The 230,686-nt window shown below is 43.9% G+C and carries 204 protein-coding genes, 1 pseudogene and 3 riboswitches (2 of these 208 only partly in view); of the genes and pseudogenes, 64 read left to right on the forward strand and 141 right to left on the reverse strand.

The window, feature by feature from the left end; translation table 11 throughout:
- The 6 genes from MHH50_RS29475 to MHH50_RS29500 form a co-directional block, all read right to left on the reverse strand.
- Nucleotides 1–1,209, reverse strand: the 5' portion of a protein-coding gene (locus tag MHH50_RS29475) for a HAMP domain-containing sensor histidine kinase (protein ID WP_076278281.1). It extends 159 nt beyond the left edge of the window; the window shows 1,209 of its 1,368 coding nt (coding positions 1–1,209); it begins with the start codon at nt 1,207–1,209; its stop codon lies off the left edge, out of view.
- The gene (locus MHH50_RS29480) at nt 1,206–1,880 is read right to left on the reverse strand and encodes a response regulator transcription factor (RefSeq protein WP_076191697.1); all 675 of its coding nucleotides are present in this window, start codon (nt 1,878–1,880) and stop codon (nt 1,206–1,208) included. Before MHH50_RS29480 ends, MHH50_RS29475 begins: the two co-directional genes overlap by 4 nt.
- A gap of 167 nt (nt 1,881–2,047) precedes the next feature.
- Nucleotides 2,048–3,121 (reverse strand): ABC transporter substrate-binding protein, encoded by a 1,074-nt coding sequence (locus tag MHH50_RS29485; RefSeq protein WP_038573734.1) that lies wholly within the window; start codon nt 3,119–3,121, stop codon nt 2,048–2,050.
- Nucleotides 3,118–3,951, reverse strand: a complete 834-nt coding sequence (locus MHH50_RS29490) for an ABC transporter permease (protein ID WP_076099717.1) — start codon at nt 3,949–3,951, stop codon at nt 3,118–3,120. The genes MHH50_RS29485 and MHH50_RS29490 overlap by 4 nt, the downstream gene beginning before the upstream one ends.
- Complete coding sequence (locus MHH50_RS29495) at nt 3,941–4,753, reverse strand: ABC transporter permease (protein ID WP_036682096.1); 813 nt, start codon at nt 4,751–4,753, stop codon at nt 3,941–3,943. Before MHH50_RS29495 ends, MHH50_RS29490 begins: the two co-directional genes overlap by 11 nt.
- Complete coding sequence (locus MHH50_RS29500; RefSeq protein WP_036682445.1) at nt 4,743–5,852, reverse strand: ABC transporter ATP-binding protein; 1,110 nt, start codon at nt 5,850–5,852, stop codon at nt 4,743–4,745. The genes MHH50_RS29495 and MHH50_RS29500 overlap by 11 nt, the downstream gene beginning before the upstream one ends.
- Before the next feature lie 309 nt (nt 5,853–6,161).
- Here MHH50_RS29500 and MHH50_RS29505 point away from each other — a divergent pair, with 309 nt between their 5' ends.
- Nucleotides 6,162–7,262 carry an FUSC family protein gene (locus MHH50_RS29505; RefSeq protein WP_076305814.1) on the forward strand — a complete coding sequence of 367 codons (1,101 nt, stop codon included), beginning with the start codon at nt 6,162–6,164 and terminating at the stop codon, nt 7,260–7,262.
- Between the two features lie 86 nt (nt 7,263–7,348).
- On the opposite strand, the gene MHH50_RS29510 is transcribed toward MHH50_RS29505, so the two are convergent.
- A complete protein-coding gene (locus tag MHH50_RS29510; RefSeq protein WP_076305815.1) occupies nt 7,349–8,239 on the reverse strand; it encodes a DMT family transporter in 891 nt (296 codons plus the stop codon).
- A gap of 97 nt (nt 8,240–8,336) precedes the next feature.
- Between MHH50_RS29510 and MHH50_RS29515 the strand changes: the two genes are divergently transcribed.
- The 3 genes from MHH50_RS29515 to MHH50_RS29525 are packed head-to-tail and all read left to right on the forward strand — an operon-like array spanning nt 8,337 to nt 11,654.
- Nucleotides 8,337–9,209, forward strand: a complete 873-nt coding sequence (locus MHH50_RS29515; RefSeq protein WP_340033786.1) for a LysR family transcriptional regulator — start codon at nt 8,337–8,339, stop codon at nt 9,207–9,209.
- 36 nt (nt 9,210–9,245) lie between these two features.
- On the forward strand, nt 9,246–10,220 hold the full coding sequence (locus tag MHH50_RS29520) for an aldo/keto reductase (protein WP_340033787.1): 975 nt from the start codon (nt 9,246–9,248) through the stop codon (nt 10,218–10,220).
- A gap of 42 nt (nt 10,221–10,262) precedes the next feature.
- On the forward strand, nt 10,263–11,654 hold the full coding sequence (locus MHH50_RS29525) for an aldehyde dehydrogenase (RefSeq protein WP_339170390.1): 1,392 nt from the start codon (nt 10,263–10,265) through the stop codon (nt 11,652–11,654).
- A gap of 51 nt (nt 11,655–11,705) precedes the next feature.
- Here the strand turns inward: MHH50_RS29525 and pgmB are convergent, their stop codons facing one another.
- The 5 genes from pgmB to MHH50_RS29550 form a co-directional block, all read right to left on the reverse strand.
- Nucleotides 11,706–14,711 carry a beta-phosphoglucomutase gene (gene pgmB / locus MHH50_RS29530; RefSeq protein WP_340033788.1) on the reverse strand — a complete coding sequence of 1,002 codons (3,006 nt, stop codon included), beginning with the start codon at nt 14,709–14,711 and terminating at the stop codon, nt 11,706–11,708.
- Between the two features lie 46 nt (nt 14,712–14,757).
- Nucleotides 14,758–15,849: a carbohydrate ABC transporter permease gene (locus tag MHH50_RS29535; protein ID WP_076124061.1), complete on the reverse strand. Its 1,092-nt coding sequence runs from the start codon at nt 15,847–15,849 to the stop codon at nt 14,758–14,760.
- A complete protein-coding gene (locus MHH50_RS29540) occupies nt 15,849–16,937 on the reverse strand; it encodes a sugar ABC transporter permease (protein ID WP_340034653.1) in 1,089 nt (362 codons plus the stop codon). Before MHH50_RS29540 ends, MHH50_RS29535 begins: the two co-directional genes overlap by 1 nt.
- Before the next feature lie 173 nt (nt 16,938–17,110).
- On the reverse strand, nt 17,111–18,532 hold the full coding sequence (locus MHH50_RS29545; protein ID WP_038574978.1) for an ABC transporter substrate-binding protein: 1,422 nt from the start codon (nt 18,530–18,532) through the stop codon (nt 17,111–17,113).
- 335 nt (nt 18,533–18,867) lie between these two features.
- Nucleotides 18,868–19,872: a LacI family DNA-binding transcriptional regulator gene (locus tag MHH50_RS29550; protein WP_036682112.1), complete on the reverse strand. Its 1,005-nt coding sequence runs from the start codon at nt 19,870–19,872 to the stop codon at nt 18,868–18,870.
- 258 nt (nt 19,873–20,130) lie between these two features.
- Between MHH50_RS29550 and MHH50_RS29555 the strand changes: the two genes are divergently transcribed.
- From MHH50_RS29555 to pepT, 4 genes are all read left to right on the forward strand, one after another.
- The gene (locus tag MHH50_RS29555) at nt 20,131–21,144 is read left to right on the forward strand and encodes an LLM class flavin-dependent oxidoreductase (RefSeq protein ID WP_081383185.1); all 1,014 of its coding nucleotides are present in this window, start codon (nt 20,131–20,133) and stop codon (nt 21,142–21,144) included.
- Nucleotides 21,145–21,621: 477 nt separating this feature from the next.
- The gene (locus MHH50_RS29560; RefSeq protein ID WP_340033789.1) at nt 21,622–22,692 is read left to right on the forward strand and encodes a hypothetical protein; all 1,071 of its coding nucleotides are present in this window, start codon (nt 21,622–21,624) and stop codon (nt 22,690–22,692) included.
- Between the two features lie 36 nt (nt 22,693–22,728).
- Entirely contained in the window at nt 22,729–23,382 is a 654-nt protein-coding gene (locus MHH50_RS29565) for a sortase (protein WP_076278274.1), read from the forward strand.
- Between the two features lie 95 nt (nt 23,383–23,477).
- The gene (gene pepT, locus MHH50_RS29570) at nt 23,478–24,710 is read left to right on the forward strand and encodes a peptidase T (RefSeq protein ID WP_076220750.1); all 1,233 of its coding nucleotides are present in this window, start codon (nt 23,478–23,480) and stop codon (nt 24,708–24,710) included.
- Between the two features lie 95 nt (nt 24,711–24,805).
- Here pepT and MHH50_RS29575 read toward each other — a convergent pair whose 3' ends face one another.
- The 3 genes from MHH50_RS29575 to hxlA all read right to left on the reverse strand — a co-directional run bounded on the left by MHH50_RS29575 (nt 24,806) and on the right by hxlA (nt 26,456).
- Complete coding sequence (locus MHH50_RS29575) at nt 24,806–25,183, reverse strand: helix-turn-helix domain-containing protein (RefSeq protein ID WP_036682121.1); 378 nt, start codon at nt 25,181–25,183, stop codon at nt 24,806–24,808.
- 84 nt (nt 25,184–25,267) lie between these two features.
- Entirely contained in the window at nt 25,268–25,816 is a 549-nt protein-coding gene (gene hxlB, locus MHH50_RS29580) for a 6-phospho-3-hexuloisomerase (protein ID WP_076191679.1), read from the reverse strand.
- A gap of 7 nt (nt 25,817–25,823) precedes the next feature.
- Complete coding sequence (gene hxlA, locus MHH50_RS29585; protein WP_036682127.1) at nt 25,824–26,456, reverse strand: 3-hexulose-6-phosphate synthase; 633 nt, start codon at nt 26,454–26,456, stop codon at nt 25,824–25,826.
- Nucleotides 26,457–26,719: 263 nt separating this feature from the next.
- Between hxlA and MHH50_RS29590 the strand changes: the two genes are divergently transcribed.
- The 5 genes from MHH50_RS29590 (at nt 26,720) to MHH50_RS29610 (ending at nt 31,821) form a co-directional block, all read left to right on the forward strand.
- Nucleotides 26,720–28,111: an MATE family efflux transporter gene (locus MHH50_RS29590; protein ID WP_076124068.1), complete on the forward strand. Its 1,392-nt coding sequence runs from the start codon at nt 26,720–26,722 to the stop codon at nt 28,109–28,111.
- A 152-nt stretch (nt 28,112–28,263) separates the two neighbouring features.
- Complete coding sequence (locus MHH50_RS29595) at nt 28,264–29,937, forward strand: GAF domain-containing sensor histidine kinase (protein WP_340033790.1); 1,674 nt, start codon at nt 28,264–28,266, stop codon at nt 29,935–29,937.
- Nucleotides 29,938–29,953: 16 nt separating this feature from the next.
- Nucleotides 29,954–30,646, forward strand: coding sequence for a response regulator transcription factor (locus tag MHH50_RS29600; protein ID WP_340033791.1), 693 nt, complete (start codon nt 29,954–29,956; stop codon nt 30,644–30,646).
- Between the two features lie 153 nt (nt 30,647–30,799).
- The gene (locus MHH50_RS29605) at nt 30,800–31,363 is read left to right on the forward strand and encodes an NADPH-dependent FMN reductase (RefSeq protein WP_076278270.1); all 564 of its coding nucleotides are present in this window, start codon (nt 30,800–30,802) and stop codon (nt 31,361–31,363) included.
- A complete protein-coding gene (locus tag MHH50_RS29610) occupies nt 31,360–31,821 on the forward strand; it encodes a VOC family protein (RefSeq protein WP_076278269.1) in 462 nt (153 codons plus the stop codon). Before MHH50_RS29605 ends, MHH50_RS29610 begins: the two co-directional genes overlap by 4 nt.
- 69 nt (nt 31,822–31,890) lie before the next feature.
- Here MHH50_RS29610 and MHH50_RS29615 read toward each other — a convergent pair whose 3' ends face one another.
- The 3 genes from MHH50_RS29615 to MHH50_RS29625 all read right to left on the reverse strand — a co-directional run bounded on the left by MHH50_RS29615 (nt 31,891) and on the right by MHH50_RS29625 (nt 32,978).
- Nucleotides 31,891–32,121, reverse strand: coding sequence for a cold-shock protein (locus MHH50_RS29615; protein WP_036682139.1), 231 nt, complete (start codon nt 32,119–32,121; stop codon nt 31,891–31,893).
- Nucleotides 32,122–32,239: 118 nt separating this feature from the next.
- Nucleotides 32,240–32,440, reverse strand: coding sequence for a cold-shock protein (locus MHH50_RS29620; protein WP_019914790.1), 201 nt, complete (start codon nt 32,438–32,440; stop codon nt 32,240–32,242).
- A gap of 259 nt (nt 32,441–32,699) precedes the next feature.
- Entirely contained in the window at nt 32,700–32,978 is a 279-nt protein-coding gene (locus MHH50_RS29625) for a hypothetical protein (protein WP_038573758.1), read from the reverse strand.
- A 238-nt stretch (nt 32,979–33,216) separates the two neighbouring features.
- Between MHH50_RS29625 and gdhA the strand changes: the two genes are divergently transcribed.
- Complete coding sequence (gene gdhA / locus MHH50_RS29630) at nt 33,217–34,602, forward strand: NADP-specific glutamate dehydrogenase (protein WP_036682144.1); 1,386 nt, start codon at nt 33,217–33,219, stop codon at nt 34,600–34,602.
- A gap of 93 nt (nt 34,603–34,695) precedes the next feature.
- Here the strand turns inward: gdhA and MHH50_RS29635 are convergent, their stop codons facing one another.
- Nucleotides 34,696–35,409: an HAD family hydrolase gene (locus MHH50_RS29635; protein ID WP_340033792.1), complete on the reverse strand. Its 714-nt coding sequence runs from the start codon at nt 35,407–35,409 to the stop codon at nt 34,696–34,698.
- Between the two features lie 34 nt (nt 35,410–35,443).
- Entirely contained in the window at nt 35,444–38,017 is a 2,574-nt protein-coding gene (locus tag MHH50_RS29640) for a DUF2339 domain-containing protein (RefSeq protein WP_076282162.1), read from the reverse strand.
- A 191-nt stretch (nt 38,018–38,208) separates the two neighbouring features.
- Between MHH50_RS29640 and MHH50_RS29645 the strand changes: the two genes are divergently transcribed.
- Nucleotides 38,209–39,249 carry a stalk domain-containing protein gene (locus tag MHH50_RS29645; RefSeq protein WP_340033793.1) on the forward strand — a complete coding sequence of 347 codons (1,041 nt, stop codon included), beginning with the start codon at nt 38,209–38,211 and terminating at the stop codon, nt 39,247–39,249.
- Nucleotides 39,250–39,708: 459 nt separating this feature from the next.
- On the opposite strand, the gene MHH50_RS29650 is transcribed toward MHH50_RS29645, so the two are convergent.
- From MHH50_RS29650 to MHH50_RS29685, 8 genes are all read right to left on the reverse strand, one after another.
- Nucleotides 39,709–42,426 (reverse strand): CHASE3 domain-containing protein, encoded by a 2,718-nt coding sequence (locus tag MHH50_RS29650; protein WP_340033795.1) that lies wholly within the window; start codon nt 42,424–42,426, stop codon nt 39,709–39,711.
- 214 nt (nt 42,427–42,640) lie between these two features.
- Nucleotides 42,641–43,348, reverse strand: a complete 708-nt coding sequence (locus tag MHH50_RS29655) for a DNA alkylation repair protein (protein WP_076218263.1) — start codon at nt 43,346–43,348, stop codon at nt 42,641–42,643.
- 33 nt (nt 43,349–43,381) lie between these two features.
- Complete coding sequence (locus MHH50_RS29660; protein ID WP_076282163.1) at nt 43,382–44,956, reverse strand: diguanylate cyclase; 1,575 nt, start codon at nt 44,954–44,956, stop codon at nt 43,382–43,384.
- An 83-nt stretch (nt 44,957–45,039) separates the two neighbouring features.
- On the reverse strand, nt 45,040–45,561 hold the full coding sequence (locus MHH50_RS29665) for a YcxB family protein (protein WP_076124082.1): 522 nt from the start codon (nt 45,559–45,561) through the stop codon (nt 45,040–45,042).
- A gap of 131 nt (nt 45,562–45,692) precedes the next feature.
- The gene (locus tag MHH50_RS29670; protein WP_036682161.1) at nt 45,693–45,941 is read right to left on the reverse strand and encodes a type B 50S ribosomal protein L31; all 249 of its coding nucleotides are present in this window, start codon (nt 45,939–45,941) and stop codon (nt 45,693–45,695) included.
- 223 nt (nt 45,942–46,164) lie between these two features.
- Nucleotides 46,165–46,953 (reverse strand): SDR family oxidoreductase, encoded by a 789-nt coding sequence (locus MHH50_RS29675; RefSeq protein WP_076278266.1) that lies wholly within the window; start codon nt 46,951–46,953, stop codon nt 46,165–46,167.
- Nucleotides 46,954–46,969: 16 nt separating this feature from the next.
- Nucleotides 46,970–47,740, reverse strand: coding sequence for a class III extradiol ring-cleavage dioxygenase (locus MHH50_RS29680; protein WP_076309975.1), 771 nt, complete (start codon nt 47,738–47,740; stop codon nt 46,970–46,972).
- Nucleotides 47,737–48,390: an alpha/beta hydrolase-fold protein gene (locus MHH50_RS29685; protein ID WP_076191656.1), complete on the reverse strand. Its 654-nt coding sequence runs from the start codon at nt 48,388–48,390 to the stop codon at nt 47,737–47,739. Before MHH50_RS29685 ends, MHH50_RS29680 begins: the two co-directional genes overlap by 4 nt.
- Before the next feature lie 144 nt (nt 48,391–48,534).
- Between MHH50_RS29685 and MHH50_RS29690 the strand changes: the two genes are divergently transcribed.
- Nucleotides 48,535–49,086 carry a helix-turn-helix transcriptional regulator gene (locus MHH50_RS29690; RefSeq protein ID WP_076191653.1) on the forward strand — a complete coding sequence of 184 codons (552 nt, stop codon included), beginning with the start codon at nt 48,535–48,537 and terminating at the stop codon, nt 49,084–49,086.
- A gap of 6 nt (nt 49,087–49,092) precedes the next feature.
- Here the strand turns inward: MHH50_RS29690 and MHH50_RS29695 are convergent, their stop codons facing one another.
- From MHH50_RS29695 to MHH50_RS29790, 20 genes are all read right to left on the reverse strand, one after another.
- On the reverse strand, nt 49,093–49,944 hold the full coding sequence (locus tag MHH50_RS29695) for a diguanylate cyclase (RefSeq protein ID WP_036682174.1): 852 nt from the start codon (nt 49,942–49,944) through the stop codon (nt 49,093–49,095).
- Nucleotides 49,934–52,030, reverse strand: coding sequence for a cellulose biosynthesis cyclic di-GMP-binding regulatory protein BcsB (locus MHH50_RS29700; RefSeq protein ID WP_081390530.1), 2,097 nt, complete (start codon nt 52,028–52,030; stop codon nt 49,934–49,936). The genes MHH50_RS29695 and MHH50_RS29700 overlap by 11 nt, the downstream gene beginning before the upstream one ends.
- Before the next feature lie 52 nt (nt 52,031–52,082).
- Nucleotides 52,083–53,333 (reverse strand): glycosyltransferase family 2 protein, encoded by a 1,251-nt coding sequence (locus tag MHH50_RS29705; protein WP_036682179.1) that lies wholly within the window; start codon nt 53,331–53,333, stop codon nt 52,083–52,085.
- A gap of 28 nt (nt 53,334–53,361) precedes the next feature.
- The gene (locus tag MHH50_RS29710; RefSeq protein ID WP_340033797.1) at nt 53,362–54,915 is read right to left on the reverse strand and encodes a hypothetical protein; all 1,554 of its coding nucleotides are present in this window, start codon (nt 54,913–54,915) and stop codon (nt 53,362–53,364) included.
- Nucleotides 54,912–56,465, reverse strand: coding sequence for a hypothetical protein (locus MHH50_RS29715; protein ID WP_076124090.1), 1,554 nt, complete (start codon nt 56,463–56,465; stop codon nt 54,912–54,914). The genes MHH50_RS29710 and MHH50_RS29715 overlap by 4 nt, the downstream gene beginning before the upstream one ends.
- 31 nt (nt 56,466–56,496) lie before the next feature.
- Complete coding sequence (locus MHH50_RS29720; protein WP_340033798.1) at nt 56,497–57,651, reverse strand: glycosyl hydrolase family 8; 1,155 nt, start codon at nt 57,649–57,651, stop codon at nt 56,497–56,499.
- 169 nt (nt 57,652–57,820) lie between these two features.
- Nucleotides 57,821–59,866, reverse strand: coding sequence for a catalase (locus tag MHH50_RS29725; protein WP_076278262.1), 2,046 nt, complete (start codon nt 59,864–59,866; stop codon nt 57,821–57,823).
- 137 nt (nt 59,867–60,003) lie between these two features.
- The gene (locus tag MHH50_RS29730; protein WP_339281506.1) at nt 60,004–60,987 is read right to left on the reverse strand and encodes an ion channel; all 984 of its coding nucleotides are present in this window, start codon (nt 60,985–60,987) and stop codon (nt 60,004–60,006) included.
- A gap of 117 nt (nt 60,988–61,104) precedes the next feature.
- Nucleotides 61,105–61,497 carry a DUF350 domain-containing protein gene (locus tag MHH50_RS29735; protein ID WP_038573772.1) on the reverse strand — a complete coding sequence of 131 codons (393 nt, stop codon included), beginning with the start codon at nt 61,495–61,497 and terminating at the stop codon, nt 61,105–61,107.
- Nucleotides 61,494–62,087, reverse strand: coding sequence for a hypothetical protein (locus MHH50_RS29740; protein ID WP_232061559.1), 594 nt, complete (start codon nt 62,085–62,087; stop codon nt 61,494–61,496). Before MHH50_RS29740 ends, MHH50_RS29735 begins: the two co-directional genes overlap by 4 nt.
- A gap of 69 nt (nt 62,088–62,156) precedes the next feature.
- Nucleotides 62,157–63,359, reverse strand: a complete 1,203-nt coding sequence (locus MHH50_RS29745) for a glutathionylspermidine synthase family protein (RefSeq protein ID WP_076278261.1) — start codon at nt 63,357–63,359, stop codon at nt 62,157–62,159.
- A complete protein-coding gene (locus MHH50_RS29750) occupies nt 63,356–64,045 on the reverse strand; it encodes a hypothetical protein (protein ID WP_076124098.1) in 690 nt (229 codons plus the stop codon). Before MHH50_RS29750 ends, MHH50_RS29745 begins: the two co-directional genes overlap by 4 nt.
- Nucleotides 64,046–64,073: 28 nt before the next feature.
- The gene (locus MHH50_RS29755) at nt 64,074–64,280 is read right to left on the reverse strand and encodes a hypothetical protein (protein ID WP_232061479.1); all 207 of its coding nucleotides are present in this window, start codon (nt 64,278–64,280) and stop codon (nt 64,074–64,076) included.
- A 79-nt stretch (nt 64,281–64,359) separates the two neighbouring features.
- Nucleotides 64,360–65,715, reverse strand: a complete 1,356-nt coding sequence (locus tag MHH50_RS29760; RefSeq protein WP_254848694.1) for an MFS transporter — start codon at nt 65,713–65,715, stop codon at nt 64,360–64,362.
- 92 nt (nt 65,716–65,807) lie between these two features.
- Complete coding sequence (locus MHH50_RS29765) at nt 65,808–66,842, reverse strand: sugar diacid recognition domain-containing protein (protein WP_076181893.1); 1,035 nt, start codon at nt 66,840–66,842, stop codon at nt 65,808–65,810.
- 109 nt (nt 66,843–66,951) lie between these two features.
- Complete coding sequence (locus MHH50_RS29770; RefSeq protein ID WP_076132736.1) at nt 66,952–68,103, reverse strand: glycerate kinase; 1,152 nt, start codon at nt 68,101–68,103, stop codon at nt 66,952–66,954.
- A 33-nt stretch (nt 68,104–68,136) separates the two neighbouring features.
- Nucleotides 68,137–69,435, reverse strand: a complete 1,299-nt coding sequence (locus MHH50_RS29775) for an SLC13 family permease (RefSeq protein ID WP_076124103.1) — start codon at nt 69,433–69,435, stop codon at nt 68,137–68,139.
- A gap of 211 nt (nt 69,436–69,646) precedes the next feature.
- Nucleotides 69,647–70,966, reverse strand: a complete 1,320-nt coding sequence (locus MHH50_RS29780) for a nucleobase:cation symporter-2 family protein (RefSeq protein WP_036682206.1) — start codon at nt 70,964–70,966, stop codon at nt 69,647–69,649.
- A complete protein-coding gene (locus MHH50_RS29785; protein ID WP_036682464.1) occupies nt 70,960–71,574 on the reverse strand; it encodes a xanthine phosphoribosyltransferase in 615 nt (204 codons plus the stop codon). The genes MHH50_RS29780 and MHH50_RS29785 overlap by 7 nt, the downstream gene beginning before the upstream one ends.
- A 168-nt stretch (nt 71,575–71,742) precedes the next feature.
- Nucleotides 71,743–71,846: riboswitch (purine riboswitch) on the reverse strand.
- A gap of 160 nt (nt 71,847–72,006) precedes the next feature.
- The gene (locus MHH50_RS29790) at nt 72,007–72,954 is read right to left on the reverse strand and encodes a sugar-binding transcriptional regulator (RefSeq protein ID WP_076278260.1); all 948 of its coding nucleotides are present in this window, start codon (nt 72,952–72,954) and stop codon (nt 72,007–72,009) included.
- Nucleotides 72,955–73,151: 197 nt separating this feature from the next.
- Between MHH50_RS29790 and MHH50_RS29795 the strand changes: the two genes are divergently transcribed.
- From MHH50_RS29795 to MHH50_RS29810, 4 genes are all read left to right on the forward strand, one after another.
- Nucleotides 73,152–74,120 carry a Gfo/Idh/MocA family oxidoreductase gene (locus MHH50_RS29795; protein WP_076278259.1) on the forward strand — a complete coding sequence of 323 codons (969 nt, stop codon included), beginning with the start codon at nt 73,152–73,154 and terminating at the stop codon, nt 74,118–74,120.
- A 159-nt stretch (nt 74,121–74,279) separates the two neighbouring features.
- Nucleotides 74,280–74,792: a hypothetical protein gene (locus MHH50_RS29800; protein ID WP_254848697.1), complete on the forward strand. Its 513-nt coding sequence runs from the start codon at nt 74,280–74,282 to the stop codon at nt 74,790–74,792.
- 210 nt (nt 74,793–75,002) lie between these two features.
- Nucleotides 75,003–76,211 carry an MFS transporter gene (locus MHH50_RS29805; protein WP_076124110.1) on the forward strand — a complete coding sequence of 403 codons (1,209 nt, stop codon included), beginning with the start codon at nt 75,003–75,005 and terminating at the stop codon, nt 76,209–76,211.
- A gap of 58 nt (nt 76,212–76,269) precedes the next feature.
- On the forward strand, nt 76,270–77,112 hold the full coding sequence (locus MHH50_RS29810) for an aldo/keto reductase (RefSeq protein WP_076278257.1): 843 nt from the start codon (nt 76,270–76,272) through the stop codon (nt 77,110–77,112).
- A 4-nt stretch (nt 77,113–77,116) separates the two neighbouring features.
- Here the strand turns inward: MHH50_RS29810 and MHH50_RS29815 are convergent, their stop codons facing one another.
- The 4 genes from MHH50_RS29815 to rlmN form a co-directional block, all read right to left on the reverse strand.
- Nucleotides 77,117–78,046: an AEC family transporter gene (locus MHH50_RS29815; RefSeq protein ID WP_076181882.1), complete on the reverse strand. Its 930-nt coding sequence runs from the start codon at nt 78,044–78,046 to the stop codon at nt 77,117–77,119.
- Nucleotides 78,047–78,202: 156 nt separating this feature from the next.
- Nucleotides 78,203–78,682, reverse strand: a complete 480-nt coding sequence (gene greA / locus MHH50_RS29820) for a transcription elongation factor GreA (protein WP_036682220.1) — start codon at nt 78,680–78,682, stop codon at nt 78,203–78,205.
- Between the two features lie 222 nt (nt 78,683–78,904).
- A complete protein-coding gene (locus MHH50_RS29825; RefSeq protein WP_036682221.1) occupies nt 78,905–79,192 on the reverse strand; it encodes a DUF6509 family protein in 288 nt (95 codons plus the stop codon).
- Between the two features lie 79 nt (nt 79,193–79,271).
- The gene (gene rlmN, locus MHH50_RS29830; RefSeq protein WP_036682223.1) at nt 79,272–80,342 is read right to left on the reverse strand and encodes a 23S rRNA (adenine(2503)-C(2))-methyltransferase RlmN; all 1,071 of its coding nucleotides are present in this window, start codon (nt 80,340–80,342) and stop codon (nt 79,272–79,274) included.
- Between the two features lie 155 nt (nt 80,343–80,497).
- On the opposite strand from rlmN, the gene MHH50_RS29835 reads away from it, so the two are divergent.
- Nucleotides 80,498–81,556 (forward strand): endonuclease/exonuclease/phosphatase family protein, encoded by a 1,059-nt coding sequence (locus MHH50_RS29835; protein ID WP_076191625.1) that lies wholly within the window; start codon nt 80,498–80,500, stop codon nt 81,554–81,556.
- Nucleotides 81,557–81,572: 16 nt separating this feature from the next.
- On the opposite strand, the gene MHH50_RS29840 is transcribed toward MHH50_RS29835, so the two are convergent.
- The 4 genes from MHH50_RS29840 to MHH50_RS29855 form a co-directional block, all read right to left on the reverse strand.
- Nucleotides 81,573–82,826: a polysaccharide deacetylase family protein gene (locus MHH50_RS29840; protein WP_076124117.1), complete on the reverse strand. Its 1,254-nt coding sequence runs from the start codon at nt 82,824–82,826 to the stop codon at nt 81,573–81,575.
- A gap of 5 nt (nt 82,827–82,831) precedes the next feature.
- A complete protein-coding gene (locus MHH50_RS29845) occupies nt 82,832–83,521 on the reverse strand; it encodes a hypothetical protein (RefSeq protein WP_239498760.1) in 690 nt (229 codons plus the stop codon).
- Nucleotides 83,522–83,729: 208 nt separating this feature from the next.
- Nucleotides 83,730–84,395, reverse strand: coding sequence for a glycosyltransferase (locus MHH50_RS29850; RefSeq protein WP_175617270.1), 666 nt, complete (start codon nt 84,393–84,395; stop codon nt 83,730–83,732).
- Between the two features lie 134 nt (nt 84,396–84,529).
- Nucleotides 84,530–84,886 (reverse strand): nucleotide excision repair endonuclease, encoded by a 357-nt coding sequence (locus MHH50_RS29855; RefSeq protein ID WP_036682230.1) that lies wholly within the window; start codon nt 84,884–84,886, stop codon nt 84,530–84,532.
- Nucleotides 84,887–85,141: 255 nt separating this feature from the next.
- Here MHH50_RS29855 and MHH50_RS29860 point away from each other — a divergent pair, with 255 nt between their 5' ends.
- Nucleotides 85,142–86,632 carry a peptide MFS transporter gene (locus MHH50_RS29860; protein ID WP_340033800.1) on the forward strand — a complete coding sequence of 497 codons (1,491 nt, stop codon included), beginning with the start codon at nt 85,142–85,144 and terminating at the stop codon, nt 86,630–86,632.
- Between the two features lie 67 nt (nt 86,633–86,699).
- On the opposite strand, the gene MHH50_RS29865 is transcribed toward MHH50_RS29860, so the two are convergent.
- Together MHH50_RS29865 and MHH50_RS29870 are read right to left on the reverse strand one after the other, a co-directional pair.
- Nucleotides 86,700–88,115, reverse strand: coding sequence for a hypothetical protein (locus tag MHH50_RS29865; protein ID WP_076278256.1), 1,416 nt, complete (start codon nt 88,113–88,115; stop codon nt 86,700–86,702).
- Nucleotides 88,116–88,278: 163 nt separating this feature from the next.
- Nucleotides 88,279–89,031, reverse strand: a complete 753-nt coding sequence (locus MHH50_RS29870) for an SDR family NAD(P)-dependent oxidoreductase (RefSeq protein WP_038573803.1) — start codon at nt 89,029–89,031, stop codon at nt 88,279–88,281.
- Between the two features lie 187 nt (nt 89,032–89,218).
- On the opposite strand from MHH50_RS29870, the gene MHH50_RS29875 reads away from it, so the two are divergent.
- The gene (locus MHH50_RS29875; protein ID WP_076105092.1) at nt 89,219–89,860 is read left to right on the forward strand and encodes a helix-turn-helix domain-containing protein; all 642 of its coding nucleotides are present in this window, start codon (nt 89,219–89,221) and stop codon (nt 89,858–89,860) included.
- A 124-nt stretch (nt 89,861–89,984) separates the two neighbouring features.
- Here the strand turns inward: MHH50_RS29875 and MHH50_RS29880 are convergent, their stop codons facing one another.
- From MHH50_RS29880 to MHH50_RS29890, 3 genes are all read right to left on the reverse strand, one after another.
- Nucleotides 89,985–91,106: a nitric oxide synthase oxygenase gene (locus MHH50_RS29880; protein ID WP_340033802.1), complete on the reverse strand. Its 1,122-nt coding sequence runs from the start codon at nt 91,104–91,106 to the stop codon at nt 89,985–89,987.
- A gap of 139 nt (nt 91,107–91,245) precedes the next feature.
- Nucleotides 91,246–91,524, reverse strand: a complete 279-nt coding sequence (locus tag MHH50_RS29885) for a hypothetical protein (protein WP_038573810.1) — start codon at nt 91,522–91,524, stop codon at nt 91,246–91,248.
- An 82-nt stretch (nt 91,525–91,606) separates the two neighbouring features.
- Nucleotides 91,607–92,428 carry a methyl-accepting chemotaxis protein gene (locus MHH50_RS29890; protein WP_036682244.1) on the reverse strand — a complete coding sequence of 274 codons (822 nt, stop codon included), beginning with the start codon at nt 92,426–92,428 and terminating at the stop codon, nt 91,607–91,609.
- Nucleotides 92,429–92,536: 108 nt separating this feature from the next.
- Here MHH50_RS29890 and MHH50_RS29895 point away from each other — a divergent pair, with 108 nt between their 5' ends.
- Together MHH50_RS29895 and MHH50_RS29900 are read left to right on the forward strand one after the other, a co-directional pair.
- Nucleotides 92,537–93,385, forward strand: a complete 849-nt coding sequence (locus MHH50_RS29895) for a metallophosphoesterase (RefSeq protein ID WP_340033803.1) — start codon at nt 92,537–92,539, stop codon at nt 93,383–93,385.
- 185 nt (nt 93,386–93,570) lie between these two features.
- The gene (locus MHH50_RS29900) at nt 93,571–94,677 is read left to right on the forward strand and encodes a DUF4163 domain-containing protein (protein ID WP_076278254.1); all 1,107 of its coding nucleotides are present in this window, start codon (nt 93,571–93,573) and stop codon (nt 94,675–94,677) included.
- A 63-nt stretch (nt 94,678–94,740) separates the two neighbouring features.
- Here MHH50_RS29900 and hmpA read toward each other — a convergent pair whose 3' ends face one another.
- The 9 genes from hmpA to MHH50_RS29945 form a co-directional block, all read right to left on the reverse strand.
- Complete coding sequence (gene hmpA, locus MHH50_RS29905; RefSeq protein WP_076181862.1) at nt 94,741–95,946, reverse strand: NO-inducible flavohemoprotein; 1,206 nt, start codon at nt 95,944–95,946, stop codon at nt 94,741–94,743.
- Between the two features lie 209 nt (nt 95,947–96,155).
- The gene (locus tag MHH50_RS29910) at nt 96,156–96,992 is read right to left on the reverse strand and encodes a YitT family protein (RefSeq protein ID WP_036682251.1); all 837 of its coding nucleotides are present in this window, start codon (nt 96,990–96,992) and stop codon (nt 96,156–96,158) included.
- Nucleotides 96,993–97,030: 38 nt separating this feature from the next.
- Nucleotides 97,031–97,552, reverse strand: a complete 522-nt coding sequence (locus tag MHH50_RS29915; RefSeq protein ID WP_076124132.1) for a VanZ family protein — start codon at nt 97,550–97,552, stop codon at nt 97,031–97,033.
- The gene (locus MHH50_RS29920; protein WP_076124134.1) at nt 97,552–98,403 is read right to left on the reverse strand and encodes a M15 family metallopeptidase; all 852 of its coding nucleotides are present in this window, start codon (nt 98,401–98,403) and stop codon (nt 97,552–97,554) included. The genes MHH50_RS29915 and MHH50_RS29920 overlap by 1 nt, the downstream gene beginning before the upstream one ends.
- Nucleotides 98,404–98,511: 108 nt before the next feature.
- Complete coding sequence (locus tag MHH50_RS29925) at nt 98,512–99,207, reverse strand: response regulator transcription factor (protein ID WP_076124136.1); 696 nt, start codon at nt 99,205–99,207, stop codon at nt 98,512–98,514.
- 112 nt (nt 99,208–99,319) lie between these two features.
- Nucleotides 99,320–100,327, reverse strand: a complete 1,008-nt coding sequence (locus MHH50_RS29930) for a sigma-70 family RNA polymerase sigma factor (protein ID WP_076307566.1) — start codon at nt 100,325–100,327, stop codon at nt 99,320–99,322.
- Nucleotides 100,328–100,468: 141 nt separating this feature from the next.
- A complete protein-coding gene (locus MHH50_RS29935) occupies nt 100,469–101,503 on the reverse strand; it encodes a stalk domain-containing protein (RefSeq protein WP_340033804.1) in 1,035 nt (344 codons plus the stop codon).
- Nucleotides 101,504–101,679: 176 nt separating this feature from the next.
- Complete coding sequence (locus MHH50_RS29940) at nt 101,680–102,144, reverse strand: RidA family protein (RefSeq protein WP_076132951.1); 465 nt, start codon at nt 102,142–102,144, stop codon at nt 101,680–101,682.
- A gap of 55 nt (nt 102,145–102,199) precedes the next feature.
- Complete coding sequence (locus tag MHH50_RS29945; protein WP_076124143.1) at nt 102,200–103,258, reverse strand: LLM class flavin-dependent oxidoreductase; 1,059 nt, start codon at nt 103,256–103,258, stop codon at nt 102,200–102,202.
- Nucleotides 103,259–103,542: 284 nt separating this feature from the next.
- Between MHH50_RS29945 and MHH50_RS29950 the strand changes: the two genes are divergently transcribed.
- Nucleotides 103,543–105,207 carry a diguanylate cyclase gene (locus tag MHH50_RS29950; RefSeq protein ID WP_076124145.1) on the forward strand — a complete coding sequence of 555 codons (1,665 nt, stop codon included), beginning with the start codon at nt 103,543–103,545 and terminating at the stop codon, nt 105,205–105,207.
- Nucleotides 105,208–105,262: 55 nt separating this feature from the next.
- On the opposite strand, the gene MHH50_RS29955 is transcribed toward MHH50_RS29950, so the two are convergent.
- The gene (locus tag MHH50_RS29955) at nt 105,263–105,604 is read right to left on the reverse strand and encodes a zinc ribbon domain-containing protein YjdM (RefSeq protein ID WP_036682263.1); all 342 of its coding nucleotides are present in this window, start codon (nt 105,602–105,604) and stop codon (nt 105,263–105,265) included.
- Nucleotides 105,605–105,825: 221 nt separating this feature from the next.
- On the opposite strand from MHH50_RS29955, the gene MHH50_RS29960 reads away from it, so the two are divergent.
- Nucleotides 105,826–106,164 (forward strand): DUF4234 domain-containing protein, encoded by a 339-nt coding sequence (locus MHH50_RS29960; protein ID WP_051491231.1) that lies wholly within the window; start codon nt 105,826–105,828, stop codon nt 106,162–106,164.
- On the forward strand, nt 106,145–106,555 hold the full coding sequence (locus MHH50_RS29965; RefSeq protein ID WP_076124149.1) for a DUF2752 domain-containing protein: 411 nt from the start codon (nt 106,145–106,147) through the stop codon (nt 106,553–106,555). The genes MHH50_RS29960 and MHH50_RS29965 overlap by 20 nt, the downstream gene beginning before the upstream one ends.
- Before the next feature lie 12 nt (nt 106,556–106,567).
- Here MHH50_RS29965 and MHH50_RS29970 read toward each other — a convergent pair whose 3' ends face one another.
- The 10 genes from MHH50_RS29970 to MHH50_RS30015 all read right to left on the reverse strand — a co-directional run bounded on the left by MHH50_RS29970 (nt 106,568) and on the right by MHH50_RS30015 (nt 124,914).
- Complete coding sequence (locus MHH50_RS29970) at nt 106,568–107,221, reverse strand: response regulator transcription factor (protein WP_036682266.1); 654 nt, start codon at nt 107,219–107,221, stop codon at nt 106,568–106,570.
- On the reverse strand, nt 107,218–112,299 hold the full coding sequence (locus MHH50_RS29975; RefSeq protein WP_340033805.1) for an AAA family ATPase: 5,082 nt from the start codon (nt 112,297–112,299) through the stop codon (nt 107,218–107,220). Before MHH50_RS29975 ends, MHH50_RS29970 begins: the two co-directional genes overlap by 4 nt.
- An 84-nt stretch (nt 112,300–112,383) precedes the next feature.
- A complete protein-coding gene (locus tag MHH50_RS29980; RefSeq protein ID WP_076124152.1) occupies nt 112,384–113,019 on the reverse strand; it encodes a response regulator transcription factor in 636 nt (211 codons plus the stop codon).
- A 244-nt stretch (nt 113,020–113,263) separates the two neighbouring features.
- A complete protein-coding gene (locus MHH50_RS29985; RefSeq protein WP_340033806.1) occupies nt 113,264–119,077 on the reverse strand; it encodes an NPCBM/NEW2 domain-containing protein in 5,814 nt (1,937 codons plus the stop codon).
- A gap of 258 nt (nt 119,078–119,335) precedes the next feature.
- Nucleotides 119,336–119,422, reverse strand: a riboswitch (cyclic di-GMP riboswitch).
- Nucleotides 119,423–119,579: 157 nt separating this feature from the next.
- A complete protein-coding gene (locus MHH50_RS29990) occupies nt 119,580–120,146 on the reverse strand; it encodes a hypothetical protein (protein WP_076276340.1) in 567 nt (188 codons plus the stop codon).
- Between the two features lie 116 nt (nt 120,147–120,262).
- Nucleotides 120,263–121,300, reverse strand: coding sequence for an EAL domain-containing protein (locus MHH50_RS29995; protein ID WP_339245463.1), 1,038 nt, complete (start codon nt 121,298–121,300; stop codon nt 120,263–120,265).
- Nucleotides 121,297–121,692: a helix-turn-helix domain-containing protein gene (locus MHH50_RS30000; protein WP_312147483.1), complete on the reverse strand. Its 396-nt coding sequence runs from the start codon at nt 121,690–121,692 to the stop codon at nt 121,297–121,299. The genes MHH50_RS29995 and MHH50_RS30000 overlap by 4 nt, the downstream gene beginning before the upstream one ends.
- 210 nt (nt 121,693–121,902) lie before the next feature.
- Nucleotides 121,903–122,892, reverse strand: coding sequence for a sensor domain-containing diguanylate cyclase (locus MHH50_RS30005; protein ID WP_340033807.1), 990 nt, complete (start codon nt 122,890–122,892; stop codon nt 121,903–121,905).
- Nucleotides 122,893–122,930: 38 nt separating this feature from the next.
- Complete coding sequence (locus MHH50_RS30010; protein ID WP_076220289.1) at nt 122,931–123,725, reverse strand: alpha/beta hydrolase; 795 nt, start codon at nt 123,723–123,725, stop codon at nt 122,931–122,933.
- A 427-nt stretch (nt 123,726–124,152) separates the two neighbouring features.
- Nucleotides 124,153–124,914, reverse strand: a complete 762-nt coding sequence (locus MHH50_RS30015) for an SDR family oxidoreductase (RefSeq protein WP_076124164.1) — start codon at nt 124,912–124,914, stop codon at nt 124,153–124,155.
- Between the two features lie 269 nt (nt 124,915–125,183).
- On the opposite strand from MHH50_RS30015, the gene MHH50_RS30020 reads away from it, so the two are divergent.
- Nucleotides 125,184–125,750, forward strand: a complete 567-nt coding sequence (locus tag MHH50_RS30020) for a TetR/AcrR family transcriptional regulator (protein WP_063829811.1) — start codon at nt 125,184–125,186, stop codon at nt 125,748–125,750.
- A 64-nt stretch (nt 125,751–125,814) separates the two neighbouring features.
- On the opposite strand, the gene MHH50_RS30025 is transcribed toward MHH50_RS30020, so the two are convergent.
- The 4 genes from MHH50_RS30025 to MHH50_RS30040 form a co-directional block, all read right to left on the reverse strand.
- Entirely contained in the window at nt 125,815–127,908 is a 2,094-nt protein-coding gene (locus MHH50_RS30025; RefSeq protein WP_340033808.1) for a carbohydrate-binding domain-containing protein, read from the reverse strand.
- Nucleotides 127,909–127,931: 23 nt separating this feature from the next.
- Nucleotides 127,932–128,612, reverse strand: a complete 681-nt coding sequence (locus MHH50_RS30030) for a DUF4956 domain-containing protein (RefSeq protein ID WP_076124168.1) — start codon at nt 128,610–128,612, stop codon at nt 127,932–127,934.
- Nucleotides 128,605–129,348, reverse strand: coding sequence for a polyphosphate polymerase domain-containing protein (locus MHH50_RS30035; protein ID WP_076105108.1), 744 nt, complete (start codon nt 129,346–129,348; stop codon nt 128,605–128,607). Before MHH50_RS30035 ends, MHH50_RS30030 begins: the two co-directional genes overlap by 8 nt.
- 108 nt (nt 129,349–129,456) lie before the next feature.
- Nucleotides 129,457–129,579 (reverse strand): hypothetical protein, encoded by a 123-nt coding sequence (locus MHH50_RS30040; RefSeq protein ID WP_256716004.1) that lies wholly within the window; start codon nt 129,577–129,579, stop codon nt 129,457–129,459.
- A 76-nt stretch (nt 129,580–129,655) separates the two neighbouring features.
- Between MHH50_RS30040 and MHH50_RS30045 the strand changes: the two genes are divergently transcribed.
- Together MHH50_RS30045 and MHH50_RS30050 are read left to right on the forward strand one after the other, a co-directional pair.
- Nucleotides 129,656–130,333 carry a response regulator transcription factor gene (locus tag MHH50_RS30045; protein ID WP_076099753.1) on the forward strand — a complete coding sequence of 226 codons (678 nt, stop codon included), beginning with the start codon at nt 129,656–129,658 and terminating at the stop codon, nt 130,331–130,333.
- A complete protein-coding gene (locus MHH50_RS30050; protein WP_340033809.1) occupies nt 130,333–131,607 on the forward strand; it encodes a HAMP domain-containing sensor histidine kinase in 1,275 nt (424 codons plus the stop codon). Before MHH50_RS30045 ends, MHH50_RS30050 begins: the two co-directional genes overlap by 1 nt.
- Nucleotides 131,608–131,666: 59 nt before the next feature.
- On the opposite strand, the gene MHH50_RS30055 is transcribed toward MHH50_RS30050, so the two are convergent.
- Both MHH50_RS30055 and MHH50_RS30060 read right to left on the reverse strand, forming a co-directional pair.
- Nucleotides 131,667–132,422 (reverse strand): class I SAM-dependent methyltransferase, encoded by a 756-nt coding sequence (locus tag MHH50_RS30055; protein WP_076305838.1) that lies wholly within the window; start codon nt 132,420–132,422, stop codon nt 131,667–131,669.
- On the reverse strand, nt 132,419–132,979 hold the full coding sequence (locus MHH50_RS30060; RefSeq protein ID WP_076124175.1) for a hypothetical protein: 561 nt from the start codon (nt 132,977–132,979) through the stop codon (nt 132,419–132,421). The genes MHH50_RS30055 and MHH50_RS30060 overlap by 4 nt, the downstream gene beginning before the upstream one ends.
- A gap of 95 nt (nt 132,980–133,074) precedes the next feature.
- On the opposite strand from MHH50_RS30060, the gene MHH50_RS30065 reads away from it, so the two are divergent.
- Complete coding sequence (locus MHH50_RS30065) at nt 133,075–133,989, forward strand: phosphatidate cytidylyltransferase (protein ID WP_076132799.1); 915 nt, start codon at nt 133,075–133,077, stop codon at nt 133,987–133,989.
- A gap of 22 nt (nt 133,990–134,011) precedes the next feature.
- On the opposite strand, the gene MHH50_RS30070 is transcribed toward MHH50_RS30065, so the two are convergent.
- From MHH50_RS30070 to MHH50_RS30095, 6 genes are all read right to left on the reverse strand, one after another.
- The gene (locus MHH50_RS30070; RefSeq protein ID WP_254848902.1) at nt 134,012–134,671 is read right to left on the reverse strand and encodes a uracil-DNA glycosylase family protein; all 660 of its coding nucleotides are present in this window, start codon (nt 134,669–134,671) and stop codon (nt 134,012–134,014) included.
- Nucleotides 134,672–134,768: 97 nt separating this feature from the next.
- Nucleotides 134,769–136,007: an amidohydrolase gene (locus MHH50_RS30075; RefSeq protein ID WP_076191571.1), complete on the reverse strand. Its 1,239-nt coding sequence runs from the start codon at nt 136,005–136,007 to the stop codon at nt 134,769–134,771.
- A 104-nt stretch (nt 136,008–136,111) separates the two neighbouring features.
- The gene (locus MHH50_RS30080; protein WP_076179242.1) at nt 136,112–136,876 is read right to left on the reverse strand and encodes a polysaccharide deacetylase family protein; all 765 of its coding nucleotides are present in this window, start codon (nt 136,874–136,876) and stop codon (nt 136,112–136,114) included.
- Nucleotides 136,876–137,481, reverse strand: coding sequence for a polysaccharide deacetylase (locus tag MHH50_RS30085; protein ID WP_254847726.1), 606 nt, complete (start codon nt 137,479–137,481; stop codon nt 136,876–136,878). The genes MHH50_RS30080 and MHH50_RS30085 overlap by 1 nt, the downstream gene beginning before the upstream one ends.
- Nucleotides 137,482–137,503: 22 nt before the next feature.
- On the reverse strand, nt 137,504–138,100 hold the full coding sequence (locus tag MHH50_RS30090; RefSeq protein WP_076124185.1) for a sensor domain-containing protein: 597 nt from the start codon (nt 138,098–138,100) through the stop codon (nt 137,504–137,506).
- A gap of 183 nt (nt 138,101–138,283) precedes the next feature.
- Nucleotides 138,284–140,074 (reverse strand): hybrid sensor histidine kinase/response regulator transcription factor, encoded by a 1,791-nt coding sequence (locus MHH50_RS30095; protein WP_340033810.1) that lies wholly within the window; start codon nt 140,072–140,074, stop codon nt 138,284–138,286.
- 282 nt (nt 140,075–140,356) lie between these two features.
- Here MHH50_RS30095 and MHH50_RS30100 point away from each other — a divergent pair, with 282 nt between their 5' ends.
- The 3 genes from MHH50_RS30100 to MHH50_RS30110 all read left to right on the forward strand — a co-directional run bounded on the left by MHH50_RS30100 (nt 140,357) and on the right by MHH50_RS30110 (nt 143,141).
- Entirely contained in the window at nt 140,357–140,965 is a 609-nt protein-coding gene (locus MHH50_RS30100) for a LysE/ArgO family amino acid transporter (RefSeq protein WP_076124191.1), read from the forward strand.
- A gap of 166 nt (nt 140,966–141,131) precedes the next feature.
- Nucleotides 141,132–142,115: a GMP reductase gene (gene guaC / locus MHH50_RS30105; protein WP_036682307.1), complete on the forward strand. Its 984-nt coding sequence runs from the start codon at nt 141,132–141,134 to the stop codon at nt 142,113–142,115.
- 135 nt (nt 142,116–142,250) lie between these two features.
- Nucleotides 142,251–143,141 carry a diacylglycerol kinase family protein gene (locus tag MHH50_RS30110; protein ID WP_340033811.1) on the forward strand — a complete coding sequence of 297 codons (891 nt, stop codon included), beginning with the start codon at nt 142,251–142,253 and terminating at the stop codon, nt 143,139–143,141.
- 103 nt (nt 143,142–143,244) lie between these two features.
- Here MHH50_RS30110 and MHH50_RS30115 read toward each other — a convergent pair whose 3' ends face one another.
- The 3 genes from MHH50_RS30115 to MHH50_RS30125 all read right to left on the reverse strand — a co-directional run bounded on the left by MHH50_RS30115 (nt 143,245) and on the right by MHH50_RS30125 (nt 145,798).
- Complete coding sequence (locus MHH50_RS30115; protein ID WP_076124195.1) at nt 143,245–144,426, reverse strand: multidrug effflux MFS transporter; 1,182 nt, start codon at nt 144,424–144,426, stop codon at nt 143,245–143,247.
- Between the two features lie 272 nt (nt 144,427–144,698).
- On the reverse strand, nt 144,699–145,235 hold the full coding sequence (locus MHH50_RS30120) for a DUF2798 domain-containing protein (RefSeq protein ID WP_076124197.1): 537 nt from the start codon (nt 145,233–145,235) through the stop codon (nt 144,699–144,701).
- Nucleotides 145,232–145,798 carry a TetR/AcrR family transcriptional regulator gene (locus tag MHH50_RS30125; RefSeq protein ID WP_340033812.1) on the reverse strand — a complete coding sequence of 189 codons (567 nt, stop codon included), beginning with the start codon at nt 145,796–145,798 and terminating at the stop codon, nt 145,232–145,234. The genes MHH50_RS30120 and MHH50_RS30125 overlap by 4 nt, the downstream gene beginning before the upstream one ends.
- A gap of 211 nt (nt 145,799–146,009) precedes the next feature.
- Here MHH50_RS30125 and MHH50_RS30130 point away from each other — a divergent pair, with 211 nt between their 5' ends.
- Nucleotides 146,010–146,408: a hypothetical protein gene (locus tag MHH50_RS30130; protein ID WP_340033813.1), complete on the forward strand. Its 399-nt coding sequence runs from the start codon at nt 146,010–146,012 to the stop codon at nt 146,406–146,408.
- Between the two features lie 67 nt (nt 146,409–146,475).
- On the opposite strand, the gene MHH50_RS30135 is transcribed toward MHH50_RS30130, so the two are convergent.
- Nucleotides 146,476–147,888 (reverse strand): alanine/glycine:cation symporter family protein, encoded by a 1,413-nt coding sequence (locus MHH50_RS30135; RefSeq protein ID WP_340033814.1) that lies wholly within the window; start codon nt 147,886–147,888, stop codon nt 146,476–146,478.
- A 230-nt stretch (nt 147,889–148,118) separates the two neighbouring features.
- On the opposite strand from MHH50_RS30135, the gene MHH50_RS30140 reads away from it, so the two are divergent.
- Nucleotides 148,119–148,460: a hypothetical protein gene (locus MHH50_RS30140; protein WP_076307576.1), complete on the forward strand. Its 342-nt coding sequence runs from the start codon at nt 148,119–148,121 to the stop codon at nt 148,458–148,460.
- On the opposite strand, the gene MHH50_RS30145 is transcribed toward MHH50_RS30140, so the two are convergent.
- Complete coding sequence (locus MHH50_RS30145; RefSeq protein WP_036682318.1) at nt 148,419–149,006, reverse strand: NAD(P)H-dependent oxidoreductase; 588 nt, start codon at nt 149,004–149,006, stop codon at nt 148,419–148,421. The genes MHH50_RS30140 and MHH50_RS30145 overlap by 42 nt on opposite strands.
- A gap of 121 nt (nt 149,007–149,127) precedes the next feature.
- Here MHH50_RS30145 and MHH50_RS30150 point away from each other — a divergent pair, with 121 nt between their 5' ends.
- On the forward strand, nt 149,128–149,565 hold the full coding sequence (locus MHH50_RS30150; RefSeq protein WP_076220469.1) for a MarR family transcriptional regulator: 438 nt from the start codon (nt 149,128–149,130) through the stop codon (nt 149,563–149,565).
- A 451-nt stretch (nt 149,566–150,016) separates the two neighbouring features.
- Here MHH50_RS30150 and MHH50_RS30155 read toward each other — a convergent pair whose 3' ends face one another.
- The 7 genes and pseudogenes from MHH50_RS30155 to MHH50_RS30185 form a co-directional block, all read right to left on the reverse strand.
- On the reverse strand, nt 150,017–150,898 hold the full coding sequence (locus tag MHH50_RS30155) for an SMI1/KNR4 family protein (RefSeq protein WP_076124209.1): 882 nt from the start codon (nt 150,896–150,898) through the stop codon (nt 150,017–150,019).
- A gap of 222 nt (nt 150,899–151,120) precedes the next feature.
- Entirely contained in the window at nt 151,121–152,038 is a 918-nt protein-coding gene (hprK, locus tag MHH50_RS30160) for an HPr(Ser) kinase/phosphatase (protein ID WP_076124211.1), read from the reverse strand.
- 118 nt (nt 152,039–152,156) lie between these two features.
- Nucleotides 152,157–153,233 carry an ankyrin repeat domain-containing protein gene (locus tag MHH50_RS30165; protein WP_076307577.1) on the reverse strand — a complete coding sequence of 359 codons (1,077 nt, stop codon included), beginning with the start codon at nt 153,231–153,233 and terminating at the stop codon, nt 152,157–152,159.
- 248 nt (nt 153,234–153,481) lie between these two features.
- Nucleotides 153,482–153,718 (reverse strand): YiaA/YiaB family inner membrane protein, encoded by a 237-nt coding sequence (locus tag MHH50_RS30170; protein WP_305953524.1) that lies wholly within the window; start codon nt 153,716–153,718, stop codon nt 153,482–153,484.
- Nucleotides 153,719–153,745: 27 nt separating this feature from the next.
- Nucleotides 153,746–153,958 (reverse strand): annotated as a pseudogene (locus MHH50_RS30175) (YiaA/YiaB family inner membrane protein); the annotation flags it as partial.
- A 229-nt stretch (nt 153,959–154,187) separates the two neighbouring features.
- Complete coding sequence (locus tag MHH50_RS30180) at nt 154,188–154,472, reverse strand: alpha/beta-type small acid-soluble spore protein (RefSeq protein ID WP_076179251.1); 285 nt, start codon at nt 154,470–154,472, stop codon at nt 154,188–154,190.
- A gap of 75 nt (nt 154,473–154,547) precedes the next feature.
- Nucleotides 154,548–155,735 carry an MFS transporter gene (locus MHH50_RS30185; RefSeq protein ID WP_076307620.1) on the reverse strand — a complete coding sequence of 396 codons (1,188 nt, stop codon included), beginning with the start codon at nt 155,733–155,735 and terminating at the stop codon, nt 154,548–154,550.
- 294 nt (nt 155,736–156,029) lie between these two features.
- On the opposite strand from MHH50_RS30185, the gene MHH50_RS30190 reads away from it, so the two are divergent.
- Nucleotides 156,030–156,611, forward strand: coding sequence for a TetR/AcrR family transcriptional regulator (locus tag MHH50_RS30190; protein WP_076307578.1), 582 nt, complete (start codon nt 156,030–156,032; stop codon nt 156,609–156,611).
- Nucleotides 156,612–156,691: 80 nt separating this feature from the next.
- Nucleotides 156,692–157,411, forward strand: coding sequence for a DUF4386 domain-containing protein (locus tag MHH50_RS30195; RefSeq protein ID WP_076179253.1), 720 nt, complete (start codon nt 156,692–156,694; stop codon nt 157,409–157,411).
- 8 nt (nt 157,412–157,419) lie between these two features.
- On the opposite strand, the gene MHH50_RS30200 is transcribed toward MHH50_RS30195, so the two are convergent.
- The 8 genes from MHH50_RS30200 to MHH50_RS30235 all read right to left on the reverse strand — a co-directional run bounded on the left by MHH50_RS30200 (nt 157,420) and on the right by MHH50_RS30235 (nt 168,554).
- On the reverse strand, nt 157,420–158,004 hold the full coding sequence (locus tag MHH50_RS30200) for a Crp/Fnr family transcriptional regulator (RefSeq protein WP_076179254.1): 585 nt from the start codon (nt 158,002–158,004) through the stop codon (nt 157,420–157,422).
- Between the two features lie 14 nt (nt 158,005–158,018).
- Nucleotides 158,019–160,445 carry an RNA polymerase recycling motor HelD gene (helD, locus tag MHH50_RS30205; RefSeq protein ID WP_076307579.1) on the reverse strand — a complete coding sequence of 809 codons (2,427 nt, stop codon included), beginning with the start codon at nt 160,443–160,445 and terminating at the stop codon, nt 158,019–158,021.
- 571 nt (nt 160,446–161,016) lie between these two features.
- Nucleotides 161,017–162,603: an ABC transporter substrate-binding protein gene (locus MHH50_RS30210; protein WP_076132834.1), complete on the reverse strand. Its 1,587-nt coding sequence runs from the start codon at nt 162,601–162,603 to the stop codon at nt 161,017–161,019.
- A 54-nt stretch (nt 162,604–162,657) separates the two neighbouring features.
- Nucleotides 162,658–163,539: a carbohydrate ABC transporter permease gene (locus MHH50_RS30215; protein ID WP_076124225.1), complete on the reverse strand. Its 882-nt coding sequence runs from the start codon at nt 163,537–163,539 to the stop codon at nt 162,658–162,660.
- Nucleotides 163,540–163,579: 40 nt separating this feature from the next.
- The gene (locus tag MHH50_RS30220) at nt 163,580–164,500 is read right to left on the reverse strand and encodes an ABC transporter permease subunit (RefSeq protein ID WP_036682339.1); all 921 of its coding nucleotides are present in this window, start codon (nt 164,498–164,500) and stop codon (nt 163,580–163,582) included.
- Nucleotides 164,501–164,696: 196 nt separating this feature from the next.
- Complete coding sequence (locus MHH50_RS30225) at nt 164,697–166,277, reverse strand: response regulator (RefSeq protein WP_305953987.1); 1,581 nt, start codon at nt 166,275–166,277, stop codon at nt 164,697–164,699.
- 5 nt (nt 166,278–166,282) lie between these two features.
- Nucleotides 166,283–168,019 (reverse strand): histidine kinase, encoded by a 1,737-nt coding sequence (locus MHH50_RS30230; RefSeq protein WP_076191558.1) that lies wholly within the window; start codon nt 168,017–168,019, stop codon nt 166,283–166,285.
- 100 nt (nt 168,020–168,119) lie between these two features.
- The gene (locus MHH50_RS30235) at nt 168,120–168,554 is read right to left on the reverse strand and encodes an Lrp/AsnC family transcriptional regulator (protein WP_076191556.1); all 435 of its coding nucleotides are present in this window, start codon (nt 168,552–168,554) and stop codon (nt 168,120–168,122) included.
- 158 nt (nt 168,555–168,712) lie between these two features.
- On the opposite strand from MHH50_RS30235, the gene MHH50_RS30240 reads away from it, so the two are divergent.
- The 6 genes from MHH50_RS30240 to MHH50_RS30265 all read left to right on the forward strand — a co-directional run bounded on the left by MHH50_RS30240 (nt 168,713) and on the right by MHH50_RS30265 (nt 173,017).
- Nucleotides 168,713–169,177, forward strand: coding sequence for a VOC family protein (locus tag MHH50_RS30240; protein ID WP_076282200.1), 465 nt, complete (start codon nt 168,713–168,715; stop codon nt 169,175–169,177).
- Nucleotides 169,178–169,247: 70 nt separating this feature from the next.
- On the forward strand, nt 169,248–169,526 hold the full coding sequence (locus MHH50_RS30245; RefSeq protein ID WP_076191551.1) for a hypothetical protein: 279 nt from the start codon (nt 169,248–169,250) through the stop codon (nt 169,524–169,526).
- A 36-nt stretch (nt 169,527–169,562) separates the two neighbouring features.
- A complete protein-coding gene (locus MHH50_RS30250) occupies nt 169,563–170,150 on the forward strand; it encodes a class I SAM-dependent methyltransferase (RefSeq protein WP_076191549.1) in 588 nt (195 codons plus the stop codon).
- Between the two features lie 248 nt (nt 170,151–170,398).
- On the forward strand, nt 170,399–170,941 hold the full coding sequence (locus MHH50_RS30255) for a sigma-70 family RNA polymerase sigma factor (protein WP_232061486.1): 543 nt from the start codon (nt 170,399–170,401) through the stop codon (nt 170,939–170,941).
- On the forward strand, nt 170,934–172,088 hold the full coding sequence (locus tag MHH50_RS30260) for a DUF4179 domain-containing protein (protein ID WP_076191547.1): 1,155 nt from the start codon (nt 170,934–170,936) through the stop codon (nt 172,086–172,088). The genes MHH50_RS30255 and MHH50_RS30260 overlap by 8 nt, the downstream gene beginning before the upstream one ends.
- Nucleotides 172,089–172,111: 23 nt before the next feature.
- Nucleotides 172,112–173,017 carry a DUF5643 domain-containing protein gene (locus tag MHH50_RS30265; protein ID WP_076124237.1) on the forward strand — a complete coding sequence of 302 codons (906 nt, stop codon included), beginning with the start codon at nt 172,112–172,114 and terminating at the stop codon, nt 173,015–173,017.
- Between the two features lie 106 nt (nt 173,018–173,123).
- Here the strand turns inward: MHH50_RS30265 and MHH50_RS30270 are convergent, their stop codons facing one another.
- Complete coding sequence (locus MHH50_RS30270) at nt 173,124–174,287, reverse strand: HAMP domain-containing sensor histidine kinase (RefSeq protein ID WP_248548897.1); 1,164 nt, start codon at nt 174,285–174,287, stop codon at nt 173,124–173,126.
- A gap of 236 nt (nt 174,288–174,523) precedes the next feature.
- On the opposite strand from MHH50_RS30270, the gene MHH50_RS30275 reads away from it, so the two are divergent.
- Nucleotides 174,524–175,675, forward strand: coding sequence for a metallophosphoesterase (locus tag MHH50_RS30275; protein WP_076191544.1), 1,152 nt, complete (start codon nt 174,524–174,526; stop codon nt 175,673–175,675).
- Between the two features lie 165 nt (nt 175,676–175,840).
- On the opposite strand, the gene MHH50_RS30280 is transcribed toward MHH50_RS30275, so the two are convergent.
- Nucleotides 175,841–177,253, reverse strand: coding sequence for an amino acid permease (locus MHH50_RS30280; protein ID WP_340033815.1), 1,413 nt, complete (start codon nt 177,251–177,253; stop codon nt 175,841–175,843).
- A 147-nt stretch (nt 177,254–177,400) separates the two neighbouring features.
- Nucleotides 177,401–177,483, reverse strand: a riboswitch (glycine riboswitch).
- A 378-nt stretch (nt 177,484–177,861) separates the two neighbouring features.
- Between MHH50_RS30280 and MHH50_RS30285 the strand changes: the two genes are divergently transcribed.
- From MHH50_RS30285 to MHH50_RS30300, 4 genes are all read left to right on the forward strand, one after another.
- Nucleotides 177,862–178,773 carry an ABC transporter permease subunit gene (locus tag MHH50_RS30285; RefSeq protein ID WP_076218854.1) on the forward strand — a complete coding sequence of 304 codons (912 nt, stop codon included), beginning with the start codon at nt 177,862–177,864 and terminating at the stop codon, nt 178,771–178,773.
- A 12-nt stretch (nt 178,774–178,785) separates the two neighbouring features.
- Nucleotides 178,786–179,670 carry a carbohydrate ABC transporter permease gene (locus tag MHH50_RS30290; RefSeq protein ID WP_076278228.1) on the forward strand — a complete coding sequence of 295 codons (885 nt, stop codon included), beginning with the start codon at nt 178,786–178,788 and terminating at the stop codon, nt 179,668–179,670.
- A 72-nt stretch (nt 179,671–179,742) separates the two neighbouring features.
- Nucleotides 179,743–181,278 carry a DUF3502 domain-containing protein gene (locus MHH50_RS30295; protein ID WP_076282202.1) on the forward strand — a complete coding sequence of 512 codons (1,536 nt, stop codon included), beginning with the start codon at nt 179,743–179,745 and terminating at the stop codon, nt 181,276–181,278.
- 78 nt (nt 181,279–181,356) lie between these two features.
- Entirely contained in the window at nt 181,357–183,708 is a 2,352-nt protein-coding gene (locus MHH50_RS30300; protein ID WP_076309952.1) for an AraC family transcriptional regulator, read from the forward strand.
- Between the two features lie 86 nt (nt 183,709–183,794).
- Here the strand turns inward: MHH50_RS30300 and MHH50_RS30305 are convergent, their stop codons facing one another.
- From MHH50_RS30305 to MHH50_RS30315, 3 genes are all read right to left on the reverse strand, one after another.
- The gene (locus MHH50_RS30305; RefSeq protein WP_076282204.1) at nt 183,795–185,693 is read right to left on the reverse strand and encodes an ABC transporter substrate-binding protein; all 1,899 of its coding nucleotides are present in this window, start codon (nt 185,691–185,693) and stop codon (nt 183,795–183,797) included.
- Nucleotides 185,694–185,699: 6 nt separating this feature from the next.
- Nucleotides 185,700–186,407, reverse strand: a complete 708-nt coding sequence (locus tag MHH50_RS30310) for a DNA alkylation repair protein (RefSeq protein WP_076282205.1) — start codon at nt 186,405–186,407, stop codon at nt 185,700–185,702.
- 68 nt (nt 186,408–186,475) lie between these two features.
- A complete protein-coding gene (locus tag MHH50_RS30315; RefSeq protein WP_076124245.1) occupies nt 186,476–187,030 on the reverse strand; it encodes a TetR-like C-terminal domain-containing protein in 555 nt (184 codons plus the stop codon).
- A 166-nt stretch (nt 187,031–187,196) separates the two neighbouring features.
- On the opposite strand from MHH50_RS30315, the gene MHH50_RS30320 reads away from it, so the two are divergent.
- The 3 genes from MHH50_RS30320 (at nt 187,197) to MHH50_RS30330 (ending at nt 190,310) form a co-directional block, all read left to right on the forward strand.
- The gene (locus MHH50_RS30320) at nt 187,197–188,672 is read left to right on the forward strand and encodes a DHA2 family efflux MFS transporter permease subunit (protein ID WP_076124247.1); all 1,476 of its coding nucleotides are present in this window, start codon (nt 187,197–187,199) and stop codon (nt 188,670–188,672) included.
- Between the two features lie 267 nt (nt 188,673–188,939).
- Nucleotides 188,940–189,515 carry a C39 family peptidase gene (locus MHH50_RS30325; protein WP_076124249.1) on the forward strand — a complete coding sequence of 192 codons (576 nt, stop codon included), beginning with the start codon at nt 188,940–188,942 and terminating at the stop codon, nt 189,513–189,515.
- A gap of 135 nt (nt 189,516–189,650) precedes the next feature.
- Nucleotides 189,651–190,310, forward strand: a complete 660-nt coding sequence (locus MHH50_RS30330; protein ID WP_340033816.1) for a hypothetical protein — start codon at nt 189,651–189,653, stop codon at nt 190,308–190,310.
- A gap of 153 nt (nt 190,311–190,463) precedes the next feature.
- Here the strand turns inward: MHH50_RS30330 and MHH50_RS30335 are convergent, their stop codons facing one another.
- On the reverse strand, nt 190,464–191,012 hold the full coding sequence (locus tag MHH50_RS30335) for a pyridoxamine 5'-phosphate oxidase family protein (RefSeq protein WP_036682364.1): 549 nt from the start codon (nt 191,010–191,012) through the stop codon (nt 190,464–190,466).
- A 153-nt stretch (nt 191,013–191,165) separates the two neighbouring features.
- Here MHH50_RS30335 and MHH50_RS30340 point away from each other — a divergent pair, with 153 nt between their 5' ends.
- The gene (locus tag MHH50_RS30340; RefSeq protein WP_340033817.1) at nt 191,166–192,596 is read left to right on the forward strand and encodes a PLP-dependent aminotransferase family protein; all 1,431 of its coding nucleotides are present in this window, start codon (nt 191,166–191,168) and stop codon (nt 192,594–192,596) included.
- A 459-nt stretch (nt 192,597–193,055) separates the two neighbouring features.
- Complete coding sequence (locus tag MHH50_RS30345) at nt 193,056–193,628, forward strand: DUF4352 domain-containing protein (protein ID WP_052097390.1); 573 nt, start codon at nt 193,056–193,058, stop codon at nt 193,626–193,628.
- A gap of 266 nt (nt 193,629–193,894) precedes the next feature.
- Here MHH50_RS30345 and MHH50_RS30350 read toward each other — a convergent pair whose 3' ends face one another.
- From MHH50_RS30350 to MHH50_RS30380, 7 genes are all read right to left on the reverse strand, one after another.
- Entirely contained in the window at nt 193,895–195,259 is a 1,365-nt protein-coding gene (locus MHH50_RS30350) for an MATE family efflux transporter (protein ID WP_076124257.1), read from the reverse strand.
- Nucleotides 195,260–195,334: 75 nt separating this feature from the next.
- A complete protein-coding gene (locus tag MHH50_RS30355; protein WP_076191531.1) occupies nt 195,335–195,994 on the reverse strand; it encodes a dihydrofolate reductase family protein in 660 nt (219 codons plus the stop codon).
- A 20-nt stretch (nt 195,995–196,014) separates the two neighbouring features.
- Nucleotides 196,015–197,151 (reverse strand): extracellular solute-binding protein, encoded by a 1,137-nt coding sequence (locus tag MHH50_RS30360; RefSeq protein WP_340033818.1) that lies wholly within the window; start codon nt 197,149–197,151, stop codon nt 196,015–196,017.
- Between the two features lie 15 nt (nt 197,152–197,166).
- Nucleotides 197,167–199,107 carry an alpha-amylase gene (locus MHH50_RS30365; RefSeq protein WP_340033819.1) on the reverse strand — a complete coding sequence of 647 codons (1,941 nt, stop codon included), beginning with the start codon at nt 199,105–199,107 and terminating at the stop codon, nt 197,167–197,169.
- Between the two features lie 36 nt (nt 199,108–199,143).
- Complete coding sequence (locus MHH50_RS30370) at nt 199,144–200,184, reverse strand: alcohol dehydrogenase catalytic domain-containing protein (RefSeq protein WP_076124261.1); 1,041 nt, start codon at nt 200,182–200,184, stop codon at nt 199,144–199,146.
- 271 nt (nt 200,185–200,455) lie between these two features.
- Nucleotides 200,456–201,838, reverse strand: a complete 1,383-nt coding sequence (locus tag MHH50_RS30375) for an SMI1/KNR4 family protein (RefSeq protein WP_076278218.1) — start codon at nt 201,836–201,838, stop codon at nt 200,456–200,458.
- Between the two features lie 120 nt (nt 201,839–201,958).
- Nucleotides 201,959–202,702, reverse strand: a complete 744-nt coding sequence (locus MHH50_RS30380) for a glycoside hydrolase family 16 protein (protein ID WP_340033820.1) — start codon at nt 202,700–202,702, stop codon at nt 201,959–201,961.
- Between the two features lie 148 nt (nt 202,703–202,850).
- On the opposite strand from MHH50_RS30380, the gene MHH50_RS30385 reads away from it, so the two are divergent.
- The 6 genes from MHH50_RS30385 to MHH50_RS30410 all read left to right on the forward strand — a co-directional run bounded on the left by MHH50_RS30385 (nt 202,851) and on the right by MHH50_RS30410 (nt 212,723).
- Nucleotides 202,851–203,771, forward strand: coding sequence for an ABC transporter permease subunit (locus MHH50_RS30385; protein WP_076124267.1), 921 nt, complete (start codon nt 202,851–202,853; stop codon nt 203,769–203,771).
- An 18-nt stretch (nt 203,772–203,789) separates the two neighbouring features.
- Nucleotides 203,790–204,674, forward strand: coding sequence for a carbohydrate ABC transporter permease (locus MHH50_RS30390; RefSeq protein ID WP_038573901.1), 885 nt, complete (start codon nt 203,790–203,792; stop codon nt 204,672–204,674).
- A 64-nt stretch (nt 204,675–204,738) separates the two neighbouring features.
- Nucleotides 204,739–206,403 carry an extracellular solute-binding protein gene (locus tag MHH50_RS30395; RefSeq protein WP_340033821.1) on the forward strand — a complete coding sequence of 555 codons (1,665 nt, stop codon included), beginning with the start codon at nt 204,739–204,741 and terminating at the stop codon, nt 206,401–206,403.
- Nucleotides 206,404–206,551: 148 nt separating this feature from the next.
- Nucleotides 206,552–208,390 carry a histidine kinase gene (locus MHH50_RS30400; protein WP_076124271.1) on the forward strand — a complete coding sequence of 613 codons (1,839 nt, stop codon included), beginning with the start codon at nt 206,552–206,554 and terminating at the stop codon, nt 208,388–208,390.
- Between the two features lie 3 nt (nt 208,391–208,393).
- Complete coding sequence (locus MHH50_RS30405; protein ID WP_076181764.1) at nt 208,394–209,965, forward strand: response regulator; 1,572 nt, start codon at nt 208,394–208,396, stop codon at nt 209,963–209,965.
- 136 nt (nt 209,966–210,101) lie between these two features.
- A complete protein-coding gene (locus MHH50_RS30410) occupies nt 210,102–212,723 on the forward strand; it encodes a family 16 glycosylhydrolase (RefSeq protein ID WP_340033822.1) in 2,622 nt (873 codons plus the stop codon).
- A gap of 183 nt (nt 212,724–212,906) precedes the next feature.
- On the opposite strand, the gene MHH50_RS30415 is transcribed toward MHH50_RS30410, so the two are convergent.
- The 8 genes from MHH50_RS30415 to MHH50_RS30450 form a co-directional block, all read right to left on the reverse strand.
- Entirely contained in the window at nt 212,907–213,287 is a 381-nt protein-coding gene (locus tag MHH50_RS30415) for a FlxA-like family protein (RefSeq protein ID WP_076124277.1), read from the reverse strand.
- Nucleotides 213,288–213,490: 203 nt separating this feature from the next.
- The gene (locus tag MHH50_RS30420) at nt 213,491–214,201 is read right to left on the reverse strand and encodes an ABC transporter permease (RefSeq protein WP_076278214.1); all 711 of its coding nucleotides are present in this window, start codon (nt 214,199–214,201) and stop codon (nt 213,491–213,493) included.
- Complete coding sequence (locus MHH50_RS30425) at nt 214,198–215,043, reverse strand: ABC transporter ATP-binding protein (RefSeq protein WP_076274868.1); 846 nt, start codon at nt 215,041–215,043, stop codon at nt 214,198–214,200. Before MHH50_RS30425 ends, MHH50_RS30420 begins: the two co-directional genes overlap by 4 nt.
- Before the next feature lie 104 nt (nt 215,044–215,147).
- Nucleotides 215,148–216,083, reverse strand: a complete 936-nt coding sequence (locus tag MHH50_RS30430) for a LytTR family transcriptional regulator DNA-binding domain-containing protein (protein WP_076181756.1) — start codon at nt 216,081–216,083, stop codon at nt 215,148–215,150.
- A gap of 265 nt (nt 216,084–216,348) precedes the next feature.
- Nucleotides 216,349–216,882: a YceI family protein gene (locus MHH50_RS30435; RefSeq protein ID WP_076278212.1), complete on the reverse strand. Its 534-nt coding sequence runs from the start codon at nt 216,880–216,882 to the stop codon at nt 216,349–216,351.
- A 250-nt stretch (nt 216,883–217,132) separates the two neighbouring features.
- Nucleotides 217,133–217,567, reverse strand: a complete 435-nt coding sequence (locus tag MHH50_RS30440) for a MarR family winged helix-turn-helix transcriptional regulator (protein WP_076124286.1) — start codon at nt 217,565–217,567, stop codon at nt 217,133–217,135.
- A 1-nt stretch (nt 217,568) separates the two neighbouring features.
- A complete protein-coding gene (locus tag MHH50_RS30445; protein ID WP_076181750.1) occupies nt 217,569–218,525 on the reverse strand; it encodes a zinc-binding alcohol dehydrogenase family protein in 957 nt (318 codons plus the stop codon).
- Nucleotides 218,526–218,697: 172 nt separating this feature from the next.
- Nucleotides 218,698–221,598, reverse strand: a complete 2,901-nt coding sequence (locus tag MHH50_RS30450; protein WP_340033823.1) for an S-layer homology domain-containing protein — start codon at nt 221,596–221,598, stop codon at nt 218,698–218,700.
- A 316-nt stretch (nt 221,599–221,914) separates the two neighbouring features.
- Here MHH50_RS30450 and MHH50_RS30455 point away from each other — a divergent pair, with 316 nt between their 5' ends.
- Nucleotides 221,915–222,385, forward strand: a complete 471-nt coding sequence (locus MHH50_RS30455) for a pyridoxamine 5'-phosphate oxidase family protein (RefSeq protein ID WP_076191502.1) — start codon at nt 221,915–221,917, stop codon at nt 222,383–222,385.
- Nucleotides 222,386–222,858: 473 nt separating this feature from the next.
- Here MHH50_RS30455 and MHH50_RS30460 read toward each other — a convergent pair whose 3' ends face one another.
- The 5 genes from MHH50_RS30460 to MHH50_RS30480 all read right to left on the reverse strand — a co-directional run bounded on the left by MHH50_RS30460 (nt 222,859) and on the right by MHH50_RS30480 (nt 227,180).
- Nucleotides 222,859–223,035: a hypothetical protein gene (locus tag MHH50_RS30460; protein ID WP_175618905.1), complete on the reverse strand. Its 177-nt coding sequence runs from the start codon at nt 223,033–223,035 to the stop codon at nt 222,859–222,861.
- A gap of 12 nt (nt 223,036–223,047) precedes the next feature.
- Complete coding sequence (locus tag MHH50_RS30465) at nt 223,048–225,291, reverse strand: DUF3656 domain-containing protein (protein ID WP_340033824.1); 2,244 nt, start codon at nt 225,289–225,291, stop codon at nt 223,048–223,050.
- Nucleotides 225,292–225,401: 110 nt separating this feature from the next.
- Nucleotides 225,402–225,542 (reverse strand): hypothetical protein, encoded by a 141-nt coding sequence (locus tag MHH50_RS30470; protein WP_340033825.1) that lies wholly within the window; start codon nt 225,540–225,542, stop codon nt 225,402–225,404.
- 550 nt (nt 225,543–226,092) lie between these two features.
- A complete protein-coding gene (gene rlmH, locus MHH50_RS30475; RefSeq protein WP_036677839.1) occupies nt 226,093–226,572 on the reverse strand; it encodes a 23S rRNA (pseudouridine(1915)-N(3))-methyltransferase RlmH in 480 nt (159 codons plus the stop codon).
- 257 nt (nt 226,573–226,829) lie between these two features.
- Entirely contained in the window at nt 226,830–227,180 is a 351-nt protein-coding gene (locus MHH50_RS30480; RefSeq protein ID WP_076124295.1) for a helix-turn-helix transcriptional regulator, read from the reverse strand.
- 142 nt (nt 227,181–227,322) lie between these two features.
- Between MHH50_RS30480 and MHH50_RS30485 the strand changes: the two genes are divergently transcribed.
- On the forward strand, nt 227,323–228,735 hold the full coding sequence (locus tag MHH50_RS30485) for an MFS transporter (protein WP_340033826.1): 1,413 nt from the start codon (nt 227,323–227,325) through the stop codon (nt 228,733–228,735).
- A 98-nt stretch (nt 228,736–228,833) separates the two neighbouring features.
- Here the strand turns inward: MHH50_RS30485 and MHH50_RS30490 are convergent, their stop codons facing one another.
- The gene (locus MHH50_RS30490) at nt 228,834–229,001 is read right to left on the reverse strand and encodes a CxxH/CxxC protein (protein WP_063829780.1); all 168 of its coding nucleotides are present in this window, start codon (nt 228,999–229,001) and stop codon (nt 228,834–228,836) included.
- 231 nt (nt 229,002–229,232) lie between these two features.
- Nucleotides 229,233–230,686, reverse strand: the 3' portion of a protein-coding gene (gene cydC / locus MHH50_RS30495) for a thiol reductant ABC exporter subunit CydC (protein ID WP_076305870.1). It continues 298 nt past the right edge of the window; only the last 1,454 of its 1,752 coding nucleotides appear in the window; its start codon lies beyond the right edge, outside the window — the gene reads right to left on this strand; its stop codon occupies nt 229,233–229,235.

Genomic DNA, 230,686 nt, shown 5'->3' on the forward strand with positions numbered 1-230,686 from the left:
AGCCTTAAAGAACCGTTCAAATATACGTTGCTGATCCTCAAGTGAAATCCCGATGCCAGTGTCTGTTACCCGAACGGTCACGTTGTTGATATCTTGTTTGAGGCTGACGTTAATTACACTGTTATCCTTAGAAAACTTGATGCTGTTGCCAAGGAGATTGGTCCATACCTGACTTAACAGGTCATAATCAGCCAGTAGGATAATAGGCTTCAGATCAAGGTCGAAGCTGATGTTACGAGCTGACCATTGCGGCTGAATCGCTACGATTACTCTTCTTATCTGTTCGTCCAGATTGAATGTAGTTAGCCGTAGCTGCTGGGACTGCGATTCTAATAAACTCAGCTTCAGCAGGCTGTCACTCATTTTAGACATCCGTTCTGCTTCAGCGATAATAATATCCAGATAACGATTTCGCTCTTGTTCTGCAAGATCTACTCGCTTGAGCGCAATCGCATACCCAGATATTGAGGTGAGCGGAGACTGGACCTCATGCGACACATTGGATACAAACTCCTTACGCATCTGCTCAAGCTGCTGCAGATCGTGCATCATTTCTTCAAAGCTGCGAGCCAAGGTACCTAGCTCACCGGTTTGCTTAATATTCAGCTCGACGTTAAAATCACCAGCTGCTATTCTTCTGGTCGCTTTGGTTAGCTTCTTGATCGGTCTGACTAAGAACATTGCAGCTACCAGAATCAAGAGGCTTCCAGCTATCAATGAATAGAGCAAGAAATTTAATACCAAGTTCCTTCTGGCAGTGACGGAAGGGGGATTAAGCGTCTCCACAAACATCGCTTTGGTGCCGTCTTCCGTTCTCAGTTGTAAGCCTAGGAGAAGCGCAGAAATATTCCTGTTATGAGGTTGATATACTTCTCCTGCGAGAACTTTTTTTATTTCTTCCATAGTTACAGGGACCGGCTTGTGCCCATTAAGCGTTCCGTAAGATTGGAATTTACCCGCTTCGTCGAAAATTCGGATGTGGTAGGAATCAAGCTGCTTCATTCCACTTACGAAAGAGTTGGCTTCACGAAATGGGAAGGTCTCGTAAACCCTGACAATATCCTGCCCAAAATGCAATAAGGGAATTCGCGAGTTCTCGTTCAGTTTATCTTCGAATACCCAAGTTGCAACAAACAAAGCAATGATTGTGCCCCCGATTACGGAGGCTAAGAAGGTCAGTACAACGCGTGTATATATGGATCTAATCATTCGTACACCTCAAGCCTGTAGCCAAGTCCACGCACCGTCTCAATACGAAAATCAGGGGTAGTCGCAAACCGTTCACGCAAGCGTTTAATATGCACGTCAATCGTCCGATCATCTCCAGTATAATCAATTCCCCAAATTTGATCGATCAACTGCTCGCGCGTATAGACTTGTCCAGGGGTTCCAGCAAGCTTGTACAGCAACTCGAACTCCTTAAGGGGTAAGGCAAATGACTCCGTGCCTTTCATCACCTTATAGGTCTGTCGATCAAGGATGACATTGCCAATTTGGATCATCTGCGTGGAGCCAATCCGATATCGTTTCAGCAATGACCTAACACGAACCGTCAGCTCTAACGGATCGAAAGGTTTAGTTAAATAATCGTCCGTGCCTAATTCGAAGCCCTTCACTTTCTCCCAGGTTTCGCCTCTGGCAGTCACTATAAGTAATGGAAGATCAGGATTAGCTCTGCGGAGCTCCTTACAAAGCATCCAACCATCCATATTTGGCATCATAATATCCAGCACGACAAGATCGACATGTGTTCCAGCATATACGGCGAGCGCTTCCTTGCCATCCACAGCTTCAACTGTTTCGAATCCGTCGTTGCGGAGAAATAAACAGACAAGTTCGCGAATGTTCGCATCGTCGTCAGCAACCAGTATAGTAGGCATTCGTTTCCTCTTTTCCTGTTGTCCATTCTTACTATTATACTATATTATACTTTCGGCTAAACTGTCTGTTGTCTTGAGACTACACGATGATCAAACCGAAAAAGAGCGTCTAACACGGTTACCCGTATAGACGCTCTTAATGTCGTTTCGCTTTAGCTTTAGTCAGCTTACTTCTTATTCATCTTAAACATTAGGAACAGCTCATTATAATGAGCGAGCATCCGTTTGCCAAGGTTATCGTATACTTCAAGCCGGTCCGTAATTTCAGCAGGTGGATAGAACCGGGTATCCTCAGAAGTTTCCTCAGGAAGCAGCTCCAGCGCAGGAATGTTAGGCGTGGAATAACCTACATATTCTGCATTCTTAGCAGCAACGTCTGGGCGGAGCATGAAGTTGATAAACTGATGCGCTCCATCCACATTTTTCGCTGTCCGAGGGATGACCATGTTATCAAACCACTTGTTCGAGCCTTCTTCCGGCACTACATAATCCAGCTTATCATTCTCGTCCATGATCTCGGAAGCATCGCCGGACCAGACAATCCCAACCGCAGCTTCTTCATTTGCCAGCAGCATCTTGATCTCATCACCGACAATCGCCTTCACGTTAGGAGACAACTTGTTGAGCTTAGTCAGTGCTTCTTGCAGATGTGCCTCTTCCTTGTCATTAACGGAATAATGCAGGCTGTTCAAAGCCATGCCCATCACTTCACGGGCTCCGTCCACCAGGAAGATGTTATTATGCAGTCTGCTGTCCCAGAGAGAATCCCAGCTGGTGAAGTCCATGCCTTTAGTCATTTCCGGATTGAAAATAATCCCGACGGTCCCCCAGAAATAAGGCACAGAATATTTGTTACCCGGATCAAACGAAAGGTCCATAAAGCGTGAATCAATATTCTTTAGATTCGAAATCTTACTATGATCCAGCGGGATGAGCAGATCTTCTTCTTTCATCTTAGCAATGGCATAATCCGAAGGGATTACAACATCAAAGGTAGTTCCGCCCTGCTCAACCTTGGTCAACATAGCTTCATTGGAATCGAAGGTTTGATAAATGACTGTTAAGCCGGTCTCTTTTTCAAATTCCTTCAATAGATCCGGATCGACATAGTCGCCCCAGTTATAGATAGTCAATGTGTTTCCACCCGAATATCCCTCTCTCGAATTCATCCAAGAGCCCAAGTACATGAGCGCAAATGCCGTGATAAGGATCGCCAGAAAAGCATTTATCAGCTGTTTCATCTAGGCACCCCCGCTTCTGCAACAGGCTCCGCCACAGCTTCTGCCGTGTTATGACGGTTTTTCTTAAGGGTCAGGAAGTAATAACCAACCACGAGCAGAATGGTGAACAGGAAGATCATTGTCGACAGCGCATTAATCGATAGCGACACCCCTTGCCGGGCTCTAGAGTATATCTCAACCGATAACGTCGAATAACCGTTGCCTGTTACGAAGAACGTAACCGCAAAGTCATCCAGTGAATACGTAAGCGCCATAAAAAATCCGCTGAATATCCCTGGTTTAATAATCGGCAAGATTACTTTAGTCAGCACATCCTTACGGCTTGCCCCAAGATCACGGGCTGCATCCGTCAATGTAGGGCTCATTTCCTGTAGATGCGGCAAAATCATCAATACAGCAATCGGCACGCTGAATGCAACGTGTGAAAGCAGAACAGACGCGAAACCCAGCTTGATGCCAGCTATGGTGAACAGGATAAGGAACGAAGCACCAATAATGACATCTGGACTGACGATCAGCACGTTATTCAGAGACAGCAAGGTGTTCTTGGCGCGGCGATTCTGCACACTTTTAATGGCCAGCGCACCAATAATAGCGATAAGGGTCGCAATAGCCGAGGATAGCAGCGCGATCACAAGCGTATTGATTACGATGATGATCAGGCGCTTATCTTGGACCACCTCACGGTAGTAATCCAGCGTGAAGCCCTCGAACTTATGCATCGTCCCCCCACTGTTGAACGAATAGTACATTAAATAGAAGATAGGTGCATACAGAACAATGAACACCAGAACTAGGTAGAGGTTAGAGAATCCATTTTTATTTCTCATTCCGCGCCCCTTTCCGCGATCCGCCTGTGATAATCATAAACAGCGCCATAATGGCAATCAGAAACACTGCAACTGTAGAACCCATGCCCCAGTCCTGAGTGACCAGGAAATGCTGCTCGATTGCGGTGCCCAGCGTAATGACCCTGTTGCCTGCAATCAGACGGGTGATCATAAACAGGGACAGCGCAGGTATGAATACTGCCATACAGCCTGAGCGTACTCCCGAAATGGTCAGCGGAAAAATAACACGTCTAAACGTGGTCCAGCCCGAAGCCCCCAAATCACGTGCCGCATCCAGCAAGGATAAATTCAAATCCTCCAAAGCGCTGTATATCGGCAGGATCATAAACGGAATAAAAATATAGACAGATACAAATACAAAACTGAAGCCCGTAAACAGAATTTGCTGTTCTCCGATTCCAAGCAGATCAAAGAAATTATTAATCGGACCAAATGTACCGAATATCCCTATAAAAGCGTAGGTTTTTAGCAGCAAATTAATCCATGTCGGCAAAATAATCAGCAATAACCACAGTTGCTTATGTTTGGTTCTCGTCAACAGATAAGCCGCCGGATAGGCAACCAGCAAAGAGAATGCTGTAATCAGAAACGCGTACCAGAACGAGGTCAGCGTCATTTTTAAATATACAGGGGTGAAGAAACTGACGTAATTATCCAGAGTAATATGACCATCCAAATCAAATAACGAATAATAGATGACAAGCACTACCGGTGCAATTACAAACAATGCGATCCAGAGGTAATAAGGGATGAGATAGTACGATTTGCCCTTATTCTTCATGACTCTCCACCTCGCCATAAGCTTCCAGACGTCTGTCGAATTCTTCCTCCGTTTCACCGAAACGCATAACATGAATCGCTTCCGGATCAAAATAAAGGCCAATTTCACTGCCTACAGTCGCCTTACGTGTAGAATGCACAAGCCATTCATGCCCGGATTCATCATAACAGCTGATTTCATAATGCACGCCCCGGAACAGCTGGGAATCAACCCGCACACGTAGTTTACCCTGTTCCAGCGTAGAAATTTCCAAATCCTCAGGACGAATAACAATCTCTACGGATTCATTCGGTTTAAGCCCGGCATCGAAACATTCGAAGCGGCGGCCGTTAAACTCCACCAGATAATCCTCGATCATAACTCCCGGCACAATGTTCGATTCGCCAATAAAATCCGCCACAAAACGGTTAATCGGCTCATCATAAATATCGTTAGGGGTGCCGCTTTGCTCGATTTTCCCCTTATTCATGACAAAAATCCAGTCGGACATCGCGAGTGCCTCTTCCTGGTCATGCGTTACAAAAATAAAGGTAATGCCTAACCGCTGCTGCATTTCCCGCAGTATGTACTGCATCTCCGTGCGCAGCTTGAGATCTAGCGCCGATAGAGGCTCGTCCAGCAGTAGAACCTGTGGCTCATTCACAATCGCCCGGGCAATGGCAACCCGCTGGCGCTGACCGCCGGACATTTCGTTAATCGCACGCTGCTCATAACCCACAAGGTTAACGAAGCTTAGCGCTTCCTGCACCTTCTTCGTGATAACATCCTTCTTAAGCTTCTTAATGCGCAGTCCGAAAGCCACATTCTCGAATACGTTCAGGTGTGGAAACAATGCGTAATCCTGAAATACCGTATTGACCTGCCGCTCATTGGCGGGAATGTGGTTAATTACTTTTCCATTTAAATAAATAGAACCGCTCGTTGGCTCAGCGAACCCGGCGATCAATCGAAGAATAGTCGTTTTACCACAGCCAGATGGACCAAGTAGTGTATAGAATTTGCCGCGCTCTATCTCAAAGCTGACTCCTTTTAACACCGGATCTTCGTCGTCATATTGCTTAGTAACTTCTTCAAATGAAATGATGGTACCTTCCTGAATAGCTATAGCTAACAACCTCCCTTACCTTAGTAATACAATACTATTTTACCCGCATCTTGCGGAGAACAATCGAAATGAGTATGCTCAGCGCTAATAAGCGACAATTTTCCCTCTCCTTCGACGCTCCAATAGATATAGCATATTAGATTGTACCATTATATGCGATAGCTTACATTGTTAAATGCTAAGCATAAACTTAACAAGTTTGTAAAAAGTCCAGTCTTCCCTGCCCTTTTTGAGGTGCTATAATGAAAACGAACTGAAAAGCCAGTGTGGTTTTCTTATTTTTGCGAAAGAAGATGAATGATAATGAACGAGGGGTTACTAGACCGCCTTGAAAAATATGGATTCTCACTTTACATGATACGAATTACGCTTGCCGCATCACTATCCTGGGTAGCCGTACACAGTTTATATGGTGACCAATATTTATACTTTGCACCGCTTGCAGCCATTCTAATTACTCAAGCCAGTGTGAAGGCTTCACTTGAAAAAGGACTCTACCGCCTGATCGGCATTATTATCGGCGGAATCGTCAGCCTGATTGTAGGCCAATTCTTCGATGTAGGTGCATTTTCCATTCTGCTAATTCTGCTCATCGGGATTGGAATTGCCACAGCCTGTCGGATGAATATCCAAGCGGTTTCGCAGGTGGGGGTGACCTCGGTTCTGGCCCTTACCTTTTATCACAATGATTACGTGCTGTGGAGAGTCGCCGAAACCTTTATTGGTGTGCTCATTGCCTTGATCATCAATATGATTATCGTTCCACCGAACAGGTTCGTCAAGGTAAAAGCATTGGCACTCGATGGAAGCCTTCTACTTTCGGATGCTTTAAAAGGTCTCGTAGGCATAAGAAGAGATTCATCAAAGGATAATAATATGCTGGAGCAAGCAGGTAAACTGCTGTCTGCCAGCAATCAACAACAGAAGGAAATGTTCTATACCATTGCTCACTATCAGTGTCGTGGTGATCTAAAGGGACTTATACAAGCCACGGCACATCTAAAGACCATTCATTCCTATGTTAAAGAAATTGCCGACGATATTTGCTTGCTGCCAGCACATCATGCCAATTCTGACTGGATGCTGGAAGTGCTGGAGGCAACAGCCGATTGTATAGCTGTTTATGGTACCAAGACCTTATCCAAGGCTGAATGCCAACGTTCACTTACAGATTGTCTGCATCGTGCCCGCGACTTGCAGGCGGCCAGCTTCTCTGAACTGCAAGGACGGTGCTCACTGTCATCTGTTCGTGATCTAGGAGCGCTCTTCAGTCACTTAAACCGGGTACTCGAAGAAGTGGAACGTGCTAGTTCTGCTACTTACGTAGTTGCAGCTCGGCCTTCAACAGCTGAAATCACACGCGCTATACGCTTAATTAAAAAAGGACTCTCCCAGAAGCTCTAAGCTTGGGAGTGTCCTTTTTTTATGTTCAATCCCTATTAGACATAATGCCCTTTAGCACGATTGGTTACTACAACCATCCAACAAATTTAACTGACTGATTGTTTAGCAGCACGCCCTATCTTCACATTTACCAGTACAATACTGCTGACAATCAGCAATAATCCGATCACAAGGTTTATGGTAATCTGCTCTTTCAAAAAAACTACGCTGGTTGCTATCGAGATCAGGGGGATCAAGAAGGTGAATGAACCTACTTTTCCTGCTTCTCCTTCGTTAATCAGCTTGAAATAAATTAGCCAGCCCAGAGCAATAACAAAGATTGCGATAAACAAGGTATCCACAATAAAGGTTCCACTCCAGGTGATATCCGACCATCTCTCCGTAGCTGATCCCGAAAGTAGCAGAATGATGCCACCGATCGTGATTTGCATAGCCGTCATCCACAGCATATCCACACGTACAGCATTCCGTTTCATATATATTGTCCCTAATGCCCAGCTTAGGGCACTGGCTAGAGCCAACACAATTCCCCATATGGAAATACTCCCATTAATTCCGCCGATACTAAGAGAGGCTACCCCGAGAAAACCAAGCAGCAAACCAGCCATTTTAAGCCCGTACATGCTCTCACCTAACCACAGCCAAGAAAAAACACCTAACAATACAGGCTGCAAAAATACAATCGATGAGAACAATCCCGCGGGAACATACTGCAAGCCAATCGTCTGAAATCCATAATAGAACACAATACTAAGTACCGCCGAGATCAGATAGATCGGCCAGAGCTGCTTGAAGCGAAGCTCCTTCACCTTGGGCAGTGCAATTAGAATCAGAATAATACCGCCTACGACGGTTCGAATACCTGCAAATAATAGAGGTGGAGCATAGTCTAAGGCGATTTTGGATATAGGCCAATTAATGCCCCATACAATCACCAAAAAAATAAGAAGGATCATACTTTTCTTCTGCTGATTCATTTGTTCACTTCCTTGGTGTAGATTCATCACAAATGATACAATAAACAAGAGCATAAATGAAATGAATAATAATCATAAGGGGCATATCATATTTGTTATGAACAATACTCAAATTCGTTTATTCGTCAAAATCGCCGAAAGCGGCAGCTTTACTAAAGCTGGTGTAGAACTGAATATGACACAGCCTGCGGTCAGCCGGGCGATCTCGTCCCTCGAAGCCGAATTAGACGTGAAGCTCTTGCTTCGAGACCGGCGTAATGGCCTGATGCTTACGGATATCGGCAAACGTATTCTTGTTATTTTCCGTGAAATTCTAATGGGCTTTGATAAGGTCAATCAGGAGATTTACGCGGAGAGAGGTCTTGAAAAAGGAAGTATCCGCATTGGAGCTTTCCCTGTGGCATCGGCTCATTTTCTACCGAAGATTATTAGCTCTATTACTAAAAGATATCCAAATATTACGATTAGCTTACAGGAGGGTTCTATCGCTGAAGTCAGAGAATGGCTGGATTCAAAAGAAATTGATGTTGGCTTATTGCTCGCTCCCAGTGCAGATTTCGAAACCATTCCATTATATAGAGAGAAATTGTTTGCCGTTTTTAGAGATGACCATCCCCTGCAAAAGCGATCCATTGTATGTGTGCAGGAATTAGCGAACGAGCCCATGTTGATTTGCAAAGCAGGATATGAACCGCCCGTTGTAGAGCTATTCCGCAGAAGTAATAGCCATCTGAATGTGAAATATGTGGTTAATAACTTTGCAACAGCTCTTAATATGGTTCAGGAGGGACTGGCGATCGGCGTGATGTCTGAGCTGTCCTTGTTATCTCTGCCTCCAAATGTGGTTACCCGTGAGCTGCAGCCGGATGCTTATAGAGATATCCAAATTGCGGTCAGCTCGCTTGCCGACACTTCAATTGCTGTAAAGCTCTTCATTGAGACAGCGCTGGATCTTTTCACTCAAAAATAAAATGGATTAATTAATAGATGATAAGGAGTGCTGAAGATGGACTTTAAAAGACTTGGAAATAGCGGATTACAGGTATCCGCATTAGGACTGGGAACGAACGCTTTCGGCAAACGTGCGGATCAAGAGACCTCCATTCAGATTGTACATGCTGCGCTCGATCATGGAATTAATTTCATAGATACTGCTAATATTTACGCTGGCTCAGAATCCGAGCGAATCATCGGTCTGGCCTTGGAAGGCAGGAGACATGAGGCTGTTCTCGCAACTAAAGCAGGTTTAGTCAAAAATGAGGGTCCTAACGGTAGCGGCTCCTCCCGTCGCCATTTGCTGCAGGAGCTTGAAGATAGCCTTCGCCGCCTTAAGACGGACTATATCGATCTATACCAGATTCATACCTTTGATCCCTATACGCCGCTTGAAGAAACCTTACGAACCTTGGACGATATGGTATCCTCGGGGAAAGCCCGCTATATCGGGGCCTCCAACTATACAGCATGGCAATTAATGAAGGCGATTGGGATTAGTGAAGCACGCAACTTCACCAAGTACACTTCAATTCAGTGCAGCTACTCCTTAGCAGACCGGACACCGGAGAATGAGCTCCTTTCGCTCTGCCTGGATCAAGGTGTAGGGATCATTCCATACTTTCCACTAGCTGGCGGGATTCTCACAGGCAAATATAATACAAGCGACTCAGCGCCATCGGGGTCCAGAGCAGATACCGATCCTAATTTCAAAAGATTCCTTGATGCTGACCGGATCAAGCTCGGAAGCCAAGTGAGTCAAATTGCTGAGGAAATGGAAACCTCATCTACCGCGCTCTCCTTAGCTTGGCTTATGAATCGGCCTGCCGTCTCGACGGTTATTGTCGGGGCTACACGTGTGGAACAGCTGGAACAAAATTTGCTTAGTACCTCACTTGTACTTAATGAAGAAACTTCGGCCAAGCTGGATGAAGCCAGTGATTCCTTCCGTTATCGCGAGCCGTTCGCTTTTTACCGGCTCCCATAGAGTCGTATGCTCTAACTTCTTACAAGGATGGAGGAAAGATTAATGACAACCTATACAGCTGACAGCATTCAAGGAATGCTTGAAGAGCATAAGAATTTTTTTAATAGCGGCGTAACTAAGGAGGTTTCTTTTCGTCTCCAGCAGCTGCTCAAGCTTAAGAATATTATTAAACAATACGAAGGACGTATCATCACCGCACTACAACAGGATTTAGGAAAAGGTGAGTTCGAAGCCTATGCCACAGAAATCGGCTTTACGTTGGACAGTATCGGCTACATGATGAAACATCTTAAGCGTTGGGCGAAGCCTGTAAAGGTTCGATCGCCGCTGCACTTATTTCCTGCAAAAAGTTATATTTTAAGTGAGCCTTACGGCACAACGCTCATTATTGGCCCGTTTAATTATCCATTTCAGTTGCTGATTGAGCCCCTGATCGGCGCCATTGCCGCTGGTAACTGCGCTGTCCTCAAGCCATCTGAGAGCACACCTGCCATCTCGTCCGTGGTTGAACAGCTTATTCAAGAGACCTTCGAGCCGCAGTATATCCGCGTAATTCAAGGGGAAAAAGAGACCACTAATTTGCTGATCCACGCCAAGTTTGATTATATTTTCTTTACGGGCAGTGTGCCTGTCGGCAAAATCGTAATGGAAGCGGCAGCGAAAAATTTAGTGCCTGTAACCTTGGAGCTTGGCGGGAAAAGCCCGGTTATTGTTGATAAGACCGCTAATCTTGATATTGCAGCGAAACGGATTGTCTGGGGCAAGCTGCTGAACGCGGGCCAAACCTGTATCGCACCGGATTATCTGTTAGTCCACAAGGATATTGCCAAAGAATTGATCACCAAACTCAAACATCACATCACTGAGTTCTACGGTCAGGATGCACAGCCTAATACAGATTATGGCCGGATCGTGAATGATCGCCAGCTGCAAAGACTTGCTGACCTCATTGCGCGAGATCAGAGCAAGGTGATTATGGGCGGCACCATCGTGCCAGAAGAACGTTATATTGAGCCTACTTTAATCTATCCTGCCACTTGGACGGATGCTGCTATGGAAGATGAGATCTTCGGTCCGATCCTCCCAATATTGGAATATCATCAATTGGATGAGGCCATTCAGAGTATTAATGAACATCCAAAGCCACTGGCACTATACCTATTTACGGAGGATAAGAGTGTAGAACAAGAGGTGCTGTCCCGGGTCTCATTCGGGGGAGGGTGTATCAATGATACGATCTCACATGTGGCGAGCACTTATCTTCCGTTTGGTGGAGTAGGAAACTCTGGAATCGGGGGTTATCACGGGAAGTATAGCTTTGAGGTCTTCTCCCATCATAAAAGCATCGTCAAGCGAGGCACACGGATCGACCTCGGAATCGTGTATCCTCCTTATGGCAATAAAGTGAAGCTGGTTCGAAAAGTAATGAAATAAACAAAGCAGCAAACCTCCCATGATCGGGAGGTTTGCTGCTTATCAGGGTAACTACGCAAACAGCTCTAACAATTTCTCAACACTTATCTCTGCGGTGGAAGCCAGACATAGATCCGCGGTCCCGGTTACGAGCGCCACTCCAGCTCCCACTGACCTCATACCAGCAGCATTAATTGCGGCTATTCCTTCCTCGGTATCCTCAATCGCCACACAGCAGTCTGGGGATATGCCCAGCATCTCCGCAACCTGCAAGTGAATCTCTGGATCTGGCTTGCTTCTACGCAAGTTGCCAGGGTCAGCCACCGCCTGAAACCAATGCCCGATCTGCAAGCGTTCGAGAATCAGCAGCGCATTCTCATTCACTGAAGCCAGTCCGATAGCAATCCCTCTTTGCTGCAAATCGGACAACACGCTGTGGATACCCGGATACAGCTCAGCAGGCGTCATTTGCTGAACCAGCTGTCTATACTTCTCGTTCTTTTTGTTGCAGAGCATTCCCTTTACCGGTTGCGGCAAATTCAGTCCACTACTCTCCAGAATGACTTCTAAAGATTCCATTCGACTTAGGCCCTTAAGACTCTTATGCTTCTCTCGATCAAAAGAAAGCGCAAGTTCATCCGCCAGATCCTTCCAAGCCTCATAATGATACTCTCCAGTGTCAGTAATTATCCCGTCCAGCTCGAAAATAACAGCTTCAAGCTGCTTCACATTCGAAAGCCTCAGCGGCTTCTGTGCAGACAACTGTATAAGGTTTCCCTTATGCATAATCTCAAGCTCTTCGCCCTCCAGCAGTGTATAGATCACTTCTGTATCACTCACAAAAATATCCAATAGCTGTCCAGCGCATGTTATTTTAAACCGATAGCTCTCCCACTGCGCTGGCACACTAGGATTAAATGATAACATCCCGCCGCATAAGCGCATGCCACCAAAACCATTCACAATCGACAGCCAGGAGCCTGCCATAGCAGCAGTGTGCAGTCCATCCTTTACGTTGCGGTTGATATCATCCAAGTCCATCCGTACCGTGCGGTCAAAATAGGAATAGGCTCCCGTCAAATCACCAATCTCAGCAGAGATTATACTGTGAATGCACGGTGACAATGAAGAATCATGCGTCGTCAGCGGCTCATAATAATTATAATTCCGGATCTTATCCGCCAAGCTGAATTGGTCACCCAGTAGAAACATCGCCATTACCAAGTCCGCCTGTTTCAACACCTGATGACGGTAAATTACCAGCGGATGGTAGTTGAGCAGCAGCGGATATTTGTCAGCTGGTGTATGCTCGAAATCCCATTTTTTCTTGGAGAGAAACGTGTCGTCTTGAGCATAAATGCCAAGTCCCTCATCAAAGGGGATAAACATTTTGTCCGCCGCTTCCAGCCACACTAATGTCTCATGCTCAGTCAGACCGATTTTTTGCTTCAGGCGTTCAAAATGCTCAGGATACTGCTTAGACAATATCCCTGCCATCTCGTGTGCATAATAAAGCTGATCCTGTACCATAAAGTTGGTGTATGCATTATTGTTGACGATAGCTGTATATTCATCAGGACCGGTTACTGCATCAATACAAAAGACACCGCCCCTAGCCGGATTAAAGTACCCCAAGTCCAACCAAAAGCGGGAAGTTTCGAATAAAATTTCCGCTCCCTTCGTAACCAAAAAATCATAATCTCCGGTAGCCAGTACATACTGCTTGATGGCATACGCAATATCCGCATTAATATGCATTTGCGCCGTGCCTGCCGGGAAATACGCAGAGTTCTCTGCCCCGTCTATAGTCCGCCAAGGGAACAAGGCTCCCTTCTGCGACATTACCGCTGCACGCTCCCGTGCTTTGTCTAACGTGGCATAACGAAATTCGAGCAGCTTTCGGCTAATCTCCGGCTGTGTGAACGTAAAGAAGGGCAGCATATACATCTCGGTATCCCAGAAATAGTGCCCTTCGTATCCTTCACCCGTTAATCCCTTGGCTCCAATATTCGTAACCCCATCACGGCCTACGGATTGAAGCAGTTGAAAAGCATTAAAGCGAATGCCCTGCTGAAGCGCAAGATCACCATGAATCTCCACATCCGTATGTGCCCAGTATCGATCCAGATAAGCCTGCTGTTCCTGGGCAAGCGCTTCAAACCCGCTATGGTCTGCTAAGTGTAATATTTCAGTACTTCTACTAAGTAGTTCGTCTTCTGGATAATCTTTAGAGGTATGGTAAGAGATATATTTGGTTAGCGAGACGCTTTCCCCACGCTCCACCGGGACGACAAACTGCACGGATAATTTCTGCCCCTCATGCTGCACGGTCCTTTTACCCTCAGATCTTGAATCGAGCTTATGACTTACCCCTGTTAATAAGGCAAACTGGGTATGCCGCGTCCGCTGCTTCATCCATAAGAAGGACTGTCCCGGTTCATGACCGGTATCCTCCAGGAGCAGACTGGGCTCCTTGCCTCCCGAGCCCAATCTGGGATCATCCGTTACCTTAGGTTTTTGGATCTTGCCGTCGATGGATGAAGTGAAGGTAAGCACTCCGCTGAAATTCAGCACTTTAACCTCATAATCTATCGCCGCCAGATGTTTGTGCTGCAAAGTCACCATCCGCCGGATATGAAGCTGTACCCGGTGACCAGCTGGAGATTCCCATTCTACCTGCCGATGCAGAACCCCGCTTCGCATATCCAGCTTTCGTTCATAATGGTGCACTTGCCCACTGTTTAACTGAAAGGTCTGCCCTTCAATACTCAGTTCAATAATCTTGGCATCTGTTACGTTCAGCATCGCTTGATTGCGGGATGGATATCCGTACGCTCCTTCTGGATATACAATGGGCTCCGAATCAAAAAAACCATTCAAATAATTGCCGGTTACAGACGAGCCTGAGCTGCCGTGGTAACCTTCTTCGAAATTACCGCGCATACCAATATATCCATTGCCAAGAGCAAAAATACTCTCGCTTCTTTGATTGTTCTCTTCACTATAAGCTTCCTCATCAAGACTCCACTCCCGGTAAGGATATACCGCCGCCGGATGTACGTATGGTTTCATCTTCATCTCTCTAAGCTCCCCCTGATCACAGTTTCATTCGGGTTCTAAATCATTAACCTTTCACCGACCCACCCATAAGCCCTCTGACGAAATACTTTTGCAGCAGGAAAAAAATAGCGAGCGGCATCAGCATAGAGATAAATGCAGCCGAAGTAAGTAAATGCCAATCGTTGCCTCGTGAGCCTACTAAATCGGCAATTTTCATCGACATGACTTGCACAGACGGTTGATTGCCGATAAAAATCAATGAGACTAAATAGTCATTCCACACCCATAGGAATTGGAAGATCCCGATAGAAGCCAGTGCTGGCACTGATAGAGGCAGAATTAGCCTACTGAATATAGTGAAATGACTTGCCCCATCCATGAAAGCCGATTCGAACAAATCCTTCGGCAATTGACTGATAAAGTTGTACATAAAGTACGTAACCAGCGGTAATCCAAAAGCCGTATGCGCCAGCCAAATTCCCAGATAACTTCCGTTTAGCCCAAGTGCGGTATAATCCTTAAGCACTGGAATAAGCGCAACCTGTATCGGAATGACGAGCATTGCAATAATGATCACAAAAAGGATTCTGCGCCCAGGAAACCGCAGCCAGGCAAAAGCATATGCAGCAAAAGAAGCGATCAGCACCGGAATAACTGTTGCTGGAACAGCAATCGTTAGCGTATTCCAGAAGGCCTGTGACAATCCGGAGCCTTTTTGCACCGTTTCACTACCATCAGCCTGTTTCAGCTTGTATTCCTTACCGGAAAGCACATTATTATAGTTATCCAGCGTGAGATCCGGTGTCATCTTCCAACCTTGTATCTGTTCATTTACGGTACGTGCTCTACGATTCTCCCACATAAGCCGGCTGCCATCTGCCTTCACGCCAGCCTTCAGCTCATCATCTGTATAAGTTTTACCGTTCACCTCAATTGGCTCCCGAAGATCCACATCCTTGGATAGCTGAATCGTCTCTCCAGCCTTCCACTCCTGATGAGGAAAAGCTTTCCACCATCCGGTTTGCAGAATGTCAGCAGCCGGACGGAAGGAGGAAATAAATAGCCCAAGAGTCGGAAGCAGCCAAATAAAACAGATCACACCCAACACGATATTTACAACCGTTTTGCTGCCTTTTCTCTTCTTTTTGCCAGCCATTAGAATCCCCCCTGCTTACGGAACTGACGTAGATTGATTATGATTACAGGCAGCACCGCGATCAGTAGAACAATAGCCAGCGTGGAGCCGTAGCCGAAATTACGGTACATAAAGAATTGCCGGTAGAACTGTGTAGCAACAACCTCTGTATCGTATTGACCTCCTGTCATCACCATGACGACGTCAAATATTTTCAACGTAAAGACGATAATGGTCGTTGTCACTGTCAGAATGGTTGATGAAATATATGGAATCATGATTCCAAAGAAAATCTTCACCTCATTTGCTCCATCCACTCGTGCAGCTTCCAAAATGTCGTCAGGAACCCCTTTGATTGCTGCCGAGAAAATCACCATTGCAAATCCCGTCTGCATCCAGATCAAAATGATAATGAGGAAAAAGTTATTCCATGGCTGAAGCATACTCGTCCAGGCTTGGGGTTCTCCCCCAAAATAAGTAACGATTGCGTTCAACAGCCCGATTTGTTCGTCACCCGGTTGATAGTAATATACGAATTTCCAAATGACTCCTGCCGCTACAAAGGAAATAGCCATCGGCATAAAGATGATCGATTTGGCGATTTTCTCATAGCTGCTGCGATCGGCAAGAATAGCAATTAAGAGCCCGAATGCTACACAAGCAAGCGTGCCAACGAATACCCAAAGTAAATTGTTACGCAATGCCGTTGCCATCAGATGATCGCTAAAGATCGCTGCATAATTGCTCAGACCCACAAATTTTTCTGAAGAAGCATTAAAAAAGCTCAAATATAATGTTCGCAGTGCAGGCAGGACCAGTAACCAGCCCAGAATAATCACTGCCGGACCAATAAAGATATAAGGCAGCACCTTTCGCCGGATATGATCAGGGTACTGCTCAACCGCCCAAGTCAGCGTATAGTAAATCAGATAAACACCTAGAACTCCCCAGAGGACAGCCAGAACCGCTGTTAGCAGCGGATTTAATGTGGAATCCCGGAAGAATAAAAAGATTGCGCCGTTAACAACAATATTCGCTAACAACACAACTAGGGACAGCAATACCGCCTTCAGGCTGACGGTTGGCCTAGCTTGTGGTTGTGTTGGCATTTGTGGCTGTGGCTGTGATTGTGCACCCATATTAGCTCCAGCTCCTCCTATAAGTTTTGCGGAGCAAAACTCTTATCATAAGCATCGAACTCACTAGTTAGAAAACAAAAAGAGGGGCAGACAATCCTCTTTTCTCACTGCCCCTCTTTTTACTGTGCGCTTTAAATATTAGGTTAGTTGTTCCAGCCGGACTGGATTTGTTCCAAGGCTTGATCCAGTGTCGCTGTACCGCTCACATAGTCGGTCATCCCTTTCCAGAAGGTGCCTGCACCCACTTTACCTGGCATCAAATCAGAGCCATCAAAACGCAGTGTGGAAGCATCTTGAACCAACTTCGCCATCCGGCGATCAGATTCAGAGGTATACCAATCAAGGGAAGCATCATTCATAGGAGCAATTACGCCGCCAGATTGTACCCAGCTCTTAATCGACTCTCCAGTGGTGAAGAATTCCATGACTGCACGAACCTCTGGACGATCGTTGAACATAGCGTAAATATCACCTGCAACCAGCACTGGTTTACCATATTGCGCATCAATTGGCGGCAAGTAGAACCAATCATAATCCTGATCAACCTTTGCCGTTTCAGGGAAGAAGCTTGTAATAAAGTTACCGAGCATATTAAACCAGGCTTTAGGCGGATCAGTGAACATTGGCGCTGGGGCATCCCCGAAGGATGTCGTCACGATAGACTTAGCACCACCGTAAACATAATCCTTGTTAAGCCAAATTTTAGACATGATTTCAACAGCATTTTTTACTTCTGGTGAAGTAAATGGCAGTTCACCTTTTACCCACTTATCGTAGTTCTCAGGCGTAGTCGTACGAAGCATTATATTTTCGACCCAGTCTGTTGCTGGCCAACCCGTTGCAGCACCACTCTCAATGCCAATAGCCCAGGCAGGATCGCCATCCTTGGCAATTTGTTCAGTGAGTGCCATCAGCTCATCCCAAGTTTCAGGAACCTTGTAACCTGCATCATCAAATTGTTTCTTTGGATACCATACCAAGCTCTTTACATTACTGCGGTTCCAAATCCCCGCCATGATCTTCCCGTCTTTTCCGTCCATCGTAGACATATCGAGCCAGCTCTTGTTGTAATTAGCCGTCAATTTGTCTTGATCCAGCACACTGGTCAAATCGATAACCTTGCCCGTCTTAGCAATCGATGCCAGCAATCCCGGCTGCGGGAAGTCAGCGATATCAGGAGCATTTCCGCCGTCCACCCGAATATTTATTGTTGCTTCGAACTCCTTGGAGCCCTCGTATTGAATATCGATCCCTGTCTTCTCTTCAAATTCTTTAATGCTGCTCTCAAATTTCACTTGGTCAGCATCTACGAAGGGTCCAAACATGGTTACTTTAGTCCCTTTATATTCACCTTTCATCGCTAAATCTAACGGGGAACCCGAAGGTTCAGCACTAGGTGCATTTGTCGCTTTCTCGGTGTTATCTGCTGTTGGGCTGACTGTTGCCGCCGGTGGATCTGTAGGCGCCGCATTATTGTTGCCTCCGCCGCATGCGCTCAGCGTCATTGTGAAGGATAAACACAGTACTAAAGCCAACGACTTTTTACGTCCTGAGATCTTCTTCATCTTTTGTACATCCCCTTTAATGGTTATAGAGATAACATCATATTCAATCATCCGGGCACCCTGGCATGTATTAGCAGCTTGTAGCAGATCACCTCCTTGCAAAGCTTTTCAGAAGATAGGTAAATATCCTAAAATCAAACTCCATCACAAATGTAATTTAATAATAGCGCTTACATTTTTTATATTATCATAATTAGTAACCGTTTCCAATCGGAAAATGAGATGTTTTTCATAAGAATTCATACTATTTTCTATCCTAACATTTAAATTTTAATTAAGACCGATACATGGCTCTGAAAAGCTTTTCAGAAGAAGGTCACAAAAATAAAGAGCCTTTATTTTTCCCGCGTGGATTCCCGCACAATCAGCTTATGCTCCATCTTTTCATTCAATACCTGGACACCACCTGTTGTGAGCAATTCATGCAGCATCTCCGCCGCACGATACCCTAACTCATAAATCGGCTGTGCAATCGTGGTCAGCTTTGGAATGAACATACTCGACATCCGCAAATTATCAAATCCAATCACAGATACCTGCCCCGGAACTAGAATATTACGATCCTTCAGATAAGAAATCGTCCCCATTGCAAATTCATCAGCAACACAGAAAACAGCGGTCAGCTCGGGATAATCAGTAAACAACTCATGCGCAGCTTGATAAGCGTGTTCGAACCTGTGATTGGCATATTTGCTCTTCACAATATTCTGCTGTAGTCCAAACTCTGTTAATGCTCTTACAAAACCCTCATAACGAGGCGGGCCAGATACGGAGTTATCATGGTTAAAACCAATCATGCCAATGTCCTTATGCCCTAAATCAATCAGAAACTTTACCGCATCGTAAGCCGCCTGTTCATCATCCACCTCCACAGATGGAATGTCGTACTCATCAGAATGCGAGGATACCAACACAAAAGGAATTCTACAACCGACTAATTTGTCATGTGTCTCAGGATAAAGGACATCACTGGCGAACACGATCCCATCCACCTGCTTCTCATGAAAGTTATCGATGTAAGACAACATCCGTTCTTTGTCGCGGTCCGTATTGCAGATCATTAAACTGTATCCGAGCTTGATGCATGCATCCTGCATTCCCCGAATAACCCCTGCGAAATACAGGTTCTCAATATCCGGAATCAGCAGGCCCAGTGTAAAAGACTTCTTGTAGATCAGGCCGCGTGCAAACGCATTTGGTTGATATTGCAAACGTTCTACAGCCTCCATCACTCGATTCCGTTTGCTCTCTACGACCGTATTCGGTGCATTCATAACCCGCGATACGGTGCTGATCGACACCTCCGCCATTCTGGCAACATCTCTTATGGTTGGCTTCATAACGATAACTTCCTTTTTTTCAGGTAACTTTTCGATGTGATTATAGCAAGCCCGTTAAGAAATAACAATAGATTTTTTAAAGCGCTTACATTTTATTTTAAAGACATACTTATTCCTTATCTAATCATTACAAAGTGCGTATAACTTACTTAAAGTGTGTATATAGTTTTATTACATGGTATACTAGGCGAGTAGCATTATTCGCAGCTACAAATACTGCTCTAGACTATCTGAGCGTTTATTATAGGAGGGATTACATTGAAACAACAGCGCGATATTCGATTCTCCGTACTGGACTTAGCCTCTATTGTGGAGGGTGGCACAGCGGCAGACTCTTTTCATAACTCTTTAGCTTTAGCTCAACATGCTGAGGCATGGGGCTATCACCGGTATTGGTTTGCTGAGCATCACAACATGATTGGTGTTGCCAGTTCTGCTACCTCACTCTTAATTGGCCACATTGCTGGCGGCACAAAAAGCATACGCGTAGGCTCTGGAGGCATCATGTTGTCCAACCACGCACCACTTGTCATTGCGGAACAATTCGGGACCCTCGAATCCCTATATCCAGGACGGATTGATTTAGGACTGGGCAGAGCCCCAGGATCCGATCAACCGGCTTCCCGTGCGCTACGCCGTGGTCTCGGAAGCGACGGCAGTGACTTCCCCGAGCAGTTAAGTGAGCTCAGAGCCTACTTCGATCCTGCAGGTGCAGGATCACGACCGGCTGGGGTTCGTGCTGTTCCTGGTGAAGGCTTGAATATCCCCATCTGGCTGCTGGGCTCCAGCGGTTTTAGTGCTCAGCTGGCAGGGAAGCTAGGTTTACCTTTTGCTTTCGCCAGCCATTTCGCACCAGAATATTTACTACAAGCTTTACACATCTACCATAGTAATTTCCGTCCTTCAGCAGCACTCGACAAACCTTATGTGATGGTCGGAGTTGGCATTACAGCAGCCGATACCGTGAATGAGGCAAGACGACTGGCTACCTCGCAGCAGCAGCAATTCCTTAATATCATCCGCGGACGTACGGGGAAGTTACAACCACCGGTTGATAGTATGGAGGGGCTATGGACGATGCAAGAAAAAGCAGCCATGCTTGAGAAACAGCGTTACTCTTTCGCTGGTGATAAAGCAGCAATTAAAGAACGGCTTCAAGAAATCCTGCAAGAGACACAGGCCGATGAATTGATTGTTTCTGGTGGAATTTATGATCCTAACGCTCGTCTACGCTCTTATGAGATTGTAGCCGACGCTATGAAGGAAATCTAATTTATCATCATAATTAAGGCAAGACGATAGGTCTGGTATCGGGGTTTGAGCCCTATTCCAGATGTATGTCTTGCCTTTTTATTTTGCATTCATAATCGTTCTCAATAAAACACAATAAAAACAATGAATTACATAAAAATAAAGAGTTAAATAGAGAAAACTGGTGTAAACCCATTAATAGAATTGATATTTGACCAAATATGATGGATTTCCTTATAATATCCCATTTTTGTTTAGATATTATTTTGATTATACTTTAGTTATTCGCTATAACGAACGAATTGGCGGTATATCTCTACCCTCTCCTTCCACTTTCACGGAGATTCCTGTATACGCACAAAAAAGTGGTTCTGTGAGATACTACTTATTTCGACAATGTTTGATGAAAAATCCGATTAGAAGAGAAGAATTTGCCGGAAGCCCGCAAATGATGTCTACAAAATTTAATATGGGGTTCAGGAGAAAGGAGCGAGTAAAGTGAAGAAGAAATATCGCTCGGCTTTCATAGCTGCTTATATCCTGACTATTCTAGCAGGAGTCATCTGGCATGCTGGCGGAGTTAGTGCGCAAGATACCATTAAGCTTACGGTGAATTCGCATACGACAAGCACAGCCACCATGAACAATATGCAGCCTGGTGATGAAACGAACTCAGAATACACAATTATTAACGCAGGTAGTGAGGGCTTTAATTACTATGTGGACTTCAAATTCATCTCTGGAGACGCAGAATTATACGATATTCTCCAAATGACACTCGAAAAAGAGGGAGTAATCATCTATTCAGGGGTGATGAGTGAGGCTGCCGGAAGAGTTGCCATCGGTTCACTTGCCGGGGGAGAACAAAGTGTAATTCAAATGGATGTAATTTTCCCGTGGGAAGCAGGGAACGAATATCAAGGGAAAACCACCACTGTAGCCTTTGAGTTCTCCGCTTCTGGAGGACCGGAGCCATCCGCTCAACCTAGTCCTTCACCGACAGCGACGGCCACAGCTCAGCCTACACCGGAGCCATCACCTACAGCGACTGCTACACCTACTGTAGTGCCAACTACGACACCTACTGCCACGGCTACAGCTACACCTGAAGCTTCACCGACCGCAACAGCTTCACCAACCACGACACCTACAGATCCGCCGACGACTACCGCTTCACCAACTGCGGCACCTACGAATACACCGACGGCTACTTCGCCAACGGCAACAGCAGCTGCCACACCAGGGCAATCAACGACGCCAACACCATCGCCAATACCTACAGCTTCACCAGTAGTAGATGAAATTAGTGTCACTGAAGCGCCGATCCCACTGGGTGGAGGCGATAATGAGCCGACAGCATCACCAAGTGCTGGCAGCCAAACTACCAGTGCAACACCGCAGCCAAGCAATGAAATCGCCCTGCCTGATGATGAGCTTCCACTGGGAGCACCAGAGGTTGGCAACAAGCTTCCAAATACCGCTGAGCCTTGGTATAACTTGATTCTTGCCAGCTTAGCCATTGCGGTACTCAGCGTGATTATCATGCGCAGATTGAAATCGAAGAAATAACCACATTTTGCAGCATAAGTCTGGAGGTGAGAGAGTATGAAGAAGCGTAATGGTGTCTTGCTAGCCGTGAAGCTAATCTTCATACTCTCTTTAGTTGTGTTGATTTACTCGGTTGTACAAGTGGTCAAAGCACCGCTCGAAGCTAAACAGGCTTTAAATGATTGGGCAAAAAAGAGGGAGGAAGCTGTCGCCCGCCCCCTTTCTGCCGAAGAAATCCCTCTTCCCATGGGAATGATCAGTTCAGCCAAGGAACAGCCGCACCCCGCTCATTCCTATTCAGAAGGTGAAATCATAGGAGAGATTCGTTTCCCCAAATTAAACAAAAAGATCGCAGTGCTAGAAGGCACGGAAAGCCCCGAGCTAAAAAAGGGAGCCGGACATTATAAAGGCAGCGCAGCTATCGGTGCCACCGGCAACAGTGTGCTCGCAGGCCACCGCGATACAGTGTTCCGTAATCTGGGAGAACTCGTCGCTGGAGATCTTATCGAGCTGGAAAGTACCGATGGGACTTTTACCTATGAAGTAACAGGCAGCACAATTGTTGACGGGGACGAACGTGGTGCTATAAAGCCAAGTAATAAGGCCATCCTCACATTGATTACCTGTTATCCCTTTTCATATGTGGGATCTGCACCGGACCGTTATTTACTTTCAGCGAAGTTAGTGAAACAAGAAATATTGCCGCATTAAACTTAAATATTACCTCAATCTTCTTCCTCAGGGATGAGACCTTATATGGAAAGTGATACTATATATATACAATAGTAAAGAGGAGATGACCCAAGGTGAAGAAAGAGGTTGTAGAACGGTTTATTTCGTATGCACAAATGGATACCCAATCGAATGAAGATAATGAGACTTGCCCATCCACTCCGGGACAGATGGTTCTGGCCCACAAGCTGGTTGAAGAGCTTAAGGAAATCGGCATGGAGGAAGTCCAGGTGGACGAGCATGGCTATGTTATGGCGACACTCCCTGCGAATACGGACAAGGATGTTCCGACCATTGGTTTTTTAGCCCATTTGGATACGGCGACTGATTTTACCGGAACGAATGTGAAGCCACAGATTATCGAGAACTATGATGGTCAAGATATTCTTTTGAATAAAGAGCTGAATGTTGTATTATCCACAGCGAGCTTTCCGGAGCTGGCGGAATACAAAGGCCACACCTTAATTACAACCGACGGCACGACCCTGCTTGGCGCAGATAATAAAGCCGGTATTGCTGAGATTATGACCGCCATGCATTACCTCATTCAACATCCAGAAATCAAACACGGCAAGATTAGAGTTGCCTTCACACCAGACGAAGAAATCGGCCGCGGGCCTCATAAATTTGACGTAGCCGCTTTTAATGCTTCCTATGCTTACACTGTAGACGGAGGTCCACTCGGAGAATTAGAGTATGAAAGCTTTAATGCTGCGTCAGCCAAAATCTCAGTCTACGGCGTTAATGTTCACCCTGGGACTGCAAAAGGAAAGATGATTCATTCCGCCAAAATCGCCATGGCACTTCATCTCAGACTCCCTGCTGAGGAAGCGCCCGAATATACAGACGGTTATGAAGGCTTTTATCACCTAAGCTCTATAGAAGGCACACCTGAATTCAGCAAGCTGCAATATATCATCCGCGACTTCGACCGTGAGAAATTCGAGGCACGTAAAGCATATCTCTCAGCTGTCGTAGAAGAATTCAAAAACATCCATGGTGAAGAGAACATCGTGCTTGAAATGAAGGACCAATATTACAATATGCGTGAAAAAATCGAGCCAGTGCGTCATATCGTCGATATTGCCCATGAGGCGATGGAGAACCTTAACATCACACCGATCATCCGCCCGATTCGCGGAGGTACAGATGGCTCGCAGCTTTCCTACATGGGCTTGCCGACACCTAATATTTTCACCGGAGGCGAGAATTTCCATGGCAAATTCGAATATGCGTCTGCGGACAATATGGTAAAAGCGGTAAATGTTATCGTGGAGATTGCTAAGCTATTCGAACAGAAAGCCTAAAGCATTATCCGCATCACTCCTTTAAAACACCAAAAAATCCCTGTAGAGGCCGATCCAGACCTCTCAGGGATTATTAATGTTCATAGGCTATTCGATTAGCATCTTTCTTCCGGCGGCGTGTCCTTCCAGATCACGTTTTCTCCGTAATTTTTACCCCAATCATACATCAATCGAAGGACAGGAAGCAGACTTTGGCCATATGATGTCAGGGAATACTCTACTTTTGGCGGAACCTCAGCGTACACTTTTCTTAGAACCAGCTGGTCCTCTTCGAGCTCGCGAAGCTGATTGGTCAACATTTTTTGCGTGATATGAGGAATTAGCTTCTTCAGCTCGCTGAATCGCTTTGTCCCTTCAAGCCCTAGATGCCAGAGGATAATCAGCTTCCATTTCCCTCCGATCACCGCAAGCGTCAATTCCTTCTCACAGTTAATTTCCTTCAAGTTTATGCGATCTTTAATCTCGGTTGCCATACCTAAAGCGCCTCCTCTCTCCTGTTATCATACTAACACAAAAACGAATAACCTCCTCATTGGAAGGCATTCGTTTCTGTACGTTCACTCTAAATTAGCATGCTTGCCGAACATTTGCTGATTCGTCTGCCCCGTCTTCTCCATCATTCGCAGAATAATAGCATCATAAAAGACCAACATCGTCTGTTCGAATAAAGAAGCCATCGGCTGGATCGTGCTGTAGCTTCCACTGGCCGGATCTTTTGGAGATCCCGGCAGCTTCACTGTGTAGCCCGCTAAACGTCCAACCGTCGAATCCGGCGCAATGGTAACGGCAACAACTTCTGCGCCTACCCCTTTGGCTTTCTCAGCCATAGAGATCAACCCTTTTGTCTCACCGGAACCGGAACCGAGGACTAACACATCCCCCTGTTCAATCCCCGGAGTCACCGTTTCGCCTACAACGTAAGCCTCTTTACCAACATGCATTAACCGCATAGCAAAGGCCCGTCCCATCAATCCAGATCTGCCCGCTCCAGCCACGAAGATCTTGTTGGACTGAAGCAGCAGCTCAGCCATTCGCTCAGTCTCTTCTTCATCAAGCTGAGATATGGAGCGCTGGAGCTCCTCTATAATTTGCTGCGCATATTTCATTGTAATCTTAAGCCTGACTAACTAGACGTTTCATTTCTGCTGCGGCAGCCTTTTGATCCGCTTCACCTGTGATGCCTCCGCCAACGATGACAAGATCAGGGTTCGCGGCGATCACTTCTGGAAGTGTGCTTAGCTTGATCCCTCCAGCGATAGCTGTTTTAGCCTGCTTAACCACACTCTTAATCGCATTTAAATCTGCAAAAGAATTTTTACCTTCCGCTTGATGGTCATATCCAGAGTGTACACAGATATAGTCTACGCCAAGTGCGTCTACTTCAGCCGCTCTTGTTTGGATATCCTTCACATTAATCAGATCAACTAGAATCTCTTTATTGGTTTTCTTCGCTTCCTCCACTGCACCTCTAATGGTAGAATCATCAGAAACACCAAGTACAGTAACGATATCCGCGCCCGCTTCCACAGCCTTCATCACTTCATATCCACCTGCGTCCATGATTTTCAAATCCGCCAACACAGTCAAAGCTGGAAAAGCCTCTTTGATTGCCTTCACTGCATGTAACCCTTCATTTATAACGATAGGTGTTCCAATTTCAACGATATCTATAAATTCGGCAACTTTTGAGACAACCTCTTTCGCTCCCGCAATGTCCACTAAATCCAACGCTAATTGTAATTTCATATTTATTTGCACTCCTTATTAATATATTTTAGTAAGTCATGTACAAATTGTAGTTCCTTACATCCCTTTAGGGAAGTAGGCACTTTATTGTGATGTAGTTACCTGGAGGATACTAATGTGCGGTTAAAGGGCTCTTTTCGACTTAAATTAAAAACGTTTTGTCATTTTTCTGTAAAAATACTGCATTTCCATGAAAGCTGTGCTAATATTACAGTTTGTTTATGAAATTTTAGGAAGTACATCATAATATAAGAAGGTGCACAATGAAGCAAAATAATCACCAGGAATTCAACCTGGTCAAACTGACCTGGCCGATTTTCCTCGAGCTATTCCTCTTTATGCTCATGGGCAGTGTGGATACTTTTATGATCAGTTCAGTGTCGGACGATGCCGTGTCTGGTGTCGGCGCAGCGAATCAGATCATTGCGATAGCAATTTTAGTCCTCAGTGTAATTGGTAACGGCGCAGCTATTGTGGTCTCCCAATATCTCGGTTCCAAAAAACCTCTGGAAGCCGCTCAAGTGACCGGCAATGCCATTACCCTAAACCTGTTAGTCGGCATTCTCCTAAGTACGTTTTTGCTGATATTCGGAGGGTCGCTACTGACTGCGCTGAATGTAAAAGGGGATATCCTCATTTACGCCAAAGCCTATATGAATATTGTTGGGGGCGGTATTTTTCTGCAAGCATTAATTAATGCTCTGGCGACTACTATCCGTACTCACGGTTTCACCAAACAGACGATGGTCGTATCCTTGCTGATGAATATCATTCACGTGGTGGGCAACTACCTGCTCATTTATGGTCATTTCGGACTTCCGGCGTTAGGTGTGGAGGGTGCGGCTATCTCAACAGTGATGAGTCGCTTTATCTGCCTGATCCTATTCTTCCTGCTGCTCTACAGAGTGATGGAGGTACGGGTGAAAGTAACCTATTACATTCATCTTTCTAAAAAATACGTGCTGCAAATTCTCAAAATCGGCATCCCGTCCGCTTTTGAATCCATCACTTATCAGTCGTGCCAGCTTGTATTCACACTGTATATTACTTATTTAGGCGCTGAAGCTATGGCTACCCGCCAGTACGCGCTTAATATTTCCAATTATATTTATTTATTCAGTGTAGCTGTCTCTATGGGAACTTCCATCGTTGTAGGACATCTCGTGGGAGCTAGACGACCTGATGAAGCCTATAAGCGTGTATTCACCAGTGTAAAGTGGGCGTTGCTGGTTACCGTAATAATAGATGCTGTGGTGATTTTCTTCCGGGTACCGCTATTCGGGCTTTTCACAGACAATGAGAACATCATTAGGATGGGGGCGCAGGTCATATTGCTTAGCTTCTTCCTGGAAACCGGGCGCACAACCAATCTGGTTATCATTAACTCTTTACGCGCCTCGGGCGATGCCAAATTCCCTGTATATATGGGACTGATCTCCATGGTCTGCATGAGCTTACCTCTTGGTTATTTCCTGGTGTTCCAACTTGATCTCGGGTTAGCCGGCGTGTGGATTGCTACTGCGGTCGATGAGTGGGTGAGAGCCGTCATTATGTATTTCCGCTGGAAGAGCCGAGCTTGGGAGAAACATGGACTTATCGAACACGAAGCTCCAGAACACTGTACACCTTCCGCTACTCCTGCAGCTGTAAATTAATATGTATATACAGAGGGTTCTTTAAGGTCATATCAGATCTTAAGGGACCTTCTATTTATTTACGCCAACATTCCATAAAATTTGAGAATGAATGAACCATTCTACGTTACAATAGATAGAACATAATTCACAAAGCTAAAGGAGAGAACTTCATGCCGGAGGAAACCGGAATCCATGAGTTACTGACGCTCAAAACGATTGCGGAGACTTTAAACAGTTCCAATGAGCTCAGACCCATGCTCGACACAGTCATGGGCAAGCTACTTGAGTTAACCGGAAACACTGCAGGCTGGATCTTCCTGAGCGAAGAATACATGGAATATGAGTGTGCCGCTGATCGAGGCCTGCCACCTGCACTACAGCGCGACAATAAACAACCAATGCAGTGCGGAAGCTGCTGGTGCCTAAGCCGCCTATGGGACGGTCGGCTCGAGCATGCCGTTAACATCCTAAGCTGCAAGCGGCTGAGTAACGCCAGGCAGTATAACTGGGGCGACACGCTGGGCATCACCCACCACGCCACCGTCCCGCTGCATTCAGGTGAGCGTTACTTGGGACTTATGAATGTGGCCGCACCAGGCAAAGCACATTACGCCGACAGCGAGCTGGCTTTGCTGCAATCCGTGGCTTTGCAAATTGGCAGTGCTATAGAACGGATGCAGTTATATAGCACCGAGCAGCGCCGCGCGAATCTGTACGCCAAATTAGGCGAATTCAGCGCAGCTTTAAATCTAACCGCCAACCAATGTATCTCGCCCAGTATTCTGATCGAGAAAAGCGCCGCCCTGATTGGCGACTATTTCGATTGGCCCTTTGCAGCGATTATCGGGCAGCATGAGGGACAATTCGAAGTCCATGCTGCCTATGCGGCTAATATAATGCCGGAAATAGCTCCCTTCGAGCTCTCGGATTCTTTTAAAGTACGTCTAGGAGATATCGCGAAAGGACAACGCTTTGCGACATTAACCCCTGATGAAGAGCAGGAAATTACGAAGTCCTGCTGTTCTGAACACCCTGTCGCGGAGCATGTTGTGATGCTCGCTGTGCCCTTTCGGCAGATTGCCGCACAAGGTGCAGGAATTCTACTGATCACCTCACCTAAAGCACTAGCCTCCGCAACTGCGGATGGAGAGGTGCTTGAGGCTGTCGCTGAGCATATTTCCGCTACATTGGAAAGTGCTCAGCTTGGAGAGAAACGCCGCGAAATTGCGCGTCTTGATGAGCGGAATCGTCTGGCCCGTGACCTGCACGACTCCGTGAACCAGATCCTCTTCTCCCTCTCAATGACCGCCAAAGGCGTGGAAAGTATGCTGAAGCAGGAGCATATCTCCCATCCTGCTACTGAGGCTGTCCGCGATATTCAAGCTTTATCCCAGTCAGCACTCAAAGAAATGCGTGTATTAATTATGCAGCTTCGGCCTGCCGGACTGGAAGCCGGTTTATTGACTGCGCTGCAGGCTCATGGCCAGCAGCTAGGGCTGCTGATACAGACGCAACGGAGCGGTGTTCACGAACTTCCCCGCAACGTGGAGGAAGGGCTGTGGCGCATTGGCCAAGAAGCACTCAATAATGTACGTAAGCATTCCGGAACCTCTAAAGCGGAGGTATCTCTACATCTGAATGCAGTCGAGGTGGTACTGAGCGTTGCCGACCAAGGTAAAGGCGGGGCCAAACGGCGTTCTAACACAGACACTAATGAATCTCTTGGTCTGCATATTATGAAGGAAAGAGCAGAGGCCCTCTCCGGTCGTATTCATATCCACAGTGTGGAAAATCAGGGCACAACGGTTGAGGCAACCATACCTCTGCCCATCCAATCTACATGAAGTCGGGTGATCATAAATGACGATAAACTTATTATTAGTAGACGACCATGCAATGGTACGCCGTGGGCTGCAAGTATTTCTCTCCACACAACCCGATATCAAGGTTATTGGAGAGGCCTCCAACGGCCGCGAAGCACTGGAAAGAACAGCTGAATTGAACCCGGATGTCATATTAATGGATTTGCATATGCCCATTATGGACGGCATTGAGACCGCTCAAGCGCTGAGGATCTCCCACCCGCAGGTCAAGGTCATTGTATTGACCTCCTTTTCGGATCAGGATCATGTACTCCCGGCTATCCGCGTAGGAATCAAAGGCTATTTGCTTAAAGATATAGAACCAGAAGCGCTGGTAGTTGCGATCCGCAAGGTACATAACGGTCAAGTGGAGCTACATTCCGAGGCTGCCAGCCAACTGATGAATCTAATGGCGACTTCTACACTAGAGCAATTGGAACTTAATACTTCCGATCCGAATGACCCAAACACAACACCTGCTGCGATCAACGGATTAGAGCTTCTTACCCCACGCGAGCAAGAAGTATTAGACCTGATTGCGCTCGGTATGAGTAACAAAGAGATTGCCAGCAAGCTGGTCATCACCGAAAAAACCGTTAAGACCCATGTCAGCCACGTTCTCGGAAAGCTAAACTTAGCGGATCGGACTCAGGCTGCCATTTTCGCATTGAAAGGCGGCTATAACGCCTAGAATCAAAACTCCTCTACAACTTTAGCCTTAGACGCTCAGCACAATGGCTGAGCGTTTTTATTATGTATGTTCATTCCATGTGCTGATGTTAACAGAGGCCGATTCAACTATCATTGGTTTATAGCAATTGACCTCACATAGGAGTGGATACAGATGAAAGTGATGATCCTGACAGGCAGTAATCGAAAAGAAGCAACCAGCACGAAGCTGGCAGAACATGCTGCCCATTTCATTAGTCAGCATGGGGAAAAGGTTACCGTGTTTGATCTCTACAAACGCCCACTTCCCTTTTATTCACCAGACGAGGTTTACACAGAGCATGAACATTTAAACGAGCTTAAACAAGAGATGTTAGCAGCGGATGCAGTAATCTTGGTTACTCCGGAATATCACGGCTCGGTAAGTGGCGTATTAAAAAATGCGATTGATCATCTAGGCCAGGCGCATTTCAATGGTAAAGTTGTGTTATCCGCCAGTTCAGCCGGGGGAGCGGTAGGGATAAGCTCATTACTTCAATTGCAAGCCATCGTACGCAACCTGCACGGCATCAATACACCAGACTGGATCTCCATCGGTGGACTGCAACGCAAGCGGTTCGAGGTCGGGTACGACGGATACGAGGGTGGGCAAGAAATCGAAGATCGCATCCACCTAGTATTAGAAGCATTCCTGAACTTAGCCCGCAAAATCGGCAGACCGGCAGGTGCTATCCAATGATCAAAGGACTATATGAAGCACATTTACCAGTAAGCAATCTTGAAGTATCCATCGAATTTTATGAGAAATTAGGTCTGAAAATGGCTTGGCGGGATGAAGAAACTGTATTCTTCTGGATCGAGGAAGGTCGGAGCTGGATTGGTCTTTGGGAAGGCCAGGAGGTTCAAACCCCATACCATCCGTCCTTGCGGCATATTGCCTTCCGTATCACTTACGAGGACTTGAAGCAATCACTGCAATGGCTGGAATCGATTGGGGTAGAGGCTGTTCCGTTCCGCAACCGGACTTCTGTTGAGCCTTTTATCCGGGCTTATCAAGGAAATGCTTCTGTCTACTTCAACGACCCTGACGGCAACAGCTTGGAATTTATGTGCCACGTAGAGGTTCCTGAACATCTGAAGCCTATTTCAGAGAACATAACCTTAACGGAATGGGAGAAATTACTGCACAGTAAATAAAATACTCAAACAAAAAAACAGCTGCTCCCGTCCAAGGGTCCAGCTGTTTGAGTATATTAGCTTCTTCGATTACTTAATCGAAATGCCCTTCTTCATGGCCTTCATGTCTGCATTCGTATTCACAAGCGTTGGCAGTATCTTCATACTTCTAGTCATGGGAGAGTTGCATTGCCAGCAGGTAGGTACATATTGAAAGGCGAAATTATCGCGCATCCAACCTGTGCAACCTTCCTTGGTACAGGACCAAATAGCTGTGTCTTCTTGCGGAAGTTCCTCCAGTGCTTTTTTACGAAAATACATAAGTACCCCTCCTTGGATCGAATCGAGACGATATCGCTACCCTATTAGGGGCAGATTCATACTATGAAAATAAAAAAAGCTGCCCTCAACTTGTGTTAAGGGCAGCCTGATTTTTAAACTACAGTTTTACAACGTTTTCGGCTTGTGGTCCACGAGCGCCTTGAGTTACGTTGAACTCAACGCGTTGGCCTTCGTCCAAAGATTTAAATCCGTCGCCTGTGATTGCGGAGAAGTGTACGAATACGTCGCTTCCACCTTCAACCTCGATAAAACCGAATCCTTTGTCTGCGTTAAACCATTTCACTGTACCTGTTTGCATGATATTACCTCCAATATTTTATTTAACACATGTCCTTTTATTCCTACGTAGTGTACGAACAAATAAAAATTCACACATTGGAAAAGGACTCATACGCACAAATGATAACCTTTTACAATATGTGAATTAAGGGTTAAATTTATGATTGATTTCATTGTACCACACTAAATCACTAAAAGCAATGCGTAAGCCTATTTAATTTTTACTCCGGCTCTTATTGCCTATAAACAGCAGCAGCCGAGCCGGACGAACACCCATGTTAGTCGATATAACCTGCCAATCCTTTATCCATCAAGTAATCCATTTCTGCATCAAGAATGGTCTCTACTGTGATTTCATCCAGCTTCACATCACGTTGGGCAGTGACATAGTCGACCAGATCATCGCTGTCGATGTCTACCTCACCCTTGGCGTTCGCCTTGGCCTTATTGATAAAGGTCTGTTCATGCTTCAATACTAAGCGGATGATTTGCGGATCCACTTTGGTTTTGGCAGATAATACATTTACTAGCTCCTGCTCATTTACTTTGTCACTCATTTTTTAAATTTCATCTCCTTACAATTATTACACAATCATTGTAGCATATTTCGCGCTTTAACGCGTCATTACGCGAAGTATACCGCGGTTTATTCACACTTTTCTTATCATCCCAGCGTCTATAACGTTCCACTTGAAGTAAGTTATTTAATAAAAACAGTTGTGAGGAACATTGACTTGTGCCAAAATATAAAAAAAGTGTTGGACCAAATGAATACTAGAAAAGGCGGTTGAATTCATGAGCTCTGTATCTACCCAGCAATTAGACACAAACAGCAACAAGGCACATCGTTATATCGAAGACGTATACGCACAGGTTGTTGCGCGTAATCCTTTTGAGCCCGAATTTCATCAGGCCGTAAAGGAAATCCTTGAATCTTTGCTTCCAATCCTCGCTGCTGAACCTAAGTATCAGGAAAATGCCATTCTGGAAAGATTGGTTGAGCCAGAACGTTTGATTATGTTCCGTGTTCCTTGGACAGACGATCAAGGTAAGGTCAGAGTTAACCGTGGATATCGTGTACAGTTCAGCAGTGCAATTGGACCTTACAAAGGTGGACTTCGTTTTCACCCATCCGTTAATGCTAGTATTATCAAATTCCTTGGTTTCGAGCAAATCTTCAAAAATGCTCTTACCGGCCAACACATCGGCGGAGGTAAAGGCGGATCCGACTTTGATCCTAAAGGTAAATCCGAAGGCGAAATCATGCGTTTTGCACAAAGCTTCATGACTGAATTGCAAAATTACATCGGTCCTGACCAAGACGTTCCTGCAGGAGATATCGGTGTAGGTGGTCGTGAGATCGGCTACATGTACGGACAATACAAGCGGATCCGCGGAGGATATCCGGCTGGCGTATTGACTGGTAAAGGTATTGGTTACGGCGGAAGTCAGGCTCGGACAGAGGCTACTGGTTACGGTACAGTTTATTTCGTAAACGAGATGCTGAAAGCAAAAGGCCTTTCTTTTGAAGGAAGCCGCGTTGTTGTTTCCGGTTCTGGTAACGTAGCGATCTATGCGATCGAAAAAGCTGTACAGCTAGGCGCTAAAGTCGTAGCTTGTAGTGATTCCGCCGGATATATCTATGACGAAAATGGGATTAACCTCGAAACTGTCCGCCGCCTGAAAGAAGTCGAAAGAAAACGGATTAGTGAATATGTGAATGAACATCCTAACGCTGTGTATACTGAAGATTCCACGCAAATTTGGACCATTCCTTGTGATATCGCCCTTCCGAGTGCTACTCAGAATGAGATTGATGAAGCCATGGCATTGAAACTGATTGAGAATGGTGTAAAAGCAGTAGGCGAAGGTGCCAATATGCCGTCCACCCTTGAAGCTATTCATCAGTTCCAACAAGCTGGCGTACTATTCGCACCTGCTAAAGCTGCTAATGCTGGCGGCGTAGCTGTCTCTGCGCTTGAAATGGCACAAAACAGCATGCGGTTGTCCTGGAGCTTTGAAGAAGTAGATACGAAGCTGCATGAAATCATGGTTTCCATCTACGAACAATCTGTAAATGCATCCGAGCAATATGGACAGTCCGGCAACCTTGTTGCAGGAGCGAACATCGCTGGATTCAAAAAAGTGGCCGACGCTATGCTGGCTGAAGGTGTAATCTAAATAAATTACCAGCGCTCTAGTCACGAACGCCCGACATACAAAAGTCCCCGTAACCGGTCAGCAAGAATCCGGTTACGGGGACTTTTTGTGTGTCTAAGCGTTCCATCCGGGGATCTTCCGCAAATCCCCGTCCCAAATCGATTGAGTACTCTCCACAGTCGTATCGTGGGGTGAAGAAGCCGTACGAATGTAACAGGAATCTATTCCTATCGTTAGCGCCCCTGCAATATCGGTACGGGGATCATTCCCGATCATGATGGCCGAACGCAAATCCGCTCCATAATGTTCAACTAAATAACGATAAAATAGCGGATCCGGCTTACTCACTCCTGCTTCGGAGGAAATGGCAATGCCATCGAATAAAGGAAGAATACCCAGCATCATTAATTCTGCTTCTATAAAGATTTTCTGGCCATTGGAGAGCAAAAACACCTTTTTGCCACGTTCTCTTAATGTTTGCAGAATTTCAACCACACCCTCATAAAGTGAGATATGGATCATCGATAATGTCCGCAGCCATCTAACCGTTTCATGTAACCACGCTTGATCCGGTTCCCCACCCAATTGACGGGCCACAGAACGAAACACATCCTCCATTACGAAATCTGGATACTGACAATTCCGTGCGGCTTCGGCGAGCTGTAAATCCCTCTCCCGCAGAAATTGTGCCTGTAGCTCACTTCCTGTTATGGACATCCCCTGATATCCGAAATGGAGCGATAATCGATCCCATACCTCCTGCTTCTCCTCATCTGTCTGAATATCGATTAATGTGCCATACAGGTCGAAAATATAAGTCTCGTACATCCACCGTCTTCCTTCCTATTATTCTCTCTGTGTTTTATCCCTTAGTACCATTGCCATTGTCGGTGGTTGTCTGGCCCTCCTCCATCCGGTTTGACACCTTTTGATAGAGATAGGAGATACCGAGCAAGCAGATACCAAAGCTGGCATAGGCTATGATTTTGCTGCCAGTATTCAGCAGACCCAAATCATAGAGCAGCAGCTTGCCCGTGGCCAGCAGCGTTAATCCAAGGCCGAAGCGCCGGATGTACACATACCTTTTGCGGAAGCCATACATGATAAATAGAACGGCTAACAGTAGATAAATGAGACTAAAAATTAACCCTGCATCGCTCAATTGCAATTGCACTCCTAAGAAAGCGGTGATAATGCCAAGTAAATAAATCGCCATGAAAACAGGATAGATCTCCATACTCTTAAACTGACGATTCAGCGCTGCAATCAGCAGATCACGTCCGCTAAACCAAACAAAGATATTAAAGATAATCAGTACGGCCAGTGCGATATAATCAGCTGCTGTATTTTGCGCGAAATTATTTTGCAGACTTGGCAGTCCTACTGTAATCACTATACAAATGACGTAGCCAATCCCAAACAGAAGTCTCACAAAATATTTAACAATCGTGTCATACAGCACCTTCACCTTTGGCAGCACGTAAGCCAGAACCAAGGTCCATACAGCGGACAGCAGCAAATTATAGAAGGTTCTATGCGCAAAATCCTCCGGTACAACCAGATGATACAATCTTCCCGATTCATACAAGCCGTAGATCCAGAAATTTAATAACGCCGCATATTTGAACCACAACGCTAAGGTGATTTCATAAGGTTCGCTGCGCTGAAGAGCATCCTTACGGTTATGCTGAACAGCATACAACACCGCGACAATCAGCATGCCTGCTGTGATAAAGACATATTTTAGCGGGAAGTAGACATCTCTAAAATTCGTCCATTGATAGTCTGCAACCCACTGCGTCGGTACATTTAGACAGAAGAATACTACAAGGCAGAGCATCATAATGCCCCAGCCCGCCCTTTCCATCCCCTTAAAGCGGTTCAGATTGCCATACAGCGTAAGAACGACGCCCTCAATCAGCCAACCGATGGACCACCAAGCCGCTCCAAATTGAAATGGAATCATCAATATGCCGAAGGTCAGTGAAGTGGCATAGAACAGCAGCATGCTTTCTTTTTCCTGTGGCATCAGCTTCTCAAGCCCTCGACCCAGACCGAGATACAGCAGGCAGAAAAGCAACGCCAGTGCTCCATTGTAATCCTTCAGTCCTGCATCCATAAATAAAATATACAAGGTGAGACAGCTAATAAACGTATTACATCCTAAGAGAGAGAAATCCCACCAGGACAGCTTGGAACGATATTTGAACGGGTACCACAAGGTAATTCCCAGATACATCGCAAAAGTCAAAACAGCATAACACATATTAATTCCGTTGCTATCCGACAAAGCTATTAATATGAGCATGGAGGGTGTATTAAATAAGTAGCTGATATAATTGACAACGTTCCAGCGTTTGCGGAAAGAAATCAATAAGATGAATAAATTCAATAAAAACAAGTAACCCATAGCCACATAAACCGCGTTGCCCGAAAGGCCAAACGCCCCCAGATAAGAGTATAAGGGCAGATATCCTCCGATTAAGCCCAGCGCACAAATACTCCGTGATTCATACCTTAAAGACAGGAGTACCGCAGTTAAAGTAACGAGTACAGACAAGGATAACCCTACATATATACTAATAATATCAAGCAGAAAATAGCTATAAAAAATAGAGCCATACAGCACCGAAATCCCGCCGCCAAGCAGCCCTAAAGCGAAGGTGCCTTTTCCTTTGCGGTATAACCACTCCCCGCCTCCCAACATCAATAATCCCAGTAGAAAAAAAGCGCTTCCCTTCATATAACCTGTGAACCAGTTGGAATAGGTATACCGGAAGCCTGCCCCCACCGCCAAAATCAACAGTAGAATACCCAGCTTGTTAATCCAGCTTAGTCCAATCTTCATTTCGATCTGATTTTGTTTTCTTCGGCGCTTAAGCACCTCTTCACTGATCTCTTCCGAAGCAAAATCATGTAATCCATTATCCATGCCCGAGTTGAGGCGAAGCTCCGCTTCCCTCAGTCTCTGCCGCTGTGCCAGCACACGCTCATTTAATTCTGCCGCCAACGCCCCGAGTCGACTGGATATCTCTGCTTGTTCCTCACCCAGCTGCCTGGAGGCTGTGTGGTACAGCTGCTGAATATGGCGTTTCGTCTCCACTTCAAAAGCCGTCAGCCGATCCGTATGAGCGTGGCTTCTAGAGGCAAAATAAGTTTGCAGCTTCTGCCTCGACACTTTTAGAATGCCCAGCTTTTCATCTAAAATTTGTTCCGTTAGCGCAACTCTTAGCTCAGTATTCTCTTCTTGAAGCTTACCTACCTGAGTCTTTAGCTCGACCAAAGCGAGCTTATGCTTCTCATATTGCTTCTTCAAGTATTCATTCTCGTTGACCAGATCGTGACTTTCATATTCCGCGATCAGAGCCTCATATTCCTTAATCAGCCCGTCCTGCTGTACCTTCATGAATCTCAGTCGATCTTTGAATGACTCCATAGCGCCTCCTTATGTGAGCGATTGTTAATACTTACATATTACTACATATAGCTGGGGGGTCTTATGCTTTTTTTATATTTGCAGTGAATGAAGATTACAATCGGGATGCAAAAAAACTGCAACATTTTGGAGGGGTGTCCCGTCAGAATAATAACAACACTAACAAAAGATTTTAAAAGGAGCTCACAACCATGAACAACATTTTAAAAACAAGTACAGTTCTTTTAACTTTGTCCCTAGCACTTTCTACAGGAGCAGCTTATGCTGCACCCACCACAACTTCTGCTAAAAATGAGGCTACACAAACCTCCGCTAGCGTTAATCAAAAGACGTTTGCGATTGAAATCAACGGATCGACTATTAAAGAAACAGGCTTCCAAAGCACAAGCGGTAAAGAGCCGATGGTACCACTACGTTCAATTACTGAAGCCCTTGGATTTGAATTAACCTGGAATGCACAGAATAAATCCGTTGAACTTATCAATGGCGCTGTATTCACTACAGTGAAAGCTGGAGAAGACCGTTATAGTATCAACAAAATGAATACAACACTTGGAACTGCACCACAATTGGTTGACTCCACTTTGTATGTCCCGGCTTCCTTTTTAAGCGAAGTAATTCATCAAAACATGACTGTGAAGGGAGATTCCATTGTGATCAACACAAATGCCGCCGAGCAGCACATGACTAAGACTGGTGTGATTACAGCAGTCTATGATGGTGGTAAATACCAATCCGTTCAAATCCAAGGTGTAGGTACGGATGGAATCGTATTAAATGTAGGGGAAGATACGGCTATTGAGATGGCTGACGGCACTAAAATTGCACTCAAAGATCTCCATATCGGGATGACAGTAAAAGCAGAACACTCCATGGTCATGACTATGAGTCTTCCGCCACAAACACCAACTTACAAAATCACCGTTCTGGATAAGCAAAAACAAGATGATCTTCTAGGTACTGCTGGTACTATTGAAGAAGTTCAAAAAGACGATAAGGGAAATATCAGTATCACTGTTAAAGGTAGTGGCCTGAGCGAATTGTCACAAAAAGAAGTAGTACTGCGCATTAGCGGAGACACAGTGCTCATTAACAAAGACGGCGAAGCTGTTAAAAGCAGCGAGCTTGTTAAAGGCACAAAAGTTATCGGATTCTACAGCCCAGTGCTGACCAGAAGCCTGCCACCCATCGGCACAGCTGTCAAAGTTGTAGTAGATTCTGCACAACAATAAGAGAGAGACTGGAATCTTATTAAAAATATTCCAAAGAGACATTAAAACAGCGATTCTTCCGTTATGGGAGGATCGCTGTTTTGCGTTATAGACTATAGGTTGGCTGACTCGCTTCAGCCGATTTGTGAGGTAAACGAAAGCCGGCTGAACGCTTGGTCACACTTTTACTTGCCTTGCTGCAGAGTTTGGGATGATCATAATCGCGAGCCTTACGGACCCAGCTGACTTTATTTGCGAATTTTCTGCCTTCAGAGCAGCGTTTCGGACTCCAGCGCCACTATTCATTAAAAAGAGGGGCATATTCGATGTTTTTTATGCCAATAGCGTCAGTGGGGTCCGTTAGAATTACAAATGTGGTAAAAAGCTGCGTTAACGGTCAGCTGTGTCCGATAGCAGAGCAGATTATAGTTACTTCGTTCGCACAACTTCACTCGAGTTGTCCGAAGTTGGAGGTCTAGCTCATGAATCGCTAGCCAGTATCAATTGCATCAACGCTAATAAACGCTCCAAGTTAACAGGCTTACTGAGATAATCTGTTGCCCCAGCCTGTAGGATTTTAGCCTTATCTTCCTTCATCGCTTTTGCAGTCAGTGCAATGATGGGAATATCCTTCTTCGCGGGCATTTGTCTGATCCGATTGATTGCCTCATACCCGTTCATCACTGGCATCATAATATCCATAAGAACGATATCTATAGAAGCCGCTTGCTCCAGTTCATACAGGCCGCTCTCTCCGTTAGTAGCTGTAGTTACATGCAGCCCGCGCTTTCTTAAAGTATTTGATAAAGCGAACAAATTCCGTTCATCATCATCCACGATAAGTACATGCTTTTGATTTAGAGAAGTGAAGTCAGTACGTATATCCTCAGCCGTTGTAGCGGAAAGTACCACTCCACTCCCGATCTCTTGAATAACAGTCGCTTGATCAGCCACTTCCTCAAGGCTTGGAGCCTCAAGCTGCAAAGGCAAATACACTGTAAAGACACTGCCCACACCCTCTTGGCTCTCCAGCGTAATTCTACCACCAAGTAAGGTTGCCAGCTCTCTGGATATGGATAAACCAAGCCCAGTTCCCCCATATTGACGTTCTGTATTTCCATTCGCCTGTTGAAATGCTTCGAAGATGATGGACTGTTTGTCTTCTGCAATCCCAATTCCAGTATCCTTGATGGCGAAGGCAATAAATACCCCAACACCCAAATCTGCCAAATCCAGCAGCTCGTCCTTAGTTGCTAAACGGATTTCCAGAGTGACTGCACCTTCCGCTGTAAACTTAAACGCATTGGACAGCAGATTTATAATAATTTGCCGCACCCTTTGAGCATCCGAATAAAACAACGGGGGTAAGTCCTCTCCTAGCTGTATGTGCAAAGGAATCTCTTTTTTATGAGCAAGCTGGCTGAAGTTCTGAGTCATCGCCTCCGGAATCTCCGATATATTTATCGCTTCAATTTCAATATTCAGCTTCCCCGCCTCAACCTTGGACAAATCCAGAATGTCATTAATCAACGCCAACAGATCTTGTCCCGAAGAATGAATAGCTTTTGAGAATTCAATATCCTCTTCACTTAAGGCTCCCGACTGGTTCTCCATAAGAAATTCCGAGAGCAGCAAAATGCCGTTAAGCGGAGTTCGCAGTTCATGAGACATATTAGCCAGAAACTCCGACTTATATTGTGAGCTTTGCTGCAATAACTCTGCATATTGACTAAGCTCCGTTCGTGCTTTTTCTGCCTCAACTGACTTTTGTTCTGCAAGCAGATTCTTATCTTCCAGCTTTCTATTCGTTGCATGCAGCGTCTCTGTCTGGATCTGCAGCTCCTCTGACTGAGTTTGTAGTTCTTCCGTATATACTTGAAGCTCTTCGTTAAGACGTTGAGATTGCTCCAGCAGCTGATCGATTCTCATACTGCTAATCGTGCTGTTAATGGCAGAGCCAAACGCATTCGAAATAGATTTCAAAAACCTAATCTGCAGTTCCGTAAGTGGAGCAAAGGAGGCGATTTCCACCACAGCAACTACCTCACCTGAAAAAGAAATTGGCAGCAGCAACAGCGACTTCGGTACAGAGGCGCCTAGCCCGGACTCAATACTGATATAACACTCCGGCAGCTCCTGTACATGCATCAGACGTGCCTCTTTAGCACATTGTCCAACTAGTCCTTCACCGATATAGAAGGTCTGCGAATCCGGGAAATTGCTGTTTCCGGCAAAAGTAGAGACTCTTTTTAAAAAGTCCTGCTCATGTTCTTGTGTCCGCACATATAAGGAACCATATGGGTAATCAATAACTTCTGCTGTTTTGCCAAGAAAAACGTCCCCCAGTTTCGGGATTTGTGTTATACCCTGATACCTAGCCAATAAATCGTTTGCGTTATCCTGAATCCATATCCGCTCTTGTTGCATGTCTATCAGATGATTCGTTGCTATGCTCAGATCTCTAATTTCATCATTTGTGGTAATCTCTATCCTTGTCTTCTTATCCTCGATAGAATCTAAACCCACAATCGTATGGGTAACTTTATGAATCGTACTAACGATGGCGCGTGAATTGATCCATGAGGCAATTATGGAAGTAACAGCTATAAATGCCCAAGCAATATAAAGAAGCTCAAGCAGAAATTTATTCTTGTCTGCTTGTCTAGCTATCAGGCTGTTAGTGTTCTCATTCATCGTCTCGCGGTAAGCGCTGATTTGATTACGAATCCGGTCCATTTGATCTTTGCCATCGTCTGAATTGAAGTATCTTAGGATCTCAGCTTCCTGTCCCTCTTTTTTTAACTGGATCAAATAATCACCAGATTGCTTGATCCACTGTTTAATATCACTTTCGATACCCACAAGTCGCTGAAGCTGAAAGGAATCATTAGCAGTCAGCACGTAAAGCTTATCATAATTAGCTTCCCATTCAGCCTTACCCAAATTGTAGGGCTCCAGATACTTGTTATCGCCAGTGATGACATATCCACGTTGGCCCGTTTCCATATCTAAAACATTCTTTTCGATCAGATTAGCCAAATTAGTAATCTCTCGGTCCTGATGAGAAATAAAGCTGGTCTCCCGCTGCAGCTCATTAATTCTTCCATGCATGACAAAAACAAATCCTAATAGACAGATCACGATTAAAACTGTAATTGACAGTATTTTATACTGCAATGTAAATCGGCGTTTGTTCACAACTAGCCCCCGTCCTGTCTTCTAACTATAAACCCCTTCCTATTCTACATCATTACAAAGGATTACTTGAACTACGGCTTTAATTATTCTTCTATGTAAGTTTTGGCTGTGGCTAATTTAAACAATTTCAGCAGGGTTGAAACACTTGTTTATCCCGGAATAAAAAAAAACCCACAAGTGCCTTTCACCTTGAAGGGTTACCTAAATATCTAACTTAGCAAATACAAGTTTTCTTCTTCACACCAAGCTTCCCAGCCTGTTCAACCTTAGCGATATAATCAACAGCCATGGGAACTTTACAAGCGGTTTGTCCCATGTTCACCTGGACCTTACCTATACCTGCTGCGATCTTTGCTGTCTCCTCATGCAGTTCTGTGATACTGCTGCCCACCATAATTACGAAAGTATTCATCGTATAACGGACACGATTTCGCTCCTGATGAATAGTAGCACCCACTTGTTGTAACAACTCCCTAATCTCAGCAATGTCCAGCTTATCATCCGGTGTAATTGAAATGTAATTGGCATAAGTGCTCCAGCCGCAAATAGCTATTAGTTCATCTGAGGAACGAATCCACTCTCTCGCAAGTTCCAATCCATATGGACTCTCTGCGGCGAGAGGGGATACTATATATTCCACTACCGCATGCCAGTTGGCCGCCGAAGCCCAGCTTTGAAGCTCTTCCTTCGTCATAGTCTTAGGATTGACCGTTAGCCCAGCCAAATACATTGCATCGTAATTGCCTGTCTGATACAAAGCCCTTGCCAGACTCTGATCTTTTTTCACATCCTTAACCAGCTTCTTCATATCCCCTACCTTTACTCCAAATAAAGGTTCCACTGCGCCATGTCGTAAGAAGGTATGTTTCGTCTGCTCTGTACCCATCTCCTCAAGCTTGCTCATCACTTCATCAACAGTCAGATTCATTAGGACACTCCTTTATCTTCAATGTTCTTATCCCTTTACTGTTTCTCTTATGATCGGTTCACGACCTAACGTAACTCTGTTCTTCCCTGTATTCTTAGAGTGATATAACGCTTCATCCGCTTCCCGATATAAATCTTCGAAAGTCACCTCTCTACGCTCCGTAAAAGAGATTCCGATACTTGCGGTAAGATGAATGCTATCCTGTTCATTCAAGATTATCGTGTAATCACTCATCATTGTACGAAAATCCTCTGCTTCTTTTAAGGCTGCACGTTTATCTTCAGCGAAAAAGCATACAGCAAATTCCTCGCCACCTACTCTTCCAGCAATACCTTTATTCTGGTATACCTGAAGGATTTTATTCGAGAAATCAACTAACGCCTGATCGCCCGCTAAATGACCATAAGTATCATTAATTAATTTAAAATCATCGATGTCAAATAACAGCAGAGCCAACCCTAATCCATCCGGGATCGTTTGATTCTGGACCCTTTGCATGAAATGCCTGCGATTATAAAGCCCTGTCAGATCGTCAACCGTTGCCTGATAGACCAGTTCACGCTCATATCGCTTTTTCTCACTATGATCACTAAACACAATAAGCATACCCTTATTCTCTGTTGCCGCATGTTCCGTAGCAATTAAAGAAACCCCATAATAGAGCTCCTCTGCGCCAGAACAAACTACCTCAAACTGTCCTTCCGTCCTCTGATTGTAATGAGCTGCAATGTCTTTGTGAGATTTCATAAAAAGATCAATGTTTTTTCCCATCCAGTTATCGTTCGCTATTCGGGTAATGTCGTATAAAATAGCAGTCGCCGCATCGTTTATGCCAATGATATTATCATAACGGTCAGTCAGAACTACCCCGTCTTTCATGTGCTCTAGAATTTTGTTTTTGGTTAGAGGGAAGATGGTTAATTTGGAGCTAACAAAAAGTGCGAAATAAGCCGCTATAATCGCAGGCAAATAAGTAAACGCCGTAAAACCTGTAATGGTAATCTTCAAGAGGGGAAGTAAAAAGACGGAAATAACCGGAACCAGCAAACCCGCCAACAGCAGGACATTAGTCCGCAAATAAACTCTCGGGGTATTCAGTAGGGAAACTGCAAGCAAGCAGACTGCATATAGCCCAAAAAGCTGATCATACGCAATAAAAGCCATACTAAGGAGCGTAGGCTTTACAGCAATTCCACTAACACCCGCGACCGTCAGGACGGACACTTCACTGCGCATCAGATGATAATAGCTATCCGTAAAAATAAGAAGTACATCCATAACAATAGGGATAGAGAAGATGGCAAGCTTCACGGGCAGGCGCCCTGTGGAAGGAGATACGTATTCTTTTACCACAGCATAAGTAAAGAGCGCACTAAAAAAAAGCGGAGCCTGCTGTACATTCTTCCACCACAGCTTAGACTGAAAAGAGGGTGACATAATCTCTCCCGCCGTTGCAACAAATATAAGGCTGACTAACAGCATTAAGATCCACAAATAGCGTCTCCCTGCTAACTTACGGTGCCGATAGGAGCTGACGCCCATGTACAGACTTAGAACACTGCCCATTAATAAGTAATACGGATATCCCTGAATCCATGGCATGCCATATTTCTCCTATTTTTCAAGTCGCTCCTATCATTATAGCCTAATCCTTGGTACAAATGAATCAACAATAACAGCACATCTTATGCTTTAAATTTCACCCGATTGGAGAACATATATTTTCTGGCTAAATCCTTAAATGTTATTTTATCTTGTGCCGATTCAAAGAAACGTTTAGGGATAATCAGCGCTCTCTGTGTGGACACAAAAAACACAAACAAGTTCGTAGTTTCACCTATCTTATGTATCTCTTCCCACTTCACTTGCCCAGTGCCCGCTTCGGAAAGATAAGATATGCCTTCATCTGAAATCGTATAATTTTGCGGTTGCTGAATTAGGTTATCTGTTTTGAACGCCTTTTTCGATTTTTTGATCAAGCTTGCCTTGGTCATATACCATAAGACAGCGGCAAGAATTATAGCAGTCACAGCCAGGATTGAGATGCTTTGAGTACTGTAATCCTTAGTAATTAATAACAAAATCATAAAGTAAGCGACTACGCTAAAAGAGTTGAGTATAATCCGGCTATTCAAGCTGAACCATAAGTTAAACTCCTGAACGTCTTCACTCTTTAGGACTGTATCTACTTTTATTACATTTTCCATCACTGATCGCTCCCTCGACGCCATGTATATTTTTAAATTCATCTCATTTTAACATGCCTGAACACAAAAAAGGGACATCCCCGAAGCGATTGCTTCTACATGGGTTGTCCCTCTTCAATCCGTAAGGATTCTTATTTCTTTTGTGCAAGACGTTGTTTGAACTTATCAACACGGCCGCCTTGTTCTGTATCTCTTTGTTTACCAGTGTAAAATGGGTGGGATGCGGAACTTGCGTCCACACGGAGCACTGGGTAAGTGTTGCCGTCTTCCCATTCCATAGTTTCATTGGATGATTTAGTAGATGCACTCAAGAACTTGAAGCCTACGCTTGCATCCAAGAAAATCACTTGGTTGTACTTAGGATGTATGCCTTCTCTCATTCTGATCGTCCTCCTTCTGAATAAATTCGTGGAGCCTTTATGGTAAATTATCCAAATGATCTGTAGGTTTATATATAGAATAACCTAATAAACGTAGGAAAATTCGTAAATCTTACGATTTAGACCACCGCTCCATCATACGCTTATTTAGAGCACAAAGCAACTAATATTCAAATTACTAATTTTTCCATAACCTTTCAAAGCCTACCCATAACGCCGGAGGTTAGAGCGATTTCACCATTCCTCCATCGACTAAAAGAGATTGTCCCGTAACATAAGTATTCGCAAAAGAGCCTAGAAAAACAGCAGCCTTGCCGAATTCTTCGGGCGTGCCCAATCTTCCTAACGGGATTTGCAGCAGCGCTTCCTCTTGAATCTGCTCCATAGGGATCCCCTCTGCTTGTGCACGTTTGCCGTCTAGTTGAAGAATCCGGTCGGTTGCAATACGCCCTGGTGCGATCGTATTAATTAAAATGCGATCCGCAGCCAGCTCAGTAGCCAAGCTCTTGGTCAAGGCATACACGCCAGCGCGAAAAACATTGGAAAGAATTAACCCCTCAATAGGCTGCTTGATAGAAATCGAGCTTATATTAACGATTCGCCCTGCCCCAGAAGAGCGCAGATGCGGCAGTGATTCACGGATCAAACGAATGGTACTCATCAGTGTGAGCTCAAACCCCTGGTTCCAATCCGCGTCTTCCATATCATCGAAACCTCCGCCATGAGGCCCCCCCGCATTGGTCACTACAATATCAAGCCCACCGTTTAGGGCTACAGCCGTTTGAATAGCATGTACGATATCCTCTGGGACAGTCACATCCATCTGAACCATGTTCACCTGCTGTCCTGTGGCTGCCTGAATCTCTTTCTGTGCGTCTACAAGCTGCTCCATACTCCTGCTGGCGATCATTACCTTCGCTCCCTCACGGGCGTACTCCAGCGCAGTTGCGAGTCCTAATCCTTTACTTGCTGCGGCTACAAAAACTGATTTCCCACGAAGTCCCAAGTCCATCATTAATGCCTCCTTCTTAATTAAACTCCCAACAGCTAAGACTTAAATTACCATACTGATAACTTCGGTGCAGCAGCTTCGCTTCCTTCCCTTTATCGCCAGCTCCCATAGCTATTATCAAGGGGATAAAGTGCTCACTAGTCGGCACTGCATCAACGCCATAAGGAGCAAGCTCCTGATAGTTAAATAGCGACTCTGTATCCCAAGCTTCCAACCTGTGCTGCAGCCAGTCATCGAATGTCTCCGCCCATTTCTCGACGTTCTCCATTCCCCACTTCACGCTACGCAAATTATGGACGGTTCCACCGCTGCCAATAATCATAATATCCTGCTCACGCAGCTCAGATAAAGCCTTACCCATTAAATATTGCTGTTCATTGGACAGCTCTCGATTAACTGACAAAGACACGACAGGAATATCTGCATTCGGATAGATTAATTTAAGAATAGCCCAAGCTCCGTGATCTAGTCCACGCTCTGTATTTAATTTGCTGACAATCCCATTCTTGTGGAACAGAGACATAATTTGCTGTGCAACCTCATTGTCCCCTTTGGCAGGATAAGTCATTCGATACATCTCATCTGGGAAGCCATAGAAATCATAGATGGTGTCGAAAGTCTCCATAACTCCAACCGATTGTGTGTGTTCTTCGAAATGTGCAGAAAATACAACAATCGCTTTCGGTTTGACATTCCTCTCAGCGAGCTCCCCAAGAAATTTCGTATATGCATTGTTATCAAGTACCAGAGAAGGAGCACCATGGGCAATAAAGTAAGAAGGTATCATAGTTTATCACTCCCTAAGTTCTGCCGTAACCAAGCGATCAGGTCCTGCTGATTCTGCGGTAATACACCATGATCCGAAGGATAAGTTTTAAAGGTTAATAATGGGGTTAGACCTTCGAAATAAGCGGCTGTTTCTGTCCCCACTGAAATTGGAAATACAGAATCATATTCACCATGCGAGATGAAGACCGATAACTCCTGCACACTCTTCAGCTCATAATCCGTCTTCACAAACCCCGGAACATAACCGTTCAGCGCTACAATTCCCCGAAGCAAATTCCCCATTGTAAGCGCGAGAGTCATGGACAAAATGGCTCCTTGACTGAAGCCAAGCAGATAACGGTGTTTAGCATCTATAGGGTATTTGTCGGTGGCGTATTCGATAAACTGCTGCAATTGCGATACAGCCTGATCAAACTGCTCGCGGATGGGATGACCTAGACTTTTGAGATCATAATATTGAAATCCTGCCCCTAAAATCATATTTCCCCGAATCCCGATAATAATAAACTCTTCAGACAAGGACTCAACAAGCCCGAACATATTCTTCTCATTGGAACCTTTGCCATGCAAGGTGAAGATAACCGGATAAACCCGATTCTCATCGTAACCGGAAGGTAGACTGACATCATATATATAAGGTGCCTTCATAACTAAACACTCCTTCAAAATATTTGTAATACAAAAATAATATTTGTAAAGATAATATTATAAACCTCTAGCTAGTATGTCAATTAATAATTTGTTAATATAAAAATATATTTGCTATTACTAATATCAAAAGGGGCTTTACTAATGAATATAGGTTCAAACATTCGTACAATCCGTAAAAGAAAACATATTACGATTGCCCAAATCTGTGAAACTACTGGCCTGTCACAAGGTTTTATGAGCCAGGTTGAGACTAATAAGACCTCTCCTTCGATTGCAACCCTTAGCCTGATTGCGGATGCGCTGAACGTTCCATTGGCTTATTTGCTGTTAAAAAAGGAAGAGCGGATGCAGGTGGTACGCTCCAAGGAGCGGCAAATCACCAGTAGCGGAAGTGATAAACTGCAAGTTGAGCATTTAAGCTCGGCAGGTGGTGTACGAATGGTGCTTGTCCATTTCCCTCCGGGCACTTCTACGGGTGAAACTCCGCAGGCGCACGAAGGCAAAGAGGTCCATTTAGTAATAAAAGGTGAGGTTTATGCGGAGCAAGGTGAAGATTTCGGGATGTTCCAAGCGGGGGATTCCTTTAGCTGGAATGCCTGTGTGCCACATCTGGTCATAAATAAAGGCGATGAGCCGGCAAGCGTGCTCATCGCCATCCATACAGAGGCTGATAGTGAAACCGTTGATTTTTAAGCTGGCCTACACGTCGTACTCCAGCTGTTTTTTGGCCTGAACAATGAAATCCAGCGGATTCTCAATCGTGCCGGCTTGGTATTCGACCGCCCCAATCTTAAGACCCAGGCTGACCTTATATTTTCTGGAGAAATTATTGTCATTCAACTCCTGAAGCTTGAGCTTAATCCGCTCGATCACAATCTTCGCCCCATCGCTGTCCGTGAACAGCAGCAGGCCCCATGTTGCTTCATCCTTATCTAGCAGATAGAGTGCATCATTGGTACGAATACTCGCCTGACTAAGCTGAGACACGTCATAGATAGCTTCTGCCAGCTGATCTTCAGGAATGATCCGTCTGATCTCTTTCCAATACTTCACCTTCACCACTAGCAGGGTGAGCGGAATCTGATAGCGGGTCGAAATGCTTGTAAATAATGTAGCATCCGTCTGAAAAGAAATACTGTTCCGCAAATTTGTGTTTTCATCTACGATAGCCATATTGGCAGTCTTTTTGCGTAGCTGCTCATTCTCCACCTGCAAATCACGGCTGCTTAAAGTGAATACCCATAGAACGACCGTTAATAGCGGAGTCATAATTAACCAGAAATAAGTATTCAGGCTAATCGTTTCCCCCAGCGTTATCGTCTGGTACATCGTGTAGAATCCGTAAGCAAAGATAAATACCAGATTCAAGACCAGACCCGCAGTGACCGTCGTAAAATACGTAACAATGGCCAGAATAAAAGCCACCGTTAAAATGATAATATTCTGGAGGTAATCATCCGGTGCACCCGCAATAAAGACGATACAGAGGAACGATAACACCAGGAATGATAAGAGAGCGATGTCCGACACTAAGCTGCGATTACGTCTCACGCTTATCACCACGTTTCTTCATGTGTTTGCGAAGCAGCAGGATCAGCGATAGAACTACCAGCGTCAGCACCAGTAAAATCACGATGATAAAACTGAGTACATCCGACCGTTCCATTATTTTCTGGGCCACAGAGTCCTCGGCTGCTCCAGTGATCGTTTTGAAGCGGTGTGCGCTGACATTACCGTCTTTATCAACGATTGCGCCATCGCCAAATACCTTCCATTTATCCCGCTCTGTAGCGAGCAGCTTCGATCCTAAGTAATACTCTTCCGAGCTGACCCCCGTAACCGCGAGCAATGCACGTCCCGCCTCAAATGGCGAATCAATCAGCTGCAGTGTTCCGATTCGTGCGCCGTATTGCTCTTCAATACTCATTTTCTCATTGGAGCGAATTGTGGTTCCATCTCCGTTATATTGAAAATAAAGCTTAGCATTCTGATCACGGATCACCTTATTATTCTTATAAGCACCAATAGCGATGATATTATTATTTTTCAAATGATCGGCGTTGACGGTATCGGTATAGAACTGGATATTCCCTATATTTCCGCTGGCATATTTACCAAGCAGATTAAAGATATTCGATACACTTAAATAGGCGTAATCATCCATTTGTTCGGGCAGTACAACCGCCACATGATTATAGATCCCATCCCGGATGAACGGATATGGATAGTTATTAAATAAGAGATCCGTGCGATCCTTCGTATTCAGCTGCATTACAGAATCTTTACTGATATAAGCCCACGGCATTTGGTCCCGATCGATAATACATCTGGCTCCTTCGATCTCCAAATCAAAAGCCACTGTCACCGAGAAATTTCCGGAGATATTCAAGTTCTGAGGCACCGAGAGATTAAGAATATCGCCATTCGCCAGTTCCTTAGTCAGCTTCTTACTGCCAATCGGAGTATTGTTGATGCTCACGGTAACCAATGAACGAGTAAAATCCAAATTCTGTGCATAACGGAAATCCAATCTGATTTTACCGGAATCGGCAATCGAGCGGTTCGCTGGCAATGAAATAAAATACGTCTGCTCCTGATGATGTGCCCCGGTCAGTTTATCACCTGTCTCAGTGAACGTGATGTTAGAGCTAATCGAAAGCGCAGGTGCTGATACTTCTGTAGCATCCGTTACTGTTTTTAGATCACTGGTGATCTGCCCGATCAGCTCTGGATTAGCAATCAAGCGACCTGCTTTAATCAGCAAGTTCTCATCCTTCGAGGTTACAACCAAGGTGGGCTGGGTATCCTTATTCACTAGCTGGAGCAGCGCGTGCGTACCCAAATCTTCAGTGGAGCTTAGCTGAGCTTTCAGTTCGCTTGGTACTCTGTCATACATAGCTACCAGTACAACTGCGGCCTTATTCTGCACAGTGTCTGCCCGGTAGGGAAGCAAGGGAATAGTCTCATCATTTAACGTAATCCCCTTAACAAACCCGGAGAGAGCATAAGTGGCTGCTTCCATTTCTGCCGCCGTGCTTTTGTCCGGTACAGTCAGAATACTCTGATTCTTTGTTAAGGTATCTATCCCGGCGAATCGCTCGCTGAAGTCACTGATCCCTCCACTCAAGGGCTTTGCGGTATAAATCACGTTAACACTGGACGTATTGAACAGATGTAGCCAATTATCCGACGTTTCATCGACCGAACAAAAGAGGTCATCTTGACGATCTGTCTTCAAATAGCCCTGAATGCCCAGCGTATTCGTCCCTTTTTTCAGAAACCCCTTGGGCGCCGCGAGGGTCAACAGCTGTTCGCCGTTGTCTTGTAGTGACGGACGAAACGTATAGAACGGGCTGCCGTTTAGCGTTAAGGTAACACTAGAAATCTGCTCTTCGGTAATTTGTGAAATTTGAAAATGCAGTTTGATCTTTACTTGATCCACATTCCAATAATCCAGAACCTCAAAATATTGCTGCTGGGCACTCGAACCTGTTAAGGACGAGTCCGTTCCCGTAAATGAGGTTGTGTAAGTGGACTTATGATCCTGCGGCAACGTCTCTGCGGCAGCAGGATGGATTGGAATTAACAAAAGGGAGAGGCAGGTTAACAGTATAACCAGCTGTTTTTTTATCTTCATGTTCTGTTTCTCCTGTGATTACATTTTTCTCATATGACTTTTTGGTGCCTCGTTAGTAGCGCTCCGTCTTATACCATTTGGCTTCTCTTTTGAAGATGAGGTCTTTCAGATATAGATATAATCCGTTAGCCGCGACAACCATCCACAGCTGGCAATAAGACACATACATCAACATTACAATCCCTAGATTGGACAAGCTCATCTCGCCCTTTTCTGTCGTTAGCGTGATGAAGGTCCCCACAACGAAAAGAATAATAGCGAGCAGCCATAAGAAATTACTAAGACCTGCAATAGTAGTATGCACATAACCCAAAGCATGCAGAATCAGCAGCACATCCGAGGTGATTAACGACAGCAGCAGTAAGAAGTAAATGGATAGAAAATAAAGAATATCGAACCGCACCTTTGCGGCCGATTTATTGAACAGCAGCGGAATATTTTTGACAATGACATAAATATTGCCCTTCGCCCAGCGGGTTCGCTGCTTGAACCAGACCTTCAGGGTCTGTGGTTCCTGCTCCCACGTGACGGATTTCGGCTGGAACTTGATTTGGTAACCCATCATATAAATCCGGAAGCTGATTTCTGTATCCTCGGCTATCGCTTTAACATCCCAACCACCGATGCTTTCCACAATTGACCTGCGCATAATGAAATTGGTTCCCGGAATAGTGCAAAGCTTGAACAGCTTCCAGCGTCCCGCTTGAGCCATCCATTGAAAGGATAAGGTCTCAATATTAATGAACCGGGTCAGTAAACTTGCATCACGATTACGGGTCCGGAACTTCCCAATCACCGCACCGAGGCTGGAATCATGCATGATCTCAGCAACCAGATAACGCAAAGCTGTTTTCTCCGGAGTATTGTCGGCATCATAAATGGCGATTAGCTCCCCTTTACAGCTGGTAAAGCCTATATTCAAGGCATTGGATTTGCCTTTGCCTCCTGTAACTGCATCCGTATTAATGACTACCAGCTGACGCCCCGGATTTCGGGATTGTATGCCCGCAAGCAGCTCGGCACTGTTATCAGAGGAGTTATCATTAATCACAATAATCTCATACCGATCTTGCGGATAATCCAGCGCCAGCAGAGATTCAACCGTCTTACAAATCACTACCCCCTCATTGTGAGCGGGAACCATAATTGAAACAAAAGGATATTCGCCCTCTATCTCTGGTATATCCTCATTTTCGGATTTAATGTAATATAGATAGCCCGCGATAATGAGGGTCACATTCACCAGCAGCAGAGACCAAATACAGATCACCGCAATCACCATCAGCACGTCTGAAATCGTCATAGGGTCCTCCAAATCACGATTAGTTGTCTCATTTCAAAAACTTTCTGCGATATAACCGGTATCCGATCATCAACAATCCGCCAAACAGCAGCAGAGAAATCATGATCACAACAATAAAAAATTGATTCTGAATATTAAAAAGTCGGGTGAAGCTCTTTTGCTGCTCCTCTGTGTAGCGATAATCGCTATCCACTGTTTCCGGTGTATAGTCCAGGCTTAGAGGTTGTCCATTAATAGAAATCATTCCATCTAATGAGGAGATTGTGTTCTGATCAGTAACGACCTGATGCTCTTCTTGCTTATAATCGGCAAAAGAAACCCAATTCCGTTCCAGACTTTGCAGCATTTCTTCAAGCTGACGCTCATCCTCGGGCATGTCGACGGTGATTACAGTATCCATCGGCAAATGCGGTATCACTTTATTGGATGTATGCAAAGCTTGAAGAAATTCCAGCGGAACGCTATATAAAGAGGATGGAAAGGATTTAGAGGTGTCGCTCTGCTCCATATAATCAATCTGTTCATCTGGATATAACACCACAGAATCAAAAAAGCTCATCCCCGCTTCTGAATACTCTTTGTCATACGACCAATGCATTTCCGCTCCGACTCCAAGCGGCCCAAGCCCGTTTTCGGCCAACAGATTGATGAAATCATTCATCTTTCCTTTAAGCGTATGGTCACCGGAGCTTATCGTTGGCATCACCACTGGGGCATTGACCAGAATGCTTCCATTGCTGGATTGCACACTTTTCATAGCCACTAAATAACGCTGCATGGCCGGATAGTCGGTATTGCTGAACACAGGCCGCACACTTGCAAGAAACGGAATCCCCAGTTGATACAGCCGCTCACCCGTTTCTGCCAGCAGTCGCAGATCGGAGAAAGGATAGATTTCTTTGATCGCAAGGTACATTTTAGGAGCAGCAGCAGTGATATGTAGCCAATCCTTCAGAACATACGCCATTCCTAGCGTACTGATATTCCCTTGTTCAAAATATGGGGCATATGTATCATTCCCCTTACTCACAGCGTACGGTGCTTGCAGACCCTCCTCCGCAAAAGAGAGTTTCCCAAAGGATTTGACCGCCTGACTCGCTACAATATAAGGCATATCCTGCACCTTAGCTTGAATTCCGGAGAACTGTCCAATTTCGAGCTCAGCACTCCCGTCATAGATCACATCAGTGGTTAGCTGTAACGCCTTCGTTAGACTAGCGGGTGGGTTGTACCCGATATGCAAATACTGCCCCTGATAATGCTCCCAATCCTCTATGTAGGATTTATTCGTGATCGAAATATCCGCTTCGTTACGGACCATGATCACTCTGGAGTAATTTTTCAGCATCCCCTGCTCGTATTGATCTAGGCTTCGAAGTGTAACCTTTGTCGAGTAAGCTGCCAGCAGACGTTGAAGTTCAGTCACATTTCCATCCTTAGAGGTCCCCTTGGCAAGGCTATCATAGAGCAGTAAGACTTGTTGTGGCGATGCAGCAGATTGAACAGGAGTGGCGGGAAGCAATAGGATGGTTAAACTCAGCGTCAGCAGCAATATACAGTATAAGATCCCTCTGCGCTTCAAACACTCACATCCTTTTGAGGCTTTGTAAATGGACTAGACATGGTGGGGCTCTCGTTAACCGGCTTTTTGCGATTTTTGGAGAATCTGCGTCCGATCACACTAGATACTGTCAGAAAGGTCACCAAATCAAAAGATAAAGTGAACAAGAATTCATGCTTGGAAATGTCGGCATCACCGGCACCGATAATCGATACAAAAATGCCTGAAAGACCAATGCCTATCGTAGCGACAATCAATACCATCCGCTGCAATCCTCTAAAATTGCGTGCCTTAATGGCTGTTACAAAGGAAGGCATATACAGACCGATGACAAGCACTGTCCAAAGGAAGATAAAACCTATCGTTCGTGGTGCTAAAGCTTTTTTCAGCTGACTGTATCCAGTAAAAAAGTGACTCTGTGCTCGAAATTCCTTCCCAACAGATTGCTCGTAATTGCCCATCGCCGCTGGTTTAATCGAGAATGCACTTTGAGCAGCTACATTAAGAATCGAGTTAAGCTGATCCGGATTCGATATATAGTATTTAAGGATCGAAACAAATCCGTAACGACTGTAAAAGTTCTCTTGGAGGATCGGCGAATTCACATCAATAGTTCCGTATTTCTCGTAGTAAATGCTATTTTTCAAGATGGCATATTGTTCATCAATATCGAATGACTTCAATGCCTTCTCCGGATCGGAGGAATCCTTCAGCACCCCTCGGGTCATGGCATGGAACTGGTTAATATTCACGAATTCATCCGAGATATTCAAATAAGTGAACACACCTGCGAACAGGATCAAGGCAAGGGAAACCAGGGTCAGAATACGAAAGATCTTATCCCTGCGAATCCAAAGGATTGAACACCCCAGAACCGCAATGATTATACCCACTGGCGCATTTTGCTGTTTGGAAGTAGTCAGGATGATCGTACTGATCAAGAACAGGGCCAGCAGCACATAGTCATTGTATCTTTTTTGATATAACAACAACCAAGCTGCGAACATAGTAATCATCGTGATCATCACGACGCTCTCGCCGTAAAAGGAGTTGAAATAAGCGGTATACCCGGTATCTCCAAATATAAAAATAGCAATACCTGCAGTGACCCATCCCTGCTTGCGGGTCATCCCCCATGTAATAGCCTCTATTAATAAGTAGATCGCCGCAGCATATAAAATCGTGTAAATGACTGCTTGAAACCGGATATCGAAAACCTCGCTGCTAAAAAACAGCTTATTAAGTCCAATGGCCAGCTGAATAAATAGGGACTGTGAAGAAAATAATGTCGCGCCATTCTCATTAAAATATTGAAAGATTCCATATTGCTTTACAAAATAACCAAAGTATTGCTCGTCATAATCCGGCAGATTGAAATAAATTCCGTTACTATAGATGCTGCGAAAAAAATCACCATTATCCGCCATTCCGACATACGGGGCGGTAAATAAGGCGATGATGGTTATAAGCAACACTCCAACAGCAGTGATAAAAGCCGGGGACAATGGCAACGGTAGGTTAGCGAGTGTCATCCCCTGCCTCAGAGGTGATTTCACCGTGTTGTTTATCATGCAGATTCACCTTCGTTACTATAGGTTTAAATTAATAGACATAGGCCAATGCTGCCATCAGATTGTCAAAGGAATAGGCTTGGCCACTAGCTACATCGCCGAAGCCTCCATACAGTGAGCTGCCGGCATCGGTTATTCTGAACTCGTTCATTCTTTCAATGCTTTTGCGATAGAGTGCATCGTCTCCGATCTCGGCACCAATCATAGCCGTAATGGCGTAAATGGCTGTTGAGCGAATATCGTTAAGCGGCTTTCCCTCACGCGAATATTGTCCATATAATGTGCCAGCCTCGACCTGCTGCTTGATAAAATTAATGCTGGAGGATTTCTGCTGGTCTACCTCTGCCAAAGCCAGAATAGACAGTAGCGATTCTACTGTATTGATATTCTCCGAACTATAGGTTCCACTCTCATAATTAAACCTTGTTTCATAGAAGGGAAACTCATCTGATAAATATCCATCTTTCAGAATAACGCTCATATTATTCAACAAAAAGTCACGAGATTCTCCAGAAACCGACAATTTTTGCATTGTACCTAAATCAATATAACATAAAGTAACGAATGTGTTGGTTTTTTTGTAATTTTCATCATAGAAGTCATACATATATCCATTTTTTACATTATAGTTATAAAACCTCTCACCATACTTAGCCGCTCCTTCTGTATATTGTTTATCTCTAAACGTATCCCCCGCTTCATAAAGCGCACGAATGATACGTAAGTCATCAACGGCAGCATTCACAGGATATAATTTCTGCTGTTTAGGGCTATATCGGTAGCTAAAACCACCCTTCATATCAAAGGTTTGCTTAGCCAGCGCCCATTCTTCTGTAAATCGCTCTTTCTCACCACTCCGTACGGCTGCCAGCATCCTCAGAGAGGCAGACTCACTTAGAATCTCATGGCCGCTTGCTGCTTCTCCGGATTGCTCTGTTTCAATTAAATTCGTATAAACACCGGACGAGCCGGTAAGCTTCGTAACAATAAATTGCTCTAAAGCATCCAATTCCTGTGAAGGGTCCCCCATATCATTATTAGCCGAACCCGTAGGATTCGGTGGCTCTGTTGTATGAACATTTGCGGAGGGCGAGGGTGTTGATGCCGGTATTGCTGTTTGCTCACATGCTGTTAATGCTGTAAAACCTGTAAGTACCACTACAGCAACAGCTATCTCTTTCCTCAAAAAATCACCTCCCTAAGCATCTGCTTATATTGCCTAGTATTATCTATAACGGTAATATACATCACATCCTTAATCCAAATGTTAAATTTATGAAACCATTAGATGAAAAAAAGAGGCATCCACACGCCTTCTGACGAGCAGATCCTCCTTTTTCTGTCATCTACTTACTTTATTCCATACGTTCCCAAAAACGATGGGCAGTAATGGCTGCAACGAAGCTAGCCGCGAAAACTTCCCCACCATCGCCTATTATGACTCCCGGACTGCTTCTATGTTCATCTGTTGCAAGCAGCTCAGCAAGTATTGTCGTCATCGCGATAGGTTTAAAATGTGCATAGGCTTGGTTGAGGAATAACGCTGCATCTTTATGGAATTTCTTGCGTTCCGCATTTCCACCAGCCGCATAAATCGCATCGAAGAGCACCGAATCTGTAGTGGACAAGGTATGGATGACTTCAAGCTCTGTGCCGCTTGAGCCTTTAATAAATCCAAGCTTATCACTGATTAGCTCCGGTTGTATCCCAGCTCCCATAAGCGTGTCCAACACAGGCATTACCGCAGCTTCATCAAAACCATCTCCGATAATCACGCCTACTTTCCGCGTGTTGGGATGTTTTTTCGTATTAGCCTGACTTAAGGCAGGGGAAGCTTGAGTGACCTCGGAACCGCCAACTTCTGGAGCCGCTACTCCAATGGCTTCTGCCACAGGTACAGCAAGCTCGGAGGTAATGTTAGCAAGCATATTTACGACCTGCTGTCGGACCGACTTACTCTTAACCTTTCCAAGCTCAAAAGAATAAGCTTCGATAATATGCAATTGTTCCGGAGGGCTCATACTATTCCAGAATAACTTGGCTTGTGAAAAATGATCCTCAAAGCTTTTACTCCGGCTGCGTACCTTACGGCCCTCAACCTTTTCTTGATAATGCACATAACCGCCTTCAGCCTCTGGGACAGGTCTCGGCGTATTTTGGGCCAGAGAATTATTATGATAACTCACAGTGCCCTGATTAATCGTCTGCCGCCCATATCCGTCACGCTGGTTGTTGTGGAAAGGACACACCGGTCTATTAATCGGCAATTCATGAAAGTTAGGACCCCCAAGCCGAATCAGCTGGGTATCCGTATAAGAGAACAATCTGCCCTGAAGTAGGGGGTCATTGGTGAAATCAATCCCTGGCACTACATGTCCGGGGTGGAAAGCCACCTGCTCCGTTTCGGCAAAAACATTATCCACGTTGCGGTTCAAGGTCATTTTCCCAACGATCTGCACGGGCACGTCTTCCTCTGGCCATAGCTTTGTAGGGTCCAGCACATCGAAATCAAACTTGAATTCGTCTTCTTCACTAAGAAGCTGAATGCCCAGCTCGTATTCCGGAAAGTTGCCGGCTTCAATCGATTCCCATAAATCACGGCGGTGAAAGTCAGGATCCGCTCCGGATATTTTCTGTGCTTCATCCCACACCAAAGAATGTACACCAAGTACTGGTTTCCAATGAAATTTAACAAAATGCGCTTTCCCCTGTTCATTGATCAGACGGAAGGTGTGAACTGCAAACCCTTCCATCATCCGGAAGCTGCGTGGAATGGCGCGGTCAGACATCAGCCACATCGCCATATGGGCCGATTCCTGATTATTGGCGATGAAATCCCAGAAGGTATCATGGGCTGATGCTGCCTGAGGCATTTCATTATGCGGCTCCGGCTTAAGCGCATGCACTAGATCAGGGAATTTAATCGCATCCTGTATAAAAAAGACCGGCATATTATTGCCTACCAAATCATAATTGCCTTCTTCGGTATAAAATTTGGTCGAGAAGCCCCGGGCATCCCGCACAGTTTCGGCTGAACCCCGTGATCCTGCTACCGTTGAGAACCGGACAAACACCGGGGTCTTCACGGACGGATCTTGAAGGAATTTCGCCTTCGTATATTCTTTCAACGATTTATATACTTCAAACTCCCCGTGGGCGGCAAATCCGCGTGCATGCACGATCCGCTCAGGAATCCGCTCGTGATCGAAATGGGTCATTTTTTCCCGAAAATGAAAATCCTCCAGCAAGGTTGGCCCCCGGTCACCGGCTTTTAGGGAGAACTCATCCTCGGACACTTTCAATCCCTGATTGGTTGTTAAAGCGTGACCTTCGTCCTTACTGCGAAACTGTTCCAGTTGCTCATTTTTGCTATTTCCGTTCACTTTTTGCTGTTCACTCATTAACAATGGCTCCTTCCGAAAGGTAGAGTAACGATAATATTCATCTCTTACCCTTAAGGAAGGAACGGCAAACAAAAAGAAGCGGAATTCCGAGAAGCCATTCTCCCGAAAATCCGCTTTACTCGCTTATCACTGACCTAACCTTTAATTCTCCGATACGTCTCTTCATCCGAAACAATATATAATCTAGCCTCTTTAGGAATAGGCTGGTCCAGCTTGCGATTGATGCTAAGGTCACTACGATCCGAGAGTAAAGTTGCACCTTGAAGGAGCAATTCCTGAAACGCCTGCCCATAGGTCTTCCATGCACTATTCACTGGAATCTCATAAATATCATCCCCATACTGGCGGCTCAGCAGCTGCGTAATCACCTCTGAATTCCCCTCTTGCAGAGCGGATCGGACAGCCAATCTAGAAATGGCATCATGCGACAGAACGAATTCATTGACCTGAACATGCCTGAAATTCTGTATATTCTTCTCCTGCATAATTTCTACGGTAGTATGTACTTGTGGCGCTATGCGCTCAATGCTGGAGGCGATAAGCAGAGATTTCCCGTCAATTAGCGATGCTTCATCAATCCGTGTGTCTCCGAACACAATGGCTGCCCTGGCTTCGTGTATGTTAGCTTTAAGGAGAATCTCATCGCTGGAAGCATCACCGCTTACAAAGTGGACCTGTTCCATATGCTCCAGCGGATGCCGTCCTATCTCATCAATGATGACGATATGACATTTAGGTGAATAGCATAACACCTCATCTACCGCAGCTTGCGCTTTCTTACTCCAATTGATTAATATCACATGATCCTTTCCCCGGAAGCTCAAAGTTCCTGCTCCTCTCCTTCTCTGCACCTCTGCAATAGAGTCAATGACCTTGCCAATAACCAAGCTGAGAAGACCAATCCCAAAAATATATAGAAACATGGTGAATAGCTTACCAACTACCGTCTCGGCAAAATAATCCCCATACCCAACGGTAGCCATCGTTGTCATAACCCAATAGAAGGCATTAAACCAGTTGTGGAATGTACTCGGTTCAAGCAGGTAAGCTATCGATGCGCTAAGAATTATAAAGATCAAAATAATCAGACCGATCGACCGTTTGCGTAAACGCATCATCCTGGTGGATATTCTCAGAAAAAAATGCATCTGCCATCCCTTCCTCACATTAATAAAGCTGCCTCTCGAGGTTATTACTGAGGGCAGCCTTATCCATGTCCATCTGCGATTTGTGAACTAAACAATCAAACTGCTGACTGCAAATGCTGTGCCGATAAACACCAAGCAGAGCATGGTGCCTACTGCCACATTACCTTTTTCCAGATGTTCTGAAATTTTAAAGCTTGGGGTCGCCAATTCAAAAATCCAATAAGCAGCGATGAGGCACACATAACCGACAGCAAACCAAATGATCATATGCAGAATAGAGGTATTCGTATACGCCGCTACTCCAATGATAATTGCTGTAGCGAGAAATTTGCCTCCAAGCGCTAGAGCTACAGCCACATTCCCTTTTTTCAGCTCTTCCATATCCTTGAACGGGGTCATCAAGCCAAAGATAACCATACCCAACAATTGCAGAAGAATAATCACAAATATACTGACTATTAAATTAACAACAATCGTCACTTTGCCCACCCCCGAAATTTCGCATATGCCGAGTCATAATCGGCGAAATCATGTACTTCCTCAAGGACTACGGAAGCGGTCTTTTCTTTCTCTAATGCTGCATAACGCTCATCGTCTATCGGCTGCTTGATCCGGTTGCCGGAAGGCAGCTCGAGGACGGCAAAGTTTCTTGTCTTCTCATTATATTTTGTCTTGTATACTCCTACAAGATCAACATCTGTAGTTACCGATACCTTAAGGTTGGTAAGATCCTCGACTGCTGTTTTTTCATCGGGATACGATTTAATGGTCGTCCAGGAAGAGAGGCGGACTTCATTGCGTTGGTCGGCATCTGTGATCAGCTCAGCGTCCATGAACTGCAGTGTCCATATTTTATCGCCAGTAGCATAATTCTCATCATTCGGCAGCAGCTCATTATCCGGCAACACCGTCATATCACTACCAATTAGATCACCTACAGTACTCTCCACAACCCGGTAATCCCAAGGTACCCGTGCAACACTGTCAGAAGTTTCGGCAGTGCCTGAATCAAACACACTCCCCTGATTACTGGAACATGCACTAAGCAGCAATACCGTTAGAAGCATCATACATAAAGCCCCGATCCGGGCCTTTACTAATCTGGTAGACGACTTGTTTATAGCCTTACTTTTATCCAACTATCTCACTCCCAACGCGATAAAATGACTGGCATTGCCCGTAATCAGTCCGCCAGCCCGGCCGAGCAGCCCACACGGCTTCCCATTAATGACGAACATGCCTGTCAGTAGGTGGAATTCACCTTTGGCGGTGTGTATTCGGGCTAGTTCAGCTCTTTTTTGATATACAGAGGGAAAAAGCTGACTGCTATCATAACCCTCTTCGTCCTCAATTTCTAGAGTTCCACTATCGTCAAAGAGACGTACAGAACCGCCTTCGCGGCCAAATACAGATTTGGACACAAAGCTGCCAGAGAACACAGGCTTATTATAAGTCGGCAAAATATAACGTGAGATCGCTTCACGCTCTTCATTGTCAAATAATAAGCCAAGCTCATACATTCCCCATACAGCTGCAATCAATCCCTTAGACTGCAACAGGATACTGTGTGGTCCATTAAAAAGCTGAAGATTTCCCTGTTCAACAGCATAGGCAAGTGCATCTCCACCCTCATCGACGGCCATCCACTCTTTAGGATATAGGGCGAACATCCGCTTTATCACCCGGTCCTCCCCGTCCTTCAAAATGCCCTCATCGACCCACAGATCGAGACAATCCACACACTGAATAGTAAGCCCGCTATGTCTGGCCAAGGCTTCAATCGTACCCGAATCTTCAAGATGAGAGCCATAAGCAACACAAGCTGCGGTATCTGGTCGTTCTATCTGCCAGGCTGCGGCAAGTTGTTCCTTCATCGCATGATTTGGACTAGTCACACCCGCCTGTTCACAGATCCAAGGTGTTGCTATGGAAGCCTCCACATAACCTGTAGGTGTATCGGCATTCAGTTCCAGAAGCTTGATGGTTCCATCATTAGCTATCGCAAAATCGAACCTTGCATACCGACTGATTAGACCTTCTTCCGGAATAGGAAACCCATCAAGCATCTCCCAAAGAACAGGAGGAATGCCCAGCAGCTCATACAAATCGCGTTTTAGATGTATATACCGAACCGCTTTATCGAGGATAGCCCACAGCTTTGCGGAGGCTTCCTCAAGCTCTTTATAAATGTCGCTGCGCATCACAGCTATTGCATCCATCCAGTACTCTTCTTCCTCTAGATCTGCCCAAGTGAACCCAAGCTCATGCAGCGCTTGTACCCGTGGGCCCCGCTCCAGATCAGACAAATCTAGAATCTCAAACACGCTCTGCTGATCACTCATCCGCCGAAACCACTCTTGCTGGAACCAGATCTCGATGAAGATTTCGAGCCTGAGCTTGATTTAGAGTTCTTCGAAGAGTTTAAGCCACTGGAAGTGCCACCGATTCCGTTCTTTGAAGAGGAACCTCTTCTCGTGATGGAACCCGTGGATGAGGTTGAGGTTTTAGGTTTCACTACAGAACCGGGCACCTTTTTATTCTGGAACTTTTCGCTGCTATAAGTAGGTGGTTTATAAGTGGTTCTCGTGCCTCCATAATAGGTAGGACGGTCCTTAGCCCATCCTCTGGAGGAGTAATTGGCACCGCTGTTAAACAACATGTGATACAGAAGCAAATCCGTCCAGCCAAAACCTGAATGATAACCGCCATAGTTATTCACTACCGTTGTTCCGTTTGAAGTTACTACGCCTTGGCCTTGCTCCTCTACCTCTTTCGTACCTTCTTCGGGGTAGGGAATATTCCAATCCACATTTTTATCAAAATAAGCTTTAACCTCTTCATTAGACCAAGAGACTAGCTGTGGTTCGCCCGCAGAAGTATTCGCGCTAGCCCCCGCTCCGCCAGGAATAAACATAGCATTCGCTAATAAGGCTATGCCTAGCGATGTTGATAATACACGGATGGGTTTGCCATCTGCGGTAAATAATTTTGATGCAGGCAATTCCTTATCCCTTTCTTCTTTAGCCATCGTAAGGTTCTCCTTCCCTGATGATCTTCTATCCCTCAGTGTGCATCGGAACAAGCAAAAGCTCCAGCTTGCCCTCATCCACATTCAGTCGTCCTTCAACCGCCTCATATTCCTTACTGCCCACCACTATATAATTGACATGTTCAAGTGCAGTTATCATATTCATGCTCCACGTACGCTCTTCAATCACTCGTAGATCACCTTCTGGCATTTTTTCGATTAAAACTACACTCATCCCGTTATCCATTATTACCATTCCTTCCTTATATCTGCTATAGCATCTGATACGTTTTTATCACCTTTTCGTTTCAGTTCTAAGCTTGTATAGATTGCCCAGCATTACTTTTGGAATAAGAACGTCTATATAAAAGGAGAACTCCTAACGAACACAAGCTGACAAGGAGCAACAGTCCGTATACATGCTCATAGGCTTTTGCCGGCGCAAGATCACGCTGAGCATGCAGCAACAGCCCACAGACCGCAACAGATACAGAACCTCCAAAGAACTGAATCAGTTGTAAAAGCCCCATACCTGAACCAATCCAAGTTCGCGGAAGAACCCGAGAAGCTTCATTATTTAAGGATGCCATTGTCGCCGAGAAGGCCGGAGAGAAGCAAAGATAACCAAGCAGAAGAACTACAGGAGATACAGAAAGGTTCAGCGCAAATGCAGCCATAACAGCGGCAAGAATACAATGCCCTATGATTAAGAAGCGCAAGTTGCCATACCGGTCAATAAAACGTCCAACAAAACGGGTAAGAAATGCGGATAATAACGCACCTGGTGCGATAAACAAACCAATCATCAACGCGGATTTACCAAACAGATTAGCGAGCACAAGCGGCATCAGGAACAAATTCCCCAAGTTCAGCACCAGAATACAAAAGCCTATGGTAACTAGCTTCAAGTATCCCGGCATTTTTAGCAGCTGCGGGTTAATAAAGGATTCCTTCGCCTTCTTCAAATACCAAGCGTGCACGATAATAGACACTACGCCCACTGCCAACCATACCAGAGATTGGGTGGTTACGGCTACCAGCAGACTTGCTGCATTTACAACGGTCAGCGCCGCCCCAATAACATCAAAGCTTGCAGGCTTCGGCTGTTCCTTAGGTAATAACCGCAGTAGTACTGGCAATACAACAAGCACAAGGCAAGTAATTCCGAATAACCCATTCCAGCCAAAATACTGACTGATGACACCACCAAAAATCGGGCCCAAACCAAAGGCCATTGCACTCCCTGCGGAGATCATGGCGATAGCCGCACCACGTCTTTCAATAGGCACATAACGGCTAGCCAGTACGAGACCCAATCCAGCCATCGCACCCGCGCCAGCAGATTGTACTATTCTCGTTATCAATAATGTATTAAAGTCATGCGCAAATAATCCAAACACTGAGGCCAACCCGAGAGTAATTAAGCCAACGGTCAAAAGTCTCCGAATCGGCACCACGTCTGATAAGCGGCTATAAATAACCGTCGATAAAGCATATCCAATCGAATAGCTCGAAATTACCCATGAACCTAGATCAGCAGAAATTTGGAGATCCTGAATAATGGTTGGAAGTGATACATTAAACATCGTTGTGTTCATCACTACGATAAAAAGGCACATGGTCCATAATGGCATGACTACTTTATCATTCATTACTACTTTCTCATTCATTCCTATCCATCCCTGTCCTAATTTATCTATACAAGCTTATCTAAGTTTATGCCTATAAAATCAGGATGGCAATTGGAATAGGGGGATTTAGACTACTTACGCCACATCAATCCGCACAACAATTCAAACAACTCCATGTAGTTGCGTGGATTTTTGCCCGTTAATGTATGAATGCGATTAAGCCGGTAGTTCAGTGTATTTCGGTGAATATTCAGCTTCTGTACAGTACGATTATGGTCCCCATTCTCAGCAATAAATACTTGCAGTGTTTCAATCAGGCCTGTCTTATCGCCCGACTGATCCAGTAGAGCATAAATCGTCCCGGGCCGTTCTGCCCCGTCATAGGAGAGATGAATTAAGAATCTTAGTTCTTCATAAGTGTACAGTATCTTGAGCGGGTCGACTCTACTACCAACACTAATCGCCGCCTGGGCCTGTTCAAGTGAATAAGCAGCTAACTCCTCTGCTTCGCCAGAACCTATTCGCCCCACATTCGCACATGAATTTAGTTTTCCTATGAGCTCTTTATAAAGAAAAACATCCGTTATAAAAAAAACCGCCTTATCATTCTCCAAATTCCAGTAATGTGGATAGGACCTAAATACATTTTTGAATTCTTTTCCGTTCACATCGCCTTCCACTAGGATCGCCCAGCATTTTTTCTTAAGATCAAGCCCATAGCTGCCCGCCCGTTCCAGAAACTCAAGATCATATGCTTCTTTACGATAAGACAATTCATGATAAAATTTCACACGTTTTACTCGCTCATCCTGTTCCAGCTTGTTCCTTGCTTCCTGCTCAATAAGTAATATAGTAGTGACTCTGACCAGCTTACTAAACGGCCTAACCTCATCTGGATGTCCCGTAATACCTACCACACCCAAAACTTTATGATCTATAATAATGGGTTCATTCACCCCCGGCTTCATGCCGCTGCCATCCTCGTACACTTCAAAGACATGCCCACTTTGAATGGCTATTCTCGCTCCCTCATGTAAGGTTCCGACCCGTTTCAGATCTCCGCTTCCTACAATAAAGCCGCTCTCATCCATAACATTAATGTTATAAGGAACTACGCTCATCATTTCTTGTGCTATTTGTCCTGCGAGTGATTTCGATATCTTCATGTCTGTACCTCCTGTCCCTTTATATTCTACTCAGAAAGCTTCTACCTTAAAAAAGAAAAAAGGGGCTGACTCCGTTCAGTCAGCCCCTCTATCACTTTGTATAATTCAATCAGCTTCCTTGGTTCAACATGACTAACCTAGCCACATTCTCAGCCGTTCTTTCCAGATTCTCTTGCCCTTTATTCAAGGCATCCTCCAATGAAGCTGCACCTGGCATGATCCCAAAAATAGCATCAATCCCTTTATCATACAGCACTTCCGTCTGATCGCCGATCCGTCCCGCAAAAGCCAGCACAGGTTTATTATATTTCTTAGCTACCTCAGCAACGCCAAGCGGAGTCTTGCCATATTGGGTCTGGAAATCGATGCTTCCTTCCCCGGTCCACACCATGTCCGCCTGCTGCACTTTTTCTTCAAGTCCAGTATAGTCGATCACAAGCTCAATGCCTTTTTTTAATATTCCGTTTAAGAACACCACCAGTCCTGCCCCAAGGCCACCCGCCGCACCAGCACCAGGCATATCTATAATATCGAAACCCAATTGCTCTTTGATGACACTCGCATAATGATGCAGATTGCTGTCCAGCTGTTTGATCATATCCGAAGTAGCCCCTTTTTGCGGACCAAATACATTGGAAGCCCCAGTCGGACCACATAATGGATTCGTAACGTCGCAGGCCACTTCAACCTGTACATCCTTAAGGCGAGGGTCAAATCCACTCAGATCAATACGGGCTAATCTGCCGAGCTCACCACCACCAAACAACAGCTCATTGCCTTCGGCATCCAGCAGCCTGCCGCCTAATGCCTGCACCATCCCGGCGCCTCCGTCATTGGTGGCACTGCCACCGATACCGATCAGCAGCTTGCTGACCCCACGATCCAGACATGCTTTGATTAATTGTCCTGTCCCGTAGGTAGTTGTAATCAACGGGTTACGTGTCTCTGGGGATACCAGCTGAATGCCACTCGCACTAGCCATTTCCAGCACCCCTGTCAGCCCGTCTCCTGTGATTCCGTAGGATGCGCTAACTTCATTGCCCAGTGGCCCTTTAACTTTTGTTATATATACTGTACCTTCCGTTGCATCGACCAAGGACTGCATCGTTCCTTCGCCGCCATCTGCCATGGGTACATGAATACAAGTAATATTAGAATTTACTTTATGAATGCCTTTTTCCATGGCTTCACAAGCTTCTTTGGCTGTCATACTTTCCTTGAAAGAATCCGGTGCCAATACGATGACAAAGTCTTTATTCATAGAATATCCGTCCCTTCTAGTTGCAAATATAAATTATAGGATGAAGCCGTATAATATAGTGGCGACGATAGCCATCGTCAGACCCACGAGACTTTCATAAGGAATCAGTGACATCCGGTCCTTAATGTTCATCTTAACGGAATCAGCGGTCACGTGGAAGAAGTTACCGTGTGGCAGATGGTCAATGACTGTAGCCCCGGTGTGCACCATAATTGCTGCATTTAGCGGCGCTGTGCCCATCGAAAGAATAGCGGGACCAAATGATCCGGCAGCCACGATAGAAGCCGTAGAGGTTGATGCTGTAGCAGCCGCCATCAGGATCCCTGCAATTGGCGCAAGGAACGTTCCGGAAATCCCCATAGCCGTTATTGCATCTACAACAGTAGCACTCAAATCCGATTTCGAGATAATACCAGCGATAGCACCAGCACCTATCAGGATAATGGCTGTACCTGTCATTTTATTTAACCCTGAGGTTGTAAAAGAAATGATGTTCTTCGTTTGTTTCATAGCAATCAATCCAATAATGCCGGCAAGAGGCAAGATGATCATAGAATCGACTTTAAATGATTTCAGCAATTCAATATTTAGAATATTTCCGATTGGGTTAATGGCTAGAAGTAAAATAGCGACAACTGGAGCGACGATGGCACGGCCAAAGCTAGGTTTAACCTTAGTACTGTCTTCCTCTTTAGTTACAACGTCGCCCTCTGCAATTTTCACACCTTTGTTGACCAGCAGATTAGCAATAATAACAGTGACAATCAGACCCGCAATGGCTGGGATGAATCCATGAATCATGACCTGAGCCAAATCTACATCAAAGCCTTTAGCTACGGCAATGGTGTTCGGGTTCGGTGAAATAATGTTACCGGCTTTACCGCCACCGACCAGTGCGAGCAGCAAAGCGGTTTTGGAAATGCCGATCTTCTTACCTACGGACAAAGCGATTGGAGCGACAATAATGATAGCGACTGTGATGAATACGCCTACCGCTGTAATAATCATAGTTGCCAGCGCTATAGATAATAACGCTTTCTTTTCGCCAAGCTTATCTACTATGGTCTCGGCCATTCGTTCGGCTGCCCCTGATTCAATCAATACCCCGGCCAGCACACCAGCCGCGAGTACACGTACAACTGCCCCCATAACACTATTCGTTCCGTCGATGATATATTGTACTGTCTCTGCAATGGATGCCCCGCCTAATATCCCTCCGGCAATCGCGCCTAAAAAGAGTGCGTAGACCGGGTTAACCTTTTTGAAAATCAATACGACGGCCAGAATCAATCCCGCAATCGCGCCCATCCAGTTAATTACTGTGCCTTCCATCTCTAGTTGCCCCCTAGTATAAGAATTTGACACTATACAGTGTGTAATTTGATAACGCTTTCTAAACTGAGTATACTGCGCTTACAAACCCAATAATATTGACGGGACAACCTATTTTTTTGTGCATATGCACAAGCTCTGAGCATGAGAAAAAGACCAAGCTTAGGTTTCAGCACACCAGAGCTTGGTCTTTTAACATGAATTAGACGTATTAAGAAACTTGAGTTTCTTTCGTTAGAACAGGGGCAGCAGGATCTTCTGCCAGAACATTATCCTTTGTCTTCGAGAGGAAGATATTCAGCACAATCGCTGTAAGGGAACCGGATACGATACCGTTTTGCAGCAGCATCCGAGCGAATTCAGGCAATTGATCGAACATTGCAGGTACAGTTGCCGAACCCAAACCAACAGCGATACTACAAGCGGCAATCAGCAGATTACCATCCTTACGCAGATCTACCTCTGACAGAATCGACATCCCGGAAACAGCAACCGATCCGAACATCACGATCATCGCTCCACCCAGTACGGCATTGGGAATAACTGTTGTCAGAGCCGCCAATTTAGGCAGTAGTCCAAGCACAACCATAATCCCACCGGCTGCAAAAATAACATTCCGAGTTTTGACCCGAGTCAGCGAGACCAGACCTACATTTTGCGAAAATGCTGTGTACGGAAATGCATTAAAGATCCCGCCCAGCATAATCGCCAAACCTTCTGAACGCAGCCCGTTTACGATCTGCTTTTGTTCCACTTTCTGATCCGTCACTTTACCAATCGCAAAGTAAACACCTGTGGACTCCACCATACTAACAATATTAACAATGATCATAGTGAAAATAGCCGTAAGATTGAACTGAGGCCATCCGAAGTAGAAAGGCTGTGCAACACTTACCCAAGAGGCTTCACCTACTGTAGAGAAACTAACAATGCCCATTCCATAAGCAATAATTGTACCCACTAAAAGACCTATCAAGACAGAGACCGAGCGAAGAAATCCTGTAGTAAAACGGTTAACCGCTAAAATGACCAGCAGCGTGATCAGTGCAAGCAACAAATTGCGGGGATTCCCAAAATCAGCGCTGCCTTCTCCGCCAGCTACGCTATTCATAGCTACAGGAATAAGAGATAACCCAATAATGGTCACGACTGAGCCCGTTACTATCGTTGGGAAAAACCTCAGCAGCTTCCCATAAAGGGGGGCCGCCAGTACCACGAATAAACCAGATAAAATAATTGCTCCGTACACCGTCGCCAAATTGTTGGCACTGCCGATAGCGATAATCGGCCCTACTGCCGTAAAGGTACATCCAAGAATAACCGGCAGCCTGCTGCCAAAATACTTAGTGCCCATAATCTGCAGCAAAGTAGCTAACCCGCAAGTAAACAAATCAGCTGCGATAAGATAGGCCATTTGGGTGGCATTCAGGTTCAGCGCGTTCCCTACGATCAGCGGAACAACAACTGCTCCGGCATACATCGCCAGTACATGCTGAAATCCTAACGCAAATACTTTTTTCTTGCTTAACATCTCGCACTCTCCTTGATTGGCTCTTTTGAACTTTCATTATCAATGAAGTGAATTTCACCTGGTGACATAGATGTAATCCGGGCTAAAGCATGGACTTCTATCCCTCTATCCTCGAGTAGACTCCGGCCTTCTTGGAAGCATTTTTCAATCACACAACCAACGCCAAGGAGTTCAGCGCCAGCCTCTTGCACGATATCAACCAGTCCAACAAGAGCAGCACCAGTAGCCAAAAAGTCATCTACAATAAGCACCTTATCGCTTGGTCCGATATATTTTTGCGAGACACTAACCATATAATCCTCTTTGCGTGTAAAAGAATGTACCGGCGCGGAATAGACCGCTTCAGATAAGGTCACTGCTTTCTTCTTCTTCGCATATACAAACGGTACGCCTAAGGCGATGGCCGTAGCCATGGCAAATTGAATGCCACTCGCTTCAATAGTGATGATTTTAGTGATAGGCAAATGTCCGAACAACCGCTTGAACTCCTGTCCAATTTGTAAGGCAAGCTCCGTATCCACCTGATGATTCAGAAATGAATCTACCTTTAGTACCGTATCTGATAAAATAAGACCCTCTTGTCTGATGCGCTCTTGAAGTACCTTCATAGTAAACTTGATCTCTCCTTCTGAATTAAAAACAAAAAAAGGACAAATCCCTTGAGTCGTTTCTCTCAAGTGAATTTGTCCTTCTGGGTTTTTGTCCCTTAGTGGTGTAACACTGCATAGTGTCCGCATCGCTCGGTCCAGTCCTTCCATAGTCAGGAAGCGGAACCCTAGATGCGCTATTTCACTCATAGTCGGATAATTACAGTGGTTATCCGGTAGAAACTTATGGGCCATATTCCCAAGATTATATGAGTTGACAAGCAAATATAAGGATAATGTATAATGTGAAACTTATATTTTTATAAATGTTCAAAATGAATACCTTGTATATCTTACACGCTCTGTCTGGTGCTTACAAGCAAAATTTTAAGCAATTTGCATGCCATTTTCAGGTTATTTTCACGAAATTCAATTGTTTACATTTAGTAGTTACTACTCCAATATCTTCTGCGCTGTTTCTTGGGTCGTTACAAGTACATTCATATAACCCCCATTTAGTGCCCCAAGGATCCCCGTTACCTTCTCAAGTGACTCCGCTACACCAATCGAATACCGTGCTTGCTTAATTTGCTCCAGCTCAATGGTCAGTGTTCGATCCGATATTCCGGTATGCACGGGAATCCCGTTGCCATCATAGAATCGTGAACAGATATCACCAGCGACCTTTCCATTCTCCAGCTCAGCAATCACTGCATCACCATAAAAACCGCGCCACGCCTCTTCCCCTTTCATTTCCGGCGATCCGATGCCGAACACAGCGATATCCAGATGGTCCCACGCCTTGGCAATGGTCTGATAATACTGGGAATTCATCAGTTGATCTCTAGTTTCCTTTTGCTCCGTGATCGCTGGAACATCAATCATTAACGAGCGCGCACCCCATTTTAGAGCAGCTTGATAACAGATGTTATTTACATGGTACCCGCTCTCCATCTTTCCTGATGGGCCGCCGACCGTAGGTACACAGGTTACAAAAGGTCTCTGGGCTTGTGTTAGGCTTTCTACAACGCTAGCTAAGCTGCTTCCCCAAGAAAACCCAATCGTATCTTTCGGGAGAAGCACTTGCTCGAGCCATCTCGCACAGGCTTGTCCTATAGCTTTGCGTTTAATCGTGCTGGACTGTGCAGGATCTACCTCCACAACAATGGCTTCCCGTAGCCCGAACCGCTCCTTCAGCTCCTGCTCCAATGTAAAATGATCGCCAGTATCGTAATTAATAGTTATTGTAACGATCCCTTCTTCACGTACCCTCTTTAGCATCCTGCTGATGGTGGTACGATATATACCAAGTTGGCTGGAGATTTCACTCTGCGTTAAATTATGTTCATAATACATTTGTGCTATTTTAATAAGCAGCTTCTTATCTTCTTTTCGATCCATGTTACAACGCCCCCGCGTATTCAACAGTTTGACGGATTTAGACCCCCCCCGCTATACTGTAGACGATTGTTTTGCACATTTATTATTATAATGCACAAATGTGCTTAATATTAAAACTTTTATGAAGATGAATGGTTCAGATGGAATCAAGGTATCTCTAAATAAAAACAAAAAATCAAACAAGTGAGGTGCTGGAAATGAACCCTTTAAAGTGGGCAATTGTCGGTCCAGGAAGTATAGCTGCCGAATTTGCGGCTGCGCTGAATGAAACGGGAGGAACGTTGTATGCGGTTGGGTCGCGAAGCTTGGAGAAAGCACAACAATTCGCTAATCAATATGGAGCCACGAAAGCTTATGGCAGTTACAGTGAAATGCTGCAAGATCCTGCAATTGATGTAGTGTACATCTCTACGCCACATAGCAATCATTATGAATACATCATTGAAAGCTTACAGAATAACAAACATGTTCTCTGCGAAAAAGCAATCACGGTGAACAGCAAACAACTTCAAGAAGTCACCCGACTTGCCGCTGAAAAGGATCTGGTTGTGGCCGAAGCTATGACCATCTACCATATGCCACTGTATAAGAAACTGCGGCAGATCATTGATGACGGCATCATCGGGCGCCTCAAAATGGTGCAGGTCTCCTTTGGCAGCCATAAAGAATATGATGTGAACAACCGTTTCTTCAGCAAAGATCTGGCGGGCGGAGCACTGCTGGATATTGGGACATATGCGCTGTCCTTCACAAGATTCTTCCTGTCCAAACAGCCCCATGAGATTCTTACTACGGTAAAACAATTCGAGACAGGAGTGGACGAGCAATCCGGTATTATTCTTAACAATGCGGCAGATGAAATGGCGGTAATCTCCCTTACAATGCGCTCCAAAATGCCTAAACGGGGGGTGGTTGCAGGAGAACTCGGATTTATTACCGTAGACAATTTCCCGCGGGCCAGCAAAGCCACCATTCAATATTTGGATGGCACAGTAGAGACGATTGAAGCTGGAGATACAGCCAAAGCTTTGCAATACGAGATTGAAGATATGCAGCGGTATATTGCAGATAAAAGCCATAAAGAGACCCTCAACCTCTCCTTGGATGTCATGGACATTATGAGCAATGTCCGGGAGCAATGGGGGATCAAATATAGCTTTGAATAAATAAACCGTTTAGTAGGCAGCTAACTTAGGCAAATGATTGTTTTTCGAGATAGATCGCCCGTATTCATCACTTATTCCCCCCATCTGCATTAATGTTAATGAAGTCAAAGTATGGGAGAGTGAATATGGGTGGCCTATAAAAGAGACCGGATCGTTGTCATTATTCAAAAAGGAAAACGGCGCATAATTACAAGGACCCCACTCCACGGAGTGGACAGATTAGTCTTTGTCATCAACAATCAATATACGAACGCCCCCAACACTACACAAATTGCAAGCGGTGCAGGGCGCAGCAGCGCAAGCGGCAATAATGCCGCCATTGCTTCTCCCTATACACGCCAACAACAAAGTGTCGGCGCAGGCGGTGATGCGACTAACCTAGGCAGCGGGGGCTACAAACGCGGCAAAGCTAAGCCCCTCTTATTATATCCGTATCGCAAAGAAGTTGTGGTCGTTATCAATACCCAGACGGTTAAACTGCCTAAACGGAGCCAGAATGCCTCCGCAACTCAGGTAGCAAGCGGAGGCGGAACGTTCAGCACCGGTGGAACAAACTCCGCTATTGAAAGCCCAGGAACAAGACAACAGCAGGCGGTTGGTGGAGGATCGGGTGGGCACGCCACTAACAAAGGCACAACTAAACGGCGCCACCTCAAACAACGGTCTAGTTAACCCTATTGGGACTATATAACAAGCATAGCAAAAAAGCATGGGCAAACCTGACGAGATCAGGGTGCCCATGCTTTTTGCGGTTTGGCGAGTTGCGCTATAGGTACTTTTTAGTACCTATAGCACTTTAAAGTACGTACTATACTTAATGGACAGATCTCTTCATAATAGCACTTACCGGCCGGTGATTAACACAGCGTAGGAGTGAAAGAAATGTCCTTAGATAAAAAAAGAAGCACCTTGGCGCTCTTAGCTCTAGCCATTAGTGCCTTTGCGATTGGTACCACTGAGTTTATCAGTGTGGGGCTGCTGCCTCTAATCGCCACGGATCTGCATATACCGGTAACCACAGCCGGGTTGACCGTTACTTTATACGCTTTAGGAGTAACTTTTGGCGCACCCATCTTAACGTCGCTAACCACGTCGATATCGCGCAAAACCTTACTGCTAAGCATTATGATCGTCTTTATTATCGGCAATAGTCTTGCGGCGGCTGCGGACGGAATTACACTGCTGTTAATCGCGAGAGTAATTTCCGCTCTGGCCCATGGCTTGTTCATGTCGATTGCTTCGACTATTGCCGCCGACCTCGTGCCTGAGGATCGTAAGGCCAGTGCCATTGCCATCATGTTCACTGGACTTACAGTAGCTACTGTTACTGGCGTTCCGCTAGGTACGTTCCTTGGCCAACAACTCGGCTGGCGTGCTGCATTTGTTGCTATTATTGCTATCGGGCTTATAGCACTCATCGGCAATCTGATCCTTGTTCCTTCATCCGGGCTGCGCAAAGGTACCCATACACCCCTTCGTGAGCAAGTTAAGCTGGTCACCAATGGGCGTTTACTGCTTGCCTTCGCGATTACGGCTTTGGGCTATGGGGGCACATTTGTAGTCTTTACTTATTTATCGCCCCTTCTGCATGAGATCAGCGGCTTCAAAGAGAATACAGTCGCCGTAATCTTGCTTGTATACGGCATTGCGATTGCCATCGGGAACGTGATTGGAGGTAAAGCCGCCAACCGCCAACCGATGAATGCTCTATTCTATATGTTTGCAGTCCAAGCTGTCGTCTTATTTGTCTTAGCTTTTACCGCACCTTACAAGGTTGCCGCACTGATTACGATCTTCTTTATGGGACTGTTAGCTTTCATGAACGTGCCCGGCTTGCAAGTACATGTTGTTACGCTTGCAGATCGATATGCGCCAAGTGCACGAGATGTAGCTTCTGCATTAAATATTGCTGCTTTTAACGCTGGTATTGCCATTGGTGCGTACCTTGGCGGCATCGTCACAGATCATATGGGACTGATTCATACCACTTGGGTAGGTGCCATCATGGTTCTGTCCGCAGTAATACTGACGGCATGGAGCCGTGCTCTGGAGAAGAAAGATGAGGCTCCTCTCCAGACTAAAGCTGCTTAAAGAGCAGTCCATTAACAACCCAAACAAACTTTTAAATATCTTAGGAGGTTACTTTATTATGGCTCAACATCTACAGGATACAACTACATTACACAACGGTGTAAATATGCCTTGGCTAGGGCTTGGCGTATTTAAAGTGGAAGAAGGCGCAGAACTGATACAAGCGATCAAATCGGCTATTAGACACGGTTACCGCAGCATTGACACTGCCGCAATTTATGAGAATGAAACAGGCGTGGGACAAGCCATCCAAGAGGCTCTGCAAGAGAACAGCTTGTCCAGAGAAGAGCTTTTCGTAACCTCAAAGGTCTGGACCGCAGATATGGGCTACGAAGAAACCATTGCCGCCTACGAGGCTAGCTTAGCAAAACTCGGACTTGAATACCTGGATTTGTACCTTATTCACTGGCCTGTAAAAGGAAAATATAAAGAGTCTTGGAGAGCGCTTGAAACGTTGTATAAAGAGGGCCGGGTAAAAGCCATTGGGGTCAGCAACTTCCAGATTCACCATCTTGAAGATGTACTGAAGGATGCTGAGATTAAGCCGATGGTCAATCAAGTTGAATTACATCCTTATTTGAATCAGCAAGAGCTGCTCGACTTCTGCAAAGAGCAAGGAATCCAATTAGAAGCTTGGTCTCCGTTAATGCAAGGTCAATTGTTCGATCAGCCTGTACTGAAACAAATTGCCGTCAAACATGACAAATCCGTCGCTCAGGTTATTGTCCGTTGGGACCTGCAACGGGGGATTATCACCATTCCTAAGTCTACTAAAGAACACCGGATCGTCGAAAATGTAGACGTGTTTGATTTCAAATTATCTGACGAGGATATGACTCTAATTAACTCTCTCAACCAAGATCAGCGGGTAGGTCCAGACCCAGATCATTTTGATTTCTAAGGGATTACGCACCTTGCACTAACACTATAAGCACCGGCAACACGAGAAACGAAGCAAGCGTCGTCCACAAAATACATTTGGATACCAGCTCCGGTGAGGCATTAAAACGCTCGGCTAGCACGACGGCGTTGACGGCAACTGGCATAGAAGCCAAAATCAGCAGCACAGAGAACAAGGTTCCGGTAATTTGCAGGATCGATAATCCGAGGTAAGCCACTAGCGGCGCTAAGATTAATCGAATCGAAAGCCCAGTCCAAAAAGTAGACTGACCCTTGCGTGCGGATGGCATGTTTCTCACTTTAACCATCTGTGCGCCAAGGATCGCCAGTACCACCGGTGAATATCCTCCAGCTACCAAGGCAACCCCTGTAGCCACCTCTGCAGGCAAATGCAGGCCAAAGATACGGAGAAGAAGGGCCAACAGAGCTGCGTAAATGGCAGGAAGTGAAAAGACCGATTTTACTGCATTTTTTACCGAGAACTGAGATCTTGCTGCAAAATAAACGCCTATCGTATTCACGATAATCATCTGTCCGATCACATATACAGAGGCCTTATCGAGACCAAGCTGTCCGAAAGCTAGCAACACCAGCGGAAGTCCATAATTCACGCTATTCGTAAACGTTGAAATCAAGGTCAGACCGGATACTTCGGATGGATCTAGCTTCAATAATTTGCCGACTATATTCGCAATCGCCCATAAGAAGATTAGATTTAGAAGCGAAAAGGCGAGCGTCTTATAAATATCATCCATGGATATCTCTGCAGTAGCCAATGTATTTAAAATAATTGCCGGCGTTAAAAAGTATAGATAAAGCGTCAATAACGGCTTCGTATCCAGATTCTTAAACCGCCCAAGTAGCGCACCCACGATCACAGGAATGGACAAAGGCACGATGACTTGGTATAACGTCGATAACACACTTTGGATCATGAATAGAACTCCTCTGCTGTAGGTTACTTCAAACTATAAGCGTAACAGCGCAGAACGTCTAAGATATGAAATCAATATATCTCATAGCCAAAACCTATCATACCAGCAAAAAAGCTCCCAACCCTTACAAAGGGTTGGGAGCTTTTCGGTATATTGTTACATCATTTTGATCTCAAGCAACTCATATTTAATGATGCCCATCGGTGCATTTACACTAACAATATCGCCGACCTTTTTACCCAGCAATTCCTTGCCTAGCGGGCTTTCATAGGAAATCTTGTTATTAAGAACATCTGCCTCAGCAGCTCCAACAATTCTATATTCGATCTTCTCCGAATATTCGATGTCATTCAGAATAACAATACAACCCATACTAACCTTTGACAGATCCATTTGGCTCTCATCCACGATCTTGGCTTTGGTCAACATTTTCTCCAGAATCATAATACGAGTCTCCATGAACGATTGATCGTCCTTGGCCGAATGGTACTCACTATTTTCCTTCAAGTCTCCATAGCTGATCGCCAATTTAAGCCGTGCGGCCAATTCCTTACGCCCTGCGCCTTTCAATTCCTTCAGCTCTTCCTCTAATTGAGCCAACCCTTCTTTGGTCAAGAACACTTCTTCATTAGACATGTATACAACTCCTATTTTGGATGCTTTATAATATTTTAACCGATATATCCCAAACTTGCGAAAGATCTTACAAGAAGAAACAACATTGTCGTCCTTAAAGGACGACAACCATTTCTCGTAGAAATATAAAGATACTTTAAAGTACAAAACATATAAATGCTTATATTTTAAAAAAATCCCTGCCACAATGGAACATTGGGCAAGGAGGTCAATGCTGCTTAATTATTCTGGCAAATGCTCTTTACAAAAAAGGAGTAACGCTTCTTCCTCGTCCTCTTCCATATCGAAATCGAGCAGTTGACCTGAAGTTGTCTCCTGTAGATCATAACTTACGATGCTGACTTGATCTTCATCCACCTTAATAATCGCTCTAGCGGATACTCCGTTCTCTACATACAGCTCATCATCCTCTGGAACGTCCAGTTGAACGACAAATTCATACCGTTTACCGGTTAGTATACCGAAAGGATCTTTTACATTCTCCACATTGTAGCCCGTAAATGTCAACATAACTCAATCAACCTCTTTTCCTAATACCTGCCACGTCATTGTATCACAAAAAGTAACATATTGTTGTCGAGGTAGTCCGTCAAGCCATGGCTTTGGATTTCTTGATTTGTTTGCTTCGCAGCTGTCCGCAGGCAGCATCAATATCCACACCATGCTCCAGACGAGTGCTTACGCTGACACCCTGCTTCTTCAAGGTATCAAAAAAGGCCCGCACCGTCTCCCGCTCGCTTCTTTGATATTGGCTGTGTTCATCCACCGGGTTATAAGGAATCAAATTCACATTGACGAGCGGGCGTCGATCGCCAATCAGCTCGGCCAGCTCAAGCGCATGCTCTCTGCCGTCGTTTACATCCTTCATCAGAATGTATTCCAGCGTAATTCTCCGCTTGGTTTTCTCCAAATAATAATCTATAGACTCCATTAGCTTCTCTATTGGAATGGCCTTGTTAATCTTCATGATCTGCGTCCGCAGTTCATTATTAGGGGCATGCAAAGAAACCGCCAGGTTCACCTGCGTATTCGCATCCGCAAATTCAACGATTTTGTTAGCCAATCCGCTCGTTGATACGGTAATCCCTCTACCTGCAATTGCTAGTCCCTTGTGATCTTTGACAATCGCCAGGAAATCGAGCAGGTTCTTGAAGTTATCGAATGGCTCGCCAATGCCCATCACTACGACGTGACTGACCTTTTGATCCAGGTTCGCCGCATCCAGATGCTGCTGGACCTTCATAATCTGCTCCACAATCTCTCCGCTGGAGAGATCCCGGCTCTTCGCCAATAGCCCACTTGCACAGAAGCTGCAGCCGATATTGCAGCCCACTTGCGTGGTTACACATACAGACAAGCCGTATTTCTGTCTCATAAGCACGGTCTCGATCAGGTTGCCATCCTTTAGGCGGAACAGGAACTTAATCGTCCCATCCGCAGATTCCTGCTTCACATGTTCTTCCAAGGTATGAATGACAAAATTCTGCTCTAATAATTCTACACAATCTTTATTTACATCGAGCATTTCCGAAAAGTCTGTAATCCGCTTCCGATAAAGCCAATCCCAGACCTGCGTAGCCCGAAACTTTTTATGTCCACGTTCTAACAGCCATGCCGCCAGTTGATCAAAAGTTAATCCATAAATGGATTCTATATTCATTCGTTATCCTCTTTTCAAAACGTTAAAGTTCAGACCATCACTACTCATTGTCTCAAATTTTTTTTATTAAAACAAGGGGAGTTATTGGGTTGTGTCGAAGTTTACACCATTAAAGTCTGTTCTATGAACATGTATCTAAGGAGCGATGGAATCATATGGGTTCAACAAGAATAAAAGCAATCAGCCTCACCCTTCTAGCTGCCGTTCTAATCCTTGGCGGTTTTTTAGTGTATATTACTCTCACTGACTATAAACCACAGGAGATTACTACACTTACTGTAAACAATAATCCGCAGCAAGTAATGAAGCAGGGAGAGTCCTTTTCTGTAACTACCTTTAATATTGGCTACGCCGGGTTGGATAAAGGCCAAGATTTCTTTATGGATGGCGGAACAAAGTCACGCTCAAGCAGTAGGGAACAAACGAAGATAAACCTTGAGGCCGTAGCGTCCCTTATGACAGTTACAGACTCGGACCTGTTCATGCTGCAGGAGGTCGACATCGATTCTTCCCGTAGCAACGGTATAGATGAAGTCTCTTACTTGTCGAATAAATTTGCTGATTACAGCAATGTTTTCGCGACCAACTACAAGGTACCTTGGGTACCGCTTCCTGTTCTTGATCCGATGGGCTCGGTGAACAGCGGTTTATTAACTTTATCCCGTTTTAACAGCACAAGTAATATTAGATATGATCTCCCGGGCAAAGAAACCTGGCCCCGCCAACAATTTGATCTCGACCGTGCTTTTGTGGAGAGCAGATTCCCCGTTGATAATGGAAAAGAACTGATTCTAGTCAATCTTCATTTATCAGCCTTTGACCAAGGCGGAACGATTCGCAAACAGCAATTGGAGTATTTATCGGCTTATATCAAGAAGGAGAATGACAAAGGGAATTACCTCATCTTAGGGGGAGATTGGAACCATTCCCTTCCGGGTACAGCTCCTGATGCTTTCGAGACAACGCAGGATTGGCCGCAATGGCTGCAGGAATTCCCTGAACATTTTCAACAGGGCTTTCAGTGGGCTGTAGATGCCAAGGTACCCTCCGTCCGGACGCTCGATGTTGCCTATTCAGAAGGTGTGAATTTCCGCGCAGTGATTGATGGCTTCCTAGTCTCACCAAACGTCAGCATAAGCGGCGTACAGGGTCATGAGTTATCCTTCGAACACAGTGATCACAACCCTGTAACAGCCACTTTTATTCTGCAATAACATGGATTCTCTGATTCTATTTAAAAACAACAAATTTTAGGTTTTTCTCTTGGAAATACTTAATGATAGCGGGCAAAGCTTCTACAGTAATCTTCTTTTCGTGAAATAGATAGACTCCGCCGGACGGATCGGCATGATGAACATATTGAAGAATATCCTCTGGGTTCTTGACGTTCCAATCCTCGGGATCACGATTCCACAATAATACCTTCATCTGCTGTTCCGTCACCTTGGCGGTTAACTTGTCATTGATCGCCCCATATGGCGGCCGAAAAATAGTAATCGGTGATTGTGTAATTTCCTCCAGCGCCTGATTAGTCTTCGCCAAGTTATTCCGGTTCTCCTCAACGCCATTAGCAGTCATTTTGCTATGATCCCACGAATGACTCCCAACCGACATCTTATGCTCATTAGCATACCTAACGGCTTCCGCATTATGAGCTACCTTATTCCCAATGAATAAAAAGGTGGCAGCCACCTTATGTTCTACTAGAATATCTACGATCTCTTTCGTATACTTTGACGGTCCATCATCAAATGACAAGGCAACATAACCCTTCGGCAAACTATACAAAAATTCATTCTCGGGTAATTCATACTTTTCGTACGGTAATGTCTGTTCTTGAGGAGGGACTGAAGGTTCTGGTGTAGGCTCAGCTTGCTGGTTATGAACCGATATCGTCTGCGCTAGGGTAACGAACGGTACCGAAAGTAATGGCTCAGAGTCGGCCCCTAATACGGGTTCCTCCAGCGCTTCAGCACTATCTACGAGTTGTCCATCCATTCGCAGAGGTAACACAAATATCAAACAAGCGAACATGAGACACAGCAGTGCAACCAGTCCAATTCGTTTGGTCTTCTTTCTGCTTATCCTATGCCCTGGTTCTGTAGAGGGAAGCATGGTCTGAACTACCCTCTCCTCTTCTACTTGAGGATAGTCCTGCTGCTTTAATTGAAGAAGTTGGGTTACATAATTTTCAGAACAGGCAAAATACAATGTTTCGCTGTAAGCTCTGTTCATTATAATCAGCGTGCTGTAGTAACTATTCCGAAACGGATCCCACTTCGGATACAGCGACAATCTCATTCTCCCTCCGGAAAAGGGACCTAGCGCCTTCAATTGTTCGTATGTAAATTCATCTATGGTGAGCTTGCTTCTTGCGTACCCAACATTACGGGTTAGACCTACCTCAATCTGATAACCGGCCTGTTCATGCTCAAGCGACAGTAACTCAATCATTAGAATGGTGTCCGGTTCCTTAGATGCCATGAATCCTATGTATCTCCGTTTCCATCGTTTCGATCCGTCAGACTACTGCCACTCCCAAAAGGAACCGTCATCCGATTGGTGAAATCGCTGATCATACCCGAGAGATACGCCTTTTCTTGGCGAATCGTATCGTACTTTTGTTTTAGATGTGCATTCTCAATCTCAACCCGTCCGATTTTCTCTTCCAGATCATTCATCTTTTTGAGTTTCTCTGCATGGGCTTCGTTATGTTTTTGAATCAGATTTACATATTTTTGCTGCTCCAGCTCAATGGTACTCTTCAATTCCTCAATCTCAGCTGTGAGCGTAGTTTGAAGCTCCCGGTAATCCTCCAGCACTTGATCGACCTTCAAATTTCTCTCAATCAACTTATGCTCAAGCTCGCGGACATTCTTTTCTCTTTCCTCAATAACCTTATTGAGGTTCTTCATATCCCGGTTTAAGCGCTCCACATGACTGCTGGAATGGGTTAACCGATCCTGAAGCTCATTAATATTGGTCTCCGCATGTTGTCTGGCCTGAATAATCTGCTCCACGGAGAAGATCAAATCGAGTGATTTTTTATCAAGCTGAGCTTTGCCTGTAGTAACCAATCCAGCTAAAGTCTCGTCCGAGGTCTTTTCTTCTATTTCTTCGACCTGTTCATCTAATAATTGTACCTTTTGAACCATATCCGACTTGGATTGCTTATCCACTGAATCTTTCTTTTTAAAAAAGGGGGAAATCATCGATTTTATCACCTCAATTATAAAAAAATGTCAAAAAATGTCGAGTGCCCACGAGTCTATTATAGTTTACTTATCTTGTATGTAAGTGAGCCTTTATATCTAACTTTCTGAAATGCACCTAAAGACCTATTCTCTTCTGCAAAATAAAAAAAGCACCCCTTCGGGTGCTTTGATTTCAATTGAATTTATCGGGAAATTGTTTGATCAATCCCTCGGTTAAGATATCTGCGAACATGATCATATGCTCCAGCCCTTTATCAAATGCGGCAATTTCGGCATCCCAATCCTTTTTAACTCTAGCTGTCACGTCATCAGTAATCAATTCCAGATGTTCATGAAGCATTTCCTTTAATTGTTCATAAGAATATTTGGGGTTCTGGCTACTAAGAAACTTGGCAATGTCATCAGCGTTGGCATACCACTCTTTATTGTATTTTTCCACATCGGCCTGATTTCCAGCCTTTACAGCACCTAGAACTTTTCCGGCAATAAGAATATGCTCCCGCAATAATTGAGCCAGCTTATCTCCAACTGCCTCACCGTAATACGGTTTAAAGACATCCCCTATGTCCTGCTGATTCTGTAACAGCCTTGCCAGTACCTTATCCTTGTCCTCAGAATCTGCAAAGGCGCTAACAATGTAGTTCTTTGTCCATACCACATGATCGATCCATAACTTCCTAAGATTATCCTTAAGCTCAATTACGGAGGGGGTTAAGCATTGCTTGTGGGAGCTCTTTTTCTCTTTAGCTGCTGCAGCATCGGCAATTGTAGGTGTAACACTTACAACCAGAAACATACACAATAAGGTTAGCTTCAACATCAAATACTTATTTTTCAATATGACCTATCTCCTTGTGAACAGTGATGGATTTGAATATCTTGTATATTGTGCACCTTTACTTCCATTTCATTCGCAACTATTCTCAGAACACAAAAAAGCACCATCACGTGGACGGTGCCTGGGTCTTACTTTTATCTAAACATCACTTTATCTACGTTGTATTTAGATTTCAGTTCATTAATGATATAGGTTTCGTAGATCTCTCTATGAACTGGACTTTCGATCAAACACACATCAATTCTGGTGACCTCGTCCCGATGTTGCTTGATGTCAGATACGGTGTCTTCAAAATGTTTTTTAATTCTTGGTCTTAGCTTTCTCGCTTTACCTACAAACAACAACTCATCCTGATCATTGTAGAACATAAAGATACCGCCGTAATCTCTCGGAATCAGGTGAAAGTCCGTAAATCCGTAAATATTGCTTAACTGCGGGTTAATTTGTTTAGTAATACTAACATCCGCTTTTGGAATCGTTATGTTGATCATTAGCTCACGTCCTCTTTCTATATAGGAGTAAATAGTATCATAAATCGCTAAGTAAGACCATTCAATCTGGCGCAGTCAAATAAATACAATAAAAGCAAGTTCGATTGATCTAATGGAAATATTACTAAAAAATATGGCATTATTCAAAACCTTCCTGCCCAAGGGTTGCGGTCTTAGACAGTAGAGGATTATAAATAAAATAGAGGCGTTTGCATCATGATATATAGATATTTGTCATCTAGGAGGATTTGATTCATGGCAGTAACAGACCGGCAAAAAATAGTAGATAGCGTCCCGCAAAAGGGTTTCTTCGGACATCCTAAGGGACTTTTCACCCTTTTCTTCACAGAATTTTGGGAGCGTTTCTCTTATTATGGCATGCGAGCTATCCTTGTCTACTACATGTATTATGAAGTGAGCCAAGGCGGTCTCGGATTACGTGAAGATATGGCACTTTCTATTATGTCTATCTATGGTTCGCTTGTATATATGTCAGGGATCATTGGAGGCTGGCTTGCGGATCGGCTCCTCGGGACTTCGAGGGCTGTTTTCTACGGCGGCGTTTTAATCATGTTCGGGCATATACTACTGGCTATTCCAGGCAATACCACATTGTTTTTTGCTTCGATGGTTTTAATCGTACTCGGAACGGGTCTACTGAAACCCAATGTTTCAAGTATTGTCGGCGAAATTTATAGCGAGCAGGATAACCGCCGTGACGCTGCCTTCAGCATTTTTTATATGGGTATTAACCTGGGAGGATTTCTCTCCCCACTAATTGTTGGCGCAGTAGGCATGAATAATTTCCATCTAGGTTTCTCGATTGCCGCAGTCGGAATGTTTGTTGGACTAGTCGTTTATATTATGACTCGCACAAAAAATCTGGGTTTGGCCGGTACGATTGTACACAACCCTATTCCTGCAGATCAGAAGAAAAAGATCTTTACTTGGATTGGTGTAGGATTAGTTGTACTTGCGATTTTGATTACGATCGGCATTCTTACCGGAGTGCTTACCTTTGAAACATTAATAAAAATAGTAGGGGTATTAGGCTTACTTATTCCTACGATGTATTTCATTATGATGTACCGCAGTCCCAAAACAACAGCCGTTGAACGGTCAAGAATTCTCGCATACATTCCTTTATTTATCGCATCGATTATGTTCTGGGCGATTCAAGAGCAGACTTCTACAGTTCTTGCTAGTTTTGCTGATAAACGGACCCAATTGGATTTTGCAGGCTTACACATTTCTCCTGCTTGGTTCCAATCGCTTAACCCGCTGTTTATTATCACTCTTGCACCTATATTTGCCTGGTTGTGGTTAAAGCTCGGTAACCGTCAACCCTCGATTCCGCAAAAGTTCTCGCTTGGTTTATTGTTTGCCGGTTTATCCTTCTTGGTGATTCTAGTACCTGCTTATTTCGGTGGAGCTAATTCACTTGTGAATCCATTATGGCTGGTACTCAGCTATTTTATCATCGTAATCGGGGAGTTATGCTTGTCCCCTGTGGGCTTATCAGCAACGACCAAACTGGCACCGGCGGCTTTTACCGCTCAAATGATGAGTATGTGGTTCTTATCGAATGCCGCTGCTCAAGCAATTAATGCTCAAATTGTGAAGTTCTATACCCCGGATACCGAAATGATGTACTTTGGAGTAATTGGTGGAGTGGCCCTTATCCTTGCGCTTATCCTCTTCCTATTCTCTTCCAAAATTCAGAATTTTATGAAAGGGATACATTAAAGACACCCAAAGGCTGCCCGAGATCTTCTCGGCAGCCTTTTTTTGGTTTCCTATAGTTATCCAACCTCTACACCAGAAACATGGCGACAATCGTCGTGACTACCAGCCCAATCAATACAGGCTTAACATTCCGTCTTGCCAGCTCAAAGGGGCTTACTCCGCAAATAGCAGCCGCCGGAATCAATGCCCACGGAATCAGCGTGCCTCCACCCACCCAAATGGCAGCTACCTGACCCAGCGCAGTTAAAGTCGCCGCATCGGAATGTGTGGCCACCGCAAACAATTTCCCAATAGACCCGGCAAGTGAAATGCCCGAGAACCCTGAACCATCTAGGCCTGTAATGGCTCCGGTTATAGTTGCGGTCACAGCACCCACTGCACCGTTCAGAGGAACGTTATGAGCTAGAGCGACCCCTAGATCATTTACAATCCCCTGAGATGCGGCGGGCAGCACTTTGCCGAATAATTCAGCAAACGCCGAATCCCCCAGATAGAAAAAAGCGGCAATCGGTATCACAGGACCAAATACTTTGAAGCCAAACGTAAGTCCATCAATCAGATAAGTAGTTACTTGCTCCAATCCTTTATTACGATGTGCCAACAAGGTTACTACAACCAGAATGAACACCGCAGTACCACCAACTAAGGCAGTTGCGTCTCCACCCTGCAAATCGAGCAGAAACATGCCTGCTACATCGGCTAAAAACAGGATGGGAATGGCGATGGCCAGCCATTGTTTCAATGCTGGATGAATCACCGCTGGATCTTCTGCCGTATCATTCTCTGCAGATAACGCACTCACGGCACTTTTCCCGGCAATAAGACCGTCTCGCCAAGTTCCCTTCTTCTGATCTCTGCGCATCATCCAATACGCCGTTATCGTAGTCACCACGCCCATAACAATTACAAGCGGAACACTCGCCTCCATGACACTGGTCACCGGAAGTCCGGCCGCATCTGCTGTTAGTTTAGGTGCACCTTGAATAATGTAATCACCTGAGAGCGCAATCCCGTGGCCAAATAAATTCATTGCCATCGCCGCTCCAAGAGCCGGCAGTCCCACTCGAATGGCAACCGGCAGCAGCACAACCCCGATCAAGGCCACTGCGGGTGAAGGCCAGAAGAACCATGAGGTGACCATCATAATCAGACCGATCCCCCAAAAGGCTATGAACGGTGTGCGCAAAAAGCGGGTAAGTGGAGCAACCATGATTTCGTTAATCCCCGTGCGTGTTAATACCCGGCTCATGGCTACTATGATCGAAATAATCATGATCGTACCCATTAGCTCCTTGGTTGCATATACAAAAGAGTTGAATACACCTGTGACCGAACCACTGACAGTTTCTGTGGCTAACCACCCAAGTACAAAGATGCCCGCAATACAGATCATCGTTGTGTCCCGTCTCTTGATCAGAAGTGCCATTATAAATACGATAAATGCCAGATATACATAATGGAGCGCTGTTAACTGGATGCCCATCTCTGCACCACACCCTTCTCCTACTATCCGAGTGCTATATGGTATGCAGGGGTGTAGGCTAATGTTCAGTAGAAATGGGCCTAAAACAGCAAAAGAAGCCGTCCCGCGCGTAGAGAAAATCTACGTATGGGACGGCTTCTTAATGTTTCTTAATTAGAGATTATTATTTAGCTACAACTCCGCCATCAACCGGCAGCTCAACACCTGTAATGTAAGAAGCTTCATCAGAAGCCAAGAACAATACAGCTTCAGCTACTTCAGAAGCACGTCCAACACGTGGCAGCGCAGTCTGAGACATAAAGAAGCTATGCATTTTTTCGTTATTTACAAATTCAGCACTCATTGGGGTTTCGATAAATCCTGGGTGAACAGAGTTCACACGAATGTTATCTTTACCAAAGTCTACAGCTGCTGCTTTACTAAGCATACGAACTGCACCTTTTGAAGCTGTATAAGCACCAGCACCGCTGCTGCCAGTCAAACCTGCGATGGATGAAATATTAACGATGGAACCACCTTTATTGTTCTTCATTTGAGGAACAACATGCTTCATGCCAAGGAATACGCTGCTCACGTTGATGTTCATTACCTTGTTCCATTGATCAACAGTGGATTCGAGCAATTGAACCGGGAATGAGATCCCTGCATTGTTTACCAAAATGTCGATTTTCCCGAACTTGCTAATCACATCTTCTACAACCTTGATCCAGTCTTCTTCGGAAGCCACATTATGTGCATAAGCTGCTGCTTGACCACCATTTGCTTCAATTTCCTTCACAACTGCTTGTACGGCAGCCTCGTTAATATCAGTGGCTACAACTGTAGCACCTTCTTTGGACAATAAAAGGGCTTCTTCACGGCCCATGCCGCTGCCTGCACCTGTAATAATTGCTACTTTATTAGTTAGACGATTCATAATTAGGTCTCCTCTATAATCATATTGTGATATAATATTTGAGTGATGATAGTCACACTATCACTGTGATATACATCATATCATTTTTGCAAAAGAACTACAACCACTCCTTGCTTAATCCAATAAACGGTGGATATAATACTAATAATTGAAAATCCCAATCAAAAAATGGAAGGGTCTAGCCCTCATGAATCCTAAAACACGATACGAAAAAGAAAGATCCGATGGTAAACAGCAACGATTAATTACGATCCTCGAATCCGCAGAACGAGTATTATCACAAAAAGGAATCGAAAAGTCGACGATGCAAGATGTCGCAAGCGAAGCCAATATCGGGATTGCGACGTTATTTCGCTATTTTCCCAGAAAAGAAAAACTCGTAGTGGCTGTAGCCACCCGAATGCTGGAGCCTATGCTCGATCATTTTAAATACGTAGCGGACTTGCCCCTTACTTGTCTTGAACAAATCGAGAAATTATTTGATTTTTTTATTCAGGATCAAAATCATCTAAGTATTATTTTTATGGTCAATTTCGAAAGCTACGCCTCACACTCAAGTGAACCTGTTGAGGATGTTCTAAGTTTCAATGCACTCAACCGCAAAATTTGGCATGAATACTCCAGGATCATTCAAAATGGGGTAGAAGACGGCTCTATTCGTGCGGGTCTCCCCGTAAAAGAGACCTTAATTACGCTCATGAATAGCTTTGCCCTCTTTTCCAGAAAACTAACGATGAAAAAAAACATTCTCCTGCTGGAATCGGATCTAGACTCCGACGATCAGCTTGAGCTGCTTAAACAAATTTTTCTGGATCATTTAAAAGCCTAAAAAGCGCCAGTTTCCTTAGGAGGGGAACTTGGCGCTTTTTCTATAGTCAAAACAAAAAGAGACATTTCCAAGGAAATTGCCTCTATCCAGATTCAAGTTGCGACCTAAATACTGCCTTCGTTAGCTAGTGAAATGGGCAGGTTGCGACGGGTGATTGTTGATAAAGAAAACGAGGGCTGAAATCATATTCTTTTAACGTACGATCATGCCAAATCGGTGTAGACGAGGGTGACATAGGCGGAATCAACCAGGACCAGCGCCCTGAGACTTGGCGCCCCTGCTCGTTCTCCTGTTGCTGGAATCGAACAAATTGATCTGCTGCTGTATGGTGATCCACGATGCTGACACCTGCTTGCTTGAAGGAATGCAGCACTGCGCGATTCAGCTCAAGAAGCGCCCTATCCTTCCAAAGCGTTGTGTTGCTGGAGCGATCCAGTCCCATCACATCAGCTATAGCTGGCAAAGTGTTGTATCGTCCGGTATCCCCCAAGTTACGCGAGCCGATTTCAGTCTCCATGTACCAACCGTTAAAAGGAGCAGCCGTGTACAGAATACCGCCAATTTCCAACTGCATGTCCGCGATAATGGGTACAGAATACCAACGGAGCTGAAGCTCAGCAAAACGTTCAATTTCAGGATGTGTTAACGGTACCTCCTGAATGAAGTGATCAGGAATAGGGAAAACGTAGGGATGCCCGTTGCCAATACTTATCACTAACGGCAACACATCATAATCGCCACCCGTTCCTTGCCAACCTAGTTGCTGGCACATTTTTGTGAATTCATCCGATGCCGGATCGCCTGCACGTCCGTGTTCTTCACCGCCAGGATAACCGGCATAACGAATCAATTGGTGGTTCCAGATCCGAATCCGCTGATTCGGATCTTCTCCGCTGCGGAAGACCGTGATGAGTGAACGAATACGTCCTCCGTTGTTCGCCTTTTCCAGATGTCGCAGCAACGCTTCAGCAACTTGTTCCTCAGTCTCTGCTTGACGTTCATCGATTAGCTCAATGGATTGCCAAAAAAGACGCCCAATGCAGCGGCTATTATGGCGCCAGGCCATTCTTGCACCATGCGCTAATTCTTCCGTTGTATGTGTGTAACTGCCTGATTGGTTAATTTCCTCATGTACGGCTAGGATGCGATGATCCGTCTCGGCTTCAGACTTGTCTAGTTCAGCGTAACATTGTCGAATGAAAGCTTCCGCCTGCCGGGTTAATTCTTCGATGCGCTTGCCATTCATATCCCTTATCCCCCATCTAAACCCTTGCTTAAACTCTCAATCCAGTATAACATCCCTCTTCCTATGCCACATCTTTCAGGGAAAAGCGCATAAGAACAACCCGTGAAGCTTGGAGCTTCACAGGTTGTGGCAGGAACATTTAGCGCTCTGAACGTTTCCCTTGCTTATTCAATGAGGCAAGTCTGCTCTTATCCTCGGTCAACAGTTCTTCAGCCAACTCCACACCTTGAGGACCTAGCCAGTCCTGAGCTTGCTGAATCGCCTGCTCAGTATGTGCCAGGCGGTTCTCAGCCTGTGCCAAAGTCTGTTCTGTTGGATGACTAAGTGCCTGAGAGACAGAGAAATGAAGCTTGCCCAAAGAATTTTTGGCTTGAGTTACATTGTCATTCGCTTGCAGACTGGAATCGGGTTGTTTCATAAATGAAATACGCTCCCTTCTGAAATGCGCCTGTTCTCTTCTAGCATGGTTTGGGTGAAGTCATCTTATGCATTCTCAATATCTACTGGATAATGGATTGCATAAAGGACGTCATTTCATTACTCGCTTTATTCAGGCGCTCAATGACACCGCTGAATTCAGTGACCAATTCTGCTTGTGAGTGTGAAGAAGCAGAGATCGCTTCAATTTCTTGCTCCATTTGCTTAATGGACTTTTGAACATCACTCAGTGATTTTTCAATATTATGGGTTGCTTCTTTAGTGTTAACGGACAGTTTGCGTACTTCCGTAGCAACCACCCCAAAACCTGCCCCTTGCTCTCCTACACGCGCGGCTTCGATTGCCGCATTCAGCCCAAGCAGGTTCGTCTGCTCAGAAATCTCACGAATGAAGCCGGCAACCTTATTCACTTCTTGTGATTCTGTTACGGCTCTACGCGTATTATCTAATATTTGCTGCGAGGTTGCTGATAATTCCTGAGATTGGGCAGCTACGCTCTGCACCATCTCCATTAGATGACTGCTTATCTCATTAATCTCATCTGTGAATCCTTCAAGCTTATTCTCGTTCTCTAGTGTATAGGCAATGGCAAAAACCCCGATTACATCATCATCCGTTCCGTAGATAGGTACACATGTTGAGATTACAGGAGCTCCATAAATTTCTGCTGGGATTCGGTTAGAGCTTGCTATACCTTTCAGTCCATTTGAAAGCGACAGATCTTCAGGCGGGATAGGGTTACCCTTAACCAATCCGAGATCAATAACTTTACTCGGTGCGTAATAATGGAAGATCTCCCTGTCCGTGATTCCAATCATAATATCCTGCGAGTGAATCTTTTTGAAATAAGGTGCTGCGAGGACTAAGGCATCGATAATACTCATCTCTTCATCTCCCATATAAAAAAAATGTATATGTAGTTTTATCGTCACAATGGGTTATTAAATGAATATTGTCATAGTAGAGTAACAATCCCCGCGTATGATTTGTTTATGAATACTATTAGCAGACGACAATTTCTACAGAAAAGCGCTCAAGTAACTCTAGGCCTTCTTGGAACAGCTGGTGCATCCGGTATCTATTCACATTGGATCGAACCCTACTGGCTGGAAATCAAATACGTAGATATTACACTCCCTAGACTTTCTCCAGCCTTCGATAAATTTCGTATCGTTCATTTTAGCGATTTACATCAGGGGGTATATTCCAAGCCGCAAGCTTTAACGGAGCTAGCGCAACAAATTCAACAGGTAAAGCCAGATCTGATCTGCTTCACCGGCGATTTGTTAGATCATTCAGCCGATTATATTTCAGAAGCCGTAGCCTTGTGCTCTCAGTTGCGGGCTCCCTTTGGACAATTTGCCGTATTAGGCAATCATGATGCTTTTGGGACCAGAAAGGTTGTAACGAAAGGGCTAACACAATCGGGCTTCCACGTGCTCCATAATGAACATATCGTCCTAACCCAAGGTACGGACAAGCTCTATATTGCCGGAATAGATGATCCTTGGGTCGGAAAAGCAGACATCGCCCAAGCGCTGCTTCATATCCCGGAAGAGGCTTGCACAATTCTCCTTGCCCATGAACCTGATTTCGCCGATGACTTTTGCAAGCTGCCTATAGATCTGCAATTGTCTGGCCATAGTCACGGAGGCCAAGTGCGGCTTCCATTTGTCGGAGCTTTATATACCCCGCCTCACGGAAGTAAATATTCAAGTGGATTATATCAACTGCCCAACAGCCAACTTCAGGTCTATACCACTCGCGGGATAGGAGTAACTCGTATGCCTGTTCGTTTTAATTGTCGCCCCGAGCTCACCGTAATTACTTTACATTCTTAATGCTAGTGTCTTAATCGTACAAAATGGTTAAAAAGTATATACCTTTTGCATATCTATGCAACAACACTGTAACCGTCTTTGTAATCAAATCTATTTGGGACCTAGGTATAATTGTAGGAGTGATAGAGGAAAAAATATCATATTGCAACTACATAAGCCCATCCTTGGGAAGGAGAGATTAAGTTATGAATAAAAGTATGAAATGGACCTCAGCCATCTTGGCTGCTGGAGTATTGCTTGGAGGGTCGGGACTAGTAGGAGGAACCTCAGTTCAAGCCGCAGCTACCGGAGGAAGTACAGTAAAACAAGCCGCACAGCAACCCTCTGTAGTGCTTAAATATAAAGGCCAGACCTTATCGCAGCAAGCGAAAATAGTAAACGGCAACACCATGATCCCTTTAACTGTACTACGGGATGCTTTTGGCCTCTCCATTAACTATAATGCAAGCACCAAAACTTATAGTGTAGGCAGCGATTCCATGAAGCTGGACATGGAGGTCTCAGATTACGGTGTTAGTACAACCCTGAATGGCTATTACATTTATAGCATGACCGGCAGTCATGATGTGAAGGTCATCAACGACCGGATTTATGTTCCGTTCAAACTCTTGTCTGACTATTTAGGAGTGCAAGGCGTTTATAATCCTTCATTGAAATCACTTGATCTAAGTAAAAAAGTAATGAATGACATCAAAATCACCTCTGAAACCTTAGATAAGAGCAATAAAAATGCTAGTATCAAAGTACAGTATCCCAAAATCAGTGGCTTAACGGATGAAGTGCAGACTAAGATTAATGCGATCTTCAAAAAGCAAGCTGAACAATTCGTCGCAGAGAGTGAAGAACAGGCTAGCCGTAGAGATGGTACTATAGAGAATAAATATGACTTCTCTCAAACTTTTGTTGTCTCCTTTAACCGTGAAGGGGTTCTGAGCATCGTGACTGATCAATATGGCTATACTGGTGGAGCTCATGGTGGAGCCCTTCGTGAAGGATTTACCTTCTCGCTGAAAGACGGCAAACCAATTGAACTTAAGGACCTGCTGAAGGCAGAGCCAAACTACAAACAAAAATTAGATAAAATGTTGAAGGAAAGCACCAAGGAGCTAGCTTTTCCAGATACACCTGGCGGACTAACAGAAAAACCAAACTTCTACGTTTCCGAGAGTGGCCTTGCAATCTTCTACCAACAGTACGAAATTGCCCCTTATGCGGCTGGAATTCCTACGTACACCTTTAATTTCAGTTCAATATTACCAAAGGGAACTAACCCATTCGCTGCCTTCAAATAAACTTCTATTGTAAAAAAGAGCGTCACAGTCATTAGGACTGGGACGCTCTTTTGGTTTTACAGCTTAGGCTTCCAAACTTCCAGCCGGGCCGAAGAATTCATAATGAATTCTGTCTTCAGCCACCTTCCATTCCTTAAGAGCCTTATATATCGCCTTCATAAAAGGAGTCGGTCCGCAGAAATAGAATTCAGAGTTTACGTCTGTTACTTCTTGCAACCAAGCTAGATCAATATAACCTGTTTTATGGAACGTATCTCCTTCACTTGGAGTTTCATAACATACATAGGATCGTAGGGTAGGATGGGACTGCTCCAAATCCGCCACCATTTCTTTCATAGCATGCAAGCTTCCATTGATGGCTGCATGAATGTACGTTACCTCTCGTTCTGGCTGCGTAGCAATTAATGTCTCCAGCATACTTACCATAGGGGTTAGTCCAACCCCACCACTGATAAGAACCACTGGACGGTCACTATCTTTATTTAGTACGAAATCACCTGCTGGCGAGCTTACTTCCAATATAGCTCCCACTTGTACGACATCATGAAGGAAAGTAGATACGACTCCAGCCGGTTTATCCGGCCCTTCACCTTCCCGTTTAACTGTGATGCGGTAATACGACTGTCCCGGCGCACTGGACAAACTATAGTGGCGAACATGGGTGTATTCCTCGCCCTCAGGCTGAACACGAACCGTGATGTATTGACCCGGCAAGTAAGAAGCTATAGCCCCTCCATCCTCAGGAGAAAGGTAGAAGGAAGTAATAAGTTCACTTTCTTTAACCTTCTTAGTAACCACAAAGTTTCTAAATCCACTCCAACCCCCGGGAATTTCGGCAGCTTCACGATACTTCTCTGCTTCGACACCAATAAAGGCATCTGCAATCACGCCATACGCCTTTGCCCAAGCATCAATAATTTCCGGCGTCGCCGCATCGCCAAGTACTTGCCCAATAGCAGCTAACAAAGTCTCACCTACGATGGGATAATGTTCAGGTAATACTCCCAATGCCCGATGTTTCTCCGCAATCTGTTTTACCACAGGCAAAATATTTCCCAGCTGATCAATATTCATTGCCGCCGCGAGTACGGCGTTAGCAAGTGCAGTCTGCTGTTTACCTTCCCGTTGGTTGGCATGATTAAATATATTTAGTAACTCCGGATGATTTTCAAATAACATGCCATAGAAAGTAGTTGTGATGGTCTTCCCATGAACCTGCAATACGGGCACCGTTGATTTTATGATTTCAATGGTTTGTTGATCTAACATCTAAATACCCTCTTTCCTGCAATAAATTAATTCCTCTATAAAAAGCATATAGAAGCTGCACATGCCGGAGTGTGCGTTCAATCACACGGGAAATTGAAAAAATGTGAACGATTCAACAATTGCAATGATATCCATCACAATAATGCACCCGAAATCAAAAAAAACTATCCAAGCAGCCATAATAGCTTCCGGGATAGCTTTTTATCTTATTATTTTGACAGCTCCACAAAACCTTCTCCGAATACATCTCTTACATCGTGGATGGTAATAAACGCCTCTTTATCAATGGATTTGACGATTTTCTTAAGCATAGTCACTTCCTGCTTGCTAATCACAATATACAGCAGCTCTTTAGGTGTCTTGGTATAGTACCCACGGCCATATATTACTGTGACGCCTCTATCCATAATTCCATTAACCTGTTCAGCAATTTTGTCCTGCTCTTGGGATACAATCGTTACAGCCTTCTTAGGGTTCACTCCCTCAATAATAAAGTCCATTATCTTAGTGGCTACATAGAGCATCACGATCGTAAACATCAGACTTTGTACTCCAATGATGAAATACGAAGCGAACACCACAATTAAATCGACGAGCAGTAGCGCGTAACTAACATTCCAGTCCAAATATTTATGTAGAATTCTGGCGATGATGGTTGACCCTGCAGTCGTTCCACCCACTCGTATAATTAGCCCGATACCCACACCTGAGAAGATACCCCCGAATATTGCATTAATTATCAACTCATCGCTGCCAATATTCCAATTTTTCGTAAGAATCAGGAATAACGAATTGAAAAACACCGCAATAATCGTGTATACCGTCGTAGTTTTGTCTAGAAATTTGTACCCCACAATTAATAATAAAGCGTTAAGAATCAAACTAACAATACCGGGTGACCACTGATACAAATAGTAAGTAATCATAGTCAGTCCCGTGACCCCGCCTTCACCGAACTCGTTCGGAATCACAAACAAATTAACGGCCAAGGAGAATAACAAAGCTCCTACAATGATGGAAACAATATCCGAAATACGCTTTTTCATACCATGCCCCTTCTACCCTAGATCTATATCCACAAATACTAACACCGCTTTGATATAGATGCAATCCATCCGAAAGAAGTCAACAGTCTATAGATACAGTAACCAGCCACCCCGCCGCCAGTGTTCAAAATAAGATCATCCACATCAAAGGTGCCGATATACAATACTAATTGTGTGAATTCAAAACAGAAGCTCAGCGCCAGCGAGAGGAAGAAAACTCTTCGAAACAGCCTTACTTTTTGCGATAACAGCATGGGCACCAAGATCCCAAACGGAATAAAGGCCAACAAATTCCCTACTAAATTAATCGATGAAAAAGGATCTGAAAGCGACAGATCGTCCATCCCCCGGGAGATCTCCTTAAAAGGGATATAGTTGCCTCGCCGATTAAAAATCCGGTCTGGATGTTCAAACATACGTCCCGCTTGCTCCCAAAGCGATAATAAGTTCACCGGTGCACCTTTAAATAAAATAATTCGGATTAAAAAATACATATAGACGATAAATATCGCTGCCAGCAAAAGGTTTATAGCAGACTTTTTTTTCGGCTCTTTAGTCATTAATATGTAGTAACAATTATGCCATCCATGTTATCGCCTGACGTCATATATTGCCCTTCCTGTGGAATTTTGATCGTAGTGTATTTGGATACCGGAAAATAACTTACTGTATAAGCTTTGCCGTCTACTGTTGTTGAAATCTCTTTGTTCTCTTTCAAGAAATCCAAATATTGTTCTAGCACAAGCCCCTTCTCATGAATAATGGCGCTGTGCGGCAACCCTACATAACGGAAATGCCAGGGTTCATATTTTATCCCCGTAATCTCGGTTTTGTCTTTCGGATAGCGAAGAATAAAGCCGTATTTCCAGGCATTTTTTTGCAGCCATTTCCCTTCAGGCGCTTTACTCATTTCTGATTGGGACGACCCGATATCCAGAGATAATCCTAAATTATGTTCACTATATTGCGCCGGTAAAGCATAGTCCGAACCTTTTTCCTGATATAATTTCTCTTGCTCTTCAAAGTCCCTGTACCCGCTGCTAATTAAAAAATGATTCACACCCTCTTTTTCGGCAGCTTTGACCATCTTATTGAATTTATGCGCTACACTTTCAGACAAACGAATCGAGGTATCCAGCAGCCCATAACCCTGCACCAGATCCGCCTGCTCATATAAGGTCACGATATCAGACTTCACACTATCCTCATGTACCGGGTATTGTTTGTTCACCAGCAACAAATCCCCTTGATACACTTGATCTTGTGTTACTACCTCTAAGCTATTGTTATTTCTAATAGATTCTTTGCGAATCTTATCATCGTATCCTAAATTACCCGTATTCGGTAAATAACGAGCCGCTGCATACCCAAGCAACAACACAACCAACGCCAAAAAGCCCCACTTCTTCATCAGCAATGTCCTCCCATTTCCTTGATAGGAATAGAATAACGAAGACACTTTAAAGAAAAAGCAGGACAAATATAAAGTTTTTCTTAAAATAAATAAATCTCACTGGCTTTACCCATTAAAAGTATATCCAACGCCCCAGATCGTCTTAATGAATTTATTCTTATTGATGTCTTCACCGAGCTTTTTGCGCAAGGTACGGATATGCACCATGACCGTGTTCCCACTCTCATAATAAGCATCGCCCCATACCTGTTGAAAAATGTTTTCCGCACTAAACACCTGCTTAGGATGGCTGACCAATAAGTGCAAAATATCAAACTCTTTTGGAGTTAGCTCAATAACCTCACCATAAAGAGTAACCGTATGCTCATCCGGTGAAATCATCAATCCCCGAACCTCTAGCACCGATTTAGGTATGGCAGCGGGCTGACTGAATTGTATGGAGCGCCGCAACTGGGAATTGACCCGGGCGACCAGCTCCATTGGGTTAAACGGTTTGGTCATATAATCATCTGCGCCCATAACCAGTCCGGTGATTTTATCAAGATCGGAAGTTTTAGCACTCAGAAAAATAATCGGCAGATGATGATGCTCCCGAATATGGCGGGTGACCTCGTAACCATCCAGCCCCGGCATCATGATATCCAGAATCGCCAAATCTATCGTTTGCGACTCAATGGCTTGTACCGCTGCCCTTCCATCGGACACTTTGAGGATATGATACCCCTCTTTTTGCAAATGCAAGGCCACCAAGTCGGCAATTTCCGCCTCATCATCCGCAATTAAAATGGTGATGCGCTTCATCTATTTTTCACTCCTATAGGTTGTGCTGTACACTCTTCATCCATTATACCCTAAACTCAAAAACCACTCCTAGAAAGAAGTGGTTTCCGATTAAATCTATGATTTATATAGTCTATTTCCTTTTATTATAGCTGTCTAACAATAGCTCTAATGAAACCCCATTTACTGTGACGCCTGAAAGATTGCAGTCTCTTATATCTACATTCGAAAGATCACAATCTACAAAGGATGTTCCGTTCAGCTGGCATCGCTCAAACTTATTGCCTTTACCGTACAAATGAATATCGTGGAAATAAGCCTCCCCTAGTTCACTATTACTAACCTCTATTTCCCACAGCCCCACTTCATTAAACTTAACAGAATGCATATTGATGTCATTAAAGGTAGTACTGCTCATATTAATATTATCGAATCCGGTCCCCTCCATATTTACATTGGAGAAGTTTGTTTTATGCATATCAATATCATCAAATTCACTCTGGCCCATAGCCACACGACGAAAATTCGTTTCAGTCATTCTTTCATCCTGAAAGACTCTCTTCTTAAATTCGTCCTGTAATTTGTTTTCACTAAGATTATTATTCACTGTACTCAACATCTCCCTTTTTAAGATCGCTCTTGATCTGCGGAGTCTACTCTCAACAGCTTCGCTGGATAAATCAAGGAAATCGGCGATTTCCCTGACCTTGTAACTGTCGATATAGTAGAGAATTGTGACTATACGGTTAGCTTCTGATAGGGTGTTTAAGGCTTTCCACACATCTTGCTGGAGTTCTTTTCTGAGCAGCTGATCTTCGGTAGATTCTGGCTGCGGAACCTCCATTTTTTGCATGAATTCGTAAGCAGTTTTCTTTTTATTTGACCTAAACCAATCCATGCATTCCCGTGCAGTAACCGCATATAACCAACTGGCGAGTTTCTCAGGCTCCTTTAAGTTAGGTAATTTGCGATAGGTTTTAACAAAAACCTCTTGGGCAATGTCTTGTGCGGTATGAAAATCACCCAATTTACCATAAGCAACCCCGTATACTGCATTGGAATATTTGCCGATAAGTACACTGAATGCATCCATGTCACCTTTACACACCTTATCTACCAGTTCTGCGTCTGTACAAGTCACTATTTTCCTCCTTAACATCAAGCTCATAACATAGACGGAAAAGAGACTCAAAAACCGTCTTTATGCCTGCAAATAATTTTTAATGGAGAGGGGATTTCAACTTTTCTTCACCGTGATAATTATAGCCTAATTATTACCTAGCTAAAACAATCTGCGAGCCGTCACCAAACGTTTCTTCCACTTGTCACTTAAGGCTTCATAATGAACGCCAAGCTCCTTGGAGTACGTATGTAGGATCTGATTATTTCCCGCGTAAATCGCCACATGCCCAATATCGAGTCCTCGTGCACTGAAGAATAACAGGTCCCCTTTGCGCAGCTCGTTAATTCCAACCTCTTTGCCCTCTTTGGCCTGATTGTAAGAGACACGTGGCAGGTCAATTGCCAACACATCCTTAAATACATGTCCTACAAAAGAAGAACAGTCAAAGGTAGATGTCTGGTCAGTAGCAGCACCAAATTCATAAGGTGTTCCCAGATATTTTTCTCCGTAAGCAAGCAGCTCGCTTCCCTGCCGCTCTACAAGAGCCGTACTAGTATAATTGCTATATTTGGGTTTAGCAGATATATAGCCACTCTTGTTATCTTGTGTTCGCACTTCTAACCATAAAGCATCTACTTCTCTAAACACATGTACCTTATCTCCTGCTGACAACATTTGCTGCACCGTTGATTGGGCTGACGAGTCTGGCAAAGTTCGCAGGTTAACCCCATACAGAATTGTCGTATCGTAATCCAGTGCCGAGTAGATACGAACGGCGCGAGTAGTGGTATCCCACTTCACAGTGCTGCCCAAAGCTTCGCTGACAAAACGCAGTGGCATCATCGTATAACCGCCGGCAATCTGGCCGGGAACCGTTACACTTAAGGACTGGCCATTTTTATTCGCTGCCTGATCACCAATACGATAGGTCAGCACCAGGTCTCCCTTGGTTGCCTTAACGGTCTTGGTATCATTATTCCAAGTAATCTTTGCCCCCTGAGCTTCAAATAACTTGCGCATAGGGACTAGTACTGTATCGTTTACTAACAAGGGCTGAGCCCCCAATTGTAACTGTTGATCATCCAGATAGACGGCTGTAACCGGAGTCTGAGGCGTTGTCGCCGCATAGGCCGGAGCAGTATAGAGCATAGATGTAAGTAGTAAAAGTAACATAGCTTTCTTTTGAAATTTCATGATGTCATCACCTCGTTGATTGATATGTACACCTATTGTTACTAAAAAAAGGGTGATTAGTTTTGTTACAAATTTTGGGGTAAGCATCTACCTTCGGCATAAGCACCTAAAAAAAAGAGGACTACGATCACCTTTCGGTATCATAGTCCTCTTTTAAATATGCCTCATAGAGCCGGCTAGACAGGTTCCTCAACTTCAAAAATGGAATCAATAATGATCGGAAGATTATCCCTTACAGAAACAGCACCCAATACAGAACGAGCATGAACACCCTTGTCTCCGAACACCTCAAGCATTAAATCTGAACAACCATTAAGCACTTTATGATGTTCTTCAAAAAGGGGATCTGCATTAACGAAGCCTTGAATTTTGACTACTCTTTTCACTTTGTCCAAAGAACCTAAAGCTGTCTTCAGGACGGCAAGGATTTCTATACCCGTTAAACGTGCAAAATGGTAGCCTTCCTCGGTAGTGTAATCTTGTCCCAGCTTCCCTTTGGGATGGCCCGCTGGTCCTTTTCCCGACACAAAACATAAACCATTAACAATTACGTAGTTAGCGTATTTTGCCGCCGGTTCACTAGCCTCAGGCAGGACAACTCCTAATGCTTCGAGTCTGCTCGCTATAGTGTGCTCTGTCATATCCATCTCCCCCTCCATTATCAACAGCTTCAATAATTAAGTAAGATCATAGTTACTACTTAGCTTCAACCTCTGCTTCCCATCTCGATATCTCAGCGCGAACAATGGGTGCTACTTGGGTACCCAATAGCTCAATGGCTCTCATTACATCCTTATGAGGCATTGTGCCAAGCGGCACATGCAGCATAAAACGTGTGATGCCTACTTGCTTGCGCAGGTGAATGATTTTCTCAGCAACGGTCTCTGGGTCACCTACATACAAGGCACCTTCAAATCTACGCGCCGCATCATAGCTTGCACGGGTGTATTGACCCCATCCGCGTTCCCGGCCAATAACATTCATACTAGCTTGTGTAGAAGGGAAGAACATATCGGCAGCCTGCTGATTGTCCTCTGCAATGAAGCCGTGCGAGTGCGAAGCAACGGGCAGCTTCGATACATCATGTCCCGCTTGCGCTGCAGCCTTCTTATAGAGCTTCACGAGCGGAGCAAACTGTAGCGGACTGCCGCCAATGATAGCCAGCACAAGCGGTAACCCTAGTAGACCTGCACGAATTACGGATTCTGTATTTCCTCCGCTGCCAATCCATACTGGCAATGGATTCTGCACGGGACGCGGATAAATCCCCAGATTATTAATGGCAGGACGGTGCACGCCGCTCCAGGTTATTTTTTCGGATTCCCGTATTTTGAGCAGCAAGTCCAGCTTCTCATCGAACAGCTCATCATAATGATTCAAATCATACCCAAACAGCGGGAACGATTCAATAAAAGAACCCCGGCCTGCCATGATCTCTGCGCGTCCATTCGAGATTCCATCCAGGGTAGCGAAATCCTGAAACACACGTACGGGGTCATCAGAGGAAAGTACTGTAACCGCACTGGTTAGCCGAATCCGTGTCGTCTGTGAGGCCGCCGCAGCCAGTAAAACTGCTGGAGAAGACGCCGCATAATCTTTGCGATGATGTTCGCCCACGCCAAATATATCTAAACCCACCTGATCTGCAAGCACAATCTCCTCTACAACCTCGCGCAATCGCTGCGCATGACTTATCACTTCACCCGTCTGAACATCCGGTGTTGTTTCTACGAACGTGCTTATTCCTATTTCCACTTACAAATCCCCCTTAACTATAATTTCCTCTTTAAATTGTTTGTTTGATTATAACACAAGTTAAGGTTAAAAAAGCTAGTCATTCTGTCCAACCCCAGTTTCCCGGGAAACTCATCCTTAAAATTTGCAAAACCACGCTTACAAATAGAGGATTTTGAAGGAATATGTTGAAAGACTCTTAAACAAATAGCGGTTGTCGTAGAACAAATAATCATATGGCAAACGAATAAAATTCAAGGTAACATGAAAGAACTGTTAACCGGGTGGGAGAAGGTGTCACTGAAATGAATATCATGACATGGATTGATTTGTTATTATTTTTTGTTTTGTTCGCTTTGTTCATCTACATATTTGCGTCTGTAACTATCACTAACCTACATAAAGCATACTTAGTTTTTCATTTTACTATGATGTTATGGCCCTTCTGCCAATTCGCTATCAAAACGACCGACGATCCCAAGTTTCAATTGTTTTATGTAAAGCTCGCTTTTATCGACTCGGTTCTGTTAACGATTGGCTGGCTTCTGTTCACGGTACTACTCACCGGGAATTCACATCTTCTTCGAAAAAAGAACACATTGATCCTATACATTCTCGCAGCTTTGATCTTAGTAGGGGTGATCGCCAATCCAAACGGAAGTTTTGTTCTCCCTATGAACGGCGGATATATCGAAAGATATTATGGTCCGATTTTTTGGCTGCTTATTATCTTCTTAACCACCAGCGTAATGATTTCTCTGTATATCATCTATTCAGCGCTAGTCTCAAACACTACACAGCGGATCAAAAAACAGGTTGCTCATGTGCTCAAAGGGGTGCTGGTGCTAACGGTATTTATTTTATTGGATGTTTTTCTTAATGTGGTATTGCTTAAATCTGATCCAGTTATTCCAGGGCTGACCTCTCTGGGGATCTTAATCTCGGCAATCTTTTTCGTAATTGCTATCCATCGGGATAAAATATTTGATCTCGTAACCATCGCCCATCAGGATATCATTGACACCATTACAGAAGGAATTCTTGTACTGGATGATAGTGAGACTGTTGTAGAAATCAATCGCTCGCTTTTTCCAAAAATCCATCTGCAAATCGGTGCTCACTTTGACGTGTCGACCATCGCACCCATAGAGCAAACTTCCGGAGCTTTCGATTTATTCCTTCATACATACTTGAACCAGCCCATGGAGAGGACTGAGGTTGAACTATTCTACACCTCACTCGATGCATACATTAACATTACTGCGGCGCCGATTGTGGTAGGTGGAATCAGGGTTGGACGCATTCTCACTTTTCAGGACAGAAGCGAGCTGCATCGCCTCATAGCCGAGACCAATCACCAGAACGAGACCCTGCAAGAGCGTAATGCTGCATTAACTGAAATCCAGGATGAATTATCGCAGACTAACCAAAAACTTAAGCAGATGGCCATAACGGACAGCCTAACCGGTTGTTATAATCGTCATTACTTAACGCTGCACTTAGAGCATGAGATCATAGAAAATATGAAACTCAAGCAGCCTTTTGCTATCATCCTTCTGGATATCGACTTTTTCAAAACAGTGAATGATAATTACGGCCATTTAATCGGTGATGTCGTCATTTGCAGCACGGTAGAAGTAATTAAGAAAACGTTGAGGGAGACGGATGTTCTGGCGCGTTATGGCGGAGAAGAATTTATCATTTACTTACCAAATACAGATCAAACACAAGCAAACCACTTAGCAAAACATATCAAATCTATAATAGAAGCTAATAAAGTACATGTAGAGGATGTTGCTCATTCCCTCTCGATTACTGTTAGTATGGGACTGCTGTCCATTAGTAATTTTGCAGCACAATATACAGAAAGCCTGACCAATCAACTAAATGATTTATTCGAATCAGTGGACAAAGCCTTATATCAAGCAAAAAATGCCGGACGAAATCAGATTGTTGAGATTAATAGATAACGTTTAAAATAAAGAATCAGCCTACTTCTGTTGAAGTTAAGCTGATTTTTATTTTTTAGATCTTTTTAACAAACTCGGACTTTAATTTCATAGCTCCAAAACCATCGATTTTGCAATCAATATCATGATCTCCGTCCACTAAACGGATGTTTTTCACCTTTGTTCCTATCTTCAGAACGGATGAGCTTCCTTTTACTTTAAGGTCTTTAATAATAGTTATAGCATCTCCATCATTTAAAATATTTCCGTTGGCATCTCTGACAACCTTGTTCTCTTCACTGCTTTCAGCCTCTGTGTCGAGGCTCCACTCATGCGCACATTCCGGGCAGACGAGCAAACTACCATCTTCATAAGTGTATTCTGAATTACATTTCGGGCAATTTGGCAAAGTTGACATCAAAGTGTCCTCCATTCGTTAATGTAAATCTAGTTGTGGTTCCAGTGCATAGCCTCAAAAGTATATTTCATATTTGGTAAGGTTTCCACTAGATATCAGCAGTAAGTTTGTCTAGATTTCGACAGCGGACAGTAATTCTCAAATATTGTCTTGTATATTTTTTCCTAATTCAATAAGATGGAAATGTCGAATTTTTATGTAAATACATAGGAGAGTGAGTAATGATAAGTCGCAGAAGTGTTGCATTCGCCATTATTTTGTCATTAATTACATGTGGGCTCTATACAATCTATTGGTTTATTGTTCTAACCAATGAGGTAGGCGAACTGAGTGGAGACTATACATTTACAGGAGGAAAACATTTCCTTCTAACGTTGGTTACGTGCGGGATCTGGAGCTTCATTTGGGCCTATCAGGTAGGTAAACATATTGCTGAAGCTCAAAGACAGCGCGGCCAATACCCGTCAGATAATTCAGTGCTTTATGTGATCCTGACACTCTTTGGCCTGGGTATTGTCACGTATGCCTTGGTACAATCCGATGTTAATAAACTGGTATAAGTTTACGATTTATAAAAGGACACACCCTAAACTATTTTGGGGTGTGTCCTTAAGTCTCGTCGGCGTAGTATATCTCAAAGCATGGATACCCTTAACCAATATTAGTATCCCTTGTCCATTTCATGAATGGACTGGATTGTATTGCCCCGGATGTGGAGTCACAAGAGTTATTCTTTCCTTGCTGAAGTTCGACGTTATTCAAGCGTTTAGATTTAACCCGTTGCTGTTTATTTTAGCACCTCTGTATATGTTGTATTGGATTACTAATAAGAAGCAAATCCGGCCTCTTAGCCAGGCAATTATGGCTATAATGTTGATTCTGACCGTTACATTTGGAATACTGAGGAATCTCCCGCTGTTTGAATATTTGGCCCCGACAGTAATTCGTTAACAGCAACAATTATTACAAAATAGCCTGCAGTCGCACAATTGCTTGGGCCCGATCAACCACTTCTAATTTGCTGTAAAGATTGCTAATATAATTGCGCGCCGTACCTTCCGCAATATGTAATGTATCGGCGATTTCACGGTTGTTCAGTCCCCGGATAATGAGCTGTGCCAGCTCCTCTTCCCGTTCTGTCAGACTGATACGATCCAGACCCGATCTTTGCCAGTGTTCATAGTCCTCTGTTAACCTGTTCATCCTCGATGCCAGTTTGGCTGCTACCGGAGCTGGCAGAATAAATTGCCCGGATAACGTATCATGAATCGAAGCGATCATTTTATCTGCATCCATGTCCTTCAGCATATAACCGCTTGCTCCGTAGGCCATTCCCTCTACAATATAATCAGTCTCTATAAAAGTAGTCAGAATCAGAATGAAGATGTTCGGCCGAATCTGCTTTATTCGTTTCAAGGCGCTAAGGCCATCCATAACTGGCATTTGAATATCGAGCAGCACCAGATCAGGCTGGAGTGCCTCAACCATCTCGCAAGCTTCTTCTCCATTCTTGGCAGCACCAACCACTTCCATATCATCTTCCAGATCCAAAATGGTGCGAAGTCCTTCCCGCGTCAACAATTGATCATCGGCAATTACAATTTTTATTTTACTCATGTTCTATCCACAACCCTTCGCATGGGCAGATCAATCTCCAGTAAACAGCCTTCATCCATTTCTGAATCGATGGATAAGCTGCCTCCCAGCTGCTCAACCCGTTCCTTCATCGTCCTAAGTCCAAATCCCATCACGATTGGACTCATCCCTAGCCCACAATCCTTGAGTCTAAACTGCAAGTTCGCTCCAACAGACTCCAGACTAAAATGGAACTCCACACTCTTCCCATGTCTGATCCCATTAGTTAAGCCCTCCTGCAAAGCATGATAGATTGCCTTTTTATAGGCTGTTGACATGGCTTCCGGCAGATCATAAATAACTGCATGAACAACAACGCCTGCATTGCGTTCTGTATCTCGAATCAACTGCTTCAGCATCACGGTTAGATCAGAATACCTGTCCTCTTTCAGCATATGGACAGAGCCGCGGATTTCATTCAAGCTATGCCGCACAAGATCCTGGGCCTCAGCCAGACGCTGAAAGCCGCTGTCTATCTCCTTCTTCTGAAGCAGCCGCTTGCCAGCTTCAATCTGCAGAATCGTCGATGTCAGGGTATGCCCGACAATATCATGAATCTCTTGGGCAATACGATTGCGTTCCTCAAAAACAGTAGCTTCGGCCAAAGCCGCAGATGTTTCACGCATCGAACGCTCCAGGCTACGAGTTCTTTCTACCACCTGATCCTCCAGATTTTTTTTGAGATATTGGATTCCCGAATACAGCTTGGCATTAGCGATTGAGATTGCGCATTGTGAACCAAGCAGCTTGAGCACATCGAGTCTGCTTGGAGTAAATACACCCGGCGATAGATTATTCTCCAAATAGAGCAGGCAAACCAATTTATTCTGATTCATGATGGGGAGACATAAAACCGATTTCAGTCTATTATTCCTAACGTAAGTATTACGTGTAAATATTCCTTCACTGAGTGCATCATGTAATACAACCTGTTCTTGTGTTCTTGCCGCGTAAGCTATAATCGCTGCCGGGACCAACCCCGATTCTTCCCCAAGTGGAACAGATTCGATATGCTGGGCTTCTGAGGTCCCATAAGCTTCCACCATCCATTTGCCGTCATGATCAAAAATAACAGCCCCATATTCTGCCCCAGCATTGTGGAGCATGATTCGCATCAGCGTGGCCAATAATCGGCTCATCTCCATTTCGCCGGATAATGCTTGGGCAGACATTACCACAGAAAGGGAATCCACACGATCGAGCCCGGGCTCTCGTTTAATATGCAGCAAATGGCGATGCTGCTGCTCCAGGTCAGCCGCTTTAGCCTTTGCGCCCCATTGCAGATAAGCCTCATAGGCCTCAGTCATATAGATTCTTGCCAGATGCATTTTGCCATGACGAAGCCCGTATTTACCATAACATTCCGCTGCCATCGCTAAATCGTGAATATGACCGTGGATCCGAGCGTTCTCAATGGATTGCTCATACAATGCTTCAGCTTGGCGGGGATCTCGCGATAGACGAGTTAACTCAGCCTTCATTAAGAGATATTTATGCTGATAATTCCCCGGACAACGCCTGGCAAGCTTTTTCATTTTCTTCAAGCATTTACGCATTTTTGCCCGATATGTACGTTGCTCTTCAGCGTTATATTCCTCATACAACTGAGCCCAGACTAAACATTCATACATGATCTGCATGGGACTGTCTAGGCCATCTTCGCGTGATTTTATAATGGCCGCTGATTTGGCTAATGCCTCACTGGCTTCTCGGTATTCCCCAAATACATAGCCCGTCAAATATTGATAGATCCAGACCATTTCTTGTATAAAATCAAAGGTGTCCCCATGAACCGACTGTGCAAAAGCAGGCTCGCTAATCTCCGCGATGGGAAAAGGATCATCTATAGAGCGATAACCTGTCAAGCGAACAAGAATGGCCGCTGCTACAATAGCCTGCTTACAATGAAGACTGTTGTTATGGCGCAGCAAATCACCGGAATGAGTAATTAATCGCTCATAGATATCGCCGAGAGGATGACCAAATTGCAAAAGGGAGGCACAGTTGATCAACACATTCTGGTTGCCCTTCCATAAGTCACCTGATTCCAGTCCTACTTTACCAGCTTTCTCGGTAAACGTATGGAGCATAGCAGGATCATAATGCCGCCAGCTATCGTAGCACATGGCGAACGCGGCTAAGGTTGTCATGTGCTGTTTCGGATAGGGTTCGGATAAGCTGAACGCCAGCATGGCCCATTTGAATGTCTCTTCATCATTACGGAAGTAATAATATTGAAACATTGCATAACCTATGAATCCAATGGAAGCCTCCGGAGTCATCCCATAATCAAGCGTTAATTCAATCATGGTGAAGGAAGAAGCAAGCCACCCTTCTCGATTGACGTAGAAGCAAGCATTGCTTGAATGATCTAAAGTAGACATTGCGATTCTACGTGCTTCATCAGTCATTGGAGGTAAAAGAGTAAGCGATTCGAGTGAGACCTTCTTGAGTCTATGCCGCAATCGTAACCATTGAAGCGTCAATTGAGCATAACCAGGATCAAATTGATGCTTCACTTTCAGTAACGATAAGGTATGCTGGCCTAAGGAGATCACCTCTTCATGGTTATCATTACTTGCTTCCAACTGCACCTTCATTACGTAGACGTAAGCCTTATCCATATTTGTCGTAGCTTTATCAATCAACAGATGGAATAATTCATTAGCCGTATCAAAATGGGAACATAAATATTCGAGCTCCGCCCTCTCACGGAATACCCGGAAGGTCAGCCCATAATGCGCCTCCCAGCTCTGCTCCTCTAATAATGACGTTGCCTGAAGCATATATTGCAAGGCTGTCTCATGTGCGGTTGTTTGCTTCGCTTTTATCCCTGCCTGTAAGTTCAGCTCTACTAGTTGAAGCCTCTCTTCAGGGCGGTCTAACCATGTAAGTGCCTGATTCAAATGATGGACAGCTTCAAATAGGGTCGTTCCTTCACTTAGCGGGCTGCGGCCTAGCAATAAAAGACCAATCCTCCAATGCAGCTCGGAACGCTCCTCTTCGGAAATAAAAGTATATGCTGCCTGATGAATGCGGTTGTGCTGGAACTTATAATGCGGATATTCCTCCCCGTTAACGGGCTGCAACAAGCGCCCATGTACAGCAACCGCCAACGCATCGTTCAATGTCTCTATCGGTGTCTCCGTAATATCAGCAAGTGTACGTAAATCAAATAGGCTGCCTATAAATGCGGCTCTGCTAAGTGCATATACCGTCTGTTCAGGAAATTGCTGCAATTTACTTGAAAGGTATGAAGCTACGTTATCGGGTACATTCAATTCAGTAATACGCTGGAGATCCCATTTCCAGCTTCGAATATTCTCATCAAATTCCACTCGCTGATCATCTATCAAATCTTGAAGGAATTGCTTAATAAATAACGGGTTTCCATCTGTCTTATGAAGCAGCACGCGCGCCAGCTCGTCCAAGTCAGCTGCCTCGTAACGCATAACATCAAGTAGCAGTTGTTTTAAATCGGTGAGTTCAAGCGCTTGTAAAGAAATTCTGCTCATCGCTACGTTGCGGTCAATCAGATGTTTTTCCAGCCTACTGAGCGGGTGCAGCCTTGTAATCTCCCGATTGCGATAGGAAAGCACGATTAGCAGATGAGTCGTTGCTGTATCCTCTATAAGCGAAGTGAGATATTGCAGCGACGTATCATCAGCCCATTGCAAATTATCCAATACCAAGATCAAAGGATGATCCTCATGAGGAAAGAGTTGAATAAATCGGCTCATGATTAATTGAAAGCGATGCTGAGCTTCCAGCGGTGGCAGTGGAGGCACGGAGGGTTGAAGGCCAATCAAGAGTTCAAGCTTAGGAACAAAATCGATCAGCAACTGACCGTAATTGTCCACTGCTTGTAGAATACGCAGCCTCCAAACCTCCACCTGCAACTTTGTTTCCATCAGCAGCTGACTAACCAACTCTTCTATGACTTGATGCCAGATGCCATAAGGGAGTGAGGTATGTCGGGATTCGAATTTGCCTCTGGCGAAGAAACCATCCAAAGAGACTGTATTTGTAAGGGTCTCCTTCAGAAAGGTTGTTTTGCCGATACCACTCTCCCCGCTAATCCAAACCGTCTCTACGGCACCTTGTGATGCTCGTTGCAGTGCTTCTCTTAAGCTTTGTTGCTCAAGATGTCTTCCATAGAAGCGTCCTGATACCATCCAGCGCTCTGGGATATCCCAGCTTCCTAGTGGAAAAGGCTCAATATGCCCGGATTCTTCTAGACGGGATAGACATTCCTCAAGATCCGATTTAATGCCGAACGCGCTGGCATACCTCGCTTCAGGCATTTTCTCCATGCATTTACCAACAATATCAGAGACCGATAGAGGGATAGTGGGGAACCTGCGGTGCAGAGGCTCAGGTGTATCTGCAAGATGACGATATACAATATCAACAACATCATGCAGCTCAAAGGGGCGGCTGCCCGAGAGACATTCATACAGGATGATCCCCAGCGAATAAAAGTCAGAACGGTAATCCGGTTTGACTCCAGTTCGTCCCGTTTGTTCTGGAGCTATATAAGGAAGCAGAACATCGGGCCGACCGCTTAACGGTGACAAAGGACTCGTGGTGTTTTCGGTAGAACACATTCTTATATCAATAAATTTCACTTCAAAAGTAATGGGATTTACGATTAGATGAGCGGGGGTTAGTTCATTTAGTGTTATTTTTTCACGATGAATTTGCATAAGACAATCAGCAATAGCTGTAGCGATTCGAAGCAGCGCTGGAAGACCCAGTGAATTAACAGGCATACGCAGGATCTGCCCAAGGGTACTCCCCTCTATATCTTTTAAGAGAAGGACTGGTCGGTCCGCCATAATTTCCAAACTGTACGGCTCTATTGCACCACGACCGCAAAGTCGCTTAAGCATGTCATACTCATGACGAAAAGCATCGACCATGGCAGCTCCCGGATATTCTCCTATTGTTGTCTTAGCGATAACTCTTAGGCCGTCCTCTTGACGTAGGAGTCTGTATAACCTGATATCTGCGGTATTATCTATCAGATCTAAGGTTTGGTATCCTGGCAATTCAAACATCAACAGCACTCCCTAATTACAATTAGACAGAATACTCAATCTCACAAAGTAGTTAAAGCCATTATAACATCTGATCTTGCCGTTCTACTCATAAGACATTTCATATTTCGTTAATCCTATCGCGTTCGCGCACAATGCCGCCTGTGTCCGGTCAGTAACCTGCAGCTTCGCTAAAATCTGACTGACATGCTTCTTCACCGTAAATTCACTGATAAAAAGACGTGTGGCAATCACTCTATTGCAAGCACCTTGTCCAAGCTGAATCAGGACTTCCTTCTCTTTTGGTGTCAATTCATCTGTTGGACTGCTGGCGCTCATTCGCATCTTTTCTTCCATTAGACCAGGATCATAGTATTTTCTCCCTTTGTACACCAACTGGATAGCAAACAGTAATTCCTCCGGCAGTGCCTCTTTCAGAACATATCCGTCTACCAATACTTCTTCAGCCCTCAAAAAATCCTCTCTGCTCGCAGAGGAAGTCAACAGTATGAATTTACTAACAATGCCGCGGGTACGTGCTATCTTAATGACATCCAGTCCTGATTCATCAGCAAGTTTAAGATCAATGAGGACAATGTCTGGCTTTGTCTCTTCAATCACATCAAGTGCTTCCGGACCATTCGTAGCTTCACCGGCAAATTGCATATCCGATTGCATTGCAATGACAGATGCCAGCCCTCTTCTAACTAAAGGATGATCATCTACAATGATGATTTTCACAGAAACACCTCCCTCTAAACCGCATACATTATTTACTTCTTTGTATAAAAAGCTTCAATTGGAGTATTCATTTAAATTTGGCGCATTTCTGATTAAGTATAGTTAAAAGACTACACCGCTTATAGTGAGCGTTGTCATTTCTTTTGTCATATGACAAAATGGATAATTTTACATAAAAACCCCTCATTTAAAAACTGGCGAACCATGGTTATAGAGACCACAATCCGCCTGCTTTCTTGGGAATTTAATTATTATCAATAAAAGAAATGATTTGCACGAGATTACCTGCGACTTGGTAAGTTAACCCCAGCATGTAAGTTCCTTTCTCCTCGTTTGATAGGTCAATAGTGAACACATCCGGATTAGCAGCCCATTCCTTCATATCAAACACAATTTCTTTAGATGTTCTAGTGTTTCTTACTCCAGCCGAATTAGGGATCACTTTGCTGCCATCGAGCCCTTTCACCAGATTGGCCACTTCAACTACAGGTCCCTTAAATTCTCCTACCTCTACCATTTGTGGGTCGGCCAATAAGCTCGTTAGTTTAGTTAATCCTTGTAATGGGGAGAAATCTGTAATTTCATTTCCAGTAATATCAAGTGTCTCTAGGTTCTTCGCGTACTGCAAACCTTCCAAGGATCCGGCTCTTCTGGTTTCGCTAGTTAACGTTGTAAGGTTATACATATCACCTAATGTTAATTCTCCAGTTACGCCCAATGTAGTCTTGATCGAAGCACTTAAATACGGGTCCGCCACAGTAATTACTTGCGTAAGATCTATTTGGACCAAACCTTCGGTTGCTTGTTGCAACGCTGCTACAGCTTCGTCTACTTCACTTTGCGTAACAGAAGAGTTAGCCAACACTGTCTCTGCTATCGAGAGGCTGGACGTAAATGCCGCGATGCTCTCAGGTGTGAAGCCTTCTAGAGAAAATGCTTTAGCCGCTGCAATCGCCTGTTCGAGATCTCTAGTGAATAAGTGATCTCCATTCGCGAAATGTAGTTTGGCTCCACCCCATGCAGCATGGTCAGATCCGTTGCCATTTCCCCCGTCTGTGACGACTAATTTCAGTTCTTTTGCTTCATTAATATCCAATTCGATGAATTTCTGCGGATCTCTCGAACCCATGACCCCACTATCGAATTTCTTCTCTCCATCGACAAACACCTCAAAGCTCACCGAACCAACAGAACCGTACATTTGTCTATCTACACCTACATAGGAAGTGAAATAGTCCGCGTTTTTGTCGCTTAGATTGTATACAATCGTCGAGTTAGAGTGCGCTCCAATTCCTCTTTCATAGGACACTACCTGATTGTTCTCATCTGTTAATCTCAGCGTATTTGCACTAATAGATTTATCCTTCAAAGGTGCAGTATAGCTGTTCTGAGTAGAATTCCAGTCGTAATCCGTCAGGTACGTAAAGTCCGTCATGTCTACTACGGCTATAGTTCTAATCTTCGTGGTCGTATTTCCATCACTATCTGTTACTGTGTAAGTGATTGGATACTTTCCGGCCCGGTTGAATTTAACTTGCTCTTGGCCTGTGACCTTCACTTGAGCCGTCAAGTCACCGTCTTCCGAATCCATTGCCGAATAGCTTTCACTGATATCAATCGCTTGACCCACTTTGGTTGAGACAGATTTAGGTATGGTAAGCTCTGGTGTATTGTTCAAGATCATAAACTTCGCATCAGCAAAATCACCGTGATCTGAAGCATTTCCGTTACCTGCATTATCTAACACCAGCTTCAATTCACTTACATCCTTAACAGGTATCCGCGCAAGCTTGGCTTCTGTACCAAATTTCATCAGTCCGCTGTTATAAACCTCTGCCCCATCGGCAAAGATTTTGAAAATTACACTGGAGTTGCTTTGCTCAGGGATATTTCTATCAACCCCTACATACGTTTCAAAATATTCATAGTTTGCACCCGCCAGATTATACACGATTTCAGAGCTGGCATGGGTTCCTAAGCCCTTAGCGAACTCTTTGACCTCGCCATTTACCAGCAGCTTAATCGGATTGTTAGAGCTAGCCTTATCTTTTCGAACCACATTATAATCCGTTTTTGCCGATTGCCAATCTATATCACTCAGGTATTTACTAGCGCTGTATACAACAATCTTTCTGGCCTGCACAGCGGAGTTCCCATCTGAGTCTGTAACTGAAAATTCGACGTTGTAAGTCCCTGTTTTGCTTGATGTGAATCCATTTGAATGCACTTCAACGGCTCCAATTAAGTTACCATCTTCCGTATCAAAAGCTGTTACATCGCTCAACACATCAAATTCGCTGTTCAGCTTAACGAAGGTTGTCTCTTCCGGTACTGTAATGGTAGGTTTGCTTGAATTATTCGAGAACTTCGCATCCGCCCATACCGTATGGTCTGAAGCATTGCCATCCTTAGCATCTGTTGTAACCAGCTTCACCTCTCTTGCGCCAGTCACAGGGATTTTCACAAATTGATGTTCTGTTCCTGCCCGGAAAACATCACTCTCAAATTTCTGTTCTCCATCCACATACACTGCAAAAGTAGCCGAGGAAGGTTTCCCTTTCATGGCTTGATCAATCCCAATGTAGCTTTCAAAGAAGTCGTAACCCTTACCTTCAATATCGTAAACTACCTCAGAGTTGGCATGAACACCAATCCCTTTCGCGTACGTCGCAGCCAACCCTTGGCGAACAAGGGTTATGATTCCTCCGGAAACGGCTTTATCTTTCTTTAATTCACCCCAGCCTACAACGACTGACTTGGCATTGAGATCGGAAATATAGGCGTAGTCGCTCGTTACCGTAACCTGTGTGGTTTTCGTTTCCGTAACCCCTTCGCTTTTCACTTCATATACAATTTCGTAGTTGCCTTTTTGCGTTACATCAACGTTATTGGCTTTCAGAGAGACATCTGCAGTAATATCGTTTCCTAGATAGTTAGCCGCTTTTACATAGCTCATCGGATCAAAGGTTTGATTAAGCTTTAAAGTGAGCTGATCTTCAACAGACAAGGCTGGCTTAAAGGCTTTAACCTGTACGGGCTTCAGTGGGTTCAGCTTTTTATCATAACCGACGATCTTGTACGTATAGTTGATACTCGCATCTACATTCTGATCCACAAATTGGTCAGTTCCTGTAAAACCAACTAACACATCATTTCTATACACTTCATATCCTAAAAAGTCTTGCTTAAGCTCTTTATCTATACTGAAACTTAACGTGTTCGTTCTAGCCGTGGTGTTAGGTGTGATATTAACCTTAATGGCCAGATTTTTATCCGCTATTCCAGTTCCCTCATAATTAATCACCGAGTTATTTAAATACCATAACTTTTGCGGTGCCGGATACTTGGCTACTTTCGCTTTTGTCTCAGGATTCACAGTGAAGCCATGTCTGGCAAAATAGCTGCTTAAGTCTAAACTCAGCACTTCGGAAGAGAACTCCACCAAATACTGCTGCTTGGAATTGTCACCGTTGGTAAGGGTGACCTTCCGCTCCCGATATAGCTTGGTCAGCTCTGTCCAGTATCCCGGATGTGCCAGCTCCAGCTGCCAATAGGCTCCGAGTTGTGCAAATAAGCCCTGCTGATTCATAACCACTTTATTTTCTTCGAGGACATATTTATAGATATCTGATTCATACGGTATACGATTATCTATCGAATTCGCTGCGACAGACATAAACATAGACACCATATTATTAGTTACTTCGCCATATTCCCGTTCACCCATAGCCAAGCGATGCCCAATTTCGTGATTCAGTCCCCAGCCCGGATAGGCTTTATTAAAATCACCTAACATGGTTCCTACTGTTCCAAGTTGGATCCCTGTATGATCTCCCGCTGCATACATCGCACCATAAGGCTGCATCAAGCGAATATTCTCACGAATTAGCTTGGCATCATGAATCTCGCTACTGCCATCCAAGCCATAGAAGGCAAAAATGCTCTTCATCCAGGTGTCATACCCAGTTACGGTGTCCAGCGGGTTATTTCCTTGCGTAATATATTTGTTGTACGCCTCCGTCGCCGTTCCTGTGAATATAACATGATCGCTGGCCATTTCTACCACATCTATGAGTTTACGATCTTGAACATTTGGATGAGCCGCTTTATCTTCGTCCAGTCTTTGTTTGTATGTGATTAAGAAGGTTTTGAATTGTTCTGGATCCGTGGTCTTGGTCATAAAAGGAATCTTTTCTAAACCTTCGAAGCGAATCAATGGCGCTTTCCCTTGTTCCTCAGCTGTATATGGATTGACGATATACACTGTACCGCCCTTAGTCACTTCATGTGCATAATAACTATTCGTAGCAAATTCAGGAACGGTTATAATGTTCTTACCTGGACGCAATTGCACACCTCTAGCCCAAACATTCCAAGCGGCCTCTTGTTGAGAAAAGACTAAAGAAGGTAGCTTATCGTTAGAAGCTGCGTCCACATAAACGTTGATCGTATCTCCAGGCATTGCAACGAGACCTGTAGGCTGGTTGTTCGTACCAAAACCAATTCTCAGGTTTTCCTGCGCATGCTTTTTCATATCTCCACGTTGTTCCGCCTCAATGATGGTGCCTTCGGTTTGAACTTCACCATTCACTAGCTTCTTAGCTAAATCCAAAGAATCTTTCAGGATTGGATAGAGCGGATGTACTTTTGCCGCTTCTTCTAATTCGTTGATTGCTTCGACGCTATTATAAGCAGGCACAACCGCACTCATCGTTCCATCTGTGAAAATGCCATTTACTGCTTCGCTTACTTTATCTTCTGTATAAAATCTAAATTCAGCCGCAAAAGGTCTGTTGATATTAGCTTTTGTGAACTTAAATTTTAATCTTTTAAACTTCGTCGGTTCGAATTTAAATTCCAGAAAGTCATTGGTACTAATCGCGGTTCCGCTAGATACAAGTTGGAAGGTCTCTCCTTTACTCGTCTCTGATGCATAGATTTCAAAAGCCTCTGGGAATCCTTTGCGGTTATCTCTAGCCAAAAAAGCTACTCTGTCCAGCACTTCCGCTTGCGCTAGTTCAAACACGACTTCATTCGTGAAGCTTGCATCATTGTTTTTGTTCGTTTCCCAATGCGTAGTGGGCTGGTCATCCAGCATATATTCAGGCTTCGTACCTGGGTAGCTTCCACCGTTCACCGTTACTTTTGATACGTTTGCATTCGGCATTCTATAAGCTTGGCTATAGGCATTTTCATAGGCTGTTCCATACCCTTTTAGCTTCGAAACCTTGGCTGCCGTTGCCTCTACCTGATGGTTCTCCAAAAGGATCTTTGCATTCTCTATCTCTTCTTTAAACTGCGCATACAGTGGATGTGCCTGCACTTCATTCTCTAAAGCTGTTAATTTCTCTGCCGTATCAAAAGCAGCACTAACTTGGCTCAAGGTATCATCTGTAAATAAATTTTTCATTTTAGCAGAAACACTATCCTCTTTATAAAAAGAAAACTCAGCCGCACTCGCCCAATCTTGGTTCGCTTTTTTGAAGACAAATTTAAGTCTCTTAAAAGCCGTAGGTGCGAACTGAATCTCCACTACATCACCGGTTGAGCCTGTATATTCTCCAGAAGACACGAGCGTAAAATCACCCGCATCGGTAGTGGAGCCGTAGATATCAAATTCTTGAGCAAAACCTTTACCTTTCGCACCGGATTGCCTAGCCGCGTATACCATTCTATTTAATTCAGTGGACTCATTGAAAACAAACACAACCTCATTCGTAAACGTTGAACTATTCGGTTTGCCAGTCTCCCAATGCGTGCTCATATCCCCATCCATAGCCTTAGCTATAGGCGAGCCTGAGTAGTTGCCACCGTTATTTGTGATGGATTTAATATTTGCTGGATTCATTCTAAAAACCTCATTATAGGCATTTAGAGCATCCTTGCCGTACAGCTCAAACGGAATAACCGAGGCGTTGCTTAATAAGTTAACCTTACTTTGCGCCACTGTTTTTGTTACATTTACCTTGCTTGCCTCACTTGCTAAAGCATAACCTGCCTCACTCGAAAAACTGGCCAGCATGGCCGCCGATGTAGCGATCGCAATCATTTTCTTCATCTCTTCTTACCCCCAGATGTCATATGAATCTCTCCAGTGCCCAAAAATGGGCACAAAAAAAACTACCCCAAAAGAGTAGCTTGATTGCGTATAAAGTCGCCTAAAAATTAAGACTTAATTTTTATTAAACCTTAACAAGCATAAACGCCTTCGGCGTCCTTATAAGGACGGTAAGCGTTTAAGCGAGAAATATAAGATATTAAGTATAGTTTTATAACTTATACTTTCTTATATTTTAACAAAAAGCGTTACGCACTCTTTGGCAGCTGGCTGACAATAGTTATGATAACCTTAGTCCCTATAGCTTTGCGTCCCTACATTTCCATAGGTTTGCCTATGAAGTTTCGAATACATTCAAAGAGTAACATAAGCCTAGATCGGATCGCATGATTAATTGGTATGAAATGAGTATAGGTAATTGCAATTAGTTTTTCTTATGTGATAGATATTATTTATCGACTATCCCGGAAGAGAAGGACATCCTTTAGGACTGTAGGTCTACTTAACTCCCCGATCCAAACAAACGCCGGAACCAATTCCACACATCGCCCGTGACGGGAATTAATCCGAAACCATGTTCGCCAACTGCGATTACACCATATGCCCATTGTCCGATAGCTATGGCACCCCCAGCGATCCTGCCTATCGCTATCGCACCAAACGCCGTATCCCCTATGGCGATGGCCCCCAACGCTTTTTCCGCGATTGCGATCGCTCCTACAGCCACGCCTGCAATCGCAATCGCTCCCACTGCGAAGCCAAGCCAGCTAAGTGCTATTGCTCCGATCGCTAACCACATTCCCAGTGATATTGCTCCTAAGGATAATACGCCCACGCTTATCGCACCTATGGAAATCAAGCCAACAGCTACATCTCCAATAGCGATTAATCCAACGGCTGTCTTCACACGGGGTTTACCTCCACGGCCATACGCTTGACCTGAGTATCGCCCTAGATTACTGCGTATACTGATGACCGGAAATGAGGGAGAAGGCCATTGATAATCAATCTCTCGTCCATCAAAGCCCCTAGAATCCGCCCAGCGCGTTACAAATTGATGCCATTTCATATCCATCCCGTCCCCCTTTTCAAATTACCTAAATTATACAACCCCGGGGGTTGGCTGTACTCAGACTCTGACCTGAAATTCATCTCATCCTCTGGACGGATATATACTCATTAGGATTACTGTTTGGGAATAGGATCAGGCTTTCCAAATAAATAGCCCTGAAACAACTGATAACCACTCTGCTTAAGCCATTCAAAGTCCTCTCTAAACTCCACACCTTCTGCTAAAGGAACGGATTGGATTTCTAAAGCTTTTTCTAAAAATTGCTTTGCTATTTTCTGTTTGTTCAGATCGCTGGACACACCCTGAACATATTTCATATCCAGCTTCATGTAATGGGGTTTAAGCTCCAATAACATCTCGATCGTGCTGAAGCCCTCACCAACATCATCTAAAGCGTATTCAAATCCCCGATCCTTGTAATATGTCAAAATAGCTTTCAAATGAGCGAGATCATCCACTTTCTCCGTCTCAACAACTTCAAAGACAAAAAGAGAAGGATCGACGCCTAATTGATTGGCCAGTTCAACGGTTGATCTTAAGCAGAACTCTGGAGCGTAGATCGACGTTGGGATAAAATTAATAAACGTTTTTTTATTTAAGGGTGCAGCATATTTTACAGCCGTCATTCTACATAACCGGTCTAAAGCATATAAACGCCCCCGATTCCGTGCCGCCGCAAAAATCTCATTAGGATAGATAAGAGATCCGTCTTCTTTTTTAAATCTGGATAGGAGCTCGTATGCAAAAATCTCTTCCCTTACGTTCACAATCGGTTGGAAGTAGCAAGTAACAAGACCCTTAGTGATAACCTCATCAATCCACTCCATATCAAGTACAGTGGGTAATTCGGATAGAGGTCTCCATGTTTGGTCATCTATACGGAATTCAACCTGCTCCGACTCCATATGGTCATTACAGAAATCCAGAAAATCCCGCACCCCAGCCTCCTTAACTGTAATCACATTTTCTTCCACCTTATGTATCGTATTACTTCTACTCAAGTGATGAATAACCTCAGGTAAAACCCTAAGATTAAGCTCACCATGAGCCTTGATTTCAAAATTCAGATCTCTTACTACACAATGATTACAAGCCACATTCATAACCCCTTTAATAATCGATTCTCTGAATCCCGGAACGGCTCTTCTCAATCGAAATCCGTATACTCCAGTAAATACGCCGGGTCTAACACGGTGATCTGCTGATGTTGAATCTCAATAATCTTTTGCTCTTGCAGATCTTTAAGCACAAGGGTAGCCGTCTCCCTTAACGTTCCGATCATATCACGCGCTCTCGCATCATGAAATTTCATTTCATGTAATAACCGATTCGATAAAAATAAACGGTCCATTTGCAGCAGCATCAATTGCTCCTTAATCAACGGGTAATCGGCAAGCATCTGCTTAAAAGGCTCATGTTTAATCTCAAATAATACAGTATCATTCATAGCCACCGCAGACAGCACTCTTATATTGGAGGGATGGATCACTTCCAGATCGCCATAATCCCCGAATAGATAATGTAGGCATGATCCACATTCCATAGTTTTGTATGCCAACATACTGATAATAAATCATCATCCTGTTATATTCTATCGTAACGTTGTCACATAGGCTTGATGCCAATACGATTTACAAAGGAGATCCATTCATGAAATTCCGAATTCCCTTTTACAGCTTGAAGGGAACAGACCTTTTAGAGCAATTAGAGCAAAGAGGATGTATCGTTTATAAATAACAAAAAAAGCCTCCAATTAAAGAAGCTTTTCACTCAAATCCATAATATGCGTAACGCGATTTCTCCCCTGTTCTTTAGAAACGTAAAGCGCTTGATCAGCTTTTTCCAGAAGAGTGATGTCTGTATCGGTTGCTTCAAAGGTAGCTATGCCAATGCTTACCGTAATGCTGCCAATCTCCCAAGTGGAGCTGGCTATGAATTGCCGCAAATTGTCCGCTATTGCCGTGGCATCCGATGAATCTGTATTAGGCAGCAGAAGGATAAACTCCTCACCACCATACCTAGCTACGATATCTTCTTTACGAGATTGGGACTTCAGGACACTCGCCAATTTCTCCAGGACATAATCACCCATCTGATGACCGTAGCTATCATTCACATTTTTAAAGTGATCAATATCTAGAATACATAATGAAAAAGGCGCCTGATCACGTTGATACGCTGCAATCTGTTCTTCCAGCTTTTCTTGCAGGAACCTTCTATTCTTTAATCCAGTAAGCTTGTCTGTAGTAGATAGCTCTACTAAAACGGCATTCATCTCCAGCAACTCAGCTTGCTTTTGCTCGATTTCCAGGTGGATATGTTTGAGCTTTGCCAGCGCCTGATCTTTTTCCCAATACGCCTCTTCTATTTGCTTCTTCGCAGATCGTAACTCTAGCTCATAATCAATACGTTTGCCCATCTGTACGAGAATACAATCAATGACCTCTACACCTTCACACTCAAGGCGTCTGCCATTTAACAAGTAAGGCACGGCTTGCCCCTTGCTGTCCTTCAAATTGATAAATAGCTCTTCTACATGTCCATTCAGATTGATAAAAGGATAGAAGTATGAATGAAAAATAAGCTTGTTGGCCGTAGACATGATAGATTCAAAATGTTTATTTACCAAATCAACCTGTTGATATCCCATCCCGTCCAAAAAGGTTTGATTCACATCGAGGATCATTCCTTCATGGGTAATGGAAACATATCCGCATGGCGCATATTTTAACCGGTCATCCATTGTCTAAATATCCTTTCAACACCATAATCTTCTCCATCTCACCCAAGATACTCATTAATCAAAGTAATGGTCTCCTGCGGATGGCTAATATGTGGATAATGGCCCTTGGCCTCCATTAACCGGAACGTACTATTATTCATGTGTCTATGTAAATATTCTCCTACTTCTATAGGAACGATACTATCATCCGAGCATTGCAATATGAGTGTAGGCACTGTCGCTTTAGGCAGATCTTCTCGATGATCCGAAAAAAATGTAACTTCCGCAAATTCTCTAGCGATAATAGGGTCGGCCGAAATAAAGCTTCGTTCCAGCTGTTTAGTCAACATCGGGTCAGGGTTATTCATCGCAAGTGGAGCCATAAAGCTAGCCCAGCCCGCGAAATTCATCTCCATCATATCCAGAAGCTCAGTAATATCACTTTTTTCAAAGCCCCCGAAATAAGCATCTCCCTCATTTAAATAACGTGGGGAAGGTCCGATCATAATCATTTTATCAAAATAATCCGGCCGCTCGATTGAAGCAAGCAAACCGATCATAGAGCTAATAGAATGACCTATAAAAATAAGATCCTTGAGTTCAAATGTTTCGATAACATCTAGTACATCCTGTACATAACCATGGAGAGTATGATATTTATCCGATGTATATGCGCTTAAATCTGAATGGCCTGAGCCTACATAATCAAATAGAACGATTCGATACTTTTTCTCAAATGACGGCGTGATAAACTGCCACATGCTTTGATCACACCCAAATCCATGCGCAAAAAGGATAGTTTTTTCTCCTGCTCCAATGACTTTTACATGATTCCGCACCATAACATCGTTCATTTCATATAACTCCTCTATAGTTAGCATTCTCTCTATTTTGCAGGGTTCCCCTGGAAATATCAAGCGTAGAAAAAACTCCGCTAGATTAATCTCTAGCGGAGTTTTATGTAGCCTCCCGTTTGGGTCATCATTTGGCAAAATGGTAGCGTGCTGGGGTACCTCTGCGTTTAATCCGATCACATTTTGTCCGAAAAAATTGGTTAGCGGACCGAGTAGACCTTAAATGCGCCATTATTCCACATTTGAATTGCTATCGGACTCCACTGCAGCTATTGGCGCGAAAACACAAAATATGGGCCGATTTATATGAAATAGCGTCTCTGGAGTCCGAATTCCTTCTCAAAAGGCTGAAAATTTGCGAATAACGTTATCTGTGTCCCTAAGACTCCGTGGATAAATTGTTGAGGCAGAGGTAGACAACCAACATTTAGAATGCAGAAGTCCAACCCGCATCAGCAGCGATGATAGCTCCGTTTACAAAACTGGAATCATCCGAAGCCAGGAATAACGCAACTTGTGCGATTTCTTCAGGTGTACCTACACGAGGGATCACAGCCTGTGTTAATTGCGTACGGCTCACGCCGAATTCATTTATATTTTTCATTGAAGCACTGATGTTTGTGGCAGTAGCTCCTGGTGCGATAGCATTACAACGAATCCCTTTGTTGGCATACATAAAAGCTGTGTTTTTCGTCAAGCCTACTACAGCATGTTTAGAGGCAGTATAAGTTGCTCCCGCATGGGCACCACTTACCCCACCTGTAGAAGCGGTATTAACGATAACCCCTTTTCCTTTTTCCAGAAAAATAGGCAGTGCTTTACGAGTGGACCGCATTACACTTTTGGTATTGATATCAAAGATAAGATCCCATCGTTCATCTGTAATATCACCAACTGGCTCAAAGCCATCCATAATCCCTGCGTTATTCACTAAAATATCTAGCGTGCCATATTCTTTTACAGCGGTATCAATCATGCTATCAATATCTCCAACCAGGGCAACATTTACTTTCAGTGCCTTAGCTACTCCACCGTTACTATTGATCCCTGCGGCTACTTGTTCAGCACCTTCTAGGTTCAGATCGGCTACAATCACTTTTGCCCCTTCTTTAGCGTACAACTCTGCGATAGATTTCCCCATACCCGATGCCGCCCCAGTAACCACTGCAACTCTGTCTTGAAGTTTCATGTTGGAAGTCTCCTTTACGTTTATCTATAATGTAAATATCAATATATAAAATCTCTTTAACGCTTAAAATTTATACTACTCAAGTTTAATCCTCTAAAATTTAACTATCAATATACAAATGGGACACCAAATGTTCATAAATATATATAACGTGGGATTCTGTTCAAATAGGATTAGAAAATAGACAGTTAGGTGGTCTTCTGTTGCTTAAAAATAATCGGAGAACTAGCAAATCGCGTAAAGAGCTTAAAAACGCATTGATATTACTCATGGAAAAAAAGAATTTCCGCACCATTACGATAACCGATATCGTTACTCTTGCCGATTTAAACCGCGGAACCTTCTATAAACATTATCAAACCAAAGAAGAACTTCTAAATGAGCTAATTGATGATGTGTTGGAGGATTTAATTAAGGCTTATAAAGAACCCTATCTTCATACCGATAAATTTATAGTTAGTGAGCTGACCACCTCGAGCATCAAGATTTTTGAACATGTGGTCTCTTACTCTAATTTTTATACCATCATTATAAATTCCAATGTTCTGCCAGGGTTCCAAAATAGGATTTGCGACCTCTTAAAGGAGCTCACCAAGCGGGACTTAGTCGCAGTTAATAACACTAATACCAATGTAAATATCGAATTGTTTTCCAGTTATACCGCCTATGCTCTATTTGGATTAATCATAGAGTGGGTAAAAGGCGGATTTAAATATACAGCTAACCATATGGCAGAGCAGCTGATTGAAATTCTGTCTTTTAATTCACACAATGTGATCATCAACACTTCAAATCAACCGATTAAACAGAATTCCATCCCTGTTAACGGCGACTAATTTATCTCAAACTAAAAAAAGCCACTCCAAAATGCTGGAGTGGCTTTTGAATGCAATTTATAACCTAAGGTCTTCTGTTTCCACCACCACCGCCACCTGGACCTTGATTAGTGTTTGCGGTTGTTACTCCGGATTCATTTAGCCAAGTTACGCTGCTTGTAATTTCGAACGCTACTACTTTTGTTCCTCCTGTATATTCACCATCCGTATACAGTCCGTTCGCTTCACTACCAGTCGAGGTACCTCCCGAGTAGAGGGTGTAAGAACCGCCGTCCTTCAGATCCGGTGAACTAATCACCACCGTTTGATAGCTCTTCGAAGGAGCAAAGGTCAGGATCGAGTTACCTTCGCTGTCCTCTAGATGAACCAATGTTCCAGCCTCCTGGGTCTGAGGGAAGGTCATGCTGACTGCATGTTGGCTAGAGGTGTCAGACGGTGCTTGTGCCATGCCCGAACTTCCCGCAGCCACCAAAGTTCCTCCACTCTGTTCAAAGCTACCGTCGAAATCAAGTGCACCGTTACCGCTATTGGTAGGTCCATTGACAATAGCCGTGCCACCCGACATTGTGATGGAGCCGTTCGAATCCAGCCCGTCACCTGAAGCATCGACCGTTAGTGTTCCTCCACTAATCGTTAGCATATTGCTAGCAGAATCGCTGAATTGATCCTGCTCCTGAGGGCCGCCGCCTACAGTCGCCTCATCGTTACCTCCTGCTACATTCACTCCATCATCAGAAGCAACCACATGAGCTTCGCCACCGGAAATCTCGATGTTTGCTCCTTCAATCCCTTCGTAGCTCTTCGTAATATCAATTTTACCACCAGATATCGCCACCAAATCATCCGCATGGATTCCATCGTCGCCAGTTTTGATGTTGAATTCTCCATCAGCTATAGCAATGTTACTGTTGCTGTGCACTGCATCATCAGCAGAATCGATGGTAAAGGTTCCGTTGTTTACGCTAATATCTCCTCCAGCCTTCAAGCCTTTAGTACTTGGTGTTTCCGATTCTGTAGCTGTTGCCGTTGCTGTCGTTGTTGTCGTTGTTGTCGTTGTTGATGCTTCCGTTGTTGGTATCTCCGGTTTTGTTTCTGGCATCGTCTCTGGTTTGGTTTCAGATGTTGAGGTTCCTGTGGCTCCTGGTGCTTGATCCCCTGTTCCCTGACCTCGGCCACCTCTCATGCCCATACCTTGCCCTTGATCACCTGTTTTCACTTCACCCTTCTCGTTGCCCCCACCCGTAACTAAGGTGTATGTTCCGCCATCTATTACAAGTGAAGTCTCAGCTTGAATTCCATCATTACCAGCCGTAATATCAAATGTTCCTGCTGCTATTGCTATGAAGCCTTTGTCCGTCTCAGTATCGTTGGTTGATTTCATTCCATCGCCTTCTGCCGTTATGCTGATATTTCCGTCTTGTACAGCGACATGATCTTTACCTACAATCCCGTCATCGGCAGCCTTAATTTCAATAGTGCCACCCATAATTTTTAGATCGTCCTTGCTCGTAATTCCGTCATTATAGTTAGCGGAAACAGACAGCTTCCCGGTCCCATTAATCGTTAAATCCGCTTTACTGAAGATAGCCGCACTCGGTTCATCTGTAGTTTCATCGGCATACACGTAAGTTGCTCCATCAGATACGGAGTTCTCCGTCCCGTCTTCCAAGGTAATGATCACTTTCCCCGCTTCTTTAATATCAATTGCTGCACTATCGCTGTTCGTGATGTTCACACCGTTCAGTACCAAGTGCACAGCACCTTCATCCTGATTATTAACTACAATCTGTCCATCACTCAACTTACCAGACAGCACATAAGTTCCTGCTGCAGTAATTGTCACTGAGCCATCCTTGGACTCAGCCCCGGTGCCGTCAACAAGCGCACTTGTTCCAGCCAAAGCAATTTCCGTCGATTGGTCAGCCGTCCAAGTTGTATTAGAATCCTCTTCATCGAACGTCACCAGATCGGACAATTTGGCGCTTGCCAGTTGTACTCCCGTAGCAGCCCCATTCTGAGTTATCGTTGTTCCCGAGGCTGCTACTGTACCCGCCGCCGCTTCAGACTGTGTTGTTGTGGCATTGGTACTGCAAGCCGACATAAGTAATGCACACAATAGCAAGATTCCTACTTTACTTCCGGTTATATATTTATCCATTTTTCATCCATCCTTTCGTTATCTTAATAGTCATTAGCAGTTGGAGTCATGGTCAGAGACAGGTCTAAATTACCGTTCCGGGTACGAATCGCATCCAAAAATTCCTTCTGGTTTACAGCCTCACCCAGCGTTACAGCGTAGACCAGTTCATATAAACTGCCAAGCTCAGTCGTTCTAATCTTTTTAAGCTCATACCCAACGTTATATTTATTGAATACTTCAGCGAAGGCTTCCTCATATCCCAGACTCTCCGGGATGGTTACCTTTAATGTTTTTTGCGACGTTGTTCTTACACCAAAGTTAGTCCGATTAAGGATAAACATAAGGGCGCATAGGATAAGGGTGAAAAAAACTGCATATCCAAAGGAACCCACTCCACAGGCAAGTCCAGAAGCCATGGTGAACAGAACAAATGTGATATCCTTCGGATCGCCCGGCGCACTTCTAAACCGAATGATGGAGAACGCCCCGGCAAGACTGAAAGCTCTGGCAACATTACTTCCGATAAGCAAAATGATGATGGCCACAATTACGGGCAGCAGTACCATTGTTAGTGTGAAGCTTTGCGAATAGCCGCTGGCATTGGTCTTCATATAGGTGTAGCTAATGATCCCGCCAAGAGCAATAGCTATAAAAATAGTTAGCAGTGCGTTGGTAAACGTTAACTCTGTACTAGTTGCTACGGTAAATAATGAATCAAGCATAGAGGGCACTCTCCCGTTCTGTTTTACTGTTCTTCAGCATTTTTTTATATTCGTTGCCGTACTTGGAGAAGCTTGTACGGTACATTTGATGCTCTGAGAGCATTTTGGCCAGCCAGACCGGAATCGTGTTCTCAGCCTTTACTTCCATAAGCCACTGCCCCGGCTCCAGCAAGGGTTCGCCATGAACACCGTGCTCCATCTTCAGATCGTACCGGCGGCTGCGAATATTTGTATCGAATGTAATTCTTAGATCGCGATTGTTTTTACAGAACAACGCTTTTCGGTCATAAGACAGATACACCTTGGGCTGCAAATCATAGCGTGTCAGAAAATATTTGATCTCTTCAATCACCTGTTTATTCATGTAATCCTTGAATTCCGGTTCCATGCCGGTGGCGACAAAATCATAAGCCTCGTTTAATTTGAGCGACGTTCTTCTTTTATTAACAAGACCAAATACCTTCTTCTTGATTTCCAGATACACCTTCGTATCTTGATTTGGAACACCGTAAGCTCTTAAACGAAGCTTCTCTTTGTACTTGGGCTTCGCAAGACTGTTACGAATCAGGGTGTTGTGCTCCGTGTCATAATATAAGTTGGTTATGGAGTAAAACTCATGTTGCTTGTTGAAATCGTCTAGTTCCATGTATTCAAGCAATTGGTTATAAAATTTATAGTAGGCTTCGTTGTCCAACAAATATTTGTTCTCATAACGGTTGAATACCTCAATCGCCATATGTGATCAATCCTTTCTGTTTATCGTTGTCTCGTGTGCTTATGAATGTATCTTAGATCCCAAACCTTTAATGAATCTTAAATGGTTTTACAAATTATTGATTATCTTTTACATTCCCTTAACACAGGTGTAAATCGTAACTGCGGTGAATGTTGTTCTTCCGGCCGCTGTTGTCTGCAGATTTCTTGATTTCAAACTGCTGTTCGCAGTCACTTCTATCTCAACCTTCATTAAGGTTCAATAAAGGTAATCCTGATATAATGACCTCAATAACAAATACTGGTTCTATGTAGGGGATGGCAAAACCATGAGAATATTAATAGTAGAAGACGAGCTTCATCTCGCTGAAGCCTTAACTCAAATATTAAAAAAACATAATTATTCGGTGGATGCAGTCCATGACGGCAGGTCGGGTCTGGATTACGCACTAAGTGGAATCTATGATTTGCTGCTGCTCGACATCATGCTGCCTGAGATGGATGGGGTCAGCGTCCTCAAGACGCTGCGGAAAAAGGGGATACCCACTCCCGTTATCCTGCTTACCGCAAAGGGTGAAATTACAGATATGGTCACTGGGCTGGACTATGGGGCTGACGATTATATCGCCAAACCTTTTTCCTCGGAGATCTTATTGGCAAGAATAAGGGCTGTACTAAGACGTAAAGGCGAGGTGATACCAGATGATGCTTTAAAGTTCGGGGATATTGAACTGAATACATCCAATCTGAAACTTACCGTGGGTGGCAAAGAGATCAAGCTCAATCTAAAGGAATGCGAGCTATTGGAGCTTCTGATCTTGAGGAAACAAGCTGTAACCTCCAAAGAACAAATTATTGAGAAGCTGTGGGGCTTTGATTCAGATGCTGAGCACAATAATGTAGAGGTGTATATTTCTTTTTTGAGAAAAAAACTGACCTTCTTAAATTCGACCGTACGCATTAGTACGATCAGAAACGTAGGGTATGTATTAGAGGTGACGACCTAATGTTCACGAAGCTCAGAAATCGGTTTCTTATTGTTAACTTAGTCACCATCTCGGTGATCATGCTTGTGGCCTTCATCTCCATATATGTAATTACGTACCGGGATGTCCAAAACGATATTCAGATGGATCTTCACAGAATCATGGAAAACTACAAGTCTCCCGGTGGTGACATAGGACGATTAGGCAATACCAAAGGGGGAGCCACGTTACCACGTGTGGATAATAAACGTACGGATAACGGAACACCTCCTCCAGAACGCTCAATCTCATTTATGCTGAAAATAGATACAGCGTCCAACCTTACGGGGAAAGATTCCAAATTTACTATGGACGATGAATTTTATAATACGGCTCTGCAAGAAGCACTAAGCGCCGGTAAAGATACCGGAAGGTTCACCTTGGATAGCAGCAGATGGATCTTCAACATCCAGCATACGAATGATGGGGCGATGCTTGTATTTCTGGACATCACTGCAGAGCAAAAAATCCTCACCAATCTAATCTATACCTTCTCTGTAGTTGGCTCAGTGATGCTGATTATCTTGTACTTCGCTAGCCGCTTTTTTGCTAATCGTTCAATTGCGCCGGTAAAGGAGGCTTTTGAGAAACAGAAACAATTTATTGCGGATGCTTCCCATGAGTTAAAGACGCCGTTGACTATTATTAACACCAATGCGGATGTTCTCCTGTCCAACAGTGATGACACCATTCACAATCAGTCCAAGTGGCTGCACTATATCAAGTCGGAAACAGAAAGAATGACCAGCCTGACCAATGATCTGTTGTACCTGACCGAGATGGACGATTCCAGATCGAGAATGATTTATTCGAAATTCAATCTGAGCGACGTGGTTGAAAATATCATTTTAACGATGGAAGCTGTAATCTTTGAGAAGCATATCTCCCTTGAATATGACATCGAGCCTGATCTGACAGTGCTAGGCAATAGTGAACAGATCAAACAAGTGATTATGATCCTCTTGGACAATGCTGTAAAATATTCGAACCCTAAAGGTTCAGTCACCTTATCCCTTAAAAAACAACATAATGACATGGTGTTAGCGGTCACCAATACGGGGGAGGGCATTGCGCCGGAGCACTTAGCGAGCATCTTTGACCGATTCTACCGTACAAATGCTTCCCGGGCGCGTAAACAAGGGGGATATGGCCTAGGGCTGGCGATTGCCAAATCGATTATTGAACAGCATAAGGGAAAAATTTATGCCAAAAGTTTTGTCGGCGAGTCCACCACGTTTTACGTACATCTTTCATAACTACAAGTAAAAAAGACTCAAACCCTGTTATCTCTAAGGTTTGAGTCTTTTTATTTACTTTACACTTCGCCCCAATAAATTTCGGTCTTATAATCAAAAAACACTTGCCCACCCTGGTTATTTCGTTCAAAAATATTCCGCAGCTCGGCCATCATATTCTCATAGCTTGGATCTCCGGGGACCGGAGTGTAGGAAGACGATCGAAGCCGCCCGCTTAATCCCTCCAAATCAAATACCTGCTGATTGCTAAAATGCGTTACTTGCATCTGTCCTTTCTTGAAAAAGGAACTAAGGATCTCAGGGGTAATGTTCTTATGATTAACTTGAGTGTAGTTCGTCCCGAAGGTCTGCAGCAGCTGCTCATATTCCTCCAGAAATGGGGTACCGTAAGTAAGCCGGGAGTTCCATATCAGAATAACTTTTCCACCCGGTTTTAGAATCCGCTTGAATTCCAATTGCGTTGCGTCCCTATCAAACCAGTGAAACGCTTGGGCGCATACGATAAAGTCCATGGACTGATCGGATAATTCTGTATGTTCAGCAGACCCCGGCGATACAGAGAAATGGTTATCCTTTGCGAAATTCTCTTCCGCAGCTCTACGCATTTCCGGATTGGGTTCAACGGCAGTCACACGACTCCCGCGCTCCAGAAGTAATGCTGAGAAGATTCCTGTTCCTGCACCAATATCAGCAATATCAGAATTGGGTTGGAGCCCAATAGTATTGTACAAATAATCAATGGCTTCTCCAGGATAGCTCGGCCGATATTTTACATACGAATCCACCCGATTAGAAAATATTTCTTTGCTATTCATCCTTCGTCTCCTCCTAAGCGCTCAGGTTCATAATCACTTAATTTACCTTGGTAAACCAAACGCAGCCGATCACTTTGGCGAAAATCATCCGGAGTAACGAGTGCGGGCAGCTTATCCCATAACTTAATGCCCGACCGCTCTAGAATTTCCGCTACAAATTGCGAACAAAAATAAGAGTTGCTGAATTCGACAGGCTCCTTCAGGGCAATGCCAATTACGCCGAGAATATTATAGAGATACTTTTGACGGCTTCGGATAAAGACTTGCAAGACCCGCTCCATTTTCTCCACTTCGCGGGCTGTAACTTGAAGTTCATATAGGACACATGTTGTATTAGGGTATTTGCTGAACGTACCTGTCTTAATATCCTCCTTCACAAACCCTCCATTCAGGGGGTTGCTCGGATGCTTTCTGCCAAAGCTATACAGCTCGGAAAGCTCCCGATTAAAGGAGATCGAGGCATGATTATAGGGTGCTTTTGTATAGCCTTGAATGAGCTTCGTAAAAAGCGTCCCGGTATTCGTCAGTAATATAAAGACCGATGGATCTGCTGCCATTTACAATTTTCCCCTTATCAAGTTTGAGCGTTTCCTTCATAATAACATATGAACCCATTAATGGAATCTACTCTAGGACAAGTTGGTGATCAATTATCGACCGCTCTTTATTAACTATAATTCTTATCTTTGCGGCCTTATCGGCCATTCACTTGATGTATGTAGTTATAGGGAAGCTACAGCCAAATAAGGATTATACGGGCATTGGCTTTCGTATCAAGACGTGGTGGGGAATGCTTTTTATCTTTTGCCTAGCTACCCTATTTAATCCCGTCGTCTCTCTGCTGTCTCTCATGGTGCTCTGCTTCTTTGCACTGAAAGAGTATTTCTCTATGATGAAATCACGAAAATCCGACCGCAGGCTATTTCTGTGGGCGTACTTATCCATTCCGTTGCAGTTCTACTGGATTTATATCGAGTGGTACGGAATGTTTATTGTCTTCATCCCGGTATATGTATTCTTGCTCCTACCGCTGCCCAGAATGATTAATAAAGGCACGGTTGGTTTTATGCGTAGTGTCAGCTCCACCCAATGGGGGCTTATGCTGATGGTATTCGGACTTAGTCACTTGGCCTACTTTCAATTTGCTACACCGGAGTATGGAGCGGGGCTTGTACTTTTTCTAGTAGTGCTAACGCAGCTCAATGATGTGGTCCACTATCTGGCGTCACTTTATGTAGGAAAGCGGAAAATAGTTCCCACCGCCAATCCGTATTTAACTTGGGAGGGTTTCGCTTTCGCATTTGTCATCACGACAGGAGTTTCCTATCTAATCTATCCCTACCTGACGCCGCTCAACCCAATCTTCGGGTTACTGTCAGGCATGTTGATCAGCTTGAGCGGCTTCTTTGGCAGTTTAACGGTTTCCGTGTTAAAGCGGGATCTGCTAATCGGCGATGGCGATAAATTCGTGGCATTGAAGCAAAGCCATTTAAGCCGGATCGATAGCTTAACCTACACTTCACCGGTCTTTTTTCATGTCATTCGTTATTTTTTCGACTTCATGTAGATCATCTGATGGGGAGCTTGAATCAGCCCTTCCATGAATGATTATGCAGTATCTTCACCATTTGTTCTTGCTGGCTGGCGAACTGCTTATATCGATGTCCGTTGGCGCCCGAGGGGTGGGGAAATCCCCATAAGCAGCGTTGTTTATCAAGCTCACCTGCGGACACAAGGAGTTGAAGTATACTTTCCACTGTTTTTCCTAAGGGAATAATTAAGGCCCGGCTCAGGATGTTCAGCTCCTCACGCAAGGAAGATAATGCCTGCGCCCTGAGGAATGAATTTGAAAGTAGCTTGGGCTGGGCCCCACTATAATTTTTCTTATCCACGAACACAGGAAAATGCAATAAAGAGCTGGTGTGCAGGATCGTCTGCTGCTGCTGAAATAGTTCTTCACAAGAGGTTAGGTTCAAGTGTTGATGCAGTTTAAGTGTATCTAACATATGAATTAACGTGTTCCGCATGGAGCCTGCGAATCTCGCCGCTTCCTTCGCTGTCCTACATACCTCTTCATCTGACAAACCAGCTTCCAGACTTATGATCGCTTCTTGTATCGCTATGCCCATTTGTGTGAACCCGGGCGTTAACCCTATAATGATCACCTTAGCAGAAGGATTAATGTACTCATTATGGGGGGCATAATACATTTCCACCTTGCCATTACGCTCCATTAGAAGCTTTTCCACCTGCAGATCCTCTTTAGTTAGCACTGTACCCTTCGGGAGTGAGAGGATCGCCGATTTATACTGTTGCAGATAGGTAGAGAGGAGCATATCATCTGCCTCACAGGTCTCTATTTGTTATCGAACCACTCACCAGTCGGCCTTCGTACCAGACCGCTTGGCGCTGCGCTCTTCGGGCAACTGCTTCAGCCGAACAGCTGGCATGCAGCAGCACAAAGCTAGCAGTGTCGCCAACCTTTGGCCATACCTGCTCGCCTTTTGGATCAAGGGGTGTTAATCCTCCTGTTATAAATCTGAGGGATTGAGATAATGCCAATTCATCATTGCAGCCGTACAACTCCGCGTAACGCCCTGCCTTCTCCAGTTGATCTCCATTTCCAAAAGGGGACCAGTGATCGGTAAGGCTATCTGTTGCCAGCTTCACTTTTACCCCTTGGCTGTGCAGCATCGGAAGTGGCATCATCATTCTTCCAATAGGCACTGTGGATGCAATAGTCATACCCAGTGATGCCATCCGTTTAGCTACCTCTTCTGCCTCTTGCTGCTGAGCTCCTGCGAACCAGAACGCATGACTGACCGTGACCTTTCCTTGCAAGCCAGCTTCTTCCGTCAGATCAGCTAACCGCGTCAGTGTTTTCTTTCCCGCTTCTTTTCCATCATGTAAATGAATATCAATGCCGGCATTACTCATCACTGCTAATTCCACCATCGTCTGAAGTGACTTCTCGATATCTCCATCCACCGTATAAGGATCTACTCCGCCTACAAAGGTTGCTCCCTCTGCCAGAGATTGTTTTACCAGCTGCACAGAATCCGAGCGCAGCAGGCCATGTTGCGGAAACGCCACAATTTCAGATGAAATTTTACCCGCGAATGCATTTAATGCTTGTACAGTCGCTTCTAATCGTTGCAAGCCGCTGACAGGCTCAATATTGCAATGGCTGCGCACATGTGTGGCACCAAACCCCTGAATAAGCGTCAGGATGCTCTCTGCTTGTTGTCTCGCCATGGGCAGCAGCTTAGGCAATAATACCTTCTCTTCCTCAATCCGTTCGAAAACACTGGACGCAGGCTTTACCGCTCTCCAAGGTCCATCGAAATATGTTTTATCTAAATGGATATGTGCTTCTTCGAAAGAAGGCAGCATCAACAACTCTTTACAGTCATATTTCGGGAGCTGGCTCTGAAGCTCGATGTCTGCTCCAACAACTTCTGAAATCTTATCCCCGTCAATGCGGAGATGACAAACCTTCGTATTCGTACCCGCTACTTGCCCATCCTCAATAACATAACCTTGTTCTAATCTTATATTGGTTAACCAGTAAGAAGCATTCAACATGCTACCCCATCCTTTTCTCAACAATTTATATAGGTACGGACCGCTTTACTCTAAATGTTACCATAGCCCTTGCCATATAAAAAATGATTGAGAAATTTCAATAGCTACAGATCAATCTGACCCCGATGTTTGACTCTGGATCTAGCTTCTCTACTATAATTAACTTCCTTGTTCAGCAGTTCATCTATCCGCAGACACTTCAGACCCTTTTTATCCATTTCTTTTAAGACTTCTTCTAATCCAGTGATCATATTCAAGGGCGCTTCTTCATCTGCCCACGGTGTATCTCCGCTGTCGTGTAGAACAATGATTGAGCCTGGTTTTATTTTTTTTATTAAGGCATCCTTTAATTGCTCTGCACTCAGTGACGCTTTCCAATCTCCGACCATGACAGACCACAATACGATTCGATAAGATTCTCTCAGCAAAAAGAAATCCCCTAGATTAAGAAGCCCCCAAGGTGGGCGGTAAAAGATAGGCCGCTCTCCTGTAATTCGCTCAACAATGTCTGCGGTGCGATCTACTTGCTTCCGTCTATTGGTCCAGGGGAACTGGATCCAGTTGGGTGTATGAGTATAATTATGAATGCCGATTTGGTGCCCTTCTCTGTGCATACGCTCGATCAGTTCCGGATATTGCTGCGCCTTTTTGCCCAATACGAAGAAGGTCGCTTTTATGCCATGCTCTTTTAATAGATCTAGAAGTTCAGGTGTATAACAAGGATCCGGACCGTCATCGAACGTAAACGCAATTTCTTTCTCTGCACCTACCTCCGAGTGAACCCCCCATCCCAATATTCGGGTAAGAGCAAAAGGAACGATCATATAAAAAACAATCACATCCACTGCTAAAATTATGAAGGCCCACATTAGGAAGCCGCCTCTGTCTTACGCGGGGCAAACCGCGCTTTCAAGGACTGCTTGCTAAGCACAAGCATCATGGGAGATAACTTCTCTGTGCTGTCCTCTACACGATGTTTCCCTTCCGGATGCAGCATGCGAAGTAAAAAACGAAGGTATATCCCGAACCAGTGCCGCTGCCATTTGGACTTGATAGGACGCTGCTCAAACCCTATTCCATGAATAATCCCCCGGTGAAGCAGTGTAATCCCGGTTAGCGCGTTTACTTTGCTTAGTTCCGGATTGCTGTCTAGATCGCGACTGATCTCCTTCATAGCCTCGCGAAGCATGCGTGCCGTACGAATTCCGGCCCGATCTGCGCCAAGCGTACGTGTCAGCTGCACAATCTGGCGATTGTCCAAATGAAGCTCACCCACCCAATCTCCCGGAAGTATCCGTTGCCCATCTTGGCAGACCAAACTTTCTCCGTGATATTTCAACACTACCAACTTACATATCCCATATCTACGCACGGACTGACTACGAAATTTGGTGATGACAGCAAATATGTTCTCCCACATCATCCAAAGGGATTGTGAGAATAATTTTATAAATGGAACTGAGGTTACCATCATTTTTCCTTCTTCCTGTTTAAGTTTATCTTCTAGCAAAATCCTTCACTAAACGCCGCGTATACCTGCCGATCATCTTTACCAGACTGTTTCCGAGATAAGCACCTATCCATAGAGACACTGCACCTAACAACATGAAGAAAAGTGAGATGTTGAATGTTTTATTTTCAATCCCAAATAGCGATATAGAGGACACATCTAATAAATACAGGACAGGTGACAACAAGAGAATAATAGGGGTCAAGTAAAAAAGAGTGGCACAAATGAGACTGACCATGCCGATTCCAAACTGCAACATCAACCCTAAAATCGCTCTCCAGTTATGTTCATCCAGAAACTCTGCCTTAACCCTTTCCCACAAGCTGCCTTCTTCTTGAGATCGGGTTGGGAGCGTGCGAACCGAGATATCCGTATAGACTTTAGTTCGAATTCGCTCATGCTGTAAAAAAGTCTCGGTAGAACGCAAAACATAATAAAGGATCGGGATCCCCACTAAGGTGAAGGACATCGAAACTCCAAAGGTAATGCCCACCAGATAAAAACAAAAGTAAAATAGCCCTGTGGCAAAAGTAATTAATAAGAAACAAAAATTTCTCACATGTTTCCGGATTATTTGATTCATGTTTTTCTCTCCCTCTCTGCAATAAAAAATTGTTCATAACTAAGCAACTCCTATGCTAGTGCTTTTGGTGTAAAATCGACCAGTGCCATAATGTCATATGACAAAAAAAACACCCTACTGCCTACTCCCACAAGGGAAAGCAAACAATAAGGTGCTCATCAACTTCAAATACTTCGGTCAGGATTAATCCGAAATGCCAAAAGCCTTCTCGACTGCCTCCTCACGGTTTCGTACCCCGAGCTTGGCATAGATGGTGGACGCGTAATTCCTCACCGTTCCATCGGACAGATATAGTTTAGCGGCAATAGATTTATAACGCATTCCCTTCGAGAGGCATTCTAGAATCTCCAGCTCACGCGGAGTCAGTCCATATTCATTACTCTTCTCTGTCGGTGGCGCCTCTGAAGCTGGATGCATCTCATAGTGATCAATTAATACATTCGTAATATCGGGTGTAATCATCTTTACGCCCCGATGTACGAGACGTATTCCTTCGAACAGCTCCTGCGGCTCGGTAGACTTTAACAAGTAGCCATCTGCCCCGTTTTGCAGTGCTTCGACTGCCATATCTGCTTCTTGAAAAGTAGTCAGGATCAACACTCGTACCCCTGGCCACTTTTGCTTAATAAGCTTGGTCGCTTCCGCACCGTCCATGCCCGGCATATTTAAGTCCATCAGCACCACGTGAGGTTGTTCCTGCTCGCAGAAGCTTATCGCTTGTTCACCATTCTCAGCTAACCCATTGATCACAAAATCCGGCTCCTGCTCTAGAATAATTCGCAGACTATCCCGGATATAGGGTTGGTCATCTACCAGCAATAAACGAATCGTTTCCTCCTGTATCTCTTCAAGCCTTGGTAAACTGCAGGTCACTAAGGTCCCTTCCCCTGGCTTAGAGTAGAAATACACTTGTCCTTGCAAGTTGGAGGCACGCTCCTTCATCGCATTCACACCAAATCCTGCTTTTAAATCTTCAGTGCCTAATCCATTATCCTGCACATCCAGCCGAATCAGCTTCTCTTCATAATGTAAGCTGATGACAATTTCACTGGCCTGACCATGACGTACAGCGTTGGTTATCGACTCCTGCAAACATCTGTATAATGTCATTTGGGCCTGCTTAGATACTGTATACGGCTCTCCGAATGTTCTTAAGCGAATCTTAACCTTGGAGAAGGTCTGGAAATCATCCACTAATTTCTGCAGGGACTGCATTAGCGTCAATGAATCCTCCGAAGCGCCCACATGGTGCAAATATCGCCGAACATCATCCAAGCCATTGCGGGTTAACTTTAACAAGGCATCTATTTTGTGCTCCCCTTCAGGGGTATTCACCTCCGAACGTAAAGTCTCTAGCCCCATAATAATTGAAGTATAAGAATGCCCCACCGTATCATGCAGATCTTTGGATAAACGATCTCGTTCTTCCAGAAGTGTCATACGTTCAACTTGCGAGATGTACTGCTCTAAAACAGCATTTTGCTCCTTAATAATTCTGCCCTGCTTGTGATTCACCACCAGTAAATGAAAAGCGAACCCAAGCGTATACACCAAACCCATGTTAACAATCATCGATACAGCATCCATTTGTTGTGACAATCTAGATAACATAATTGGAATCAAAATGACCGTGATCGGAGCTGTCCAACGATAGGACTTCTGTGCACTATTGCTGGCGATCATAAAAGCGATAGGCAGAAAAGTTACGTACGATTCAGGAAACAAAGCAGCCAAATATAAACAAAGCCCACCCGAAAAAAGGATCTCCGCTATCAGATAATACTTGTAATGCAGCTGCAAACAAAACCAAGGCACAGAAAAAGAGACCACGCCCCAAACAAACGCGATCCAGAAAGGAATCGTAAAATCCTCCGAAAGATAACACATGGTGACCAAAAAGGAAGTAGAAAAACAAATCCGAAACAGGAGGACGAGCCAATCGTACCAGAACCACTGTTTGACCAGATTAAACAAGGCATTTCCCCCTATATACTCTGCTGACTTAATCTTTATTATAGTGTAACCCCTTAAGGGCTCACTAGTTACAAAAAGTCATGAGTTGAGATGACATTTTTACTAATGGTGTAATTAGTGTAATTAATCATTCAATGTCCCTCTGAATAAGCAGCTTTTTAAATCAAAACACAGACTGTATGATAGTACATATTATTTGTCCATAAAATTGTAGTAAACCAATTGAACCAATAGGACAGCCAATTCTATAAAGTATGAACACTATCGGAGGAATAATAAACTATGTTAGCCGCACTACTTCATGGCATTGCACTGGCCTTTGGATTAATTCTTCCACTTGGCGCACAAAATGTCTTTGTATTTAACCAAGGGGCCTCGCAGCCACATTTTAAAAAAGCCATTCCCGTTATTGTTACAGCCGCTTTATGCGATACCCTGCTTATTTTATTAGCCGTATTAGGTGTTTCAGTCCTTGTGTTTGCCATTCCCGTTCTGCAGACCGCTTTATTTGCTGTAGGACTTTTATTTCTTTTGTATATGGGGTGGTCTATCTGGAAAAGTACACCTACATCGTCAGCGCAAGACGCAACGCCTCTATCCTCCAAAAAACAAATTCTGTTCGCGCTGTCCGTTTCTTTATTAAATCCACATGCGATTTTGGATACTATTGGCGTCATCGGCACTAGCTCACTTAGTTACACAGGCGTAGACAAAGTTGTATTTGCTGGCGCGACTATCCTAGTGTCATGGATTTGGTTCTTTGGGCTGGCTGTAGCCGGAAAAACCGTAGGACAAATCGACTCCAGCGGCAAAATCATGCGGATCATTAATAAGATTTCGGCGATCATTATTTGGATCGTTGCTGCTTATATTGCCTTCAAGCTTTTTTAAATGGAGGAAAAAGAATGCTGTACACCAATTTGCCGTATAATTATGTCCAATTCACACCATAATGTACTAGAATTTTGACTTACGGCGCAGAATGAGGTACATTACAATTTGGACGAACAATTAACAAACCAAAATACTATAATGTTCGCATTTAGAGGTGTAAATTATGAAAGAAGTATTCGATTATGAAGATATTCAATTAATTCCTGCAAAATGTATCGTAAACAGCCGTTCGGAGTGTGATACATCAGTCACCCTCGGTGGGCATAAATTTAGATTGCCGGTGGTACCTGCCAACATGCAAACCATCATTGATGAGAAGATCGCTATCTCCTTGGCGCAAAATGGCTATTTCTACATTATGCATCGTTTTGAACCGGAGAAACGTACGTCTTTCATCAAAGACATGCACTCCCGTGAATTAATCGCATCCATCAGCGTCGGAGTTAAAGAAGAAGAGTATGATTTCGTCGAACAATTATCCAAAGAACAGCTGGTTCCGGAATTCATTACAATTGATATTGCACACGGCCACTCCGAAGCAGTTATTCGGATGATCAAACATATTAAACAATACCTGCCTGCCAGTTTTGTTATTGCAGGAAATGTAGGAACACCTGAAGGCGTTAGAGAATTAGAAAACGCTGGAGCTGATGCTACTAAAGTTGGGATTGGACCAGGGAAAGTATGTATCACTAAGATCAAAACTGGATTCGGTACAGGCGGCTGGCAGTTAGCTGCACTACGCTTGTGTGCCAAAGCTGCAAGCAAACCAATTATTGCCGATGGAGGTATTCGCACACACGGTGATATTGCTAAATCCGTACGATTTGGCGCTTCAATGGTCATGATTGGTTCACTATTTGCCGGTCATGAGGAATCTCCGGGTGAAACCATTGAAATCGCTGGGAAGCTCTATAAAGAATACTTTGGCTCCGCTTCAGAATACCAAAAAGGTGAAAAGAAGAACGTCGAAGGTAAAAAAATTGCGGTTGAGCATAAAGGGGCTTTAGCAGAAACCCTAAGAGAAATGGAGCAGGATCTTCAATCCTCCATCTCTTATGCAGGTGGCAATAAATTAGAGGCTATCCGTAATGTGGATTACGTTATCGTTAAGAACTCCATTTTTAATGGAGATAAAGTCTATTAATTGAACAAACAGGTGAGCAGGATGACTTAGGTCAATCTTGCTCATCTTTTTTTATGAGAACGAGTTCTGCCGGTCTACTTTGGGGTAATGGTAAGAATAAACTCCTACTAGATCACAATAGAGAGGATTATCCTTATGCGGCAAGCTATGATTATTATTAACCCCTCCTCCGGCAAAGAAGAAGCCAGCCAATATGTCAGATATGCAACAAGAGTTCTAAGTGATAAAGACTACTCCGTTACGATCAAGGAGACGGCAAAAGAAGTAGACGCCACTCGTTATTCCATCGCAGCTTGTGAGGAAGGTTATGATCTGGTGATCTCCATCGGCGGGGATGGCACGCTTCACGAGACCATTAATGGTCTTATCGATCAGGAACACCACCCAAAGTTAGGTGTGGTTCCTTTAGGAACGGCTAATGATTTCGCCCGTGCATTACAAATTCCACTGAATCCCGAAATAGCCATTCAAACCCTTGCCTCCTCAAATTTAAAAACAGTAGATATCGGTCGCTTAAATGACCGCCTGTTCGGCAACGTTGTTGCTGTAGGTTCAATTGCCGGAGCATTATCCTCTGTATCCTCCGAAGATAAAACCAAACTAGGGTCATTGGCATACTTGAAAGAAGGTCTTAAACAACTTACAAGCCCTACAGCCCACCCCCTTGTCATTGACCATGATGGACAAATGTGGCAAGGAGACTCCTTACTCTTTCTCGCCGTATTAACTAACTCAGTCGGCGGGTTCGAGAATCTAATACCGGATGCTGCGGTTGACGACGGTCTGCTTCATTGTTTTATTATTTTGGACCTCAGTATATTCAATACCATTACAGCCAGTATATCTTTACTGCTGGGTACCCTCAAGGATCATAAAGATGTTGTCTATTTCACAGCCCACAATGTAAGTGTAAGCTCTCCAGAAACCGTAAGAACCAATGTAGATGGCGAAGAAGGTCCAACTTTGCCTATTACGCTGAGTGTTCTCCCTCGTCATATCCAAGTCATTGTGCCAGAAGTGGACTAACAAACAAAAAGCAGTCCGGAACTCAAAAAGTTCCAGACTGCCCTTAATTTATGGATGCCCCGATCCATATCTTTCTACTAATCCAATGACTAAGAAGTTATTTCTATTCCACTACAATAAATTTTTTGCCTAATAACCACATTCCGCCGCTAATCCCTAAGAAATAAATAGGCATCGTCAGTAATGAACCATTATGAAGAGCGCTCATTCCCCACGTCGCCAAGCTAACAAGCAAATAATAGCCCAAGCTGAATATCGCACCTGCTGTTCCTACAACATCCTGAAATTGAACAAGAGCAAGACTTAGACAATTAGGTAAAGCAATCCCTGCACCCATTAATAGGACAAACAGCGTTATTAGAATACATACGATCACTATCATATCCGGCAGCGAGTCAAGACTGCTTGCGATTGTTAATAGCAAGGCTCCGCTCGCCATTACTAGACAGCCGATATGGATTATTTTTTCTGGGGCATAGAGGGTTAATAATCTTTTGGAGATCATTGCGCCTACAATCGACGCCAAAGCCACAATAATGCCGAGAAAACCATAGACTCCTGGTGAAATCTGAAAGTGTTCAATAAATATAAAAGGAGCTTCAGCATAATAGCTGAACAAGATTCCGTTAATGCCTCCAATTAGTAATCCAAACACCAATACACGTGGCAATGCGAGCATTTTTTTGACTATAGGCAGAATAGCCACCTTTTTTCTCATGGAAACATCAGTGGTTTCTGGCAGCTTCCAAAAAGCATACATAAATAACAACACACTCATCATTACTAATGTAAAGAAAACCGCTCGAAAACCAAAAGCTTGATCCACCCATCCGCCAATTAACGGACCTACTGCGGGAGTAAAAGCAATGACCGCCGAGATTTGGGCAAACATAACATGCCGTTTATTCCCGGAGACACTCTCACGAAGAATGGTTTGGGTAATAATCGAACCTGTTGCTGCTCCAAACGCTTGTATAAACCGGCTGACTAACAGCAAATGAATGGATTCTGAGTAAAAACACATCAAGCTTCCCATACCGTATACAAGAAGTCCAGCCAGCATGGAAGATCTCCGCCCGATGAAGTCAGACAACCAACCCCAGCTAAAAACTCCTAAAGCAAATCCAATAAAATATATACTTAACGTTAACTGTACAGAACTATTGGTGGCCCCAAGTGCTACTGCGATATCCGGTAACGATGGGGTGTAAATCGTCTCACTAATTTGCGGAAAAGCCACAAGAACAATCATTAAAAGTAACGATGGTGCTGCATATTTTTTCATCTTATTTTCGCCCTCCTACAAGCTTATATCCTCGAACAACTACAAGAATATGAGCCTAGCTAGGGAAATGGGGGCATCATTATAGCAAGACGACTATAGATCATCATGTTAGAAAATCACCTTTCATTGTTATGCTTTCATTGTTATATAGGAGGGCTTACCCGAAAGATATCGGGCAAAGATTTGAGTTTCAATTATTCAACCAAAACATCATTATACACGGTAATAGAAAAGCTCTCAAACGAATCGCTTCGCCTGAGAGCTTATTTAGGTTAGGAATTTTGTTCTGATAATCCATGTATAGTTACGCCAACAGCGCTGGATTTCTTTTTGTCCTGAGAAGCATGTAGCTTTACCATCACAAATCTTGCAAACGGCTGTATCAATATACTTTCAGCGAACAGTGCAATTAGGAAATTTCTTGGCCAATTGGCTAAGAAGTGATTAAACGTTTGAGAACTCAACCCGTTTCCGATAATGTCTCCAATAAACGTCATACAAAATGACATTCCTAGTACGGTGAATAAGATACGGAATAGGATTTTGGCGTTGAAGCTATCTGTAGGTTGTGTGAATATAGCTGTCAGCTTTTCGGCAATACGGCCAATAACAACAGGCTCAATAATCATGACAATTACCCAAATGATCGGAAACACCTTAAGAATCGTTAAGGCAACCTCACCATTAAATTCTCCAACCCCTAAAATGATATTTATTGAGGACATAAACAGTACCGTCAGTGTAGAAATGATTGCACCATATAATGCCCCCTCCTTAGCGTTTCTTGGTAATCTTGCTTCTTGATTCATGATGTTCTTCCTTTCAATATTGTCGGTAATAGTTTGGCGATAGTTTTTAAGGGAGTTGTAGATTTTTGCGTTAGGCACAACATCATCGCCCCTTCGATCGAAGCCGTCATCCACAATGCCATCTCGAAGGCTGATTCCTGCGAATAACCTTCAGTTACAAGCTTATCGCAGTAAATTCGTTCCATGTTCTCATAGAGCAAGCTACATGCCTGGCGAACAGGTTCACTCACCGTAGCCATTTCACTGACAATACTGCTAAAGGTATATCCGGTAATCGTGCCCTCGGTTTCTAAGTTGTGAATCAACTTGTCGATCATGGATTGTATAGCTTCTAACGTCGATGGATGCTTTTTAAAAATATCCTCAATATCTATCGTAATTGCTTCATTTAAGCCCTTTAAACAAGCAATTAATAGTTCTTCTTTTCCATTTGGAAAATGATGATAAAGCGCTCCTTTGGTCACATTACAGGCTTTTAAAATTTCATTCACGCCTACATTTTTATATCCTTTTTGCTGAAAAAGAAGTGTCGCCGTCTCAATCATTAGCGATTTTGTATCCACAATAACGTACTCCCTCTAACATACCAACCGGTCTGTTTGTTATTATAACAATATAAAAATGAATAATGTAAGTCTTTTTTGCTTTTTTTCAAAAAATATTTCATTATTTTCATTTATAACTGAAAACAGGATATGATCTAGTAAGTCTAGAAGTTAATGTGGAGTTCAAAACATAATTGTCGTTATGAATACAAAAGAATAGGGTGTATATATGAAAAAAAACGCCTTAGTAATTATGCTGATAAGCTTGATTACTTTAATCTTTATCGCAGCTTGTAATGGTAATCAGAAAAAAGATGACTTTTTGACGCCATACCTTACTCAAGAAAATAAATCTTTTTCAATCCTAATTTTATCGAAGAACGATCGTTTTTTTGAGCAAACTAAAGAGCTTGAGGATATTTACAAGGAAAATATGACTTGTATCAGCAAAGCAGGTGTTATCAAAAAAGATTCGAAAGAGGGCGACCGCTTAAAAGAGGATTTGAAGATCAACACTTACCCTTCATATATCCTATTGGACAATAAAAAAGTGCTGCTTATAAGCGAAAATATTGAGCAGTTTAAAACAGAGTCAAAACAAATCATAGAAGAAATTCTCAACAAATAATGCATAGATATTTAAGTGCCTACAGCAAAAAGGGCTCAGTTTCCTGAGCCCGCAAATACTTAACCTACTATGTTTTCATGTCTGAAGAATTGTCCCAACACTCCACGTTTTCCAGACCCTCTATGCTATCTTTATAAAAGACAGGGTCCTTCCCTGCCCGCTTCTGGCGCTTATAATCCTGCAAGGCGGCAAAGGCCACTTTAGATAACAAAAGGATAGCGATCAAATTCACGATGACCATGAAGCCCATAAATAAATCAGCCAAATCCCATACCAATTGAACCTTAGCTACGGAGCCAAAAATAATCATCACCAAGACGCTGTATCTATAGAATAGTAATACTTTTTTATTGGAGTTCAAGAATTCTATATTGGTCTCACCATAATAATAATTTCCGATTAACGTACTGAAAGCAAACAATAAAATCATGATCGCTAGGGATCCCGAGGCCCATGAACCAATATGTTCGCTTAATGCCGCTTGTGTCAGCTTAATTCCATCCAGCCCTGGCTGTTTATACGCATCGGATAACAAGATAATAAAAGCAGTACTCGAACAAATAAGTAACGTGTCTGTAAGTACACCCAGCGCTTGCATCAGCCCTTGTTTCACCGGATGACTAGTTGTTGCAGTTGCCGCAGCATTCGGAGCACTACCCATTCCCGCTTCATTGGAGAATAGTCCCCGTTTCACCCCTTGCAGAATAACTGCCCCAAAAGATCCCCCCGCGATTTGTTCAAATCCGAAAGCACTTTTCACAATAAGCGCCAGAATCGCCGGTATTTCCGTAATATTAATTAACATAATAATAACAGCAGCCCCAATATAGATCCCTGCCATAACCACTACAATATATTCGGACATTCTAGCTATACGTTTAACCCCACCAAAGATAACAGCCGCAAAAGCAGCAGCGACTACAAGTCCAAGAATCACCCGATTAGTGCCAAATGAATTCTCAAAGGCCACTGTAATCGTATTGGATTGAACTGCATTAAATACAAGACCAAAGGATAACGTGATCAGAACCGCAAATACCGCGCCCATCCAACGTTTTTTCAGGCCTTGCTCCATATAATAGGCGGGACCCCCACGAAATCCAGTCTTGTCCTTCACTTTATACACCTGTGCCAGAGTACTTTCAATAAATCCAGACGCTGATCCAATAATAGCTATGACCCACATCCAAAAAACAGCCCCTGGTCCACCTATTGCGATAGCAATTGCGATCCCTGTAATATTCCCTGTCCCAACCCTTGCTGCCATACTGATACAGAAAGCCTGAAATGACGAAATGGAATCTTTTGACCTTTCATTGGACTCTTTAAGAACCCTAAACATTTCTTTAAACATGCCAAACTGAACAAACTTCGATCGAATGGTGAAATAAATTCCACAAACAATAAGCAGAACCACCAAAATTTTCGACCAAAGAAAGTCATTTGTTGCACTAATCATACTGTCTAACATTTGTTGCATGTAAATCCGCCTCTCCATTGTGTCGATACCCAGTTGCTGAACCTTAAGTTACATAGTATTTTCAAATATAACAGCCCTTATTTCAAAAGCCAACAAAAAAAATTAGCCAGCAACACCATACCTTACACCGGTGTGAGAGCTATTTGCCCATCTTCATCTGAGCTCACAAGCTCCTTTAGATTAATCTAGGTATTATAAAAAAATGAAAAAGCATCCGGTGGAAGAAATGTATGACAACAATGTATGCGCGTATTTATATCGTGGAGAACATTTGGTTTGATTTGATTTCAGGACGAACGAGGAACGAAGCTATAACATCAGCAGCACAACTAGTGCCCTTATTAGCCGCAAAAGATATTGAAGAAATGGCTGTCCTCTATCATGAGCTAGCCAGCAAAAATAAAATCGTTCTGGCTAGTCAAATAGATAAGGATCCCACCGTTGTTTTGGACCATCCAGCTATGGGATCGCTTGAGACATCCATTTCCGGGGTTATCTCGAATAATCATAGAGCAGATATTTTCGAGGTATTAATTAGCCACAGCTTTAAAATATTGGTACACCTGATTTAACTTCTTATCATGTTTCCCTTTTGGACTCTCCATATTCCCAAATTCGAAAAACTTCACTTTCTTGATGCCACAATATTGAAATAGTGCTTTTCTCATCAGCACTTTATGGGAATTATTCAGCCAATATAAAGGATAAAGGGTCGGCCCCTTCATGCTGGAAATGCAAACCACAGACTTTCCTTTCAGCAGCCCTTCGGGGATGAGACCACCCTTTTCTCTGTAAGCGAAATTAGAAGCAAACATTTGGTCAATATAACCGAGCAGCATTGCGGGAGGACGTCCCCACCAGATTGGATACACAAACACAATTTTGTCGGCCTGACGAATCTGCTCCCGATACTTCTCGAGCTTGGGATCGATATGCATGTCTCTTCTACGTTTATTCTCATTAAAGACCAGCACAGGATCAAATTGCTCTTCGTAAAGATCAAGGACCTCTATCTTCGTGATCTTTTGATTCTCATTACTTCCCTGAATGACTTTATTGAAAAAAGCATAACTTAAACTTTTATGATTCGGATGTGTATAGATGACTAAAACGTTCATTGCTCCACCTCTTTAATTATCATTTGATAACAAAATGGTATCACAACCGTTATTTAGTTGTCAAATGATAATTGTATTATGATAATTATTTTGTTAAGGTTTACAATAAGAGGTGATCCTTATGGACAAACAAGCGTTTTTTCAGAAAATTGTTACCTTTACGACAGCAGTCCATGAAGTAACATTTGACTTTACCAAAGATGTTAGACCGGAAGGCATTACGCCCGTTCAATATAGTATTCTGGAATATATTGCGGTTAGCCAGCCTGTTACCCTCAGCCAAATCAGCGATTGTAAGAATATCTCTATGCCGAATACCAGCCGTGAGCTCAAGAAATTAACAGAAAAAAACCTGTGTGAGAAGCTTGATGTCGCCGAGGACAGGCGTAAGCAAATGATCCGGTTGTCTGATGCTGGACAAGCGATGATGAACGAGGCTTTTGAGCGGATCGGTGAACGTTTTCTGAACCGGATTAAAGAGGTTCCCCCAAAGGAATTAGCCGAGATTAACCATGCCCTCGATATCCTGCAATCTAAGGTGTTTAATACCCAGCAATGATCCGAGAAAAAGACAATAGAGCAGCAGCGGTTCCCCATTAATGGGAGCACCGCTGCTCTGTGTTTTGGGTCGTTGGTTAGCTGACTCAAGACCGATTATTGGCTAGTTAAAACCTAACAAAATCGAATCAGCCTCACCTTCAGCTAAATCGCCGAATCGTATTCGTCCACTGAGGCTTTCGGACCCAGATGACGTTATTGGCATGTTTTTAGCCTTTTGTGCGTAGTTTCGGACTCCAGCGACGCTATTCCTATGAATCGGGTTCATATTGGGTGTTTTTTATGCCAATAGCTGCTATGCGGTCCGTTGGCATTCCAAATATGCGAAAAAGCTGCATTTAAGGTCAGCTGAGTCCGAAAGACGCTTCCCTAATAATCACCTAATAGAAATAGGCACTCCTCTTAAGGAATGCCTTGATTGGATTATAAGTATTCTTAGCCAGCGAAATAGACTATTTCACCAGTCCGCTGATAAAGGTCTCAAAATTGTCAGCCAAACGTGTGATTTTGTATTTGTTATCCCGATCTACATGAATAACCTCAGGTTCGCCATCATTCCCGAATTCACGGTAATCCAGCATCACCACTTCATTCTCAGAAGGACAATCACAAATCACCACACCAACTTCAGGATAACGTCCATTTTCAATCACAGTCCGGCTGCCTGAAGCCCCACACAGCGACTTATTCTTATCTCGTCCAATTCCGAGGATACCAGAAATCGTAATAAATTCTCCTGTTCCCGGAATCGGATAACGATTGTTATGAGGAATTCCCCCATTATGTAACTTCATCATATCCACATAGGAAGCAGGCAGCTTGAAGACCAGCTCTTCTTGTACAGAAGTAATCAATGCATCTGAAGGCGGGTCAGAAATATATTCTGAGAACGCATACTCGCTGTCATCCCAGAAATTAGTGGTATCCAACGCTATTACAGGCTTCTTAGCAGGTTTGTTTACAGGCTTTTTCGCAGCTTTTTTAGCCAATTTACGTTTGATCCAGCCCAGAAACTCCAATGTGTCTTCATCATCAGGTTCCAGCTGATCGGCAATCGTAAACGCTTTTAAAGCTTCGTCATATCTTTTCAGATAATAATAAGAAACCCCGATACGGTAATGCCAGAGCGGGTCACCTTCACCCTCATCTTCAATGCTCAAATACTGCTCTAAAGCCTCTTCATATTGCCCGAGATTATTAAGCGCCCTGCCCAAATGACTAGTTAGAACATAATCTCTTTCCTCTTCAGGAATTTCCGTGATTGCATCCACGATTTCTTGAAATTCATCTTCCTCATGCCATTCATCCAATTTTGCCAATAACTCATCACTCATCATTAATACCTCCTATTAACGATCACTCAAAATACCTATTAGAAATTATACCATTTCTAACCTATGCCCAGCCAATAACGCATGTCCTAGCCCTATCAATCAAAAAGCAACTTCCCTTTTTGCTGTGAAAAACAGACCGCAGCGTTTATCTGCGGTCTGTTTTTCGTATACAGAAAACCATTTTAATTATGGTAACTATAATTGCTGCTTTCTATCCTGCCTTTACGACTGCATCCCGTTTTCGATCCTCTGCAGGAACTCTTCAACGGCACTATAGCCAAGCTGTTTAAGGTACCAATTGTTCGCAGCCGCCTCGATCAGGCCAGCCACGTCGCGGCCAGGCTGAAGCTGAATTTCAATATGCGGAATTTGCACGCCAAGATATTCTGTGAACTGGGGTTCGATTTCGAGCTCATTATTCAAGGAATTCTCCCGCCATGGTGACAACTCGATGTCGAGTACAATTCGTGTCTCTTCCTGAAAAGCTCTACGCCCGTACTGCCGTACAACATTGATCAGACCAATACTGCGCAGCGCTAGGAATTCACGGGTCGTTTCATTATGCGTGCCGAGAAGCGTCGCCGGTCCCAGCTTCTTAAGCACAACTACATCATCGGCCACAAACCGATGGCCTCTTCTAATGAGCGTGTGAGCGGTTTCGCTTTTTCCGATCCCGGACTTGCCTCTTAATAGGACACCTATGCCAGACACGTTCACACACACTCCATGAATTGAAAGTTCTGGCGCCAGCGCCTTCACCAGATAAGTATCAATCTTTGCGATGAACTCTGACGTCGTCTCTTCCGTCCGAAGTAGTGGTATACCTTCTTGGTCGCAGAATAAAGTCAAATAGGGAATCTCCTGCTGACCCGTCGTCACAATAAAACATGGGGGATGATACTTAACGATATTGCCAATATGTAACTTGCGTTGCTCAACGCTTAGCTTTAGCAGATAATTGATTTCTTTACGGCCCAATACTTGTACTCGCTTCATGGGGAAAAAGTCGAAGTAACCCACGAACTCCAGGCCAGGTCTATGTGTCTTAGAGCGAGTGATCTCGCGGTCCATGCAGCTAGCACCCGCAAGCACTTCCAGCTTAAACGTTTCCGTAAGGCTTTGAACGGTAATCGATTTCAATGTTGTTCTCCTCCTGTGGCTACGTATTTTGAATACGTAATACGGTTACCGGGATATATTCAACGACGAATAGAATGATTCCTGCAAAAGAAATAGACAGATCATGAGATATTAACAACTATGTTCCTTCAAGAAAATTAATGAGGTATATCTCCGGTTGCGTGAGAAAATCTGCAAAACTACATAAATCCGCGTACGTCTGATGTTCCACGTCGTAACAGCCTATCAGGCCTTTTTTCTTCGGATTCCACATAAGCAGCAGATCAGAGTAATTATCTATATCGGCTGACAGACGGAGCAGCTTTTGCCGGCCGATTTTTATTTCAATGGTATCAGTTAATGTGAAAAAGTCGATATATCTAATTTCATATTCATTTTGTGTTAGCTCAAGACGCAGTTTTGTTCCAGTAAGAAAGCTAACCAATTCATCAGACAATTTATATTTTCTCAGCTCAAACTTCTTATTCTCGATATCATGAAATTCAGCCGGCTCTAACGATTTCAAAAAGTCAGCCAAAGCTGTATTCTTATTGCTCACAGCAATGGTGTAAGGGCGATCGCCATCTTTTTCCGCCAAGGTAACGTCTGCGCCACGTTCAATCAAATATTGTACCATCGCTTGATTACCCATTCTTGTGGCAACCGTTAACGGAGTGGCTTGATAAGGATAGACCATATCGGAATTGTTGTAATTAATGTCCACCCCATGATCCAATAAATAAGCAACGGTCTTAAGGTCGTGATCTGACACCGCTTTGCGTAATACAGCCCCACCATGCTGCTTAATATCTAATCCTAGCTCATGTATGAGCGGGATATTGTTTTTGTTGCCATAGTAGGCCTGCGAATATGCACCTGACTTGACCTGATTAAGCTTGTCCAGTTTGGCCCCTTGTGCTGCAATATAGCGGACGATATCTTCTTTACAATAGCGAACCGCGAGCAAAAAAGCCGGATTATTCTTCACATTCAGATTTACCCCGTGCTGTACCAGCAGCTTTATGACATCCATTCTCTCTGATATAAGCGCCAAATCTAACGGGGTTAACGTGGTATATTTGCTAAGGACGATGTCCTCTTCAATATCCCAGCCTGCTCTAATGGCAGCCTCTAATTCCGGAATATTTCCTTTGTAAATATGCATGGCCATTTGCGGCAGTTCCTCGAACTTCCCTATATCCTTCAGACGGATCATCTATTATCCACTCCTACTTCAAGTATTATGAAGAGTATAGAGAACCGTATAGTAAAAAACAATCCAAACTAAGGATGTTGTTCTAACAAATAGTCCTCATAATGTTCAGATCGGTGAGATTATTGCTGCTATTTCAAAAAATAAAAAGAAGCTCCGTAAATTCACGAAGCTCCTGTTTACAATTTATGATGGTAAGTAAAGTTGAAGCAGCCTGCTGTTGCCAGCGAGAAAGCTGGCTATATTCCTCTTTACCCTTGGATGTCCCGTCTCGCCTCTTGCTCGGCAAGAATCTCGTTATCTTCCGCGTTATCCCGCGTCACTTTCTGAACGCCAATAGCGCTATAAGAAATCAAGAGAATAACAGCTATGTAATACCCCTTTACATTTAATTCAAATGGAGCATTGTAAAGGCCAATAAAAAACATCGCATACCCGATAATCAAACCCACAAAAGCCATAATTGTGAAGGCCCCTGTGTTTCTCATCCTGTGTTTAGGGTTATCCAAACGAAATTCTTTATCCTCTGTATTGTCCCTAACCACCTTTTGCACAACGATACAGGAAATCGTAATTAACACCATACAAAGCAAATAATACCCTTTTACGTTTAGCTCCCAAGTGTCGTTATACACTCCCAAACAGAATAGAAAAAGTCCTGCCCCCAATGCAAAATACGATGCCCCCGTAAAAGCAGCCGTGTTGCGTTTGCGATATCTCTGATTCATCTGATAATTCCTCTCCCACTACAGACTTGAATGATGATATATCCTTCTCCACTATACCGTGGAACATCGGTAAAATTCTACCATGAATCAGGTTGTTTTAGGGAATTCCAGGAATTTTTTTACTATACAAATATAAAATAACGCAAACACCGAAAGGACGGTCTCAGTCCCATACAATATAGGACGAAAACCGCCTCCCGCGATCTCTGCAACATAAATTAGAAAAATGCTACTGCCTTTCCTGATCCACCAATTGCTGCTGTGCGAGACGAATCATTTCGCGGACCATCGATCCACCAATTTTACCGCCGATCTGGCCCACCGATTCTGTGCTCAAATGACCATTTTGACCGCGCTCCAAAGGGACACCCAGTTCTTTTGCAACTTCGTATTTCACATCATCAGGCCGCTCCGGATCTACATCATACCCCTCGCGCCGCATCACTTCCGCTTTAAAAATTTGCATTCCGCGGCTGGCTCCCGGCACTGCATATTTCCTGTTCCTTCTAGACATCCTTATCCCCTCCCAAACCTGTTTTAAATAACATGCCCGGAAAGCGGAACCTCAACCCTTATTGACTTGCCCCGATTATTTCCAAGCAGGGCGCCGTTGCAACGCGGCATTCGTAGCACGCAAGGTTAAAGCCCAAAATAAAAAAGCCACAGCACTAACAGAAGCTCCAAGCCAACATACCCCGTTCCAGCCATAGTGAGAATATATTTGAGTGGAGGCAATCGATCCGCTAGCACTTCCAATGGAGTAAAAAACCATATACCCTGCGGTGAGCCGACTACGTGCCTCCATGCGCAAGGTAAGTATTATACTTTGATTGGTGACATGCACCGCCTGCACTGCCAAATCAAGCAGAACAATACCAATGACCAATGCCAACAGCGACTGCTCCGTAAAACTGATAAACCACCATGAAATCAACAATAGAAGTAAAGCTATGCCTGTCGTTCTCTGTCCATGACCCTGATCCGCTAGCTTTCCCGCCCGTGCAGCAGCTAATGCTCCCACAATTCCCGCCAGACCAAATGCCCCAATTGCAGTATGTGAAAGTGATAACGGCGGAGCACTAAGAGGCAAGACCACAGAAGTCCACAGAATACTGAAAGCAGTAAAAATCAGCAAAGCCAGAATAGCGCGGATACGCAATACTCTCTCTTGTACAAACAACATAAACACTGAGCTAAGCAGCTGAGCGTATGACAGTGTTTTTACCTCACGTTTCACATTTGGCAACACCCTAAATAATGTACACACCATACAAAGCATTAAAGCAGCAGAAAAAAGGTATACGGAACGCCAACCTGCAAGATCTGTAAGTATTCCTGAAATGGATCGCGCAAGAAGTATTCCAATCACAATTCCACTTGTGACCATGCCTACGACTCGCCCGCGTTCGGCAGGGGCAGCCATTGTCGCCGCGAACGCAACAAGCGTCTGCGTTACAACAGCGAGTAGTCCCACTGAAGCCATACCTACGAATAGTACCGTGCTGGAAGAGGCAGTACCCACGATAATCAAAGCCACCACAGATAATAACATCTGGCCGATAATCAGGCGGCGCTGATTCAGTAAATCTCCTAGTGGCACGAGCAGTAACAGCCCTACTGCATAAAAAATCTGCGTGATAGTAATAAGAATACCAATGGTTGAATAATCAATACCAAATTCTTTCGACAAATGATCAAGCAACGGTTGAGCAAAGTAGATGTTTGCAACCGACATCCCGCAGACAACGGCAAACAAAAGTGTCATATACCGAGGCATCGAGGAAGCATGAATAGAATCAGATGGCGTATGCGTCTCTTGTGACGAAAGCTTTTCTTTAGTCCCCTGCATTTTGGACACACCCTTTCTCTGTTAAATTTAAATCGCAAACACATTTCATACTGATCAGTATGTTATTATGCTCAGTAAATTTATCTTACAAAATGGTGTTTGTCAACATAAATATTTGATGCTACCGACTTTGATTTGACAATATAGACGACTAGTTCTAGTATTATAAAATACTGTTCGGTAATAAATTATTGAAATCAAATATAACGAGGGGTGTTAATAATGGCTCGAACCCGCGAATTTGACGAGGAAAAAGTATTAGAATCAGCTATGGAGCTATTTTGGGAGAAGGGATATGAGGCTACCTCATTAAGCGATTTAACTTCCAGAATGGGCATTCAACGCCCCAGTATATACTCAGCTTTTGGAGACAAAAAAGAATTGTTCGAAGCTGCGCTACGTAAATACACGATGTCCCATGCTTCCCGTGTCCGAGCCCAACTTCAAAGCAATCCATCCGTAAAAAAAGTCTTTCGTAGTTTTTTTGAAGATGTGGTGGCGGAGGAGTATGCAGGCAGTGTGAACCGAGGATGTTTTTGCATCAATACAATGGTTGAGCTAGCACCTCATGATGAGAAATTCGAGATTCTTACAAGAGAACACCAAATGTATCTATCGGTCATATTTCAAGAAACTATTGAACGTGGTATACAATCAGGTGAGCTTAAGGGTGGTGTAAATGCGAAGGCCTTGGCACAGGCACTAATCGTATCGCTAATTGGGCTTACTGTACTCTTGAAATCCCGCCCGGAGCGATCCTTTGTTGATAACGCAATAACAGTGATACTTACTTCGCTTGATTGATTCAGAGTCTTGATTTAAGTCAATGCCCGCCATAGTACTCCTAATTACAATGAAATAAAAGTCCTTTAGGAGGCTATCTTATGGCTATCTCAGAAAAAGACCTATCGAACCAGCGTAAGTCCGCTTTAACAGCTGGAATATCACTGATCATCATGACCCTCGCTTCATTTTTTTCATATGGCTTTGTCCATGGGACTCTTGTTGTGCAAGGCGATGCCCGTGCCACATTTATTAACATTGTATCTTCCAACAATCTTTTCAAAGGGGAAATCTTGGGCTGGATCATCATTATGATTACTGACATTCTGGTCGCCTGGGCGTTTTATGTGTTTCTAGAACCCATCAACCAAAATCTTTCATTACTTGGCGCATGGCTCCGTCTAACCTATTCCGCTATATTGGCAATCTCTATATTAACTTTGATATTTGTGCTGCTGCTCACGGGAAACACAAATGGCTTTTCCTCATTAACAATCGAACAAACTCAAGCATTTATGATGTTATTTCTGGATGCATTTCAATTCATTTGGTCTATGGGGCTGGTCGTTTTTGGCGGGCATTTGTTAATAGTGGGCTATGTGGCTTTAAAATCCGATGTCATTCCTAAAGTAATCAGCATCTTGCTGCTGCTTGCTTCAATAGGCTATATTATCATTCATCTAAGCAAAATGTTTCTCCCACAATATGAGGCAGTCATTACAACACTTAATTTTATTTTTACTATTCCTATGATTGTAGGAGAACTAGGCTTTGGGATATGGCTACTGCTTAGAGGTGGAAAAATCCCCAAAAGTGTATAACGATTTTGCTATTCATCACCGGAATGAACCCGCTTCTTAATTCTACTTAATGACTCTGGCGTAATCCCCAAATAACTGGCTAATTGATGTTGGGGGACACGGGTAAGTAAATGAGGTCTTTTTTGTAACAAGGCTTTGTAACGTTCTTCAGGATTGGAAGCAATAAAGGAAGTCAACTCATCCTGAACCTCACCCAAGTTTTCCTCTACCATTTTGCGTATCATGGTTTCCAGCTGAGCGTGTTTATGGAGCATATCCTGTTCCGCAATAAGATCACCAACCACCAATATGCTGTCTTCTAGGCAGGTTAAGGTGTACGCTGAGGGTCTACTCTCCTGATGCCGATTAAAAATCGAAACCGCTTGCTCTTCCGTATAAAAATTAGATGTGACTTCTTTGCCCGATTCATCTATCGAGGACTGCCTCACACATCCCTTTAACACAAAAAAACATTTTGAGGGAACGTCTCCTTGTCTAAGGAGTACCGTCCCCTTCTTGTATTCCTCAATAGGAATACCTTCAACAATATCCTGCTGTTCCACTTCGTTAAGAGATGTAAATTTACTCATAAACTTATACAATATGCTTTTCATTTATCTCTCCAATCTCATTGCACAACCTCATATAAAGATACCTCTAACGGCTGAATAAAGTGTGACCACTCACCTGTTGTGTACAGCAGAAGCCGATGCATCGCACGCGTACAGGCTGTATAAAAAAGCTTGCGTTCGCTTTCCCGATCATACGTCTGTGTGGAAGCATCATAAATCAGTACGGCGTCGAATTCAACCCCTTTTGCGAGATAAGCGGGAATTACTAAAATGCCCTTCTCAAAAGTGAGCGTCTCCTTCGTAATAAGCCGCAGAGCTTCGCATCCTTGTGACTTTAATTCTTCATAGGCCGCACGGCTTTCAGCTGCAGTCTTGGTAATCACGGCAATAGAGTCAAGCCCTTCAGCCATCAACGCCGCGAGATCTTCTTTAATTCTTATTGCCCGCTCTACGTCGCTACTTGCCTTCACTAGGAACGGCTTCTTACCCTCTCTTTCAAAAGGTACGATCTCCTCATTAGGCAGCAACGCCTTCGTAAACTCCACAATCTGACGAGTTGAACGATAACTTCGAATTAGACGGATCAGGCTCGTTTCATCTTCACCATAAAGCCGGATCAAAGGTGAATCCACCTCGTGCAAATTCGTTGCTTGAGGGAAAATTGCTTGGCCGAAATCGCCGAGCACAGTCATGCGCGCGCGGGGAAACAGCTGTTTGAGAAACGCGTATTGGAACGGCGAATAATCCTGGCCTTCATCGATAAACAGATGCCGAACTTCTGTGTTCATACGAGTACCCTCGACAAGTTCTTTTAAATACAGGAATGGAGTGGCATCCTCGCAAAAGAGTTCATCGCGGCTCAGTTTTTCCTTTGTTTGCTTACAAATTTCCTGCCACTGAGCAGGTACCTCAGTCTCGTTCGTCATATGCCGATAACTGGCGTCGGCACTAAACAACTGATCGTATAACCCAATCGTATCTATGAACTTGAACCGTTTGACATCGCGTCTCAGCGGTGTAAAGTGCTCCTTCACAATCATGCGGCGCAGCAGTTCTTCTTCCTGCAGACCAAAGTCAAAAACATTCTCTTCCCCTTGGTCCTGATTAGGAAAATCCCCATAGTTCTCAAGATACTGAGTCGTAAAATCAAAGACGGCTTCCTCCCGCCGATACTTCTTAAGTATCTCACTGTAGGCTTCGGCATACTGATCGGTATCGAGGTAATCGAGTTCATCTTGAACCCAGAATGCCTCCTGTTCCTGACGCTCCAGCGAAGCCAACTGACGCAGTAGCCATTCACGCAATAAAACGATGCGGTTAGCCAAACGGATGGAGCTATCATAGCTGTAAAATTGCGATTTCATCTGCTCCGCAGTAATCAACTCGCGGTCCCGAAAACGGATACTATGAAACAACATCCCTTCCTGCCCTAACCACAACGCATAGTTTTGCAAAGCATGCAGAAAAGCTTCTGAAGCTTTATACTGCATTCCAGTTAGCCGTGCTTCATACTCTGGAGAAGCTTTGGACGTCAGTACATATTCAATCTGCTCGAACGGGTCCTCTAGACGAAGCGTAGATCCAAGCCAATAATCAATATACTCCTGAAAGGTTGTTTGCTGCATATTCTCCTCGCCAAGCTCGGGAAGCACCGTAGATACATAACTGTTAAACATCGGATTAGGCGAAAAAAGAACAATCTGATCCGCTTTGAGCCTATCGCGGTGTTTATATAGCAAATAGGCTACCCGTTGCAGCGCTGCGGATGTTTTTCCGCTGCCCGCCGCTCCCTGCACAATGAGCATACGGCTACTATCGTTGCGGATAATAGCGTTCTGTTCCTTCTGAATAGTCGCCACGATGCTCTTCATTTGTGAATCCGCACCCTTACCAAGCACCTGCTGAAGTAATTCATCACCGATCGTTAAGCTCGTATCGAACACGTTCTGAAGCTGACCCTGACGGATCTGGTATTGCCGCTTCAGCATCAATGTTCCTGAGATTTGTCCTCCCGGTGTATCGTAAGTGGCGGGGCCTGGCGAATGGTCATAATACATACTTGCAATAGGTGTCCGCCAGTCATATACCAGAAAGTTTACACCTTCTGCATCGATGAAAGACGCCACCCCGATATAGATTTGCTCACTGGAGTTCAACCCATCTTCTTGAAAGTCCATTCGTCCAAAATAGGGTGACGGCAGCAGCCGTTTCATGTTTTTATAACGCAGCAGCCGTTGGCGGTGGCTACGTTCCCGTTCAGACAACAACGCTTCTTGCTGTTTTATACTGTAAAAGGTCTCCTCGAAATCCTCATGTGTGCTCGTATTGACCGTAACTTCCTCCCAAAACTGCTTGCGGATGTCCGTCACCTGTTCACGTAATCCTGTCACTTCCGGTTCCAGCTCGCCAATCTTTGATTGCAATTCTTCCGTGACCGAATCTAGCCGTTTCTGTTCTCCCTGCCAATCTTTTTCGTTTAACATTTTTACTAACACGCTCCTTTTCAAGGTTGTTATCAAGAAGCAAAAATACAAATTTGACAAACTGCCAATCCGCGTGGTATTATTAATGTATAAATAAGATGTAATAAATCTGTCTGAAATACGCAGATTAACAGTGGTCTTCTCATAATATCACGTTATTTCATGGCGCGCAAATTATATATTAAGAAGAACCGGCAGCTCATGCCGGTTCTTCTTTTTTATTCCTTTCTGCAAAGAGTAGCCGTTCTCCCTAAGTATCCATTTCCCTAGCAAAAGGGTTGCTGCCTTTTGTTTCTGGTCTGCCTAACGGACCGAGGTGACTTTATTTACTGATTTTCAGCCTTTAAAGCAGACTTTCGGACTCCAGTGCAGCTATTCTTTATCCTGAACTTCATTCTAGGCGTGTTTTAGGCTAATAGCGACTATGAGGTCCGTTAGTATTCCAAAAGTGCGATAATGCTGCTATTAGGGTCAACTGTGTCCGATAGCGGCTTCACCCGCGGATGAGCCCAATTAAACAGGGAGACCTAACAGCCATTTGATGACTGTTAGGTCTCCCTTATTCTGTAGCTTATTTGTTTGCCAAGAAAGCATCGATTTGAGTTTGTAGTTCGGTTTGGATTTTATCAATGCCCGCGGATTTCAGTTGCTTGTTCAGATCTTCAAGACCTTTGTCGATATCTTTGATTACGCCGTATTCGAGCGGAATCGCATAACGGAGCATTACGTTACCAACATTGGCAATTTCCGTTTTCACTTTGCTGTTATCAAATACAAAGGTTTCCAGCGCGTAGTGATAGACATTTGCTTCCCAGCCTTTAGCCAGATCGTTTGCTTCTTGCGGGAATGCTTCATTGTCACGGTTAAGTGGCGAGTTGAAGTTCCAGTTAGAGAAGCCAGTATAGTTCGGATTCTTTTCAAGAGCTTTATATTTGTCATCGCCAACCGCTTCGTAATGTACACCGCTAAGGCCGTACATCATCAGGTCGTGCAGTTCTTTATCATTTTGCATCAGATCGAGGAACATCAAGGAACGTTCCACATTTCTGGAAGTAGCGTGGATCGAAGTACCGTTTTGGGTGGAAATCGCCACTGATTTCTTCTTGCCTTGGTTGATGTCAGCCAATGCTACTTCATAAGGGGAATTCTCTTGGCGCATCAAAGCCATAAGTGCTCCAAGTGTTCCGTTGTTGTGCGTAATCGATGCTGTTTTGCCTGCTTTAAAATCGGCCTGATGATCATTTTTACTGTTTAGAACGTTTTTCGACCATGCATTGTTATCAGCGAGATCTTTGTAATATACAAGTAGATCTTTAAACTCTTGCGTTTCATATACGTTAAATACTTGCCCTTTTTCATCCGTCAATTTGAAAGCAAACGGAAGGTCGAGATCAAACATATTCCATTCGTTTTGTTGCTTCAGCAATACACGGTCCAAATTATGATATTTCCAGTCTCCTGTTTCCGGAGTGAACGGTGTAATTCCTTTTTCGTTTTGTGCTATGGTTTTCAAGTAAGTGGCATACGCTTCTGGGCTGTTGATCTCCGGAAGATTGTATTTCTTACGCAAATCCTCGCGGTACAAAATCAGTTTTTCAACGGATTCCCCTCTGTTTTGCGGAACCATATACAGTTTGCCGTTTACCTTAGCTTGATCCCAGCTCACATCAGACATAGCTGCTAAAGTCTGCGGCATATATTTGGTAAGCAGCTCATCGGTCAATTCCAGAAATCCGCCCTTCAGCGCCTGGTCATTGTAACCAGCCCAGTTTGCCGAATAGATGAGGTCAAAATCCTCATTAGCTGCCAGCTTCAGCGGATATTTTTGTGCCCAGTCCGACCAATCCAGAAACTCGCCCTCTACAGTAGCATTGATTTTTTCTTTCAGCTTTTTATTAATCTCAGCAAAAACGCTATCATAGTCTATCGGTTTAGGGCCAACAAAAATCATTTTCAGCTTCACTTCTTTAGAGGTATCAAGGGTGTCTGAGGTAGTTGCAGGTTCTGAGGTGTTCGTAGTGTCGCTTCCTCCCTCTGACGCATTATTTGTAGCCTGTGCAGACGTATTAGCATTGTTATTGCCACCACCACATGCACTTAGAATCATTACGAAGGTTAAAACGAGCGCTAGCATCATCAATCTATTTCTCTTCAGCATCTCAAGCCTTCCCCCTTGTGTTTAATTATATTGATAAACCGAGTTTCCCCGGGTTCATCCTTTCACAGCACCAATCGTCAAACCTTGTACAAAATACCTCTGCACGAATGGATAAGCCAGCAAAATCGGGCCAGTGGCCACAACTGTCATCGCCATTTTCAAGCTCTCGGTTGGGATCGATGTCGTTACGACTGCCCCTGCACCCATCATCGCTTTGCGCATGCCATCCATATTGCCTAGCATTTTATACAAATAATATTGGAGCGGCATCAAGTTTTCATTCGATACAAACAGCAATGCATTGTACCAGTCATTCCAGTAGGCCAGCGCTAGAAACAATCCAATGGTAGCTAACGCCGGCTTGGACAGCGGCAGGATTAGACGAGCATAGATCTTAAAGTCGCCTGCGCCGTCAATTTTTGCTGATTCTACAATTGCTTCCGGAATGCTGCCCATAAAAGACTTCATAACAATGATATAAAAGACATTGAGCATCATCGGAACCACTAAGGCCATCAGCGTATCCTTCATATGAAGGTAGTTGACCATAAGCAGATACCACGGAACCAAACCGCCGCTAAACAAAGTCGTAAAGAAAAAGAAGAATGAAAATTTATTGCGCCACTTAAAATCTTTTCGGGATAGCGCATAAGCAGTCATCGAAGTCAGAAACAAGCCAAGCACCGTGCCGAGTATAGTAACTCCTATTGTCACTATATAGGCTTGAATCATCTGTTCGGGATACTTAAACAAAATGCTGTAGGCCTCAGTTGAGAAGGCAGTCGGTATAAATTGATAACCATCCGTTAGGATTTTGGATTCTTCCGTAAAGGATGAAGATACGACAAGTATAAAAGGAAAAATACATAAAACTGAGAGAAAAATCAGGGATACATAACCAATACCTGAAAATATTTTACGATCAAGCTGCTTCATATCGTTACCTCCATTATGAAAGACTTAACTCCTGATACGATTAGAACAGAGCGCGGTCTTTGTCGTATTTACGGACAGCATAGTTCACTGACATGATCGTCGCGAAGCCAAGAACGGACTGGAAAACACCAGCTGCAGCTGACATGCCGATATCATTCGAAGTAATCAGTGACCTAAATACGAAAGTGTCGATAACGTCTGTCGAGGAGAACAACAAGCCGTTGTTGCCGATCATGTTATAGAACATCCCGAAATCACCACGGAAAATGTTCCCGACTGCCAGCAGCACCAGAATAATAATCGTTGGATACAAATTCGGAATGGTTACTTTCATAATTCGCTGAAAAATATTAGCCCCATCGATTTCGGCTGCTTCATACATTTCTGTATCTATCCCCGTAATCGCGGCCAAGTACATCACCGTTCCGTATCCGAGACTTTTCCAGGCAGAAACTATAACCAGAATATACGGCCAATAGGAAGGTGTATTATAAATATCGACAGGCTGGAGTCCGATACCTCTGAGCAAAGCATTCACGGTGCCAATATCATAATTGAGCAGGTTATAAGCAATCGCTCCGACAACGACCCATGAGATAAAGTAAGGCAGGAACAACGCCGATTGTGTGATTTTGCGGAACCATTTACCACCGACCTCAAACAACATAATCGCTGCAAAAATTTGCAAACTGTTATTGACGACGATAAACGCAATGTTATATAGTGCTGTATTTCGTGTTACCCGCCAAGCATCGCCTGATTCAAAGAAAAAGCGGAAGTTGTCGAGCCCGTTCCAGGCACTTCCAAAAATACCGCCCGCATAATCGTAATGCTTGAAGGCAATAATAATGCCCGCCATCGGGACATAGGCAAACAGAAGGAAAAAAGCAACCGCCGGAGCCAGCATCAGCAAGAGAACCCTATAATTCTTTAAATCGCTCCAAAATGTATGCCCTTTCATCTTTGCACCCCTCTCTTCTCTATATCTCTTATTATAAAAGGGCGAAGGCGCCTAGATAATTCAGCGAAACAACTAAACATAATACTAATTCAACGATTCGACAAAAAAAGGTTAGCCGGCAGACCAAAAACACCCGGCAGCGATTCTCCAATAACCGAAAAATCATCGCCGGGTTTTCATTTTCACCGCTTTTTTGTTAGATTTTATTTTTCTTCCGGTACTCTCCGGGCGACATGCCCATGCATTGCTTGAACTGTCTGTTGAAATAAATAATATTTTTATATCCGGCTTGTTCCGCAATCTCATACACTTTCTTAGTCGGATCTTCGAGCAGCTCACATACCCGTTTCATCCGTAATTCACTTAAAAAATCGCTGAATAAACTGTTGGTTTCAACCTTGAATAAATGACCGAGATAGTTAGGCGTAAAATCGAAATGGGCGGCCACTTCGTTCAGCGTTATTTTTTGATCTAATCTTTCCTTCACATATTCCGTGATTTCATCAATTAACTTCCGCTTTTGTCTTTGCCGTTTCAAATAAAGCAGCTCCGACAACTCAAAAAATCTTCTTCTCAGCCAAGAGAGAATATCATGCACCGTTTCAAACTGAAACAGCACAAAGGGATGATGTGAATCCCAATTCAAAATCTCGTATAGATGCTCGTTCATTTGCTGCAGATCGGCATGAAGCTTGGAGGTAATTCGAATAATGATATCGTAGATGTCATTTTTCTGGGAGAGCGGACTGTCCCCGGCAAACAGCTGCAGCAAACAATCATCAATGGTGGTAAGGTCGTAATCAAGCATCGCTTTAAGCATCCGGTCCACAATAACCTCTAAATCTGAGGCGATTTTTTCCTTCGGGCTCCATTCCGAGGCATCTTGGATGATTCTATTTTTCCCAACAATCCATTTAATACTTAAAGCAGCCTGAGCCTGCCGATAGGAATCATGCAGCTTACCCAGTTCTGTTGTGTACATCCCTCTTCCAATCGTAATTGAACAGGAAAACTCCTGATAGAATGACCGAATGAGCTCTTCCATCAAAGTGGTAAAATATTGTTCCTGAACCGCAGCAAGGATCACAAAATGATAGTCATAGGTTGTGATGACCATGCCTAAATTTTGATCTTGCGCGAACTTCCGGATAAACTGATTAGCTGTGCTGCTCCATAAACTCCGCTCTTCTTCCGTCCAAGTTTGGATTTTCCGTGCCATATCGTCGATCTCGACGATGGCAACCGCCGACGCGCCTTGTAAGTAAGACGTAAGAACGTTGTGAATATGCGTCTCTACCTGCCCCGGGGCAGTCTCATTAAACCAGCGCAGCAGCAGCTCCTGATTCACAAGCGTCAGTGTTTCCGATAAGGAAATATGCTGCTTCCTCTCCTTCTCAATCTTGGCGCAGAGTTCAGTCAGCGTCTTATTTAACTCGTCATCATCGACGGGTTTAAGCAAATAACCGGAGGCATTTAATTGAATGGCCTCTTTGGCATAGTTGAAATCCTGATGTCCGCTAATAAAAAGCAGATGGACCTCAGGGTTAATCTCCTTCGCTTTCCGGGCAAATTCCACGCCCGACATAATCGGCATGCGGATATCGGAGAGAATGATGTCAATGCGGTGCTGCTCCATCATTTTTAAAGCGGAAAAACCGCTAGTTGCCGTTCTCACGCTATGCAAAGGCAAATGATCACTGCCCGCCACCCGCCGTCTAAGCCATTCCAAATCGATCACTTCATCATCCACCAGCAGAACGTTGATCTCCATCGCCATACTATTTACTCCCCCATAACTTCCCGGATTTCCGCATTATCCACCGGTAAGATAATTTGAACGGTCGTTCCTGCCCCAAAGTAACTGCCGATATGAATGCCGAAATCATGGCCGTATCTCAGCTTGATTCGTTCCTCCACGTTTCTCAGTCCATAGCTGCTCGAATGGAATGAGCTTGAACGCATATTTCGCAGTGTCTCCGCCCGCATACCAATTCCGTTATCGATGACCTTGAGCTCGATGCGTTCACCCAGCCGTTTTCCGGTAATCCGGATCGCAATCGTCTCCCCAAACCAAGCATGCTTGAATATATTTTCTACAAATGGCTGCAAAATCAGCTTGATGATAGGAACCTGTAAAATATCAGGATCAATATCATAATAAACCTCAAACGCATCGGCATACTTTACCCTCTGAATTTCAAGGTACATCCTTACCTGCTCCAGCTCTTTTTCAAGAGAGATATAGACATGTCCTTCATTCAAGGTGAGGCGATAGAATTTAGAAAGACCTTGTACCATCTGTGTAACCTTCTCAACTTCGCCCAAATTGGCTAAGCTGCCAATGGTCGACAATGTATTGTATAAAAAATGCGGACTGATCTGAGCTTGAAGCACATCCAGTTCTGCTTGCTTTTTCTGAATCCCTTGCTCATAGACGTTCTGGATCAGGTCCTGGATACTAGTCGCCATCTGATTAAAACTATTAGCAATGTAGACAAATTCATCATTCCCGGCAAACCCAATTCTTTTATAAAAATTCCCTTCCTGAAAGGACCGGACCAAATATACGATCCGTTTAATTTTTTTGCCTGATATGCGGGCAACGAGGAAGCCGATCACCGCCATGACTAAAAAGCTGATCAAACAAACCGTGGTGATCACCTTCTGCATTCGGCTAGCATCTTTATTCAAATAGGCATGCGGCACCCGTACCTCGATAGCATAGTCAGACAACGGAATATCTTCACTAATGATCAGATAAGCGTCTTGCTTCGCATGTTCATCGACAATACCTTGTTCATAAAGCGTTAATCCACTAACCCGATCCACTAGACGAAGGTCTATACCCTGTTCAATCGGAAAGGTATCGAAATTGCCAAAAAGCTCGTCAATTCTCGCCGTGACGCGAATATAACCAATAATCGATGGGCCTCCCTTAGAAGAAACCAGCTTGCGGAAATACGAAATATTGCTTAGTTCACTGTCGCTGTCCGCCTGAAGCCACAAGCTGTCTTTGTTATTGGCAACAATCGACTTGAACCATTCCTTATCTTCAATAACCTGATCAGAAAGAATATAATAATCGCTTCTACCGATAGGTACAGACATATCATCACCGGGGATTTCAAGCATCGTCTCATTCGCGGTATAGAGCACAAGTCTCAGATTGTTCCCATACAATTGCAGAGGGGCTTTCATATAAGGAACGATATCATCCCTCATTTTGAGCATGTTTTCCAATGCATCTCCCCTAAACTGCAGAGCATTCTGAAAATTCGTATTGAGAAACAGCGAGTTAGTCATTCGTTTGATTTCATCTGTCTGATATTCGATATTGTTCCTCGTCTGCTTCAAAGCTGTCCGGACATTCGTTTCCGCCATTTCCGTTCTGGACTCTACGAGCATCGTATAAGCTATATAACCCACCAATACATCTGTCAGCAATACTAGAATGAGGTACGGTATCATCATCTTATAGGTGAACGGAATATACTTTTTACTGAATAAAAACCTCTCCATACCCATGCTCCCTTGTATCCGAGTTAATGCTAACGTTGTTTTCATCCATTCTACAATGGAATGAAAGCGGTTACTAGGTATTGTGTTTGGAAAATGGGCTTTAGAGCAACACCCTGTTTTCCAATATATTTTTCAGACTGATATGAGATTTTGAAGGTCCAAACTTTATAAGGTTGTCTTGGAATTCAGCTAACTCCTCAATCGACGCGGTTTGCACCTTTATGAGGTAATTATATTCTCCGCTAATCCGATATAAATCGGTAACTTCCATAGCATATTTGCAAAAATCCGTAATCTCTTGGCAATGTTCTGTTTTTAATAGAATAAACGTAGTTGTGCCCCGATCCAGATCTCGTAGATTAAAAGCTGTATGATACCCAGAAATGATATTCCTTTCCTCCAGCTTGATCATTCGTTCTTTAACAGAGGGTTGTGACATCGAAACCTCTTTACTGATTTGTGAAATGGACATTCGGGCATTGTACTGAAGTAATTGCATAATCTTTTTATCAATGTCATCCACAAGTTGTTCCATAGCAAGCGCCTCCTAAACTCATTTTATAAAATAAACTTATTCCACTAAAATACCTTAAATTTAATAACCATATTACTACAAAACACTTATCTTATATATATATCTCATATTTTAATACAACTATAATAAGTATATATTAAAGTTGGGAGCGATTATAAATGAGTGTAAAAGGCCTTGCACATGTAGCGATTCAAGCTAAAGACTATAAAGCAACTATTTCTTTCTATATTGACGTTTTAGGATTCAAGCTAGGTCATCATTGGAGTCTGCCATCCTTTCAGATCAAAGAAGCCTCCATGCTGATTTCACCTGACCGCAGAACCTGTATTGAGATTTTTGATAATGATGCAGTCATCGCCGCTCAAGGAAAAAAAGCCTTGTCTGATGAAGATATAGCACACGGAGCGTTATTACATCTTGCCTTCTATGTGGATAATGTAGAGGAGATGTATCAAAAAGCCCTTGCACATGGGGCAAAGGCTTTTATAGCACCGGATTCTCTGTCTCTGGGCGAACCGCCTCTTCTAATAAAAAACGCGATCATTCACAGTCCCAATGGAGAAGTTATCGAATTTCTTGAAGAGGTTGATTTTGAAATGTCCAGCAAAGTTCATGTAGAATAAACGCTAGGGAGGGTTATGAATTATAAAACATACCATTCTCAGTAAAAGGTCGCTTTTCCTCTTAATTTTTTTGATATTTCTTATAGGAGTCTACTTTTTATTCTTTGGACTTCCGTGGAAGTCTCTGGCTTTAAAAAAGCAATTTGAAGTCTATTTAGAAGATAAATATCAAATCGATTTCCAGCTGGGTAAGATGGACTTTGATTTTATACATCGCACTTATCTTTCTTATGCCCATCCAGCAAATGATCCCAGTCTGATTTTTTATGTAGGTCAAGATATTGAAAGCAAGGAAATTCAGGATCTTTATCCATATGAAGTTAATAAACGAAATGCTGGGAGAAAGTAAGAGAATTGAATCCTGCTTCTAGCAGATGAAGAAGGAATGATAGTATTGATCGTGATTCAAGTCATCGCTTGGCTCATCGCCTTCGCAGCCTTGTTATCCATGGTGTCGATTGTGCTGGTGAGCTGGAGGAACGGGATATCGCCGATGCCTACGTCAAAATCTGTACGCTCGGCTGTTGCCGTTGAGGTGAATCGGATTCCGGGATATAGCAGCATTGTGGAGGCGGGATCGGGTTGGGGAACACTTGGCATGGATGTTATTCGCCAATGTCCAGGCAAAAGGCTGACAGGCATTGAAAATTCCAGTATTCCCTTGTGGACATCCCAGCTGCTTGCTAGGTTCGGCACACGTATGCTGCGAGCAGACGAAGGCCAGAATCTGCTCCACGGAAGGCTTCGTTATGTACGTGGGGATATCTATAGCAGCTCTTACGAGCATGCGGATATTGTTCTTTGTTACTTATTTCCCGGAGCGATGAAACGGCTGGGGGACAAGTTCAAGCGTGAGCTACTGCCGGGCGCAGTGGTCATTAGCATTTGTTTTGCCCTTCCAGGCATGCAGCCTGTCCGTACCATAACATGCACGGACACACTGCGTACCAAGGTATATGTATACACTTTTTAATTCAGGATTACCCCACTACTTCTCTTCTGATAAGGTGGTAATTCCTGAATTTATTTCAGTTTATCCACTTGAAGTCCCCCCCTTTCTATTAACCTCTCCATCTTTGCCAAAAACAATGAATTGCATGGATTTTATACTACTACCGAGGTAAGTGATTTGTGTAGGAGAATGAATTTTATCCTAAATATAACTTTTTGGATGTCTTCTCCATCTAATTATACAGAGGGCCCTCAAGGAGGAAAAATCATTTGCTGGAAAACGAACTGGATATCAAAAAAGCGCAGAAAGGCGACCACGAGGCGTTTACCCGTCTTTTCAGGCAACTGGAATCCCAGTTGTACAGATTAGCCAAAACCATTCTGCTAAAAGATGAAGATTGCGCGGATGCTCTTCAGGAAACAACACTGAAGGTGTATAAAGGGTTGGCCAACCTTAAACAGCCTAAGTTTTTTAAAACCTGGGTTATACGCATCCTGATTAATGAATGCAATCAGTTACTTCGTATGCGAGAACGAACTATAGCTGTGGCGGAAATTCCCGAGGAACCGGTCGTTTCCTATGTGCATTTTGAAGATTCAGGCAACGTAGACCTGCAAAGCTTCATTAATCAGTTGGACGAATCCCTGCGGCTTGCTATCGTGCTTTTTTATTATGACGATTTATCCATTAAGCAGATTGCAGATGTGCTCGACATCTCCGAGGGAGCGGTCAGGGCACGACTTCATCGCGCACGGAGATTGTTGTCCAAACAGATACATCCTGTGCGGGAGGAGGGTCTTGCTAATGAATAATAACAATTTAGAAAAGCAGATCAGGGAGCTAGGGAAAGCTAATATACAGGAGCTTCCTCCTTTACTACGATCACGGCAGGATTCGCTTTATGCATCGCTGGCCACCATTGTCCAGGATCCTGTGGAAAAGGAAAAGCGGATATATCCAAAAATCACAGCTGCTGTGACTGCGGCGATATTGTTAAGTGTTATGCTAACGGCTATCTATCCGCCTACATTGGCCAATGCGCTCAAGCAGCTTCCCTTGATAGGCGGTATTTTTGAACGGGCAGATGATATAGGGTTACAAGCGGCCCAGCGTCTGGGACTGACTTCCCGTCTAAACAGTAGTGATACGCATGAAGGGATTACCTTGTCTGCCGAAGAGGCTGTATTTGATGGCAGCCGGTTGGCATTCTCGGTGAAGCGTGAGGGAGAAGAACTGGAAGGTAAGCTAGCTGGAGTAACGATTGGAGCGGATGGGAAGCCTTTTTTAGCGAAAGGTGCAATAACCTCTGCAGAAGTATTGATCGACGGCGCTTCCCTGGAGCAATTTTCAGATGGTCTCTGGAAAGCTATGCCGTTTCTAAGCTGGATAGAAGGTGCGGAAAGCAACACAGCTATTTTTAGACTAGTGGATTCCTCGAATTCCGGAATCTCCAACAAACCTTTTCCTGATCGATTTGTATTGACCGTAACTCTTGGCTTAAACGGTATGGATGAACCGTTTGTTCTCCAAATTCCTGCGCGGAAGGCTACGATTAATAAAATTTCCACACCTGATATACGCGCACAAGTTGGAGGATGGAGTTTGATCCTGAAAAAGCTGGAATATAGTCCATTAACGACACGCCTGTCGCTCATGCTGGAACAGGATACAGACGAAGATCATGCAGCATTGAGTTTAGTGGGCTTTGAAGTAAAGGATCAACAAGGACAGGTGCTGAAAGATATTTCACAGAAAGTCCTCTCGACTTCCAATAGGTCACTTAATGTCGATTTGCTTACTGAGCCATTTGAGAAACACCCTAATATGCTCACAATCCGTGGCTATCTTTATGAGTTTGAGAACCCACAAAGTAAGAATGGAGCATTTAAAACAGACAGTTCTGGAAACCCAGTGAAGCATTATATTGATGGTCTAGAGATAAACGTGCTAGTTAAATAAAAATTAAGGAGCTTGATAATATCATGAAAAAAATGACTAAGAAGATGTCTGTAATTTTAAGTGCTGCTGTATGCCTAGGAGCGTTGGGAATGCCAGCTTTAACTCAAGCATCCAGTGCCCAACCCGCTGTTGAAGCTTCCCTGAATACAACAAAAGTGGCCGATTCACACGATCAGCTTACTTTAAAGGGCAGTGCGCAGTTTGATGGTAACTATATTAAGATCGACCTGAGCCGTGAGGGATCGCTATTTTCAGGAATGCTCGCAGGAGTAACTTTAAATGATAAAGGTGAGCCCTATCTTGCAGAAGGTACTATTGTGGGAATAGACGCTAAGCTCACTCAACCAGGAGGCATTGATTTAAAAACACCACGCTGGATCAGTGACGGTGATGCCAACAAGGCGGTTGTTGTATTGCAGACCGGATGGTTAACTGAGCAACAAAAGGCAAACCTGGCTTCCTCTGAATTGAGTATCCATGTGAAGCTTAACGGAATCGATGAACCGTATGTACTTAAATTTTCTCTCAAGCAAGCAGGATTAGTGCGTAACATTCAGCTGCCTGCTATAAAGAAAGACAACCAATTTGAAATCAAAACCACCCGTGTTGCTGCAGGAGAGACTTCTGTGCGTATCGCTTTAGCGGTTAAAGGGGTTGCCACCCAAGCACAGGCTTTAGGATATGACATTTATGATAATCTGGGAAATGAATTAGAATTTATTGCAAGGGATTCTGTTGCAGCAACTCAAAATACGGTTTCTGAAGATTTATTGTTCGAAGCACCTAGCTCAGCGGCAGAATATCTGATTATCAGACCGTATCAAGCCGTATTTGAAAAAGGCAACACCGGGGCTTATAAAGTAGATGCCAAAGGCAATGTAGTTAAAAATTACAACAAGCAATTGGAGATCAAAATCCCTCTAAAATAATCGTTAGCGTAGCAAACATAAACATATTTATCTAGGAAAAGGGGATTACCTCTCCGGCCGAAGGCTTGAGGTAATCCCCTTCTTTCAACGGAAAGAATGTCCCGTTTTACTGGTCATTTATAGCTAAAAAGCGGATAGTAGCTGTTGTCCCCTTACCTACAGAACTACTATAATAAATTTCGCCGCCGTACTTTTCTACGATATTAAAGCAAATCATTAATCCTAGACCTGTTCCATTACTTTTTAATGAATAAAAAGGAGTCCCTAGCGACTTAACCTCAGCTTCCGACATCCCGCTTCCTTCATCAATGATTGTTATCTCAATAAAATTATTGTTCCTATTCGCCATAATAGAGACAGATTTACCAACATCCGAAGCCTCTAAAGCATTTTTTATTATATTAATAAGCAGCTGCTTAAATTCAATTTTATTAATAGAGATCATGCAGTCTTCTTCTACATAGGTAACAATTTGATTATCAGATAACATTGCGTAGGAATGGAGCAATCCTGTGACACTTTCAATAACATCCTTCACATCTACTTTTTCTAGTTTTTGTTCTCCATTTGGCTTTGAAAGGGTTAGAAATTGCGAAATAATCTGTTCTACTGTGTTCAATTCATCAATCATTAATTTAAATTTTCTTTTCATAGGATCATCAAATGAAGGATCCTCATCAAAAAACTGCAAAAAACCTCTAACCACTGTCACTGGATTTCTAATTTCATGCGCAACGGCAGCTGTTAATTGTCCAACCATCTTTAAACGCTCAGATTGCTGTAATTGTTCATAATAAAGCTGCTGTTTTTTCATCCGTTTAAATGATATTTGAAAAATGAAAAATAATAACACTTGAACCGCTATTATATTAATGAAATTCCCTAGAATATCATAATGTAAATATGTATATAGATCCCCTCTATCAATCAAGAGGATATAGCCAAATGTAATTACCATCAGTATTCCATTTATAATGAAGGAAAAATAAAACAATTTTAAATCAAAAAATAGAATAGAGAGTGCAGGAATAAGACAAATGAGGATATAGGTAGTCCAAGTTTGAGGATATAAAAAGAATAGCGTATAAAAATACGCAAATCCAAATAGAATGATAATCTTTCTAAAAGTATGTGTCTCATGCTTAGGGTAAATCCATAAACAAACCGTTAGAAACGCCACACATAAAAAATGAATGATATAACCAAAATCAATTCCATCTAACTCTAGAGTAGATAGTATTAATCCAGACATCATAAGAACGATGATCATTAACATTAATATGTAATAGGTTTTTCGATTCACCCGACTGTAGAACTCTCTCATGAATTCACCACTTTTAAATTGATTGTCGAAATAAGAATTATATCAGCTGAAATAGTAATAAACAATAACTGAAAAAACCAGTAAACTCAATACCCCATTTAATTTCTGAAACTAGTAATTATTGCTATAATTAATGTATTCACTTTAGTTCTGATATCTAAAGCATTAGGATGGTGTACCCTATGGTATTTGCATTTTTATTTATATTCGCTATGTACGCGGCAACTAACTATTACATTGCGAGAAAGATTTTTAAATGGTTACAACATATATTTTCACATATAAACGGGATCATATATGGAGTCATCTACAGCTTATGTGCGTTATCAATCATTATTAATTTACTATTGTCTTCTTCAGCTATGACGACCAATTCAAATATTGTTAATTTTATTGGTCAATTCGGGGACTATTGGATGGGTATCTACTTCTATTTGTTCTTGCTTTTGATCCTTTCAGATGTAATCTTACTAATTAGTAAATGGATCAAGGTCCTCCCTTCTCCTATACCAGCACGTGTTATTTTTCATACAAGGTCCATAGTATTAATTCTAGTCATAGGATTGGTGTCCTATGGGATTTATAATGCAAATCATTTAAAAGAAGTCACCTATCCGCTCCAAATACATAAAAACACTTCATTAGATCAGTTAAATATCGTCCTGATCAGCGACTTACATTTAGGCTACGTAAATGATGTAAAGTTTATTGAAGACGTTGTTGATCGTATTAATGGACTACAGCCGGATATAGTGTTGATGACAGGAGATATATTTAATGGTAACTACTATGCGCTCTCTAACCCTTCCAAAGGAATAGAGTTATTAAGTACTATTCAGTCAACCTATGGAGTTTATGCTTGTTTAGGTAACCATGATGCAGGACGCTCATACGATGAGATCGTGAACTTTATAGATAAGAGTAATATCAAACTTCTAAATGATGAGCATGTCGTTATTGATAATCAATTCGTTGTTGTTGGCAGAAGGGATTCATCACCGATTGGTAATCAAGGGAACCCTCGAGCAATTACTTCAGAAGTGATGAGTGACATTGATACAAATATGCCCGTTATCGTAATGGATCATCAACCAACCAATAGGATTGAATACGCAGATGACGTTGATTTGATACTTAGCGGACATACGCATCAAGGACAAGTATTCCCTGCAAATCTGATCACCAATGCTATGTTTACAGTAGATTATGGCCACTATCAGAAGAATCCTAACAGCCCTCACGTCATCGTTACATCTGGTGCAGGGACTTGGGGACCGCCATTACGAATTGGCACGAATAGTGAGATAGCACAAATCAAAGTTGATTTTAAATAGACGATAATTTTAGACTGATTAAAAAACATGGAAGAATATCCCGATAGCATACACAAGTTCGAAAAAGAGCATCGACCACATTAATGAGAAAATCCACCACCGTATGCGGTGGTGGATTTCTATGTCTGCCTATCCAACTGTAATATCAGCAAGCACCCTCATCGACTAATCATGCCGGATCTCCGTGTTAGTCCGAATACCTTCGAGACGTGCTCTTGGATCAGGCGTTATTCTTTCCCTCTTTCTTCTATTTATCGAATACAAAACAAATAATAATATAAACCATAAAGGCGTCAACAATAAGGCCGGACGAGTTTCATCAGCAAATAGCATAATTATGAGTATGATTGCAAACAAAGCTAGAACAACATAATTCACAAAGGGTGTAAACGGTGCTTTGAATTTTGATTTGGCCTGCAATTCCGGCTTCGTCTTTTTATATCGCAAATGGCAAATTAGAACGACGCCCCAAACCCAGATGAAACAAATGGCACTAATTGTTGTCACGATGCCAAAAGCCGTCTCCGGAATCAGCTTACTCAACAAAGCGCCTACAGATAAGACAAGCGTGGATATGAATAAAGCATTACTTGGTACATGATTTTTATTAAGCTTTGCAAAGTTGGCTGGAGCCTGGTCATTTCTGCTTAGATTGTATAGAATCCGGCTTGTTGAGAACATCCCGCTATTACAAGCGGACGCAGCTGAAGTTAATACAACGAAGTTAATAACCCCCGCGGCAATCGGAATCCCCACTAAACTAAATGTTTTAACAAAAGGACTTTCTGCCGGGTTTAGTTCTGTCCAAGCGCTGATGCATAATAAGGCAATAATAGCACCCACGTAGAAAAATAGAATTCGTAAAGGTATTTTATTAATCGCCGATGGGATAGTTTTTTCTGGATTGGAGGTCTCTGCTGCCGATACGCCTACCAATTCCACACCCACAAAAGCAAACACAACCATTTGAAATGAAAGCAGGAACCCTGAAATCCCGTTTGGAAATACTCCCCCATGTGCCCAAATATTACTGAGCGCAACCGTTCCGGTAGTTGTTTTGAATCCAATCACCAGTAAGACTACCCCGATAGCAATCAATGCGAGAATAGTGATTACCTTAATTAAAGCAAACCAAAATTCCAATTCGCCAAAGCTTTTTACCGTTAATAAATTGAGCCCTAATAAAATAATCAAACAAATGACTGCGGGTATCCATTGCGGGATATCAAACCAATATTGTACATAGACCCCAACAGCTATAATATCGGCCATAGCCGTCATGATCCAACAAAACCAATAGGTCCATCCAGTTACAAACGCCGCCCGCGGTCCAAGATAGTCTTCGGCAATGTCTGTAAAAGATTGATAACCTGCTTTAGACAACAGAAGTTCTCCTAATGCCCTCATCACAAAAAAAATAGCGATACCCACGATTAAATAAGCAAAAATGATGGATGGTCCTGCCAGCTGTATAGCTTTACCTGATCCTAAAAATAATCCGGTACCGATGGTTCCACCAATCGCAATGAGCTGAACATGCCGATTCTCTAAATCTCTCTTTAATTCTTGTGCTGCCATTTCAAACTCCCCCTTATGTGAAAAAATGTACAAGTAAAAATGATAACAAAAAAGAGATTGGATACGCTCCAATCTCTTAGGTCTAAGAATAATAAATAAAATACATTCCTTTACTCTGACGATGATCAGAATAACAAATGAATTATCTAGTACTCTTCTGTCCTTTTGCCTGAGATTGTGAACCCTTCGGCGCCGGGGGAATCCCCCACGGTCTCTCCAGAAGCTGCTCCTGCTATAGTGTGATCCATAGCAATCATAGCTTGCGAATTATTTAATTGTTATGCCGCTAACTTCATTTTTAATATTTTTCAATACTAATCATTGTCAAATATTTTGTCAATAACATTAATTACCGCTGGATTTAAACACATAATACGGATTTTTAATAAAAATGCGAGAAATTAATAGCCTAAACGAGGGTAAAATGCTCGTTTTTAAAAGCTTCTCCTCTAATTGCGATTTACTTTAAGACCCAAAAGATTACTATTTGGAGTACGTATTTCATTTAGCTTTTGAAAGCGTTTTATTAGAGGAGTACAGGCAGCTTGTTATGCATGGCAACTAAGTGAGGGGGAATTTATTTGAGACAAAAAACAAGCAATAGGTTTATGAGCGCACTCAAAAAAGACGGGCTTCTTTATATGATGGCACTGCCCGGCATATTAGCGCTGTTGGCCTTTTCCTACTTGCCAATGGCAGGGTCGATTTTAGTGTTTAAGGAATATCGCTTTGACGGAGGTATTTTTAACAGCCCATGGGCAGATCCCATCTTTAAAAACTTTCAATTTTTCTTTAACAATTTTGATACTGCAATGCGGGCGACATTTAATACGATAATGTTCAATATTTTATTTTTTGTATTTGGCACCATCTTCGCGGTAGCGATTGCTATTATGCTCAATGAAATTTCTAGTCGCCGATTCGTCAAAGTTAATCAAAGCATTATGTTTTTTCCGTTTTTTATGTCTTGGATGGTTATTGGCTCCATTCTAAATGCAATTTTGAATAATGAAACAGGCTTTCTAAATCAGATTATTAAAAGCATCACCGGTTCAACTTATGATTTTTATGCTACGCCGTGGATTTGGATTCCGATTCTGGTCATTGTGGTGATTTGGCAAAGTACAGGTTATAACTCCATTATTTATTTTGGTGTGTTGACTGGCTTTGATTCCTCCATGTATGAAGCCGCCGAGGTAGATGGCGCCAGTAAACTTCAGCAAATTTTTAAAATTACAATTCCTATGCTTAAACCGACCATCATTATTTTGTTTCTATTATCGGTCGGCAATATGCTGCGCGGTAACCTAAATATGATTATCGGCTTGACGAATATGAACCCGATTTTGTTACCCTTCACGGATCTGATCGATGTATTTGTTTATCGCAGCGGCGTAAGAAATGGTGAGATGGCGTTTGCGTCGGCGATTTCGTTATATCAATCTGTTTTTGGCTTCTTCCTTGTTATTATCGCTAACAAGATTACAAGCTGGTACGACAAAGATTCCACATTATTTTAAGGGGGTGTCTATTTGAAACGATCAAATGCTGATAAGTTAACTAATATAGCCTTTTATGTCTGCTCAGCAATATTTGCACTATTCTGCTTGTTCCCGATTGTTTTAGCGATTTCCGGTTCACTGTCTGATGAAATGGCGATCACTATGCAAGGTTTTTCGATTATTCCACGTCATTTCTCATTGGATACTTACCGTTATGTATTTTCCAATCTTGATTTTATGATCTTAAAAGCCTACAAGATAACATTGTTTACGACAATATTTGGCACACTACTATCGGTGTCGATAACAGCATGCTTTGCCTACGTCATTTCCGTAAAAGATTTTAAGCACCGTAATAAACTGGCGTTCTTCGCTTACTTTACTCTGCTGTTTAACAGCGGTATGTTGCCGTGGTATTTAGTGACCACACAATTTTTCGGCCTGAAGGATTCGTTGGCAGCATTGATTTTGCCTTATTCAATAAATGTATTCAATATGTATCTGCTACGTAATTTCTTCAAGTCCATCCCACATGAATTGCTGGAAAGTGCACAAATTGACGGCGCTGGTCATGGGCGGATTTTTATGCAAATGATGCTGCCGTTAGCCAAACCGGGGCTTGTTACGATCTCATTATTTTATGCACTGCAATATTGGAATGACTTCTATTTACCATTAATGCTCAATAATAATCCCGAGCTATATACGATGCAATACATCTTGTACAAAATGATGGCCAATATTCAATACCTTGCAGCCAATCCAAGTGGCACCATGGCAGGCCATGTTATTCTGCCCTCGCAAACGATTAAGATGGCAATTACCTGTATTGCGATTGGTCCGATTATCTTGCTGTATCCCTTTGTACAAAAGTACTTTGTTAAGGGCGTTACTGTTGGCGCTGTAAAAGGATAATAAGAAAAAACAATAGTAGTTAGGCCTATTTGAATTTTAGTAGGCTAAATATAAATTTGGGAGAGTGTTCTTATGGGCAAATCGAGAAAAGGGTTCACCTTACTGCTTGCATCTTTACTGCTGGCGGGACTTTTAAGCGGATGCGGCGGCAAGTCGCAAGGGGACGAAGCTGGTAGCAACAATAGCAATAATGGCAGTGGCGATCAGCCGACCAAAGCAACGTTAGTGCTTTACGGGGAGCAGTCAAAACGTATGGCTGATTTTGCGAAAAATGAGTTTCATGACAAGGTTCTGCAAGCGATTAACGTCGATGTAAGTATTCAATATTTACCGTGGACCGAGTATGCAACTGGTAAAACCGAGCTAATGCTATCATCCGGCGAAAAATTCGCCACATATACCGATACTGCATTTATGGCAAAATCCGTTGCCAAGGGCTATTATGCTGATTTGACTGAAGCTGCTGAAAAATATGCTGGCGATTTAAAAAAGAATACGGGCGGCGATGAAGCGTTTGACATCTGGAAGGTCAACGGAAAGCAATATGCATTACCTTTCGGCAATAAACCAAATGCTGGAGAAAATTATGTGATTATTGCACGAGAGGATCTGCTGCAAGAAGTCGGTATGACCGATTTGAAAACCGTTGAGGATGTTGAGCAATTTTACAAATTGGCAAAGCAAAAATATCCTGATATGATTGGCTCAGGACGCGGCTGGAGCTTGAATATCTTCAATGGCTCGATTAATTCAAACATTAATATTTATCAGCCGTATAGCTTTATTATGACCGATGGCAACAAGCCGGAAGATCCGACTGTCTACAGCTTTTATGAATCGGACGAATACAAACAAATGGCGGATATCGCCCGCAGATGGAATAAAGAAGGTCTTATCCCAAGCTACGCCTTGTCAAATCCTGCACAAGCAGATTCATCGTTTTTTGCAGGCAAAGCATTATTCGGCATGGGTGCAAGCTATCGCGTATTTGAGTATATGGATGCCATACGCAAAGCTAACCCTAATGCGGTGTTCAAAAACTACTATTTAGGTGATCCTGCGAAAAAACCACTAATGTCACGCGGCACATATTCTACAGCGTTTGCAGTTGGGGCTAATGTAAAGGGTGCTGAACTCGAGGGTTACGTGAAGTTAATTAACTTACTGCAAAGCAGTCAAGAATGGACAGACTTTATTCTGTATGGCGTTGAAGGCAAAGATTATAACCTAACTGCTGATGGACAGATTGAGTTTATTAATCAAGATACATTGTTCGACACTTGGTTGCCTGATAACATTCATTTTACAAGATTTAGAGATTATATTACTGAAGAACAAATCAGTACGTATCAAAATTGGAACGAAGGCTCGATACTACAAAAAGATATTGGCTTCTCCTTCAACATGGAGCCCGTAAAAACGGAATACGCTCAAATGCAAGCCGTAGAACAAGAATATATACAACCCATATCACAAGGTTTTAAAGACTATGACTCCAATATTGACACTGCCTTGAAAAAGCTGCGTGATGCCGGTTTAGAAAAATTTATTGCTGAATATCAAAAACAATTTAGTGAGTTCATTTCCAGCAAAAAAGCAACTAATTAAGCTTATATGACTATCGGAATAGCCTGATTCATCAACTCACAATTAGGCTATTCCTTCATAATTTCATATAAGGAGGGAATGAAGCTATTGAAGCTGTTGAATCCAGGCAAACAATTTGTAAGTAAATATGCCAATAGATGGCGCAAAAGCTTTAAGTTCAAAGTCTATATGAACTTTTTATCCATTTCTATTATTACTGTAATTATTATCAATGTTGCGGCCTTCCAATATTTTAATGTTTATATGAAAAATCAAATTAATGACATGTTGCGAAATAAGCTGGAAAATATCAGTACCGTATACAACAGCAAACTAGATCAATACCGTCGCCTGACAGAGCTTATTAATAAAATGCCCAAATCTATTTCTTACATTTATGACTATGAAAACACCAGCGTATTGGACGCGATAGAGATAAGCAATAACTTACACCCGATTTTGAATGCGAACGAATCCGTCAACTCCATTTTCTTTTTTAATCAGGATGACATCATTTATGAACTGGATGACTACTATCTTAATCGAAATGAAAAACAAAATATTTTAAAGCAAGTACTGCAATCTAAGACGGATCGTTATCCTATTCCGATTACATTAGCAGATGGCAGCCAGCGACTCGTATTTTTTCAAACCTCGCGCACAGCCTTATACGGCACTAGTCAAAGTGGTATTATCATAGTCTCCAATACGGAAACATTACGTAAGAGCATTCTTTCCAGCTATGAAGATCAGTCTGACAGTATATTAATCGTAGATAATCAAACAAGCCAAATTATAACTGAACAAAACAATAATTATCCCATAGCACCAACTACACTAAATGAAATAGCGCATGCCACAGATGGCTATAACAGCTATTCATCGAAAAATAAGGGTAAAGATGAAGATATAGTAATTTCCTATGTAAATAATGGGCATGAAGGATACAGTATCGTTTCCGTCATGGACTATCAAAGCAGTATTGAACAATTACTTAAGGCTAGAAATGCGATTATTATCTTCTCCATCTTCATTATTTTCATTGCGCTATTATTAAGTTATGTGTTCACTAATAAAGTTTACAAACCAGTTAATCATATGCTGCTCAATATTTACACAGCCTTCAGAAACTCGGAGCAGGATGATGAAGAGGAGCAAGAACATGGAAATCATTATGATGAGATACAAACAGCATCACTGACAATCTCGAAAGCGCTTTCTAAAATGAGTGCCTTGGAATCACGGCACAGCAGCAATGAATTTATAGATTTTCTTCAAAAGCGTAACTATAGTCAACAAAATGCAGACCCGCAACTGCCGCGAGAACTGAAAAGCCTGCAAGAAAAGCTAGGAGATCAAGGACATTATCGCGTTATCAGTGTAGAAGTTACTGCACCTTCTGCTCTAGATCTCGATTATAATCTCTTACTTCTTTTGCAAAATGTCGGGCAACAAATATGGAGCCGGGAAATAGATTATAAAGCCTATCCGATAAGCAGCAATCAGTTCATTCTAATTGTCAGCGAAGGACGGTCGGGTATTTTACTAAACGATCTGCAAGTTGTGGCGCAATACGCTGAACAAATGATTCATAAGCTTGCCGAGAACTATAAAGTTCATATCACTATAGGCATTTCACAAATAGCATATAACTTGCAGCAATTACCGGATTCCTATGAACAAGTCCAACATTTGATAAGAAATAAATTGTTTTGCTACAAGCAGTCGTACTTTATCTTTGACACCTTTACACCAAGTAGTCTATCCAAAGGGCAAGCGAATGAGTTGACACAGAAGATTTTGGAGCTAATTAAAAGCAACCAATTGCAAACGATCCCTCTTGAAAATATAGAAGCTTTACTTGAGCTTGTGAAAAATATTGAATATGAAGCAGGTTTAAGTTATTTAGCCAATTTGCTTGCTGATGCTGCTATGCTAGCGCATAACTCCATAGTAGAAAATAAGGAATACCGTAGCATCTATCTGGATGTCTATGTGAAGCTGCAAAGCTGCAATAATATTGATGAGCTTAGTACCCTGCTAAAAACAATGCTCGACAGTGCTTGTTTAGAGTTAAAAACTTCCCGTTCATTAACGGTGCAAAACAACATTATGAAGGCGATCGAGTATATCCATGAGCATATTAACGATAATACGCTATCCATTGATGCCCTTGCTGAAAAATACAATATGAGCTCCTCGTACTTTAGCAAACTGTTCAACAGCTATACGCAGAAGACCTTTCCAGATTATATAAATCAATTAAGACTGCAAAGAGCCGCAGCTCTACTGGTGGAGAAGAAAGATTTCAATATTAACGACATTGCCAGCGAAGTTGGCTTTAATAGTAGTTCTTATTTTGCTGCTGCCTTTAAGAAGAAATATGGGCTGTCACCGTCGCAATACAGGATCAATTATCTTGATGTTACTGCAGAATCAGCTGGAGAATGACACATAGAACATGGCGGCGAACCATCTCCAAAAAAACCTAAAAAGGCACCCGAAGGGGGCCTTTTAGGTTTGGAATACACGTTGTATTAGTGGCTTGTCAGCCAAGCCGCCAACTCTTCTGTCTGACTCAGAATAGCTATTGGGTCCCAGTAGCCGGAGCGATCGCTTGTCCAAAGAAATACGTGATCATTTTTGACTGCTGGCAGTGCGCCCCAGATCGGGTCGGCTTTAAGTTCATCCAGCTTTTTCGAGTCGGAGGTAAGAATAATATAGTCACCGGCATACTTTGGTAAGACCTCAGCAGAGAATGAAGCCCAGCCCGGATCGGCCATTTCGGCGGCGATATCCGCAGGAGGCTTAAATCCCAATCCATTATAGATTGGTTGTCCACCTTTGCCGAAGTCTGTTCCGACGGCCATCAAGCTGTTTTCAGACCATTCAATAATGGAAAATGTGCTATCTGCAGGCACAACCTTCAATACGCTCTCCTTGGCATTGGCCATACGGCTGTCATAGTCTGCAAGCCAGGTTTTGGCCTTATCTTCTTCACTAAGCAGCTCACCGAAATAACCCACTTCCTCATGTACCGTTTTTAAGGAAGCGTATGGAATAACGACCGTAGGTGCGATTTTTGACATCTGCTCATTTAGCTCAGGATAGAAATCATCCATAATAATCAAATCGGGATTAAGCGACAGAATTTTCTCTACATTTCCATTTCCGTCCCCTATATTCTCAACGTCTTTCAAATACTCCTGAAAATATGGATTTTTAATATGATGTTCGGAGGTTCCGATAGGTGTAATGCCAAGCGCAATTAAGCTGCCGAGATATTCACCTGCAACAATTCTTTTGGGATGAAGGGGGATCTCCACCTCACCGTTAACCGTTTTAACGATTTTGGTCTTCGGCTGCTGTGAGGCAGCATTCTCCGTAGCACCGTTTGTACCACATGCGCTCAGTACCAAAATGAAGCTTAACAGCAATACCGATGCCAGCGTAGGCCTTGAATGTTTAAACATGAATGAATCTCCCTCTTGATCAAAATGATACTGATAATCGTTATCAATATAATCAGTATAGTCAAATGATTCAAGGGCAACAATGGAGGATTCTATGTTTGTGGCAGGACTATCTTCTAGTTTGTTCTTTCTGGAATGCAATTCTCTATAGCTAATCGGGGAAACACCCTTATACTTTTTGAACAGCCTGCCCAAATAACTAGGGTCTTGATAACCGACGCCCACTGCAATTTCCTTCAGCGTAGCATCTGTTTCCAGCAGAAGTGCCACCGCTTTTTCGATGCGCACCTTAATTAAGTAATCAATCGGGCTAAGTCCAGTACGGATTTTGAAGTAGGAAGATAAATGGGTTACGCTATAGTTCAGGCTTTCCGATAATGATTCCAGCGTAATGTTATCCGTATAATGTTCATGGATAATGTCGGCAATCCGGGCGGCCAGATCACGCTTAGTCGTATTAACCCCTTGCACCGACATTTGATGAAATAGCTCATACACAAACTGATGGAGTAAAGTGCGAACATGCAACCGCGCAAGCGGCTGCGGCTTCTCCCACTCCTTAAACATCTCGCTCACTATGCGATACAGCGCTACCGAATTGTCAGGCGTCATGCTGTACGAATGATCAAAGGATTTAGCGCCCTCGTATAGCGTAGCAATCTCTAAGGGTAGTGAGGGATGCATACTCACTTTATAATAAATGCTATAGTAATCCAGCCCCTCGCTGCCTGCGTCAATGTTGAGCACAGTTCCTTTGCCTACATGAAGCACTGTAAAGCGCTGTAAACGGTGAACTTGGCTTCCCAGGTTAACTGTAGCATTACCGTGAATCGACATAAGAAACAGCCTTGAGGGGACGTAATAGGAAGGTATAGATTCGCCAGGTCTAAGGGTCATCCGACGAATATCAACTACTTTGCAATTCGCGTGATTCCATACAGCAATAAGGTCATTGATGTCCATGATTGACTAACACCTTACATGTTTTCGTTTGAAGCCGAGCTGCGATTTATCAACTGCCTTTTGAATATTAATTGAAGCATTCAAAATCTTGCTTTTTGCACTACCGGTATGGACTTCCACCGGGCCAACGTCCTTTGCAATCTCAACCGCTTTATCATGAAGCGGCAGATAGGATACGCCCACAGTGTAGATGAAATTGTTCATTGCGTATTTCGTTCGCTCAGGAGCATCATGAATCGTATTTTTAGCAAGCTCCAACATAGCGGCCAATTTTTCTGCGGAAAATTCACTGTCCGGGCGATTTCCGAGCAGCCAGCAGTAACAGTTCCAGCCCGCCGACATTTTCAGCTCTATCTCACTGGCAATCCATTTATCAGAAACCTCTTGCGCAATATCCGTCTCCGCCAACGTTACTGCCACCACAAAGTCCGATAGCATATAGAAATAAGCGCCAGCAATCCACCGCTCAAAATCCGACTCGGTCATTGCTTTAGGCTCCGCGATCACCCCGGCAAAATACATAGCGTCGTAATTTCCCGTAGCATAAAGCTGCTCGGCCAAGGGTTGATTATGTTTTATTTTTCTGAAGATGGGCTTCATCTGGCCTGTGGCCACACCAAAAAGCGGTTCGTGCGCGCCATTGGATAGATATATTTTCTTGGTGCGTTCCTTGCCGAGAGCTTCAAGCTCTTGCATGACCGTTTCTAAATCCATTGTTCGCACTTCCTTTTTAGATTATTGGCTAGGGACTCAAACTTTACTTGAATATATCATAAAAGCTCTTATAAATACCTTCTTTTATACATCAAGGTAATTTGCCCCGCTATGTATTCAGCGCTATATTGGTTGCCATCCTTAATCCACCACATAATAATCCCCAGTAGTGAGGCTGCAATAATATCAACGGAGACTACCTCCTTAGTAAGGTCAATGTTCCTCGCGTTTCTTCGTTTTTCGACAGTACTTTTTAACAGGTTGGTCAAGTGTTTTTTGAAGCCTTTATGCTCAATCAATACAGCAAAAACTTTCCGGTATTCAAAAAAATAATTTAAAAAGGTGACCAGCTGCTCCTGTTCGTTGTTGCTCTTCATTTGTAATAGCGGTTCAACCTTCATGGACAGGTCATCGAAGATTTCATGTACGATCTGGCGCAATAAATCGTTAATATCCTCATAATGCAAATAAAACGTTGCACGATTTAGTTCCGCGCGGTTGGCGATTTTTTGGACGGTCAATTGCGAAATCTCCACATTGTCGGCCAATAATGAAAAAACGGCGTTCTTAAGCATCTTTTTTGAGCGAATAGCTCGTGGGTCAACTCTTTTATGTTCAGTCATTTCATCCCTCTATTATCGTTTAAATGGCCTTTCATCAACTAATTTGCCTATTCTGTCGATTAGTCGACATTTTCAATAAAATTGCAAATAGGAATACTATTTAAATCCTGATATGATTTATTTTATTGACACTATGTCGAAAAAGCAATGAAGAGAGGACTGCAACATGCAAGAAGACATTAAGAAAATAAATAAAGGGATCTTACTAACCATCTTAATCTTTGGTTGTTTCTTATCCACACTCAATCAGACGCTTTTAAATGTCGCCTTAAGTAGTCTGATGGATGTATTTGATGTCACGGCAACAACCGTACAATGGATTTCAACAGGATTTATGCTGATCAACGGGATTTTGATTCCGATTACGGCCTATTTAATGAAACGTTTTACAACACGGCAATTATTTATAAGTGCCATGTCATTTTTATTAATCGGTTCTATAATTTGTGCAGCAGCGCCGAGCTTTAGTCTACTCTTAATCGGACGAATGATCCAAGCTGCCGGTGCTGGCATTATAATGCCGCTCATGATGAGTGTTGTGCTGGCGATCTTCCCCGTTGAAAAACGTGGCAGCGCTATGGGACTGCTTGGACTGGCGATGATATTCGCTCCTGCTATTGGGCCAACGCTGGCGGGATTTGTTGTCGAATACCACTCTTGGCGCTGGTTATTTATCGGGCTTATTCCACTTGTCCTCATTGTTATAGCGTTGGCACTCAAGTATTTAGTGAATGTATCTGAGACGTCTAAGTCGAAGCTTGATGTCATAAGTGTTCTTTTATCAACCGTCGGATTTGGCTTAATTTTATACGGCTTCAGTAGTGCAGGCAGTAAAGGCTGGGATGATGTAATCGTGATCCTGACCTTAGGGATTGGGGTTGTGGTAACAGCCGTATTCTGTCTTCGACAAATCAAATCGGATGATCCGCTGCTAAACCTGTCGGTCTTCAAAAATAAAGTGTTTACGATGACGTCTCTTATTAACGTATTAATCACGATGATGATGTACGCAGATATGATCTTATTGCCTATTTATCTGCAGAATGGCCGCGGGTTTACAGCATTTGATGCAGGACTACTATTGTTGCCGGGCGCACTCGTAAATGCGTTCATGTCACCCGTAACCGGTAAACTATACGACCGTTTCGGTGCGAAGCCGCTGTTCATCATTGGTCTATTGTTTATTATTCCATCTATGTGGGCGGTAACAGATTTATCTGAATCAACTACGTATACGTATCTAATGATTCGTACCATTGGCCTGCGAATTGGATTAAGCTTCATTACTATGCCACTCAATACAGCCGGACTAAATGCGTTGCCCAAACAACTTGGCACTCATGGTACAGCTGTGAACAATACCGTTCGCCAAATTGCCGGGGCCATTGGTACTGCTGTCGTAATTACAATTTATACAGTGCAGGCAACAAGTCATGCAACTACAGTGATGCTGAACAATCCCTCCACTACTCCTGACATTCTTAAATCCCTTACATCAATTCTTGGGGCAAGTGACGCCTACTACTTCATGATGATTTTATCCATTGCCGCATTTGTTATAACCTTATTTATGCCCACGAAAAACAAGCTCATGATTGAAAAGAAAGCAAACCTAGTTAGCAAGGAAGAACCTCAGTTGTAACTAGTAATTGCAGAGTAAATGAAGAAAAGCCATTCCTTAGCGGAGTGGCTTTTGTTATGAATGGCTTGCTTTGGATCATTGGAGCACGTATTCCTACGAGCATCAATATTTCCTTATCCATATCAGTATCCCCCTCTCCATATCAAATGTGTAGACTGTATTATAAAAACGAAAAAATATGTAAACTTTACACATAAGTTAATATACGGTATTTTAATAGTGTTATTAAAAGGAATATTAATCCATAATAAGGATCTGATTCCATTCATGAAATTATCTTTAAAAAAGAGATTGATGCTTGTTGGAACCTTTGTTTCAGTCTTTCTTTTTTCTTTTGTTTCCCAAGCATATGCGACTAATTTAATTGGCTACCCTACAGCTACACAAGCTAAGAATAATTGGTGCTGGGCTGCGACTAGCGTTACCATACTTCAATATTACGGAATCTCTGTAAGCCAATGTTCTTTTTATGATCATGTGAAGGGAACCTCCGGCTGTACAACAGACGAGAGTGAATCTTATGGAACTGTTCAAGAAGGCATTCATGATTATGGTGTCTCCAGTTGGAATCATACAGGAGCACTATCTTACAGCGATGTAAAAAACCAGATTGATAATGTTGGCAGTCCTATATATGTAAGCTGGAAATGGAATAGTGCTACCGGTGGCGGGCACGCAGTAGTTATCTATGGGTACGACACATATAGTGGAAATGATTGGATTCAACACATGAACCCGAGTGGGGGCACAAAAACCTCCATGTTATACACCAACGTTAAAGGTGGCTCCAGCTACGATAGAACCTGGAGATGGGGACTTCATGGCTTCAACAAATATATTTAAGGAGGGCTTCCCATTAAGAAAACGCTGCTGTTAACTGTAACTTCATTCGTTTTATTTCTGACTTTTTTCTCACCTGTATGGGCTCAGACCGTAACTGAAGATGTTGTTTCTTTTGCAAATACAGAAGGATTAACATTGATTAAAGAAGGGCTATCTAAAGATCCTGAAGGGTATGGTTACAACAATGAAGCAGAGATTAGTGAAATTACCGTAGGTCAAGGAATGCAGATTCATTTTATTGATGGCGCTAAGCTTAGGGCGGCTTCCAATAGTCTGATTGAAACGGTCACACCCCAAGACAACTGGGAGTTTCTTATTTTATCGGGCGGAATACCCAAATCTAAAATGATCATTCAAAAGGATTCAAACGGGTCCTATCAAGTTACTGAGTTTGGAGGAAATCCTAATACTTTGGCCTATGCTATTCATTCACTAGAAGCTGAGGGTGAAGTGAGTGAGCCTACACTTATCCGTGAGCGGGACGAATATATAGCTGCCTTCAAGAAAGACAATCAGGAACTAATCATCGCCCCACAACAAGCCTCATCAGCAGAAACAAAAGGACTAAGCAATATTTCGGAGCCTCAAGCACCCGGGCATTTATTTGATGTGTTACAAACGATGCAGAACGATTCTTCCGATGACGAGCAGGATGGGTCGGGAACCATTGCTTCCGCATATTATGCGGACGATAATAATCATCTAACAAGGTCTATCACCATTAGCGCCATTATTGCTCTAGTAGCGGTATTTGTGTTCTGGGCCTATCTCAGAAGACGTAAACAACCTAAATAAATGTAAAAATAAGTAGGCCGCCCTCCTTCATTGGATTGCGGCCTACTTTGATAGATAGTACCTCTAAAAAGCCTCCCTCTCCCCATATGATTAGGACATAAAGGCTGCCAAAGACCTCGTTAGCATAACACCATTTGTAATGGTATCTTGCGGCTAAACATCTCGTCCAGTACCCATGCCCCTTTTATACATTTTTTCTGCTTCAATAGGACTTTCTTTTGCCGTGATATGATACGGAATTACCCGATAAACTTGAACCGGACCGCCAAATACAGCCGATCTATACTTTTCCACATGCTGCTTGGACAAGGGGCGATTATAATAACCCGGTACGTATTTATTGATCAATTCCTGAAGTACGTGTGTGGCTTCATCCAAATCTGAAATCGGTTCTGCTTGTCCAAAAATCATTACGCTCATATAAGCTGTATCCGTTTTGGCTGGTACCGGATCTGTAATAGTTCCGTATTCCTCACATACCGTAAAACATACCTCCGGATTATCACGCATGACCTGATTACGTCTTCCATCTCCAGCCCCATGAATATACAGTTTCCCTTCAGTCCATACATAATTAAGTGGCACAACATAAGGGAGGTTCCCATCAACCAACCCCAGATAACCTAATCTCGTTTGGTGAAGGAACCTTTCAATCTTCTCTTGATCTAGGCATTCCCTGGTCTTGTAACGAACCGAATTCATATCGAATCTCTCCTTTTATTTAAATTGCGGATACCAGCGTTGTTACGGTAGTATATCAATGAATGGATTGCATTAAAATATCCATAATTCGCTGTTTAGAGCAATCCATAATCAGCTTTTTATGATTGGAGTTTCTATTTGGAGGTATGTACGATGATGAAAGTAATTCGTAATGATAAGAGACCGATCTGGCAGCAATTGCTTGATCAAGCGATCCATAATATTACTAGCGGAGTCTGGGCACCAGGAGAACTACTGATTCCTACCCGCGAACTTGCGCACATCGTAGGTGTCTCCCGCTCAACTATACAGATCGTCTATGAGGAATTGTTAAGTCGGGGTTATACAGTTACCTCCCGCCGGGGAGGGACGCGAGTTAGTACATGGAAGCAAGTCGCTATATCAACGAAGGAAATAGAAACAGAGGGCCCCACACCTCCTTCACTCTCCTTGCTAGACTCAGCTGTTGATCAATTACATGACTGGTTCAGAGGTAAAGAGCCGCTAGAAGTGGATATTGATTTCAGTCCCCATGAACCCTATTTGGACGAACAATTCCAAAAAAACTGGCGGCAATCGCTGCTCCAGGCATCCGCTGAAATGGATTTATCAAGCTGGGCTTACGGTAACTGCTACGGGTACACACCATTACGTGAGCAAATACAGCGTTATTTATCACTTGAACGGGGCATACATGTCCAAACCAATCAGATTCTGTTGACCTCAGGAGCTCAGCATAGTATTGACTTAATCGCACAGTCACTTTTAGCTGATGAGGACACTGTCTCAGTAGAAGATCCAGGTTTCCCAGCTGCTTGGATGGCAATGAAATACCGCCGTATGAATGTGGTACCCGTTCCTGTTGATGAGTATGGTCTAGTGGTTGAGCATATTCACCCGCAATCCAAACTGGTCTTTGCCACCCCTTCCCACCAGTGCGCAGTAGGGGTCGTTATGTCGGAGCCCCGCCGGCAACAACTGCTGCATAAGGCCGTTCAAGAACGATTTTGGATCATTGAAGACGATTATGATAGTGAATTTCGATATCGCGGGGAGCCGCTGCCAACGCTGTTTAGTCAGGCATCTAATAATACTTTGTATCTCATGAGTTTCTCTAAAATGATTGCACCAGGCATTCGTATTTCGGCTATTGTTGGATCAGTCGAGGCAATTGCTCAACTAGCGAAGGTGCAGGAGCTGACTTACCGTCATCTTCCGATTATGGATCAGCTAACACTAACCCACTTCATTAAAAATGGTCATTTTATGCGCCATATGCGAAGAGTCAGAAACGTATACCGGCGAAGACACGAGGTCATGGCAAAAGCTATTATGGCTACCGGTTTAGGGGAGCGCTTCACGCTCAGTGGAGTAGAAACTGGATTACATATGTTATTAGAAGCTGAGGAAACATTCGACGAAGAAGCTGTGACAAAGTTAGCCCTACAACATGGAATACGTGTGTACCCTCTTGGACCCTATTGTTTGGATAGCAAAAGAAAAGGATGGGTATTGGGGTTTGCAAAAGTAAATGAGGCAGCGATTGAGCAGGGCATTCATCGTCTTGCGGAGCTGATCCTATAAAATCATCTCCGCAGCACTCACAAAATTTGTTGAACAGTCCATAGACTATTTTAGATCTATGAAACCCTTGCTTCCGTGTATTACCCGGACGATAATAATCACCTAACAAGGTCTATCACCATTAGCGCCATTATTGCTCTAGCAGCGGTATTTGTGATCTGGGCCTATCTCAGAAGACGTAAGCAACCTAAGTAAATGTAAAAAGAAATAGGCCGCTCTTTTCATGGAGTGCGGCTTATTTTTCTCTCATCTACGGCTCCCGAGAAATATTCAAACACTGCACTCTAATACTATTAAAAACTTACCAAGAAACTACTCAAAGGCATATCGGTTTACTCAACTTTCCTTATAAACAATTTTTTTCAAAAAAAGCATAATCCTTATAAAGAATTTTCTGGAATTTCCGATATATTTATAGTACACATAATGGTTCAAATTACCTAATTGGGAGGGTTTTATTTGAAAAAGATTTTTAAAATCGGGTGTCTGGGATTCATCGCTTTAATTGTACTAATCATTGTTATTGGTATATTTGCTAAAGATAAGGATAGTTCAAACGACACAACTAGCAAATCTAATACCACCGCAAACTCTGTAGAAACAAAGGGCACCTCAAAAGAAGATGCGAAAAAACTAGCAAAAAAAGGAGAGGAATTACAAGTTGGCGATGTTGTTTTTAAAGTTAACAAGGTAACTACTACCAAGGAAATTAAAGATGGAAATTACTTATCCTACTCACCTAGTGCTGACGGAAGTATTTTCCTAGTAGTAAATGTAACTGTTAAAAATGCTGGTAAAAAAATGATTACCACAGACTCATCATACTTTCAACTCCTAAAAGATGAAGTTACGTATAACCCGTCAACGTTGATTACTACTTCCGGAGACTATTTTTTATATGAAGGAATCAATCCTGGATTGGCTCAAACAGGCAATGTAGTATTTGAAATCCCAGAAGATATGACTGGCTTTCTTTTGAATGTCCAAACTGGGTTCTGGGGAACCGAACAAGGACAGATTGAATTGAAATAATACTATATGGATCGTAAACCACCAATGTAAGTTGGTGGTTTTTTGTTACTTTTTTCGACGTAAAATTCTACTTTATGATCAAAATAACCGTCAACGAAGTAACTGGTGCTTTAAAACGTAGTGGTTAAGATACTTGGCAGTTAACAACTGAATATTTAAATCAATGCAAAAGGCACTACCTTGAGGCAGTACCTTTTGCATTGTTAAGTGAAGAGATATCCAATTTAGGGGGGTAATACTCCACACCGATTCAATCAGGTCGTATGTTACATAGCTTTTTCAGCCAGATCACTAACTAAATTTCTCATCCACTTACGGGAGTAAATCCGGGCGTAGCCGAAGCCAAAGCGGACAACCTCCTCCAGCGAGATTACGAGATACACAAGGTAGACAGGTTGCTTCCAAATGTATGACAGCAACAGCCCGGATGGGACACCTATCAGCCACGTTGCGGTAGACTCCATGCCGAATACGAACTTGCTGTCTCCTCCGCTGTTTAGAATACCGCCGGCTATAATCATATTGGATACTTTGACCCAAAGAAATCCAGCAAACACGATAACGATATACATGCTCATTTGCTTAGCATCCTCGGAGATATTGAACGCAGAGACATACAGCTTCGAGCCTGCCGCAATGATAACCCCGACAATCAGAGAGATAATGATGCCTAGGCGAATGAACCTTTTCGCATGATCGAGTGCGATATCAGATTCATTCGCACCCAAACGGTTGCCAACCATTACCCCTGCTGCACTAGCCAGACCCGATAATAAACCAATGCAAAGACCCTGAAGTGGGAAGGTAATGGTCATTGCAGTCATTTCCATCGTCCCCATACGGCTATAAATGACCGCATATGCCGTTTCACCCAATACCCAAATCAATTCAGTCAGTAGCAGCGGATAGGTCGTTCCAAAAAACTTGCGAATGAGCGGTTTAGGAACGCTGAATAAGTTCTTTAACCCGACAGCTCCCGGTAAACGATACCGGTACACGGCACCAATGATCAACAAGCATTCGAAGACCCTAGAGATAAGAGTAGCAATGGCAGCGCCCTTCAGACCAAGCGCAGGAGCACCGAAATGACCGTAAATAAGTACGTAATTCAGTATAATATTCAAGCCAACTGCAATTAGACTTACATACATCGGCCATTTGGCATGGCCAGTACTGCGTAAAATCGCGGAATACATCATCGTGAGCATGACAGGCACAAAACCGATCGACATTATCTGGAGAAAGATATAACCCTCATCTATTACATTCACGTCTGTAGTGAATAGGCTCAGAAAGAGCGGCGAGTCGATAAAGACAGCCGCAGAGAACAGGAACGAGAACGCAAAGCCGGTGATCAGTCCGAGACCCAGTACTTGAGAGACGCTTTTGGAATCTTTATTTCCCCAAAACTGGGCTGCATATATGGATACACCCGTCGATAAACCGGCCAAGACAACCGCGATGATCCCGTATATTTTGGTCGACATCCCCACCGAGGCAATTGCCACATCTCCCAGCTGCCCAACCATCAATTGATCCGTCAAATTAAGCAACGCCATCAGCAAGCTTTGAAGCGTAACGGGCACAGCGATTTTATACACACTTTTGTAGAAATCTTCTTTCTCTGACATGTATCGTTCACAACCCCCATATTCTCGATTTTTCCAGAACTCATTGCCATTCGCAGTCTATGACTTAGTGTGAGGTTAGATCACCTTTTTGTAGCGCATGAGCGTGTAGTTATCTTTTGGTTGAATTTCTACAACCTTGAACTTTTTCGCAAAGTTCAATTGCTGATAACCGTCTCCATCCACTAAAGTAATGTTTGTGGAGCCGCCTATGATGATTGGAAGCTGCATTAGAATAATCTCATCGACGATATCCTGATTGAAAATATGCCAGTTTAAGAATCCGCCGCCTTCGACCAGCAGACTGGTAATCCCATAGTTCTCCTCCAACTGACGTTCAAGCTCCACAAAATCTACTTTATCCTCGCCGCAGATAAGGCACTCCTTCCCTCTTTGCCGGATCTGTTTGATTTTTTCTTCATCCCGTCCTTTCTCGGTCGTGACAATAATCGTCTTCCCTTGGTCCGAGAGTACATTGCAATCTAGCGGAATATCCAAGGTAGTTGTCGGAATGATACGAATTGGATTTTTATTTTCCTCATACCGATTAGTAAGGAAGGGATTGTCCGTCAAAATTGTATTTTTGCCGACCATAATTCCCTGCACCTTCCCCCGGAATAGATGAATAAATTCCATATCCTCACTGGAAAACAAAGAAAAAAGCTCTTTACTCGAATTACCAGCACCCATAGTGAGCTTTCCATCAATAGAAATTTGGCTGAATATCGTTGTTTTCATTTGGCTCTCCCCATCTCTAATTAGCTTTTAAATGCGCCCCAAGAGGCTTGAATAGTCTGTTCTATTTTGTTCAATGCTTGTTCAGGATTGCTCAAGGGCAGCTCGATAAGACCCGCATTTAACGCCTCCCATACATGGATCATGAAGGGATAAGTCGGCATCGGCCGTGAATGATCTAGAAGCGATAAAATCATCTTTTTGTTAGGCGCAGCAGAGGCAGCTAGACGGTTCAGCACCTCTTCCTGAGCCGGAATCCGCTGTACACCCAGCGTCCACATCGATTGGCATTCGTCACTCAGCATAAAGCGCGTGAATGATAAAATATCTTCCCGCTCCTCGGACGTTAATGAATGATTAGGGTAGATCAGGCCGATAGAAGAAGACATGGATAACGATTGCCGCCCTTCGATGCTCGGAAGCTGGCAAACCGCAAGCCTATTGTTCATATGCTTATCTAGATGGTTATAAATCCACTCGCCACAAATAATGGCGCCGATCTTACCGTCAATGAACTGCTCAAGCAGTCCTGTCGAGCCGTCGAGACTAACGAGCACGCCTTGATCCATCTTGTCGCTAATAAACTGAAGCGCCTGCTTCATTTCAGAGGTGACGATATTCGGCTTTCCATTCTGTACAGGCCAGCCGCCGAAAGCTGTAAGGAACGGAATAAACCAATAGCCTTGCTGTAAGTCTGCTCCAATCGGTACGATACCTTGGGCGGATAACCTTTCTGCTGCCTCTTCGAACACGTCCCATGTCGTCGGCGCACTAGGGTAAATCGACGGGTTGTAATACACAACCAGATGATTGCCCCGCAATACTGGGATACCATACTGAACACCATTCATTTGCATCGTTGAAAGGGCACCCTCAGTCAGCGTATCGCCAAATAGCCCGCCTGGCACTTCGGAGTAAAGACCGTTCTCAACATAGGAGGACATGTCGGCAGGAACCATCGCCAGATGCGGACCTTGCTGGGTGTCCTTAATTTGGTTCAGGCGCGCAGTCAGCTCCGTAATATTCATGACTTGTGGCGTAATTTGTACCCCAAAGCGCTCAGTATACAGCTTACAAATTCCCTCCAGCACCTCAATCGAGGTATCTCCCGGACCATCAAACTCATGCCATACCACGACTTCCTTATTGTTCTTTTCCATTGCAGCCTCTCTCCCTTACCTAAATTGTCTATGACTGTTTACGAGCACTAAAGCCTGATTAGGCGCAAGCAGCAAGCAATCGAACGCCTGACCTACGCTGCTACCCGTTAAGGAACTATCCAGTGTTACCATCATTGGGCATCGGCCAGGTACGGCAACCTTCAAATCAACTTGGCAGAAAGCAGCAGCACTCAAGTTAAAGCAGCACAGCAGCGTTTCATCTCCATGCATATACCCATACAGAACAATACCTTCCGGGGATTGAGCCACGAAAAAGTTTTCCGGCTTCACTAGGTGGCGCCAATCTCTCTTGAGTTCACTTAGCTCCGCCAACAGCGGCAGCATCGGTGTAGGATTGGTCCAATTAATTTGCATGACGTTAAAAAAAGCTCGGGAAATCTCCTCTCCGTTCGTGTTGTCTCCAAGACCACAGTTGAGCGGCTGCTCCTCATTCATTTCATAACCCGTCGTCACGTATGGAATTGCGTTCGGAAGAAATTGATTAAATACCGCAATCATCCGAGCAACCTCAACACCGCCACGGCTGGTGATCCGAGGAGTATCTGCTGTTTCTGCACAGGCAAACACATGAATATTCAACTCAGGCAGCTCTTCTAAGAATGAAACGAGATTGTCTTTAGTAATTTGTGTCATGACGTTCCACCCACTGCCAAGCATAATGTTATAGCCGGTGTTTGCTGCCTTCTTGTGGTTGCGATTGAACAAATCTTCGCTGATTAAGATCGCATTTGGATTCATCTCTTTAATCGTGTCAAAAATACGAGTCAACAACGGAATAGGAAGCACGTGTCCGATGTCGATGCGGAAGCCGTCAATCCCATATTTTTCGAGATTAACCCGTACTGCCTCCTCCAGAACATCCCACAGCTCCAGATTCGGCTGCTCTCCCGGGTAGTCATTACATTTAATCGTATCAAAAAGGACATATGGCGCCTGATCCGGACTTATAAGATGTCTCACTTGCGGAGAGAAATCCTTGTAGAGGCGTAAGAACGTAATGTCTGTCCAAATCGGCTGCACATCATTTATCCAATCCGAATGCGCTGGAGCAGTCGTTATCCCCATCTCTTGCTCCACCAAAGTTAATAGCTCATCTCCAGTTTTAGCAGCTTTCTCCTTTAAGTGCTGCCAAAGGATTGGATGGAGTTCATTGGGCGGTGGCGTGAACTTCCGCAGAAATACTGCTGTCTCCTGGCTGCGGTAGACCGTCTCCAATTTGTCCGGCGTACACTCCTCAAAAAATCCAAGCTGGGGAATTGCGGGCGGCGCAAAGCCTTCTAATTCGTCCATTTTGATCCAATACACCCATTCAGGATGCTCGGTAATGAACACACTGTTTTTCGCCGTCACACGGGGAATGAAATCAACAACAGTCTTAATATCAAGTAAATGACAAGCCTCTACCAAAGCGCTGAGCTCATCGTGGATCGTAAACTCCTCCATATCATCCAATAGGCTATCGTGCAGGTTCTCGTCCAAATGGAATAACGATTGCACTGCGTAAGGGGACCCAATATCCCCCTTCAGATTCAACTTGCTGTACTGGTTAACTGGAAGCATGTACAGAATATTGATGCCCATTTTCTTTAGCAGAGGCAGAAGAATAAAGAATCTTAAAAAAGTACCCGATTCAATTTTTCCGTCATGGTTATAATCCCAAGCCGTAGAATAGCGAATAAGCGAAGAATAGATCGCGCTATCGTCCAGATTTATGCGTTCCTTAAGCAGATATCTCCACGAAAGCCTGTCCACATAATTCAAATGATCAGTCAAAAAATCATACGGGTGTACACAAATTTCACCCTCTTTTTCTAAGAGAACACGTTCATATTGGCACTCATTCCACACTGCGGGTATCCAAATTGGCTCTACCTCTTTGGCCTTTTGTGTAGACAAGTAATCTTGAATTAATCTGAATTTGCTATCATTGCTCATCAACAGTGCCACCTCTCATTGATTGTAGTCTTACGTTTAGGGAACAAAAACCGTCTTTACGGTTTCACTCCCAACCACCTTCAAAGAGTTCAATTCATAGCCGATTAACTCATCTATCGCTGCTTCATGCTGACTGAGCTTAACTTTTCTAGTTACTAGTTTCTCCATTTCAGGAGTTTCAGCGGCAAACCGCAAAGCTTCCTCGAACATGTAGCGGTATTCACCTGCTGCTATAATTTTTATTGCATGCTGCACGAATTTGGTAGGGGAAAAGGTGTAGCGATACTTCGCATTAATACCAAAAGGAACGATGCGGCCTCCACGTTCAATCCACTTTTCCGCCATTTCGAGTTGAGTGCCCACCGTATCGATAATCACATCAAACTTATGTCCCGCACAGATTTTGTCTACGGTAGCTTGATTTAATTGGGCAGGGGTTAGAGCAAAATCTGAGATCTCTTTGGCAAAAGCTAGCCGAAAGGGATTAACTTCAGTCGCTACCGTGAGCGCAGATTTCGACTTGCTCACAATTTGGCTTAACAGTCCCATTGGACCCGATCCAAGAATGAGTACCTTGTCGTCTGCTGTGACATTAGCTTCTTTGAAATTGTGCAGTACACAGGCAAGCGGCTCAATCAAAACCCCCGTCTCCCAGCTCATATGATCGGGAAGACGGTGTGCAAACGTTTGTGCAGTTGAGTAAAAAAAAGTGAATGTCCCATTTCGATTCAAACCCGCAATAGGCATCCCATTTCCATCGATGCCCGTACAGAGGTGCGGCTGTTTCTTCAAGCAAAAATAGCATTCATCACAGCTTTGATTCGGATCGATAACTACGCGGTCGCCTACCTTAACACGGTCAACGTTGCTGCCGATTTGGATTACAGTCCCTACTGCCTCATGACCACGAATGACGCCTGGAACCCCCTCCTCTTTCCCAGTTATGACTGCTAAATCTGTTCCACATACACCTGTCATCTCAATCCGGATCTTGACTTCATCCGGTGCTGCAATCTGCGGCTCTTCCCATTCGCAGAGCTCCAGCTTATGATTGGATGTCCACACCAACGCTTCCATACTCATTCCCCTTTCACTTTTTTGTTATCCATATTCGCCCAGAATATATCATAACTACCATGTAAAAGTAAGGTGAATGTTGTCGAAAAATGTTAATAATTACATTTTTTAATAAACACTCACGAGTAAGCGCTTTAATTTTCTTTCGCTTATTATGCGGAGTGCACTGTCTCAAACGGCAAGTTTAAGGGCCATCCCTTGTGGGATGACCCTTGAATACTATCGTGATCAATCGAGCTCCGCACGGGAATAAATCCCGCATCAACGTCTCCTATTTTGCAGCTTCCGCTTCCAGCCGTGCAATGACCTCTGAGCGGGCTTGATCTGTGAAGCTAAGCACCCCGTTTTCCTGAACGATCAGTCCTTCCCGTATTCGGCCATCCAGCCAATCGCTGATCCAGCCGGGAGCATACCCGCCTTGGCCGAACTCGCCGCCAAAAGCAATCATTTCTTCATATACATCCAGATATTGTTGACGGCTCGTATTTGGATAAGAGCTTGTGTATAGCCAGAACTGCACATCATACATCAGAGTAGAAAGCTCATCCGCATGAAAGGAGAAGTGTCCCTTCTCTTCAACGATTCGGGTACATACTTTACGGATCTTCTGCTCAAGCTGATCTACTTCAGACACATGGCTGCACAGCTTCGCAAGCAATGGTGAGAATTGGCCTACGGCTACTTTGCGCAAATCCTCCTCTTTATCTTCTTCAGAGGTGTCGTATTCTTCATCACTCACCAGGCCGCGTATAAACGTCTCGAAGTCTGGGGCCAGAAATGTAATCTCATAATTATCTTCCTGATCCACATGAATCACCTCGGGTTCACCGTCCTTCCCGCAATTCCGGTAATCCAGCATCACGACATCATGACCTGCCGAAGGGCAATCGCAAATTACCACGCCAATGTCAGGGTATCCCCACTCCTCAATCATAAACGGACTGCCGAGATCGCCGCAGAGTGAATAGCTTTTCTCACGTCCGATGCCCATAATGCCCGTAATCGCAATATGATCCTCAGCCCATGAGGTCGCATCCTCCGTAGGAAAACAGGTATTATAAGGCACTCCCCCATTGTGCTGCTTCATCAGACTGATATAAGAGGCAGGAAGCTTGTAACCCAGTTCTTCTTCTACAGAAGCAATCAGCTCATCCGTAGGCGGGGCCGAAACATATTCTTTTAGCGCATAATCACTATCTTTCCAAAATTCGGAGAGGTCCATCCCTTCAAAAGGAGTTGCAGTCGTCCCCGAATCATTATATTGCTCTCTGATTGCCTGTCTGGCTGCGGCGTGTTGTTCTTTGCGTAGCTTACGCTGGCTGAATTTCAGAAACATGGCCGTATTCTCATCATCCGGATCGAGGTCATGGGCAATACCCAGCACTCTCACCGCTTCCTCATATCGATTCAAATAATAGTAGGAATATCCCACACGAAAATGCCACAGATAATCATTCTGCCCTTGTTCCGCAATCTTCGCGAAGTGTTCAAGGGCTTCTTCATAACGTTCCAAATTGTTATACGCTCTTGCCAGACTGCTGACCATCTCGTAATCTCTGTCCGCTGGAGGAATCTCCATCAGAGTGTCTACAATCTTCTGGTGTTCATCATCTTCATGCCACTGTGTCAGCTGTGCGATTAGTTCTTTGTCCATGGTCTACCTCCCAAGCTTATAATCAAGTTACTAGAATATAGAGAAATATGGTTTTCCCTATTCTACCAGATGGGATGTAGGTATTGAAAATCGATAATAGAGCCTCACAAAGATTCTTAATTATGGGTACAGCCATATCCCTGAAACCGTCATCACCGCTGGCAGTGCAGCCTCATCAACCGCTACATTGTCATACCAGCCGCCCACTGCAAGGTTCAGCACCAGATAAAATGACTCGTTAAAGGGCATAACCCCTGGCTCCAAGCAGCGCTCGGCAAAGCAATGTCCGTCTACCACCCATCGAATCGAACTGGCGGTCCATTCCAGTGCATAATCATGAAATTCATTAATGGTTCCGCTTTCAAAATGGTGTGAGAACTCCTCGACGATTTGATGTTCCCAATCCTTTCCGTAGTGCAGTGTTCCGGATATTTGCTGAGGCAAGCGGCCTTTGGCTTCCATGATATCAATCTCGCCGGAAGCTGGCCAAGGTCTGTAAGCCTGTTCCTGCGGAAGCAACCAGATGGCAGGCCAAACCCCTTGCCCCACCGGCAGCTTTGCACGCACAACTAACTTCCCATAGCAAAAGGAAAAATGGTCCTTTGTATCCAAACGAGCCGAGGTATATGCAAAATTGCGCCCATCCTTTCCAATGGATTCACTGCGTGCGCACAGATTTAAGCCAAATTCATCGATATACAGATTGCTGGAATGATCCGTGTAATACTGCTGCTCTCCGTTGCCCCAACCTGGGTCTATGGGATTACCTTCATTATCTAATAAGTCGTTGCCAAGGCGGATATTCCATAGCTTCAAATCGGCATTTCTATCTAAGAAATTCTGTTCCCATATAGGTTTATTCATCCTTTGCACACTCCCTTCATTTAATCACAGCATACTTAATTTTTGCGGCTGGTCAAACAAATCTAAAAAAATGGGATAGGGTCGATAATCATGGGCTTTTTTTCCTATACGCTTTTTCATACGATGAAATAGAAAGGGGGCACGGAAAATGTTCCAATACAGAACGGAACAAATGAAAGCGCTTTTTAAGCAGTGGCAATTGCAAAGCATGGTTATCCCGGGAATCATCTGGATGTTTATCTTTTGTTATATCCCTATGTTTTGGCTCATTATTGCATTTATGGACTACAGCATCGCCAAACCCTTACTAGAATCACCGTTTGTCGGGCTGAAGCATTTTCAGGATTTTTTGACGGATGAGCGTTTTTGGCGTTCGATTCGCAATACTCTGGGGATGAGCAGCATCAAGCTGGTCCTGGGTTTTCCCATTCCTATCTTGTTTGCCTTGCTGCTGAATGAAATACGGAGCCTTCGATTTAAGCGAACGGTACAAACCATTTCGTACCTGCCGCACTTTATTGCCTGGACGATTTTTGGCGGCATTGCGCTCAATTGGCTGGGCGAGGGCGGTGTGATCAATCAGTTGATGATGGCGATCGGGCTCCAGGAACGCGAAATCCTGTTTAACAGCGACCCTAAGTACTTTTGGTGGATCACCTTTTTCACCGATACGTTAAAAGAAACCGGCTGGAGCGCCATTATCTACATAGCGGCAATATCCGGCATTGATCCGGGGCTGTACGAAGCGGCTGAGCTGGATGGCGCAAACCGGCGGCAGCGGATGTGGCATATCACCATTCAGAGCATACGCCCCACCATCGCTATTTTGTTCATCCTCGCTGTCAGCGGGATACTTGGCAGTAACTTTGAGCAGATCTTTATGTTGAAGAACAATATGAACATGAGGATGGCGGAAAGCCTAGACTTGTATATCTACAACATGGGGTTGGTCTCCGGGCGCCATTCCTTCTCAACAGCCGTCCTGTTCGCCCGCTCTATTGTGGCGCTAGGTTTGTTGTTTTTGGCCAATCACACATCCAAAAAACTAACCGGCGACAGCATTTTTTAGAAAGGAGAGGACAGAGGTATGGAAAGACGCAAAAGATTTCGGCAAATTGGAGTATTTGAGGTCTGCAACACCCTGCTGATGCTGGCGGTTTGCTTTTTAACACTGTACCCGATGTGGTTTGTATTCATTAACTCGCTTAACGCGCCGCAGCAGGCATCCCTGGGCACCGTCAACTGGTTTCCCAAAGAATTATCGCTGGCCAGCTATAGCGTTGTGTTCAATGATAAGACAATGATGAACGGTTTTTACATTACCACTCTGCGCACAGTGATCGGGACAGCAACGCATGTGTTGTTTACCGCCATTATTGCTTACGGAATGAGCAAGTCTAATCTAATCGGACGCAAGCTGTATCTTAAAATCGCATTGGTTACGATGCTGTTCTCAGGCGGGCTGATCCCTACATTTATTCTGATGACGAAGCTGGGATTATATGATAATTTTTGGATATTCATCATTCCCTCCATGTACACTTTTTTTAATATGGTCATTTTCATGAGCTTCTTCCGCACCATACCTGACAGCCTGGAGGAATCTGCGAAAGTAGACGGTGCTTCAGACTATGGTGTCCTGTTCAGAATCGTATTGCCCAATAGCATGGCTGTCATTGCGACTATATCGCTTTTTTCAGCCGTTTATCATTGGAATGATTATTACCAGGGGGTCATCTACATCCGTTCGCAGGAATTACTGCCACTGCAGACCATGCTGTACAAAATCATTGCGGAGAACTCTATGTCCTTCATGCAGCAGCAAGCTATGGCGCAATTCGGCGCAAGACTTCCCGGCAACTCTATTAAATTTGCATCCATGATGGTGGCCACACTGCCTATTCTGATAGTCTATCCTTTCATTCAACGCTATCTGGTCAAAGGCGTGATGATTGGCGCCATTAAGGGATAAGAGTGTGAGTGTCTAGAAACTGGTATACAAAATTCAGAAGCAGCAAAGAAAGGATGATAATGTCATGAAACGCAATCTGATTAAGCCGGGGTTGACCCTCGTTCTGGCCGCAAGCCTGATGCTAGGCATAGCCGCGTGTTCCAATTCAGCGAATAGTGAAAATAAGCCAACACCACAGCCTACAGATAGTACACAGCCGCCGCAGAGTGAAGCAAAGCTCAATTCCGATGATCCGGCATGGAAGCTGGATACCAGCCCTGTTGATTTGACCTGGTTCGTAGGTGCTAACTGGTATGCCCACACTTGGGGAGACAGCTTGACCTCCAAGTACGTAACGGAAAAAACAGGCGTAAACATCAAGCTTGAGGTACCTTCCGGGGAAGCGAATGAGCATATTACCCTAATGATGACCTCGGGCAAGCTGCCAGACTTGATATCAATGGGTTCGTGGGAAACCGCTGTCAAAAAGCTGTGGGAAGGCGATCATGTCTACGCCTTAAATGAATTAGCTGACAAGTATGACCCTTACTTCTTCAAGGTGGCCGGGGACGGTACACTGAAGTGGTATCGTCAAGAAAATGGCAATACCTATGGCGTTCCGAATGATTCATATAGCCCCAACCTGATGCATGAAACTGGCATGACGGCCGCCAACCAGACTTTCCTGGTGCGAAAAGATTTGTATGAAGAGATGGGCAGCCCGAACCTTAGCACTCCAGAGGGCTTTCTGAACGCACTGCAACTGGTAAAGGATAAGTACTCCCAATATAAAGGCCAGCCCATCAGTCCCTTTTTTGCACAAGGGAACGTCCCTTACGGGATGACCGAATATCTGCAGAACCTACTGGCCGTACCGCATGAGAAAGACGGAAAAGTATACGACCGCATTACCGATCCCGATTATATTGCCTGGCTAAAAACCTTCCGTACGGCTTACGAGCGCGGGTTGATTAATGTGGATTTCCTGGTGGATTCCGATACTCAGGTAGAGGAAAAAACAAACAACGCCCGCTATTTCATGATGGTCCGTGAGTGGACCGGTATGTCGGCTGTCAATCCTATGCTGGCTGCTAGCGGCAACCCGGACTCTTACTACATCGCAGTCGATGGGCCAAAGAACAGCAAGGGCGATAACCCTAAGTTATTCCCTGGCAACATGGACGGCTGGATGGTGACGATGATTAGCAAATCAACCGAAAACCCTGAACGAGCCATCCGCTTTTTGACCTATCTGGCCAGCGAAGAAGGCCAGCGAGATTTGTTCCTTGGCAAGGAAGGCGAAACATGGGAGATGGTAGATGGCAAGCCGCAACTGAAGCCTGAAATGGTAAAATTACTCGACACTGATATTGAGAAGCTGGAGAAAGAATACGGCATCATGGATACCTATTGGATGATGCGAAACCCTGTAATCGTCAACCAGTGGAGACCGGAGAAATCTCCTGTCATTAAGCAAATGGAAGACTTCGCCAATAAGCAGGCCGATATTGATAGCGGTATCTATAAGGGCTTAGATCCACAGGGCGATTCTGATGTGTCGGTAGCCTGGTCCCGTATTTCGCAAAATTGGGAGGAAGTACTCCCTGAGCTAATTACAGCCAAGAATGAGGCTGAATTTGATAAAATCTTCGACAATTTCCTTGACCGCCGCGAGAATTACAGCTTTGGCAAGGTGATGGAATACCGCCAGGCTGAACTGAATGTGCGAAAATCCAAAATGGCAGAGTAATAATGCCCGTATTAAGATTGCTGCCGGCCACCGAAAGGGTGGCCGGTATTCCCTTTTTCGCTTCTTTTAACCATTTAACAAAACAGCCTAGTTACCTACCGGGCAGTTTGTAATATATGGTATATTACAAGGGTAGGAGGCTACTTAAATGAAGTATCTGCTGACTAAAATGAAGAAGCTGTACCGTAATTCCCGCATCTCCCAAAAATTGTTTTTGGCCTTTAGCATGATGATTGCCATCCCTGCGATTGTGGTATCCTTTTTATTTATCCGCACACAGGAAAGTCAGCTATACAAGGACGCTATGGCTACCGGCAGCAGCCATGTTTCAAGAATTAACGAACAGCTGCGCAGCAAAATGGGCATTCTTGAGAACGCTTCCTCTACTGCGCTGAATCAAAAGGCATTTGTAGATTTTATTCACTCCAATATGCGCGGGGATGGCCTGCGTCTCGTAAAATTTAGACAAAATCAATTTGAGCAAATGCATAATATCATTCAAAGCTACGAGATGATCAGCGAGCTCAGTTTCTATGTCGATAATCCAAACCTATTTGAGATTTGGCCTGAAATCTACCATTATGACAAGTTCTGGCCGAAGGACTACTGGGTGACACTTCGGGAGGAAGGCGGTGCGGCATACCGCTTATTTGCTTTTAAAGATGGAGAGCATACGCTATCCTATTACCGGTTGGTACGTCTTCAGGGGCAACAGCAGAAACTCCCTACCATTATGGAAATCCGCGCCCAGCATAGCGTCTTTTTCAGTGACTTGCTTGAGGATAGCGGGGGGGATTTCTTTTCTGTAGTGATGGATGGAGCCGACTCTTCCCGATCGGTATACAATCCTGAGCATATTTTTTCTCAAAATGCCGGTGAAGAATTGGATAAAATTCTAGGCAGCATTCACCAGCGGTTGGATGTGCTGCAGCAGAGTAGCCCCATTAAGGTAAAGGTAGGCGACCATACTTACTACGCGTTGTATCGCTACATCGCCCCACTGAACGCCTATGTAGTGGATATTGCCTCTCATCAAGCGCTGATGAAAGGCCCACGAAGCTGGTATTTGCTCGTAGTAGCGATCACATTGTGTATATTGCTGCTGATGTTACTGCTCGTTTCACATACCACTCGGCGCATTTTCCGCCGGCTCGACAGGGTGCTGGTTTCTATGCGCAAGGTGCGGCAAGGCCAACTGGATGCGAAAATTGATACCGGCCTGGATAAAAACGAAACCGGTGACGAAATCGACGAGGTGGCCGTCAGCTACAATAATATGTTGGACGAAATCAAACATCTGATGACCCAAGTGGTAGATAAACAGCTGATCGCCAAAAATGCACAACTGCACTCGCTGCATTCGCAGATCAATTCACACTTTTTATATAACGCGCTGGAATCCATCCGTATGCTCGCGGAGGTTCAGCGACAGCCGGCTATCGCCGAAGCGTTGGTGTCTTTAGGCTCACAACTGCGATACAGTATGCAATGGCGCAGCGATACGGTTGCGCTTACCGAAGAACTTGCCAACATACACAGCTATGTCCGATTCATAAACTTTATGGAGGGTGGCAGCATTGAGTTGACGGCGGATCTCCCGCAGGAGGTACTGCGTTATACAATCCCTAAAATGTGCATGCAGCCCATCGTCGAAAATGCCGTTCATCATGCAGCGCCCTCGGGCGGCAGCGTAAGTATCCAAATTACCGTATCGGTAGAAAATGACAGCCTTCTGCTAATTGAGATACGAGATGATGGCGCAGGTATTGACCCGGAAATGCTGTCCAGTCTGCAGGCTGTGCTGCGGGGCGACTCAGATTCACCGATTGTTACCAGCAAAAACGGACTGGGCTTGGAGAACGTGCATAAGCGCATACAGCTTCATTATGGTAAGGACTGCGGTCTTTGGATTGACAGTGTGCAGGGCGCCTATACTTGTGTAACCATACGTTTGCCTTGGGAAAATGTGAATCTTGGAGGATGGTAGGGCATGATCAATATTCTAATTGTGGACGATCAAAAGCACATTCGTGATGGGCTGCAGGCTATGCTGCGCCAATTTGCGCTCCAGCTGGACAATATTTACTGTGCCGTAAACGGAATTGAGGCCTTGGATATATTGAGTCAGCACAACATCCAACTGGTGATTACTGATATCAGGATGCCCGATATGGATGGACTGACGCTGATGGCGCAGAGTAAACAGAAGCACATCGAGGTAGATTATCTGATTATTAGCGGCTATAGTGATTTTGCCTATGCTCAAAAGGCCATCGAACTTGGAGCAAAGGGCTACCTGCTCAAACCTGTGAAACGTGAAGATCTGCAAACCGCAGTAGAACATGTAGCGAATGAGATAAAAACACGGCAGACGCTCTCGCGTAATATGGAGCATATCTCGCGCCGCGCCCGGGAGACAGACCGCAAGGAACTGAGTATGTTCATGCAGGGTGCAATGATTGATGAGGCGTGGGTTATCCAGACCCAGCAACAGAATCCAGAGTTGTGGAGTAATTACCGCCTGTGTCTGCTGCGGGAGGAATTATGGATTAACCAACCGGGGGCCGACAGTAGCCACAGCATGGAATCCCTTGCCTACCGAGTGTATGGCAGACGAGGGTGTATATGCCTGCAACACCGCCCGTACCTGATTCTCGCGGTTGATGCGGCCGTAGATACGGGAGCCTTCCCGGCCGCCCTCAAAGCAGGACAAATAGATGCCATTACTGCTATGACCAGCCCGCAGCAAGGATTGAAGGAGTTGCCCCGCAGCTATACACAAGCGTTGGAGCTCTATCGCCACAGTTACCTATTTCCAGAGAAGAGCTGCATCTTGCCAACACATATTGAGCGACTGGAGCAGCAGTGGGAGCTTCCCTATGAAGAGTTATACGCCCTGTTTCAGTTAATCGGCACCAAAAACAGCGGTACAATCACCCAAGGCATTTCTATGATATTTCACAAAGATACATTGCAACGCTATCACATCCAATACACACAGCAGCTATGCCGTGCCATTGTACAGATGCTGGAGGAATCTGTACGTGTGATCCGCCCGTACATGGGGGAAGAAGCGCTGGACATCGAATGTTTACGAAATCTATTCGATTATCCGGGTATTCGCGATTATATTCAGGCGCTGCAACAACAGCTGCTTCGGCTGAACCAATTTTATTATGAATATAAGTGCAGCTATCGCAACTCGCAAGATTTAAATGAAGCCATACGCTTTATACACGAAAGCTATCATAAACCCCTGGATCTCGCGATGGTATCGAATCACGTGTCGCTTAATTATGCCTATTTTTCTAACCTGTTCAAAAAAAATATCGGCAAAGGCTTTGCAGAATACTTGCGCGATGTGCGCCTGGATAAAGCCCGGCGGCTGCTGGCCGAAACCGATCATAAAATTGTAGAGGTAGCCACCATGGTAGGGTATGAAAGCTACAAAAGTTTTACACGATCCTTTCGGGATGTCATGGATATGCAGCCCACAGAATATCGGCAAATGATGCGCCGGAAGCACGACAGCGGGGAAAAGTACCGTGACACAGCGCTATAAATAATCAAAAGCCAAAAAATTGGGTTAGAACAAAAATAATTGTACCTTTTAGCTGATTATTATATTCGATATGATAGAGATGTCCCTAAATGTAAGCGGTTTCGTTTCTTCATTATTTTATTAAAGGAGGGCAAGTATGAAACGACTTTACAATACGGAGAGTGCTTTTAAGCAGAAGGTATTTAGTTTGTTCTTAGCAGTAGTACTGTTAGCTGGGGTTGGCCTATTGCCGACTTCAAAGGTGCAGGCAGCAGGAACCACAGTTACCTCTATGTCTTACTTTTCAGCAGCAGACGGTCCTGTCATCTCAAAATCAGGGGTTGGGCAAGCTAGCTATGGTTTCGTCATGCCTACATTTAATGGGGGCTCTGCCACCTGGAATGATGTTTCCGATGACGTCGGTGTAAAAGTAAAAGTTGCTGGAAACTGGGTGGATATTGACAATGCAGGCGGCTATACCTACAACCAAAATTGGGGACACTGGAGCGACGGTGGCTTGAATGGCTATTGGTTCACTCTCTCCACAACAACGGAGATTCAGCTATTCTCCAAGGCTAATGGAGTTACACTTGAGTACACCCTGGTATTTCAAAACATAAACAAAACAACCATTACTGCTATGGCCCCTACACAAGGGCCGCAGATTACAGCAGGATTTACAGGAAGTGCAGGCTTTACTTATCCTACCTTCAACAATGATCCGGCCGTTACCTATGAAGCCGTAGCTGAAGATCTGAAGGTATATGTAAAACCTGTAAGCAGCAGTACATGGATTGATATTGACAATAATGCAGCCAGCGGCTGGATCTACGATAACAACTTCGGACAATTCACCGAAGGCGGCGGTGGCTACTGGTTCACCGTAACAGAGTCTATCAACGTCAAGTTAGAATCGAAAACCTCAACGGCTAACGTCGTTTATACCCTCACCTTTAATAAACCTGTAAGAAATTCATATGTCTTAACTCCTTATGAGGGAACGACCTTTACCGCAGATGCAAAAGGTGTAATAGGTGTCCCGCTACCCAAAATTGATGGGGGCGCTCCAATAGGCACTGAGCTAGGAAATTACGTATACCAAATTAACATCAACGGACAATGGGTTGCTATGAGTGATTCCAGCCAAAGCGGATTTGTATACGCCGGCAATGGCTATAACAACATGTCCGATGCCAACCAGTGGGGATATTGGGCTGACTATATCTATGGGCTTTGGTTCCAGCCCGTCCAAGAGGATGTGCAAATCCGTATTGGCTATCCATTAAATGGACAGGCGGGCGGAAGTGTCGGCAACAATTACGTCAACTATACCTTTATCGGTAATCCAGATGCCCCACGTCCGGATGTATCCGATCATGATGACATTGCCATCGGAACACCAAACGACCCGGCGATAGAGGGCATGAATCTCATTTGGCAGGATGAATTTAACGGAACAGCACTCGATACGAGCAAATGGAGCTACGAACAAGGTTATTATATTACTGACGATCCGAATAGCTGGGGCTGGGGCAACGCGGAACTGCAGCACTATACAGACAGTACACAAAATGTATTTGTACAGGACGGAAAGCTGAATATCAGAGCTTTGAACGATTCAAAATCCTTTCCACAGGACCCAAGCCGGTATGCCCAGTACTCATCCGGCAAGATTAACACCAAAGATCACTTGTCCTTCCAGTACGGCAGAGTAGATATTCGTGCTAAGCTGCCTACAGGTAACGGCGTTTGGCCAGCGCTTTGGATGCTTCCGGAAGATGCCGCTTATGGAGCGTGGGCCGCATCCGGAGAAATTGATATTATGGAAGCCAAAGGACGCTTGCCCGGCACGACCAGCGGGGCCATACACTTTGGCGGACAATGGCCTGTAAACAGATATATTGCTGGTGAATATCACTTCCCTGAAGGCCAGACCTTCGCCAATGATTATCATGTGTACTCCATGATCTGGGAAGAAGATAATATGAAATGGTATGTGGACGGCAAGTTCTTCTTTAAAGTCAGTAGAGATCAATGGTATTCCGTAGCTGCACCTAACAATCCGAATGCCCCATTCGATCAACCCTTCTACATCATTATGAATCTGGCGATCGGCGGGCACTTCGACAGCGGCCAAACCCCAGATCCGTCCGATATTCCTGCAGCAATGCAAGTGGATTATGTTCGTGTCTATAAAGAAGGCAACAGCGAGAATCCGGTAAACGTACCAGTTACCGGTATTTCTCTGAATCAAACTACTGCGCAGGTGGAGGTTGGACAGACTGTGCAGTTGAACGCCAATATTGCCCCGTCTAATGCAACCAATAAGCAGGTCACTTGGACCGTATCAGGTACCAGCGTCGCTTCCGTGAATCCGAACGGTCTCGTGACGGGACTCACTCCAGGCACAACAACCGTAACGGCTACAACAGCCGACGGCAATAAAACAGCCCTCTCCACCATCACTGTTGTACCGGCATCATCATCCGGTGTTATCATCGTCGGCGATGAGGTGCGGGGTCTGAAGAAAATAGGTGACGACCTGCTGTTCTATGTGAACGGCGCAACCTTTGCCGACTTACACTATAAGCTAAATAACGGTGGGCAGCTAAACGTAGCCATGACCCCGGCAGGAAACGGAAACTATACCTACCCTGTAAATCACCTGCAACACGGGGATACCATCGAGTACTCCTTCACCTATAATCCGGGACAAGGGGCCGTCGATTCCCCAACGCTCTCGTATATCCATGGGGTAACCCAAGGAACACCAGAGTAAAGTAGTTGAACGCTAAGCAACTGCATGAACACGAATAGGCGAGGAGGAAGTGTTGAAGCTTCCCTCTCGCCTATTTTGTTGTTTCTACCGTGTTGCTGGTCTCCTCGGTGGAAGCTCAGCTAGCCTCATGATTATGGGCCGTCAGTTCATCACCTGACGCTTTCCGCACCTTCGCTCGCTTGCCTAAATTAACGCGTCGAAATGACCCTCCGCGTCCACCGTCGCCGTCCGGGGATCAGTCAGGCCGATGCCCTTGAGGCCTCCCTTTCCTTCAATTCCCCAAAGGGGGAGGTGATCCTGAAGCGGAGAAGCAGGCACAAAATTTACGGAGGTGCTGCTCCCGCTTTTCTGTACCAGTTGGGACTCCAGCAGCCGGATTTGCCGCTGCAGCTGCTCCCGGCGATAAGGCGTCTGCATCTCACTTCCTTGTGCCGCATTCACTTTATCCAGTTCCATCATCAGCCGGTTTCGCTGTTTCTCCAGAGAACTGACATCACTCTGTGTACCGCCGTAGGCCGCAATGGTCTGTACGGAGCTGATGCCTGATACTGTCTGTGCCGCCATGATCTTTCCCCCCGTTTCCTTGGCTCCCAATCCAAAATCATCCAAATTTGAAAGTTCTAATCATCTTTATTACCCGGCAGATCCCGTCATGACAACATCACAGCCTCAATTGGAAAATAATCGTCGTATAGTCTCAGTCGGCCGCTTGTTTCAACCCTACCAAAGACCCACCGAAGGCTGGCTAAAGTCCCTTCAGAGCTCCCTTACTCGTCCTTCAACCGCCGCTGATACAAAATGACAGACACTACTGTTAGTACAACCGTCCATGCCAAATTAATGAGGAGAGGTTTCAATATATCGCCCGTCGTATAACCTGTATTGCTTAGACCCAGCAGATGCACAAGCTGACTGCTTGGCATGTAATCCAGCACTTTGAAGACCGGATAATCCTTCACTAGTACTTCTCCCCACGGTGCCCCCATAAATATGAACGCCACAGGGAGTATAGATAATGAGGCTTCAAGCAACGTCTTAGAGAATAAACCGCAGATCGTCCCGGCTGCAGTGTACAGAATAATCGAAAGAATGATTACTGCCACAAACGCCCATATATTAGCTGGCTCATAGCCAAATAATAATGTGGAAATAGCGAGAACAACAACAGACATGACAAAGACCAAACTGCTTTTACCGATTAGTACATCCATGGTCGTAGCCGGTGTCATCATTAATGACCGTAAAGTGTTACGCTCCTTCTCTTCCGCAATCAAGCAGGCTTGTGCAAAACATGTTAGCAATACAAACGAACTATTAAAAAGAAAACCGCTGGCTCCAGGTAAAGACGCACCTGCCCTCTTGAAAATCAGAGCGATAATAATAGGAAAAATCAGCATAATGGACAGCGCGTAGTTACGTGAAAACTCTTTGTAATCCTTCACAAATATCGCCCGGGCACGTTTGTATGAGATACTCATAGTAGCTCACTTCCTGTCATTTTAATAAAGATATCACCTAGACTTGGTTCTTTCGTCTCTAACCGGTCAATTAGCCCCCGCTTCATCCAATCCGCGATTTGATCAGCCGTCCCCTCATCGATCGGGAGCTCGTAGGTTTCCCCATTGATTAAGTCCACACAAATTACGTTCTCCCGGTGCTGCCGCTTAAGTTCCTTTGGTGAGCCTATGGTTTGGATTTGTCCCTGATACAGAATCGCTACACGGTTGCATATCAATTCTGCTTCAGACATATCATGCGTAGTCAGAAAAATCGTTGTTCCTTTCTCATTTAAGTAGCGTAAGCCTTTATAAATATGTGCTGTGTTTACCGGATCTAAAGCCGAAGTTGGTTCATCCAGAAATAATAATTCCGGCTCATGGATAATCGCGCATGCCAGCATGACACGCTGACGCATCCCTTTGGATAAGAGATTGGCTTTCTTTTTGCGCTCCCCGCTTAAGTTTACAAACTGCAGCACCTTGTCGACCGCAGATTTGGGAAGATCATATAGCTTACGATACAGCTCCAGATTTTCCTCAATACTTAACCTCTCATATAGACCACTGTTATCCGTCAAAATGCCAAAACGCATCTTCTGAGCAGACTGCTGCATCATTTCCGCCGGCTGGTCAAATACACTTGCCTGTCCACTTGTCGGATTTAACTGTGCCGTTAGAATCTTGATTAATGTTGTTTTGCCTGAGCCACTCGGGCCAAGGAAACCAAAAATTTCACCCTTAGGAATTGAAAAAGAAACATCTGCTAACGCATCCTTTTCTCCAAATCTCTTACGGATACGTTCTACCCGGATAACATTCATTAACTCCACATCCTTAGTGTTGATGGCTTAAACATATACAGATTACATGCTTCCTGCCATCAAAACGCGCCGAAATGTAGCTGTAAGCGCCTGAATGGTACCCTTTAAATGTTAAGAAGAGCTTTTAATTCAGACAATTTTGAACGGGATAACGGAACCACGGCATCTTGACCTGTATTTAATCGCAAGCTGTAGCTATTTTTCGTCCATGTAATAATCTCTCTTACTTTTTGCAGATTAACAATATAGGATCGGTGGCACCTAAAAAAACCGAAATTTAATAATCTCTGCTCGAGCTCGGTCAGCGTCAGCGCACAGTCATAATTTTCACCGCCCACATGAACAAGGATTGACCCCTCTACACTCTCTATAAAATCAATTTCAGGCGGATTAAATAAAATCACTTTGTCATTTCTTTTGGTAGAGATCTTCTGCAAGGTTATATTGGCCTCGTCTTGTTTCTGTACTTCCTGCTTATCCTCGTCGAAGTCCCGAATATCCAATGGATGAAATCCCGATTCGTTCAACCGATAAATGGCATCACAGGAAATAAGGGCATCCTCTAAATTCGAAGTTAAAATTAAAATCTGCTTTTCTTGTGAAAGATCATCAAGAATCCGTTTGAGTTGACGACAATCTTGCTCTTCCAAGTAAAAATAGGGTTCCTCCAGTACAAGTGTAGGCTGATGCGCAAAAAACACACGCAGCAATGTCACATACATTCTTTTCGATGAGCTTAGATCCTTGATCTTTACCTTCCGTTCTTCCTTTAAAGCAAAATAATCTATCAACGAAGCGGCACGCTCATTCCTCTCCGTTATTCTGATTAGAAAAGTGATTAGTTCCTCCACCGATAAACGCATATACTCGTTTTGCCCAGCCCGAAATAAATAATATTGGGAATGATCACCTAATTGATTCATTAAAAGCTGCTTTCGCTTCAAGTCCGTTATGATGCCAACCGATTGATTCGGTGTCATATTTAATTCGATCTTCGGTAGAAATAATTCCCCATTATAATAAATTGGTTGAAATTGCATGCCATCCTCCCGGTCAGTGCTGCTATAGGGTATACTTTTTCAATTTAGTTCCTGTTATTTCCTGCTCGATAAATACGATTTAGGTAATATTTAATGCAAATATAAGTCAAGGCATCTTCTAGTCATTTCTGCACATAAAAAAAGCCCAAGCAGCTTCTCCGCTCGGTGCAAGAGTAAATTAATTAGTAATACGGTTCAGCGCAATTTCTGTAACAGCAAGTTTTGAATAAAGACCATCCCGATAAAAGGATAGTCTTTAGGGTCACTAATTTATTTTAATTGCCTCAATACAAAGCTCGATCCTCACTTCATTTCCGACTATAATTCCACCCGTTTCCAGAGGCGAGTTGAATTTCAATCCAAATTCATTACGATCAATACTGGCTGTTGAATGAAATCCTACACGTTCCCGTCCGCGGGGGTCCTTGTTTAGTCCTTCAAAAACAGTATGAAAAGTAACAGATTGGGTTACTCCATGCAGAGTTAGATTGCCTGTAAGTTCATATTGCCGCTCACCAGCAAAGACACAGTTGGTGCTTTGAAATGCAATGGTTGGATACTTGGCAGCATGAAGAAAATCGTCGCCCCTCAAATGTTCATCTCGTTGCGCTTGGCGAGTTGTGATGCTATTTGCGTCTATGGAAGCCTGAATACCCATGGTCGTTAACTCGTTGGGATCAAAACTTAAAATCGCCTGGAAACGCTCAAATACTCCTTTGATTTTATTAATCATTAAATGCGTCACCGAAAACTCGACGGAGCTGTGGTCCGGATCCACTTCCCATTTGATATTACTCATGAATAAATTCCACCTCTATAATAAGATTATGAGCAAGGTCACCTATCTCCAAAACAATGCGCTACTCGCTATACACCTAATATACAAAAACGCTACTGACAACGTTGTGTCAGTAGCGTTTTAGCATTTTTGCGGCTTCCTCGTAAATCCGATTTCAGAATGGTTCCCCATTGAATCCGTAATTCCTTTTACCCGAATATCCACCATGGCAATAAACATCGAACTGTGTGTGAACAGTCATAATCTGCAACTAGTCGAATCTTTGCAGCGATTCAAATAAACGCCTTAAGTTATTCAATAAGCTGTTTTTTTCCTCCAGAGTCCAGTCATCCAAAGCTTCATGCAAAATTCGTTCACGGGTGAGGCTAATCATTGCATTGATTTTCTCCCCGCTTTTCGTCAATTCAGACACACGAATGCGGGAATCTGCACTTGATGGATACGTATGAACCAACCCCGCGTTTTCTAACTTATCGATTTGCCGGCTAACACTCGAATAGTTTTTTCCCATCATGGCGGCCAAATCACCAACACTAGTCGGTTGGAGATGCACGATGCCCACAAAGACACGAAAGGTTGCTGCCTCCAAATTTACGCCAGCATTAGCAATCATCTTCTTATCGCGGTCTGGCCTATTGATAATGGAAACTAAATCGATCAGCGCTTTAAAAATATCGTTTTCCATTTTATTTCACCCTTACAACAGGACGAGGCATTAGCGGGGCATTCCAGGCCTCTTCAATATCTTCTAGAGCGAACTCTTTTGTGGTAATTTTTATCTTCCCCTCGGCGGCCATTTCAAAGACACCTCTAACAGCGGATAGCATATCAGCTTTGGAAACACTCTTATCTCCGCTACCTACGAGTTCGATTGTTGATGAGCGTAAAAGAGATGAAGGTAAATGAATGCTTTCTTGGCCAGATGAAGTTCCAATGCTTACAAAACGGGTTGAACGATCCGTTTTTGCCTTAGCAAGAGCTGACATGATGGCGAGTGCGCTGTCGCCCCAAAGATAATCCAATATAACATCAACACCTTCAGCAATAACTGGCATTAGGGCGTTTTCAAACATTTTTTGACCGTTGTCGGCTGTCATATCAAATGCAATGGCCTCATCAGCTTCAAGTGCTTGCAACTTTGATTCGTTGCGTCCTGTTACAATGACCTTCTTGGCCCCCAGACCCTTAGCAATCTGAACTGCTAAACTACCGGATGCACCAGTAGCGCCATTAATCAATACAGTTTGACCGGATTTAAAACCAGCTCGAAATACCAATGCAGCCCATGACGACATAGCAGGGTTGGCGATAGCGGCAGCAGTGAGATCATCAATACCATCTGGTAAACGGACAGTCAGCTTTTCGTTGACGATTGTTTGCTCAGCCAAACTACCATATGGTGCAGTAGGCAGCGCAAAGTAAACACGAGACCCATCTTTCAAAGTTCCTACACCGTCGATACCGGCTACAATTGGAAAGTTATCTTCAGAAGAATAGTGCATACCCATTGAACGGAACTTGCTAACTCGACTCAAGGCTGTGGCCGTAACGTTAATTATAACTAGCCCCTCTGTCCCAACGGGGGAATCAAAATGACCCATTACGGGAATCGTCCCCTTAACCTTTACGATTGCTGCCTTCATATTTACACCCTTCTTCCACCCCATATTATGTGCATATTGCACATAATAAAGTATAACACAAATTATGTGCAATATGCACACTTTATTTGGAATACATATCCAAACGCACGCCCATTAGCTTATTTCCAAAAGAAACGGCTGGTCAGGTTCCCCTGATCCAGCCGTTTTTTGATTACTTTAATATTACATTATCGATTAGTACCGCCGTATCGTAGATACTATCTCCTTGATCCCAAACATGGAACCGAAGGACAATGGAGCCCTTGCCGGCAAATTGGCTTACATCAAATTGTACATGCTTCCAATTCGTCATGTATGTTGTATGATCCCCGCCGTAGAAATCAATCGCTACTTTGTTCTCTTCAATCCAATAGGCCGTGGATTCATTAATCGATTCAGCCCCGATAATAACAGAATCATTACCATAGACACTGGACGTCACTGTATTGCCGCCATTTATGTGAGAAGTAATGAGGGAAGCCGTATTAATGTATACACTGGAAGTTACCGTTGCGCGGAACGTGTCATTGAATTTGCTTCCAACGAATTCCTTAGGCTCCTCAGAAATGAAATTGTAATCGAACGATAGGGTTGTTGCACCCGCCGGAACAATGAAACTTTGCTCGATATAACTATCTGAATTGTAGTCATATCCTCCTTGATCATTGTTTTCATACCCAAGGCCAGTGCTGATAATAGCCATGTAGTTCCCCTCTGTCGGTTTAAGCGGTCCCAGCTTGGAGATCACCCGAACATCGCCGTTTCCATTCCAGCCGGTCCAAGTTCCGTTTTCAAAGGTTCCGTTGATGACCCCTTCGGTCTTAGTGCCAATGCTGCTTCCTTTCATGAAGAATGCTGCCAACCCATCGTTTGCTCCATGGGCAGCCACTGCTGCTTGAAAGGCTTTTTCGGTTGTCATGTTGTCATCGTTTAAAGCGGTAAATACGGATTTAGCAATAGCTTGATCATATGCAAGCTTTACATAATCGGTATATCCATAATAAGTGCCAGCACCATTGTTGATGAAGGCATCTGCCATGGAATCGTTGTACGCGCTGCGGCAGCTGCCATTATATACGATGGTATCAGGTAGCATATCGTTGTACCGTGTAATAAAAGACGGTGTAATAGCATAATAACCGGATATAATAGCCAGTCGTCCCTTTTTCAAGTCCAACTCATAGGTCTTTTTGCTCTCTGTCGTTGCCTTTTCTCCTGTCAGGAACATAACTTGCGGTCCAGCGTATTTGAAATCAATGCCGTACTTATTATGGAGCTTTTGAAGCACTTTTTCATCATAGTAAGTATCTCCGTGGGTATCCAAGACCACGACGCCATACTGATTCAGCCCTTTAAAGAAATTAACGCCCGCTGAGGTGTCCTTTACTCTTTCTACAAGGAAAGGGTAACTCGACTGGTCAAAGCTGTGATATACAGCGTCATAAACAGTCGAAGATGGAAGTGTGCCGGAGAACGGAGAAATCACAGCAACCCGCTGGCTTCCTATGGTGGCCACGGTTTGTTCCACATTTTGCGTTAGCGCCTCAGCCGCCAATGTAGTACTGGACGCAGCCTCTTCTACGGTGCTGCTTAACCCTTTTGTATTCTCAGGAGCTGCGGATATCCCCCCTAGAATCCCGTTGTCCAGCAAATACCAGATGCTTCCTCCTTCACCCGAAATCCCAGCATGCTCTACTTCTGCTTGGGTTTGGAGCCAAGCCACAGTTTCTTCCTTTGCTTTTTGCAAATTACCATATGAAGTAGCCAGTTGATCAAGCTTACTCTGTGTATTATTTTCAATGATTTCCGTTTGTGCAAGCTGTTCATCCGTAAGATGCTTCATTACAGATAATTTAAAAACTGTGCTGCTTGGCACATCTCCCACAAACGCCTGCAGATTTATGTAACCCTCCGTACTTTCAGTCAATACTGCTTTGCCACTGTACAGTCCGTCTGCCTCAAGACTGTCTCCATGGGCTTCCAAACCGTCATCGTACAACGAAATGATTTGCGAAATGACTTTGCCGCTGTCATCTACTTGATAGACACTAGCGATTACCGTTCCTGGCGCATTAATCGATGAGCGGAATATAACTTCTGTTGGCTCTTCCACATAAATAGCATCTGAACTCTCCCCCTTCACCACAACCTGGAGAGCATTTGCCGGTGCCGGGGTTGCCGGTGTCGGTGTCGGTGTCGGTGTCGGTGTCGGTGCCGATGTTGGTGTTGGTGTCACTGGTGCTGGGGTTGCCGGTGCTGGGGTTGCCGATGCTGGCGTTCCCGGACCTGAAGCTCCCGGCGCCGGTGCTGTCACAGATGTCCCGCGGTCAGTTGTTGCCGGGGTGGCAGTCGGTGTTGCCTCAGGACTCTTGCCCTTATTAAGCTCTTCAGCAAGAAGCTGTTTGGATTTCTCGACATATACTGATTTATTGGTTTTGAACTCATAAGCCAGACGAGCCAGAGCCTGGCGCTCCGCATGCTCTTTCGGTTTGAATTTCAGAGTGCCGTCACTGCCTTGGACCCCGTTGATGAAACCATTTTTGAAGGCAAGGGATACTTGCGCTTTTGCCCATTCGGACACCTCTGAGATATCCGACAGCTTGCTATCAACCGGAAGCTTCTTCGCTGTTTCATCCAATTCGAAAGCTCGGATGAAAAACACGACCAGCTCCTCACGGGTGACATTTGCATTAGGACTGAAGGTGGTGGCCGATGTCCCCTCCGTAATGCCTGCCTTTACCAATGCACCTACATAACCGCGATACCAACTGTTCGCGGCAACGTCTTTAAACGGTGCGGCTTGATCAGCATTTGCTTCTAGCCCCAACGACAGGACTATGATTTTCGCCAGTTCGGCACGTGACATAGCCTTTTTCGGTTTAAAAGAGTTATCTTCATAACCTGAGATTATTCCTGCTTCAGTTAATGATTGAATCTCCTTTTGCGCATAAGAGCCTGTGATGTCTTTGAACTGCGCGGCCTCACCAAACACCATATGTGGCGTAAGAGTGCTTAATAATAGGGCAAACACAATCATCAGACTGAGTTTACGGCGTGCTGCTTGGAATAACATTGTTTCTTCCCCCTTCTTACTCTAAAAATATCAATGAGTCTGTCGTCCTAGTGAGTTCCAAGGATGGCATTTTACACCATTATTCGACAACTTCTTGATTCTACAATAGGACCAGGGTAATTTACAATGTCTATTACATAAAAAAAATAGATATATTTGTAGACTGGAGATTAAATGGCATAAAAAAAAGACCATCGAGTATAAGCTTGGATTGATGGCGATTTAATATTTTATCGTATTATTCTTCACATGCACTAAGATTTTACAATGATAAGCTTAATCATGTATGCCTTATGACACTTTAGGAGGTAATATAATGAGCAAGTACGACGAAGCCATGAAGCTGCTGGAAGAACAAGCGGGTAACAAGGACGGCCTGATCTCACTATCCACCATCGCACTGGAACCGGGGGCTAATGGCAAAAGCCGTCCCTCCGCCCGCATTGTAGACGCCTATTATGAGGACGGTGCGTTCTACACCGTTACTTACGCGACCTCAGGTAAGATGCAGCAGATCGCCCAAAACCCCGAAGTCGCTGTTTGTATCATCGTCGAAAACTTTACGGCCGATGGTATCGGTGAAAACCTGGGCTGGGTATGTGACGAGAAAAACGCGGAGATGATGACAAAGCTGCGCACAATATTCGCCGGGTGGTATAACGAAGCCAATAACGACGAAGATCCTAACACATGCCTGCTGCGCATTCGCCTGACAAAGGGCCTGTGGAATGACGCCCATAAAGGGATCAGAAATGAGATTGATTTTATCAATAAGACGGCAAATTAAGTGGTCTGAGTGGTTCGCCTTATTGGATTAATGTGAAGTAGACATTTGATAACAGACAATGATAGCTCAAAGGGAGTGTGCGCATACTCCCTTTTTCGTTGTTACTTATGATACGATTCACCGTAACATCTATAGAACGAAATTGAAGGCCTCACTGTTCCTTCATCCCTTAACTCTTTCGCTGTTCACTCCGCACTCTTCCCGCCCTGCGCCAATCTCTCCAAAAATCTTCTTTTACGATACAGCATCCGCGCGGCCCCGGCTGCCTCTTCCAGGGACACAAGGTAGAGCTGGGTTCAGAGATATCGTTAATTAATCTACACTACTTTTCGATTTCTTCGTGATAGTTAACCTATCATGTTAGGACTACCTAAGCATCTTAACTAGAAGTTCGATGTTTTGGACCTAGTCTATCGTCCTTAAATTCGAAGGTTAATTCGATCCTAAGATTTCTACAACTAACCAATGTAGATTCAACGATAAGGGGATTTCTGCTGAAAAGCAGTCGGCCTCTCCAAAAGACTTTTCCTTACTTCTGACACGTTCACTGCGATGGTTGAAGCGGCAAGTTTTAGAGCCGCCCGGTACTGGGCGGCTCTTTCTTGTTCTTTTATGTTAAGCTGAACGATTAGCAAGGAAGACAGCGTCATCCCTTTGGCTACCTACACAATCTCTTTATTAAAATGTCCTCTTGTGTCTGTTTCCTGATTAAAGACAGCATTATTCATAGAGCCATTTAATTTGCCTGACGCCATATTAATGACTTTCACAACCTGCTCTTTGGATTCAACTGTGAAGTTTAATCTGAGCGCCTCGATTCCTTTGATGTTTTGTAGCTCATCTAAAAGATTAAGCGTCTTCCCATTAAGGAGAGTCGTTGTACAATCATTATGGGAAATTATAGGGAACGTTCCGTGCTCATCTTTTAACTCATAGCTCTTCGTTTTGCAAATTCTGCATTGATTCATTTTTTTCATCGGACAATATTTTGTAAACATCAAAGGAACCTTGCCATATACAATCATTTCCAGTGCAGGATAGCCGTCATTTTCTTCATAATAGGCATTCCTTAAATCTTCAATTTGGCTCTTATTCAATTCATAAGATAAAGTGACTCGTTTTGCACCTAATTTATATAATTCATAGCAACTAGTAGCATTAACAACATTTAGAGAATAGTCCGTAACAAACGGATTCGTTTCTCTGTAGTGATAAATTCCGCCATATCCTCCGATTAGTAGCTGCCCTTCTTTTTCCTCATAACGATTCTGATTTCTTCTAACAACATTTTCATAATAGATTTCCTTAATTCCACAGCTCACGCAAGCATCATACTGCTCCTTAGTCGTTACAGAGGCCGTAAGGTATGGTTTTTCAGGGGCAAAGCTTATTTTTTCTTTTGCTTCCAAAGCCTTGGTTCTTTTCTGCTGGCTGTTAAGCTTTAAGTCATATAAGCCCAGTACAATATCTCTTCTTGCTGCATTTAACAGTTTAGCTGGAATAAAAGCATTGCATTCCTCAAAATCCACATGATTAAGTTCGAATATCGTATCATTTAATCTTGAAAATTGCTTGATTACCTGGTCTTTTGTTGTTGGATTATTAATGGCTTCGCCTAGTATTTCCTCGCTTTCATATGAATAATGACAGCCTAAGCCCTCCGCATCTATGACAAGCTTTGAATCTGGACGTGCATATACTCTAATATCGAGGTTAAACCGCTTAAATTCTTTTTCCAGTGATAATTCTAATTCTTTGTTATAGAAATAATCCTTCGTTTTATATACTAAATCTCCCGTAGACATCTTTTCTTTGATTTTGATATAGCAGACATCCTCTGCTTTGTTGATTAATTCGCCCTCTTTATCGTACAGTTTTGCAACCGTTAAATTAACATCTTCATTGTTGTGACTTATTCGAATGGTATCGTTCTGATTTAAAGGTCGTGTAAGTGTTATTTCATACCTATCTTTAACAATCTTGCTGATTGTTCCAATTTCATAACCAAAGTGATTAGGTCTTAAAATGTTTGTAATATTTCTCCTATCTTCGTGAAACAAATATCCTTTAGTAAATGTTCGATTGAATGTTTTTTTCAGATTTTCTTTGTCTTCTTCGGTTATTTTATGATCTAAGGCCTTGCGATATTTGGATACAACATTAGCAACATACGTAGGCACTTTCATTCGGCCTTCTATTTTTAAAGAATCGATTTCTTTTAAATCCTCGATATAGTCGATTGTGTTTAAGTCCTTGGTAGATAGAATATGGTTTTTCCCTAAAGATGTACCTGTTGTCTTATCCATGAGTTCATACTCCTTACGGCATGAACCCACACATCTTCCGCGATTTGCGCTTCGATTACCCATTAATCCTGACATTAGACAGTTTCCCGAGTAAGATACACATAAAGCACCGTGAACGAAAATTTCTAAAGGTATCTCAGCTTTTCTTTTGATCTCTTTTACTTTTTCAATCTCAACCTCACGGGACAGAACAACTCTTTTGGCACCAAGTTCTTTTAATAATAAAGTTCCGTCTAAATCGTCTATTCCCATTTGAGTTGAACAATGTGCTTCCATATCAAGAAAGTTTTTAACGATATAATCGAACGCAGTCAGATCCTGGACGATAATGCCATCCACACCGATTTTATTTAATTCGTGGATCTGCTCTTTCATCTCTTCAACTTCGTTTTCAAAAACGATGGTATTCATTGTAACATAGAGTTTAACGTCCCTCAGGTGCGCATACGTAACCGCCTCTTGTAACGATTCTAGATCAAAATTAGATGAGTATGCACGCGCACCAAATTTTTGCATTCCTAAGTATATGGCATCACAACCATTAGAAATTGCAGCTTTTAAAGCTTCCATATTTCCTGCTGGAGCTAGTAATTCAGTCATTTTTTCCTCCTTATGATCCATAAATAACGGCAATGCTAGTTTGTCCAAAGGTGTTCTTAAAAGTACATCGTCAGGACTGCATGGTATTGAAGAACGGTTAAAGGTCGTTTTCACGCTTTTGTTATTGCTTTTCTTAACAGCAGGTTTCCGCTTGCCGTACTGCGTCCTCTCGTCTTCTTAGTCCCCTGCTTCATCCCAGTTAAGATGGATAATACGATAATAACTACTATAAATCCGATAAATGACGTCATGGCCGCTCCCTTTTAAATTAATAAGATTATTAGAAAATTAAATTTCAGACTATTACCATTAATCATAAAATAAGAACTATACTTAAGCTGCAGCAAAACGCACAAGCCAATGGCTTGTGCGCTTGTTTTAAATGACCTCATTTGCTCTGAGGGACGTATCTCATAATAATTCTTTAAGTACATTTTTCGCCACGCGTATCTTCTCATCATTAGCGTCACGAAGCATACCTACAATATCCTGAATATCGCTCTCAGCTGAGGTAACCATAAACTCTTCACTCCTCATGTATAGAGAATTATTTGGCTCCTGGAGCCAAAATTGAGCAGGAATTATGGGTGCCTATCATTGCCAAGTAGCAAACATTTAATTTTACATAAGTATGAGCGAGCATCTGGCGCATTGATTAGCAGCCTTAAAAGAGCCTCCACTAAAATCGAAGTGGAGGCTCTTTTTACATTTTTGTTATTTCAATTGTATTGGCTTTCAACCGTTATGCCGTGCAGTTCAAGTCATTTAAACTAATATTGAGTTCTGTTCTCCGCTTCACCATCATTTGTGATAAGGTTCCCCCCGATTGATCTTCACCGCGCGATACACCTGCTCCACCAGCACCAGGCGCATGAGCTGATGAGGCAGCGTCATGCGCCCGAAGCTCATGCGCTGCTGCGCGCGGCGCATGACCTCGTCGGAGAGCCCGTGGCTCCCTCCGATGACGAACACGACATGGCTCGTCCCGTAGGTGCCGAGCCGGTCAATTTCTGCGGCAAGCTCTTCCGAGCTCCACAGCTTGCCGTCGATCGCGAGCGCAATGACATGCGCCTCGCTCTTAATCTGCGCGAGAATGCGTTCGCCCTCGCGTCCCTTTACCTGCACCACCTCTGCTTCGCTTAGAGAATCCGGTGCTTTTTCATCTGCCACCTCAATGACCTGAAACTTCAGGTATGGTGTCAGCCGTTTTGCATACTCCGCGATGCCATCGATCAAGTACTTTTCCTTCAATTTTCCTACGCCAATAATTTGAATAAGCATAAGTGCCTCCTGTCATAATCCTCTATAGAAATAGCAAAAGGACGCGCACTGGGCGTCCCTTGTAGTTTTAGTAAGTACCTTCTGTTCTATCACATATTTGGTGGAAAAGAAACGACAATTAAAACGGCCTACTCTTGCGCATTCTCTAAATGTCCTATTTTTTATGCAATCCCTGGATCTCCTGATCCCCAGTATTCCTAGATTTCCTGAATCTAGAATTTCATGTATTCCTCGTCCTCAGCAGGTTCAATCCATCCCTACTTACTTTCTTCCTGCTCCTCCATCACAAAATCCGGTTTCCCCCCAGCTTCATAAGCGCTCAATATAGAGTCCAGCAAGCCTGGGAAACGTGCATTAAGATCCTCAGTCCGCAGGGACAACATGCGCTGTGTTCCTTGAACTCGTGTAAAAACAACACCTGACTCGCGCAAAGTACGGGCATGGTGAGACATGGTGGATTTTGCGATCGGGACGTTGAAGCAGTTGCAAGCCTGTTCTCCATTTAAGTGAATATCCGATACGATATGTAAACGAATCGGATCGCTGAGTGCATACAATACGGAGGCAAGCTGAATGTCCTTGCGGTCCGGATGAAATAGTATTTTCACGGATGATTATCCCCTTTTGTCGTACGATGAATGCGAAAAAAATATTGGTGTTCCTAATTGCATTTTATATCAACGCATGCTATATTTCAATTGTTCGTAAGTAATCGAACTATTAAACAATAATAAAAGGAGTGCTTCGCACATGACTTCTGTAAATAACCTCTCCGCGAATGCGGATCATGAAGCCTCCGTTCCGGAAGCGCCTCTTCCACGAGAAGGCCTGCTGACCCTGCTGTTCAGTGTCGCTGTGGTTCTCGTCATCATGAATACGGCTATGTTCAATCTGGCGCTGCCTGATGTGACCGAAGCCTTCGGGATTACGGCTGCGTCCGCTTCTTGGATTGTCACTGGGTATTCCATTATGTTCTCGATTGCCTCAATCACGTACAGCCGGCTTTCTGATTTTCTGCCGATTCGCCGTCTGTTGGTTATAGGCTTGTTGACGCTGGGCCTCGCGGCTGTTGCCGGCTTTTTCAGCACCAACTTTATCTTCCTGCTTATCGTTCGTATTCTCCAGGCCTCAGGCGCGGGCGCAGTAATGTCCTTGTCGCTTGTCCTATTTACCCGCTATATCCCGCAAGCCCGCCGCGGCAAAGCAATGGCGACAATTATGTCAGCCGTCTCGCTGGGTCTAGGACTTGGGCCGGTCGCGGGCGGAGCCATCGTCGAATATCTCGGTTGGATTTGGTTATTCTCTGTAACGGCAGCTATTCTGCTTCTAGTGCCGCTGTTCCTTATTCTGCTGCCCAAAGAAGTACCCACCCGTGGCTCCTTTGATGTGCTTGGCGGGCTGTTCTTGGGCGTCGGCACGACCGGGCTGCTGCTGTTCCTGACCAGCGGGCTGTGGATTGCCTTGATCGCCGGAATTGTCGCCACTGCTTTATTTGTTGGCCGTATCCGCAGCACACCTGATCCATTCGTGATGCCGGAGCTTTTCCGTAACCGCTCATATCTCGTGTTGGCTCTGATCGGAGTTGCCTCCTACCTGTGCAGCTTTGCCACGTTATTCCTGCTGCCGCAGATTTTGACTCACCGTTTCGGCTTCAGCGCAAGCCATGCCGGGCTTGTGATCTTTCCGGGTTCGCTGCTCGCCATCTTTGTCTCCCGCTCCGTGGGACGAATCATTGACCGTTATGGCAATGCGGGGATTTTACGTTTTGCACCATTGCTCGTATTGACCGCTACCATCCTATTCGCTTTCTTTGCTGGGCGGTCATGGATTGCCGTCATGTTCATCTATATGATTATGAGTCTGGCCTTCACGACACTGTCCAGTAGTGTATCCAATGAAATCTCTCGGATTCTGCCTTCCTCGCAAATCGGCTCTGGGATGGGCCTGTTCCAGCTGCTGCAATTCTTTAGCGGCGCCTTCAGCGTGGCTATGGCCGCAAGCGCTCTGGAATGGCAGCGCGGACTGCCGCTTTCTGCAGCCTACTCCAATATCTACTGGGGACTCTCTATTGCCGCATTGATCGCCATCATCTCAGCTATTCTCTACCGCCGAGGCAACCGAAGCAGCTCGCTGACCGACATAGTAGATGCAGCAGATGCATAAGACCTAATCGGCTAACACATATATTATTTCATGCAAAAAAACACCCTGCGGCCCATTTCCGCGACTGCAAGGTGTTTTTGATAAATTTTAACAGTCCTTTAGACCACTAAATATTCCGCATTCTTCTCACATTCCGCACATTTGGCCGGCGGGTCCCAGTCCGAGAACTCGGTCTCCTTCAAGTCCACAATATCAGGTGCATCCTCATACTCGTCCACAAATTTGTCGATGGCTAACTCTACATGTTCTTTACATACTACATACATTCAACCAAGCATCCCTTTCTGTGCCGCTGCGGCCTAATACTCCTTCTATTGTTCTACCATACTTCCCACGAAAATGGAACTCCTATCTATCCATTCCAGCAATCTGTTCATCCATTGTCTATATTCTTGCCCTACCGAAAAAAAAGATTCCTCCCACCCCAAACGGGCAAAAGGAATCTCTTCACTAATATCTCTCTAATTTCTATAAATGTTATCTGCAAACTCTCCATCCTACCCTAGAAACTCCACTGGACGATCCAGCTCATACAATCTGCGGTAACGTGGTTCTTTTTCCATCAGCTCTGCATGGGTTCCACGCATTTCTACCGAGCCATTTTCCATAAAAATCACTTCATCCATCTGCTCCGCACCAACCAAATGATGCGTTACCCAGATCAGAGATTTACCGTCCATAGCTTCAAACATCGTCTGCAAAAGATCACGCTCCGTGCTTGGATCCAACCCTACGGTCGGTTCGTCAAGAATGACGACAGGTGTATTTTGCAGCAAAATACGAGCTAACGCTATCCGCTGGCGCTCTCCACCGGAGAAACGTTGCCCCGCTTCACGGACAAAGGTATTGTATCCATCTGGTAACGAGGAGATCAGCGTATCCATTTTGGCTAATGCTCCAGCTTCTTTAATCGCTTGTTCGGAAGCCTTCGGATCACCCATGCGAATATTGTTCGCTACCGTAGTATCAAATAAGTGTGGGCTTTGATTTAGCACCGCTATAATAGACGGAATGTTATCGCCATAGGCAGCAGCCGCGATTCCATTAATCATAGCCGAACCTGCAGAAGGTTGGATAACCCCTTGAATAGCCTTTAACAACGTCGATTTTCCTGCCCCGCTACGGCCGATGATGGCAATTTTTTTGCCTTGTGGGATGTCGAGGCTGAGATCACGAACCGACCAATTATCCTCTGATCCATAGCGGTAACCTATATTTTCGAGCTTGATATGAGCACTTTTTATGACCTGAGGTAGAACATCGACTACAGATGCCTGTTCGGAAACTATATTCTGCTCTTCTCCGACCACTCCAGACAACCGCTCCAGCGAGTTACGGTACTGCGGGATTTTCTCCACTGCTTCGGATACTGGCAAAAAAGCATCTGCTACAGGAAAAACAACCAAGACAAACGCCGCAATCAAAGTACCTGCAATAGCACCATCCGCATACTCTCCGGCGGCCCAATATAACATCGAAAGTACACCAACCCCAACGACTGCTTGCCCGATAAACGCACGTAGACGCGCCCAGCTGCGCAGCGCTGCATCAGTTTTGGCCACTTTTTTCTCATCTGCTTCGTAGGTCTCCACGAACTGGCTTTGCCGTCCACTAATGACCCAATCGCCCATACCGAGAACGGCGTCCGTCAGCTTTTGATAGAGGCGATTACGCTCTACCTTCACTTCACGTTGACGTTTCTGGGTGAACAACAAAGATATAAGCGGCAATACCACGACCAACACCAAAATATACAAAGCCATTAATAACGCAAAACCGATATCAAAGGTGCCCAACGCAATCACTGCAACCCCGTAGATCAATAAAGCAATAACACTTGGAAATACGGTTCTCAGATATACATTTTGCAAATATTCGATGTCATCAGCTAACATCCCGAGAATATCCCCAGTACGGAAACGCGACGACAGGAACAAGGCCTGTGGCTCCA

The sequence above is a fragment of the Paenibacillus sp. FSL H3-0302 genome (assembly GCF_037982245.1).
In the GTDB taxonomy this organism is placed as follows: Bacteria; Bacillota; Bacilli; order Paenibacillales; family Paenibacillaceae; genus Paenibacillus_AQ; species Paenibacillus_AQ odorifer.

Bases quoted from the DNA above. Each gene is read 5' to 3' on its own strand.
- MHH50_RS29480 (WP_076191697.1), bottom strand. From the start codon at position 1,880: ATGCCTACTATACTGGTTGCTGACGACGATGCGAACATTCGCGAACTT.
- MHH50_RS29485 (WP_038573734.1), bottom strand. From the start codon at position 3,121: ATGAAACAGCTGATAAATGCTTTTCTGGCGATCCTTATCACGGCATTT.
- MHH50_RS29490 (WP_076099717.1), bottom strand. From the start codon at position 3,951: ATGAGAAATAAAAATGGATTCTCTAACCTCTACCTAGTTCTGGTGTTC.
- MHH50_RS29495 (WP_036682096.1), bottom strand. From the start codon at position 4,753: ATGAAGAATAAGGGCAAATCGTACTATCTCATCCCTTATTACCTCTGG.
- MHH50_RS29505 (WP_076305814.1), top strand. From the start codon at position 6,162: ATGAACGAGGGGTTACTAGACCGCCTTGAAAAATATGGATTCTCACTT.
- MHH50_RS29510 (WP_076305815.1), bottom strand. From the start codon at position 8,239: ATGAATCAGCAGAAGAAAAGTATGATCCTTCTTATTTTTTTGGTGATT.
- MHH50_RS29515 (WP_340033786.1), top strand. From the start codon at position 8,337: ATGAACAATACTCAAATTCGTTTATTCGTCAAAATCGCCGAAAGCGGC.
- MHH50_RS29520 (WP_340033787.1), top strand. From the start codon at position 9,246: ATGGACTTTAAAAGACTTGGAAATAGCGGATTACAGGTATCCGCATTA.
- MHH50_RS29525 (WP_339170390.1), top strand. From the start codon at position 10,263: ATGACAACCTATACAGCTGACAGCATTCAAGGAATGCTTGAAGAGCAT.
- pgmB (WP_340033788.1), bottom strand. From the start codon at position 14,711: ATGAAGATGAAACCATACGTACATCCGGCGGCGGTATATCCTTACCGG.
- MHH50_RS29535 (WP_076124061.1), bottom strand. From the start codon at position 15,849: ATGGCTGGCAAAAAGAAGAGAAAAGGCAGCAAAACGGTTGTAAATATC.
- MHH50_RS29540 (WP_340034653.1), bottom strand. From the start codon at position 16,937: ATGCCAACACAACCACAAGCTAGGCCAACCGTCAGCCTGAAGGCGGTA.
- MHH50_RS29545 (WP_038574978.1), bottom strand. From the start codon at position 18,532: ATGAAGAAGATCTCAGGACGTAAAAAGTCGTTGGCTTTAGTACTGTGT.
- MHH50_RS29550 (WP_036682112.1), bottom strand. From the start codon at position 19,872: ATGAAGCCAACCATAAGAGATGTTGCCAGAATGGCGGAGGTGTCGATC.
- MHH50_RS29565 (WP_076278274.1), top strand. From the start codon at position 22,729: ATGAAGAAGCGTAATGGTGTCTTGCTAGCCGTGAAGCTAATCTTCATA.
- MHH50_RS29575 (WP_036682121.1), bottom strand. From the start codon at position 25,183: ATGGCAACCGAGATTAAAGATCGCATAAACTTGAAGGAAATTAACTGT.
- hxlB (WP_076191679.1), bottom strand. From the start codon at position 25,816: ATGAAATATGCGCAGCAAATTATAGAGGAGCTCCAGCGCTCCATATCT.
- hxlA (WP_036682127.1), bottom strand. From the start codon at position 26,456: ATGAAATTACAATTAGCGTTGGATTTAGTGGACATTGCGGGAGCGAAA.
- MHH50_RS29590 (WP_076124068.1), top strand. From the start codon at position 26,720: ATGAAGCAAAATAATCACCAGGAATTCAACCTGGTCAAACTGACCTGG.
- MHH50_RS29595 (WP_340033790.1), top strand. From the start codon at position 28,264: ATGCCGGAGGAAACCGGAATCCATGAGTTACTGACGCTCAAAACGATT.
- MHH50_RS29600 (WP_340033791.1), top strand. From the start codon at position 29,954: ATGACGATAAACTTATTATTAGTAGACGACCATGCAATGGTACGCCGT.
- MHH50_RS29605 (WP_076278270.1), top strand. From the start codon at position 30,800: ATGAAAGTGATGATCCTGACAGGCAGTAATCGAAAAGAAGCAACCAGC.
- MHH50_RS29610 (WP_076278269.1), top strand. From the start codon at position 31,360: ATGATCAAAGGACTATATGAAGCACATTTACCAGTAAGCAATCTTGAA.
- MHH50_RS29615 (WP_036682139.1), bottom strand. From the start codon at position 32,121: ATGTATTTTCGTAAAAAAGCACTGGAGGAACTTCCGCAAGAAGACACA.
- MHH50_RS29620 (WP_019914790.1), bottom strand. From the start codon at position 32,440: ATGCAAACAGGTACAGTGAAATGGTTTAACGCAGACAAAGGATTCGGT.
- MHH50_RS29625 (WP_038573758.1), bottom strand. From the start codon at position 32,978: ATGAGTGACAAAGTAAATGAGCAGGAGCTAGTAAATGTATTATCTGCC.
- gdhA (WP_036682144.1), top strand. From the start codon at position 33,217: ATGAGCTCTGTATCTACCCAGCAATTAGACACAAACAGCAACAAGGCA.
- MHH50_RS29635 (WP_340033792.1), bottom strand. From the start codon at position 35,409: ATGTACGAGACTTATATTTTCGACCTGTATGGCACATTAATCGATATT.
- MHH50_RS29640 (WP_076282162.1), bottom strand. From the start codon at position 38,017: ATGGAGTCATTCAAAGATCGACTGAGATTCATGAAGGTACAGCAGGAC.
- MHH50_RS29645 (WP_340033793.1), top strand. From the start codon at position 38,209: ATGAACAACATTTTAAAAACAAGTACAGTTCTTTTAACTTTGTCCCTA.
- MHH50_RS29660 (WP_076282163.1), bottom strand. From the start codon at position 44,956: ATGCCATGGATTCAGGGATATCCGTATTACTTATTAATGGGCAGTGTT.
- MHH50_RS29665 (WP_076124082.1), bottom strand. From the start codon at position 45,561: ATGGAAAATGTAATAAAAGTAGATACAGTCCTAAAGAGTGAAGACGTT.
- MHH50_RS29670 (WP_036682161.1), bottom strand. From the start codon at position 45,941: ATGAGAGAAGGCATACATCCTAAGTACAACCAAGTGATTTTCTTGGAT.
- MHH50_RS29675 (WP_076278266.1), bottom strand. From the start codon at position 46,953: ATGGACTTGGGACTTCGTGGGAAATCAGTTTTTGTAGCCGCAGCAAGT.
- MHH50_RS29680 (WP_076309975.1), bottom strand. From the start codon at position 47,740: ATGATACCTTCTTACTTTATTGCCCATGGTGCTCCTTCTCTGGTACTT.
- MHH50_RS29685 (WP_076191656.1), bottom strand. From the start codon at position 48,390: ATGAAGGCACCTTATATATATGATGTCAGTCTACCTTCCGGTTACGAT.
- MHH50_RS29690 (WP_076191653.1), top strand. From the start codon at position 48,535: ATGAATATAGGTTCAAACATTCGTACAATCCGTAAAAGAAAACATATT.
- MHH50_RS29700 (WP_081390530.1), bottom strand. From the start codon at position 52,030: ATGAAGATAAAAAAACAGCTGGTTATACTGTTAACCTGCCTCTCCCTT.
- MHH50_RS29705 (WP_036682179.1), bottom strand. From the start codon at position 53,333: ATGACGATTTCAGACGTGCTGATGGTGATTGCGGTGATCTGTATTTGG.
- MHH50_RS29715 (WP_076124090.1), bottom strand. From the start codon at position 56,465: ATGATAAACAACACGGTGAAATCACCTCTGAGGCAGGGGATGACACTC.
- MHH50_RS29725 (WP_076278262.1), bottom strand. From the start codon at position 59,866: ATGAGTGAACAGCAAAAAGTGAACGGAAATAGCAAAAATGAGCAACTG.
- MHH50_RS29730 (WP_339281506.1), bottom strand. From the start codon at position 60,987: ATGATGCGTTTACGCAAACGGTCGATCGGTCTGATTATTTTGATCTTT.
- MHH50_RS29740 (WP_232061559.1), bottom strand. From the start codon at position 62,087: ATGATGCTTCTAACGGTATTGCTGCTTAGTGCATGTTCCAGTAATCAG.
- MHH50_RS29745 (WP_076278261.1), bottom strand. From the start codon at position 63,359: ATGAGTGATCAGCAGAGCGTGTTTGAGATTCTAGATTTGTCTGATCTG.
- MHH50_RS29750 (WP_076124098.1), bottom strand. From the start codon at position 64,045: ATGGCTAAAGAAGAAAGGGATAAGGAATTGCCTGCATCAAAATTATTT.
- MHH50_RS29755 (WP_232061479.1), bottom strand. From the start codon at position 64,280: ATGAGTGTAGTTTTAATCGAAAAAATGCCAGAAGGTGATCTACGAGTG.
- MHH50_RS29760 (WP_254848694.1), bottom strand. From the start codon at position 65,715: ATGAATGAGAAAGTAGTAATGAATGATAAAGTAGTCATGCCATTATGG.
- MHH50_RS29765 (WP_076181893.1), bottom strand. From the start codon at position 66,842: ATGAAGATATCGAAATCACTCGCAGGACAAATAGCACAAGAAATGATG.
- MHH50_RS29770 (WP_076132736.1), bottom strand. From the start codon at position 68,103: ATGAATAAAGACTTTGTCATCGTATTGGCACCGGATTCTTTCAAGGAA.
- MHH50_RS29775 (WP_076124103.1), bottom strand. From the start codon at position 69,435: ATGGAAGGCACAGTAATTAACTGGATGGGCGCGATTGCGGGATTGATT.
- MHH50_RS29780 (WP_036682206.1), bottom strand. From the start codon at position 70,966: ATGTTAAGCAAGAAAAAAGTATTTGCGTTAGGATTTCAGCATGTACTG.
- MHH50_RS29785 (WP_036682464.1), bottom strand. From the start codon at position 71,574: ATGAAGGTACTTCAAGAGCGCATCAGACAAGAGGGTCTTATTTTATCA.
- MHH50_RS29790 (WP_076278260.1), bottom strand. From the start codon at position 72,954: ATGGATCGAAAAGAAGATAAGAAGCTGCTTATTAAAATAGCACAAATG.
- MHH50_RS29795 (WP_076278259.1), top strand. From the start codon at position 73,152: ATGAACCCTTTAAAGTGGGCAATTGTCGGTCCAGGAAGTATAGCTGCC.
- MHH50_RS29805 (WP_076124110.1), top strand. From the start codon at position 75,003: ATGTCCTTAGATAAAAAAAGAAGCACCTTGGCGCTCTTAGCTCTAGCC.
- MHH50_RS29810 (WP_076278257.1), top strand. From the start codon at position 76,270: ATGGCTCAACATCTACAGGATACAACTACATTACACAACGGTGTAAAT.
- MHH50_RS29815 (WP_076181882.1), bottom strand. From the start codon at position 78,046: ATGATCCAAAGTGTGTTATCGACGTTATACCAAGTCATCGTGCCTTTG.
- greA (WP_036682220.1), bottom strand. From the start codon at position 78,682: ATGTCTAATGAAGAAGTGTTCTTGACCAAAGAAGGGTTGGCTCAATTA.
- MHH50_RS29825 (WP_036682221.1), bottom strand. From the start codon at position 79,192: ATGTTGACATTTACGGGCTACAATGTGGAGAATGTAAAAGATCCTTTC.
- rlmN (WP_036682223.1), bottom strand. From the start codon at position 80,342: ATGAATATAGAATCCATTTATGGATTAACTTTTGATCAACTGGCGGCA.
- MHH50_RS29835 (WP_076191625.1), top strand. From the start codon at position 80,498: ATGGGTTCAACAAGAATAAAAGCAATCAGCCTCACCCTTCTAGCTGCC.
- MHH50_RS29840 (WP_076124117.1), bottom strand. From the start codon at position 82,826: ATGGCATCTAAGGAACCGGACACCATTCTAATGATTGAGTTACTGTCG.
- MHH50_RS29855 (WP_036682230.1), bottom strand. From the start codon at position 84,886: ATGATCAACATAACGATTCCAAAAGCGGATGTTAGTATTACTAAACAA.
- MHH50_RS29860 (WP_340033800.1), top strand. From the start codon at position 85,142: ATGGCAGTAACAGACCGGCAAAAAATAGTAGATAGCGTCCCGCAAAAG.
- MHH50_RS29865 (WP_076278256.1), bottom strand. From the start codon at position 88,115: ATGGGCATCCAGTTAACAGCGCTCCATTATGTATATCTGGCATTTATC.
- MHH50_RS29870 (WP_038573803.1), bottom strand. From the start codon at position 89,031: ATGAATCGTCTAACTAATAAAGTAGCAATTATTACAGGTGCAGGCAGC.
- MHH50_RS29875 (WP_076105092.1), top strand. From the start codon at position 89,219: ATGAATCCTAAAACACGATACGAAAAAGAAAGATCCGATGGTAAACAG.
- MHH50_RS29880 (WP_340033802.1), bottom strand. From the start codon at position 91,106: ATGAATGGCAAGCGCATCGAAGAATTAACCCGGCAGGCGGAAGCTTTC.
- MHH50_RS29885 (WP_038573810.1), bottom strand. From the start codon at position 91,524: ATGAAACAACCCGATTCCAGTCTGCAAGCGAATGACAATGTAACTCAA.
- MHH50_RS29890 (WP_036682244.1), bottom strand. From the start codon at position 92,428: ATGAGTATTATCGATGCCTTAGTCCTCGCAGCACCTTATTTCAAAAAG.
- MHH50_RS29895 (WP_340033803.1), top strand. From the start codon at position 92,537: ATGAATACTATTAGCAGACGACAATTTCTACAGAAAAGCGCTCAAGTA.
- MHH50_RS29900 (WP_076278254.1), top strand. From the start codon at position 93,571: ATGAATAAAAGTATGAAATGGACCTCAGCCATCTTGGCTGCTGGAGTA.
- hmpA (WP_076181862.1), bottom strand. From the start codon at position 95,946: ATGTTAGATCAACAAACCATTGAAATCATAAAATCAACGGTGCCCGTA.
- MHH50_RS29910 (WP_036682251.1), bottom strand. From the start codon at position 96,992: ATGAAAAAGCGTATTTCGGATATTGTTTCCATCATTGTAGGAGCTTTG.
- MHH50_RS29915 (WP_076124132.1), bottom strand. From the start codon at position 97,552: ATGACTAAAGAGCCGAAAAAAAAGTCTGCTATAAACCTTTTGCTGGCA.
- MHH50_RS29920 (WP_076124134.1), bottom strand. From the start codon at position 98,403: ATGAAGAAGTGGGGCTTTTTGGCGTTGGTTGTGTTGTTGCTTGGGTAT.
- MHH50_RS29925 (WP_076124136.1), bottom strand. From the start codon at position 99,207: ATGAAGCGCATCACCATTTTAATTGCGGATGATGAGGCGGAAATTGCC.
- MHH50_RS29935 (WP_340033804.1), bottom strand. From the start codon at position 101,503: ATGAAATTTCAAAAGAAAGCTATGTTACTTTTACTACTTACATCTATG.
- MHH50_RS29940 (WP_076132951.1), bottom strand. From the start codon at position 102,144: ATGACAGAGCACACTATAGCGAGCAGACTCGAAGCATTAGGAGTTGTC.
- MHH50_RS29950 (WP_076124145.1), top strand. From the start codon at position 103,543: ATGAATATCATGACATGGATTGATTTGTTATTATTTTTTGTTTTGTTC.
- MHH50_RS29955 (WP_036682263.1), bottom strand. From the start codon at position 105,604: ATGTCAACTTTGCCAAATTGCCCGAAATGTAATTCAGAATACACTTAT.
- MHH50_RS29960 (WP_051491231.1), top strand. From the start codon at position 105,826: ATGATAAGTCGCAGAAGTGTTGCATTCGCCATTATTTTGTCATTAATT.
- MHH50_RS29965 (WP_076124149.1), top strand. From the start codon at position 106,145: ATGTTAATAAACTGGTATAAGTTTACGATTTATAAAAGGACACACCCT.
- MHH50_RS29970 (WP_036682266.1), bottom strand. From the start codon at position 107,221: ATGAGTAAAATAAAAATTGTAATTGCCGATGATCAATTGTTGACGCGG.
- MHH50_RS29975 (WP_340033805.1), bottom strand. From the start codon at position 112,299: ATGTTTGAATTGCCAGGATACCAAACCTTAGATCTGATAGATAATACC.
- MHH50_RS29985 (WP_340033806.1), bottom strand. From the start codon at position 119,077: ATGAAGAAAATGATTGCGATCGCTACATCGGCGGCCATGCTGGCCAGT.
- MHH50_RS29990 (WP_076276340.1), bottom strand. From the start codon at position 120,146: ATGAAATGGCATCAATTTGTAACGCGCTGGGCGGATTCTAGGGGCTTT.
- MHH50_RS30000 (WP_312147483.1), bottom strand. From the start codon at position 121,692: ATGGAATGTGGATCATGCCTACATTATCTATTCGGGGATTATGGCGAT.
- MHH50_RS30005 (WP_340033807.1), bottom strand. From the start codon at position 122,892: ATGGATGACCGGTTAAAATATGCGCCATGCGGATATGTTTCCATTACC.
- MHH50_RS30010 (WP_076220289.1), bottom strand. From the start codon at position 123,725: ATGAACGATGTTATGGTGCGGAATCATGTAAAAGTCATTGGAGCAGGA.
- MHH50_RS30015 (WP_076124164.1), bottom strand. From the start codon at position 124,914: ATGAAACTTCAAGACAGAGTTGCAGTGGTTACTGGGGCGGCATCGGGT.
- MHH50_RS30020 (WP_063829811.1), top strand. From the start codon at position 125,184: ATGGAAAAAAAGAATTTCCGCACCATTACGATAACCGATATCGTTACT.
- MHH50_RS30025 (WP_340033808.1), bottom strand. From the start codon at position 127,908: ATGGATAAATATATAACCGGAAGTAAAGTAGGAATCTTGCTATTGTGT.
- MHH50_RS30030 (WP_076124168.1), bottom strand. From the start codon at position 128,612: ATGCTTGATTCATTATTTACCGTAGCAACTAGTACAGAGTTAACGTTT.
- MHH50_RS30035 (WP_076105108.1), bottom strand. From the start codon at position 129,348: ATGGCGATTGAGGTATTCAACCGTTATGAGAACAAATATTTGTTGGAC.
- MHH50_RS30040 (WP_256716004.1), bottom strand. From the start codon at position 129,579: ATGAAGGTTGAGATAGAAGTGACTGCGAACAGCAGTTTGAAATCAAGA.
- MHH50_RS30045 (WP_076099753.1), top strand. From the start codon at position 129,656: ATGAGAATATTAATAGTAGAAGACGAGCTTCATCTCGCTGAAGCCTTA.
- MHH50_RS30050 (WP_340033809.1), top strand. From the start codon at position 130,333: ATGTTCACGAAGCTCAGAAATCGGTTTCTTATTGTTAACTTAGTCACC.
- MHH50_RS30055 (WP_076305838.1), bottom strand. From the start codon at position 132,422: ATGAATAGCAAAGAAATATTTTCTAATCGGGTGGATTCGTATGTAAAA.
- MHH50_RS30060 (WP_076124175.1), bottom strand. From the start codon at position 132,979: ATGGCAGCAGATCCATCGGTCTTTATATTACTGACGAATACCGGGACG.
- MHH50_RS30075 (WP_076191571.1), bottom strand. From the start codon at position 136,007: ATGTTGAATGCTTCTTACTGGTTAACCAATATAAGATTAGAACAAGGT.
- MHH50_RS30080 (WP_076179242.1), bottom strand. From the start codon at position 136,876: ATGTGGGCCTTCATAATTTTAGCAGTGGATGTGATTGTTTTTTATATG.
- MHH50_RS30085 (WP_254847726.1), bottom strand. From the start codon at position 137,481: ATGATGGTAACCTCAGTTCCATTTATAAAATTATTCTCACAATCCCTT.
- MHH50_RS30090 (WP_076124185.1), bottom strand. From the start codon at position 138,100: ATGAATCAAATAATCCGGAAACATGTGAGAAATTTTTGTTTCTTATTA.
- MHH50_RS30100 (WP_076124191.1), top strand. From the start codon at position 140,357: ATGTTAGCCGCACTACTTCATGGCATTGCACTGGCCTTTGGATTAATT.
- guaC (WP_036682307.1), top strand. From the start codon at position 141,132: ATGAAAGAAGTATTCGATTATGAAGATATTCAATTAATTCCTGCAAAA.
- MHH50_RS30110 (WP_340033811.1), top strand. From the start codon at position 142,251: ATGCGGCAAGCTATGATTATTATTAACCCCTCCTCCGGCAAAGAAGAA.
- MHH50_RS30115 (WP_076124195.1), bottom strand. From the start codon at position 144,426: ATGAAAAAATATGCAGCACCATCGTTACTTTTAATGATTGTTCTTGTG.
- MHH50_RS30120 (WP_076124197.1), bottom strand. From the start codon at position 145,235: ATGAATCAAGAAGCAAGATTACCAAGAAACGCTAAGGAGGGGGCATTA.
- MHH50_RS30130 (WP_340033813.1), top strand. From the start codon at position 146,010: ATGAAAAAAAACGCCTTAGTAATTATGCTGATAAGCTTGATTACTTTA.
- MHH50_RS30135 (WP_340033814.1), bottom strand. From the start codon at position 147,888: ATGCAACAAATGTTAGACAGTATGATTAGTGCAACAAATGACTTTCTT.
- MHH50_RS30140 (WP_076307576.1), top strand. From the start codon at position 148,119: ATGACAACAATGTATGCGCGTATTTATATCGTGGAGAACATTTGGTTT.
- MHH50_RS30145 (WP_036682318.1), bottom strand. From the start codon at position 149,006: ATGAACGTTTTAGTCATCTATACACATCCGAATCATAAAAGTTTAAGT.
- MHH50_RS30150 (WP_076220469.1), top strand. From the start codon at position 149,128: ATGGACAAACAAGCGTTTTTTCAGAAAATTGTTACCTTTACGACAGCA.
- MHH50_RS30155 (WP_076124209.1), bottom strand. From the start codon at position 150,898: ATGAGTGATGAGTTATTGGCAAAATTGGATGAATGGCATGAGGAAGAT.
- MHH50_RS30165 (WP_076307577.1), bottom strand. From the start codon at position 153,233: ATGATCCGTCTGAAGGATATAGGGAAGTTCGAGGAACTGCCGCAAATG.
- MHH50_RS30170 (WP_305953524.1), bottom strand. From the start codon at position 153,718: ATGAGAAACACAGGGGCCTTCACAATTATGGCTTTTGTGGGTTTGATT.
- MHH50_RS30180 (WP_076179251.1), bottom strand. From the start codon at position 154,472: ATGTCTAGAAGGAACAGGAAATATGCAGTGCCGGGAGCCAGCCGCGGA.
- MHH50_RS30185 (WP_076307620.1), bottom strand. From the start codon at position 155,735: ATGCCTCGGTATATGACACTTTTGTTTGCCGTTGTCTGCGGGATGTCG.
- MHH50_RS30190 (WP_076307578.1), top strand. From the start codon at position 156,030: ATGGCTCGAACCCGCGAATTTGACGAGGAAAAAGTATTAGAATCAGCT.
- MHH50_RS30195 (WP_076179253.1), top strand. From the start codon at position 156,692: ATGGCTATCTCAGAAAAAGACCTATCGAACCAGCGTAAGTCCGCTTTA.
- MHH50_RS30200 (WP_076179254.1), bottom strand. From the start codon at position 158,004: ATGAAAAGCATATTGTATAAGTTTATGAGTAAATTTACATCTCTTAAC.
- helD (WP_076307579.1), bottom strand. From the start codon at position 160,445: ATGTTAAACGAAAAAGATTGGCAGGGAGAACAGAAACGGCTAGATTCG.
- MHH50_RS30210 (WP_076132834.1), bottom strand. From the start codon at position 162,603: ATGCTGAAGAGAAATAGATTGATGATGCTAGCGCTCGTTTTAACCTTC.
- MHH50_RS30215 (WP_076124225.1), bottom strand. From the start codon at position 163,539: ATGAAGCAGCTTGATCGTAAAATATTTTCAGGTATTGGTTATGTATCC.
- MHH50_RS30220 (WP_036682339.1), bottom strand. From the start codon at position 164,500: ATGAAAGGGCATACATTTTGGAGCGATTTAAAGAATTATAGGGTTCTC.
- MHH50_RS30225 (WP_305953987.1), bottom strand. From the start codon at position 166,277: ATGGCGATGGAGATCAACGTTCTGCTGGTGGATGATGAAGTGATCGAT.
- MHH50_RS30230 (WP_076191558.1), bottom strand. From the start codon at position 168,019: ATGGAGAGGTTTTTATTCAGTAAAAAGTATATTCCGTTCACCTATAAG.
- MHH50_RS30235 (WP_076191556.1), bottom strand. From the start codon at position 168,554: ATGGAACAACTTGTGGATGACATTGATAAAAAGATTATGCAATTACTT.
- MHH50_RS30240 (WP_076282200.1), top strand. From the start codon at position 168,713: ATGAGTGTAAAAGGCCTTGCACATGTAGCGATTCAAGCTAAAGACTAT.
- MHH50_RS30250 (WP_076191549.1), top strand. From the start codon at position 169,563: ATGATAGTATTGATCGTGATTCAAGTCATCGCTTGGCTCATCGCCTTC.
- MHH50_RS30260 (WP_076191547.1), top strand. From the start codon at position 170,934: ATGAATAATAACAATTTAGAAAAGCAGATCAGGGAGCTAGGGAAAGCT.
- MHH50_RS30265 (WP_076124237.1), top strand. From the start codon at position 172,112: ATGAAAAAAATGACTAAGAAGATGTCTGTAATTTTAAGTGCTGCTGTA.
- MHH50_RS30270 (WP_248548897.1), bottom strand. From the start codon at position 174,287: ATGATCATCGTTCTTATGATGTCTGGATTAATACTATCTACTCTAGAG.
- MHH50_RS30275 (WP_076191544.1), top strand. From the start codon at position 174,524: ATGGTATTTGCATTTTTATTTATATTCGCTATGTACGCGGCAACTAAC.
- MHH50_RS30280 (WP_340033815.1), bottom strand. From the start codon at position 177,253: ATGGCAGCACAAGAATTAAAGAGAGATTTAGAGAATCGGCATGTTCAG.
- MHH50_RS30285 (WP_076218854.1), top strand. From the start codon at position 177,862: ATGAGCGCACTCAAAAAAGACGGGCTTCTTTATATGATGGCACTGCCC.
- MHH50_RS30295 (WP_076282202.1), top strand. From the start codon at position 179,743: ATGGGCAAATCGAGAAAAGGGTTCACCTTACTGCTTGCATCTTTACTG.
- MHH50_RS30300 (WP_076309952.1), top strand. From the start codon at position 181,357: ATGAAGCTATTGAAGCTGTTGAATCCAGGCAAACAATTTGTAAGTAAA.
- MHH50_RS30305 (WP_076282204.1), bottom strand. From the start codon at position 185,693: ATGGACATCAATGACCTTATTGCTGTATGGAATCACGCGAATTGCAAA.
- MHH50_RS30310 (WP_076282205.1), bottom strand. From the start codon at position 186,407: ATGGATTTAGAAACGGTCATGCAAGAGCTTGAAGCTCTCGGCAAGGAA.
- MHH50_RS30315 (WP_076124245.1), bottom strand. From the start codon at position 187,030: ATGACTGAACATAAAAGAGTTGACCCACGAGCTATTCGCTCAAAAAAG.
- MHH50_RS30320 (WP_076124247.1), top strand. From the start codon at position 187,197: ATGCAAGAAGACATTAAGAAAATAAATAAAGGGATCTTACTAACCATC.
- MHH50_RS30325 (WP_076124249.1), top strand. From the start codon at position 188,940: ATGAAATTATCTTTAAAAAAGAGATTGATGCTTGTTGGAACCTTTGTT.
- MHH50_RS30335 (WP_036682364.1), bottom strand. From the start codon at position 191,012: ATGAATTCGGTTCGTTACAAGACCAGGGAATGCCTAGATCAAGAGAAG.
- MHH50_RS30340 (WP_340033817.1), top strand. From the start codon at position 191,166: ATGATGAAAGTAATTCGTAATGATAAGAGACCGATCTGGCAGCAATTG.
- MHH50_RS30350 (WP_076124257.1), bottom strand. From the start codon at position 195,259: ATGTCAGAGAAAGAAGATTTCTACAAAAGTGTGTATAAAATCGCTGTG.
- MHH50_RS30355 (WP_076191531.1), bottom strand. From the start codon at position 195,994: ATGAAAACAACGATATTCAGCCAAATTTCTATTGATGGAAAGCTCACT.
- MHH50_RS30360 (WP_340033818.1), bottom strand. From the start codon at position 197,151: ATGGAAAAGAACAATAAGGAAGTCGTGGTATGGCATGAGTTTGATGGT.
- MHH50_RS30365 (WP_340033819.1), bottom strand. From the start codon at position 199,107: ATGAGCAATGATAGCAAATTCAGATTAATTCAAGATTACTTGTCTACA.
- MHH50_RS30370 (WP_076124261.1), bottom strand. From the start codon at position 200,184: ATGGAAGCGTTGGTGTGGACATCCAATCATAAGCTGGAGCTCTGCGAA.
- MHH50_RS30375 (WP_076278218.1), bottom strand. From the start codon at position 201,838: ATGGACAAAGAACTAATCGCACAGCTGACACAGTGGCATGAAGATGAT.
- MHH50_RS30380 (WP_340033820.1), bottom strand. From the start codon at position 202,702: ATGAATAAACCTATATGGGAACAGAATTTCTTAGATAGAAATGCCGAT.
- MHH50_RS30385 (WP_076124267.1), top strand. From the start codon at position 202,851: ATGTTCCAATACAGAACGGAACAAATGAAAGCGCTTTTTAAGCAGTGG.
- MHH50_RS30390 (WP_038573901.1), top strand. From the start codon at position 203,790: ATGGAAAGACGCAAAAGATTTCGGCAAATTGGAGTATTTGAGGTCTGC.
- MHH50_RS30395 (WP_340033821.1), top strand. From the start codon at position 204,739: ATGAAACGCAATCTGATTAAGCCGGGGTTGACCCTCGTTCTGGCCGCA.
- MHH50_RS30400 (WP_076124271.1), top strand. From the start codon at position 206,552: ATGAAGTATCTGCTGACTAAAATGAAGAAGCTGTACCGTAATTCCCGC.
- MHH50_RS30405 (WP_076181764.1), top strand. From the start codon at position 208,394: ATGATCAATATTCTAATTGTGGACGATCAAAAGCACATTCGTGATGGG.
- MHH50_RS30410 (WP_340033822.1), top strand. From the start codon at position 210,102: ATGAAACGACTTTACAATACGGAGAGTGCTTTTAAGCAGAAGGTATTT.
- MHH50_RS30415 (WP_076124277.1), bottom strand. From the start codon at position 213,287: ATGGCGGCACAGACAGTATCAGGCATCAGCTCCGTACAGACCATTGCG.
- MHH50_RS30420 (WP_076278214.1), bottom strand. From the start codon at position 214,201: ATGAGTATCTCATACAAACGTGCCCGGGCGATATTTGTGAAGGATTAC.
- MHH50_RS30425 (WP_076274868.1), bottom strand. From the start codon at position 215,043: ATGAATGTTATCCGGGTAGAACGTATCCGTAAGAGATTTGGAGAAAAG.
- MHH50_RS30430 (WP_076181756.1), bottom strand. From the start codon at position 216,083: ATGCAATTTCAACCAATTTATTATAATGGGGAATTATTTCTACCGAAG.
- MHH50_RS30435 (WP_076278212.1), bottom strand. From the start codon at position 216,882: ATGAGTAATATCAAATGGGAAGTGGATCCGGACCACAGCTCCGTCGAG.
- MHH50_RS30440 (WP_076124286.1), bottom strand. From the start codon at position 217,567: ATGGAAAACGATATTTTTAAAGCGCTGATCGATTTAGTTTCCATTATC.
- MHH50_RS30445 (WP_076181750.1), bottom strand. From the start codon at position 218,525: ATGAAGGCAGCAATCGTAAAGGTTAAGGGGACGATTCCCGTAATGGGT.
- MHH50_RS30450 (WP_340033823.1), bottom strand. From the start codon at position 221,598: ATGTTATTCCAAGCAGCACGCCGTAAACTCAGTCTGATGATTGTGTTT.
- MHH50_RS30455 (WP_076191502.1), top strand. From the start codon at position 221,915: ATGAGCAAGTACGACGAAGCCATGAAGCTGCTGGAAGAACAAGCGGGT.
- MHH50_RS30460 (WP_175618905.1), bottom strand. From the start codon at position 223,035: ATGACGCTGTCTTCCTTGCTAATCGTTCAGCTTAACATAAAAGAACAA.
- MHH50_RS30465 (WP_340033824.1), bottom strand. From the start codon at position 225,291: ATGACTGAATTACTAGCTCCAGCAGGAAATATGGAAGCTTTAAAAGCT.
- MHH50_RS30470 (WP_340033825.1), bottom strand. From the start codon at position 225,542: ATGACGTCATTTATCGGATTTATAGTAGTTATTATCGTATTATCCATC.
- rlmH (WP_036677839.1), bottom strand. From the start codon at position 226,572: ATGCTTATTCAAATTATTGGCGTAGGAAAATTGAAGGAAAAGTACTTG.
- MHH50_RS30485 (WP_340033826.1), top strand. From the start codon at position 227,323: ATGACTTCTGTAAATAACCTCTCCGCGAATGCGGATCATGAAGCCTCC.
- MHH50_RS30490 (WP_063829780.1), bottom strand. From the start codon at position 229,001: ATGTATGTAGTATGTAAAGAACATGTAGAGTTAGCCATCGACAAATTT.